Source organism: Streptomyces katrae (genome assembly GCF_000717655.1).
Classification (GTDB): domain Bacteria; phylum Actinomycetota; class Actinomycetes; order Streptomycetales; family Streptomycetaceae; genus Streptomyces; species Streptomyces katrae_B.
Map to the genome: position 1 here is coordinate 1 of NZ_JNZY01000010.1, position 227,383 is coordinate 227,383.

General features: G+C 73.6%; 196 protein-coding genes and 7 pseudogenes (1 of these 203 cut by a window edge). 112 read left to right on the forward strand and 91 right to left on the reverse strand.

The features are described from left to right. Positions 1-778 precede the first annotated feature (778 nt). The gene (locus tag IF09_RS0113745) at positions 779-1,573 is read left to right on the forward strand and encodes a glutamate racemase (RefSeq protein WP_030295354.1); all 795 of its coding nucleotides are present in this window, start codon (positions 779-781) and stop codon (positions 1,571-1,573) included. Between the two features lie 79 nt (positions 1,574-1,652). Next, positions 1,653-1,982: pseudogene (locus IF09_RS42930) on the forward strand (cytidine deaminase family protein); the annotation flags it as partial. On the opposite strand, the gene IF09_RS0113755 reads toward IF09_RS42930, so the two are convergent. Further along, on the reverse strand, positions 1,976-2,923 hold the full coding sequence (locus IF09_RS0113755; RefSeq protein WP_418953048.1) for an ADP-ribosylglycohydrolase family protein: 948 nt from the start codon (positions 2,921-2,923) through the stop codon (positions 1,976-1,978). The pseudogene IF09_RS42930 and the gene IF09_RS0113755 overlap by 7 nt on opposite strands. A gap of 260 nt (positions 2,924-3,183) precedes the next feature. Between IF09_RS0113755 and IF09_RS42935 the strand changes: the two are divergent. After that, positions 3,184-3,663: pseudogene (locus IF09_RS42935) on the forward strand (FAD-dependent monooxygenase); the annotation flags it as partial. 27 nt (positions 3,664-3,690) lie between these two features. Here the strand turns inward: IF09_RS42935 and IF09_RS0113765 are convergent. Next, entirely contained in the window at positions 3,691-4,167 is a 477-nt protein-coding gene (locus IF09_RS0113765; protein ID WP_030295361.1) for a VOC family protein, read from the reverse strand. Positions 4,168-4,289: 122 nt separating this feature from the next. On the opposite strand from IF09_RS0113765, the gene IF09_RS0113770 reads away from it, so the two are divergent. Genes IF09_RS0113770 through IF09_RS0113780 form a run of 3 tightly spaced genes read left to right on the forward strand, consistent with a single transcriptional unit; the run spans position 4,290 to position 7,000 of the window. Next, positions 4,290-4,805 carry a hypothetical protein gene (locus IF09_RS0113770; RefSeq protein ID WP_030295363.1) on the forward strand — a complete coding sequence of 172 codons (516 nt, stop codon included), beginning with the start codon at positions 4,290-4,292 and terminating at the stop codon, positions 4,803-4,805. A 44-nt stretch (positions 4,806-4,849) separates the two neighbouring features. After that, entirely contained in the window at positions 4,850-6,463 is a 1,614-nt protein-coding gene (gene lnt / locus IF09_RS0113775) for an apolipoprotein N-acyltransferase (protein WP_078613235.1), read from the forward strand. A 36-nt stretch (positions 6,464-6,499) separates the two neighbouring features. Then, the gene (locus IF09_RS0113780; protein ID WP_030295367.1) at positions 6,500-7,000 is read left to right on the forward strand and encodes an NUDIX hydrolase; all 501 of its coding nucleotides are present in this window, start codon (positions 6,500-6,502) and stop codon (positions 6,998-7,000) included. A 16-nt stretch (positions 7,001-7,016) separates the two neighbouring features. Here IF09_RS0113780 and IF09_RS0113785 read toward each other — a convergent pair whose 3' ends face one another. Continuing rightward, positions 7,017-7,781 carry a trypsin-like serine peptidase gene (locus IF09_RS0113785; protein WP_037634816.1) on the reverse strand — a complete coding sequence of 255 codons (765 nt, stop codon included), beginning with the start codon at positions 7,779-7,781 and terminating at the stop codon, positions 7,017-7,019. A 153-nt stretch (positions 7,782-7,934) separates the two neighbouring features. Here IF09_RS0113785 and IF09_RS0113790 point away from each other — a divergent pair, with 153 nt between their 5' ends. After that, a complete protein-coding gene (locus tag IF09_RS0113790; RefSeq protein WP_037634818.1) occupies positions 7,935-8,759 on the forward strand; it encodes an alpha/beta hydrolase in 825 nt (274 codons plus the stop codon). 33 nt (positions 8,760-8,792) lie between these two features. On the opposite strand, the gene IF09_RS0113795 is transcribed toward IF09_RS0113790, so the two are convergent. Next, complete coding sequence (locus IF09_RS0113795) at positions 8,793-10,265, reverse strand: glycosyltransferase family 39 protein (RefSeq protein WP_030295373.1); 1,473 nt, start codon at positions 10,263-10,265, stop codon at positions 8,793-8,795. A gap of 159 nt (positions 10,266-10,424) precedes the next feature. On the opposite strand from IF09_RS0113795, the gene IF09_RS0113800 reads away from it, so the two are divergent. After that, positions 10,425-10,718 carry a hypothetical protein gene (locus tag IF09_RS0113800; RefSeq protein WP_030295375.1) on the forward strand — a complete coding sequence of 98 codons (294 nt, stop codon included), beginning with the start codon at positions 10,425-10,427 and terminating at the stop codon, positions 10,716-10,718. 96 nt (positions 10,719-10,814) lie between these two features. Here the strand turns inward: IF09_RS0113800 and IF09_RS0113805 are convergent, their stop codons facing one another. The 5 genes from IF09_RS0113805 to IF09_RS0113825 form a co-directional block, all read right to left on the reverse strand. Then, positions 10,815-11,399 (reverse strand): hypothetical protein, encoded by a 585-nt coding sequence (locus IF09_RS0113805; protein ID WP_030295379.1) that lies wholly within the window; start codon positions 11,397-11,399, stop codon positions 10,815-10,817. Then, positions 11,396-12,994: a serine/threonine-protein kinase gene (locus IF09_RS0113810; protein WP_030295381.1), complete on the reverse strand. Its 1,599-nt coding sequence runs from the start codon at positions 12,992-12,994 to the stop codon at positions 11,396-11,398. Before IF09_RS0113810 ends, IF09_RS0113805 begins: the two co-directional genes overlap by 4 nt. A gap of 155 nt (positions 12,995-13,149) precedes the next feature. Beyond that, on the reverse strand, positions 13,150-14,406 hold the full coding sequence (locus IF09_RS0113815; RefSeq protein WP_030295383.1) for a Tm-1-like ATP-binding domain-containing protein: 1,257 nt from the start codon (positions 14,404-14,406) through the stop codon (positions 13,150-13,152). 48 nt (positions 14,407-14,454) lie between these two features. Beyond that, positions 14,455-14,934 (reverse strand): NUDIX domain-containing protein, encoded by a 480-nt coding sequence (locus IF09_RS0113820; protein WP_030295385.1) that lies wholly within the window; start codon positions 14,932-14,934, stop codon positions 14,455-14,457. A gap of 30 nt (positions 14,935-14,964) precedes the next feature. Then, entirely contained in the window at positions 14,965-16,020 is a 1,056-nt protein-coding gene (locus IF09_RS0113825) for a cation diffusion facilitator family transporter (RefSeq protein ID WP_030295388.1), read from the reverse strand. A 151-nt stretch (positions 16,021-16,171) separates the two neighbouring features. On the opposite strand from IF09_RS0113825, the gene IF09_RS0113830 reads away from it, so the two are divergent. After that, the gene (locus tag IF09_RS0113830; protein WP_030295390.1) at positions 16,172-18,532 is read left to right on the forward strand and encodes an FHA domain-containing protein; all 2,361 of its coding nucleotides are present in this window, start codon (positions 16,172-16,174) and stop codon (positions 18,530-18,532) included. 6 nt (positions 18,533-18,538) lie between these two features. Next, a complete protein-coding gene (locus IF09_RS40185; RefSeq protein ID WP_037634821.1) occupies positions 18,539-19,222 on the forward strand; it encodes a hypothetical protein in 684 nt (227 codons plus the stop codon). 69 nt (positions 19,223-19,291) lie between these two features. Here the strand turns inward: IF09_RS40185 and IF09_RS0113840 are convergent, their stop codons facing one another. Then, complete coding sequence (locus IF09_RS0113840) at positions 19,292-20,581, reverse strand: streptophobe family protein (protein WP_051832430.1); 1,290 nt, start codon at positions 20,579-20,581, stop codon at positions 19,292-19,294. 149 nt (positions 20,582-20,730) lie between these two features. Between IF09_RS0113840 and IF09_RS40190 the strand changes: the two genes are divergently transcribed. Together IF09_RS40190 and IF09_RS0113850 are read left to right on the forward strand one after the other, a co-directional pair. Next, a complete protein-coding gene (locus IF09_RS40190; RefSeq protein ID WP_199920436.1) occupies positions 20,731-22,155 on the forward strand; it encodes a DUF6777 domain-containing protein in 1,425 nt (474 codons plus the stop codon). 42 nt (positions 22,156-22,197) lie between these two features. Further along, positions 22,198-24,324, forward strand: coding sequence for a SpoIIE family protein phosphatase (locus tag IF09_RS0113850; protein WP_078613236.1), 2,127 nt, complete (start codon positions 22,198-22,200; stop codon positions 24,322-24,324). A gap of 54 nt (positions 24,325-24,378) precedes the next feature. On the opposite strand, the gene IF09_RS0113855 is transcribed toward IF09_RS0113850, so the two are convergent. Next, the gene (locus IF09_RS0113855; RefSeq protein WP_037634943.1) at positions 24,379-25,071 is read right to left on the reverse strand and encodes a DUF4328 domain-containing protein; all 693 of its coding nucleotides are present in this window, start codon (positions 25,069-25,071) and stop codon (positions 24,379-24,381) included. Positions 25,072-25,566: 495 nt separating this feature from the next. Between IF09_RS0113855 and IF09_RS0113860 the strand changes: the two genes are divergently transcribed. After that, entirely contained in the window at positions 25,567-28,644 is a 3,078-nt protein-coding gene (locus tag IF09_RS0113860; RefSeq protein ID WP_158709960.1) for a phosphodiester glycosidase family protein, read from the forward strand. Here IF09_RS0113860 and IF09_RS0113865 read toward each other — a convergent pair. The 3 genes from IF09_RS0113865 to IF09_RS0113875 form a co-directional block, all read right to left on the reverse strand. Continuing rightward, complete coding sequence (locus tag IF09_RS0113865; protein WP_030295409.1) at positions 28,641-30,638, reverse strand: ABC transporter permease; 1,998 nt, start codon at positions 30,636-30,638, stop codon at positions 28,641-28,643. The two genes, IF09_RS0113860 and IF09_RS0113865, sit on opposite strands and share 4 nt — an antisense overlap. A gap of 147 nt (positions 30,639-30,785) precedes the next feature. Further along, positions 30,786-31,604: a molybdate ABC transporter substrate-binding protein gene (gene modA / locus IF09_RS0113870; RefSeq protein WP_030295411.1), complete on the reverse strand. Its 819-nt coding sequence runs from the start codon at positions 31,602-31,604 to the stop codon at positions 30,786-30,788. Between the two features lie 112 nt (positions 31,605-31,716). Continuing rightward, positions 31,717-32,112 carry a TOBE domain-containing protein gene (locus tag IF09_RS0113875; protein ID WP_030295413.1) on the reverse strand — a complete coding sequence of 132 codons (396 nt, stop codon included), beginning with the start codon at positions 32,110-32,112 and terminating at the stop codon, positions 31,717-31,719. Positions 32,113-32,246: 134 nt separating this feature from the next. On the opposite strand from IF09_RS0113875, the gene IF09_RS0113880 reads away from it, so the two are divergent. Beyond that, positions 32,247-32,654, forward strand: a complete 408-nt coding sequence (locus tag IF09_RS0113880; protein WP_051832433.1) for an RNA-binding S4 domain-containing protein — start codon at positions 32,247-32,249, stop codon at positions 32,652-32,654. A gap of 16 nt (positions 32,655-32,670) precedes the next feature. Here IF09_RS0113880 and IF09_RS0113885 read toward each other — a convergent pair whose 3' ends face one another. The 10 genes from IF09_RS0113885 to IF09_RS0113930 all read right to left on the reverse strand — a co-directional run bounded on the left by IF09_RS0113885 (position 32,671) and on the right by IF09_RS0113930 (position 43,490). Further along, positions 32,671-33,078 (reverse strand): PTS-dependent dihydroxyacetone kinase phosphotransferase subunit DhaM, encoded by a 408-nt coding sequence (locus IF09_RS0113885; RefSeq protein ID WP_030295417.1) that lies wholly within the window; start codon positions 33,076-33,078, stop codon positions 32,671-32,673. Further along, positions 33,075-33,695 (reverse strand): dihydroxyacetone kinase subunit DhaL, encoded by a 621-nt coding sequence (dhaL, locus tag IF09_RS0113890; protein ID WP_030295419.1) that lies wholly within the window; start codon positions 33,693-33,695, stop codon positions 33,075-33,077. Before dhaL ends, IF09_RS0113885 begins: the two co-directional genes overlap by 4 nt. Positions 33,696-33,737: 42 nt before the next feature. Further along, positions 33,738-34,742, reverse strand: coding sequence for a dihydroxyacetone kinase subunit DhaK (dhaK, locus tag IF09_RS0113895; RefSeq protein ID WP_030295421.1), 1,005 nt, complete (start codon positions 34,740-34,742; stop codon positions 33,738-33,740). Positions 34,743-34,855: 113 nt separating this feature from the next. After that, positions 34,856-36,676, reverse strand: a complete 1,821-nt coding sequence (locus IF09_RS0113900) for a glycoside hydrolase family 15 protein (RefSeq protein ID WP_030295422.1) — start codon at positions 36,674-36,676, stop codon at positions 34,856-34,858. Positions 36,677-36,723: 47 nt separating this feature from the next. Further along, on the reverse strand, positions 36,724-38,304 hold the full coding sequence (locus IF09_RS0113905; protein WP_030295424.1) for a GMC oxidoreductase: 1,581 nt from the start codon (positions 38,302-38,304) through the stop codon (positions 36,724-36,726). A 131-nt stretch (positions 38,305-38,435) separates the two neighbouring features. Next, positions 38,436-39,368 carry a cyclase family protein gene (locus IF09_RS0113910; protein ID WP_030295426.1) on the reverse strand — a complete coding sequence of 311 codons (933 nt, stop codon included), beginning with the start codon at positions 39,366-39,368 and terminating at the stop codon, positions 38,436-38,438. Between the two features lie 248 nt (positions 39,369-39,616). Beyond that, complete coding sequence (locus tag IF09_RS46930; RefSeq protein ID WP_234320986.1) at positions 39,617-40,132, reverse strand: gluconokinase; 516 nt, start codon at positions 40,130-40,132, stop codon at positions 39,617-39,619. Then, complete coding sequence (locus IF09_RS46935) at positions 40,129-41,181, reverse strand: cytochrome d ubiquinol oxidase subunit II (protein WP_037634824.1); 1,053 nt, start codon at positions 41,179-41,181, stop codon at positions 40,129-40,131. Before IF09_RS46935 ends, IF09_RS46930 begins: the two co-directional genes overlap by 4 nt. Beyond that, positions 41,178-42,650: a cytochrome ubiquinol oxidase subunit I gene (locus tag IF09_RS0113925; protein WP_030295432.1), complete on the reverse strand. Its 1,473-nt coding sequence runs from the start codon at positions 42,648-42,650 to the stop codon at positions 41,178-41,180. Before IF09_RS0113925 ends, IF09_RS46935 begins: the two co-directional genes overlap by 4 nt. A 45-nt stretch (positions 42,651-42,695) precedes the next feature. Then, entirely contained in the window at positions 42,696-43,490 is a 795-nt protein-coding gene (locus IF09_RS0113930) for an SDR family oxidoreductase (RefSeq protein WP_051832434.1), read from the reverse strand. 345 nt (positions 43,491-43,835) lie between these two features. Between IF09_RS0113930 and IF09_RS0113935 the strand changes: the two genes are divergently transcribed. Together IF09_RS0113935 and IF09_RS0113940 are read left to right on the forward strand one after the other, a co-directional pair. Next, entirely contained in the window at positions 43,836-44,750 is a 915-nt protein-coding gene (locus IF09_RS0113935; protein WP_030295439.1) for an aldose 1-epimerase family protein, read from the forward strand. A 150-nt stretch (positions 44,751-44,900) separates the two neighbouring features. Further along, positions 44,901-45,536 carry an alpha-ketoglutarate-dependent dioxygenase AlkB gene (locus IF09_RS0113940; protein WP_234320987.1) on the forward strand — a complete coding sequence of 212 codons (636 nt, stop codon included), beginning with the start codon at positions 44,901-44,903 and terminating at the stop codon, positions 45,534-45,536. Positions 45,537-45,792: 256 nt separating this feature from the next. On the opposite strand, the gene IF09_RS0113945 is transcribed toward IF09_RS0113940, so the two are convergent. Then, positions 45,793-46,116, reverse strand: coding sequence for a YkvA family protein (locus tag IF09_RS0113945; RefSeq protein WP_030295442.1), 324 nt, complete (start codon positions 46,114-46,116; stop codon positions 45,793-45,795). A gap of 43 nt (positions 46,117-46,159) precedes the next feature. Beyond that, positions 46,160-46,636 carry a MarR family winged helix-turn-helix transcriptional regulator gene (locus tag IF09_RS0113950; RefSeq protein ID WP_030295444.1) on the reverse strand — a complete coding sequence of 159 codons (477 nt, stop codon included), beginning with the start codon at positions 46,634-46,636 and terminating at the stop codon, positions 46,160-46,162. Between the two features lie 119 nt (positions 46,637-46,755). Here IF09_RS0113950 and IF09_RS0113955 point away from each other — a divergent pair, with 119 nt between their 5' ends. Next, positions 46,756-47,313 (forward strand): DoxX family protein, encoded by a 558-nt coding sequence (locus IF09_RS0113955; protein WP_030295446.1) that lies wholly within the window; start codon positions 46,756-46,758, stop codon positions 47,311-47,313. Between the two features lie 76 nt (positions 47,314-47,389). After that, complete coding sequence (locus tag IF09_RS0113960) at positions 47,390-49,204, forward strand: glycoside hydrolase family 15 protein (protein ID WP_051832435.1); 1,815 nt, start codon at positions 47,390-47,392, stop codon at positions 49,202-49,204. A gap of 25 nt (positions 49,205-49,229) precedes the next feature. Here the strand turns inward: IF09_RS0113960 and IF09_RS0113965 are convergent, their stop codons facing one another. From IF09_RS0113965 to IF09_RS0113975, 3 genes are all read right to left on the reverse strand, one after another. Further along, positions 49,230-50,636, reverse strand: a complete 1,407-nt coding sequence (locus IF09_RS0113965; RefSeq protein WP_030295457.1) for an APC family permease — start codon at positions 50,634-50,636, stop codon at positions 49,230-49,232. A 331-nt stretch (positions 50,637-50,967) separates the two neighbouring features. Beyond that, positions 50,968-53,148, reverse strand: a complete 2,181-nt coding sequence (locus IF09_RS0113970; RefSeq protein WP_051832436.1) for a SpoIIE family protein phosphatase — start codon at positions 53,146-53,148, stop codon at positions 50,968-50,970. Further along, positions 53,117-54,649, reverse strand: a complete 1,533-nt coding sequence (locus IF09_RS0113975) for an MFS transporter (protein ID WP_418953049.1) — start codon at positions 54,647-54,649, stop codon at positions 53,117-53,119. The genes IF09_RS0113970 and IF09_RS0113975 overlap by 32 nt, the downstream gene beginning before the upstream one ends. A 125-nt stretch (positions 54,650-54,774) precedes the next feature. Between IF09_RS0113975 and IF09_RS0113980 the strand changes: the two genes are divergently transcribed. Together IF09_RS0113980 and IF09_RS42945 are read left to right on the forward strand one after the other, a co-directional pair. Then, on the forward strand, positions 54,775-55,707 hold the full coding sequence (locus tag IF09_RS0113980; RefSeq protein ID WP_030295462.1) for a LysR family transcriptional regulator: 933 nt from the start codon (positions 54,775-54,777) through the stop codon (positions 55,705-55,707). 106 nt (positions 55,708-55,813) lie between these two features. Then, entirely contained in the window at positions 55,814-56,722 is a 909-nt protein-coding gene (locus tag IF09_RS42945; protein ID WP_037634827.1) for a class I SAM-dependent methyltransferase, read from the forward strand. A gap of 87 nt (positions 56,723-56,809) precedes the next feature. Here the strand turns inward: IF09_RS42945 and IF09_RS0113990 are convergent, their stop codons facing one another. Beyond that, positions 56,810-57,718, reverse strand: coding sequence for an alpha/beta hydrolase fold domain-containing protein (locus IF09_RS0113990; RefSeq protein WP_037634830.1), 909 nt, complete (start codon positions 57,716-57,718; stop codon positions 56,810-56,812). A gap of 215 nt (positions 57,719-57,933) precedes the next feature. Between IF09_RS0113990 and tdh the strand changes: the two genes are divergently transcribed. The 3 genes from tdh (at position 57,934) to IF09_RS0114005 (ending at position 61,544) form a co-directional block, all read left to right on the forward strand. Then, entirely contained in the window at positions 57,934-58,962 is a 1,029-nt protein-coding gene (gene tdh, locus IF09_RS0113995) for an L-threonine 3-dehydrogenase (RefSeq protein ID WP_030295467.1), read from the forward strand. A 173-nt stretch (positions 58,963-59,135) separates the two neighbouring features. Further along, positions 59,136-60,344, forward strand: a complete 1,209-nt coding sequence (locus IF09_RS0114000; protein ID WP_030295469.1) for a glycine C-acetyltransferase — start codon at positions 59,136-59,138, stop codon at positions 60,342-60,344. Positions 60,345-60,629: 285 nt separating this feature from the next. Continuing rightward, positions 60,630-61,544: a LysR family transcriptional regulator gene (locus IF09_RS0114005; protein ID WP_030295471.1), complete on the forward strand. Its 915-nt coding sequence runs from the start codon at positions 60,630-60,632 to the stop codon at positions 61,542-61,544. A gap of 208 nt (positions 61,545-61,752) precedes the next feature. Here the strand turns inward: IF09_RS0114005 and IF09_RS0114010 are convergent, their stop codons facing one another. Together IF09_RS0114010 and IF09_RS0114015 are read right to left on the reverse strand one after the other, a co-directional pair. Then, positions 61,753-61,929 carry a hypothetical protein gene (locus IF09_RS0114010; protein WP_158709961.1) on the reverse strand — a complete coding sequence of 59 codons (177 nt, stop codon included), beginning with the start codon at positions 61,927-61,929 and terminating at the stop codon, positions 61,753-61,755. A 251-nt stretch (positions 61,930-62,180) separates the two neighbouring features. Then, positions 62,181-62,960: a DeoR/GlpR family DNA-binding transcription regulator gene (locus tag IF09_RS0114015; protein WP_030295474.1), complete on the reverse strand. Its 780-nt coding sequence runs from the start codon at positions 62,958-62,960 to the stop codon at positions 62,181-62,183. A 149-nt stretch (positions 62,961-63,109) separates the two neighbouring features. On the opposite strand from IF09_RS0114015, the gene IF09_RS0114020 reads away from it, so the two are divergent. The 3 genes from IF09_RS0114020 (at position 63,110) to IF09_RS0114030 (ending at position 65,346) form a co-directional block, all read left to right on the forward strand. After that, positions 63,110-64,012 carry an SIS domain-containing protein gene (locus IF09_RS0114020; RefSeq protein WP_030295475.1) on the forward strand — a complete coding sequence of 301 codons (903 nt, stop codon included), beginning with the start codon at positions 63,110-63,112 and terminating at the stop codon, positions 64,010-64,012. Further along, entirely contained in the window at positions 64,009-64,845 is an 837-nt protein-coding gene (locus IF09_RS0114025) for a class II fructose-bisphosphate aldolase (protein ID WP_030295476.1), read from the forward strand. Before IF09_RS0114020 ends, IF09_RS0114025 begins: the two co-directional genes overlap by 4 nt. Before the next feature lie 150 nt (positions 64,846-64,995). Beyond that, positions 64,996-65,346, forward strand: coding sequence for a hypothetical protein (locus tag IF09_RS0114030; protein ID WP_030295477.1), 351 nt, complete (start codon positions 64,996-64,998; stop codon positions 65,344-65,346). 15 nt (positions 65,347-65,361) lie between these two features. Here IF09_RS0114030 and IF09_RS0114035 read toward each other — a convergent pair whose 3' ends face one another. Next, positions 65,362-66,150, reverse strand: coding sequence for a hypothetical protein (locus IF09_RS0114035; protein WP_051832437.1), 789 nt, complete (start codon positions 66,148-66,150; stop codon positions 65,362-65,364). A 182-nt stretch (positions 66,151-66,332) separates the two neighbouring features. Here IF09_RS0114035 and IF09_RS0114040 point away from each other — a divergent pair, with 182 nt between their 5' ends. The 5 genes from IF09_RS0114040 to IF09_RS0114060 all read left to right on the forward strand — a co-directional run bounded on the left by IF09_RS0114040 (position 66,333) and on the right by IF09_RS0114060 (position 72,405). After that, the gene (locus IF09_RS0114040) at positions 66,333-67,523 is read left to right on the forward strand and encodes an acyl-CoA dehydrogenase family protein (RefSeq protein WP_030295479.1); all 1,191 of its coding nucleotides are present in this window, start codon (positions 66,333-66,335) and stop codon (positions 67,521-67,523) included. Between the two features lie 5 nt (positions 67,524-67,528). Beyond that, entirely contained in the window at positions 67,529-67,657 is a 129-nt protein-coding gene (locus IF09_RS46940) for an agmatine deiminase family protein (RefSeq protein ID WP_234320989.1), read from the forward strand. A 135-nt stretch (positions 67,658-67,792) separates the two neighbouring features. Next, the gene (locus IF09_RS0114050) at positions 67,793-68,731 is read left to right on the forward strand and encodes an oxygenase MpaB family protein (RefSeq protein WP_051832438.1); all 939 of its coding nucleotides are present in this window, start codon (positions 67,793-67,795) and stop codon (positions 68,729-68,731) included. Positions 68,732-68,764: 33 nt separating this feature from the next. After that, on the forward strand, positions 68,765-70,840 hold the full coding sequence (locus IF09_RS0114055) for a serine/threonine-protein kinase (protein WP_030295483.1): 2,076 nt from the start codon (positions 68,765-68,767) through the stop codon (positions 70,838-70,840). Next, complete coding sequence (locus tag IF09_RS0114060) at positions 70,837-72,405, forward strand: phytoene desaturase family protein (RefSeq protein WP_030295485.1); 1,569 nt, start codon at positions 70,837-70,839, stop codon at positions 72,403-72,405. Before IF09_RS0114055 ends, IF09_RS0114060 begins: the two co-directional genes overlap by 4 nt. A gap of 6 nt (positions 72,406-72,411) precedes the next feature. On the opposite strand, the gene IF09_RS0114065 is transcribed toward IF09_RS0114060, so the two are convergent. Continuing rightward, positions 72,412-72,873, reverse strand: coding sequence for a nitroreductase family deazaflavin-dependent oxidoreductase (locus IF09_RS0114065; protein WP_078613239.1), 462 nt, complete (start codon positions 72,871-72,873; stop codon positions 72,412-72,414). A 104-nt stretch (positions 72,874-72,977) separates the two neighbouring features. Here IF09_RS0114065 and IF09_RS0114070 point away from each other — a divergent pair, with 104 nt between their 5' ends. After that, complete coding sequence (locus IF09_RS0114070) at positions 72,978-73,364, forward strand: VOC family protein (protein WP_030295489.1); 387 nt, start codon at positions 72,978-72,980, stop codon at positions 73,362-73,364. A gap of 17 nt (positions 73,365-73,381) precedes the next feature. On the opposite strand, the gene IF09_RS0114075 is transcribed toward IF09_RS0114070, so the two are convergent. Further along, positions 73,382-75,241 (reverse strand): serine hydrolase domain-containing protein, encoded by a 1,860-nt coding sequence (locus IF09_RS0114075; RefSeq protein ID WP_078613240.1) that lies wholly within the window; start codon positions 75,239-75,241, stop codon positions 73,382-73,384. Between the two features lie 145 nt (positions 75,242-75,386). Between IF09_RS0114075 and IF09_RS0114080 the strand changes: the two genes are divergently transcribed. From IF09_RS0114080 to IF09_RS0114095, 4 genes are all read left to right on the forward strand, one after another. Beyond that, the gene (locus tag IF09_RS0114080) at positions 75,387-76,493 is read left to right on the forward strand and encodes an NAD(P)H-dependent flavin oxidoreductase (RefSeq protein WP_030295492.1); all 1,107 of its coding nucleotides are present in this window, start codon (positions 75,387-75,389) and stop codon (positions 76,491-76,493) included. Positions 76,494-76,507: 14 nt separating this feature from the next. Then, positions 76,508-78,070: an acyl-CoA synthetase gene (locus IF09_RS0114085; RefSeq protein WP_030295494.1), complete on the forward strand. Its 1,563-nt coding sequence runs from the start codon at positions 76,508-76,510 to the stop codon at positions 78,068-78,070. Positions 78,071-78,249: 179 nt separating this feature from the next. Then, a complete protein-coding gene (locus IF09_RS46945; protein ID WP_037634834.1) occupies positions 78,250-79,257 on the forward strand; it encodes a hypothetical protein in 1,008 nt (335 codons plus the stop codon). A gap of 130 nt (positions 79,258-79,387) precedes the next feature. Continuing rightward, on the forward strand, positions 79,388-80,536 hold the full coding sequence (locus IF09_RS0114095; RefSeq protein WP_030295497.1) for a calcium:proton antiporter: 1,149 nt from the start codon (positions 79,388-79,390) through the stop codon (positions 80,534-80,536). 47 nt (positions 80,537-80,583) lie between these two features. Here the strand turns inward: IF09_RS0114095 and IF09_RS0114100 are convergent, their stop codons facing one another. Further along, positions 80,584-83,058 carry a penicillin acylase family protein gene (locus tag IF09_RS0114100; RefSeq protein ID WP_051832439.1) on the reverse strand — a complete coding sequence of 825 codons (2,475 nt, stop codon included), beginning with the start codon at positions 83,056-83,058 and terminating at the stop codon, positions 80,584-80,586. 164 nt (positions 83,059-83,222) lie between these two features. On the opposite strand from IF09_RS0114100, the gene IF09_RS0114105 reads away from it, so the two are divergent. Continuing rightward, complete coding sequence (locus IF09_RS0114105; protein WP_051832440.1) at positions 83,223-84,773, forward strand: fatty acyl-CoA synthetase; 1,551 nt, start codon at positions 83,223-83,225, stop codon at positions 84,771-84,773. Between the two features lie 14 nt (positions 84,774-84,787). On the opposite strand, the gene IF09_RS0114110 is transcribed toward IF09_RS0114105, so the two are convergent. Then, on the reverse strand, positions 84,788-85,609 hold the full coding sequence (locus IF09_RS0114110; protein ID WP_030295503.1) for a YhjD/YihY/BrkB family envelope integrity protein: 822 nt from the start codon (positions 85,607-85,609) through the stop codon (positions 84,788-84,790). A 124-nt stretch (positions 85,610-85,733) separates the two neighbouring features. Continuing rightward, positions 85,734-87,035 carry a phenylacetate--CoA ligase PaaK gene (gene paaK / locus IF09_RS0114115; protein WP_030295508.1) on the reverse strand — a complete coding sequence of 434 codons (1,302 nt, stop codon included), beginning with the start codon at positions 87,033-87,035 and terminating at the stop codon, positions 85,734-85,736. Between the two features lie 199 nt (positions 87,036-87,234). On the opposite strand from paaK, the gene IF09_RS40205 reads away from it, so the two are divergent. Continuing rightward, complete coding sequence (locus IF09_RS40205; protein WP_418953050.1) at positions 87,235-88,005, forward strand: alpha/beta fold hydrolase; 771 nt, start codon at positions 87,235-87,237, stop codon at positions 88,003-88,005. Positions 88,006-88,020: 15 nt separating this feature from the next. Then, positions 88,021-88,236, forward strand: a complete 216-nt coding sequence (locus IF09_RS0114125; RefSeq protein WP_158709962.1) for a hypothetical protein — start codon at positions 88,021-88,023, stop codon at positions 88,234-88,236. Positions 88,237-88,305: 69 nt separating this feature from the next. Here the strand turns inward: IF09_RS0114125 and IF09_RS0114130 are convergent, their stop codons facing one another. Then, complete coding sequence (locus tag IF09_RS0114130; RefSeq protein ID WP_030295511.1) at positions 88,306-89,955, reverse strand: acyl-CoA synthetase; 1,650 nt, start codon at positions 89,953-89,955, stop codon at positions 88,306-88,308. A gap of 190 nt (positions 89,956-90,145) precedes the next feature. Here IF09_RS0114130 and IF09_RS0114135 point away from each other — a divergent pair, with 190 nt between their 5' ends. The 6 genes from IF09_RS0114135 to IF09_RS0114160 all read left to right on the forward strand — a co-directional run bounded on the left by IF09_RS0114135 (position 90,146) and on the right by IF09_RS0114160 (position 95,368). Next, a complete protein-coding gene (locus IF09_RS0114135) occupies positions 90,146-90,946 on the forward strand; it encodes a crotonase/enoyl-CoA hydratase family protein (RefSeq protein ID WP_030295512.1) in 801 nt (266 codons plus the stop codon). 206 nt (positions 90,947-91,152) lie between these two features. Then, entirely contained in the window at positions 91,153-92,115 is a 963-nt protein-coding gene (locus IF09_RS0114140; RefSeq protein ID WP_030295514.1) for a Zn-ribbon domain-containing OB-fold protein, read from the forward strand. Next, entirely contained in the window at positions 92,115-93,182 is a 1,068-nt protein-coding gene (locus tag IF09_RS0114145) for a thiolase domain-containing protein (RefSeq protein WP_030295516.1), read from the forward strand. Before IF09_RS0114140 ends, IF09_RS0114145 begins: the two co-directional genes overlap by 1 nt. Next, entirely contained in the window at positions 93,179-94,354 is a 1,176-nt protein-coding gene (locus IF09_RS0114150) for a thiolase domain-containing protein (protein ID WP_030295518.1), read from the forward strand. Before IF09_RS0114145 ends, IF09_RS0114150 begins: the two co-directional genes overlap by 4 nt. 130 nt (positions 94,355-94,484) lie before the next feature. Continuing rightward, positions 94,485-94,724: a DUF397 domain-containing protein gene (locus tag IF09_RS0114155; protein ID WP_030295521.1), complete on the forward strand. Its 240-nt coding sequence runs from the start codon at positions 94,485-94,487 to the stop codon at positions 94,722-94,724. A 134-nt stretch (positions 94,725-94,858) separates the two neighbouring features. Further along, positions 94,859-95,368 (forward strand): hypothetical protein, encoded by a 510-nt coding sequence (locus tag IF09_RS0114160; RefSeq protein ID WP_158709963.1) that lies wholly within the window; start codon positions 94,859-94,861, stop codon positions 95,366-95,368. 20 nt (positions 95,369-95,388) lie between these two features. Here the strand turns inward: IF09_RS0114160 and IF09_RS0114165 are convergent, their stop codons facing one another. Next, positions 95,389-96,588, reverse strand: a complete 1,200-nt coding sequence (locus IF09_RS0114165; RefSeq protein ID WP_051832442.1) for a low temperature requirement protein A — start codon at positions 96,586-96,588, stop codon at positions 95,389-95,391. Positions 96,589-96,614: 26 nt separating this feature from the next. Here IF09_RS0114165 and IF09_RS0114170 point away from each other — a divergent pair, with 26 nt between their 5' ends. From IF09_RS0114170 to IF09_RS0114185, 4 genes and pseudogenes are all read left to right on the forward strand, one after another. Further along, complete coding sequence (locus IF09_RS0114170) at positions 96,615-97,034, forward strand: ACT domain-containing protein (protein WP_030295528.1); 420 nt, start codon at positions 96,615-96,617, stop codon at positions 97,032-97,034. A 112-nt stretch (positions 97,035-97,146) separates the two neighbouring features. Continuing rightward, a pseudogene (locus IF09_RS40210) lies at positions 97,147-100,018 on the forward strand (ATP-binding protein). A gap of 33 nt (positions 100,019-100,051) precedes the next feature. After that, positions 100,052-100,903, forward strand: coding sequence for a maleylpyruvate isomerase family mycothiol-dependent enzyme (locus tag IF09_RS0114180; protein WP_030295530.1), 852 nt, complete (start codon positions 100,052-100,054; stop codon positions 100,901-100,903). 100 nt (positions 100,904-101,003) lie between these two features. After that, positions 101,004-101,504 (forward strand): hypothetical protein, encoded by a 501-nt coding sequence (locus tag IF09_RS0114185; protein WP_030295531.1) that lies wholly within the window; start codon positions 101,004-101,006, stop codon positions 101,502-101,504. A gap of 13 nt (positions 101,505-101,517) precedes the next feature. Here the strand turns inward: IF09_RS0114185 and kstD are convergent, their stop codons facing one another. Together kstD and IF09_RS0114195 are read right to left on the reverse strand one after the other, a co-directional pair. Further along, a complete protein-coding gene (gene kstD, locus IF09_RS0114190; protein ID WP_199920437.1) occupies positions 101,518-103,359 on the reverse strand; it encodes a 3-oxosteroid 1-dehydrogenase in 1,842 nt (613 codons plus the stop codon). A gap of 212 nt (positions 103,360-103,571) precedes the next feature. Beyond that, a complete protein-coding gene (locus tag IF09_RS0114195; protein ID WP_030295533.1) occupies positions 103,572-104,696 on the reverse strand; it encodes an aminoglycoside phosphotransferase family protein in 1,125 nt (374 codons plus the stop codon). 231 nt (positions 104,697-104,927) lie between these two features. Between IF09_RS0114195 and IF09_RS0114200 the strand changes: the two genes are divergently transcribed. Next, positions 104,928-106,409, forward strand: coding sequence for a hypothetical protein (locus IF09_RS0114200; protein ID WP_030295535.1), 1,482 nt, complete (start codon positions 104,928-104,930; stop codon positions 106,407-106,409). 127 nt (positions 106,410-106,536) lie between these two features. On the opposite strand, the gene IF09_RS0114205 is transcribed toward IF09_RS0114200, so the two are convergent. Both IF09_RS0114205 and IF09_RS0114210 read right to left on the reverse strand, forming a co-directional pair. Then, entirely contained in the window at positions 106,537-107,961 is a 1,425-nt protein-coding gene (locus IF09_RS0114205; protein WP_030295537.1) for a PP2C family protein-serine/threonine phosphatase, read from the reverse strand. Between the two features lie 219 nt (positions 107,962-108,180). After that, on the reverse strand, positions 108,181-108,429 hold the full coding sequence (locus IF09_RS0114210; protein ID WP_030295539.1) for an SCO4226 family nickel-binding protein: 249 nt from the start codon (positions 108,427-108,429) through the stop codon (positions 108,181-108,183). A 319-nt stretch (positions 108,430-108,748) separates the two neighbouring features. On the opposite strand from IF09_RS0114210, the gene IF09_RS0114215 reads away from it, so the two are divergent. The 4 genes from IF09_RS0114215 to IF09_RS0114230 all read left to right on the forward strand — a co-directional run bounded on the left by IF09_RS0114215 (position 108,749) and on the right by IF09_RS0114230 (position 115,201). Continuing rightward, on the forward strand, positions 108,749-110,959 hold the full coding sequence (locus IF09_RS0114215; RefSeq protein WP_030295541.1) for a xanthine dehydrogenase family protein molybdopterin-binding subunit: 2,211 nt from the start codon (positions 108,749-108,751) through the stop codon (positions 110,957-110,959). A gap of 29 nt (positions 110,960-110,988) precedes the next feature. Beyond that, positions 110,989-111,459 (forward strand): (2Fe-2S)-binding protein, encoded by a 471-nt coding sequence (locus IF09_RS0114220; protein ID WP_030295542.1) that lies wholly within the window; start codon positions 110,989-110,991, stop codon positions 111,457-111,459. A gap of 136 nt (positions 111,460-111,595) precedes the next feature. Then, a complete protein-coding gene (locus IF09_RS0114225) occupies positions 111,596-113,197 on the forward strand; it encodes a helix-turn-helix domain-containing protein (RefSeq protein WP_078613241.1) in 1,602 nt (533 codons plus the stop codon). Positions 113,198-113,248: 51 nt separating this feature from the next. Then, positions 113,249-115,201, forward strand: a complete 1,953-nt coding sequence (locus tag IF09_RS0114230; RefSeq protein ID WP_037634841.1) for an APC family permease — start codon at positions 113,249-113,251, stop codon at positions 115,199-115,201. 9 nt (positions 115,202-115,210) lie between these two features. Here the strand turns inward: IF09_RS0114230 and IF09_RS0114235 are convergent, their stop codons facing one another. Continuing rightward, a complete protein-coding gene (locus tag IF09_RS0114235) occupies positions 115,211-116,476 on the reverse strand; it encodes a PucR family transcriptional regulator (RefSeq protein WP_051832443.1) in 1,266 nt (421 codons plus the stop codon). Positions 116,477-116,861: 385 nt separating this feature from the next. Between IF09_RS0114235 and IF09_RS0114240 the strand changes: the two are divergent. From IF09_RS0114240 to IF09_RS48475, 8 genes and pseudogenes are all read left to right on the forward strand, one after another. Next, a pseudogene (locus IF09_RS0114240) lies at positions 116,862-117,083 on the forward strand (helix-turn-helix domain-containing protein); the annotation flags it as partial. A gap of 226 nt (positions 117,084-117,309) precedes the next feature. Further along, a complete protein-coding gene (locus IF09_RS0114245; protein WP_030295549.1) occupies positions 117,310-117,714 on the forward strand; it encodes a hypothetical protein in 405 nt (134 codons plus the stop codon). Continuing rightward, entirely contained in the window at positions 117,711-118,496 is a 786-nt protein-coding gene (locus tag IF09_RS0114250) for a hypothetical protein (protein WP_030295550.1), read from the forward strand. Before IF09_RS0114245 ends, IF09_RS0114250 begins: the two co-directional genes overlap by 4 nt. 80 nt (positions 118,497-118,576) lie before the next feature. Next, the gene (locus IF09_RS0114255) at positions 118,577-119,002 is read left to right on the forward strand and encodes a roadblock/LC7 domain-containing protein (RefSeq protein ID WP_030295551.1); all 426 of its coding nucleotides are present in this window, start codon (positions 118,577-118,579) and stop codon (positions 119,000-119,002) included. Positions 119,003-119,094: 92 nt separating this feature from the next. After that, positions 119,095-119,469 carry a hypothetical protein gene (locus tag IF09_RS0114260; protein WP_030295553.1) on the forward strand — a complete coding sequence of 125 codons (375 nt, stop codon included), beginning with the start codon at positions 119,095-119,097 and terminating at the stop codon, positions 119,467-119,469. Between the two features lie 179 nt (positions 119,470-119,648). Continuing rightward, positions 119,649-123,227: a bifunctional glycosyltransferase/CDP-glycerol:glycerophosphate glycerophosphotransferase gene (locus tag IF09_RS0114265; protein WP_030295555.1), complete on the forward strand. Its 3,579-nt coding sequence runs from the start codon at positions 119,649-119,651 to the stop codon at positions 123,225-123,227. 137 nt (positions 123,228-123,364) lie between these two features. Beyond that, on the forward strand, positions 123,365-123,847 hold the full coding sequence (locus IF09_RS0114270) for a VOC family protein (RefSeq protein WP_030295557.1): 483 nt from the start codon (positions 123,365-123,367) through the stop codon (positions 123,845-123,847). Positions 123,848-123,962: 115 nt separating this feature from the next. Further along, positions 123,963-124,223, forward strand: a complete 261-nt coding sequence (locus IF09_RS48475) for a DUF2071 domain-containing protein (protein WP_158709964.1) — start codon at positions 123,963-123,965, stop codon at positions 124,221-124,223. Between the two features lie 88 nt (positions 124,224-124,311). On the opposite strand, the gene IF09_RS0114275 is transcribed toward IF09_RS48475, so the two are convergent. Beyond that, positions 124,312-125,142 carry a hypothetical protein gene (locus tag IF09_RS0114275; RefSeq protein ID WP_030295558.1) on the reverse strand — a complete coding sequence of 277 codons (831 nt, stop codon included), beginning with the start codon at positions 125,140-125,142 and terminating at the stop codon, positions 124,312-124,314. Positions 125,143-125,784: 642 nt separating this feature from the next. On the opposite strand from IF09_RS0114275, the gene IF09_RS0114280 reads away from it, so the two are divergent. Continuing rightward, on the forward strand, positions 125,785-126,786 hold the full coding sequence (locus IF09_RS0114280) for an AraC family transcriptional regulator (protein ID WP_030295560.1): 1,002 nt from the start codon (positions 125,785-125,787) through the stop codon (positions 126,784-126,786). 7 nt (positions 126,787-126,793) lie between these two features. Here IF09_RS0114280 and IF09_RS48480 read toward each other — a convergent pair whose 3' ends face one another. The 3 genes from IF09_RS48480 to IF09_RS0114290 all read right to left on the reverse strand — a co-directional run bounded on the left by IF09_RS48480 (position 126,794) and on the right by IF09_RS0114290 (position 128,762). Then, positions 126,794-127,129, reverse strand: coding sequence for a hypothetical protein (locus IF09_RS48480; RefSeq protein ID WP_418953051.1), 336 nt, complete (start codon positions 127,127-127,129; stop codon positions 126,794-126,796). Beyond that, positions 127,126-127,956 (reverse strand): IS701 family transposase, encoded by an 831-nt coding sequence (locus IF09_RS40215; protein WP_418953052.1) that lies wholly within the window; start codon positions 127,954-127,956, stop codon positions 127,126-127,128. The genes IF09_RS48480 and IF09_RS40215 overlap by 4 nt, the downstream gene beginning before the upstream one ends. 65 nt (positions 127,957-128,021) lie before the next feature. Then, entirely contained in the window at positions 128,022-128,762 is a 741-nt protein-coding gene (locus tag IF09_RS0114290; protein WP_030295562.1) for an SIR2 family NAD-dependent protein deacylase, read from the reverse strand. Between the two features lie 149 nt (positions 128,763-128,911). Between IF09_RS0114290 and IF09_RS0114295 the strand changes: the two genes are divergently transcribed. Beyond that, positions 128,912-129,337 carry a hypothetical protein gene (locus tag IF09_RS0114295; protein WP_030295564.1) on the forward strand — a complete coding sequence of 142 codons (426 nt, stop codon included), beginning with the start codon at positions 128,912-128,914 and terminating at the stop codon, positions 129,335-129,337. Positions 129,338-129,369: 32 nt separating this feature from the next. Further along, positions 129,370-130,230, forward strand: a complete 861-nt coding sequence (locus tag IF09_RS0114300) for a GNAT family N-acetyltransferase (protein WP_030295571.1) — start codon at positions 129,370-129,372, stop codon at positions 130,228-130,230. Positions 130,231-130,351: 121 nt separating this feature from the next. On the opposite strand, the gene IF09_RS0114305 is transcribed toward IF09_RS0114300, so the two are convergent. The 3 genes from IF09_RS0114305 to IF09_RS0114315 form a co-directional block, all read right to left on the reverse strand. Beyond that, positions 130,352-130,795 (reverse strand): SSI family serine proteinase inhibitor, encoded by a 444-nt coding sequence (locus tag IF09_RS0114305; RefSeq protein ID WP_030295572.1) that lies wholly within the window; start codon positions 130,793-130,795, stop codon positions 130,352-130,354. A 236-nt stretch (positions 130,796-131,031) separates the two neighbouring features. Next, positions 131,032-131,493 carry a cyclic nucleotide-binding domain-containing protein gene (locus IF09_RS0114310; protein WP_030295574.1) on the reverse strand — a complete coding sequence of 154 codons (462 nt, stop codon included), beginning with the start codon at positions 131,491-131,493 and terminating at the stop codon, positions 131,032-131,034. A 119-nt stretch (positions 131,494-131,612) separates the two neighbouring features. Continuing rightward, the gene (locus tag IF09_RS0114315; protein ID WP_030295576.1) at positions 131,613-131,915 is read right to left on the reverse strand and encodes a hypothetical protein; all 303 of its coding nucleotides are present in this window, start codon (positions 131,913-131,915) and stop codon (positions 131,613-131,615) included. Between the two features lie 274 nt (positions 131,916-132,189). On the opposite strand from IF09_RS0114315, the gene IF09_RS0114320 reads away from it, so the two are divergent. Beyond that, entirely contained in the window at positions 132,190-134,100 is a 1,911-nt protein-coding gene (locus tag IF09_RS0114320) for a glycoside hydrolase family 5 protein (protein ID WP_030295578.1), read from the forward strand. Positions 134,101-134,144: 44 nt separating this feature from the next. Here IF09_RS0114320 and IF09_RS0114325 read toward each other — a convergent pair whose 3' ends face one another. Continuing rightward, positions 134,145-134,837: an HAD family hydrolase gene (locus tag IF09_RS0114325; protein WP_030295580.1), complete on the reverse strand. Its 693-nt coding sequence runs from the start codon at positions 134,835-134,837 to the stop codon at positions 134,145-134,147. A gap of 173 nt (positions 134,838-135,010) precedes the next feature. Here IF09_RS0114325 and IF09_RS0114330 point away from each other — a divergent pair, with 173 nt between their 5' ends. Beyond that, positions 135,011-137,812 carry a LamG-like jellyroll fold domain-containing protein gene (locus IF09_RS0114330; protein ID WP_078613246.1) on the forward strand — a complete coding sequence of 934 codons (2,802 nt, stop codon included), beginning with the start codon at positions 135,011-135,013 and terminating at the stop codon, positions 137,810-137,812. A gap of 102 nt (positions 137,813-137,914) precedes the next feature. Here the strand turns inward: IF09_RS0114330 and IF09_RS0114335 are convergent, their stop codons facing one another. Beyond that, positions 137,915-138,331 carry a DUF3224 domain-containing protein gene (locus tag IF09_RS0114335; RefSeq protein ID WP_030295584.1) on the reverse strand — a complete coding sequence of 139 codons (417 nt, stop codon included), beginning with the start codon at positions 138,329-138,331 and terminating at the stop codon, positions 137,915-137,917. A gap of 117 nt (positions 138,332-138,448) precedes the next feature. Between IF09_RS0114335 and IF09_RS0114340 the strand changes: the two genes are divergently transcribed. Together IF09_RS0114340 and IF09_RS45605 are read left to right on the forward strand one after the other, a co-directional pair. Then, positions 138,449-139,429 carry a helix-turn-helix transcriptional regulator gene (locus IF09_RS0114340; protein WP_030295586.1) on the forward strand — a complete coding sequence of 327 codons (981 nt, stop codon included), beginning with the start codon at positions 138,449-138,451 and terminating at the stop codon, positions 139,427-139,429. 314 nt (positions 139,430-139,743) lie between these two features. Next, positions 139,744-139,914, forward strand: a complete 171-nt coding sequence (locus tag IF09_RS45605; RefSeq protein ID WP_158709965.1) for a hypothetical protein — start codon at positions 139,744-139,746, stop codon at positions 139,912-139,914. A 17-nt stretch (positions 139,915-139,931) separates the two neighbouring features. Here IF09_RS45605 and IF09_RS0114350 read toward each other — a convergent pair whose 3' ends face one another. Next, on the reverse strand, positions 139,932-140,393 hold the full coding sequence (locus IF09_RS0114350; protein ID WP_051832444.1) for a hypothetical protein: 462 nt from the start codon (positions 140,391-140,393) through the stop codon (positions 139,932-139,934). Positions 140,394-140,485: 92 nt separating this feature from the next. Here IF09_RS0114350 and IF09_RS0114355 point away from each other — a divergent pair, with 92 nt between their 5' ends. Continuing rightward, positions 140,486-140,818, forward strand: coding sequence for a hypothetical protein (locus IF09_RS0114355; protein WP_030295589.1), 333 nt, complete (start codon positions 140,486-140,488; stop codon positions 140,816-140,818). 176 nt (positions 140,819-140,994) lie between these two features. Here IF09_RS0114355 and IF09_RS0114360 read toward each other — a convergent pair whose 3' ends face one another. After that, positions 140,995-141,741, reverse strand: a complete 747-nt coding sequence (locus tag IF09_RS0114360; RefSeq protein ID WP_030295591.1) for a MerR family transcriptional regulator — start codon at positions 141,739-141,741, stop codon at positions 140,995-140,997. 62 nt (positions 141,742-141,803) lie between these two features. Then, on the reverse strand, positions 141,804-142,256 hold the full coding sequence (locus IF09_RS0114365) for a hypothetical protein (protein ID WP_030295593.1): 453 nt from the start codon (positions 142,254-142,256) through the stop codon (positions 141,804-141,806). Between the two features lie 239 nt (positions 142,257-142,495). On the opposite strand from IF09_RS0114365, the gene IF09_RS0114370 reads away from it, so the two are divergent. The 3 genes from IF09_RS0114370 to IF09_RS0114380 all read left to right on the forward strand — a co-directional run bounded on the left by IF09_RS0114370 (position 142,496) and on the right by IF09_RS0114380 (position 145,941). Further along, entirely contained in the window at positions 142,496-143,728 is a 1,233-nt protein-coding gene (locus IF09_RS0114370; protein WP_078613247.1) for an MFS transporter, read from the forward strand. Positions 143,729-144,018: 290 nt separating this feature from the next. Further along, the gene (locus IF09_RS41710) at positions 144,019-144,744 is read left to right on the forward strand and encodes a peptidoglycan-binding domain-containing protein (protein WP_030295597.1); all 726 of its coding nucleotides are present in this window, start codon (positions 144,019-144,021) and stop codon (positions 144,742-144,744) included. A 120-nt stretch (positions 144,745-144,864) separates the two neighbouring features. After that, positions 144,865-145,941, forward strand: a complete 1,077-nt coding sequence (locus tag IF09_RS0114380; RefSeq protein ID WP_030295598.1) for an RNA ligase (ATP) — start codon at positions 144,865-144,867, stop codon at positions 145,939-145,941. A 616-nt stretch (positions 145,942-146,557) separates the two neighbouring features. Here the strand turns inward: IF09_RS0114380 and IF09_RS0114390 are convergent. Next, positions 146,558-147,868 (reverse strand): ROK family transcriptional regulator, encoded by a 1,311-nt coding sequence (locus tag IF09_RS0114390; protein ID WP_030295601.1) that lies wholly within the window; start codon positions 147,866-147,868, stop codon positions 146,558-146,560. A 195-nt stretch (positions 147,869-148,063) separates the two neighbouring features. On the opposite strand from IF09_RS0114390, the gene IF09_RS0114395 reads away from it, so the two are divergent. From IF09_RS0114395 to IF09_RS0114415, 5 genes are all read left to right on the forward strand, one after another. Next, a complete protein-coding gene (locus tag IF09_RS0114395) occupies positions 148,064-149,380 on the forward strand; it encodes an ABC transporter substrate-binding protein (protein WP_030295603.1) in 1,317 nt (438 codons plus the stop codon). Positions 149,381-149,435: 55 nt separating this feature from the next. Further along, complete coding sequence (locus tag IF09_RS0114400) at positions 149,436-150,365, forward strand: carbohydrate ABC transporter permease (RefSeq protein ID WP_199920438.1); 930 nt, start codon at positions 149,436-149,438, stop codon at positions 150,363-150,365. Further along, positions 150,358-151,224, forward strand: coding sequence for a carbohydrate ABC transporter permease (locus IF09_RS0114405; RefSeq protein ID WP_030295607.1), 867 nt, complete (start codon positions 150,358-150,360; stop codon positions 151,222-151,224). Before IF09_RS0114400 ends, IF09_RS0114405 begins: the two co-directional genes overlap by 8 nt. 22 nt (positions 151,225-151,246) lie before the next feature. Further along, the gene (locus IF09_RS0114410) at positions 151,247-152,632 is read left to right on the forward strand and encodes a GH1 family beta-glucosidase (protein ID WP_234320993.1); all 1,386 of its coding nucleotides are present in this window, start codon (positions 151,247-151,249) and stop codon (positions 152,630-152,632) included. A gap of 132 nt (positions 152,633-152,764) precedes the next feature. Beyond that, the gene (locus tag IF09_RS0114415) at positions 152,765-153,682 is read left to right on the forward strand and encodes an NADP-dependent oxidoreductase (protein WP_030295611.1); all 918 of its coding nucleotides are present in this window, start codon (positions 152,765-152,767) and stop codon (positions 153,680-153,682) included. Positions 153,683-153,754: 72 nt separating this feature from the next. On the opposite strand, the gene IF09_RS0114420 is transcribed toward IF09_RS0114415, so the two are convergent. From IF09_RS0114420 to IF09_RS0114435, 4 genes are all read right to left on the reverse strand, one after another. After that, positions 153,755-155,911 (reverse strand): discoidin domain-containing protein, encoded by a 2,157-nt coding sequence (locus IF09_RS0114420; RefSeq protein ID WP_030295612.1) that lies wholly within the window; start codon positions 155,909-155,911, stop codon positions 153,755-153,757. Between the two features lie 331 nt (positions 155,912-156,242). After that, on the reverse strand, positions 156,243-159,119 hold the full coding sequence (locus tag IF09_RS0114425) for a poly(A) polymerase (protein WP_030295615.1): 2,877 nt from the start codon (positions 159,117-159,119) through the stop codon (positions 156,243-156,245). Next, the gene (locus IF09_RS0114430) at positions 159,119-160,936 is read right to left on the reverse strand and encodes an RNA ligase family protein (protein ID WP_051832524.1); all 1,818 of its coding nucleotides are present in this window, start codon (positions 160,934-160,936) and stop codon (positions 159,119-159,121) included. Before IF09_RS0114430 ends, IF09_RS0114425 begins: the two co-directional genes overlap by 1 nt. Positions 160,937-161,030: 94 nt before the next feature. Next, positions 161,031-161,648, reverse strand: a complete 618-nt coding sequence (locus IF09_RS0114435; RefSeq protein ID WP_030295623.1) for a TIGR03086 family metal-binding protein — start codon at positions 161,646-161,648, stop codon at positions 161,031-161,033. Positions 161,649-161,755: 107 nt separating this feature from the next. On the opposite strand from IF09_RS0114435, the gene IF09_RS0114440 reads away from it, so the two are divergent. After that, positions 161,756-162,727, forward strand: coding sequence for a helix-turn-helix transcriptional regulator (locus tag IF09_RS0114440; RefSeq protein ID WP_030295625.1), 972 nt, complete (start codon positions 161,756-161,758; stop codon positions 162,725-162,727). On the opposite strand, the gene IF09_RS0114445 is transcribed toward IF09_RS0114440, so the two are convergent. Next, positions 162,721-163,371 carry an NAD(P)-dependent oxidoreductase gene (locus IF09_RS0114445; RefSeq protein WP_030295627.1) on the reverse strand — a complete coding sequence of 217 codons (651 nt, stop codon included), beginning with the start codon at positions 163,369-163,371 and terminating at the stop codon, positions 162,721-162,723. The two genes, IF09_RS0114440 and IF09_RS0114445, sit on opposite strands and share 7 nt — an antisense overlap. A 127-nt stretch (positions 163,372-163,498) precedes the next feature. After that, positions 163,499-163,981, reverse strand: a complete 483-nt coding sequence (locus tag IF09_RS41715; RefSeq protein WP_158709966.1) for a hypothetical protein — start codon at positions 163,979-163,981, stop codon at positions 163,499-163,501. A 618-nt stretch (positions 163,982-164,599) separates the two neighbouring features. Between IF09_RS41715 and IF09_RS0114455 the strand changes: the two genes are divergently transcribed. Together IF09_RS0114455 and IF09_RS0114460 are read left to right on the forward strand one after the other, a co-directional pair. Then, on the forward strand, positions 164,600-165,613 hold the full coding sequence (locus IF09_RS0114455) for an NUDIX domain-containing protein (RefSeq protein WP_051832445.1): 1,014 nt from the start codon (positions 164,600-164,602) through the stop codon (positions 165,611-165,613). 42 nt (positions 165,614-165,655) lie between these two features. Next, positions 165,656-166,282, forward strand: coding sequence for a hypothetical protein (locus IF09_RS0114460; protein WP_158709967.1), 627 nt, complete (start codon positions 165,656-165,658; stop codon positions 166,280-166,282). Positions 166,283-166,487: 205 nt separating this feature from the next. Here the strand turns inward: IF09_RS0114460 and IF09_RS46955 are convergent, their stop codons facing one another. Beyond that, a complete protein-coding gene (locus tag IF09_RS46955; protein ID WP_234320994.1) occupies positions 166,488-166,841 on the reverse strand; it encodes a hypothetical protein in 354 nt (117 codons plus the stop codon). 177 nt (positions 166,842-167,018) lie between these two features. Here IF09_RS46955 and IF09_RS0114470 point away from each other — a divergent pair, with 177 nt between their 5' ends. The 4 genes from IF09_RS0114470 (at position 167,019) to IF09_RS0114485 (ending at position 170,248) form a co-directional block, all read left to right on the forward strand. After that, the gene (locus IF09_RS0114470; RefSeq protein ID WP_037634850.1) at positions 167,019-167,549 is read left to right on the forward strand and encodes an SRPBCC family protein; all 531 of its coding nucleotides are present in this window, start codon (positions 167,019-167,021) and stop codon (positions 167,547-167,549) included. Positions 167,550-167,695: 146 nt separating this feature from the next. Then, positions 167,696-168,430 carry an SDR family oxidoreductase gene (locus IF09_RS0114475; RefSeq protein WP_030295637.1) on the forward strand — a complete coding sequence of 245 codons (735 nt, stop codon included), beginning with the start codon at positions 167,696-167,698 and terminating at the stop codon, positions 168,428-168,430. Positions 168,431-168,574: 144 nt separating this feature from the next. Further along, complete coding sequence (locus IF09_RS0114480) at positions 168,575-169,102, forward strand: hypothetical protein (protein ID WP_199920439.1); 528 nt, start codon at positions 168,575-168,577, stop codon at positions 169,100-169,102. Between the two features lie 183 nt (positions 169,103-169,285). Next, positions 169,286-170,248, forward strand: a complete 963-nt coding sequence (locus IF09_RS0114485; RefSeq protein ID WP_030295641.1) for a class I SAM-dependent methyltransferase — start codon at positions 169,286-169,288, stop codon at positions 170,246-170,248. Positions 170,249-170,323: 75 nt separating this feature from the next. On the opposite strand, the gene IF09_RS0114490 is transcribed toward IF09_RS0114485, so the two are convergent. After that, positions 170,324-171,823 carry a DEAD/DEAH box helicase gene (locus tag IF09_RS0114490; protein WP_078613249.1) on the reverse strand — a complete coding sequence of 500 codons (1,500 nt, stop codon included), beginning with the start codon at positions 171,821-171,823 and terminating at the stop codon, positions 170,324-170,326. Between the two features lie 82 nt (positions 171,824-171,905). Here IF09_RS0114490 and IF09_RS0114495 point away from each other — a divergent pair, with 82 nt between their 5' ends. Continuing rightward, on the forward strand, positions 171,906-172,280 hold the full coding sequence (locus IF09_RS0114495; RefSeq protein WP_037634852.1) for a hypothetical protein: 375 nt from the start codon (positions 171,906-171,908) through the stop codon (positions 172,278-172,280). Between the two features lie 111 nt (positions 172,281-172,391). After that, complete coding sequence (locus IF09_RS0114500; RefSeq protein ID WP_030295647.1) at positions 172,392-172,598, forward strand: cold-shock protein; 207 nt, start codon at positions 172,392-172,394, stop codon at positions 172,596-172,598. Between the two features lie 88 nt (positions 172,599-172,686). Here IF09_RS0114500 and IF09_RS0114505 read toward each other — a convergent pair whose 3' ends face one another. After that, positions 172,687-173,286 (reverse strand): TetR/AcrR family transcriptional regulator, encoded by a 600-nt coding sequence (locus IF09_RS0114505; protein ID WP_030295649.1) that lies wholly within the window; start codon positions 173,284-173,286, stop codon positions 172,687-172,689. A 14-nt stretch (positions 173,287-173,300) separates the two neighbouring features. Further along, entirely contained in the window at positions 173,301-173,654 is a 354-nt protein-coding gene (locus IF09_RS0114510) for a DUF1304 domain-containing protein (protein WP_030295651.1), read from the reverse strand. 110 nt (positions 173,655-173,764) lie between these two features. On the opposite strand from IF09_RS0114510, the gene IF09_RS0114515 reads away from it, so the two are divergent. Then, positions 173,765-174,763, forward strand: coding sequence for a BtrH N-terminal domain-containing protein (locus IF09_RS0114515; RefSeq protein ID WP_158709968.1), 999 nt, complete (start codon positions 173,765-173,767; stop codon positions 174,761-174,763). Between the two features lie 46 nt (positions 174,764-174,809). On the opposite strand, the gene IF09_RS0114520 is transcribed toward IF09_RS0114515, so the two are convergent. The 3 genes from IF09_RS0114520 to IF09_RS0114530 form a co-directional block, all read right to left on the reverse strand. Further along, complete coding sequence (locus tag IF09_RS0114520) at positions 174,810-175,013, reverse strand: ferredoxin (protein WP_030295656.1); 204 nt, start codon at positions 175,011-175,013, stop codon at positions 174,810-174,812. A gap of 4 nt (positions 175,014-175,017) precedes the next feature. Next, entirely contained in the window at positions 175,018-176,205 is a 1,188-nt protein-coding gene (locus IF09_RS0114525; RefSeq protein ID WP_030295657.1) for a cytochrome P450, read from the reverse strand. A gap of 136 nt (positions 176,206-176,341) precedes the next feature. Continuing rightward, a complete protein-coding gene (locus tag IF09_RS0114530; protein ID WP_030295658.1) occupies positions 176,342-176,680 on the reverse strand; it encodes a thioredoxin family protein in 339 nt (112 codons plus the stop codon). A 431-nt stretch (positions 176,681-177,111) separates the two neighbouring features. Between IF09_RS0114530 and IF09_RS0114535 the strand changes: the two genes are divergently transcribed. Continuing rightward, positions 177,112-177,381, forward strand: a complete 270-nt coding sequence (locus IF09_RS0114535) for a hypothetical protein (RefSeq protein WP_030295659.1) — start codon at positions 177,112-177,114, stop codon at positions 177,379-177,381. Positions 177,382-177,409: 28 nt separating this feature from the next. On the opposite strand, the gene IF09_RS0114540 is transcribed toward IF09_RS0114535, so the two are convergent. After that, positions 177,410-177,784, reverse strand: coding sequence for a membrane protein (locus IF09_RS0114540; protein WP_030295661.1), 375 nt, complete (start codon positions 177,782-177,784; stop codon positions 177,410-177,412). A 174-nt stretch (positions 177,785-177,958) separates the two neighbouring features. Here IF09_RS0114540 and IF09_RS0114545 point away from each other — a divergent pair, with 174 nt between their 5' ends. Next, entirely contained in the window at positions 177,959-178,318 is a 360-nt protein-coding gene (locus tag IF09_RS0114545) for a YciI family protein (RefSeq protein ID WP_030295663.1), read from the forward strand. Positions 178,319-178,397: 79 nt separating this feature from the next. Then, positions 178,398-179,618, forward strand: coding sequence for an RNA polymerase sigma factor (locus IF09_RS0114550; protein WP_030295664.1), 1,221 nt, complete (start codon positions 178,398-178,400; stop codon positions 179,616-179,618). Between the two features lie 19 nt (positions 179,619-179,637). Here IF09_RS0114550 and IF09_RS0114555 read toward each other — a convergent pair whose 3' ends face one another. From IF09_RS0114555 to IF09_RS0114570, 4 genes are all read right to left on the reverse strand, one after another. Further along, positions 179,638-181,173: a condensation domain-containing protein gene (locus IF09_RS0114555; RefSeq protein WP_030295666.1), complete on the reverse strand. Its 1,536-nt coding sequence runs from the start codon at positions 181,171-181,173 to the stop codon at positions 179,638-179,640. A gap of 154 nt (positions 181,174-181,327) precedes the next feature. Continuing rightward, positions 181,328-182,293 (reverse strand): ABC transporter ATP-binding protein, encoded by a 966-nt coding sequence (locus tag IF09_RS0114560; protein WP_030295668.1) that lies wholly within the window; start codon positions 182,291-182,293, stop codon positions 181,328-181,330. After that, positions 182,290-185,073 carry a hypothetical protein gene (locus IF09_RS0114565; protein WP_030295670.1) on the reverse strand — a complete coding sequence of 928 codons (2,784 nt, stop codon included), beginning with the start codon at positions 185,071-185,073 and terminating at the stop codon, positions 182,290-182,292. Before IF09_RS0114565 ends, IF09_RS0114560 begins: the two co-directional genes overlap by 4 nt. Then, positions 185,070-188,345: an ABC transporter permease gene (locus IF09_RS0114570; protein WP_051832446.1), complete on the reverse strand. Its 3,276-nt coding sequence runs from the start codon at positions 188,343-188,345 to the stop codon at positions 185,070-185,072. The genes IF09_RS0114565 and IF09_RS0114570 overlap by 4 nt, the downstream gene beginning before the upstream one ends. Positions 188,346-188,525: 180 nt before the next feature. Between IF09_RS0114570 and IF09_RS0114575 the strand changes: the two genes are divergently transcribed. Continuing rightward, a complete protein-coding gene (locus IF09_RS0114575; protein WP_030295673.1) occupies positions 188,526-189,236 on the forward strand; it encodes an ABC transporter ATP-binding protein in 711 nt (236 codons plus the stop codon). Positions 189,237-189,284: 48 nt separating this feature from the next. On the opposite strand, the gene IF09_RS0114580 is transcribed toward IF09_RS0114575, so the two are convergent. Together IF09_RS0114580 and IF09_RS0114585 are read right to left on the reverse strand one after the other, a co-directional pair. Then, positions 189,285-190,913 carry a hypothetical protein gene (locus tag IF09_RS0114580; protein WP_030295674.1) on the reverse strand — a complete coding sequence of 543 codons (1,629 nt, stop codon included), beginning with the start codon at positions 190,911-190,913 and terminating at the stop codon, positions 189,285-189,287. Next, positions 190,910-191,797: a LysR family transcriptional regulator gene (locus IF09_RS0114585; RefSeq protein WP_030295675.1), complete on the reverse strand. Its 888-nt coding sequence runs from the start codon at positions 191,795-191,797 to the stop codon at positions 190,910-190,912. The genes IF09_RS0114580 and IF09_RS0114585 overlap by 4 nt, the downstream gene beginning before the upstream one ends. Positions 191,798-191,868: 71 nt before the next feature. Here IF09_RS0114585 and IF09_RS0114590 point away from each other — a divergent pair, with 71 nt between their 5' ends. Next, entirely contained in the window at positions 191,869-192,714 is an 846-nt protein-coding gene (locus IF09_RS0114590) for an NAD-dependent epimerase/dehydratase family protein (protein WP_037634853.1), read from the forward strand. 288 nt (positions 192,715-193,002) lie between these two features. On the opposite strand, the gene IF09_RS0114595 is transcribed toward IF09_RS0114590, so the two are convergent. Next, positions 193,003-193,491, reverse strand: a complete 489-nt coding sequence (locus tag IF09_RS0114595; RefSeq protein ID WP_158709969.1) for a hypothetical protein — start codon at positions 193,489-193,491, stop codon at positions 193,003-193,005. Between the two features lie 150 nt (positions 193,492-193,641). On the opposite strand from IF09_RS0114595, the gene IF09_RS0114600 reads away from it, so the two are divergent. Then, positions 193,642-194,712: a DUF2330 domain-containing protein gene (locus IF09_RS0114600; RefSeq protein ID WP_030295681.1), complete on the forward strand. Its 1,071-nt coding sequence runs from the start codon at positions 193,642-193,644 to the stop codon at positions 194,710-194,712. Positions 194,713-194,859: 147 nt separating this feature from the next. Then, positions 194,860-195,600 carry a class I SAM-dependent methyltransferase gene (locus IF09_RS0114605; RefSeq protein WP_030295685.1) on the forward strand — a complete coding sequence of 247 codons (741 nt, stop codon included), beginning with the start codon at positions 194,860-194,862 and terminating at the stop codon, positions 195,598-195,600. A 73-nt stretch (positions 195,601-195,673) separates the two neighbouring features. Here IF09_RS0114605 and IF09_RS0114610 read toward each other — a convergent pair whose 3' ends face one another. From IF09_RS0114610 to IF09_RS0114620, 3 genes are all read right to left on the reverse strand, one after another. Next, the gene (locus IF09_RS0114610; RefSeq protein ID WP_051832447.1) at positions 195,674-197,284 is read right to left on the reverse strand and encodes a carboxylesterase/lipase family protein; all 1,611 of its coding nucleotides are present in this window, start codon (positions 197,282-197,284) and stop codon (positions 195,674-195,676) included. Next, positions 197,281-198,207, reverse strand: a complete 927-nt coding sequence (gene surE / locus IF09_RS41720; protein ID WP_051832448.1) for a 5'/3'-nucleotidase SurE — start codon at positions 198,205-198,207, stop codon at positions 197,281-197,283. The genes IF09_RS0114610 and surE overlap by 4 nt, the downstream gene beginning before the upstream one ends. A 150-nt stretch (positions 198,208-198,357) precedes the next feature. Beyond that, entirely contained in the window at positions 198,358-199,605 is a 1,248-nt protein-coding gene (locus IF09_RS0114620; RefSeq protein ID WP_030295691.1) for an MFS transporter, read from the reverse strand. 577 nt (positions 199,606-200,182) lie between these two features. Here IF09_RS0114620 and IF09_RS0114625 point away from each other — a divergent pair. From IF09_RS0114625 to IF09_RS46345, 4 genes are all read left to right on the forward strand, one after another. Further along, positions 200,183-200,914 (forward strand): phosphatase PAP2 family protein, encoded by a 732-nt coding sequence (locus tag IF09_RS0114625; protein ID WP_051832449.1) that lies wholly within the window; start codon positions 200,183-200,185, stop codon positions 200,912-200,914. A gap of 125 nt (positions 200,915-201,039) precedes the next feature. After that, positions 201,040-202,590, forward strand: coding sequence for a carboxylesterase/lipase family protein (locus tag IF09_RS0114630; RefSeq protein WP_051832450.1), 1,551 nt, complete (start codon positions 201,040-201,042; stop codon positions 202,588-202,590). 58 nt (positions 202,591-202,648) lie between these two features. Then, positions 202,649-203,674, forward strand: coding sequence for a LacI family DNA-binding transcriptional regulator (locus tag IF09_RS0114635; RefSeq protein ID WP_030295696.1), 1,026 nt, complete (start codon positions 202,649-202,651; stop codon positions 203,672-203,674). Positions 203,675-203,831: 157 nt separating this feature from the next. After that, on the forward strand, positions 203,832-203,975 hold the full coding sequence (locus IF09_RS46345) for a hypothetical protein (protein WP_199920440.1): 144 nt from the start codon (positions 203,832-203,834) through the stop codon (positions 203,973-203,975). Between the two features lie 25 nt (positions 203,976-204,000). Here IF09_RS46345 and IF09_RS0114645 read toward each other — a convergent pair whose 3' ends face one another. Together IF09_RS0114645 and IF09_RS0114650 are read right to left on the reverse strand one after the other, a co-directional pair. Further along, complete coding sequence (locus IF09_RS0114645; protein WP_063607378.1) at positions 204,001-204,771, reverse strand: phosphatase PAP2 family protein; 771 nt, start codon at positions 204,769-204,771, stop codon at positions 204,001-204,003. A gap of 78 nt (positions 204,772-204,849) precedes the next feature. Next, positions 204,850-205,818 carry an alpha/beta hydrolase gene (locus tag IF09_RS0114650; protein WP_030295699.1) on the reverse strand — a complete coding sequence of 323 codons (969 nt, stop codon included), beginning with the start codon at positions 205,816-205,818 and terminating at the stop codon, positions 204,850-204,852. Between the two features lie 248 nt (positions 205,819-206,066). Here IF09_RS0114650 and IF09_RS0114655 point away from each other — a divergent pair, with 248 nt between their 5' ends. The 10 genes and pseudogenes from IF09_RS0114655 to IF09_RS45610 all read left to right on the forward strand — a co-directional run bounded on the left by IF09_RS0114655 (position 206,067) and on the right by IF09_RS45610 (position 216,445). Next, complete coding sequence (locus tag IF09_RS0114655; RefSeq protein WP_051832451.1) at positions 206,067-206,603, forward strand: ATP-binding protein; 537 nt, start codon at positions 206,067-206,069, stop codon at positions 206,601-206,603. A gap of 129 nt (positions 206,604-206,732) precedes the next feature. Beyond that, positions 206,733-208,343: pseudogene (locus tag IF09_RS0114660) on the forward strand (AMP-binding protein); the annotation flags it as partial. 144 nt (positions 208,344-208,487) lie between these two features. Next, positions 208,488-208,880: pseudogene (locus IF09_RS46965) on the forward strand (acyl-CoA thioesterase); the annotation flags it as partial. 52 nt (positions 208,881-208,932) lie between these two features. Beyond that, positions 208,933-211,236, forward strand: a complete 2,304-nt coding sequence (locus IF09_RS0114665; RefSeq protein WP_030295703.1) for an FAD-dependent monooxygenase — start codon at positions 208,933-208,935, stop codon at positions 211,234-211,236. Positions 211,237-211,246: 10 nt separating this feature from the next. Beyond that, complete coding sequence (locus IF09_RS0114670; RefSeq protein WP_051832453.1) at positions 211,247-212,281, forward strand: carbon-nitrogen hydrolase family protein; 1,035 nt, start codon at positions 211,247-211,249, stop codon at positions 212,279-212,281. Further along, positions 212,278-213,414, forward strand: coding sequence for a cupin domain-containing protein (locus IF09_RS0114675; RefSeq protein ID WP_030295705.1), 1,137 nt, complete (start codon positions 212,278-212,280; stop codon positions 213,412-213,414). Before IF09_RS0114670 ends, IF09_RS0114675 begins: the two co-directional genes overlap by 4 nt. 15 nt (positions 213,415-213,429) lie before the next feature. Then, positions 213,430-214,338 (forward strand): fumarylacetoacetate hydrolase family protein, encoded by a 909-nt coding sequence (locus IF09_RS0114680; protein ID WP_030295707.1) that lies wholly within the window; start codon positions 213,430-213,432, stop codon positions 214,336-214,338. Positions 214,339-214,423: 85 nt separating this feature from the next. Then, on the forward strand, positions 214,424-215,149 hold the full coding sequence (locus IF09_RS0114685) for an Asp/Glu racemase (protein ID WP_051832527.1): 726 nt from the start codon (positions 214,424-214,426) through the stop codon (positions 215,147-215,149). Between the two features lie 60 nt (positions 215,150-215,209). Beyond that, a complete protein-coding gene (locus tag IF09_RS0114690) occupies positions 215,210-216,043 on the forward strand; it encodes a PaaX family transcriptional regulator C-terminal domain-containing protein (protein WP_030295714.1) in 834 nt (277 codons plus the stop codon). 12 nt (positions 216,044-216,055) lie between these two features. Next, on the forward strand, positions 216,056-216,445 hold the full coding sequence (locus IF09_RS45610; protein WP_030295715.1) for a hypothetical protein: 390 nt from the start codon (positions 216,056-216,058) through the stop codon (positions 216,443-216,445). A gap of 141 nt (positions 216,446-216,586) precedes the next feature. Here the strand turns inward: IF09_RS45610 and IF09_RS0114700 are convergent, their stop codons facing one another. The 7 genes from IF09_RS0114700 to IF09_RS0114730 form a co-directional block, all read right to left on the reverse strand. Continuing rightward, on the reverse strand, positions 216,587-217,441 hold the full coding sequence (locus tag IF09_RS0114700; RefSeq protein WP_030295716.1) for a DMT family transporter: 855 nt from the start codon (positions 217,439-217,441) through the stop codon (positions 216,587-216,589). Positions 217,442-217,540: 99 nt separating this feature from the next. Beyond that, positions 217,541-218,344 carry an ATP-grasp domain-containing protein gene (locus IF09_RS0114705; RefSeq protein ID WP_030295718.1) on the reverse strand — a complete coding sequence of 268 codons (804 nt, stop codon included), beginning with the start codon at positions 218,342-218,344 and terminating at the stop codon, positions 217,541-217,543. Then, positions 218,341-219,318, reverse strand: coding sequence for an ATP-grasp domain-containing protein (locus tag IF09_RS0114710; protein WP_030295719.1), 978 nt, complete (start codon positions 219,316-219,318; stop codon positions 218,341-218,343). The genes IF09_RS0114705 and IF09_RS0114710 overlap by 4 nt, the downstream gene beginning before the upstream one ends. Before the next feature lie 129 nt (positions 219,319-219,447). Next, a complete protein-coding gene (locus IF09_RS0114715; RefSeq protein ID WP_030295720.1) occupies positions 219,448-222,819 on the reverse strand; it encodes a hypothetical protein in 3,372 nt (1,123 codons plus the stop codon). Between the two features lie 130 nt (positions 222,820-222,949). Beyond that, positions 222,950-223,678, reverse strand: a complete 729-nt coding sequence (locus IF09_RS0114720; RefSeq protein ID WP_030295721.1) for an anti-sigma factor family protein — start codon at positions 223,676-223,678, stop codon at positions 222,950-222,952. Next, on the reverse strand, positions 223,675-224,271 hold the full coding sequence (locus IF09_RS0114725; protein WP_030295723.1) for a sigma-70 family RNA polymerase sigma factor: 597 nt from the start codon (positions 224,269-224,271) through the stop codon (positions 223,675-223,677). Before IF09_RS0114725 ends, IF09_RS0114720 begins: the two co-directional genes overlap by 4 nt. A gap of 115 nt (positions 224,272-224,386) precedes the next feature. Next, on the reverse strand, positions 224,387-225,379 hold the full coding sequence (locus IF09_RS0114730; RefSeq protein ID WP_030295727.1) for a DUF1996 domain-containing protein: 993 nt from the start codon (positions 225,377-225,379) through the stop codon (positions 224,387-224,389). A gap of 112 nt (positions 225,380-225,491) precedes the next feature. Here IF09_RS0114730 and IF09_RS0114735 point away from each other — a divergent pair, with 112 nt between their 5' ends. From IF09_RS0114735 to IF09_RS48210, 3 genes and pseudogenes are all read left to right on the forward strand, one after another. Beyond that, on the forward strand, positions 225,492-226,238 hold the full coding sequence (locus IF09_RS0114735) for a DUF1838 family protein (RefSeq protein ID WP_030295728.1): 747 nt from the start codon (positions 225,492-225,494) through the stop codon (positions 226,236-226,238). A gap of 237 nt (positions 226,239-226,475) precedes the next feature. Next, the gene (locus IF09_RS0114740) at positions 226,476-226,832 is read left to right on the forward strand and encodes a CU044_2847 family protein (protein WP_030295731.1); all 357 of its coding nucleotides are present in this window, start codon (positions 226,476-226,478) and stop codon (positions 226,830-226,832) included. An 86-nt stretch (positions 226,833-226,918) separates the two neighbouring features. Then, a pseudogene (locus IF09_RS48210) lies at positions 226,919-227,383 on the forward strand (trypsin-like peptidase domain-containing protein) (its annotated part continues 402 nt past the right edge of the window); the annotation flags it as partial.

The following is a 227,383-nucleotide window of genomic DNA, read 5'->3' on the forward strand; positions in this document are numbered from 1 at the left end:
GCCTATGCCCAGCCCCAGACGGCCGCCGGACGCCAAACCGGGCGGAGCGCGTAGCGATTTGGGGCGTCCACGGCCCGAGCGGCACCCCAGCGTCATCTCGTCGCTGTCCGGTGCAGGTTGACCCCACCCAGACCCGGAAAGGGTGCCCATGGGTCCTTGAGGGAGGCGTTCCCCTCCCCGCGGCCCCGTCGCCGGCCCGGGTCGGTGGTCCCGGGGCATGGGGTGCGGATGGGCAGGGGCGTCCCTGCTCAGCATCTCTGATCGGGGCTGGTCGGAATTCGAACCCCCCGGCCATCCTTCGGGGGCTTCCCGGCAGTCTTATGGCATTCCGGGGCGGGTCGGTCGGTCAAGGGTCGCGAAGCGACGCGACGACGAAGGAGGAGCGCCCTTGAGGGACCGGCACGACACGGAAGGACAGTGGACTGACGGGACGCCCCCGGACACACCTCCGACGCCGAGTACACGGACCCCGCCCCCCGTCCCCCCGATCCACTCTCCCCACCCCGAGCACACAGACCTCGCCCCCCACATCCCGGCTCGCCTTACCGGCGCCGAGTGCGCGTACTCCCGTCCCCCCGATCGAGCTCTGCTGCCGAGCGCGTCGACGTGCCTTCGGGTGTCCCGACCTACCCTTCCGCACCGAATCGGCAGGCCGCCCGGCTGCCGCCTCCGCCGCACCGGCCATCCCGCTCAGCTCGCTCCGCCCGCGGCCCCGACTGGCACGTCGGCTCCGCCCCACATTGGCGGCTTTCCCGGCGGCTTCGATTAAGGTGACCAGGTGAAGATCGCCCTCATGGACTCCGGAATCGGCCTCCTCGCGGCGGCTGCCGCGATGCGGCGGCTGCGGCCCGACGTCGATCTGGTCCTCTCCAGCGACCTCGACGGCATGCCCTGGGGGCCGCGTACCCCTGCCGATCTGACCGGGCGCGCCCTCGGTGTCGCCCAGGCCGCCGCCGGGCACCGGCCGGACGCGCTGATCGTGGCCTGCAACACCGCCTCCGTGCACGCCCTGCCCGCCCTCCGGGCCGCGCTCGAGCCCGGGATCCCGGTGATCGGGACCGTGCCGGCGATCAAGCCCGCCGCCGCGGCGGGCGGGCGCGTGGCCATCTGGGCCACCCCCGCCACCACCGGCAGTCCGTACCAGCGCGGGCTGATCCGCGACTTCGCCGCCGGGGCCCGGGTCACCGAGGTGCCCTGCCCGGGACTCGCCGACGCCGTCGAGGCGGGGGACGGCGCAGCCGTCGCCGCGACCGTCGCTGCGGCCGCCGCGCTGACCCCGGCCGACGTCACGGACGTCGTCCTCGGCTGCACGCACTACGAGCTCGTCGAGGCGCCCATCCGGGCCGCCCTGGCCGAGCGGACCGGCGGCGCCGACCTCCGCTACCACGGTTCCGCCGAGCCCGTCGCCGTACAGGCGCTGCGCCGCCTCGGCGTCCTCCCCGAGCCGGGCCTGCCCCGTACCGGCACCCTGACCGTCCTGCTCAGCGGGCAGGAGGGGGCGCTCCCCGCAGCCGCACTCGGCTACGCCGAAGGCCGGCTGCTCGCGGAAGAGGGCGCGACCGTCGGACTGTGATCCGGCGATATCCGGCGATATCCGGTGATGATCCGGAGATGACCCCGCAGGCCTCGCGCTCGTCGCCGCCGCCACCGGTCTGGCCCGGACCCGGTGCCACGGCGAGCACCACATCATGGCGGCGGTGGCCCGTGCCCGCGACGGCAGGACCGTCGAGGGCGTGAACGTGTACCACTTCACCGGAGGCCCCTGCGCCGAGCTCGTCGTGCTCGGTGCGGCCGTCGCGCAGGGCATGGGCGAGCTCGACACGATCGTCGCAGTGGGGGACCGCGACCGCGGGGTGCTCCCGCCGTGCGGCTGCTGCCGCCAGGTGCTCCTCGACCTCCACCCGCGGCTGCGGGTGATCCTCGGGTCCGGGGGCGCGCTGCGTGCCGTGCCCGTGGCGGATCTGCTCCCCGAGCGTTACGTCCGCCCCGCGAGCGACTGGGCGAGCGCGCGCAGCCCGTCCGCGTCCAGCACCCGGTTCCCGAACCCGGGCAGCGGCACGTGCAGCGGCGCGGTCCACTCCGGCGGGATCGCCGCCTGCCCGTAGCGCGCCCCGGCCAGGGTCCCGGTGACCGCCGCCACCGTGTCGGTGTCCCCGCCCAGGTCCACGGCGGCCCGTACGGCCTCGGCGAACCCGGTGGTCGTCCGCAGGGCCCAGACCGCCGAGCCGAGGCAGGGCCAGACCGCTCCGTTGAACTCGGTGGCCAGTCCCGGATGCCAGTCGGGGCCGAGGACGAGCCCGTACCGCTCGCGGTGGTCGGGGTGTACGGCGGCGAGCGTCTCGGGGAGGGCGGCCACTGGATCGCCCCCGTCGAGCATCACCCGTACGAGCTCGTGCAGCAGGGCCGTGCCCTCCCAGGCGGCCCGGTCGCCGTGCGTCAGCGCGGCGATCCGGCGGGCGGCGTCCATCGTGGCCTCCCGCCCGGCGGAGGCGAAGTACACCGCCGAGGTGGAGGCCCGCATCAGGGAACCGTTGCCCGCCGCCCGCGCGTTGATCTGGAAGTGCAGTGCGGCGGCCAGGTCCCAGGTCTCGCCGTTGGTCAGCACGTCCTCCGTCTGGAGCCCGATGTCCTTGGGCTCGCCGGCCGCCCAGCGCTGGAACCGCCCGAAGACGTCGGGGAGTTCGAGACCGCCGTGCTCCAGCAGGGACTCGCCGACCAGGACGGCCATCTGCGTGTCGTCGGTCGCCTCGCCCGGGTCCCAGCCGCCGCCCCCGCGCATCTCCTCGCCGCGCGCGGTCAACTCGCCGGCGGGCCCGAACTCGTAGGGCGCGCCGAGCGCGTCACCGACGGCCGAGCCCAGAACGGCGCCCACGGCGCGGTCGAGTCGAGTGATCACGGTTCCTCCTCGGACGGTTCGGGGCATACGCAGGCCAGTACACCCCGTGCGAAGCCTTCCAGGTCGTCGAGGCCGGCGGCGGCGAGGGTGTCCGGGGCCCGGCCGGCAGGTGCGGGATCGCGCCGTCCAGTACGAGGGTGAGGGCGCGGACCCGCTCCGCTCCGGCCGGCAGCCCGGCCGCGCGCAGCAGGTGTGCGCGTGCCGCGAAGTCTGCTGCCGGCACGGGTACGGCCGTCGTGGTCGGGGTGGGGGTCGGCGGGCTCGCCACCGGCCATCGGGCTGCGCCGCCGTCGAGCCCGGGGCGCACCAACTGGTACGCCACCGTCCCCGCCGCTGCGGCCGCGGCGGCCCCCCGAGGCGGCCGCCGGGCAGCTGCGCGCCGAGTCCGCCGGCTGGCACGACCCGATCCCGCAGGTCCTCGCCGACACCGATCCGGCGACCTGGCTCCGGTACGAGATGCGCCACCTGCACCCGGCGCTGCCCTCCTTCGTCCACGGCGGCCGTACCGCCCTGGTCGGCGACGCGGCGCACGCCATGACTCCCGATCTCGGCCGGGGCGCCTGCACCGCCCTCCTCGACGCCGAGGCCTTCGCCCGCGCGGTCGCCGTCCACGGGCGGGCCGCGCTGCCCGGCGCACTGCGCGCGGACGGCGTGTGCGGCGCCGCAGTGCCCAGCGCGTCGCCTTCGGCTCGCGGAACCCGCACCCGTTCATGACGGCCCGGCGCCCCGCCCTGAGCGATGCGCTCCCCGGCCTCCTCCCCGGCTGAGGCCCCGGGGACTCCGGGGCCCTTGGGTCACGCGTCCGCGAGCCGGCTCTCCAGCTCTTCCCCGGACACGTCCTCCAGGTGGGTGAGGAACACCCACAGATGCCCGAACGGGTCCCGGAGGATGGCGGTCCGGTCGCCGTGGAACTGGTCCGCCGGGGGTTGGACCAGTTCCGCGCCCTCGGTCACAGCCGTCCGTACGAGTGCGTCCACGTCCGGTACGAACACGTGCAGCGCGACCGAGGTGCCGCCCAGCTCCGGAGGCGCGGTGAACGGGCCCTCGGAGACGTCACCGAGCATGAGCACGGCCCCGCCGATCCGTATCTCGGCGTGCATCACCCCGCCCTCGGGGTGGTCGAGCCGAAAGTCCTCGACGGCGCCGAAGGCCCGCCCGTAGAAGGAGAGCGCGGCGGCCGCGTCGGACACCATGACGTGGGCCACGACCGCCGTGCGGTAGCGCTCCGGAACGATCTGTACGGCCTGCTGGTCTGCCTCGTGAGTGGTCATGTGGACGACCGTAGGACCTCAAGTTCGCTTGAGGTCAACACCGGGCAGGTGATCCGACGCGCCCGCCGCCGTGCGGGCGAGAGGCGGTGGCGTACATGCGGAACGTGAGTACGCTGCTACACATGACGGGTCACCCCCCGGGTCCCCTGTGGACGGGCCGGGCCTCCAACCGCATGCAGTGGCTGCTCGCCGCCGCCGGCGCGGCCTGTCTCGCACTCGGCGTCCAGCTCGCCGTCGACTCGTCCTGGACCGCCGGCATCGTCCCGCTGCTGATGGCCGTCATCGGCTGCCTCGCCGTCGGGCTGCTGATCCTCTACGGCACCCTCGCCTTCGTCCACGTCGCCGTCACCGTCGACGCCGAGGCGCTGGAGGTCCGCTGCGGCCACATCGGGCTGCCACGCCGGAAGATCAGGCTCGCGGAGGTGGCCTCCGCCGAGTTCCTCCCCCGGATCACCCCGCAGCAGTGGGGCGGCTGGGGCTACCGTTGGCGCCCCGAGAAGGGCACGGCCGTCATCGTCCGGCGCGGCGAAGGGGTGGAGCTGCGGCTCGGCGACGGCAAGGTGTTCACGGTCACCGTCGACGACGCCGAGAACGCGGTCCGGGTCATCCGCGTCCACCTGCGCTCCCTCGCCCGCTGAGTCGCTCTCCCGCCCCCGGCGCGCGGGGACGTACACTCCGCCAAATGAGCAGCAGCATCACCCGAGACCCCGGCCGCACCGCCGAAGCGGAACCCCGAGCGGAAGCCGGAACCGAAGCCGCCGTGTCCCCCTGGAAGGGGTGGGCGGCTTCCTGGCCGGTGCGTGCCGCCCTCGCCGCCGGCTCCGGTGTGCTGCTCTACCTGAGCTTCCCGCCGCGCCCCCTGTGGTGGCTGGCCCCCGTCGCCCTCGCGGTGCTCGGCGGCTGCCTGCACGGCCGCCGCGCCCGCGCCGGCTTCGGCCTCGGCCTCCTGCACGGCCTGGGCTTCCTGCTGCCGCTGCTCGTCTGGACCAGCGAGGGCGTCGGCCCGGTCCCGTGGATCGCCCTCGTCGCCCTCGAGGCCTTGCTGATCGGCCTCACCGGCCTCGGGATCGCCCTCGTCAGCCGGCTCCCCGCCTGGCCCTTGTGGGCCGCGGCCGTCTGGATCGCGGGCGAGGCGCTGCGCGCCCGGGCCCCGTTCGGCGGCTTCCCCTGGGGCAAACTCGCCTTCGGCCAGGCCGACGGCTTCTTCCTGCCGCTCGCCGCCCTCGGCGGGACCCCCTTGCTCTCGTTCGCCATCGTGCTCTGCGGATTCGGGCTGTACGAGGCCCTGCGCATCGCGCGCAGCCACCCCCGCCGGGCCACCGCGGCCCTCGCGGCCCTCACCGTCGCCGCCCCGATCGGCGCGGCCCTCGCCGCCCGCCCGCTGGTGTCCGACGCCGCCGAGGACGGCACCGCCGTGGCCGCCGTCGTCCAGGGCAATGTCCCGCGCGCCGGGTTCGACTTCAACGCCCAGCGCCGCCAGGTCCTCGACAACCACGCCAACCGCACGATCCAGCTCGCCGCGGACGTCAAGGCCGGCCGGGTCCCCAAGCCCGACTTCGTGGTCTGGCCGGAGAACTCCTCGGACATCGACCCGTACACGCAGCCCGACGCGTACGGCGTCATCGACAATGCGGTCAAGGCCATCGGCGTGCCGGTCGCGATCGGCTCCGTCCTGGCCCCGGAGACCGGCCCGCTGCGCAACACGATGATCCTCTGGGACCCGGTCAAGGGCCCCACCGACACGTACGACAAGCGCAAGATCCAGCCCTTCGGCGAGCGCATCCCGATGCGGTCGTTCGTCCGGCTCTTCAGCTCGGACGTGGACCGGGTGCGCCGCGACTTCGGCCCCGGCAAGGACCCGGGCGTCTTCGACATGGCGGGCAGCGGGGTCGGCATGGTCACCTGCTTCGAGGCGGCCTTCGACGACGCCGTGCGCTCCACCGTCCAGGACGGTGCGCAGGTGATCGCCGTACCGAGCAACAACGCCACGTTCGGCCGGTCGCAGATGACCTACCAGCAGCTCGCGATGGACCGGGTCCGCGCGGTCGAGCACAGCCGGACCGTGCTCGTCCCCGTCACCAGCGGTGTCAGCGCCGTCATCCACCCCGACGGGCAGATCGTCCGGCAGACCGAGATGTTCACCGCGGACGCGCTGGTCGCCGAGATCCCGCTGCGCTCCACGCAGACCCCGGCCACCCGCTTCGGCCCGCTGCCCGAGTACCTGCTGCTGCTGGTCGCCGCCGGAGGCCTCGGCCGGACCCTCGCCCGCCGGATCAGGGCCCGCCGGGCACTCTGACGCGGGTCGGCGGGCGCGGCCCCGTAGGGTCGGGGGATGACCACACCTGACTTCATCCGCGCGATCCGCGCCTCCGCCGGGAACCAGCTGCTCCTCCTGCCCGGGGTCACGGCCATCGTCTTCGACGACCGGGGACGGGTGCTGCTCGGCCGGCGCTCCGACACCGGCCGGTGGGCCGTGGTCGGCGGGATCGCGGAGCCGGGGGAGCAGCCCGCGGAGACGGCGGTGCGGGAGGTGTACGAGGAGACGGCGGTGCACTGCGTCCCGGAGCGGGTGGTGCTGGTCGAGATGCTCGAGCCGATCACCTACCCGAACGGCGACGTCTGCCAGTTCCAGGACATCACCTTCCGCTGCCGGGCCACCGGCGGCGAGGCCCGGGCCAACGACAACGAGTCGCTGGAGGTGGCCTGGTTCGCACCGGACGCCCTGCCCCCGCTGGAAGACTTCGCTCTGGACCGCATCCACCGCGCCCGACGCGACGAGCCGGCCTGGTTCGCACCCCCGGTCGGGATCCAGGAGGAACTGCGCCCCGTCTGAGGCGTCCGGCGGATGATCAGCCTGCGGAGACTGCCGCTTCGCGGTAGAGCTCCAGGGCCTGGTCGCCCATCACCGCGCTGTACGAGACGTCCGGATCCGTGCCGCCGCCCTCGTAGCCGCCGAGGACTCCGGCCACGGCGCCGTCCGCCAGCCAGGGGCTGCCGCTCGTGCCGCCGCTGAGGTCGGGGCAGTCGATCCGGCGCTGGGTCTCCGAGAGCAGGCCCGTGGTGTTGGCGCAGCGCAGCGGGGCCTCGTCGGCGGCGGGGTAGCCGAGGACCGTCACCGTGACGTCGTCCGGCTGCTCGGTGGCCACCGGGAACCCGCCCACCACGTCCTCGATGCGTCCGGTGCCGCCGTCCGCCGGGGCCACCGTCGCGAAGGCGATGTCCTGATCCGGGTCCCGCTCGTCCGTCCAGTCCGGGGCGACGTGCACGCCGGTCAGCTTCCACACCCCGTACGGGGCCTCGCCGTCGCGGTAGCCCGGCGCGAACACCGTGGTGTCCGGGTCGTCCAGGCAGTGCGCGGCGGTGGCGATCACGTTGCGGTCGTCGCTGTGCACCACCGCGGCGGTGCAGAAGTGCCCGCCGTCGAGGGCGCCCGCGAAGAGGGCGCCCACCCGGTCCGCAGCCCGGTCGGACCCGGCCTCGGCCGTCACCCCGAGCGGCGGCACGGCCGCGGCGTCGGGCAGGTCCACGCTCACCAGAGCGGCCATCGCGGCCAGCGCCAGCAGGATCCGGGACGCCCGCCGGGTGCGGGCGCGGTGGGCCGGTCGGGGAAGCATGCACGGGATCATGCACCGAGCCTCCCCGCAGAAGCTATGTCCGGAGCCCGGTATTCCATATGAATGCGCTGTGAATCCGTGCTCCGCAGGCGGGGCCGCGCCGCACGGGCGAGACTGGCAGAGGCGCCAGGGGGGCCCAGGAGGTGTCCTGTCATGACCGCACCGCGCCGAACGCCCGTGGTGTTCATCCACGGCCTCTGGCTGCATTCCTCGAGCTGGGAGGGCTGGGCCGATACGTTCAGCGAAGCCGGGTACGAGCCCGTCCTGCCGGAGTGGCCCGGGGTACCCGGGACCGTCACCGAGGCCCGTCGCCGGCCCGACGACCAGGCCGGGGTCGGCCTGGTCGAGATCTCCGAGGCGCACGCCAAGGTGATCCGCGCCCTGCCGGTCCGACCTGTTCTCGTCGGGCACTCGGTGGGCGGGTTCATCGCCCAGCACCTGCTCGGCCAGGGCCTCGCCGAGGCCGCCGTCGCCATCTGCCCCGGGCAGATCAAGGGCGTCAAGGCCATCGCCCCGGCCCAGGCGAAGTCGACGTTCGCCGTCCTGCACAACCCCGGAAACACCCGGCGGGCCGTCTCGCTGAACCGCGAGCAGTTCCGCTACGGCTTCGCCAACGCCGTCTCCGAGCAGGAGGCCGAGGAGCTCTTCGAGGAGTGGACGATCCCGAGCACCGCCCGCCCGTTGTTCCAGCTGGCCCTCGGCAACTTCACCCCGCACTCACCGACCAAGGTCGACACGGAGAACGAGACCCGGGGACCGCTGCTCCTGCTGTCCGGCAGGCTCGACCACACCGTCCCGGACCTGCTGACCCGCTCGACCTACAAGCAGTACCGGCATTCCCACGCGACCACCGAGTACCAGTGCTTCGAGGACCGCGGCCACTCGCTGACCGTCGACCACGGCTGGCCGGACCTGGCCGAGGCCTCGCTCTCGTGGCTGGATTCCCACACCGCGGCGGCGCACCCCCACGCCGCCTGACCGGCATCGGCGTACACCGGCCCTCGTACGCCGTCAGCGGCGCTCATACACCGTCACCCGGCGGCCCCGGACCTGGCGGTCCTCCACCACGGTGAACCGCTCCTTCAGCACCGCCGCCTTCGCCGCGTCCCGAGCCGCCCCCGACGGCTTCGCCACCTTCGCCGCGTCCGTCACCAGCAGCACCCGCTGCTGCCCGAGCAGTGCCGCCCGGATCCGCGCCGGGTCCGCCTCCTCGCCCTTGAGGGTGGCCGAGGCCACCGGACTCCGTTCCAGGGCGACGTCCACCAGCCCCGCGAAGGCCCCCGGGGAGACCAGCGCCGTGTCCCGCCGGGCGGCCGGTACGAACAGCACCGCGTCCCCGGGCCGCCCCAGCCGGGCCACCTCACCGGCCACCGCCAGCACGTCGTCGACCCGGCTGGCCGGAGCCCGCTTGCCCAGCTCCACCGGCAGCAGCGCCAGCACCGCGATCCCGACCACGCCCGGCACGAGCAGGCCCGCCGCCCTCGGGAACCGGGGCCGGGCCGCCCGTACGGCAGCGCCCAGCGCCGCACCGATCAGCAGGGCCAGACCCAGCATGCCGAACAGCACGTACCGGTCCAGGAACAGCGGCTGGACGAGGGAGATCCCGATCAGCCCGAGCTGCGGCACCGCCAGCAGCGGCAGCCCCACCGCGGCCGCCGACAGCCGGCCCACGCGCGGCCGGTCCAGCCGGGCCCCGAGGCCGCCCACGGCCAGCAGGACCGCCGGGCCGATCATCATGTGCCAGGTCAGCGGCGGTATCCACGACACCTGATCGGACTGGCTCCGGCTGAACACCACCAGCGGCAGCGCCCCCGCGACGGCGCCCGCCCCGTACGCCGCCCAGCGCAGCCACACGCCGCGCCCGGCCCGCACCCACCACAGCGTCGCCGCGTGCGCGGGCAGGACCAGCAGCGAGAGCCAGTTCAGCAGCGCGCACACCAGCACCGCGACCCCGTACGCCGCCCACCGCGGCCAGGCCCGCCTCCCGGCGCCGGGCGCCGGCGGCGCGGACAGCAGCGACACCAGCAGCAGTGTCGACAGCCCGGCACCAGCCGCGACCAGCGCGTACGGCCTGCCCTCCTGGAGGTAGAACTGCACGGCCGGCAGCAGTCCCAGCGCCAGCCCGCCGCCCAGCCCCGCCCAGAACCCGGCCAGCCGCCGCCCGATCAGGGCCACGCACGCCGCGGCGGCCGCCACGGCCAGGACCGACGGGAGCCGCAGCGTGGCCGTACTCGCCCCGAACAGCTCGAAGAGCCCGTGCACGAAGAGGTAGTACAGGCCGTGCACGGCGTCGACGTTGCCGAGCATGTCCAGGATCTCGCCCGCCGACCGCCCGGCCACCTGCCAGGTCGCCGCCTCGTCCCGCCACACGCTGTCCTGCCGGGACAGCCCCCACAGGCCCAGCCCCACCGTCCACAGGACCGGAACCAGCCACACGATCGTCCGGCGCCCCAAGGACCTGTCGGCGGATATGTCGGAAGTCATGAAACGGTTCGGGTCCTCGATGCGCGGCTCGGGCGGAAGCCACCAGTCTATGGACGACACGGACGGTTTCCGGGCCGGCTGTTGTGCACCGCGGAACGTGATCGCCGGCCCGCCCGCCCCTAGCCTCGCCGCAGGAGCACGAACGAGGGGCGGTACCCGGTGCCCGGGCGCTGCGACTACCTGATCCCGATCGGCACCCCGGACGCCGGGGCGCGCGCCGCAATCTGGTCCCGTTACACGGCGGGCCGGACGGACGTGGACGTGGCGGCCCTGGTGGCGGCCAGCGAGCTGTTCACCCCGGCCGACATCGAGCACGCGGCGCGGATCGCGGCGCAGGTGTCCTTCGAGCGGGACCTGGAGGGGGTGGGGGCGCCCGCGGCGCGGCGGCGGCCCAGCTCGGCGCCTCCACGCAGGACTACCTGGCGGCGGTCGCGCAGTGCAGGCCGACGGTGACCCCTGCGATGACGGGCGAGTTCGAGGCGGACATCACCGCCCACGCCAGGGTTTGAAACCAGAGGGGCTCTGCTGTCTGCTGCCGCCCGTCGTGCCCTACCCGGTGCAGCGGTACGTGAACCGCGTCGCCGCGGTGCGCTGACCGGGCGAGACCAGCTGGAGCTTCGCCTCGGCCGCGTAGGTGCCCCGGCCCTGGAAGGTCCACAGCAGGTGCAGCCGGGCCTCCTTCTTCCCGCGCGGCACCCGTTCGGTGAGCTGCTCCGACTGCGTGCCGTCGGAGCGGATCCACCGGTACGTCAGGGTCCCCGGCCGCCCGTTGGTCCGTACGACGGCCACCACGTCGGCGGTCGCATCGCAGCCGGGACCCTGCGGGTCGGTGGCGGCGACCGTCACGTCCCGCACCTCGATGGCCGGGCCGTACCGCTGCCAGGCCAGGTACGCGAGCACCGCGAGCAGGACGACCGCAGCCAGGGTGTACCGGCGCCACCCGCCGCGCCGGCGGGCCGGCACCGGTTCCGCGACCACGGGGAACGGCGCCGGCATGGCGGCCGTCACTCCGGGCCCGAACCGCAGCACCGATCCCTCGATCCGGTCGGGCACGGCCTCCTGCGGCTGCGGCGGGCCGCTGAACCAGTGGCTGCCGAGGACGGTGGCGCTGTAGTCGTCGTCGCTGTCGCTCATGAGATCGTGCACCGCCTGATGAAGACCTGGGAGGTCGAGGAACCGTTGCCGGCGGCGGGCTTGGTGGTGGCCCGCACACCCCAGTAGCAGCCCTGGCCGGAGAAGGTGTGGGTCTTGACGAGCGGCGCGGCGGCGCCCGGCTGGTACGTCAGGGTGTCGGAGGCGCCGTCCGGCGTGCCGAGCTTCCCCTCCGCGTCACCGGTGAACCATTCGAGCACCACCGTGACCGGCGCGGTGCCCTTCGCCTCGACGGTCACGGTCGCCTGGCCGAGGAAGGTCCCCGTCTGGCGGACGGTGACGGACACCGCCCCAACGACCACCGTCGGCTTCGGCGAGGGCGGCGGCGTGGTGGGCGGCTTCGTCGTCGGTGCCGTGACCGTGGGTGTCACCGCCGGCGAGTAGCTCGGGCTCGCAGTGGGCGACGGCGACGCGGACGGGGACGGGGACGGGGAGAGGGAGGAGGACGGCGAGGGGGAGGCGGACACGCTCGGGCCGGGGGCAGGTGTCGGGCCCGTACCGCCGGGGTTCGCGCTCGACGTCGCGAACGCGTTCAGAGCCGAGGCCCCGCCGGGCTCCCCGCCGGCCGCGCTGTACGTGAGCGCCGTCAGTACGCCCAGGACCAGCGCCACGCCGCCCGCGATCAGGCCGCGCCGGCCCGGGGCCCAACGGGAGGGGCTCGCGATCGTGGTCGTCGCCACCGCCGTGGTGCCCGAGGCCGGGGCGCCCGCCGAGGGGAACAGCAGCGGCAGCAGCGCGGCCAGCGCCGCGAGCTTGCGCTGCCCGCGCTCCTCCCAGTCCGGCCCGTACGCGGCGAGCGCCACGCCCTCCAGCTCCGCCACGAACGCCTCGGCGTTCTCCGGCCGCTGCTCCGGGGCCTTGGCCAGACCCCGCCGGATCAGCGGGCGTACCGGTTCGGGGGCCTCGGTCTCGGGGACCGGCGCCTCTATGTGCTGGACGGCGAGCTCCGCGAAGTTCTCCCCGGCGAAGGGCTTGCGGCCGGTCAGGCACTCGAAGAACGTCGCCGTCGCCGCGTACACGTCGGCCGCGGGCGAGGCCGGCCGGCCCTGCCACTGCTCCGGGGCCATGTACGCCGGGGTGCCGGCCACCCCGGGGGTCGTACCGCGGCGCGCGGCGATGCCGAAGTCCACCAGTTTCGAGGAGCCGTCGGGGGCGACCAGTACGTTCTCGGGCTTGTAGTCGCGGTGGACGACGCCCGCCCGGTGCGCCGCGGCCAGGCCCAGCAGGGAGCCCTTCAGCACCACCAGGGCGGCCTCGGGATCGGCCTGCCCGGCCTGCTTCAGCAGTGCGCGCAGGGAGATCCCGTCGACGAGCTCCATCACGATGGCGGCGCCGCCGGGCGCCTCCACGTACTCGTACAAGCGGACCACGTACGGGGTGTCCAGGCCGCCGAGGAGCCGGGCCTCGGCCCGGAACTCCGCGACGAACGCCGGGTCCTCGCGCAGCCGGTCGCTGAGGTACTTCACCGCGACCGGCGTGCCCGTGGCCTCGTGCACGGCGAGGACCACGCGGCCGCTGCCACCCGAGCCGAGCTCCCGGACCTGCGCATAGCCGGGCACCGTCCACGCGTTCTTCATCGTCTGCCCCCGTCCGTGGCGTCACCGAGCCCCAGGCCCGGTCGTACGCCGACCGGCCACCCCCAGGGACACGGTTTCCGCCACGGCCGGTTCCCAACCCCGCCGGGCATCTCGCACGGCGGTCGGTCGGCGGTCGGCCGGTGGTCAGACGACGGTCACGCCGCGGCCCGCGCCGCGCCGATCATGGCGTGCAGCCGGTCGGCCGCCGCCCTCCCGAAGTCCGGGTCGTTGATGTGGGTGTCGTAGTCGTAGAGCCGGGCGGAGCTGCCGCGCAGCCCCTCGCGCAGCGCCGAGAACAGGGCCCGGTCCGCGTCGGGGTCATGGTAGGTGCCGCCCGGCGCGCCGAGCGTGGACAGTCCGCGGAGTGGGACGCAGACGGCCGTGGGGCCGGTCGCCGCGCGGAGTTTGGCGGCGACCCGGCGGCCGAGTTCCGCGCACTCGGCGGGGGTCGTACGGATCACCGTGACGGACGGGTTGTGGACGTGGACCCGCCGGTAGCGGGCCCGTTCGGGCAGGGTCTCCAGCGGGCCGAACTTCACCATGTCCAGCGCCCCCAGGCTCACCACTTGCGGAATCCCGGCCCGCCCGGCCGCGCTGAGGCGGTCGGGGCCGGCGGTGAGGATGCCGCCGCACAGGTCGTCGGCGAGCTCGCTGAGCGTCAGGTCGAGCACGCCCGCGAAGATGCCCTGTCCGGCCAGGGTCTCCAGGGTGCGGCCGCCGGTGCCGCTGACGTGGAAGACCAGCACCTCGTAGCCGAGTTCGGTCAGGTGCTCGCGGGCGGCGTCCACCCCGATGGTGGTGACGCCCGCCATGCTCGCCGCGACCAGCGGGCGGGAGCCGGTGCCGAGCCGGGCGGGACGCTGCCGGACCGACGAGGCCCGTTCGAAGGCCTTGGCCATCCCCGCGGCCGCCTCGACCGCGTTCGCCAGGACCGGCGCGGAGATGCTGTTGATCCCCGCGATGTCCACCACGCTGTACATCATCGCGATGTCCGAGGATCCGACGTACGGGGCCACGTCCCCGGACGCCATGGACGAGACCATCAGCTTCGGCACGCCCAGCGGCAGCGCGCGCATCGCCCGGGTGGCGATGGAGGTGCCGCCGCTGCCGCCTATGGCGAGCACCGCGTCCAGCCGGTCCTCGGCGTGCAGGCGTAACAGCGTCGCCTCGGCGCCCCGGGCCATCGTGGTCACGGCCGCACCCCGGTCGGCGGCCGCGCGTAGTTCCGACAGTTCCGTTCCCGCTGCCCGGGCCACCGCTTCGCGCGGTACGTCCGCGGGCACCCGGGGTTCGCCCATGATGCCTGTGTCGACCATGATCACTTCGACGCCGGTGCGCAGCAGCCTCTCGCGCAGCCAGCCGTACTCGACACCCTTGGTGTCCAGGGTTCCCACCAGCACGACGTTCGTCATATGTGCAATGTCCATGCAGGTGGGGTTTGTTGGCAAGTCAAGGTCAGGTCAACCCTTCAGGAGACCCAACAGCATCTCCAGGAAGGGGATTTGAGATGGTGTCAGCTTGCTTTCGGCCATGGGTGGAGTGAACCAGGCCACCCGGTCCAGCTCGGGGAATTCCTGCCTCCGGCCCGAGTGCGGGGGCCACTCCATCGTGAACGTCCCGGGCACCATGAGCGCCGGATCGAGGTCGGCCCGTACGGCCCAGATCGTCACCAGCTTGCCGCCCGGGATCCGCACCTCGCCCAGCGGGAGGTACGGCCCCTCCGGAGGCGGCAGGCCGATCTCCTCGGTGAACTCCCGGCGGGCCGCGGCGAGCGGGGTCTCGTCCGCTTCGTACTCGCCCTTGGGGATGGCCCAGGACCCGTCGTCCTTGTGCTCCCAGAACGGGCCGCCCATATGGCCGAGGAGCACCTCGATGCCCTCATCGGGCGCGTCTGCGGCCGGGCGGAACAGGAGCAGTCCGGCACTGCGCTTCTGTGTCATACGTCCATCCATGCCCCGCCCGCGGGCTGCTCAGTGGTCGTGCGGGCCCTGCCGGTGCACCGGGCCGTGCGCGTCCGCGCAGTGCGGGTCGGCCGGGTCCTCGCCCGGGCGGCCGACGCTGAGCAGCGCTTCCTGTACGTGGTCCACCTGGAGCGTGGTGTGCGTGATCCCGTACTCCTTCTCCAGCAGGCGCTCCAGGTCGCGGCGTACGGCGTGGCAGTCGCCGGCCGGTTCGACGAGCACGTGCGCCGACAGGGCCGCCTGTCCGGACGTGATCGTCCAGATGTGCAGGTCGTGCACCTCGGTGACGGGCGGGTGCCCGACGAGCCGGTCGCCCACCGCGTCCGGGTCCATGTGCGCCGGGGCGGCCTCCAGGAAGATCCGGCCGGACTCGCGGACCAGCCCGTAGCCCGCCTTGACCATCAGGACGACGACCACGAGCGTGGCGATCGCGTCGGCCTGGACGAAGCCCGTGGTGAGCACGATCAGACCGGCCACGGCGGTGCCGATGAAGGCGAACAGGTCGTTCAGGATGTGCTGGTAGGCGCCCTCGACGGCGAGCGAGGAGCGGTTCGCCCTGGAGATGCACCATGCGGCCGCCACGTTCACGACGATGCCGGCGAGCGCCGTCACGAGGACCAGCCCGCCCGCCACCTCCGGCGGGTCCATCAGCCGCCGCACCGCCTCGTACGCCAGCCAGATCGCGAGCAGGAGCAGGGTGAGCCCGTTGGCCTGGGCGGAGAGTATCTCCGCGCGCTTGAGGCCGTAGGTGAATCCGCCGCGCGCCGGGCGGGCCGCGAGCCGCATCGCGATCAGCGCGAGGACGATCGAGACGGCGTCGGTGAGCATGTGGGCGGCGTCGGAGATCAGTGCCAGGGACTGGGCCACGATGCCGACGACCACCTCGACCGCCATGAACGCACCGATCAGGCCGAGTGCGATGGCCAGCCAGCGCCGGTCGGCGTCCGCGGAGACGCCGTGGCTGTGACCGCCGTGACCGTGTCCGCCGTGACCGTGGGCCCCGTGGTCGTGGCCTGCAGCGTGGTCGTGGTCGTGGTCGTCGTGCGCGTGGTCGTGCCCACTCATGGCGTCCCCCGTGTGTTCGGTTCCGACGCGTGAAGTGAAGCGCACCGTGACGCAATGGGCAAAGGCTGCAACGGGGACCGTTGTCATTACCCATAAGAGGCCGCTGACCTGCGGTTATGCTGGACCGGTCGGATCGTGGGAAAATCTGCTCATGGTCCAGCGCCCCGGTGTGCCGACTGCACCCGAGCTCGTCCTGGAAACCGACACGGGCTCCACCGCGATGAGCCCGGGCCGGACGTACCACGTCGGCCGGGACCCCCTGTGCGAAATCTGCCTCGACGACGCCCGCGTCTCCTGGCACCACGCGATCCTGCGCCCCGACGGCGACCACTGGACCGTCGAGGACGAGCACAGCACCAACGGAACCTGGGTCGACGGCCACCGCGTCCACGAGTGGAGCATCGGCGTCGGCAGCGAACTGCGCTTCGGCGACGCCTCCGACGGCCCGCTCGCCCGGTGCCTCGGCCCGGCCTCGAACGGCGGGCCCGCCGGCCCCGGGCCGTCCTCGGTGTCCACCCCGTCCCTGACCGGCACCTTCCGCCGCCCCACCACCGTGCGCCCGCTCCCCACCCGGACCGCCGTGCGCATCGGCCGCGCCCCCGACAACGACCTCGTCATCGACGACCTCATCGTCTCCCGCCGGCACGCCGAACTGCACGCACTCGCCGACGGCACGTTCGAGATCACCGACCTCGGCAGCCACAACGGCACCTTCCTCAACGGCGCCCGCGTCGAACGCGCCCCCGTCGCCGAAGGCGACATCGTCGGCATCGGCCACACCGCCCTCTGCCTCGTCGGCGACCAGCTCCAGGAGTACCTCGACACCGGCGAGGTCTCCCTCGACGTCCAGGAGCTCGCCGTCTCCGTCGACCGTGGCAGCAAGACCCTCCTCGACCACGTCTCCTTCCCCGTCGGCGCCAAATGCCTGCTCGCCGTCGTCGGCCCCAGCGGCGCCGGCAAGTCCACCCTCCTCGGCGCCCTCACCGGACTGCGTCCCGCCGACCACGGCAGCGTCCTGTACGACGGACGGGACCTCTACCGCGACTACGCCGAACTGCGCAGCCGCATCGGCCTCGTCCCCCAGGACGACATCCTGCACGCGCAGCTCACCGTCCGCCGCGCCCTCGCCTATGCCGCCGAACTGCGCTTCCCGCAGGACACCGCCCGGGCCGAACGCGAGGCCCGGGTCGACGAGGTGATCGGTGAACTCGGCCTCGGGCAGCGCGCCGACCAGCCCATCCACAGCCTCTCCGGCGGCCAGCGCAAACGCGTCTCCGTCGCCCTGGAACTGCTGACCAAGCCCTCCCTGCTCTTCCTGGACGAGCCCACCTCCGGCCTCGACCCCGGCATGGACCGCTCCGTGATGCACATGCTGCGCGGCCTCGCCGACGACGGCCGCACCGTCGTCGTCGTCACCCACAGCGTGCTCAGCCTCGACGTGTGCGACCGGCTGCTGGTCCTCGCCCCGGGCGGGCGCATCGCCTGGTTCGGGCCGCCCGAGGAAGCCCTCGCCTTCTTCGGGTTCGCCGAGTGGCCCGAGGCCTTCGAAGCCTTCGAGAACCAGCAGGGCCGGGACTGGGCGGGGGAGTACAGCGCCTCCCCGCAGCACCGCACGTACGTACGGAACGCCGCGCGGCAGCCCCGGCGCGACGAGGACCGGTCCGCAGCGGCCGGCTTCGTCGCCCCGCCGCCCAAGGCCCAGAGCTGGGGCTCCCAGCTCTCCACACTGGTCCGCCGCTACGCCGCCGCGCTCAGCGCCGACCGCACCTTCCTCGTCATCATGATCGCCCTGCCGTTCGTCATGGGCGCCATGACCCGCGCCCTGGCCGGCAGCACCCTCACCAAGGAGACGGCGATCAACGCCCTGCTCATCCTGTGCGTCGGCGGCGTGCTGACGGGCGCCGCCAACGGCGTACGGGAACTGGTCAAGGAGCGTGTCATCTACCAGCGCGAACGGGCCGTCGGACTGTCCAGATCCGCGTATCTGATGTCCAAGGTGGTGGTGCTCGGCGCCATCACCGTGGCCCAGGCCGTGGTGATGACGCTCGTCGGCCTCTACGGAGTGAAGACCAACGCCCCCGGCGGCAAGGGGGTCCTCCTGTCGCCCCTCGTCGAAATCACCCTCGCCGTCGCCCTGCTGTCCTTCACCGCAATGATGCTCGGCCTGCTGGTCTCCGCCCTGGTCCGGAAGGAGGAGGTCACCATGCCGCTGCTGGTCCTCCTCGCCATCGTCCAGGTGGTCTTCTGCGGAGCCCTGTTGCAGCTGAACGGCGTGCCCGTGATCGAGCAGCTGGCCTGGCTGGTGCCGTCCCGGTGGGCGCTCGCCGCCATGGCCGGCACCATCGACCTCGGCGCGATCGTCCCCGGCAAGCTCACCGGCGACCCGCTCTTCGCACACAGCGCCGGCGTGTGGCTGCTCGATCTCGGGGTGCTCGTGGCACTGTCCGTCCTGTTCGGAGTGCTGGTCCTGCGGCTGCTGCGCCGCCACGAGCCCGCGATCATGCGAAAGTAGGCGTCGATGGCCAACCTGACCGGGCCCTTCGACTTCCAGCCCACGCACGTGGTCCCGCGCGAAGGGCTGCCCGCCTGGGAAGAGCCCGACGTCTCCCGGCCCACCGTGCCCCTGGACCCCTTCCTGCCCGTGCAACTGCTGTCCCGGCGCGGGGAATGGGGGGAGGTCCTGTGCGCCAACGGGTGGTCCGCCTGGGTGGACGGACGGCTCCTGGTCGCCGTCCCCGAGCCGCCGCCGACCGGCGGGCGGCCGGTCACCCACGCCGAGGAGGACCCGCTGCCGCTGCTCGCACGCGGCGCCGACACCCTGCAGCGCTACCGGCGGGCCGCCGAGGAACTCGCCGCCGGGCGCACGGACACCGAGGGCTTCCGGCGGGCGACCCAGGGGCTGCGGATCGGGATCGTGGTCGACGACGAGGCCGTCTGGCTGTACGAAGAGGCCAGCGGGCGCTGGATGTACGGAGACGGGATCCGCCTCGCGACGTACGCGGTCGGCACGGGACCGGGAGAGCCGGCCGAGCCCCAGCCGCCGGCCGCGGAGACGGAACGCAGGGCATCGCCCGGCGCAAGGGTGGACACGGCAACGTCAGGCGGGCGGGCGCCCGGTGCACCCGGGCGCGAACAAGGCCGCGAACCGGGGCGTGCAGCGGCCGAGCCGACGCAGGTCGTGACGCCGCCGGACGGCGGGTGAGACAGCGGCCGAGTCCTCCGTGGACCGGCAGGCCGCAGGGCCAGGAGGCCGGCGGGCCGCAGGGGCGGGTCAGCGGGCGATGGTCTGCGGCGGCTTCTCGACGAGACCGCGGCGGTGCACCGGACGGGCCAGCAGGGCGCCGAGGAACCCCGCGAGCGCGCCCCAGAGCAGGGCGAGGCCCACGTTGCGCCACAGCACCGGCTGCAGCTCCGTCTTCGCGCCCACCATGCCGACGTCGCCGATGCCCAGCAGCGAGAGGCCGAACCGGGCCTCCAGGGCGGTCAGCAGGCACACCGTCAGGGTGGCGAGGGCGAGGGCCACGCCCAGGCGGAGCGCGTGCTCCCAGGCGCGGACGTGCGAGGGGGAGCGTACGGCCGCCAGGAAGCCCGTGCCGAGCAGCAGCACGGCGGCCACGGCCACCAGCCACCAGGCCCGGGAGTCCTGCTCCGCGAGCGAGCCCACGTCGACCCGGGACAGCTTCGGCCCGCGCAGCACCTGGTCCAGCAACTGCGGCATCGGCAGCCCGAACAGCCCCTCCACCCGGCCGTCCCAGGCCCCGCCGAGGCCCAGGGTGAGCGCAAGCCAGGCGAGGTTCGGCAGCCCGAGCAGGATCACGGCGAACGTCCGGTCCGCATGGCCCTGCGTGAGCGCCACGACCACGCCGACACCGAGGCCGATGACGACGTACGCGAGGAGCAGCGCCACGGTGGCGAAGGCGGCGGGCCGCACCGCCGCGTGGAAGCGGACCAGCCGGGCCGGGAGCGGGGCCCGGCGCGAGATCAGCAGCGCGATCAGCAACAGGCCCAGGATCCACAGCAGTCCGAAGAACAGGGTCGCCGGCAGGGCGGCCCTGAAGCCGGCCGTCGGGGAGGAGTCGAGGAGTTCGCCGAGGTCGGTGACCAGGGAGTCGCCGGTGGAGATGCCGAAGGTCTGGCGGGCGAGGACCGCGGTGCCGGTGAGGGCTAGCAGCCACAGCAGCACCAGCGGGACGGTACGGGTGGCGAGTTCGCCCGGCCGGGTGACCGCCCGGTTGTGCAGGGGACGCAGGAACAGCGAGCCGGCCGTGAGCGCCCCGGCGAGGCTCACGGAGAGCGGGAGTACGGACAGGCTCGCATGGGCGTCGGCCAGGAAGCCGGCCGCGCCGGTCACCTCGACGGATCCGCCGGCCGCCAGTACGACGACCGCCGCGACCACCCGGGGGAACGCCCCGCCGGGCAGGTCGGTGGCCCTCGCGCAGGCCAGTCCCGCCGCGGCGACGGCGGCCATCACCGCGAAGCCCGCCACGACGGCGACGAGGGCGTCCCGCCATGCCCTCGCGGAGCCCCCGGGTACCGAACTCGGTGCTGACGGACTGCTCACGGTGCCACCGTAGGCACGCTCGGCTTGCGGCCACCACCCGAGCGGCGCAGACAATGGTCCGCAGGAGTGCAAGAAATCCTGACATCTCCCTGTTCGACTCGCGGAGCGTCCACAGGGGCCGGAACTCCTCCGCCCGGGAAGTAGGGCACGTGACCACGCAACCCTCCGGTCGGGAGCCGCAGGAGCCGACGCAGTCCATACACCCGTCGGCCGAGCGTCCCGCAGGTCCCCCGTCCGGCCCCCTCTCGGGCGGTCGGGAGGGGCCGCCGCCACCCCCGCCGCCGGCCCCGCCCGGAGGCACCCCACCGGGGCCGCCGCCGTCGGGCGCCCCCTGGTGGCGCTCCGGGCCCCGGCTGGCCACCGCGCTCGTCGCGCTGGCCGCCGCAGTGGCCCTCGCCGTGGTTCTGACCCGGCCCGGCGGCGCCCCCTCCGCCGGCGGCGAGGTGTTCCTGCAGCCCGCCGCCGCGACCGGACCGGACCCGTTCACGGAGTCCACCGCGACGACTCCTGCGCCGCAGACCGCCAGGCCGTCCACGCCGTCTTCGCCGCAGAGCGCGGCGCCCACCGGCGCCATCGTCACACGCAGCATCAGCGGCTCGGCGCCGGGCCTGTACGGCGGTACGAAGGCCACGGCGAGCTGCGACGTCGAGAAGCAGATCGGCGCGCTGACCGCCCAGCCCGCCAAGAACAGCGCCTTCGCCTCGGCGCTCGGCATCCCGCCGGCGACCGTACCCGGCTACCTGCGCTCGCTCACCCCCCTGCAGCTGGGCACGGACACCCGCGTCACGAACCACGGTTACCGCGACGGCAAGGCCACCAGCTACCAGGCGGTGCTGCAGGCCGGGACGGCGGTACTGGTCGACGCCCGCGGCGTGCCGCGGGTGCGGTGCGCCTGCGGCAACCCGCTCGGGTCCCCGGTGGCGCTGAAGGCCAACCCGAAGCGGTCCGGACAGCCGTGGAGCTCGTACGAGCCCAAGAACGTCGTCGTCGTTGCGCCGTCGGTGACCGTCGTCCAGAAGTTCGTCATCTACGACCGCCACGACCGGCACTGGTTCGAGCGTGACCGCGGCGACCACCAGGGCGGGCGCGACAAGCCCGTTCCGCCGCCCGTGGTCCCGAAGCCGCCGATCACCCCGATGCAGCCGAGCCCGTCGGTCACGACGCCCCGGCCGTCCCCGGCGGGGTCGCCGACGAAGTCCGGGCGCCCTCCCGAGTCCCCGTCCGAGCCCGAATCCACGGCGCCGTCCGAGCCCGCGTCCAGGGCGCCTCTGAGGCCCGAACCGCCGACGCCGCCCCCGACGCCGCCCCCGACGCCGGAATCCGAGGCACCGCCCGCGTCCGTCACGCCGCCCGTCTCGAAGCCCGCATCCGTGCCCGCGTCCTCGAAGGCGCCGGCGCCCCCGCCGAGCTCGTCGGAACCACCCTCTCCGGCCCCGCCGTCCCCGGTGGCGCCGGAGCTGAGGCAGAGGTCGACGCAGCCCGTACCTGACCCGGACGAGACGCCCCCGGCAGGCACCCCGACCCCGCCCCCCACGACGGAGCGTCACGGAACCGACGGCGACGCCGGGACCTGACGCGGGCGGGCATACGTGCGGGAACGGTGAGACCCTGGCTGCATGGCCGAAAGGGGAGCGAGCCCCGACGTCGACTGGCCCGCGCAGCCGGACATGAGCCTCGCGCTCAATCGCATGGGCACCTTCGACTGGGACCTCGACAGTGGGCAGATGCATCTGGATCCCACCGCCCTCGAGGTCCTCGACCTGCGCCCGGAGGAGTTCAGCGGCACCCCGGAGGGCCTGCGGAGGCGGGTGTCGCCCGGCGAGGAGGTCCGGCTCGACGCCCGGGTGGCGCAGGCGCTCAAGGACGGCCGCAGCCACTACGGGGCGTACGTCCGCACCCGGCGCCGCGACGGCACCCCGGCCTGGTCCCACATCCAGGGCCACATCCTGCGCGACGCCAACGGCCGCCCGTACCGGATCATCGGGATCCTGCGCGACGCCGCCCACGACCCCGGCGAGCCCGGCGCCGGCGGGGAGCAGGCGGACGACCGGCGCCGGATGACCGGCGTCGTCGAGCGGACCAGCGCCATCCTGGCCCACGCCCGCACCGTCAACGACGTGACGGACGTCCTCAAGGACCCGGAGGCCCTCGGCCACCTCGGCGCGGTCAGCGTGATGCTCGGCATCGTGGACGGCGGCCGCATCCACCTCGTCGCGGAGGGGCAGCTCGGTTCGTACGTCCCGGAGATCGAGTACACCCGCATCGACGCGCAGTTCCCGATGAGCGAGGCCGTACGGAGCCTGCAGCCGGTGTTCCTCGCCTCGCGCGAGGAGTTCCAGCATCGCTACCCGCACCTCTGGCCGTACATCGAGCCGCTGGCCGTGCGCAGCGGCGTCTACCTGCCGCTGATCGCCCAGGGCCGGGCCATCGGCGCGCTCGGGCTGCTGTACCAGCGGGACGGGGATTTCACGGCCGAGGAGCGGAACCTGCTCGTCGCGCTCGGCAGCGGTATCGCGCAGAGCCTCCAGCGCGCCATCCTGTTCGAGCAGGAGCACGACCTCGCGGAGGGCCTGCAGCGGGCCATGCTGCCGCGCCGGATCCCGGAGGTGCCGGGCGCGCGGATCGCCGTACGGTACCGGGCCGCGCGGATGGGGCGGGACATCGGCGGTGACTGGTACGACGTGATCCCGCTCGGCGAGGGCCGGGTCGGGGTGATGATCGGGGACGTGGAGGGGCACGACACGGACGCGGCGGCCGTCATGGGCCAGCTGCGGATCGTCCTGCGGGCCTACGTCGCCGAAGGGCACACGCCCGGCACCGCCATGGCCCGGGCCTCGACCTTCCTGCGGGAGCTCGAGACGGAACGTTTCGCCACCTGTACGTACGCCGAGGTGGACCTGAACACCGGCATGCTCCAGATGGTCCGCGCCGGCCACCTCGACCCGGTGGTGCGGCGCGGCGACGGCACCTGCCACCGGGTCCAGGCGGCCGGCGGACTCCCGCTCGGGCTGGCGCCGCGCGAGCAGTCCGGAACCGGCCCCGGCTACCCCGTCACCAGCCTCGAACTGCACCCGGGCGACACCCTGGTGCTGTGCACGGACGGCCTGCTCGATCGGCCGGACGGCGACTCCGAGGCCGGCATCCGGGAGCTCATGGAAGCGGTCCACAGCGGCCCGGTCGACGTGGAGGAGCTCGCCGACGTCCTGTGCGACCTCGTCGGCGACGCCGGCGTCGGGGACGACATGGCCCTGCTTCTGCTGCGCCGCCGTGGTACCCCCATCCCGCGCGGCGGCGGCCCGCTGCGCCTGCGGCTCACCCCGGGCGACCCCGAGGGCCCGGCGATGGCCCGCCACCTGATCCGGGCGGCGGTGGCCGCCTGGGGCGCCGCGGAGCGGGCCGACGAGATCGAACTGGCGGCGGACGAGCTGATGACGAACGCCCTCGTGCACACCGACGGGGGCGGCCACGTCAACGTACGGCTGACCGCGGAGGGCCGGATCCGGATCGAGGTCGAGGACTCCAGCAGCGCCCTGCCGCACCGGCGCGAGGCGGGCGACTGGGCGGTTTCGGGGCGCGGCCTGCTGCTGGTGGACCAGCTCGCGGAGGAATGGGGCGTGGAGCCCCGGGGCGGCGGGAAATGCGTGTGGTGCGAGTTCACCGTCCCCGGACACGCGGCGCGCCAGGCGGCGTCGTCACAGCAGCGTCGTCCGCCGGGCCGGCCCGGGGGCACCTCCCAGCGGTAGCCGGGGGCGGGACGTTGACGACACCCCCCTGGACCGGCGGCCGGTCCGCCCGGCTCAGACGGCCGCGTACGGGCCCTGCTCCGCCTTGGTGGTCTGCAGGGCCGTCAGCCTGCGGACGAAGACGAGGGCGAGGACGGCGGCGCCGACCGTGAGCAGGTCGGTGACGATCCCCATGGCGCACGCCGCACGCAGCGCCTCCGGTGTCTCGGCCCGCTCGTACATCCGGCTGAAGGCGCGGTCGAACACCAGCGAGCCGACCCACAAGGCCCACCAGGCGTTCAGGGGCGCGGTGGACACCGCGCGGTGGGAGCCGTCGGGCGCGAACTGGGTGCTGGCGGCCCAGATCTGCTTCGCGATCCGGAACGGCAGGAAGAGGTTGCCGACCGGGATGAACCAGCTGCCGATGGCCCAGCCGCGGGTCTGCGAGAAGCCGTCGGGCCGGAAGATCTCGCCGTTCACGCGCACGCGGTGGAACCAGATGACGAAGACGACGGCCGTCGCCAGCAGCATCACGAACTGGAGGACCCCGACGGCGCCGGCCATGACGTCCCCGCGCTCGAGCGTGCTGTCACCGACGTTCGACGGGTCCGCGATCAGGCTCTGCATGAGCGAGAAGACGTACCCGCTGATGCCCGCCGAGAACAGGTTGACGGCGGCTGCGACCGACAGCAGCGCGGTGAGCGCGACCGCCAGGCCGCGGGGGGAGCGCAGCACGTCGGTGGTGGGGTGAGGCGCGGGGTACGGCATGCCCGGGTACGGACCGACGGGGTACCCGGGCTGGGGCTGCACGGGGTAGGGCTGCGGGCCGGGGTGGGCCTGAACCGGGTACGGCTGCGGCGGTGCCGGCTGCGGGTACGGCTGCGCGGCGGGCGGTTGCGGTTGAGGTTGTGGCTGCGGCTGCGGCTCCGGCGAGGGAGCCGGCGACGGGGCTGCGGCCGGTGCCGGTGCCGGTGACCCGGCCGGGGCCGGGGGCTGCGACGGGGGCGGAGTCGGCGGGCCCGGCGGCTCGTTGAAGGACATGCGGTGCGTACCCCCCACGGGAACATGTGACGAAGAAGCGGATGCCCCGCTGACCTGCGGCGGGGCACGTCCGAACCATGCCAGCCCGGAATCCGGCCGCCAAATCCTTATCCGGGCCAGGACAAGGAGCCCGTGCCCCGTGTGGCCGGGCGAATGGCTGAAACCGCGGGGCACGAACGGTCGTGCCCGCCCGGGGCGGGCCGAGTGGCCGATCCTGCCTGGGTGCTGAGTCTCCGTCCGCTGCTGCCCGTCCTGCTCGCCGTGGCCCTGGCCGGCCCCGCCGGGGTGTCCGCCGCCGCGCAGGCCGACGGCATCGAGACCGCCCGGACCGGCCGGCAGATCGCCCCCGGGATCCGCCTGGAGTCCTACGACCGGCTGGAGGCCGACCGCTGGCTGCGGATCGACGAGCTCCTCGTCGACCTCGGTGGCCACGGCGGCGTCCGCGCCGATTACCTGGGCGGCCACGGACCGGCCACCGTCGCCGAGGCTGCCGCGCGCCACCCCGCCGGGCCCGGGCGGCGCGTGGTCGCCGCCGTGAACGGCGACTTCTTCGACAGCCGCGGTACGGGCGCCCCGCTCGGTCCCGGCCTGGGCGGCGGCCGGCTGCTGCATTCCGCGACCCCCGGCCCCGGCGCGGCCCCGGCCGTCGGGTTCGGCGCCGACGGCATCGGGCGGGTCCTGCGCCTCGCACTCGACGGGAGCGTCACCCTGCCCGGCGGGGTGGTGCAGCCGCTCGCCGGGTACAACGCGGCCCGGCCGCCCGCCGCGGGCCTCGCCGCGTACACCGCCGACTGGCCGGGGGCGCAACTGCCCGCCGTGGGCACCGCCGTGACGGTCCGGGACGGCCGGGTCACGGCTGCCGCCCCGCCGGGCCGCGGACCCGCTCGCCGGGAGCGCCCCGCACCCGGCACCACCGTGCTGACCGCCGCCGGCGGTGCGGCCGCTGCCGAACTGGCCGCCCTGCGGCCCGGGGACGCCGTGGGCGTCGCCGCCCGGGCCGTCCCGGACGCCGGACCGGTCCCGGTGGCGGCCGTCGGCGGGCGCGAGGCCCTCGTCGTGGCCGGCGTCGCGCAGAACCACGATGGCGAACCGAACAACACCGCCGCCCCGCGCACGGCCGTCGGTTTCTCGCGCGACGGGCGGCAGCTGCGGATCCTCACCGTGGACGGCCGCCAGCGGGACAGCGGCGGCCTCACCCTGACCGCGCTGGGCCGCCTGATGCACCGGCTCGGCGCGTACGAGGCCCTGAACCTCGACGGCGGCGGCTCCTCGACCCTGCTCGCGGGGTCGAGCGGGGCGTCGGCCCTCGCGCTGGAGAACTCCCCGTCGGACGGGCGGCTGCGGCCCGTGTCCAACGGGCTCGTCCTGACGGCCCCGGCGGGCTCCGGCCGGACCGCCGGCTACCGCGTCGAACCCGTCGGCGGCGCCACGGAGGACCTCACCCGGGTCTTCCCCCGGCTCACCCGGACCCTCGAGGCCACCGGGTACGACGCACTGCTGGGCCCGGCGCCGGGCGCGCCGGTGTGGTCCGCCGACGGGGCCGGCACGGTCGATTCCGCCGGTGTGTTCCACGCCGTGCGCCCCGGCCGCGCGACGGCGCACGCCCGGCGCACGACGGCGCATGGCCAGCTCCCGCTCGAGGTCCTCGGCCCGCTGACCCGGATCCGCCCCACGCAGGCCCGGATCGGACTCGCGGAGCTGGGGGAGACCGCGGGATTCCGACTGACCGGCTACGACGCGCAAGGCAGGGCCGCCGTCGTGGAACCCCGGGACGTGACTTTGGAGTTCGACCGCTCGCGATGGCGCATCACCGATGACGGCCACGGCGGCTTCACGGTCACCGCCCTGACCCCCCAAGCCACGGGCCACCTCCGCGCCACGGTCCGGTCGGGCGGGGCTGCCGGGGCGCCTGCAGCGCCCGGAAGCCCCGGAGCCCCCAGGGCGTCGGGTGCCCTCGGGGCTCCCGGCACTTCCGGATCTTCCGGGGGCTCTGATGCCGCCTCCGGTCCCCGCGGTGCCGCAGGCACACCCGGCAGCGCGGGCATGCCCGGGACCGCGGGCGCGCGTGCCGCCGCAGGCGAGCTCGGCGTCGCGGGCAGGCTCGGCGCCGCATTCGCGCCCCGTGGCACGGGCACGCCCTGGACCGCCGGCACGTTCGGCGGCGCAGGGGCGGCCGGGATGACAGGCGTGCCCGGGATCGCGGGCACGCCCCCTGCCGCCGGCACGCTCGGGCTTGCGGGAGCGTCCGATACCGGCGGCGGCTCCGGTGTCGCCGCCGAACTCGCTCTCGGCGTCGGGCTGGTGACGCTCCCGCTCACCAACCTGGCCGATGTCGCCGACTGGACCGGACCGGGGGCTTCCGCGACCGAGGGGCACTCCGGTGCGGGGCTCGCCCTGGATCTGCCCGGGGCGGCGGCTCGGAGGAGCGCGGCCCCGCCGCGGCCCCTTGCCGTCCCGGAGCTCGCCCGGTCGCTCACGCTCTGGGTCGGCGGCGACGGCTCCGGGGCCCGGCCCGCGGTGGAGCTGGCCGATGCCGACGGGGCCGCCGTCACGGTGCGCGGGCCCGCCGTGGACTGGACCGGCTGGCGGGAGCTCACCCTGCCGCTCCCGGCCACCGCCGAGCCGCCGCTCAGCGTGATCCGGCTTTCGGCGGTCGGGGGGACGGGCCCCGGACGGCTGGCCCTCGACACGCTCGGCGCCCGGACCCCGCCCACGGGGCCCGCCGCAGTGCCCGTGGTCCGGGATCCGATCGTGGCCACCGAGGCCGGGGTCCGGGCGCTGCCCTGGCGGCTCGCCGTCGGGGGAGAGGACGCCGCTGCCGACTTCGTGCTGACCGACGCCGCCCGCCCGGAGTTCGTGCACCGCGGCGTACGGTTTTTGCCGCTCGACACCACCAAGCCCACCTTGCGGGGCGGCGGTCTGTCCCGGATGCGGGCCCTGCGGAAGGCTCTGGCGGCCGCCGCCCGGGAACCGGCCACGGGCGCGGTGGCCGTCGTACGGGCGTATGCGCCGGACACCGTGGACCGCAAGGAAACGGCCCTGACGGCGCACCTGCTCGCCGAGTTCCGCCGTACCACCGGCAAACGCGCCGCCGTGCTCACCCTCGGCGCCCCGGCCTTCGCGGCCGGCCGCTCCGAGGGCGTGCTGTCCGTCGCGGCCCCGCGCTCCGGACGGACCGTGGTGGGCCTGGACGCCTTCGCCCCGGGGGACTGGCTCGCCGTCCGGCAAGGCACGCCCCAGGGAGCACCTCCCGGCGGTAGCCGGGGGAGGGACTCCAGGGACTCCGACGACACCCCTTAGAGCTCCACCAGCGTGACCTCGGTCGCCTTCACGCTCGTCCAGACCTTCGAGCCGTCGACCAGGCCCAGTTCGGCCGCGGCCTCCGGGGTGATCTCCGCCACCAGATCGGGGGCCTCCGCGGAGCCGACCAGCACGCGCAGCCGGCTGCCGACCGCGGTGATCTCCCGAACGGAGCCCGGCCAGACGTTGCGGGGACTGCCCGCCGGGCGGTCGCGGTGCACGGACACCGCCTCGGGGCCGATGATCGCCAGTGCCGGGGACCCTTCCGGCAGCGCCTCCGCCACCACCAGCCGGCCCCCGGCGGCGAGTACGAGCCCGTCGGCCGACGCCGTGCCGGACCAGGCGTTGCGGCCGAGCATCCGGGCGACCCACGGGGAGCGCGGGTGGCGGGTGACCTCGGAGGGCGGGGCGTCCTGGAGGGTGCGCCCGTCGGCGAGTACGAGGACCCGGTCGGCCAGGGACACCGCCTCGACGGGGTCGTGCGTGACGATGAGGCAGACCCCGCCGAAGCCGGCCAGGTGCGTGCGCAGGGTGTGCCGGACGCGGGCCCGGGTGGTCTGGTCGAGGGCCGCGAGCGGCTCGTCCAGGAGGAGGAGCCGGGGGCGGGCGGCCAGCGCCCGGGCGAGCGCCACACGTTGGGCCTGGCCACCGGACAGCTGGGCGGGCTTGCGGGCGGCCAGGTGGCCGACGCCGAGCCGGTCCAGCCACTGCTGCGCCTCGCGACGGGCATCGGCGCGCGGCACCCGGCGGGCGCGCAGCCCGTACGCGGTGTTGCCCAGCGCGCTCAGGTGCGGGAACAGCGCGCCGTCCTGCGGGACCCAGGCCACCTGGCGCTTGTGCGGGGCCAGCGCGGTGACGTCGGTGTCGCCGAGCCGGAGTTCGGCGTGGGCGCGCGGGGTGAGGCCGAGGAGGGCGCGCAGCAGGGTGGTCTTGCCGGCGCCGTTCTCGCCGACGACGGCGATGGTGGTACCGGGGCCGGCGTCGAGGGTGAGCTCGTTGAAGCCGGTGACGACGGCGTGCAGGGGCCAGCGGCCGTCGTCGTGCGGGGCGCCGGCCAGGTCGGAAGCCAGGTCGCCGGCGGCAGCCTTCTCGGAGGGCAGGCCGGCCGGTAGCGGGGCTGTCGGCGTCCGCTCGGCTTCCGCGGCCGCGGCCGCCGTCTCGTCCGGCAGCTGCGGAGCCTCGGCAGGCGTACGGGCGACCGGTGTGCCGGTCCAGCGGCCGCGCAGGGCGATCAGCACGGCCATGGCGATCACGAGCAGCAGCAGGGACACGGAGGTGGCGGCCTCCGGCTGGCCCTGGAGCAGCAGGTAGACCTGCAGCGGCAGCGTCTGTGTGGTGCCGGGCAGGTTGCCGGCGAAGGTGATCGTCGCGCCGAACTCGCCGAGCGCACGGGCCCAGGTGAGCGCGGCGCCCGCGATCAGGCCGGGCGCCACCATCGGCAGCGTCACGGTGAAGAACACCCGCGTCGGCGAGGCACCGAGGGACGCGGCGGTCTCCTCGTAGCTCCGCTTGAGCCCGCCGAGCGCACCCTCCAGGCTGATCACGAGGAACGGCATGGCGACGAAGGTGGCCGCGACGACGGCGCCCGACGTGTGGAAGGGCAGCGTGACGCCGAACGTGCCCTCGAGCCAGGGCCCGAGGAGCCCGCGCCGGCCGAAGCCCAGCAGCAGTGCCACACCACCGACGGTGGGCGGCAGCACCATCGGGAGCAGCACCAGCGAGCGGACGAAGGCCCTGCCCTTGAACGGGACCCGGGCCAGCAGCCACGCGAGCGGCACACCGAGGACCAGCGAGAGGCCCAGCGCCCACAGGGACACGAAGAGCGAGAGGCGCAGGGCCTCGACCACACCGGGGCTGGTGAGGTGGGCGCCGAGTTCGCCCCACTCGGTGCGGGTGAGGATGCCGATGAGGGGCAGCAGCAGGAAGGCGACGGCGAGCAGCGCGGGGAGCGCCAGGGTCACGGGGGGCCGGGTGCGGGTGCGGTGTCTGCTCATGTGGATTCCTGGCTGAAGCGTACGGGGGGACGGGTGCGGGGGCCCGGCGGGCGCCGCGCCGGAAGGGACTGCCCGTCCCCCCGGACCAGGCAGTCCCCTTCGATCATTGAGGCTGCGGCTGCGGCTGCTCTTCTGCTGCGGTGCCGGTTACGCCTTCTGGAAGCCTGCGTCCTGGAAGATCTTCTGCGCCTCGGGAGAGTTCAGCCAGGCCACGAACGCGGCGGCGGCCTCGGCGTTCTTGGACGCCTTGAGGGAGGCGGCCGGGTAGGAGGCCACGGCGTTCTCGGCGTCCGGAATGTCCACGACGGAGACTTTGTCACCGGACTTGACGGTGTCGGTCTTGTAGACGAGGCCGGCGTCGGCCTCACCGAGCTCGACCTTGCTCAGCACGGCGCGGACGTTGGGCTCCTGGGAGACCGGCTTCACTTCGATCTTCTGGGCGTCGAGGATCTGCTTGCTGTAGCGGCCGACGGGCACCTCGGGCGCGGCGAGCACGACCTTGATCTTGCTGTCGGCCAGGTCCTTCAGTTCGTCGACCTTGAACGGGTTGCCCTGGCCGGCCGCGATGACCAGGCGGTTCTTGGCGATGATCGACCGGTCGTTGGTCTCGGCCTTCAGGCCGTCCATCGTCTTGGTGTCGGCGGTGACCAGCGCGTCGGCCGGGGCTCCCTGCTTCACCTGGGCGGCGAGCTCCTGCGAGCCGGCGAAGGAGAAGGTGATCTTCGTGCCCGGGTGTGCCTTCTCGTACGCCGCGCCCGCGGTCTTGAAGACGTCGGTGAGGGAGGAGGCGGCGAGGACGGTAAGGTTCGCCGCCTTGGGCACGGCGGAGGCCGGGGCCGAGGCGGAAGCCGAAGCCCCGGCGTCGGCCTTGTCGTCGCTGCTGCCGCAGGCGGACAGCGCGGGCACGAGCAGGGCGGCGGTCAGCGCGGCGGCAACGGCACTGCGGCGGGTCAGGGTCGGGGACATGAGCTGGTGCTCCTCGGTCGGGTCGGCGGCCGGCCGGGTACCGGGACCGCGCGGTGGTGACCCGCGCCGGTGACGGGCGGAGCGGGTGGGGACGCGTGATGGTGCTGGACGGTCAGGTGCGGTCGATGTGCACACTGGTGGACTTCACGCGGGCGGTGGCCTGCATGCCGACCTCCAGTCCGAGCTCCTCGACGGCCTCACGGGTGAGGAGGGAGACCAGGCGGTGGGGACCTGCCTGGATCTCGACCTGGGCGGCCACGTCTCCGAGCTTCACGGCGGTGACGATGCCGGGGAAGGCGTTGCGGGCCGAGGTGTACGGCTCGTCGTCTTCGGGGTGGGCGCCCTGTCCCACCTCGACGGAGAAGGCGGCCAGGTCGCGGCCGTCGATCAGGCGCCGGCCGGCCTCGTCGCGGTGGGTCGCGACCCGGCCGGCGTCGGCCCAGCGGCGGGCGGTGTCCGGGCTGACGCCCAGCAGGCGCGCCGCCTGTCCGATGGTGTAGGACTGCATGTGCGACAAGGTAGGGGCACGTGTCCCGCATTTGCAATCATCTTCGGATGATGTACATGGCAGATGCCAGGGCTCTTGGTGAATCTGCCAAAATCCATTCCGTTCCGGGCGGGCCCGCTCGCTAAAGTTCTGGTATGGCTGATGAAGCAACGGGAACGGGAACGGGAACGGGCGCGGAAGCAGGAACGGCGCGCGTGGACGCCTGGATCTGGTCGGTCCGTCTGACGAAGACCCGCTCGGTCGCGGCGACCGCCTGCAGGGCGGGCCATGTGAAGGTCAACGGTGAGCGCGCGAAGCCGGCGCAGGCGGTACGGGCGGGGGACGAGGTGCGGCTGTTCCACGGGGGACGCGAGCGCATCGTCGTCGTCAAGCGGCCGGTGACGAAGCGGGTCGGTCCGCCGGTGGCCGCGGAATGCTTCATCGACAACAGCCCGCCGGCGCCCACGCGCATCGAGGCCGAGGTGGTCGGCGTCCGCGACCGCGGCACGGGCCGCCCGACGAAGCGCGACCGCCGCGAAATCGAATCCCTCCGCGGCCGCTGACCCGCCCGCCCGCCGGTCAGGCCTTGCGGTAGCTGTACGCCTCCTCTGCGGCTGCGGCCACCGCGTCCAGGGGGGCGCCCGCGGAGGCGGCGACCACCGCCGCCACCGCGCCCTCCAGGAACGGGGCGTCCAGCAGCCTGGCCCCCGGCGGCAGTTCGTCCTCCACCAGCAGCGCCTTCACCGTCAGCACCGAGCTGCCCAGGTCCGCCAGCAGCGCGACCCCCGCGCCCCGGTCCACCTCGAGCGCGGCCGCCACGACGCGCTCCGCGCTCGTGCCCAGGCCGCCGTCCGCGGTGCCGCCCGCCGCTGCCACCGGGACGACCGGTCCGCCCGCCGCCAGGCCCCGCGCCAGGTCCGCCACGGACTCCGCGACCACCGCGCTGTGCGACACCAGGACGATCCCGACCACCGCCGGCGCGCTCATGCGGTGTCCGCCTTGTCCGCCGTATCGGCCGTGTCCGCGAGCGCCGTCAGCAGCAGGGCCGCCGAAGTCGCCCCCGGGTCCTGGTGCCCGATGCTCCGCTCGCCCAGATAGCTGGCCCGCCCCTTGCGGGCCAGCATCGGCACCGTCGCCCGCGCACCGGCCTCTGCCGCGTCCGCCGCCGCCCGGTACGAGGTGCTCAGCGCCGCCACCCCCGCCACCAGCGCGTCCAGCATCGTCTTGTCGCCCGGTGCCGCCCCGCCCAGCTGTGCCACCGCGCCCACCCCCGCGTACAGGGCCTTGCGCACCTCCTCGTCGGAGACCTCGGCGGCCTCCCCGAGGTCCTTGCCCGTGCGCCGCAGCAGCGTCCCGTACAGCGGGCCCGACGCGCCGCCGACCGTCGAGATCAGCGTCCGCCCCGCCAGTTGCAGCACCGCCCCCGGCGTCACCGCGGGGTCCGCCTCCAGGGCCGCCCGTACCGCCGTGAAGCCGCGCAGCAGATTGCTCCCGTGGTCGGCGTCCCCGATGGGGGAGTCGAGCTCGGTCAGCCGGTCCGCCTCGCGCTCCACTGCGGCGCCGGCGGCCGTCATCCAGCGCCGGAAGAAGTCCGCGTCACGCACTTCCGTCTCCTTGCCTCGTCCGCACCTCGTACGCCCACCTTCTCAGCAGCCCCACCGCAGCGCCGCCGTCCGGACCGGCGCGTCCCAGAGCCGCAGCAGTTCCTCGTCCCCGCGGCACAGCGTCACCGAACACCCCGCCATGTCCAGTGAGGTGACGTAGTTTCCGACGAGCGTCCGCGCCACCGGCACCCCGCGCTCCGCCAGGACCCGGGCCACCTCCCCGTGGAACCCGTACAGCTCCAGCAGCGGCGTCGCCCCCATGCCGTTGACCAGCGCCAGCACCGGCCCGTCCGCCGGACCCACCGCCGCCAGCTCCTCCAGTACGGCCCCCACCGCGATCTCCGCGATCTCCCGCGCCGGCATCATGGCCCGCCGCTCGCGGCCCGGCTCGCCGTGGATGCCGATCCCCAACTCCAGTTCCCCGTCCGGCAGGTCGAACGTCGGACTGCCCTTCGCCGGGGTCGTGCACGCGCTGAGCGCCACCCCGAAACTGCGGGAGGACGCGTTCACCTGCCGGGCGAGCGCCGCTACCCGCTCCAGTGGGGCGCCCGCCTCGGCCGCCGCACCGGCGATCTTCTCGACGAACACGGTCGCCCCGGTGCCGCGCCGCCCCGCCGTGTACAGGCTGTCGGTCACGGCGACGTCGTCGTTCACGAGGACCCGCTCCACCCGCAGGCCGTCCTCCTCGGCGAGTTCCGCGGCCATCTCGAAGTTCAGCACGTCACCGGTGTAGTTCTTGACGACGAACAGCACCCCCTGCCCGGAGTCCACGGCCGCGGCCGCCCGCAGCATCTGGTCGGGCACCGGTGAGGTGAACACCTCCCCGGGACACGCGGCCGACAGCATCCCGTACCCCACGAACCCGGCATGCAGCGGCTCGTGCCCCGACCCGCCCCCGGACACCACCCCGACCCGGCCCCCGTCCCGCGCGTCGCGCCGTACGACGACGCGCCGTTCCACGTCGACGTCCAGGTCGGGATGTGCGGCCGCCATCCCCCGCAGCGCATCGGCGACGACGGTCTCGGGGCTGTTGATCAGCATCCGCATGTCTGTCTCCTGATCGGGTCGACCGGTGAGCCTGCGGGCCGTGGGCCCGGTGGCGACGGTAGAGCAGCCCGCCGCTCGGGACCAGGCCGCGTCCGGCGGGGTGGGGCGCGGTCTCAGAGCCGGAGGGCGTCGAGCGCATCGTTGAGAGTGGTCGCGGCCATGATGAGCGACAGGTGGGTGAAGGCCTGCGGAAAGTTGCCGAGTTGCTCGCCACTGGGGCCGATCTCCTCGGCGAACAGACCGACGTGGTTGGCGTACGTGTGCATCTTCTCGAAGGTGTAGCGGGCCTGCGGCAGCCGTCCGGCACGGGCGAGGGCGTCGACGTAGAGGAACGTGCAGAGGCTGAACGTTCCCTCCGAGCCGCGGAGTCCGTCGGGAGAGGCCGCGGGATCGTACCGGTAGACGAGGCTGTCGGACACCAGGACCCGGTCCATGGCATCGAGGGTGGACAGCCAGCTCGCGCTCCTCGGCGCGAGGAATCCGACCCGGGGAATCAGCAGCAGCGAAGCGTCCAGGACCTGGCTGCCGTAGTGCTGGACCAAGGACTGCTCCCTCTCGCTCCAGCCGCGTTCCATGACCTGTTCGAGGATGTCGTCACGGGCCTTCGTCCACAGGACGGTGTCGGCCGGCCGGCTGAACTCGGCGGCGACCTTCAGGCCGCGGTCGAACGCCGCCCAGCACATCACGCGGCTGTAGGTGAAGTCCTGCCGGCCGCCGCGGGTCTCCCAGATGCCCTCGTCGGGCCGGTCCCAGGAGTCGGCGAGCCAGTCCAGGGTCCGGGCGAGGGCCTTCCAGCCGTGGTAGTCGCCCTGTACGACGACCGCGTGTCCCTCGGACAGTGCGTACAGAGCCTCGCCGTAGATGTCGAGCTGCAACTGGTCCATGGCCGCGTTTCCGGCCCGCACGGGGTACGAACCCCGGTAGCCCTCGAAGTGCTGGAGGACCTCCTCGGTCAGGTGCGGGTCTCCGTCGACCCGGTACATGATCTGCAGGGGCTCCCCGTCCGGACCCTCGTGGGCGCGCAGGCGGTCGCCGAGCCAGTGGGTGAAGCGGGCCGCCTCCTCCGCGAAGCCGAGGTCGAGCAGGGCCCGTACGGACAGGGATCCGTCCCGCACCCAGGTGTAGCGGTAGTCCCAGTTGCGCTCGCCGCCGACTTGCTCGGGAAGACCCATGGTGGCGGCGGCGACCGGCGCGCCGGAGGGGGCGTAGGTGAGCAGCTTGAGCGTGATGGCCGAGCGGTACACCATCTCCGCCCAGCGGCCGTGGTAGTGCGATGTGCGCACCCACTTCTGCCAGTAGTCGACCTGTTCCCACAGCTCATCGGTGATCCTGTCACGCTCCGGCGGTGGCGGCGGCGCCGCGCTGCCCTCCCTGTCGGTGGTGAACACGGCTGCCTCCGCCTGACCCGCGGTGAGCGTGATCGAGGCCCGGACGTCCTGGCCGTCCCGCTCGAGCGGAAAGGTGGCCTGCAGGAACGCGGTCGCCCCGGGTGCCCGGAAGGTCGCCCGGCCCTCCGCCAGGTCGAGTTGGTGGGGTGCCCGCGCGTAGTCGAAGCGGGGGCGGCATTCGAGGGAGAAGCGCACCGTACCGCGCACCGCGCGGATCACACGTACCAGCGTGTGCCGGTCGGACGCCGTGAGGCCCCGGTGGACCGGCATGTAGTCGACGGTCTCGCCGACCCCGTCGGGGGACATGAAGCGGGTCACCACGACCGCGGTGTCCGGGTAGTAGAGCTGTTTCCACGTCCCCTCGTCCTGTTCCGGTGCGAGCAGGAAGTGCCCGCCCCCGTCGTGGTCGAGCAGGGCCGCGAAGATGCTGGGGGAGTCGAATCGCGGAGCCGCGAACCAGTCGATGACTCCCCTGGACGACACCAGAGCCGCGGTCTGCAGGTCCCCCACGAGTCCGTGGTCGGCGATGGGCGGGTAGCGGTCCATGGTTCTCCTCCTCAGGACACCTCAGCGGTGATCCGCCCGGGTCCCGGTCATTGCAGTCGCTCCGCGAGGTGGTCTCCGACGCGCAGGGCGTTGGCGATGGCCGTCAGCGAGGGATTGACCGCGCCGATGCTCGGGAAGAAGCTCGTGTCGACCACGTAGAGGTTGTCGAGGTCATGGGCCTTGCAGTTGACGTCGAGGGCGGAGCTCTGCGGGTCACGGCCGAAGCGGACGGTGCCGGCCTGATGAGCCGTTGCGCCGATGGGCATGCCCTTGTGTAGGTAGATGCTGTGCGACAGCAGATGGTGCTCGTGCATGCCCAGGTGACCGAGCATGCCCTGCAGTTTGTGCCGCAGCCGCTTCAGCCCTGCGATGTTGTTCTTCTCGTCGAGGGCGAGGTGGATCCCGCCGTCCCCGTCGAGGGTCACGCGGTTGTCCGGGTCCGGCAGGTCCTCACCGCACAGCCAGAAGTCGACCGCGTGATGGGCGAGCACCTCGAAGGGCATGTCCGGGGTGACGGCACCGGCCCAGCGGGGTGCCTCGCCGTGGATCTGCTCGGAGTCGGACTTGCCGAGCATCTGGATGCCGCCGAGAGGGTAGTCCCAGTCGTCGCTGCCCAGGTACCAGTCGTGCAGTGCCAGCGTCTTCTGGAACCGGGTGCCGTTCGGCTCCTCGGACACCGCCATCAGGGCCAGGTTGTTGTGCCGCATGTAGTGCCGGCCGACCACGTCCGAGCTGTTGGCCAGGCCCTGAGGGTGCTTGTCGTCGGCCGAACGCAGCAGCAGGACCGCGGAGTTGACGGCCCCACAGGCCACCACCACGATGTCGGCGGCGAACCGGACGGTCGAGCCGTCGCCCAGTTCCGTGACGACCGAGGTGACACTCCGCCCGGTGGCGTCCGTCTCGAGCCGGCGCACGTCGGCATGCGTGATCAGTTCGACGTTGGAGTGTTCCAGGGCCGGGTCCACGCAGATGACCTGGGCGTCCGACTTCGCGCCGACCAGGCAGGGGAACCCGTCGACGCGGTCGCAGCGGATGCAGGGGCTCCCGTGCGCCGCCCGCCCCTGGTCGTCCTGGACGAGGTTCACCCCGATCGGGAGATGGAAGGGGTGCAGGCCCTGTTTCTCCAGGTCGTCGCTCAACTGCTGGATGCGCGGCTCGTGTTGCACGGGCGGATGGGCGTACTGGGCACTGGCCGGCCCCTCGGTGGGGTCCTCGCCGTGCCGTCCGTGGACGAGGTAGAGATGCTCGGCCTGCGTGTAGTAGGGCTCCAGGTCGCCGTAGTCCAGCGGCCATGCGGGAGAGATGCCGTCATGGTGGCGGAGTTCCCCGAAGTCCTCGGGGCGCATGCGGAAGAGCGCGGCGCCGTAGAACTTGGTGTTCCCGCCGACGTAGTAGTTCACCTCGGGCGGGAACCGGTCTCCGTGCTTGTCGTACCAGAACTCCGGTGCGCGGTACTTCCCTTTGACGAAGACCGCGGTCGAATCCCAGTTGTCGCGTTCCCGCGGCAGGTAGCCGCCGCGCTCGAGAAGCAGGATCCGCTTGCCGGTCGGCGCCAGCCGGTGGGCGAGGGTGCCGCCGCCGGCCCCTGTGCCGATGATGATGACGTCGTACTCCCGCGCCTCGGGCATGCGGGCCACCTCCCCGGAGCAGGGATCTGCTCCTGTCGGGTGAGTTGGGGTGCATTCAGCATCTACAACGTAGCTCCGGAGGGGATGCCCAGCGAGTCGGGCGGGCCGGAACGCCGGGAAGCCCCGGCCGGTCAAAGGATCGCGAGGGGATTGACGGGAGAACCCGTCGCCGCGGGCAGCCGTAGTGGCGCGATGACGCAGAGGAACGACCAGCGGCCCTCCCGTTCGCAGAGGGGAGCCAGCTCCTCGAACTGCAGGTAGTCGAGCAGGTGCAGCCCCATCGCATGGACGGCGAGTACGTGCACCGGGAACGCGACGCTCTGCACGGCACTGGGAGCCGTGTCGTTGTTGCCGTCACTGCCGAGCACGGCCACCTGCCGTTCGGCCAGGAAACGCAGGGCGGTCGGGTGGAGTCCGGCCCGCGCGCCGGCTGAGTCCCAGGCGCCGAGCTCCGCACGCCGCCGCCGGTGCCCGACGCGTACGAGGAGGATGTCGCCCCGGCCGACCCGCAGCCCCTGCCGCGCTTCGGCGGCTGCAAGATCCTCGGCGGTCACGTGTGATCCCGGTTCGAGCCAGGGGGTGCCGTGCAGGCGCGGGATGTCCAGCAGCACTCCCCGTCCCACGATGCCGTCGCGGGCCAGGTCGATGGACAGGGCCCCGGCCCCGTCCGGGGAGAGAACGTCCGCGGCAGGGACGCCGCCGTGCAGGGTGCCCTCGTAGATGACGTGGCACAGTGCGTCGATGTGGCTGTCGACGTCGCCGTGGACGTTCATGGCGATGCGGTCCCGGGCGAACTGCAGGCCGCCCGGGTCCGGGGCGCCGCCGACGGGCGCGGTGAGCCGGTGCTCCGCCGGTTCGGCGTTGTCCGGCCCCTTGCGGGTGTTCACGGGCGCGGCGAGCGAGACCGTACGGCCGGAGCGGACCTCGCTGACGGCGGCCAGCGTCCGTGCGGGCGTGAGGGTGCCCAGAGCTCCCAGGGGTGCCGCACCGCCGGGTGCCGTACGGCGCAGTTCACCGTGGAGCGAGCGGAAGTCGGCGTCGCTCATCCCGTCGGGCGTACCCATGTCCCCACCATCCGGCACGCCCGCTGCCGGCGCGCGCCGAGCGGGGACCCGGCCGCATCCGATGTGCCGAGCCTCTGGTGCGTGTGAAGCGGTTCAGGGCGCACGCCTGTCGCGCCTGATCGCGGCCGTTCCGGGACACCACCTGCTGTTCCTGGTGCGGGCGGACGGCACGCTGCCGCCCCTTACGCGGACCGGCGGTCCGGTTCCGCGATCCGGGGACATCGCCGTACTCCTGGGCGGTTGATTCCTCAGCGCGCCGGCCCCGTGTTGAAGCCCGCGACGGCGCGGCGCGCCCGAGCCATGGTGACCTCGGTGCCGGCGGTGGCGTCGACGGTCGCGCCGGGCTCGTCGGATTCCAGCGGTTCCAGGATCTCGAACTGCGAGTCGACCAGGCGCAGCGGCATGAAGTGGCCCGTCCGCCGGGAGACCCGGGCCCTGGCGGTGTCGCGGTCCAGTGCCAGGTACAGGCACCAGAGGCCCGGGGCGGCCCCGCGGAGTTCGTCGCGGTAAGCGCGCTTGAGGGCGGAGCAGGCGACGACCAGCCGCCGGCCCGACCGGGAGGACTGCCGTATCCGGTCCGAGAGCGTACGCAGCCACGGGGCGCGGTCCGCGTCGTCCAGGGAGCGGCCGGCGGCCATCTTGGCGATGTTCGCGGCAGGATGGAGGTCGTCACCGTCCAGGAACACCCCTCCGAGTTCCTCGGCCAGGGCCCTGGCGACGGTGCTCTTCCCGGCGCCCGCCACGCCCAGCACCACCACGATCACCGGTCCGTGCCCGGATCCCGGTTCGCGGCGCTCCGCCGCAGGTCGTTCTCGGCGAGAGGCTGCAGGGCGCCGCTGGTGTCCAGCCGGTAGAGCAGGGCCAGCGGTGGTCCGACGAGCACCATCGCGATCACCGTGACCAGGAGCAGCCAGCGCAGTGTCGTCGACGCTCCGGCCGCTTGGTCCACGGTCAGCGAGGTGGGGATGAGATACGGCCGCTGGGCCAGCCCCCAGGCGACCACGACGAGGGCGACGCTGCCGACCGCCGTGATCCTCGCCCAGCCGGTGGCCGTGCGGTACAGCAGCCCGGCGGTGGCCACGGCGCTCACGACGGCCACCAGGACGAGGGCCAGGCCGATGCCGCTGGTCAGGCCGTCGTAGACGTAGCGCGCGTCGTGGTGGGTGACGGCGAGGCCGACGACGGCCAGGACGGCGAGGACACCGAGGCTGCACCAGGCGCGCAGCCGGAAGTAGTGGACGAGGTCGGGCGCGTCGAAGCGGCGGGCGTCGGCGGTGAGGAACACGGCGCCCAGGAAGGCGGTCGCGGCGACGGTGAGCAGCCCGGCGAGTACGGAGGTCCCGTTGGACCATGCGTCGGCGGACGCCTTCGTCCCCGGAGCCACCCGGCCTGTGGCGAGGCCGCCGACCACCGCTCCGAGGAAGAAGGGCACCAGGAGGGAGGACACGGCGAAGGCGGCACCGTAGATCCTGCGCCGCGCGACGCGTGTCATGGGTTTGCGGAGGGCGAATCCCGCACCGCGCAGGACGAGCCCGACGGCCGCGAGCGCCAGGGGGAGCCACATGGCCGTGAAGATCGTCTGGAACAGGACCGGAAAGCCCGTCCACATGATCACCAGGACGAAGATGAGCCAGACGTTGTTCGTCTCCCAGACGGGCTCCATGGCGTGGTCGATCAGCCACCGGGGCCGCTTGCCCCGTTCGGCGCCGCCCGCGAACAGATCCCAGAATCCGGCTCCGTAGTCGGTCCCGCCGGCACAGGCGTAGGCGGCCACCGCGGCCAGCAGCACCCAGGCCACGACGTCCTGGATCATCGCCCTCCTCCGTCACCGGGTGCAGTGCCGTGATCCTGTGCGGCCGCGGCGGTCGTCCGGCGGGGCCCGTAGGGGGTGTCACTTTCCGGAGTGCCGGCAGCCTGAGCGTCGCCCTCTTGTTCATCGGCGGCCCGCCAGCGGGTGCGCATCTTGAGCAGGACGGCCAGGAAGGTGGCGAAGATCAGGGTGTAGACCACGATGACGATTCCGAGCATCGCCCACAGCGACGAGGCCCGGGTGTCCGTGACGGCTTCGGACACGCGCATGTTCTCGTAGACGATCCAGGGCTGGCGACCCACCTCGGTGGTGATCCAGCCGCATTCGACCGTCACCAGGCAGGCCGCCCCGGCCACGGCGGCGCACCGGAAGAACCACGGTGAGCGCGGCAGGTCGCGGCGGCGCAGCCAGCACCAGCCGTACCAGAGCGCGAGGAGGAGGAGCAGGCTTCCGATCGTCACCATGATGTCGAACGCCCAGTGCGCGATCGTGGCCTGCGTCGCCGTCGGGCGATCGCTCGCGGGGACCGACGACAGACCCGTCACCTGGGTGTCCGGGCTGAAACCGGCGAGGATCGAGTCCAGTTGGGGGATCTTGATCCCGCCGGAGACCGTTCCGTCGGCATGCAGGCGTCCGAACATGTACTCGGGTACGTGGGTGTCGGTTTTCCAGACGATCTCGGTGGCGGCGAACTTCACCGGCTGCTTGTGGAAGACCGAGCGTGCGATGGAGTCCCCGAGCACGAACTGCACGGGGGTGAGGATCGCGGCCACGGTGAACGGAACGGTGAAGCCGAGCCGGTGGTAACGGTCACGCCGGCCGCGCAGCCAGCCGACCGCGTACACCCCGGCCACGACATAGCCCGCCGTGAGGACGACACCTGCCACGAAGTGCCAGTACTCGGGGCCGAACATCGGCGTGAAGATCGCCTTGCGGACGTTGACGTCGACGGGGTTGCCGCCCGCGTCGAGCGAGAAGCCGCGCGGCGTGTTCATCCACGAGTTCGCGGCGATGATTCCGAACGCACCCAGCAGCGCCGTCAGCGGCAGGGGCAGACCCAGCCAGAAGTGCGTCCACGGCTTCAGCCTCCGCCAGCCGTAGAGGTAGATGGCGATGAGGATCGCCTCGAGGAAGAAGGCCCACGCCTCGACCCCGAATCCGAGGCCGAAGACATCGCCCCACCTGCCCATCAGGCCGGGCCAGAGCAGGCCGAACTCGAAGGAGAGCACGGTCCCGGTGACGATGCCGATGGCGAACTGCACGGCCATGACCGCCGACCAGCGCCGCGCGAGCAGCAGGGCGACCGCGTCGCCCTTGCGCAGCCCGCGGTAGTGCATCAGGAGGGTGATGGCGGGCAGGGCCACGCCGAAGGGCACGAGCAGGATGTGGGAGGCCAGGGTGAAGGCCATGAGTTCTCGGGCGGGGAGCAGCTGCGGAGGGGTGTCCGCCATGATCGCGATCGCGCTGTTCATGTGAGCCTTAGCAGGTCGTGCCGGACGGCTGAAGGATCGAGGGCCTCAGCCACCGGTGGCGAACCCGGGAAACAGGGTCATGCCCCCGTCCACGTAGATCGTCGTCCCCACGACGTAGTCGAGCAGGTCGGAGGCGAGGAGGGTCACGGCGTTCGCGATGTCCTCGGGGTCTCCGACGCGGCGGTACGGGATGAGCCGCAGCAGGTCCGCCTCGGCCTCGGGAGTGTCCCAGGCGCTGCGGTTGATGGGCGTGCGGATCGCACCCGGAGCGACGGCGTTCACCCGGATCCGGTGCGGGGCGAGCTCCTGGGCGAGCGTGGTCATGAGCATCTGTACGCCGCCCTTGGAGGAGGCGTAGTTCACGTGCCCGGCCCAGGGGATGAGCTGGTGCACCGAGCTCATGCAAATGATCTTCCCCGCGGAGCGGGACACCTCCGGCACGACGCCGCGCCGCAGGAATTCCTTGGTCGCCTCACGGGCGCACAGGAACTGACCGGTGAGGTTGACGTCCAGTACCTTGGTCCACTGGGCCATGGTCATGTCGGTGACCGCGGCGTCCCGCTGCAGACCGGCGTTCGCGACCATGATGTCGATGGTCCCGAACTCCTGGACCATCCGGGCCACCATGTCGACGACCTGGTCCTCCTGCGACACGTCGCCCTCGTGCGCATAGGCGCGGACTCCGAAGCCCTCGATCTCCCGCACCACCTCTTCCGCGGCGTCCTGCCCGGCGACGTAGTTCACGACCACGTCGGCACCCGCCCGTCCGAGGCCGATCGCGGTGGCTTTGCCGATGCCGGAGTTCGCCCCTGTCACCAGGGCCTTCTGCCCCTTGAGCACCTGAGGGACAACGAGCGTTCGACTACGGTCACTGCTGCTGGCTGCCACTGAACGCTCCCTGGGTGCTGACGGCGACACGAAAACCGCGCCACCACGAGAGCACCGCGGCCTTGCCACGGCCCGCTGGCACGACTGCCGCTGACCCATTGGAGTGCTCTCCCGAACCGAATGGAGTGCTCTCCCGAACCGAACGGCTCAGTGGAGACCGGGGAGAAGGGCTGACGCGTGCGTGACCACGGCGGGGGACGCCCGGCCGGGGTGCGATGCGATCCCCACGGTGATGGAATGGAACCACCCGGTGTGCGGGGTCCCGAACCCTGACCGCCAACGGCGAGGACGGCGAACATGCTGCGGACGGGTGCCCAGTTCCGGCTGACGTGTGGTCCGCAGACCGCCGTCGTCGTGGAGTTGGGCGGCGCCCTGCGCCACTACTCCGTCGCCGAGCGCCCGGTCGTCGACGGTTTCGACGCGGACGAGCCGATAGAGGGCGGACGCGGACAGCTCCTCCTGCCGTGGCCCAACCGGATCGGAGACGGCCGGTACCGGTGGGAGGGGCAGGAACTGCAGCTGCCCGTCAACGAGATCGAACACGCCAATGCCCTCCACGGTCTGCTGCGCTGGACGTCGTGGCAGGCGGTGGAGCAGGCGGACGGCCGCGTGGTGCTGGCGACCGTGCTCTGGCCGCAACCCGGTTACCCCTTCCACCTGGTGGCGCGGGCGGAGTACGCACTCGACCGCCACGGCATGACGGTCACGATCACCGCGAGGAACGTCGGCGACACCCCCGCACCGTACGGAGTCGGTCAGCACCCGTATCTTGCGGTGGGGCCCGGCACGGTCGACGCCATGCTGCTGACCGTTCCCGCCCGGACCTGGCTCCGCACCGACGACCGCGGCCTGCCCGTGGCGTCCGAGCCGGTCTCGGGGACGCCCAACGACTTCGGCGCGCCGCGGCCCGTCGGCCCTCAGCGGCTGGACACGGCCTTCACGGATCTGCGGCGGGAGACGGACGGGCGTGCCGTCGTGCGCCTTGCCGAGCCGTCCGGCGCGTACGGTACCGATCTGTGGCTCGGTGAGGGCGCGGACTTCGTGCAGGTGTTCACCGGGGACACCCTGCCCGAGTCGCACCGGCGCCGGAGCGTCGCCGTGGAGCCCATGAGCTGCGGCCCCGATGCCTTCCGGCGCGACACCGCGCGCGTACGTCTCGAACCGGGGGCTCAGCACACGCTGCAGTGGGGGCTCGCACCCTGGCCGGGGTAGCGACGACCCGACCGGCCGGAACTCTCATCCGGCGAGTTCGCGCGTGTCCAGCGGTAGCCGCCACGCCTCGCGGATGACCTCGCGGGTCACGGGGGCGACCTCGCGACCCCGAATCGATCGAATGTTCGAGTGGCGCGATATGATGGACCCGTGCGTACGATCCCCGGCCTCCAGGGCTCCCTCTTCGACCAGGGCGACGAGATCCGCCTCGGCCCGCTCTCGGAGCTGCGCCGCACCCCGCTCGGCTCCGGCGCCTGGGTCGACCACCTGCCCGGCTGGCTCTCCGGCGCCGACACGCTGTTCGAGCAGCTGGCCGAGGACGTGCCGTGGCGGGCCGAGCGCCGCCAGATGTACGAGCGCGAGGTCGACGTACCCCGCCTGCTCGCCTTCTACGACGAGGGGGAGTGCCTGCCGCACCCGGCGCTCACCGAGGCCCGCGACATGCTGACCCGGCACTACGCCGCCGAGCTCGGTGAGCCCTTCGCCACCGCCGGGCTCTGCCTCTACCGTGACGGCCGGGACAGCGTCGCCTGGCACGGGGACCGCATCGGCCGCTCCGCCACCGAGGACACGATGGTCGCGATCCTCTCGGTCGGCGACCCCCGCGATCTCGTCCTGCGCCCCCGCGACGGCGGCCCCACCGTGCTGCGCCTGCCCCTCGGGCACGGCGACCTCGTCGTGATGGGCGGCTCCTGCCAGCGGACCATGGAGCACGCGATCCCCAAATCCCGCCGCGCCGTCGGCCCGCGCATCAGCATCCAGTACCGCCCCCGCGGGGTCCGCTGAGCCGGGCCCGGGCCGCCGGCCGCGCCCCGGTCGGTAGCCGTAGCCGCTCAGTTCCGTGATGCCATGAGGAGGTGTCGGTGCCGCCGGTGGGTCAACCGGCCGCCACCACCGCCTCGTTGCGCTCCGCCACCACGTTCCCTCGGCCTCGGTGAGCAGGAACCGGCTCCCGCCGAGGGGTACGGGGTTCTTCCATGTGCCGGGCCAGTGCAGGGCCCGGGCCTCCTCGTCGCTGCAGGGGGCGTTGGGGACCGGGCTGCTACGCGGGGTCCGGATCCGTCGCCGGAGTGCGCTTCGAGGTCTCCACCGCGCCCGGTCGCACCGCCCCCGCCGCCGCGTGCAGCGAGCGCAGCGCCAGCAGCAGGATGCCGATGTCGTCGAGGTACACCGGGTCCGGCACCAGGTCCACGGGCGAGAGGGTGTAGATCACCGCGACCCAGAAGAGCGCCTTGTCGCGCAGCGGGATCCCCGCGTCGAGCAGCAGGCGCCTCGCCGCGAAGACCCGTACGAGCAGCACGCCCGCCGCGATCGCCAGCCCGAGGGCGACGACCGCGGCGACCGTCAGCCAGACCGTTCCGTCCATGTCATCCCTATACCCCGTCGGATACCGATATCCGCGTGTCCGCCTATCCGCCGTGCTGTCCGCCGTGCTCGCGCAGCCGGCGGCTGACCTCGCCCAGCCCGTCCGCGAGGACCTCGAGCTGCTCGGGGGTGAGGACGTCGATCAGCGCCTCCCGGACGGTGGCCACGTGACCGGGCGCGGCCGCCTCCAAGCGGGCGCTGCCGGCGTCCGTGAGGACGGCGAAGACCCCGCGCACGTCGGAGGGGCAGCTGCGGCGGCGGACCAGGCCCGCCTTCTCCAGCTGGGTGACCTGGTAGGTCAGCCCGCTCTTCGAATTGATCAGGCCATTGGCCAGTTCGGTCATCCGCAGCTCGCGGCCCGGAGCCGCGGCGAGGCGCACGAGTATCTCGTACTGCGGGTGCGAGAGCCCGGAATCGTCCTTGAGCTGCTGGTCGAGACGGCGGTTCACCAGGGCGGATGCGGCCAGGAAGCCGCTCCAGGCGCGCATCTCGCGCTCGTCCAGCCATCTCGTTTCAGCCATGCGCCCAGGGTACACGGGTTGTTCCAATTTGAATCAATGGCTAGGGTCGGGGGCTGGCGGTTCGAATTTGAACAACTCCGTCCCCGCCCCCGGACCGCCCGACCGGAAGGATCCCCCCCATGACCAGCCCCTCCGTCACCGCGACGAAGCCGCAGGCCGCCGCCGTCCCGGCCGTCCCGCTCGCCCTCTCCACCCCCGCCCACGACGCCGGCCTGCTCCTCCTGCGCGTCGTCCTCGGACTCACCATGGCCGGCCACGGCACCCAGAAGCTCTTCGGCTGGTTCGGCGGCGGGGGCATCAGCGGCACCGGCCAGTTCTTCACCGCCAGCGGCTACCCGTCGGGCGACGCGATGGCCGTGCTCGCCGGCCTGACCGAGACCCTCGGCGGCCTCGGCCTCGTCCTCGGGCTGCTCACCCCGCTCGCCGGAGCCGCGGTCGTCGGCACCATGATCAATGCGATCGCCGTCCACGGCGCCGGGTCGTTCTTCGCCCCGAAGGGCATCGAGTACGAGCTCCTGCTGACCGCGGGCGCCGCCGCCCTCGCCCTCACCGGCCCCGGCCGGTACGCCGCCGACCGCTTCCTGCCCGTCCTGCGCAGCCACCGCCTGGCCCACGGCGCCCTCGCCGTCGCCCTCGGCGTGGTCATCGCGAGCGCGCTGCTCCTCGTACGCAACTAGTCGCGACCGTTCGCGCGCGACGGTGTCCCGGGTCCTACGGTGATTGGACCCGGGCACCCAGGGAAACAGCGCACAAATGACACAACCCATCGAAGACTACGCACTCATCGGCGATCTCATGACCGGCGGGCTCGTCGGCCGCGACGGGTCCATCGACTGGCTGTGCCTGCCGCGCTTCGACTCGCCCGCCTGCTTCACGGCGCTCCTCGGCGACAAGGAGAACGGCCACTGGCGCATCGCCCCGGCCGGGGCCGCCGCCGGGCAGTGCACCCGCCGCGCCTACGTCGACGGCTCGCTGGTCCTGGAGTCCCACTGGGACACCCCGGACGGCGGCTCGTGCAAGGTCATCGACTTCATGCCGCAGCGCGACACCGCGCCCGACGTGATCCGGATCGTCGAGGGTCTCTCCGGCGTGGTCACCCTGCTCAGCGTGCTGCGCCTGCGCTTCGACTACGGGCACGTCGTCCCCTGGGTCCGGCGCGCCGACGGCGACCGGGTCGCCACCGCCGGTCCCGACTCCGTCTGGTTCCGCAGTGAGCCGCCCGTGCACACCTGGGGCGAGGCCAACAGCACCCGGTCCGAGTTCACCGTCGCCGCCGGCGAGCGGGTCGCCTTCGTCCTCACCTGGCACGCCTCGCACGAGCCGCGCCCCGAGCCCTGCGATCCGTACGAGGCTCTGGAACAGAGCCTCGAGGACTGGCGCGAGTGGAGCGAGCAGTGCACTTACGAGGGCCCCTACCGGGAAGCCGTGACCCGCTCCCTGATCACCCTCAAGGCCTTCACGTACGCACCGACCGGCGGAATCGCGGCCGCCGCCACGACCTCCCTCCCCGAGGAGCTCGGCGGCGTACGCAACTGGGACTACCGCTTCTGCTGGCTGCGCGACGCCACCCTGACCCTCGGCTCCCTCGTGGAGACCGGATTCCTGGACGAGGCCCGCGCCTGGCGCGAATGGCTGCTGCGCGCGATCGCCGGCGACCCCGCAGACCTCCAGATCATGTACGGGATCGGCGGCGAGCGCCGGATCCCCGAATTCGACCTGCCCTGGCTGGGCGGCTACGCCGCCTCCTCCCCGGTCCGCGTCGGCAACGCGGCCGTGGACCAGCTCCAGCTCGACGTCTACGGGGAGGTCCTCGACTCCCTCTACCTGGCCCGGTCGAACGGACTGCCCGCGGAGCGGCACGCCTGGCGGATCCAGCTCGCGCTCCTCGACTTCCTGGAGCGCAACTGGCACCGGCCGGACGAGGGCCTGTGGGAGGTCCGGGGGCCGCGCCGGCACTTCGTGCACTCCAAGGTGATGGCGTGGGTCGCCGCGGACCGGGCCGTGCGCACCATGGAGAGCGACTCGTCGCTGCCCGGCGACGTCCAGCGGTGGCGGACCATGCGGGACCAGGTGCACCGGGACGTGATCGAGAACGGCTTCGACCCCGTACGGGGCACCTTCACGCAGTACTACGGTTCCCGCGAGCTCGACGCGGCCACGCTGCTCATCCCCCGGGTCGGGTTCCTGCCGCCCCACGACCCGCGCGTGATCGGCACGGTCGACGCGGTCCGGGCGGAGCTCGGCAGCAGCGGCCTGGTCCGCCGCTACAGCACCGAGGGCCCGTCGGTGGACGGGCTGCCCGGCGACGAAGGGGCCTTCCTGGCCTGCTCGTTCTGGCTGGCCGACGCGCTGCACATGACCGGCCGGGACAAGGAGGCGCGGGAGCTGTTCGAGCGGCTGCTGGCCGTACGCAACGACGTGGGACTGCTCGCGGAGGAGTACGACCCGGTCTCCGGCTGCCAACTCGGCAACTTCCCGCAGGCGTTCAGCCACGTCGGCCTGGTGAACACGGCCATCACCCTGGGCCGGCCCCCGGCCGACAGCATCGGCGGGGCCTGCGGGAGCTGATCCCGCAGACCCCGCCGAGTAGCGGTCAGACCGTGGCGGACTCGCCGTCCTCCGGGATGCTGACCAGCCAGCGGCTGTCCTGTCGCGGCCGCAGGTACAGCGCCCAGTACAGCGTGGCCACGGCGGTGATCCCGCCGGTCCACAGCAGGTACTGGGTCTCCTGCTGGGTCAGGATGTACGCGAGTACGGCGATCAGCGCGATCGGCACCGCCGGCCACAGCGGCATCCGCCAGGCGGCCACCTCGCGGTGCGCCCCGCGCCGGGCGAACAGCGCGGCCACCGCGACCAGCAGGTACATGCCGGTCACCGAGACGCCGGTGACCCCGTACAGGGTGTCGAGGTTGACGAAGCACAGCGCCGCACCCGGGACGCCGACGACGAGGGTGGCCACCCACGGGGAGCCGAAGCGGCCGAGCTTGGACAGCGCGTGGTTGACCGGCGCGGGCCAGGCCTTGTCGCGGGCGGAGGCGAACAGCACGCGGGAATTCTGGATCACCATGACGATGCCCGCGTTGATGATGGCGAGGGCGACGCAGAGGCTGACGAACGTGCCGACGGCCGAGTTGGACCAGGCGGTCACCATGCCGCCGAGGTCGCCCTCGGCCAGCGCGGAGAGGTCGGGCGCGCCCACGGTGATGGCGATGACCGGGATCAGGATGACGGCCGTGGAGATGGCGAGGGTGGCGAGCACCGTACGGGCGACGTTGCGCCGCGGGTTCTCGAGCTCCTCGGAGAGGTACACGGCGGTCGAGAAGCCCTGGGTGATGAACAGGGCGATGGCGAGCCCGGAGACGACCATCATCGCGGTCACCGTGGAGGTGCCGCCGCCCTCGGCCGCGACCGTGCCGTGCACCAGCGCACCGGTGCCCCGCTCGCTGTGCGCGAAGCCCAGTACGGCGACCAGCGCCGCGGCGACGACCTCCAGCACCAGGAAGATGCCGGTGATCCAGGCGTTGGCCCGCAGATCGAGAAGGCCGGCGAGGGTGGCGAGCAGCATCACGCCGCCGCCCGCGACCGGGGCCGGTATGTGCACGATCGGCGCGAGGTAATCGGCCGTACCCATGGCGATCACGGGCGGCACGATCATCACGACCAGCAGGGAGAGCACGAACACAAGCCACCCGGCGAGCCGTCCCGCAAGGGTCGACACCATCGCGTACTCGCCGCCGGCACTGGGGATCAGGGTGCCGAGCTCCGAGTAGCAGAACGCGACGCCGATGCAGAGCAGCGAGCCGATGGCGATCGTGAGGGCGGTCCATGTGCCGAGGCTGGCGAACAGGTCGGGCACGACGACGAACAGGGTCGAAGCGGGCGTCACGCACGAGAGCGTCAGCAGTGTGCCGCCGACGACGCCGATGGAACGCTTGAGCTTTTGGGGGACGGGCCCGGTGGCGGGCGCGAGGGCCTGAGGGGCGCTGATCGTTTCAGACATCGGTGCGGGGTTCCGATCGGCAGGTGCGGTGAGCTGAGGTGCGGGAGCGGTATCGCCTCCGAGGCGGTGGTGAGCAAAGTGGTTCAGTGGCTCCCGGGCCGACATCGAATCCCTGCGGGATCCGCAGGTCAATAGCCGTTCCCCTGCGGATTCCATCGTTGCGCCGCGCTCCGGCAGTCCTACGGCAGCGTTAAGACGGCGTAAACGCTGCACAGAGCCCGGGTGCGGGAACCGCAGCGGGGCCCGGGCAAATTTTCTTCCGCTTTGCCGACATGTGCCCGCAGCGACACCTCCTGCCCGAGGAGTGGGCACCTTGGCGAGGGGTGGCGGGTCAGGCGCGCGCCGCAGGCCCGCCGTCCGTACGCTGGGCCAGCAGCAGGGCGATGTCGTCCGGCCGGTCCGCGGAGTCCCCCGCCTCGCCCACCAGCCGGTCGGCCGTCTCGGTCAGGGGCGACGGCCGGGCCGCGGCCAGCGCCGCCCGCAGCCGCTCCACCCCGACGTCGATGTCCTCACCCGCCTCCTCGACCAGCCCGTCCGTGTACAGGGCGAGCACCGCGCCCCGCGCCAGCCGCAGCTCCGTCACCGGGTACGTGGCGTCCACGTCGATGCCGAGCACCACCCCGCCCGGCAGGTCCAGCACCTCCGCCCGTCCGTCCGCGTGGCGCAGCAGCGGCTGTGGATGCCCGGCCCGGACGGCACGCGCCCGGCCCGAACCCGGATCGAGCAGGACGTAGCAGCAGCTGGCGAACTGGCCGGGGTCCAGGCCGATCAGCAGCCGGTTGGTACCCGCCATCACCTGCTCCGGAGGACTGCTGCCGAGCGTGAAGGCCCGTACGGCGCTGCGCAGTTGGCCCATCGTCGCGGCCGCCGCCACCCCGTGGCCCTGGACGTCCCCGATGACCAGGGCGAGGACGCCCTCGCCCGCCTCGATCACGTCGTACCAGTCGCCGCCCACGTCCATGCCCTGCGTGCCGGGCAGGTACCGGCCCACCGTCTCCACGTTCTCGCGCACCGGCAGCCGGTGCGGCAGCAGCGCCGCCTGCAGTCCGCGCGCCAGCGCCGCCTCGGAGTCGTAGCGCTGCGCCCGCTCCAGGGCCTGCGCGATCAGCCCGGCCAGCGCGGTCAGCACCGTACGCTCCTCCGCGCTGAACCCGCGCGGCGCGTCGAAGCCGAGGATGCACGAGCCCACCGGCCGGCCCGAGGCGATCAGCGGCAGGAACGCGCGGGCCCCTGTGTGGGCGTCCAGCGGGATACCCGGGTACGCGGCGGCCAGGTGCTCCATCGACTCGAAGAACATCGGCCGGCCCGTGGTCAGGGTCTCCACGCCCGGCAGCCGGACATCGAGGGCCACCCCGTCGAACCGGTCGAGGAAGCCCTGCGGGAAGCCCGTCTCCCACGCCAGGTGCAGATGCCGCTCGTTGAGCAGGTAGATCGCCAGCTGGCGGCCGCCGAAGGCGGGCAGCAGCTCCTGGGTGACCACCGCCGACACCTGGCGGGCCGTGACCGCCTCCGTCAGCGCGATCGCGAGGGCCACCGGCCGGTACAGCGCCGAGGCCCGGTCGGCCGGCGAACCCGGTCCCGCGCCCGGCCGGGCCACCGACCCGGGCGCGTAGACGGGCGGAGCGGCCGCGCCGATGGTCACGGTCACCCCGTCGGGGCCCGGATACAGGTCCACCGTCACCCAGTCCCCGTCCGGCTGCCGGCCGCGCCGGGCCGGGAAGCGCACCCGCTCCCCGGACATGAACACCCCGCGGAAGTGGTCCTCGTACGCGGGCTGCCCGAGCCAGGGCACCGCCTCCCACACCACCCGCCCGCGCAGCTCCGGCGCACCCTGGCCCAGCAGGCGTGCGGCGGCGTGGTTGACGTAGCGGATCCTGCCCTCGCGGTCCACGGAGAGCACGGCGAGGGTGAGCCGCTCCACCGCCTCGCGCGCGCCCTGAGCCGTGTCCGGGGGCGGTACGCACACCGGATCGCCCTTCCAGAGCACCGGGTCCCCGGTCGCGGTGAGCGCGGCCAGCCCGTCGGCCAGCCCGTCCGCGGCGGAGCGCAGCCGCTCCCGGTCGGCGGCGTCGACCGAGGAGCCGGGGGTCGCGCGGCGCAGGACGAACAGCACCCCGAACCGCTCGGCCCCGGCCATGACGGGCTCGTACAGCGAGCCGAAGGGGAACGGCAGCCCGGCCATCATCTGCGGAAAGCGCTGCATGGCCGTGTCCGCGTCGGGCAGGTGCACCGACTGGCCGGAGCGGTAGGCCTCGGCGACGGGGTACGGGCGGTTCACGTGCATCCGCCACCACGGGCGGAACAGCTTTCCGGGCAGCCCCGTGAGCACGGCGAGCAGCAGCGGTCCCTCGGCCCCGGAGCGCAGGTAGACACCGCCCGCAAACCCGCCGACGGCCTGCACCGCATCGACGCAGGCCCGTGCGAGCACGCGGGCCGTGGCGTCGGTGGCGGGGCGGCTGTCCGCTCTCGCCGTCACACAGTCAGCATGCGCCCCCGACGCCGGACGCTGCATCCCGGCGCCCGCGGTCGTCGGCCCGGCGCTCGTGCCCGTCGGCCCGGCGCCGGCGGGTGCCCGCGCCGTCCCGGTAGCCGGCCACCACTGCGAGCGCCGCCAGCAGCAGCACAACGGCCACCGTGCGCAGCGCGACCCCCATCGCGTCCGTGAAGGCGCCGACCTGCGCCGCGTCGCGCGGGTCGCCGTGGAACCGGGAGGCCAGCACCGTGCCGACCACCGCCACCCCCAGCGCCGCGCCGATCTCCCGGGCCGCGGTGTTCAGCCCGGAGCCCAGCCCGGCCTGGTGCGCCGGAAGCTCCGCGACCACCGTCAGCGTCAGCGAGGGCGCGCACAGGCCCGTGCCGACCGACAGCACCAGCAGGTGGCAGGCGTACAGGGCGTACGGGGTGTCCGCGTCGACGGTGGAGACCAGCAGCAGCCCGGCCCCGATCAGGCCCAGCCCGACACCCACGGGCAGCCGCGGCCCCGTGCGCTCCGCGAGCCGCGCGCCCAGCTTCGGCACGACGGCCATGCCGATGGTCAGAGGAACGATCGCCAGGCCGGTGCGGGCGGCCGAGAAGCCCTTCGCGTACTGGAGGTACTGGGCGTTGACGAAGAAGAGGGAGAAGAGCCCGAAGAACGCGGCGCCGATGCCGAGCGCCCCGGCGCGCAGCTTGCGCGACCGGAAGATCCGCGGGTCCAGGAGCGGGTGCGCGGCGCGCAGCGCGTGGCCGGTGAAGGCGGCGAGCAGCCCGGCGCCGGCACCGAAGGCGATCAGCACGGCCGCCGAGGTCCAGCCGTACGAGGGCCCCTCGATGATCCCGTAGACGACCGCGAGGAGCGCCCCGGCCAGCAGCAGAGCGCCGAACGGGTCGACGGAGGCATCGCGGCGGGCCGGCGTGCGCGGGACCGTCCGGGCGACGACGAGGGCGAGCAGCGCGCCCAGCGGGACGACCGCCCAGAACAGGGCCCGCCAGGTCAGGTACTCCCCGGCCAGGCCGCCCCCGACGTTGCCCCCCAGGCCCCCGAGGCCGGCGGACAGCGTCCAGGTGGCCAGCGCCTGCCCGCGGCGCTCGGGCGGGCTCAGGTGGATCAGGACGGACATGGTGGCGGGCATGATCAGCGCCGCTCCCGCCCCGCACAGACCGCGCCCGGCGATGAGCACCGCCGGGGTCGCGGCGAGCGCGCTGAGCGCCCCGCCCGCGGCGAACAGCGCGAGCCCGGCCAGCAGCGCGCCCTTGCGGCCGTACCGGTCGCCGAGCGCGCCGGCCGGGATCAGCAGCGCGGCGAAGACGATGACGTAGGCGTCGACCGCCCATACCAGCTGGCCGGGGGTGGGGTGCAGGACGGACCCGGCGAGCTGCGGGATCAGCAGGTTGACGGCGGCGACCATGGCCTGCGCGACCAGCACGCAGGCGCACAGGACGAGCAGCACGGGCCGGGTGAGGGCGGCGGGCGCCGGGGCGGACGGGTCGGCGGCGGGATCTGTGGCATCCCGTTCGCGGGCATGGCGGAGCACGGCTCCTCCTCGGAGTCGGTGACGGTGAAGTGGCGTGAGGGAGGGAGCGCGGTCGGCGTCATCCTCCGTGCCTCACCGTAGAGTTGGCGTGACCTGCTTTCCAGTGCAAGTTCTGCAAGGGATGAATGCGTGTGACGCAATCCGGACTGGACCTCAATCTCCTCGTCGCCCTCGACGTCCTCCTGGAGGAGTCGAGCGTGTCCCGCGCGGCCGCCCGCCTGCACCTCTCCGAGCCCGCCATGAGCCGCACCCTCGGCCGGATCCGCAAAGCCCTCGGCGACCCCGTACTGGTCCGCGCCGGGCGGACCATGGTCCCGACCCCGCACGCCCTCGCCGTTCACGGCGAGGTCCGGGCCGTAGTGGAACGGGCCCGGGCCCTCTTCCTGACGGGCGGAAAGGTCGACCTCCCGACCCTGACCCGCACCTTCACCGTGCTGGCCCACGACGCCTTCGCAGCCACCTTCGGGGCCACGCTCTTCTCCCGGCTGGCCGAAGAGGCGCCCGGCGTCCGGCTGCGCTTCCTGTCCGAGAGCCACGTGGACGTCCCCGCGCTGCGCGAGGGCATCGCCGACCTCGAACTCGGAGTCGTGGACAGCCGATCCCCCGAGGTGCGCGTCGAGTACCTCTTCGACGAGCACATGCTGGGCGTCGCCCGGGCCGGCCACCCACTGCTGCGGGGCCGGATCACCCCGCGCCGGTTCGCCGCAGCCGAGCACCTGATCGTCTCCCGGCGCGGCCGGCTGGAGGGCCCGGTGGACGCGGCCCTCGCCGCACAGGGCCTGTCCCGCCGGGTGGTGGGCAGCGTCGGCTCCTACCCCGCCTCCCTGTTCATCCTGCGCGAGAGCGACCTCGTCGGCTTGATCGCCTCACAGGCCGTGCCGCTCGCCGCCGAGCTGGGGCTGGAAGCCTTCGAGGTCCCGCTCGACCTGCCGGCCCTGCCGTTCGGCATAGCGTGGCACCCGCGCCACGACGCCGACCCGGCCCACGCCTGGCTGCGCGACTGCGCCCGGGAACTGCTCCCGGCCGTCGCCGGACACCCCGTACGCCGTACGCACTGACCCGAACGCCTCCCCCGTCCGGGGGACGGGCCGCCGCACACGTCCTCGCCGGCCGCGCTCCGGGGCACGATACGCACGCGTCCCACCCCGCCACGGAAGGCAGAGCATGCGGTTCCAGTACGACAGCATCGGCGAGCGCTTCGTGGAGTCGAAGACCACGGCGGCGTTCTCGGCGGCCGACACCCACACCCTGCTCGGGGCGCTCGACGCGCTCGGCGGGGTGCGCGGGCTCGACACGCTCGACCTGGCCTGCGGATACGGCTACAACACGCGGCTGCTGGCCCGCGGCGGGGCCCGACGGGCGGTCGGCGTGGACATCTCGGAGGAGATGATCCGGCTGGCCCGGGCGCACGGGGTGATCGGCGGGAACGGCGTGGGCGCGCTGGAGGGTGCGGTGGGCGCGGTACTTCCGGGGCGCGGGGTGGGTGCCGGCGCGCCGGCAGCCCCGGGAGCAGCCGCCGGCACCGAGACGGCGCGGGGCGGAGCCTCCGAGGGGCGGCCTGGCGAAGCGGCCGTGATGGAAGCCGCGCCCGGTGAATCAGCATCCATCGAATACGTGGTCGCCGACGCCGCAAAGCTGCCGCAGATGGGCCCGTTCGACCTGGCCACCGCGGTCTACCTGTTCAACTACGCCACCGACCGGTCCGCGCTGCACGCCATGTTCCGGTCCATCCGGGCCAACCTGCGCGACGGCGGCCGCCTGCTGGCCATCGTGCCGAACGCCGGCGCGTACCCGAACGTCGACTGGTCGCCGTACGGGGTCCGGATCGTCGACCGCATCCACGAAGGCGACGCGCCGTTGCTGAAGGCGCAGTTCCTGACCCAGCCCCCGGCCGACTTCGAGTTCCGCGAATGGGCCCACGCCGACTTCGCCGAGGCCGCCGTCGAGGCGGGCTTCTCCACGGTCGGCTGGCAGCCCAACCGGACCCCGCCCGCCGACGGCGCCCGCGACGAGGCGTACTGGACCGCCTACCGCGCCTGGCCGATCAGCTCACTGATGACCTGCACGGCGTGACGGCTCACCCGGCGTCCGACACGGCGGTCCCCACGCCGGCCCACCTGTCGGCTCACCCTTCGGCCCACCCGTCGGCCGGGGCGGCCGTCACTCCTCGGCGGCGGACCTGATCAGCTCCACGATCCGGTCCCGGGCCGCCCGTCCCTCCGGCACCGGCAGCAGCGGGTACCCGTGCGGAAGCCCCGGCTCCTCGTGGAACTCCACGTCGACCCCGTCCGCACGGGCCCGGCGCAGCAGCTCCCGGCTGTCGGTGGTCAGCACGTCCCGGGTACCGGTGAACACCGTCAGCGGCGCCAGCCCCGCGAACGAGCCGTGCAGGGGGCTCACCCGCGGATCGTCCGTGGCCAGGGTGCCCGCGTACAGCCGGCCGGCCTCCAGCAGCCCCGGCCGCGCCTGCACCGGGTCGGCTGCCTCGATGGCGGCCTGGTCCGGGTGGCTCATCGTCAGGTCCAGCCAGGGGGATATCAGCACGATCCGCGACGGCTGCGCCCCCGTACGGTCGCGCAGCCGCTGGGCGGCGGCCAGCGCCATCCCGGCTCCCGCGGCGTCCCCGACCAGCACGGTCCCGCCCGCTCCGCCGCTCGCGATCAGCCCGCTGAGCAGGTCCGCGGCCACCGGAACCGTCCGGTCCGCGGTCCCGCGCGGGGCAAGTACGTACGCCGGTACGACGACGCGGGCCTGCGCCTGCGTGACGAAGGTCCGGATCATCGACCAGTGCGGCCGGACCAACTCGTTGATGTACCCGCCGCCGTGCACGTACAGCACCTGGGCCGCGGGCTCGACCCCGCGCGGCGAGGCGTCGTACACCGGCCAGGCACCGACGAAGGTACGGGAGACGTCGGCGACCCGGCCCAGCGAGCGCGGCGGCAGGTGCGACGCCGGCCGGCGGGCCGACTCGGCCACCCGCGCGCGTACCGCCTCGGCACTCGCGAACCGTCTTCGCCGGCCCGCCGCGATCAGCGCGACCGACAGCGCCCTGCTGCGCAGACTCGGCACGCCCCTCACCTCCCCGTTCCCTGCCCCGGCCGCATGCCCCTGCCCAGGCCACAGCCCTTCACGTGAGGAGCATAGGCGTGAAGCTGGGCTGTCGACCCGCTTAAGAAATCCTCGATGGACTGATCACCTCCGCCTCGGCAGATTGGTCCTCGTCGATACGTCGCACCCGGCCCCCGTGGTTGCAACGTCCCCTCCGCATGCCTGGAGCCACCCCCATGAAGGCACTCGTCAAGCACAAGGCCGAGCCCGGGCTGTGGCTCATGGACGTACCCGAGCCCGAGTACGGCCCCGGCGACGTGCTGATCAAGGTGCTGCGCACCGGCATCTGCGGTACGGACCTGCACATCCGCTCCTGGGACGGCTGGGCGCAGGGCGCGGTCAAGACCCCGCTCGTGCTCGGCCACGAGTTCGTGGGCGAGGTCGCCGCCGTCGGCGCTGACGTCCAGGACATCGAGACCGGCGCGCTCGTCAGCGGCGAGGGCCACCTGGTGTGCGGCAAGTGCCGCAACTGCCTGGCCGGGCGCCGCCACCTGTGCCGCAGCACGGTCGGCCTCGGCGTCGGACGCGACGGCGCCTTCGCCGAGTACGTGGTCCTGCCCGCGCAGAACGTGTGGGTGCACCGGACCGCCGTGGACCTGGACGTGGCGGCGATCTTCGACCCGTTCGGCAACGCCGTCCACACGGCGCTGTCGTTCCCGCTGGTCGGCGAGGACGTGCTGATCACCGGCGCGGGCCCGATCGGGATCATGGCGGCGGCCGTGGCGAAGCACGCGGGTGCGCGCAACGTCGTCATCACCGACGTCAGCCCCGAGCGCCTCGAGATCGCACGCAAGGCCGGCGCCACGCTCGCGCTCGACGTCTCGAAGGCGACGATCGCCGACGCGCAGGCGCGCCTGGGCCTGCGCGAGGGCTTCGACATCGGCCTGGAGATGTCCGGCCGCGCCGAGGCCATGCGCGACATGATCGACAACATGACGCACGGCGGCCGGATCGCCATGCTGGGCCTGCCCGCGCAGGAGTTCCCGGTGGACTGGGCGAAGGTCGTCACCTCGATGATCACGATCAAGGGCATCTACGGCCGCGAGATGTTCGAGACCTGGTACGCGATGACGGTGCTGCTGGAGGGCGGCCTCGACCTCAGCCCGGTCATCACCGGCCGCTACTCGCACCGCGACTTCGAGGCCGCGTTCGACGAGGCGGCCACCGCCCGCAGCGGCAAGATCATCCTGGACTGGACGGCGTAACGGCCTCCCGGGGCTTGGAGGGCAGGGCGTGACCGCCCTGCCGGAACCCTCGCCTCCGGGCCTCCTCGCCTCCGTCCCACCGAACCATCTCCCTCCGGCCGGGCCCCGCCCACCCTCCCCCCTCCGCGGGGCCCGGCCCCCTTCGTCCGCCGCTCAAGGAGAAGCCGAAGCCCATGTTCGAGTCCGTACGCGAAGACCTCCGCACCACCCTCGACGAGATCCGCGCCGCGGGCCTGCACAAGCCCGAGCGCGTCATCGGCACCCCGCAGAGCGCGGCCGTCGCGGTGACCGCGGGCGGCGCCCCCGGCGAGGTCCTCAACTTCTGCGCCAACAACTACCTCGGTCTGGCCGACCACCCCGAGGTCGTCGCCGCCGCCAAGGACGCGCTGGACCGCTGGGGCTACGGCATGGCCTCGGTCCGCTTCATCTGCGGTACGCAGGAGGTGCACAAGGAGCTCGAGGCACGGCTGTCGTCGTTCCTCGGCCAGGAGGACACCATCCTCTACTCCTCCTGCTTCGACGCCAACGGCGGCGTCTTCGAGACGCTGCTCGGCGCCGAGGACGCGGTGATCTCCGACGCCCTCAACCACGCCTCGATCATCGACGGCATCCGGCTGTCCAAGGCCCGCCGCTTCCGGTACGCCAATCGCGACATGACCGAGCTCGAGGCCCGCCTGAAGGAGGCGACGGAGGGCGGCGCGCGGCGCAAGCTGATCGTCACCGACGGCGTCTTCTCCATGGACGGCTACGTCGCCCCGCTCGCCGAGATCTGCGACCTGGCCGAGCGCTACGACGCCATGGTCATGGTCGACGACTCGCACGCCGTCGGCTTCGTCGGCCCCGGCGGCCGCGGTACGCCGGAGCTGCACGGGGTCATGGACCGCATCGACATCATCACCGGCACGCTCGGCAAGGCCCTCGGCGGCGCGTCCGGCGGCTACGTCGCGGCCCGCGCCGAGATCGTCGAGCTGCTGCGCCAGCGCTCGCGCCCGTACCTGTTCTCGAACTCCCTCGCCCCGGTCATCGCCGCCGCCTCCCTGAAGGTCCTGGACCTGCTGGAGTCGGCCGGCGACCTGCGCGAGCGCCTCGCCGCCAACACCACGCTCTTCCGGACGAAGATGACCGAGGCCGGCTTCGAGATCCTCCCCGGCGACCACGCCATCGCCCCGGTGATGATCGGCGACGCGGCGGAGGCGGCCAGGATGGCGGAGCTCCTGCTGGAGCGAGGCGTGTACGTGATCGGCTTCTCCTACCCGGTGGTCCCGATGGGCGCGGCCCGCATCCGCGTCCAGCTCTCGGCGGCCCACTCCACGGCGGACGTGGAGCGCGCGATCGCGGCCTTCATCGACGCCCGCTCGGCGCTGGCGGCGACGGGGGCCTGACGAGCCCGGACCGCCTGAGTCTCTTGGGCCGCCTGAGCCTCCTGAGGCGCGACGGCTTGGGCGGCGTGACCCGGCTGGGGCGGTGACCGGCCTGGCTGCGGGCGGCTCGGACTGCGGTCCGGCCCCGGGCGCCGGGCGTGGCCGGCCGATCCCCCGGCCGGCTGGCCGCCCGATCGCCGACTGTCTGGGTGGCCTGACGGAGCTGCCCCGCCGGATCGGTCGTGTGGCCTGCGGCCCGGCCGGCCGGCGGCCCCGGCGGCCCGTGCCGCCTGCGAGAATGGTGGGGTGATCGACCCCCGCCGGCTGCGCATTCTGCGGGCCGTGGCGGACCACCGTACGGTGACCGCCGCGGCCGCAGCCCTGTACCTCACCCCCTCCGCGGTCTCCCAGCAGCTCGCCGCGCTGGAGCAGGAGACCGGGCACGTGCTGCTGACCCGCAGCGGCCGGGGGGTACGGCTGACGGCGGCCGGCGAAATCCTGCTGGGACACGCCCACGAGGTCCTCGCCCAGCTGGAGCGAGCCGAAGCCGAGCTCGCGGCGTACGCGGGAGGCGCGGCGGGCGAGGTCACGGTGGCCGCCTTCGCCACCGGCATCGCCGAGGTCCTCGCCCCCGCGATCGCCCGCCTGGCCCGCGAGCACCCCGGAATCCGCCTGCGGGTCCGGGACGCGGAAGGCGACCAGAGCCTGCCGCTGCTGCTGGACGGCGAAGCCGACCTCGCGCTGGCGGTCGAGTACCGCGGCGCCCCGGGCGCCGACGACGGCCGCCTCTCGGTCCTACCGCTGTACGCGGAGCCCTTCGACGCGGTGCTCCCCTCCGGGCATGTCCTGGCCGACTTCCCCGACGTGTCGCTGGCGGACCTGTCCGAGGCGGACTGGGTGGGGCAGTATCCCGGGAACCCGTGCCACGACGTGACCCTGCTGGCCTGTGAACTGGCGGGCTTCCAGCCCCGGTTCGTGCACTCCTCGGATGATTTCCGTGCTGTGACGGCACTGGTGGGAGCCGGGGCGGGGGTGGCCCTCGTCCCGCGCTCGGCGCTGCGGGGCATGGACCTCAAGGAGGTCCAGGTCCGCCCGGTGGCCGGCTCGGCGCCCACCCGAAGGGTCTTCGCGGCAACCCGCCGCGGTGCGGAATCCCACCCCCTGATCGCCCCGGTCCTGGGAGCTCTGGCCGAGGAGGCGGGCCGGCTGCCGACGCACTGAGGAGGGTGGAGGCCCGGCTCGGGGATACCGGGTCTGTGTGAGCGGGTCGGTGTGCGTCCGGGGCCGGGTTGCCCGGTCCTGCCCGTCACAGATGCCGACCGGGGTGCCCCGGCATCCGGAGTTCCCGTCCCGGGATCACGGATCCGGACCGGTGCCGGGGGCAGACCCCATTGCGCGGCCCGGCCGTGTCGAGGCATCCGTCTGCCCGTCACAGCTCGTCGAGGCGCTGGAACGCCGGCGCCCGGCGGGTGAGCGCGAGGAGGTCCTCGGGCTCGTCCTGGGCGGCCCGGTGCTCCACGGCCGCGGTGAACGCGTCGCGTACGGCGCCTGTCGGCAGTCGTACCTCCAGGCTGTCGGCAGGTCGGCCCGTCCTCGCGGCGGGCACCGGCAGCAAGCGTTCCCGCAACTCTCCGCGGAAGCGAGCCGGCGTGAACCGGGCGCGGGGACATCGCCCGTGAGGCGGAGGAGGGCGCGGCCGGGCTCTCGTCGGCGAGGCGCCGACCGGACATCGGCGTTGCGAACACGTACGAGACGCAATCCGCCGACGCCGTCGCCCGGGGCGAGCAGCACTGCGGCGACGGCACGCACGCGACGGGCCTGGCGGCCCTGCGGGAACGGTTCGTGCGGCAGCGCCGTCTACACCCGTCGTACTTCGACTCCCGACGCTTCGAACTCCGCCGTCACCGCGTCCGACAGGCCCGTGTCCGTCACCAGCACGTCCACCGACTGCGTCGGGCAGATGCGGGCGAAGGCGCGGACCGCGAGTTTGCTGGAGTCCGCCGCGATGACCACCCGGCGGGCCCGTTCGCACAGCAGGCGGTTCATCGCGGCCTCGTCCTCGTGGCGGGTCGCCGCGCCGTCCGCCGGGTCGAAGGCGTCCACGCCGACGACCGCCGTGTCCATCGTGAGCTGGCCCAGCACCTGCTGGGCCAGCGGGCCGGTCAGCTCGTACGACTGGGGGCGGGCCACCCCGCCCGTCAGGACGATCTTGAACTGCGGTCTGATGACGAGCTCGCCCGCGATGTTGAGCGCGTTGGTCACCACCGTCAGCGCCGGCGAGCCCGTCGCCAGGTCAGGGCGGCCGGCCAGGGCACGGGCCACCTCCGTGGTCGTCGTGCCGCCGGTCAGGCCGATCACCTCGCCCGGCGTGATCAGCTCCGCCACCGCCTCGCTGATGCGCTGCTTCTCCGCGGCGCGGCGGGACGTCCGGTAGCGCAGGGGGAGTTCGTACGAGACGCCGTGGACCACCGCGCCGCCGCGCGTGCGGACCAGCAGCTGCTGCTCGGCCAGCTGGTCGAGGTCGCGGCGGATGGTCGCGGCGGACACGCCGAGGGCCTCCGCCGCCGGCTCGACCTCCACCTCGCCCCGCTCCACCAGCAGATCCAGCAGCGTCTGCCAGCGCTCCTTGCGGGTCATGGACCCCACGGCGTTCGACCCCCTCGGGTGTGCTCCATCGGCCTACGCGTCGACATTAACTCAGGAGATCAACCCCCTGGGTGCTTGAAGTTGCGTGAAATGGGCCGCTACCTTGCAGGAAACTGCACCCACCAGGCCAGGGAGCCACCATGAGCCACGTCGCGTACGAGTTGGGCACTCAGCCCGAGTGCTGGGAGCGGGCCGCCGAACTGGCTCCGGTCCAGCGGGCGTTGCTGCCGCAGCCGGGGGAGCGTACCGCGATCGTCGGGTGCGGGACCTCGTACTACATGGCCCAGGCGGCCGCAGCCCTGCGCGAGGAGGCGGGCCAGGGGGAGACCGACGCGTTTCCCGCCTCCGAGTTCCCCCGGCACCGCCGCTACGACCGGGTCGTCGCGCTGACCCGGTCCGGCACCACCACCGAGGTGCTGGACCTGCTGGCCGGGCTGCGGGACGCGGGTGTGCGGACGACCGCCGTCATCGGGGATCCGGCGACGCCGGTGATGACCCTCGCCGACGAGCTCGTCGTCCTCGACTTCGCCGACGAGCAGTCCGTCGTGCAGACCCGCTTCGCGACCACCGCCCTGACCCTGCTCCGTGCCCACGTAGGCCGGCACACCTCGGCGGCCGTCGCCGACGCGCGCACCGCGCTCGCCGAGCCGCTGCCCGAACAGGCCGCGGGCCGCGGGCAGTTCACCTTCCTCGGCCGTGGCTGGAGCGTGGGCCTGGCGAACGAGGCCGCGCTGAAGATGCGGGAGGCCTCCCTTTCCTGGTCCGAGTCGTATCCGGCGATGGAGTACCGGCACGGGCCGATCAGCGTGACCGGGCCCGGCACCCTCACCTGGTCGCTCGGCGAGGCCCCCGAGGGGCTCGCCGAGCAGGTGCGGGCCACCGGCGGCCAGTGGGTGGCCGGGCGGCTCGACCCGCTCGCCGAGCTGGTACGGGTCCACCGGCTGGCGATCGCCGTCGCGGCCCACCAGGACCTGGATCCGGACCGGCCGCGGAACCTGACCCGCTCCGTGATCCTCACCGCCGGCGAGGAGGCGGTCCGATGAGCCTCGTCTCCGCCGGGACGCTCGTCCTCGAGGCGGCGGCCGCGGGCCGCGCCGTCGCCGCGTTCAACATCATCACCCTGGAACACGCCGAGGCCGTCGTCGCCGGGGCGGAACGGGCGGGCCTTCCGGTCATCCTGCAACTGAGCGAGAACGCCGTGAAGTTCCGCGGCGGGCAGCTGCTGCCCATCTCGCGCGCCGCCGCCGCCTGCGCGGAGGCCGCCGGGATCCCGGTCGGCCTGCACCTGGACCACGTCAAGAGCCCCGACCTGCTCCGGCAGGCCGCGGACGCCGGGTTCAGCTCGGTGATGTACGACGCCGCGCAGCTCCCCTACGCGGAGAACCTGGAGGCCACCCGCTCCGCGGCCGACTGGGCGCACGCCAACGGGCTGTGGGTCGAGGCCGAGCTGGGAGAGGTCGGCGGGAAGAACGGCGCCGCCCCGCTCGACCCGCACGCGCCCGGTGCCCGTACCGACCCGGAGGAGGCCCGCCGGTTCGTGGCCGACTCCGGTGTCGATGCGCTGGCCGTGGCGATCGGCAGCAGCCACGCGATGACCAGCCGCACCGCCGCGCTGGACCACGCGCTGCTCGCCCGGCTGGCGAAGACCGTGGACGTGCCGCTGGTGCTGCACGGCTCCTCGGGCCTGCCGGACGCGGAGCTCGCGGCGGCGGTCGCGGGCGGCATCCGCAAGGTCAACATCGGTACCGCGCTGAACCTGGCCATGACCGAGGCCATCCGCACCCACCTGACCCCGGCCGACCCGCGCCCGTACCTGACGGCGGCCCGTACGGCGATGGCGGCGACGGCCGCGGCGATGATCACGGCACTGAACTGACCGTAGGCGTGCAAAGGGTGGTAAATGCCCTGGTCAATAGGGCGGCAAACCACCCTTTCCGGTGCGTCGGAAGAACCGTTTGATCACGCTCGCGGCCCCCTAGCGTGATCACCATCGCCTTCCGCGCAGCCATCCGAAAGGGAAGCCCCCATGCGCCTTCGTGCCGCCGTGGTCGCCGCCGCCAGCGCCCTCACCCTCCTCGTCGCCGTTCCCGGCTCCGCCACCGCCGCCACGGGCGAGTTCGGCTACTCGTACGTCGGCCTGGACGGGGAGCCGCGACAGGAGCGGCTCTTGGACCCGGAGAGCGACGAGTGCGTCGCCATCCCCGAGGTCGCCGACCCGAACTCCTCCGAGCCGGCCTTCTCCCCGCGCAACCGGACCGGCGCCGTCGCACGGGTTTTCACCAACGCCGACTGCACGGGCGACCACTTCGACCTGCGCGCGTTCACCGGCCACGGCTCGGAACGGCTCAAGCTGCGCTCGGTCGTCTTCCTTCCCTGACCGGGCCCGTGAGGGTCAGCGGGGGGTGAGCCGGGCCCGGTGGCACGAGAGGGAGTGCCACCGGGCCCGGTCCGGTGTCGCGCCCCGGTCCAGGGTGCGGCGGGCCTCGATCGCGGTGACGTGGCGGTCGGTGGACAGGCACAGGAGGACGAACAGGCCGGTGTGCGTGGGCTCGACGGTCTCCTCGTAGTACCACTCGGCCGTGACGGTCCGCCGGTCGGCCAGGAACGGGCGCTGCAGGAAGTCCTGTACGTCGAGGGGGAAGTGCCCGAGCACCCCCTGTGCCTCCGGCGGGTCCAGGACCAGCCGCTCCACCGGTGCGCCGGGCCGGCCGGGTGCGGCCGAGCCGCCGCCCGCCTGCGCGGGCCGCCCGTCGAAGGAGCGGGTCAGCAGCGACCCGGGCTCCACCCGGACCCGCTCGCCCCGGTGCTCCTGCGCGCGGCCGTTGCGGTACACCGGCTGGACCCGGCACAGCCCCCGGTCTCCGAACACCACCGCGAACGGGGCGCCGTCGTCGTAGACCCGGGCCCACCACACCAGGGACCGGCCCGCCTTCTCCAGCGTCTTGGCGCGTACGTCGCCCGGCAGCAGCTCCCAGCACCCCTCGCGGGCGGGGACCCCGGGGTCGACGGGCAGGGCTCCCGGCTCGTGGATCTGGGTCACGCCCCCGGAGAGCTCCGGCCGGGTGGCGGGCAGGCGGTCCGTGCGTACGGGGCCGGCGGGCGGGCGGTCGCCGGGCATCCGGTCCCGGCGCTCCGGCATCCGGTCCCGGCCGGCGGACTCCTGCTCCCAGGCCCTGTCCATGCGTCCCCCCTGGTTCCCTGAACTCCCTCACCGCGCCCGCCCATTGTCGGGTACGGGTCCGCGCCCCGTCGGCGGTCCGCGGAATCGGCGGCCCGCGGGTCCTTCCCCCTTCTTGGAACACGTTCTACTCTGTGCGCCGCCACCACAGCGACCGGCTGGGCCGCGAGACACCCGGAGGGGCCGTGCACCTCGAATACACGCCTGAGCAGCAGCAGTTGCGCACCGAGCTGCGCGCCTACTTCGCCGAGCTCGTGCCGCAGGACGTCTACGCCCGCTACGAGGACCCGGCCGCGCAGAAGCGCTTCTACCGGGAGACCATCCGCAAGCTCGGCGCCGACGGCTGGCTCGGGGTCGGCTGGCCCAAGGAGTACGGCGGCCGCGGGATGTCCCCGATGGACCAGTTCATCTTCTTCGACGAGGCCGCGCAGGCCGTCGTACCGCTGCCGCTGATGGCGCTCAACACCGTCGGGCCGACCATCATGCAGTTCGGCACCGACGAGCAGAAGGCGTACTTCCTGCCGAAGATCCTGGCCGGCGAGATCGACTTCGCCATCGGCTACAGCGAACCGGACGCCGGCACCGACCTCGCCGCGCTCAAGTGCAAGGCCGTCCGCGAGGGCGACGAGGAGACCGGCACGTACGTGGTCAACGGGCAGAAGATCTGGACCACCAACGGCGACACCGCCGACTGGGTCTGGCTCGCCGTCCGCACCGACCCGGACGCCCCCGCGCACAAGGGGATCACCATGCTCCTGGTGCCCACCTCCGACCCGGGGTACTCGTGCACCCTGATCAACACCCTCGCCTCGCACGACACCACCGCAAGCCACTACGAGGACATCCGGGTCCCCGCGAACCGCCGCGTCGGGCAGGAGAACAAGGGCTGGCGCCTGATCACCAACCAGCTCAACCACGAGCGCGTCACCCTGGCCGCCCACGGCACCATGGCCATCCGGGCCCTGCACGACGTACAGCGCTGGGCCGCCGGGACCAAGCTCGCCGACGGCCGCCGCGTCATCGACCTCTCCTGGGTCCGCGGCCGCCTGGCCCGCACCCACGCCCGGCTCGACGCGATGAAGCTGCTCAACTGGCAGATGGTCAACGCCGTCCAGGACGGCACCCTGACCCCGCAGGACGCCTCCGCCGTCAAGGTGTACGGCTCCGAGGCCCGCAGGGACGCGTACGCCTGGCTGATGGAGGTGGTCGGCGCGGCCGGCTCCCTCAAGGACGGCTCCGCGGGCGCGGTCCTCCACGGCGAGCTCGAACGCGGCTACCGCAGCGCCGTGATCTTCACCTTCGGTGGCGGGAACAACGAGATCCAGCGCGAGATCATCTCCTGGATCGGCCTGGGCATGCCCCGCGTCCGCCGTTGAGGGGTGTGGCCGGCGATACTCCGGGAGCACTTCCCCAGCGGGAGACCGTACCCGTGAAGATCGACACCATCGCGTCCGGCGGTGGCGGCATCCACGGCTCGACGCACGACCAGCCCGGCGAACCGGCCGCCTGACCCGTCGCACCCCTGCTCCGGTCCGCCGCGCCTCGGTAGGCTGGAGCAGAGGGCGGCCGAGCGCCGCCCCGGCACGCGGGGCACGGGAGACGTACGGGAGTCACGGGCGATACGGGACGTACGGGAGGTACGGGCATGGCCGCGACCCGGGGGAGCGCACCCACGCCGCCCGAGCGAGGGAGCGGGCCGACCCCGCCCGGGGCCGACCCCGGGCTCTACGGGCCCGCGTCCGTCACCTGGCAGTGCCACGGCGACCCGATCATGTGGATCGCCGGAGTCCGTGCGCTCTACCTCCAGGCCCTGCACCCCCGAGCGGTCCGCGGGGTCGTCGCGAACAGCGACTTCCGCTCCGATGCCTGGGGCCGGCTCTTCCGTACCGCCGATTTCGTCGGCACCATCACCTACGGCACCACCGAGGCCGCCGAGCGCGCCGGCGCCCGCGTCCGCCGGATCCACCGGAGCCTGTCCGCCACCGACCCCGCCACCGGCGAGCGGTTCCCCGTCGACGACCCCGAGCTGCTGCTCTGGGTGCACTGCGCGCAGATCGACAGCTTCCTGCACATCCTGCGCCGCTCCGGGGTCCCCCTCACCGCCGCCCAGGCCGACCGCTACGTCGACGAGAACCGTGTCAACGCCCGCTTGGTCGGCCTCGATCCGGCGCACGTGCCGGCCGGCACGTCAGCCCTCGCCGCGTACTTCGAGAAGGTCCGCCCCGAGCTCGCCGCCGGACCCGACGCCCGCGCCGTGGTCGCCTTCCTGCGGAGCCCGCCCACCCCTGCCCTCCTCATCCCTGGCCGAAACCTGCTGTGGCGCCCGGTCGCGGAACTGGCCTACGGTTCCCTCCCCGGCTACGCGCACCGGCTGTACGGCCGGGCGGCTCCGCCGGCGCCCGTCATCACTCGTCGCCTGCGCCTCACCGGTACCCTGCTGCGCAGCATTCCCGCAGGTCTGCGGTGGCAGCTGCCGCCAGGTCACATCTTGAAAGCGATGCGCCGCATGGGCCCCGGCAGTCGCCCCTCGGCGTACACACTGCGTACATCAGCGGCCATACTGGACCGGCCGGGGAGGGCGTAGGACGTAGCACGACAACGGGGGCGGCTTTAAGACATGGCGGAGTCCAGACTGATCCAGGGCCGGTACCGGTCACTCGATCTGATCGGGCGCGGCGGCATGGGCGAGGTGTGGCGCGCCCGTGACGAGTCGCTCGGCCGGCAGGTTGCCGTGAAGTGCCTCAAGCCGCTCGGGCCCGAGCAGGACAACCACTTCACCCAGGTCCTGCGCGAACGCTTCCGCCGCGAGGCGCGCGTCGCCGCCTCCCTCCAGCACCGCGGAGTCACCGTCGTCCACGACTTCGGCGACGACAGCGCCGCGGGCGGCCCGCTCTACCTCGTGATGGAACTCCTCGACGGCCGCAACCTGAGCCAGCTCCTGGAGGACAACGAGACGCGCCCGCTCCCCGTGGACGTGGTCGTCGACATCGCGGAACAGCTGGCCGCCGCCCTCGGCTACACCCACGACCAGGGCGTGGTCCACCGCGACCTGAAACCGGCCAACATCATGCGGCTCACCGACGGCACGGTGAAGATCTGCGACTTCGGCATCGCCCGCCTCGCCCACGACATCGGCTTCACCGCCAAACTCACCGGCGGCGCCATGGCCATGGGCACCCCGCACTACATGTCGCCCGAGCAGATCGCCGGCGGCGAGGTGGACCACCGCAGCGACCTGTACTCCCTCGGCTGCGTCCTGTACGAGATCGCCACCGGGGCCCCGCCGTTCGACCTCGGCGACTCCTGGTCGGTGCTGGTCGGCCACCGCGACACCGCGCCCGTGCCGCTCCGCGAGCACCGCCCCGAGCTGCCCGAATACTTCGAGCAGGTGGTCCTGGACCTGCTGGCCAAGCGCCCCGAGGACCGCCCCGGCGACGCCCGCCACCTGCACCGGCGGCTCGTCGAGGACCGCATCGGTCCCGGCGGCCTGCCCGGCGCCCAGGCCCCGCTGCCCGGCTGGGCCCGCGGTATGACCGCCGGCCGCAAGGCGGGCATCGACGCCCGCCCCGCGAGCGGCGCGTGGGCCGTGCTCACCGGCTCCTGGACCGCCGGACGCCCCAGCGGCGAGCACCGCATCCTGCGCCCCGCCGCCGCCGAGGACCCGCGCCTCACCGCGCCGTACGGGGTCCCGTACGCCTTCGGCTCCGACGGGACCGGCCTGGACGCGGCCGGCCCCGGCGCGCTCGCCGCCGGCCACACCCGCGCGTTCGCCCTCAGCCGCGCGGGCCGGCCGAAGGAGGCTCTGGCCGCGTACGAAGCCGTTGCCGAGGGGCGCACCCGGCTGCTCGGCGCCGACCACCCCGACACCCTCGCGGCGCGCCAGGAGGCGGCGTACGAACTGGGCCGGCTCGGACGCCACCGCGAGGCCCACGACGTCTACCGTGCGGTGCTCGTCGCCCGGGAGCGCAGCACCGGCCCGCTCCATCCCGACACGCTGCGCTGCCGCCACAACCTCGCCTGCACCCTCGGGGCGCTGGGCCGGTTCGCGGACGCCCACCGCACCGCCGCCGAGGTCGCCGCCGACCGGGCGGCCGTGCTGGGCGCCGAGCACGCGGACACGCTGCTGACCCGGTACGAGGTCGCGTACGCACTGGGCCGTCTCGAGCGCTGGCAGGAGGCCCTGGACGGGTTCCGCCACGTCGCCGCCGTACGGGAGCGGGTGCTGGGCCGGGACCATCCCGACACCCTCGCCGCCCGCTACGAGGTCGGCATCGCGCTCGGCAGGACCGGGCACGCAGCCCAGGCCCTGGACCTGTTCCGGGGCCTGGTCCGCGACCGCACCCGGGCGTACGGGGCCGCGGACCCGGAGACGCTCCGCGCCCGGCACGTCCTCGGCGTCAACCTGGGCCGGCTGGACCGCTGGGAGGAGGCGGTGGCCGAGGCCCGGCAGGTCGCCGAGGCCCGGGCCAGGGCGCTCGGCGCCGAGCACCCGGACACCCTCGTCAGCCGCCGCGAACTCGCCGTCGGGCTGGGCCGGCTGGGCCGCTGGGACGAGGCCCTGCCCGTCTACCGGGAGCTGTCCGGCATCCGCGAACGCTCCCTCGGCGACGACCATCCGGACACGGTGGCGGCCCACGCCGACGAGGCGCACTGTCTGGAGCGGCTCGGCCAGGTGTGTTACCAAGAGCCATGACGAGCTTCGGGCACGATGTATACGACGACGTGATCGTGGGCGGCGGGCACAACGGACTGGTCGCCGCCGCGTACCTGGCCAGGGCCGGCCGTTCGGTACTGGTCCTGGAGCGGCTCGGGAACACCGGCGGCGCCGCGATCTCCACCCGCCCCTTCGTCGGAGTCGACGCCCGGCTCTCGCGCTACTCGTACCTCGTGTCCCTGCTCCCGGCGAAGATCGTGCGCGACCTGGGGCTGAACTTCGCCGTCCGCAAGCGCACCGTCTCCTCGTACACCCCCGTCGAACGCGACGGCCGGCCCGGCGGGCTCCTCGTCGGCGGCGGAGAGGCCCGTACCCGGGAATCCTTCGCGCGGCTGACCGGCTCCGAGCGCGAGTACGAGAGCTGGCGCGCCTTCTACGGGCGGACCGGGCGGCTGGCGCAGAAGGTGTTCCCGACGCTGACCGAGCCGCTGCCCACGCGGGCGGAGCTGCGGGCCCGTATCGACGACGAGACCGCCTGGCGGATGCTGTTCGAGGAGCCGCTCGGGCGGGCCGTCGAGGAGCACTTCGCCGACGACCTGGTCCGCGGCGTGGTCCTCACGGACGCCCTGATCGGCACGTTCGCGGACGCGCACGACGCCTCGCTCGCGCAGAACCGCTGCTTCCTGTACCACGTCATCGGCGGCGGCACGGGGGACTGGGACGTTCCGGTCGGCGGGATGGGCGCGCTCACCGATGCGCTGGCGGCGGCCGCCCGGGCGGCCGGGGCCGAGATCGCGACCGGGCGCGAGGTGCTCCGGATCGAGACGGACGGGCGGGCTCCGGCCGAGGTGACCTTCCGTACGGCGACCGGCGAGGGACGTGTCGTCGGGCGGACGGTGCTGGTCAACGCCTCGCCCCGGGCCCTGGGTGAACTGCTCGGGGAGACGGAGCCGGCGCCCCCGGTCGAGGGGGCGCAGCTCAAGGTCAACATGCTGCTGCGGCGGCTGCCGAGGCTGCGGGACACCTCGGTGGACCCGCGCGAGGCCTTCGGCGGCACCTTCCACATCGCCGAGGGGTACGCGGAGCTGGCGCGGGCCTACGCCGAGGCCGCCACCGGCGAACTGCCGTCCGTACCGCCCTCGGAGATCTACTGCCACTCGCTGACCGACCCCTCGATCCTCGGGCCGGAGCTCGTGGCGCAGGGATACCAGACGCTGACGCTGTTCGGTCTGCACACCCCGGCCCGGCTGTTCGAGAAGGACAACCAGGGGGCGCGCGAAGTGCTGCTGACCGGGACGCTCGCGCAGCTGGACGCGCACCTGGCCGAGCCGATCACCGACTGCCTGGCCTTCGACGCGGACGGGCGGCCGTGCATCGAAGCCAAGACCCCGCTGGACCTGGAGCGCGAACTGCGGCTGCCCGGCGGGCACATCTTCCACCGGGACCTGTCCTGGCCGTATGCAGAGGATCAGGGTGCGGCGGGCCGCTGGGGGGTGGGGACCCCGTACGCCAACGTCCTGCTGTGCGGCGCGGGCGCCGTGCGCGGAGGCGGTGTCAGCGGGGTCCCCGGCCACAATGCGGCGATGGCGGTGCTGGGGCACTGACCGCCGTTACGCGGCGGCTCCGACGGGCTCGATGACGACGACCGGGATCTCGCGGTCGGTCTTGGCCTGGTACTCGTCGTACGCGGGCCAGTGCTCCACCATCACGGGCCAGTACGCGGCGCGCTCCTCGGAGGTCGCGGTGCGGGCCGCGCCCCGGAGGACCTTCGGACCGACCTGGATGCGGACCTCGGGGTGGGCCGTCAGGTTCTTGTACCAGAGCGGGTGCTCGTCGTCGCCGCCCTTGGAGGCGACGACGAGGTAGCGGCCGTCGGCCTCGCCGTAGATGAGCGGGGTGCGCACGGCGCTGCCGGAGACCCGGCCCACGGTGGTGAGCAGCAGGGTCTGGGTGCCGTTCCAGTCGTGGCCCTCGGCCCCGTTCGATGCGACGTACTGCTTGACGTGGTCGAGCTGCCAGCTGCCCGGCTTGGGGTCCTTCGGGTGGTCCCAGTCGATCACGGGGTTCGCCATGGCCTGTACCTGCCTTCGTTTGCCGAGCTGCCGGGGGTTGGTCAGTCAACGAAACTCAACGACTGCACACGCCGCCGGGCACGCCTTTGTGCCAGCATCGGATCATGATCGCCGAACTCCAGTGTGTGGTGTTGGACTGCCCCGATCCGCTGCGGCTTGCCGAGTTCTACCGCGCGGTGCTGGGCGGCACCGTCAACCGGCCGGACCCGCGGTGGTCGGTCGACGAGGAGTGGGCGACACTGCACGCCCCTTCGGGTCTCGTGCTCGCCTTCCAGCGGGTGGCGGACCACCGGCCGCCGCGCTGGCCGGACCCCGCCCACCCCCAGCAGTTCCACCTCGACTTCGGCGTGGCGGACCTGGACGGGGCGCAGGAGCAGGTGCTGGCCTGCGGCGCGACACTGCTGGACGCCCGCGCCGACGCCGCCCCCGACGGCTGGCGCGTCTACGCAGACCCGGCGGGCCACCCCTTCTGCCTGGTCCGCCATGGCTGACGTCCCCGCGGACACTTCTAGTCCGTCGAGCGGGTCCACCCGACGGCCTCGAGGCGGGAGGCGTCGGCGGGGCGGTCTTCCGCGAAGAGGAGGCGGGCCGGTTCCGCGACGCGTACGACGTCCACGTACACCCCGCGGCCGACGTAGCGGCCGGTCGCGGTGTGCCGGAAGCGCAGGCGCACCGGGCGCCCCGCCCAGGCCGCGAGCGGGGCTTCGAGGCGGTGCCAGATGCGGCCGGACCAGCCGCCGGCACTGCCCTGGGGCCACTGCTCGGGGGAGCCGCCCGTGGACCGCAGGGTGGTGAACGGCAGCGGCTCCCAGGTCTCCCCGTCGGCCGAGGCCTCCAGGTGGAGGGCGCCCTCGCCGGGCACGGTGTCCCACCACACGGCGCAGCGCAGTCGGGCGGCGGCCGTGGCCGGGGTCAACGGGGGCAGGGTCAGCGTGCCGGACCCGCCGGTCTCCATCCCGGAGTACCAGGCGGGGCCGCCGTGCTTCGTACGAACGGGGACGGCGCGGGCGAAGCGGTTGGCGACCGCGACCCGCGGCGCGCTGCCGGCCCGCCAGGTGCGTACGGGGTGGACGGAGTTGCCGAGCAGGATCAGGAAGGAGTCGGAGGAGGGGTCCAGGACCAGGGAGGTGCCGGTGAAGCCGGTGTGCCCGGCGGAGTGCGGGGTGGCCATGGCCCCCATGTACCAGTGCTGGTAGAGCTCGAAGCCGAGGCCGTGGTCGTCGCCGGGGAAGGCGGTGTTGAAGTCGGTGAAGAGCAGCTCCACGGAGGCGGGGCGCAGGATGCGCCTGCCGGAGTAGACGCCGCCGTCGAGGAGGGTGCGGGCGAGGACGGCCAGGTCCCAGGCCGTGCCGAAGACGCCGGCGTGGCCGGCGACGCCGCCGAGGGCGTGGGCGTTCTCGTCGTGGACCTCGCCCCAGACCAGCCCGCGGTCCAGGCCCGACCAGGGCGGCCGCTGCACCTCCGTGGCGGCGGTGACCCGGCGCCAGGAGAGCGGGGGGTTGTAACGCGTGCGGTGCATCCCGAGCGGAGCGGTGATCTCGTCGTGGAGCAGGAGATCCAGAGGGTGACCGGTGATCCGTTCCAGGAGCAGCTGTAGCGCTATGAGGTTCAGGTCCGAGTACCGGTACACCGTCCCGGGGGCCTCCTGCGGGCGCACGGCCCACAGCATCCTCAGCTGCCCCTCGCGCGTGGACTGCTGGTAGAACGGCGCCCACGAGCGCAGTCCCGAGGTGTGCGTGAGCAGCTGGCGGACCGTGATCAGCTCCTTGCCGCCGCCGGTGAACTCGGGCAGGTACCGGTCCACCGGAGCTTCCAGCTCCAGCCGTCCGCGCTCCATCTGCTGCACGGCCAGGAGCGACGTGAACAGCTTGGTCAGCGACGCCAGGTCGAAGACGGTGTCCTCGGCCATCGGGATGCGCTGCGCCTCCGGGAACTCCCGGACCCGGTCGGTGCGGCCGTCGTAGTCCGCGTACCGGACCGCCTCGCCCATCGCGCGGTGCAGGGCGATCGTGCGGCCCCGGCCGGCGAGCACCACGGCCCCGGCGTAGTAAGGGCGTTCGGGGGAGGGGCCGAGGAACCGCCGGGCCTCGTCGGCAGCCGCCTCCAAGTGCTTCTCGACGAGTCCCGCCTGGCGTGCGGACCCGTACCGCAGGCGCAGCCCCTGGAGTGCGCGCCGCTCGGCCGGGTTGCCAGAAGCCCCCGCGGCCCCGGGCAGCGCGGCCTGCAGGACGAGCATCCCGCCGAGCGCCAGCAACCGCGCCCCGAGCCGCCGTCGGCCGATCCCGCCCCCCGCCGGGCCCGCGCCCGCCGCTTCCGGGCTGCCCGGGCCTCTGCGGCGCGCCTCTTCGTCCCCCGTGTGCTCCTCCATCAGCGGCCTCCTGTTCGCCGGATCGCCCTCCCGAAGTATCTGCCCGCCGGTACGGCGGGCCCCGCACCGACCGGCCCGCAAAGAATCTGACGATGCATCAGAAAACCTCTTCCCTCGGCCGCCGGGCTGCGGCATGCTGCCGCCCATGGAGACGGAGCTGAGCAAGAAACTGGGAGTCGAGCACGCCATCTTCGGCTTCACGCCCTTCCCGGCGGTCGCCGCGGCCATCACCCGCGCGGGCGGATTCGGCGTCCTCGGCGCCGTCCGCTACACCGCCCCCGACGACCTCAGACGCGACCTCGACTGGATGCAGGAGCACGCCGACGGCAAGCCGTACGGGCTCGACGTCGTCATGCCCGCCAAGAAGGCCGTCGACGGCATCAGCGAGGCCGACATCGAGGCGATGATCCCGGCCGGCCACCGCGAGTTCGTGCGCGACACCCTCGCCAAGCACCACGTCCCCGAGCTGGCCGAGGGTGAGGCCTCCGGCTGGCGGATCACCGGCTGGATGGAGCAGGTCGCCCGAAACCAGCTCGACGTCGCGTTCGACTACCCCGTCAAACTCCTGGCGAACGCCCTCGGTTCCCCGCCCGCCGACGTCATCGCGCGCGCCCACGACCAAGGCGTCCTCGTCGCCGCCCTCGCCGGCAGCGCCAAACACGCCCGCCGCCACGCCGAAGCCGGGATCGACATCGTCGTCGCCCAGGGCTACGAGGCCGGCGGTCACACCGGCGACATCGCCACCATGGTCCTGGTCCCCGAGATCGCCGAGGCCGTCGCCCCGCTGCCCGTCCTCGCCGCCGGCGGCATCGGCAGCGGCGAGCAGATCGCCGCCGGCCTGGCCCTCGGCGCCCAGGGTGCCTGGCTCGGCTCCCTCTGGCTCACCACCACCGAGGCGGACCTGCACTCCCGCGCGCTCACCGAGAAGCTCCTGGCCGCCGGATCCGGCGACACCGTCCGCTCCCGCGCCCTCACCGGCAAGCCCGCCCGCCAGCTGCGCACCGAGTGGACCGACGCCTGGGACGACCCGGACGGCCCCGGCGCGCTCCCGATGCCCCTGCAGGGGCTGCTCGTCGCCGAGGCCGTCTCCCGGATCCAGAAGTACGAGGTCCAGCCGCTGCTCGGGACGCCCGTCGGCCAGATCGTCGGCCGGATGAACTCCGAACGCAGCGTCCAGGCCGTCTTCGACGAACTCACGAGCGGCTTCGAGCGCGCCATCGACCGCATCAACCGCATCGCCGGCCGGGCCTGAAAGGTGTGATCAGCATGAGTGGCGTGAGTGACCAGCCCCCGAACGGTTTCTGGGCCCAGGCGGCCGCCGACCCCGAGCGCACCGTCCTCGTCACCCCCGACGGCGAGGAGTGGAGCGCCGGCCGGCTGCACGCCGACGTGAACCGCCTCGTCCACGGACTGCGCGCCGCCGGTCTGGAGAAGGGGGACGTGTTCGCCGTCGTCCTCCCCAACGGCGTCGAGTTCATCACCGCCTACCTCGCCGCCTCCCAGGCCGGGTTCTACCTCGTCCCGGTCAACCACCACCTCGTCGGCCCCGAGATCGCCTGGATCGTCTCCGACTCCGGCGCCAAGGTCCTCATCGCCCACGAGCGCTTCACCGACGCCGCCACCGCCGCGGCCGACGAGGCGGGCCTGCCCGCGAGCCACCGCTACGCCGTCGGAGCGGTCGCCGGCTTCCGCCCGTACGCGCAGCTCCTCGGCGGACAGCCCGTCACACCGCCGGACGAGCGCACCCTCGGCTGGGTCATGAACTACACCTCCGGCACCACCGGGCGCCCCCGCGGCATCCGCCGCCCGCTGCCCGGCAAGCTCCCGGAGGAGACGTACCTCGGCGGCTTCCTCGGGATCTTCGGCATCCGCCCGTTCGACGGCAACGTCCACCTGGTGTGCTCGCCGCTCTACCACACGGCCGTCCTTCAATTCGCGGGCGCCGCACTGCACATCGGGCACCCGCTGGTCCTGATGGACCGCTGGACCCCGCAGGAGATGCTGCGGCTCATCGACGGCCACGCGTGCACGCACACCCACATGGTCCCGACGCAGTTCCACCGGCTCCTCGCGCTCCCGCAGGAGACGAAGGGCGCGTACGACGTCTCCTCGATGCGGCACGCGATCCACGGGGCCGCGCCCTGCCCGGACCACGTCAAGCGGGCGATGATCGACTGGTGGGGCACGTGCGTGGAGGAGTATTACGGGGCCAGCGAGGGCGGCGGCGCGTTCGCCACCGCCGAGGACTGGCTGAAGAAGCCGGGAACGGTCGGCAAGGCCTGGCCGATCAGCGAGCTCGCCATCTTCGACGACGACGGCAACCGGCTGCCGCCCGGCGAACTCGGGACCGTCTACCTGAAGATGAACACCGGCGGCTTCAGCTACCACAAGGACGAGGGCAAGACGAAGAAGAACCGCATCGGCGACTTCTTCACCGTGGGCGACCTCGGACTGATGGACGAGGAGGGGTACCTCTTCCTGCGCGACCGCAAGATCGACATGATCATCTCGGGCGGCGTGAACATCTATCCGGCCGAGATCGAGTCGGCCCTGCTCACCCACCCGGCGGTCGCCGACGCCGCCGCCTTCGGGATCCCGCACGCCGACTGGGGCGAGGAGGTGAAGGCGGTCATCGAACCGGCGGAGGGCTTCGTGGCCGGCGACGCCCTCGCCGCGGAGATCCTGCACCACTGCGAGCGGCAGCTGGCCGGCTTCAAGCGGCCCAAATCGGTCGACTTCATCGAGACGATGCCGCGCGACCCGAACGGCAAGCTGTACAAGCGGAGGCTGCGCGATCCGTACTGGGAGGGCCGCGACCGGGCGGTGTGAGCGTGGTCGCCTGACCAGCTCAATCTTGCGGGCCGGCCGGAGTAACGGACGGCCGGGCCTGTTCAGGGGCGGGCGAGAACGCCGGTGAGATGGACGGCGGCGGACCACGGAGGTCCGAATCCACTGCCACCTCACTCCACTCCTCCCGGCCGTACGCGGCCGGGGGAGGTAAGGACGTCATGAACGCGAGTACCACCTTCCGCCGCTCCCGGCGCCGGGCCCTGGCCGTCGCCGCCCTCACGGCGGCGGCCGTCACGGGCCAGTTGCTCGTCACATCCCCGCTGGCCCAGGCGGACGCCGACCACGCCGCCCGTTCGATCGCCTCCACCACGAACCAGCTGGAGCCGCCGCCGGACCACAACGACCCGTCCGGGGGCGACGACGGCCGGCACGAGAACGGCCGGGGCGACGACGGCCGGCACGAGAACGGCCGGGGCGACGACGGCCGGCACGAGAACGGCCGGGGCGACGACGGCCGGCACGAGAACGGCTCGGAGCGCAGGGACGAAGAGTCGAAGCCGACGGCGAAGGCCGTGCACGGGCTGCAGGAGTTCACCGCGGACGGCACCTTCGTGCCGCCGAAGGGCGTCACCTCCGTGTTCATCCAGGCCTGGGGGGCCGGCGGTGGCGGCGGGGGCGGCGGTGGCGGCGGCAGCGCACCGAACGACGGTGCCGGCGGCGCCGGCGGTGGTGGCGGTGGCGGCGGCTTCGTCTGGTGCACCGTTCCTGTGAAGTCGTCGAAGAGCTACACGGTGGTGCTCGGCGACGGGGGCGACCACGGCGACGCAGGCCCGGCAGGCTCGGCGGGCGCACCCGGCGGCTCAGGAACGGCGGGCGCCTCGGGTACGGCCACCACCCTGACCTCGACGCAGGGCGACGTCATCGCCACGGCCACCGGCGGTGGCGGCGGCGGTGGCGGAGGTGGCGGCGGGGCCACCGACGGCGCGCCCGGCACGCCCGGCGCCGGAGGGACCGGCAGCAGCTGCCGCACCGGCGGTCTGACCCGGCCCGGCCTGGATGCCGAGGACGACATCGGCGGCGGCGCCGTCGACGGCATCGTCGCCACGCCGGACGGGACCGTCATCGGCGGCAACGGCGGCCCCGGCGGAGCCGGCGGTGTGGTCACGGGCCAGAACGGCACCCCGGGGGCCGACGGCGGCGACGGCTACGCCGTCATCTTCTGGTAGACCGCCCGGAGTTGCAGCGGCCGCGGGCCCCGGGGACGGGGTCCGCGACCGCCGCACGCACCCGCGGCAACCGAAATGACGCGGCCCGTCCTATTCGCCCTGAACGTGCCGGTCGTGGCAGGTTGAGGGCATGAGTACGGCAGCACACAAGTCCCCTTTCACCGACTGGACCGTCGTGGTCCCGCTCGTCTCGCTCCTCGCGCTGGTGTTCAGCTGGGGGCGGGACCTGCCGGGATTCGCGGTGGCCCTCGTCGCCCTGTGCCTCGCGGGCGCCGTGCTGGCGGCCGTCCACCATGCCGAGGTCGTCGCCCTCCGGGTGGGCGAACCCTTCGGCTCGCTCGTCCTGGCCGTCGCCGTCACCGTCATCGAAGTGGCCCTCATCGTCACCCTGATGGCCGACGGAGGCGACAAGACCGCCTCGCTCGCCCGGGACACCGTCTTCGCCGCCGTCATGATCACTTGCAACGGCATCGTCGGCCTGTCCCTGCTCGTCGGCGCCCTGCGCAACCGGGTCGCCGTCTTCAACGCCGAGGGTTCCGGCGCGGCACTGGCCACCGTGGCGACCCTGGCCGTCCTCAGCCTGGTCCTGCCGACGTTCACCACCAGCAAGCCGGGGCCGGAGTTCTCCACCGCCCAGCTGACGTTCGCCGCCGTCGCCTCGCTCGCCCTGTACGGGCTGTTCATCGCCGTCCAGACGGTCCGCCACCGGGACTACTTCCTGCCGGTCGCCACCGAGGCCGGGGCGAGGAAGTCCGACGGCTCCGGTGGCGGTGACGGCTCCGGCGACGGCGCCGGCGACGGGGAGCACGCCGAGCCGCCCACCTCCCGCGCCGCGCTGGTCAGTCTCGGACTGCTGCTGGTCGCGCTCGTCGCCGTGGTCGGCGACGCCAAGGCCGTCTCGCCCGCGATCGAAGCGGGCGTCGCCAGCGCGGGCCTGCCCAACGCCGTCGTCGGAGTGATCATCGCCCTGCTGGTGCTGGCCCCCGAGACCCTCGCCGCCGTCCGCGCGGCCCGCCGCGACCGCGTCCAGACCAGCCTCAACCTGGGCTACGGCTCCGCCATCGCGAGCATCGGCCTGACCATCCCGGCCATCGCCCTGGCTTCCGTGTGGCTCTCCGGCCCGCTGCTGCTGGGCCTCGGGCCGGTCCACATGGTGCTGCTCGCCCTGACCATCGTGGTCAGCGCCCTCACCATCGCACCCGGCCGCGCCACGCTGCTCCAGGGCGGCGTGCACATCGTGCTGCTGGCCGCGTACCTGTTCCTCGCCGTCAGCCCGTGAGTGCACGTCGGGGCCGGGACGATCCGGCCCGACGAGTCCGGCGGTGGTCAGCGGCGCTCGCGCGGCCAGACCACCTTAAGCTGCGGCGAGGTGAGGATGTCCCGTTCGCAGAACCTCGAGGTCACCCATCGCTCCTGGGAGAACAGGCGGGTCTGGTCGGCGTAGTACGGCGAGACCGGGTTGGACGACTGGCCGTACGTCAGCAGCGTGCGCGCCACCGGGCAGCGGCCGCCGTCCCAGCCGACCGCCTGGATGTGGCTGGAGCCGTGCACGACCTCCGGGTACCCGCCGCCGGCCGCCTTCCACGGTGCCTCGATCTTGTTCCACACGCCCAGAGCCTCGGTGCCGCCCGGCACCGGCAGCCTCTGCCCGCCGCGCACCACGAACTGGTGCGCGCCGAGCGGCGCGTCGAGGGCGATGCCCGCCGCCGCCAGCTCGGCCACCGTGTCCGCGAGGGCCCGGCCGATCCCGGGCGCCGCCCGGTTGAGCGTACGGGGCGTACGGACGGGATCGGCCGCCGAGAACGGCACCAGCCACAGGTCCTTGGCCGCCGTGCCCGCCGTGAGCCTGCGCCAGAACCGGTCGAAGAGCAGTGCGCCGCGGCTGCCGGTGTCGGCCGTCCGGTCCCAGCCCGCGAGCACCGCGCAGGCCGCCGAGACGTCCACCGGCCGGCCGTCGCTCGCGGTGGCCGCTCCGCCGGGCAGGGCGGCGCAGGCCTTCGCCGCGTCGGCCGCCGCCAGGTCACCGGCGGGCACCCGGTTCGCGAACTGCTGCTTCTGCAGATCGGCCACGGTCAGCCGGCCCTTCGCGGCCATCGCCGCCACGTCCTCGACGGCGCCGCGGGTGCGCAGCGAACGCGGGGTGCCCGCATTGCCCCAGACCCTCTCGTACCCCGTCAGCGGCCGGTCGGCATTGGCCAGCCAGGCGCTGTCGTTGGAGTTCTCGGCATACGGCGCGTCGCGCAGCGCCGGCGCCTTCCCCGGGCCGAACACCCCGGGCTGCACCGCGTCCGGGTCCGAGCCGAGCGCGCAGTCGCCGCGCGCTCCGTCGAGGACCGCGAGCCCGGACGCCGGGTAGGTGGCCCTGCCGAGCGGTGTGGAGCAGCGGGCTGCGAGCTCGTCGGTGATCCGGGGGAGTACCTGGGACTGGGTGAACAGCGTGCCGCCGGCCGAGTCCGCGGCGACCGTGTTGACCCACGGCAGGCCCTGCGTGCGCTTCAGCGCGTCCTGGATCCCGGCGACCGTGCGGGCCTTGCCCATGGCGAGGGCGGTGTCGGAGCCGCGCAGGTTCGCGGCGTTCGGGTCGTTCAGCGCGTACGCCGTGCCGGCCGTCCAAGGCAGCGGCAGGCCCGGGCCGAGACCGGTGACCACGGGCCCGTAGCGGGTCCACCACTGGGTGCGGGTGACGGGATCGCCGCCCGCCACCGGGACGCTGACCGTCCGCTGCGTCATCTTCTCGGGCTTGCCGTCGACCAGATAGGTGGTCGCGTCGGCCGGGTCCAGGGCGAGCTGGTGCAGGTTGACGGGGGTGCCGGTGGCCACGGTGTGGCTCCAGGCCACCTTCTCGTTGAAGCCGATGTTGACCACGGCGGTGCCCAGCAGGGAGCCGCCGGAGACGTTCAGTTCGCCCGGTATGGTCTGCTGCGACTGCCAGAAGCGGCGGCCGCCCTGCCAGGGGTAGTGCGGGTTCCCGAGCAGCAGGCCGCCCCCGCTCGCGGTGGTGGAGCCGCTGAAGGCCACCGCGTTGGAGCCCATGTCGTAGCGGCCCGTGTCGAAGAAGGCCCGCGCGGCCTCGGCGGCCGCCGCCGGGTCGGGCTCGGGCCTGACCGCGGCCGCAGGTCCCGTACGGGACGTCGGGGAGGCCGCCCGGCCCGGCGGCTGCGCCGCGGCGATGTCGTCGACGGCGCGCCCCTGGCCGCCGAGCACGGAGACGGCGAAGCCGCGGGAGGCCACGTCGAGGACGGTGACCGGGCGCACCCAGGCGGCGCCCTTGCAGGCCGGATCGGTGATCTTGTTCTGGGCGAGCCAGGCGTTGTACCCGGCGGCCCAGCCGCGCATCAGCTCCTTGAGGTCCCCGGTGGGGCCGGCCGGGGCGGGCGTGGCGAGGAGCTTCTCGACGGTGCCGGACTCCCGCACCCCCTTGAAGTACAGGTCGCTGGAAAGGTTCCTGGCCGCGGAGGAGAGCGAGCCGTCGGGCGCCGCGTCGGCGCCGAACCAGCGCGAGCGCTCGCCGGCCACGGTCACGAACCCGTCGGCGAGCACGCAGACCTGGTCGGCGGCCTGGGCCCAGCCTGTGCCGAAGCCGAGGTGCGCGTAGTCCTGGGCCAGGATGTGCGGTATGCCGTTCTCGGTGTAACGGATGACGGCGGACAGGCCGCCGCCGGACGGCCCGCGGTCCGCGGCGGCCGCCGCGGCCGAGGCCTGCGGCGCCGCAGCCGTGACGGCGAGCAGGGCGGCGCCGGTGAGCGCGGCGCGCCGGAGCAGCGGGCGGGAGCGGCCGTATCCATCAAGAAAGCGCAACATGCCTCCCAAGTAGCCTGCGGATGGGCGTGGTTGCCCGTGGAAACAGGCGGTGCTTGCGTGCCCCACACTCATGCAGGCGGTCTGACGATCTGTCAACATGCCGTTCGGTATCCCGGTTGTGCCGGTGCTTGACCGTGGCCGTCGGCGGAGACGAGGATCACGCCATGACGGCAGCGGGGTCGGTGCAGGCGGGACGGGCCGGGGAGCCGGTGCGGCAGAACACGGTCGACGGGCTGGTGCGCGACAGCGCGCTTCGGGTCCCCGACCGGACGGCCGTCCGCTATCGGGAACGCACCTGGACGTACGCGGAGCTCGACGCGGCCGTGTCCACGGGCGCCGCCGTCCTGCGGGAGCGGTACGGGCTGGCCGCCGGAGACCGGGTCGCGACCTTCGCCCACAACTCCGACGCCTACCTGCTCGCCTTCCTCGCCTGCGCGCGGGCCGGGCTCACCCACGTCCCGGTCAACCAGAACCTCACCGGCGAGGACCTCGCTCACATCCTGGACGACTGCACGAGCGCGCTGGTCCTCACCGACCCGGACCTGGCCGCGCGGATCCCCGGGGGCCATGCCGTACGGCCGCTGCGCGACGCCCCCGGCTCCTTCCTGGCGGAGCTCGCAGGTCCGCTGCCCTTCGCGGCGGACCGCGACCCGGACGCGGTGGTGCAGCTGCTCTACACCTCGGGGACCACGGCGCTGCCCAAGGGCGCGATGATGACGCACAAGGCGCTGGTCCACGAGTACGAGAGTGCGATCGAGGCGCTGGACCTGGCCGAGGGGGACCGGCCCGTGCACTCGCTGCCGCTCTACCACTCGGCGCAGATGCACGTCTTCCTGCTGCCGTACCTGGCCGTGGGCGCGCAGAACACGATCCTGGACGCGCCGGTCGCCGAGGAGATCTTCGGCCTGGTGGAGGCCGGGCGTGCCGACAGCCTGTTCGCACCGCCCACGGTGTGGATCGGGCTCGCCAACCACCCGGACTTCGAGCGGCGGGAGCTGGGCGCGCTGCGCAAGGCGTACTACGGGGCCTCGATCATGCCGGTGCCGGTCCTGGAGCGGCTGCGGGCGCGGCTGCCCGGGCTCGGCTTCTACAACTGCTTCGGGCAGAGCGAGATCGGGCCGCTGGCCACCGTCCTCGGACCGGACGAGCACGAGGGGCGGATGGACTCCTGCGGCCGGCCGGTCCGCCATGTCGAGGCGAAGGTCGTCGACGAGGACGGCGCGGACGTGCCGGACGGCACGGCGGGAGAGGTGGTGTACCGGTCGCCCCAGCTCTGCCTGGGCTACTGGAACGACCCGGAGGCGACGAAGAAGGCCTTCCGGGACGGCTGGTTCCGCTCCGGGGACCTCGCGGTGCGCGATGCGCAGGGCTACTTCACGGTCGTCGACCGGGTGAAGGACGTCATCAACTCGGGCGGCGTGCTGGTGGCCTCCCGGCAGGTCGAGGACGCGCTGTACACCCATCCGGGGGTGGCCGAGGCGGCCGTGGTGGGCCTGCCCGACGAGCGGTGGATCGAAGCCGTCACGGCGGTCGTGGTGCCGCGCGGCGAGGTGACGGAGGCGGAGCTGCTGGCGTACGCGCGGGAGAGGCTGGCCGGGTTCAAGGCCCCGAAGCGGGTCCTCTTCGTGGACGCCCTCCCGCGCAACGCCAGCGGCAAGATCCTCAAGCGCGAACTCCGGGACCGGTTCGGGCAGCAGGACCGGCAGGGTCGGTAGACCCGGCCGGCGTGTCATTCGGGCAGGAGCCCGGTGTCCTGGAGGCGGCGGAGGGTGAGGTGTTCGTGGGCCAGGCGGCCGACGAGGGCGCCGCCGTACACGACGAAGCCGACGCCGACCAGCCAGGACTGGACGACCAGCAGGGTGCCGAAGGGGCCGTAGGTGACGGCGTTCGACGCGATCAGCGGGGAGAACACCAGCTGGGAGAAGACCCGCAGGCCGAGCAGGCCCAGGCTGGTCGCCACCGCGCCGGGGAGCAGGGCCCGCCAGCGGACGCGGCCGCCGAGCAGCAGCCGCTGGGAGCCCCAGAAGAAGAGGATCGTGCCGAGAAGGTCGCCGGTGGTGCCGAGGATCGTGCCCGGCGCGTCGTTCGACGGCGCGGGGATCTCGACCAGCAGCGCGAGGTAGCAGACCAGCAGGGCGAGCCAGACGACGTGCCGCCACATGGTGTGCCAGCGGGCGGTGGGCAGGTCCCAGACCTTCTCGTACCCGGTCTGCACGGCCGAGCCGAACGTCAGGCCGAAGACGGCCAGGGCGGCGAGCCCGAAGGCCGTGGTCCGCTCGAGCGCCAGGTCGGCCGCGCCGAACAGCATCTCGACCCGGGCCCGCGAGGACTCGGTGACCCCGAGGGCCTGGCCGAGCCAGCGGCCGAAGCCGGAGCCGCTGCCGGGGGCGGCGGCCGCGACGACCACCAGCAGCGGTACCAGGGTCAGGAAGCCGAGGGCGGCGAAACCCATGGCCCGGTGCATCAGCTCCATCTCCCGCCCCCGGCTCCACGCCAGCCCGGCCGGGGAGGCCTGGAGCCGGTCGTGGAGCTGTCGGAAGATCGAGGTCACGCCTCATGGACTACCCGGACGGACCCGCCGGCTCTCGGAGGCACCCCCGAAGTAGGCCCGAAGGGGTGGTTTCGCGTGCGAACCGGCCTCGGCCCGGCCTCCGGCCCCGGCCCTCCCGCGCTGCCTACTGCGCCTCGCGGAGGTCCACCAGCCGCTTGATCTTGCCCACCGAGCGCTCCAGGGTCTCCGGGTCGACCACCTCGACGCGTACGGAGACCCCGATGCCCTCCTTGACCGCCCGGACCACGGCGGCGGCCGCGGACTCCCGGCGGCCGGCATCCGCCTCCCGGCGCGCCTCCACCCGTACGGTCAGGGCGTCCATCCGGCCCTCCCGGGTCAGCCGCAGCTGGAAATGCGGGGCCAGGCCGGGCGTGCGCAGCAGGACCTCCTCGATCTGCGTCGGGTAGAGGTTCACCCCGCGCAGGATGATCATGTCGTCGCTGCGGCCCGTGATCTTCTCCATCCGCCGGAAGGCCGGCCGGGCCGTGCCGGGGAGCAGCCGGGTCAGGTCGCGGGTCCGGTAGCGGATGACCGGCATGGCCTCCTTCGTGAGCGAGGTGAACACCAGCTCCCCGGACTCGCCCTCCGGCAGCACCGCACCGGTGAACGGGTCGACGACCTCCGGATAGAAGTGGTCCTCCCAGATGTGCAGGCCGTCCTTGGTCGCCACGCACTCCTGCGCCACGCCCGGGCCGATCACCTCGGACAGGCCGTATATGTCCACTGCGTCGATGTCGAGCCGCTGTTCGATCTCCCGGCGCATCTCCTCGGTCCACGGCTCCGCGCCGAAGATGCCCGTACGGAGCGAGGTGCTGCGCGGGTCGATGCCCTGGCGCTCCATCTCGTCCAGCAGCGTGAGCATGTACGAGGGCGTCACCATGATCACCTCCGGCCGGAAGTCCTGGATCAGCCGGACCTGGCGGTCGGTCATCCCGCCGGACGCCGGGACGACCGTACAGCCGAGCCGCTCCGCGCCGTAGTGCGCGCCGAGGCCGCCGGTGAACAGGCCGTACCCGTACGCGATGTGCACGATCTGGCCCGGTCTGCCGCCCGCCGCCCGGATGGACCGGGCCATGACCTCCGCCCAGGTGGAGAGGTCCCCGTCGGTGTACCCGACGACGGTGGGGCGGCCGGTGGTGCCGCTGGAGGCGTGGATGCGGCGCACCTCGGAGCGGGGCACGGCGAACATGCCGAAGGGGTACCGGTCGCGCAGGTCGGCCTTGGTGGTGAAGGGGAAGAGGGAGAGGTCGGCGAGGGAGCGGCAGTCGTCGGGGTGCACGCCGGCCTTGTCGAAGGCCTGCCGGTAGTGGGGCACCTGCTCGTAGGCACGGCTCAGCGTGGTGCGCAGCCGCTTCAGCTGGAGCGCGGCGAGCTCGTCGCCGCTGAGCCGCTCACTGTCGTCGTGGACACTCGCATACGCCGTCATGCCGTCACCTCATCGAGAGCCGAGCCTACCGACCGATCATTCGGTAGATTGCCCCAGCCCGCCGACTAAAGCAATGACTCGAACGAGTGATCGCATGAGGGGGTCGGCTCATGTCGATCTTCAACACCCATGACGGAACCGGCCTCGCCTCCCACGTCCGGGGCGAGGGCGAGCCGCTCGCCTGCCTCCCGGCGGCGCCATGCGGGCCTCCGCCCATCTCGGCGACCTGGGGGGGGCATCAAAGTTTCGTCTGCCCGGACGCCGGCTGATCCTCCTCGGCCTGCGGGGCACGGGCGGCTCGGCGATACCGGCGGACGAGTCCCCGTACCGGGTCGACCACCAGGTCGCCGACGTCGAGGCGCTCCGGGTCCACCTCGGTCTGGAACGCATGGACGTGCTGGCCCACTCGGCCGGCGGCAACCTCGCCCAGCTGTATGCGGCCGCGCACCCCGACCGGGTACGAGCGGATCCTCGGCGTCCTGGCGGTCGGCGCCACCCCCACCCCGGCGGACTGGCGCCGGACGATGCCGCTCGCCTGCGGGCGCTGGGACGCGGAGGCGGGCGCTCACGTCGAGGCGGGCGACCGGGAGAAGAACGCGGCGGCCGGCGCCGCCTACGCGGGCCCGGCGCCTTCGACCCGCCCGCCACCCGGGCCGGGCTGCGCCGTGTGGCGGGCGAGGTGCTGGTGCTGGCCGGGGAACCGGACAGCAACCCCACCGCCGCCCTCGCCGCCGAACTCGCGGGCTCTTCCCGCACGGCGCGGTCGACGTCCGGGCGGGCGGCGCGCGCTTCCCGTGGCTGGACGACCCGCAGTGGTTCGCGGCCCGGGTGGAGCGCTTCCTGGCCGAAGGGGCCTGAGCTGAGCCCGGGTCCGAACGGAGCCCCGGGCCGGGCGGCGGGCCGGGTGGCAGGCGGCCGCCCGGCCGTCGGCGTACGGTCGAAGGAGATGCCCCCGCCGAAGGAGGCGTGAAGGGAGGCGGTGACGATGTCCGTCATCGACCCCGCGGTGTCCGTACGGCTCGGCGCCGCCGGAGCCCGCCGCCTGGTCGGGCTGCTGGCCGAGGTGGCTCTCCTGCTGGAACACCCCGGCCCGGTGCGGCTCTCCGACGAGCAGGCCGATGTCCTGGGCCAGGGCACGGACCGCGACGAGCTCGCGTCCTGGACCCGCGCCCTGGCGGCAGAACTGCGCAGCCAGCTGTAGACGGGACCTGCGCGGGCGACCTGCGATGCCCGTGGGCGGAGCCTGCCGCAGCGGCGCCAGGCCGACGGATCAGTGCGCCTGGCGGGCGCCCGCCCCGGCATCCGCCTGCGTCGCCACCGACTTCGCCCAGCGGTAGTCCGCCTTGCCGCTCGGCGAGCGCTGGATGGCCGGTGTGACGACCAGCTGGCGCGGGATCTTGTATCCCGCGAGCCGGGTCCGGCAGTGGCTCTGGATCTCCTCCAGACTCGGCTCCGGGGCGCCCGTCCGGACCTGGACCACCGCCGCCACGTGATTGCCCCACTTCGCGTCCGGCACCCCGGCGACCAGGGCGTCGTACACGTCCGGGTGGGACTTCAGCGCCTGCTCGACCTCCTCCGGGTAGACCTTCTCGCCGCCCGTGTTGATGCACTGCGAGCCGCGCCCGAGGACCGTGACGATGCCCTCCTCGTCCACCGTCGCCATGTCCCCGAGCAGCACCCACCGCTCGGAGCCCTTCTGGAAGAAGGTCTCGGCGGTCTTCGCCGCGTCGTTGTAGTAGCCGAGCGGGACGTGGCCGCGCTGGGCGAGCCGCCCCGGTACGCCCACCGGCACTGGCTCGTGCGTCACCGGGTCCACCACCTGCGTACGGTCGTTGACGACGAGGCGGAAGCCCTTCTCGGGGCCCGAGTCGTCGGCCGCCCTGCCGTTGGACCCGGACTCCGAGGACCCGAAGTTGTTCAGGAGCAGCACGTTCGGCACCAGTCGCTGGAACTCGGCCCGTACCGTCTCCGACATGATCGCCCCGGACGAGGAGACGCTGAACAGGGAGGACAGGTCGGTCCCCTCGAGCGGGCCCTTCAGCGCATCGATGAGCGGCCGGAGCATCGCGTCGCCCACCAGCGAGACGCTCGACACCTTCTCCTTCTCGATGGTGCGGAGCACCTCCTCCGGCGCGTACTTGCGGTGGATGACCACCCGCTGGCCGTAGTTGAAGGCGATGAACGAGGTCAGCGTCGAGGTGCCGTGCATGAGCGGGGGAGCGGGGAAGAAGGTGAGCCCGGCTCCCTTCGACGCGACCCGCTCGGCCAGCTCCTCTGGCCGCTTCACCGGCTCGCCCGAGGGATCGCCGCCGAAGAGCCCCGCGAAGAACAGGTCCTCCGCGCGCCACATGACGCCCTTGGGCATGCCGGTGGTGCCGCCCGTGTAGATGATGAACAGGTCGTCGGGGGAGCGGGGCGCGAACCCGCGCTCGGGCGAGCCGGCCGCCTCGGCGTCCTCGTACGCGACGGGCGCGACGGGGAGCTCCGGAGCGCCTTCGGGGACCGGCCCGACGCGGATCAGGTGGCGCAGCCTGGCCGTCTGCGGGAGGGCGGCGGCCACCCGCTCGGTGAACTCGCCCTCGAAGACGAGCGCGGCGAGGTCGGCGTCGTTGTAGAGGTAGACCAGCTCCTCCTCCACGTAGCGGTAGTTGACGTTCACCGGTACGAGGCGGGCCTTGAGGCAGGCCAGGACGGTCTGCAGGTACTCGATGCCGTTGTAGAGGTGCAGGCCCAGGTGCTCGCCGGCCCTCAAGCCGCTGTCCAGCAGGTGGTGCGCGATGCGGTTCGCCGCCGCGTCCAGCTCCGCGTACGTGAGGCGGCGCTCGGCGCCGGTCCCGGGGTGGTCCACGTACACGAGGGCCTCTCGGTCCGGGACCACGTCGACGACCGACTCGAACAGGTCGGCAAGGTTGTACTCCACCGTTCCTCCTCACCCCCGAGGCTGACCGTTGCCGGGCCCATGGCCGTGCTGCCCGCGGCGGTCATTAGAGCGTCGCTCGGCCCAAGTGGGAAGGGCGCGGCCCAAGAAATCTGACTGTGTGTCAGAAAACTATTGAACTGGACCGGGCCCTCCTGCAACCTGTTCTAGGTCTTGAGACGGGAGGACGGCAATGGGTGGGACCGAACACCTGACCGTGGAGCGCCACGGCGCCACGCTGGTGCTCACCATGAACAGGCCCGAGGCGAAGAACGCGCTCTCGCTGCCGCTGCTGGTGGGGCTGTACGACGGCTGGCTGGAGGCGGACGCCGACGACACGATCCGCTCGGTGGTCCTGACGGGCGCTGGCGGGGACTTCTGTGCCGGCATGGACCTCAAGGCCCTGGCCGGGAAGGGGATGGCGGGCGACCAGTACCGGGACCGCCTGAAGGCGGACCCCGACCTGCACTGGAAGGCGATGCTCCGCCACCACCGGCCGCGCAAGCCGGTGATCGCGGCGGTGGAGGGCTACTGCGTGGCGGGCGGCACCGAGATCCTGCAGGGCACGGACATCCGGGTCGCGGGCGCGGGCGCCACCTTCGGGCTGTTCGAGGTCAGGCGGGGCCTGTTCCCGATCGGCGGCTCGACGGTACGCCTGCCCCGGCAGATCGCGCGCACGCACGCGCTGGAGATGCTGCTGACCGGCCGGCCGTACTCCGCCGCCGAGGCCGAGCGGATCGGGCTGATCGGGTCGGTCGTCCCCGAGGGGACCGCGCTGGCCAAGGCCCTGGAGATCGCGGAGCAGGTCAACGCGTGCGGGCCGCTGGCCGTCGAGGCAGTGAAGGCCTCGGTCTACGAGAGCGCCGAACTGACGGAGACCGAAGGCCTGGCCTCGGAGCTGCTGCGCGGCTGGCCGATCTTCGACACCGCGGACGCCAAGGAGGGGGCGCGGGCGTTCGCGGAGAAGCGGCCTGCGGTGTACCGGCGGGAGTAGCCGGTCCTGGCCGTGCCAGGGCCGTGCCCGGCCTCGCGGGTCGAGTGCCGGTGCGGCGCCGCCGACGGGGGCCCGTCCCCCGGATCCCCGCACCTCGAACGCCGGCGGGGCTGGGTCCGACCGGCGGGGCCGGGGTGTCCGGCGGGTCTGGATTCTGCCCGGATCCGCACGTGTTGTTGACCGTTTCGAACATCGGAGTGCCGCTCATGACAGCAGCCGCGTCCCCTCCCGAAGTGCTTCGTGCGCCCCTCGTCGTCGAGTTCCCCTTCACCCGGTCCCTCGGGCCCGTCCAGAGCGCCTTCCTCACCGGGCTGCGCGAGCGCGTCGTCCTCGGCGTCAGGACCACCGCGGGCACGGTGATGGTCCCGCCCGTCGAGTACGACCCCGTCACCGCCGAGGAGATCCGCGAGCTCGTCGAGGTCGGCGCCACCGGCACGGTCACCACCTGGGCCTGGAACGGCGCCCCGCGCCCGAACCAGCCCCTGGCGACCCCCTTCGCCTGGGTCCTGGTCCGCCTCGACGGCGCGGACACCGCGATCCTGCACGCGCTCGACGCCGCCGGGCCCGAAGCCGTCCGCACCGGCATGCGGGTCCGGATCCGCTGGGCCGAGGAGCGCACCGGGGCCATCACCGACATCGCGTGCTTCGAGCCCCACGACGACCCGGAAGCCGCGCAGGCGACCCCGTACGACGGGCAGTTCGCCGACGCCGTCACCGGCATCGTCGCCGAGGCCCGCCTCGACTACACCTACAGCCCGGGCCGCTCCCAGACCGCGTACATCAACGCCCTCGCCGAGCAGCGGACCGTCGGCGAGCGCTGCCCCTCCTGCCACAAGGTGTACGTGCCGCCGCGCGGCGCCTGCCCCACCTGCGGGGTCGCCACCACCGACCAGGTCGAGGTCGGCCCGGCCGGGACCGTGACCACGTACTGCATCGTCAACATCAAGGCGAAGAACCTGGACATCGAAGTCCCCTACGTCTACGCCCACATCGCCCTCGACGGCGCCGACCTCGCCCTGCACGGCCGGATCGGCGGCATCCCGTACGACCAGGTCCGCATGGGGCTGCGCGTGGAACCCGTCTGGACCAAGGGCGGGCGCCACCCCGACCACTACCGCCCCACCGGCGAGCCGGACGCCGACTACGACGCGTACAAGGAGCTCATCTGATGCCCGCGACGAGCAGGTACGCACGCGACGTCGCCGTCGTCGCCTTCGCGCAGAGCGACCACCGGCGCAGCTCCGACGAACTCAGCGAAGTCGAGATGGTCATGCCGGTCCTGCACCAGGTGCTGGCCCGGACCGGTCTGAGGGCCGGCGAGATCGGCTTCACCTGCTCCGGATCCAGCGACTACCTCGCGGGCCGCGCCTTCTCCTTCACGATGACCCTCGACGGGGTCGGCGCCTGGCCGCCGATCTCCGAGTCGCACGTCGAGATGGACGGCGCCTGGGCCCTCTACGAGGCCTGGGTCAAGATCCAGACCGGCGAGGCCGACACCGCGCTCGTCTACTCGTACGGGAAGTCCTCGCCGGGCTCCGTACGGGACGTCCTGACCCGGCAGCTCGACCCGTACTACCTGGCTCCGCTCTGGCCCGACTCGGTGGCCCTGGCCGCCCTCCAGGCCCAGGCGCTGATCGATGGGGGCGAGACCGACGAGGGCGCCCTCGCCGCCGTCGGCGCCCGCAGCAGGGCCTCGGCGGCCGACAACCCGCACGCCCAGCTCCGCGGCACCGTCCCGCAGGGCGACTACCAGGTCCGGCCGCTGCGCACGGGCGACTGCCCGCCCATCGGCGACGGCGCGGCCGCCGTCGTCCTCGCCGCGGGCGACACCGCGCGGCGGCTGTGCGAGCGGCCCGCCTGGATCACCGGCATCGACCACCGGATCGAGGCCCACGGCCTGGGCCTGCGCGACCTCACCGACTCCCCGTCGACGCGGATCGCCGCCGAGCACGCCGGGGTCTTCGAGCGCCCGGTGGACACGGCCGAACTGCACGCGCCGTTCTCCTCCCAGGAGGTGGTCCTCCGCAAGGCGCTGGGACTCGGCGAGGACGTCGTCGTCAACCCGTCCGGCGGGGCGCTCGCCGCCAACCCGGTCATGGCCGCCGGCCTGATCCGGATCGGCGAGGCCGCCGCCCGGATCCACCAAGGCGCGTCCGACCGGGCCGTCGCGCACGCCACCTCCGGCCCCTGCCTCCAGCAGAACCTGGTCGCCGTCCTGGAAGGGGAACCCGCATGACGAGTACGGGAAAGGAGCCGGTCGCCGTCGTCGGCATCGGCCAGACCAAGCACGTCGCCGCCCGCCACGACGTCTCCATCGCGGGGCTCGTCCGCGAGGCCGCGGCGCGCGCACTCGCCGACGCGGAGCTGACCTGGGCGGACGTCGACGCGGTCGTCATCGGCAAGGCCCCCGACTTCTTCGAGGGCGTGATGATGCCGGAGCTGTACCTGGCGGACGCCCTCGGCGCGGTCGGCAAGCCCATGCTCCGCGTCCACACCGCCGGTTCGGTCGGCGGGTCCACCGCGCTCGTCGCCTCCAACCTGGTCGCGGCGCGGGTCCACCGGACCGTTCTGACCCTCGCGTTCGAGAAGCAGTCCGAGTCCAACGCCATGTGGGGCCTGTCGCTGCCCGTGCCGTTCCAGCAGCCGCTGCTGGCGGGCGCCGGCGGGTTCTTCGCGCCGCACGTGCGCGCGTACATGCGGCGTACGGGCGCGCCCGACTCGGTCGGCTCGCTGGTCGCTTACAAGGACCGCCGCAACGCGCTGAAGAACCCGTACGCGCACCTGCACGAGCACGACATCACCCTGGAGAGGGTCCAGGCCTCGCCGATGCTCTGGGACCCGATCCGGTACTCCGAGACCTGCCCCTCCTCGGACGGGGCCTGCGCGATGATCCTCACCGACCGGGCGGGCGCGGCCCGTTCGCCGAAGCCGCCGGCCTGGGTGCACGGCGGGGCGATGCGCAGCGAGCCGACGCTCTTCGCGGGCAAGGACTTCGTCTCCCCGCAGGCGGGCAAGGACTGCGCGGCCGACGTCTACCGGCAGGCCGGGATCACCGATCCGCGCCGGGAGATCGACGCGGTGGAGATGTACGTGCCGTTCTCCTGGTACGAGCCGATGTGGCTGGAGAACCTCGGCTTCGCCGAGGAGGGCGAGGGCTGGAAGCTCACCGAGGCCGGGGTCACCGAACTCGACGGCGACCTCCCGGTCAACCCCTCCGGCGGGGTGCTGTCCACCAACCCGATCGGCGCTTCCGGCATGATCCGCTTCGCGGAAGCGGCCCTCCAGGTCCGCGGCCAGGCCGGTGCACACCAGGTGCCGGGCGCCCGCCGGGCCCTGGGCCACGCGTACGGCGGCGGGGCGCAGTTCTTCGCGATGTGGCTGGTGGGGGCGCAGGCCCCGACTTCCTGAACGCAATTGCTCCTCCGGGCGGGTGCGCGGCTGGTGCCGGACCGGCCACGGGTGACTCACCGTGGCCTGTGCGGCACCCGCTGCGATGGTTACGCTGGCCCCCGGACGACGTACCGGGAGGAGCACGCACGTGGCCGAAAGCATGATTTCGCAGCCTCTGGCCGGCTGGGGCAAGCCGGACCTCGACCTCAGCGAGGCGGACTGGCAGTCGAGCAGCCGGGGAGCGGGCGACGTCCAGATCGCCTTCGTCGAGGGGTTCATCGCGATGCGCAACGGCGACCGCCCCGAGAGCCCCTCGCTGATCTTCGCGCCGGACGAGTGGCGCAAGTTCGTCATGAACGCGCGGGGCGGGGAGTTCGACCTGACGTAGCCGGCACGGCCGGACGCGGCGCACCACCGGACGCGGACCCGCCCGCGCCGGTGGCGCCGCCGCGGAAATCCGCCTGACGCGGCCGCCCGGACGTGCGAGGGTGGCCGGTATGACGATCAACCGCCGAAAGGGCGATGCCGCGTAGACGGCCCGGCGCGCTGCGCGCCCTGCAGGGACCGTTCGAAGGGCGCCGCCCGCCCGCCTGGGCGCGGGAACTGCCCCCCATGGACCGGTTGTCACCGGCCGCGAGTGCCGGCGTTCAATGGGCCCTGTACGAGCAGAGCACGAGCGATACCGATCTCGCGTACCTCTTGCGCCGGTACCGCGGCTTCCTGAACCGGCCCGGCGGCCGGTTGCGGCTGGTCGCCTCGCTGGTACCGGCCTGCCCGTGCTGCGCGCTGGACGACGTGGCCCAGGTCCGGGACAGGCTGGGCGACGTCTACCGGAGGCTGCCGCCGCAGGCCCGCACGGCGCTGGGCCGCGTACTGCGCGCCCTGGACGCGGAGTTCCGGCGCCGCACCCTCCCGGACCCGGATCCGCCACCCGGCCACTGGGCCGACTGGATCGAGTACGTCGATGACTGGGCCCAGTGGCGTGGCATCCCGTACGCCTGGTGGCACCGCCGGATCTACGAGTACACCTGACCCGGGCGGTGCCGCGGGGGCTACGGGGCCGTCGGTCCGGCCGGTGCCGGCTTCGGCGGGAGGCGTTCCAGCATCACCCGGGGCCACGCCGCCGCCAGCACCAGCAGCCACACGAGTTGCACGGCCGCGGCCCCCCGGGCCACCGCCCCCGCCACCAGTACGACGGCCAGCGACGGGCCCACCAGCAGCAGGGCCCGCCGCAGCCCGCGGCCCGAGCCGGCCGCCGCCACCCCCGCGATCGCCAGGTACACCGCGAGGCTCCCGCACAGCAGCCACCGCACCGCCTCCGGAACCGGACGGTCCGTGTACTCCACAGCGTTGCCCAGCGCCGCCGCCAGCGCCGCCACCGAGCCCGCGACGAAGCAGTGCAGCGGCAGGACCAGCCGTACCGGAAGGACGTCCCACGCCAGCAGCGGCACCCCGTCCGCCCCGTGGCGCAGCGACAGCGACCACAGCAGGAGCAGCAGCAGGAACGCGCCGATGCCGACCCCGTACAGCGCCGCGTCCCACTCCACCTGCGAGGCGGCGGCCACCACCTGGGCGACCGCCTCGCCCAGCACGATCAGCTGGAACAGGCCCAGCCGCTCACCGAGATGCGGCGCGTCCATCAGCGCCGCCACCGGCTTGGGCGCGGCCCGCCGTCTGCGCGCCGCCTGCTGCGCGTACTGCGCGTCCACCCGGGCGGCCAGCCTCGTGCCGGACACCGAGAACATCACCGCCAGGTCGATGGCCAGCCCCAGCGCCCACAGCGCGTACCGGGCCGGCCCGTCGAACCACATCGACACGATCCACGGGGTCAGCCCCAGCCCCAGCTGTGTGATCGGCAGCTCCGGCACGTACTCCCCGCGCCGCTCCCACGCCTTGCCCGCCAGCGACCGCACCAGGATGTAGGCCAGCGCGAACGCCCCCGCCCGGTCCTCCCGTACGCCGTGCACCGAGGCCGCCATCACCGCCATGCCGAACATCCCCGCCAGGACCGTCCACGTGCGGGCCTCCTCGCCGCTGACGTTCCCGTACACGGTGAACAGCATCCAGCCCGTCCAGAAGGCCAGGAACATCACCGCGTACAGCGCCACGTCGCCGCTGCCGGGGCTGCCGGCCAGCAGGTGTGCCAGCTGGGCGACGCCCGCCACCGCCGTCAGGTCGAAGAACAGCTCCAGCCAGGAGGCGTGCCGTTCGCCCTCCGCAGGCGCCGACGCTGCCGACGCGGAATCGGTCATAACGGGATGATAAGTAGGGTGGCCCCGTGAGCGGCGAGAGCGACCTGAGGAAACTGCTGAGCGGCATGCGCCCCGAGCTGCACGAAGGGCGGTACGTCTTCTGCACCGTCCCCGGGGTCACGGCGCCGCCCTCCGCGGCCGCCCCCGTCGCCACCGTCCTGGAAGCCGAGGGGCTCACCGTGGTCCTGCGCCAGGAGGACGCCGACGCCGCCGGGCTCGCCTACGACCACACCGCCGGGTGGATCACCCTGCGCATCCACTCCGCCCTCGACGCCGTCGGCCTCACCGGCGCCTTCGCCGCGGAGCTCGCCGCGCACGGACTCAGCTGCAACGTGATCGCCGGGTACCACCACGACCACCTCTTCGTCCCCGCCGAACGGCCGGCCGAAGCAGTGGCGGTACTGGAGCAACTGGCAACCCGTTCGGCGCAAGAGGGGCACCCGTAGAGGCCTGCAACGGCCCGATACCAAAGATTCCGATCTTTCCCGGCAGAGGGCCTTCCCCCACACGTGCGCGGGCGTACGCTGATGCCCCGAACAGGCCCGGGGGGTACCAGCCATGACGGAACGCCGGACCCGCAGACGGCGAAGGATGTTCGAACGCGAGGCGGAACTCGCCACCGTGGACGAAGCCCTGGAGCAGCTCACCGGCTCCGGCGGCGACGGCCGCACGGATGCCGGCGCCGGCCCCGCCGCGGGCGGCACGCTGCTCGCCTTCTCCGGCCCCGCCGGCTTCGGCAAGACCACCCTCCTCGCCGAGGTGCGCCGCCGCGCCCTCGCCCGCAACTGCACCCTGCTGGCCGCCCGAGGCGGCGAACAGGAACAGAGCCAGCCCTTCCACGTCGCCCGCCAGCTCATCCAGCCCCAGCTGGCCGACCGCTCCGAGGCGGAACTGCGCGCCGCCCTCGGCAGCTGGTACTCCATCGTCGGCCCCGCGCTCGGCCTGTGCGCCCCCGAACAAGGCGCCCCGCCCGACCCCCAGGGCCTGCGCGACGGCCTCGACTGGGTCCTCACCCACCTCACCGTGCAGCGCGCCCCCGTCGCCCTCGTCCTCGACGACGCCCACTGGGCCGACCCCGAATCCCTCTCCTGGCTCGCCGCCTTCGCCCCGCGCGCCGAACACCTCCCGCTGCTCCTCGTCGTCGCGTACCGCCCCGAGGAACTGCCCGCGCACGCCGAGGCGTTCCGTACACTGCCCGGTCGCGCCGGACACCGCCCGCTGGCCCTCGCCCCGCTCACCGAGGCCGCCGTCTCCACCCTGGTCCGCGAGGCCGTCGGCGACCACGCCGACGATGCCTTCTGCCGCGAGGCCTGGGCCGTCACCACCGGCAACCCCTTCGAAGCCGTCGAGCTCACCGCCAAGGTCCGCGACAAGGGCCTCGCCCCCACCTCGGCCAGCGCCCCGCTGCTGCGCGACCTCGCCGCCGCCCAGCGCGGCAGCGGCCTCGTCGCCCGCCTCGAACGCCTCGGCCCCTCCACCGTCCGCTTCGCCTGGGCCTGCGCCGTCCTGGGCACCGCCATCCCGCAGGAGCTCGCCGCCCGGGTCGCCGGCCTCGGCTCCGAGGAGGCCGCGGACGCCACCGGGCGGCTGCGGGAGGCCCGCATCCTGTCCGCACCCGGCGAAGAGCCCGACGCCGGGCTGGAGTTCGTCCACCCGCTGATCGCCACCGCCCTCTACCGGGCCATCCCCGACGCACTGCGCGTCGCCCTCCACGGACAGGCCGCCGTGGCCGTCGTCGACGCCGGGCTCGGCGCCTCCAACGCCGCCCGCCACCTGCTGGAGACCCACCCCGAGAACGACCCCTGGGTGGTGCGGACCCTGCGCGAGGCCGCCGCCGAGAACCTGCGGGCCGGCGCCCCCGACGCCGCCCCGCCGCCAGCTCGCCCGCGCCCTGCGCGAGCCCCCGGACTTCGACGAGCGCGCGGCCGTGCTGTACGAGCTCGGCTGCGCCTCCCTGCTCACCGAACCCGCGAACACCGTGAACCACCTGCGCGCGGCGCTCGCCGAACCCTTCGACGACCCCGCGCTGCGCCAGGGCATCGTCATCCGGCTCGCCCAGGTCCTCGCCCACAGCGACCGCCTCGCCGAGGCCTCGGACTCGCTCGCCCGGGAGATCCCGTACGCCCCGGACGCCCGGACCCGGCTGCGCCTGCAGTCCGAGCAGTTCATGTGGGACGCCTTCGACGCCGTCGAGCCCGATTCCCCGGCGCGCTCGCGCCGGCTGGCCCGGCTCGCCGACCGGCTGACCGGCCGCGACCTCACCGAGCGGTACATCATCGGGCTGCGCGCCTGGGACGCCTGCCTGCGCGGCGAACCGGTGGACGTGGTCCTGCACCACGCCGTACGGGCCCTGGGCACGGAGTTCAGCTGGGCCTACGAGGACCGCGGCTTCGAGGTACCGGTGCTCGCCGCCATGGTCCACATGTACGCCGACCGGCCCGGCCGGGCGGAGGAGCTGTTCGAGGCCGGCACCGCCGAGTTCGAACGGCAGGGCTGGCGCGGGGCCCACCTGTCCTTCGCGTACAGCCTGCGCGCGTACATCCGCTACCGGCGAGGGCGCCTCGCGGAGGCCGAGGAACTGGCCCGGGCCGGACTGCAGCTCGCCGAGCGCGTGGGGCGCGGTACGCCCGTGCACTGGTACAGCATCGCGATCCTCGCCACGACCCTGCTCGCGCGGGGCCGGGTGGACGAGGCCTGGGAGCTGGCGCGGGAGCACGCGTTCGGCGAGTCCGTCCCGGCAGCCGTGGTCTTCCCCGACCCGCAGACCGTGTACGCCGAACTGCTGCTCGCCCGCGGCCGGACGAAGGCGGCGGTGGCCGAACTCGAGGCCGTGGACCGCAGGCTGAGCCCGCGCGGGATCCAGAACCCGTCCTGGTGCCCGTGGCGGCTGCACCTGGCCCGGGCGGTGGCGTCGCAGGACCCGGCCGGGGCGCGCGCCCTGGCCGCCGATGCGGTACGGCGGGCCCGCGCCTTCGGGGCCCCGTCCGGCGTGGGGCAGGCCCTGCGGGTGGCGGCGGAGGTTGCGGCCCCGGGGGAGCGGGCGGGGCTGCTGACGGAGGCGGTGGAGTTGCTGTCGGCCTCGCCGGCCGGGTACGAGCTGGCGTGCGCGCTGGCTGCGCTGGGCACGGAACTCGAGGACGCGGAGCTGCTGGCGCGGGCGCTGGCGACGGCACGGGAGTGCGGGGCGGACGGGCTGGTGGCACGCCTGGGCGGGGCGGCGCAGGGTGGTGCGGCGACGGGCACTGCGGCGACGGGCGCCACGGCGCGGGAGGACGGGCTGACCGACGAGGAATTCCGGGTGGCGGAACTGGCCGTACGGGACGACCCGGCGGCGCGGGGCCGGGACCTGTCCCCGGTCTACCGGAAGCTGGGCACGGACCGGTCCGGGCTCGCGGAGGCGCTGGAGGCGTTCGCCCGGAGCGCAAGGTGATACGGAGCGGGGCGGCGCGGGCAGGGTGACGTCATGGACGTCATCGACCACAGCCAGAGGCTCTCCCACTTCCACGACGAGACGCTGGCCTTCGAGAAGGCGATCCGGCGCGCGATCGCCGAAGCCGGCGACGGACCGGTCCCGCTGGTGCCGTCCTGCCCCGGCTGGTCGGCCGCGGACCTCGTCGGGCACCTGGGCGGGGTGCACCGGTTCGTGGGCCGCATCCTGCGCGACCGCCTCGCAGAGGCCCCGGACCACACCGATCTGACGATCTTCGCGATCCCGGAGGACCCGGCGGTACGGGCGGCCTGGCCGAAGCCGGAGAGCGAGCCGAACCGCGGGCCGGTTCCGGAGGCGCTGACGGAGTGGTTCGCCCAGGGCGCGCGGCAGCTGGAGGGCCTGTTCCGGGAGCTGGGGCCGGACGTGCCGGTGTGGACGTGGTCGGTCGACACCGAGGATCCGGCGGGGCACACCACCGGCTTCTGGCTGCGGATGCAGACCATCGAACTGGCGGTGCACCGGTGGGACGCGGAGTCCGCCACCGGGGCGCCGGGGCCGATCGACGCGGAGATCGCGGTGGACGCCGTCCCGCAGACCTTCGAGGCGATGGCCCCGTTCCGGCGGGCCATGGCCGGCGCGCCGGCCGGATCGGGGGAGCGGTACCGCTTCCGGCGGACGGACGGGCCGGAGTCCTGGACGGTCACGTTCTCGGGGGAGCGGGTCCTGGTGGAGTACGGGGTCACGGACCCGGTGGACGTCGAGGCGGCCGGGACGGCGTCGGACCTGATGCTGTTCCTCTGGCGGCGGATCCCGCCCACCGCCCTGACGGTCACCGGCAACGCGGACCTGCTGCCGCACTACTTCACCCTGGTCCCCCCGGTCTGACCGCTGCGCCCCGCGGCGGGGAACGGTCCGGAGGCGGGCTCACCGGGGGATGGGCGGGGCCCGGGGCCGGAAAACGGGGGCGGGCACGTACCATGGCGGCATGTCCTTCCTCCGCCGCAACCGCGCCGCCACACCCGCCGGCCCGGACTTCGACGTCCTGGCCATGGACCCGGGGGACTGGCCGGGCAATCTCGGGGCCGGGCTGCTGCCCGCGCCCGACGGCAGCTGCCAGGGCGTCTTTCTCCGCTACGACCTGTTCGGCGGACGCGGCCCCGCAATGATCATCGGCAACCTCCCCGAGGGCTCCCCGGCTCGGGAGCTCACCGAGGGCCAGGTCCCCTTCGAGGTGGCCCAGCTCCTCGACGCCCTCGAGAACGAAGAGGACGTCGAGGTCACCGGCACCGAGGACTGCCCCGTCATGCAGGGCGACAACCTCCTCATCGTCCGGAAGATCAAGCTCTCCGAGGGCCGGATCAGCTGCGTGCAGTTCGACCGCAGCGACAACGTGCTGGTCACCATCGCGAGCTGGGACCGGCCCATCACCGACGACCTGTACGCCCTCCTGAAGCCGCTCCCCGCCGAGCTCTTCCAGCAGGGATAGCGGTCACCGGCACCTACGCGTCCGCGATGTCGTTCGCCGCCACGTAGCCGAACGTCATCGCGGGGCCGATCGTCGACCCGGCCCCCGCGTAGCTGTGCCCCATCACCGCCGCACTCGCGTTGCCCGCCGCCCACAGGCCCCGGATCACCGAGCCGTCCGGCCGCAGCGCACGCGCCCGCGCGTCCGTGACGATGCCGCCCTTCGTGCCCAGGTCACCCGGCACGATCTTGAAGGCGTGGAACGGCGGCGACCAGATCGGGGCCAGGCACGAGTTCGGCTGCACCCCCGGGTCCGTGTAGTAGTGGTCGTACGCCGTGTCGCCCCGGTGGAAATCGGGGTCGGTCCCGTTCCACGCCTGCGCGTTGAACCGGTTGAGGGTCGCCCGGAGCGCTCCCGCCGGGACCCCGATCTGGCCGGCCAGCGCGTCCCAGGTCCACGCCTTCTTCGCCGCGCCCGCCTGGTACCACGAGTCCGGGAAGACGATCGTCGGCAGGACGTCCTTGAACAGGTACTTGTTGCGGTAGTTCTGATCCACGATCAGCCACGCCGGGATGTGCGAACCGGCCGAGCCCCGGTCCTTCTCGTACATCACGTGCACCACATCGCTGTACGGCGCCGCCTCGTTGACGAACCGCGCGCCCGCACCGTTCACCATCAGCCCGCCCGGCAGGGTCCGTTCGGCGAGGCAGAAGTACGGCTCGCCCGGCAGCGGGATCGAGGGACCCCACCACGCGTCCTCCATCAGCGCCAGCGCCGCCCCCGCCCGCTGCCCGGCCCGGATCCCGTCGCCCGTGTTCTCCTTGGCGCCCACCGACCACTGGGTGCCGGTCGGCTGCTGCTGGTACTGCGCCCGCATCTGCGCGTTGTGCTCGAATCCGCCCGAGCCGACGACCACGCCCCTGCGGGCCCGTACGACCCCCCGTACACCCTCCTTCTCCACCACCACACCGGTGACCGCGCCCGCCTCCTGGACCAGGTCGACCAGCGGGCTGTTCAGCCAGACCGGCACCCCCGCCTGCATCAGTCCGGCCCGCAGGCCGGCCGCCAGCGCCTGGCCCATCGTGAGCGGCTCCTGCCCGCACAGCGCGGCCTTGGCGCCGCGCGCCAGGCACTCCGTGGACACCGCCAGGCCCTTGGCGTTCACGGCCGCCAGGTTCAGCCACTTGTAGTCCTGGCTGAACACCACCATCCCGGGCGGGACCGGCATGTAGGCCGGGTTCAGCCGGGCCAGTTCACCGCCCAGGATGTGGCCGTCGATCTGGTCGGGCTCGATGGACCGGCCGTTCGGCAGCCCGCCCGGGAGGTTCGGGTAGTAGTCGCTGTACCCGTCCATGTACCGGAAGCGCAGCGGGCTGTTGGCCATCACGAAGTCCAGCATCCGCGGACCGTTGGCGAGGAACGCAGCCTGCCGGTCCGCCGACGAGCCGTCGCCGACGACCGCCGCCAGGTACGCCGCCGCCTTCTGAGGGGTGTCCGGCACCCCCGCGGCCAGGATCACCGAGTTGTTCGGCAGCCAGATCCCGGCCCCCGAGCGCGCCGCCGAACCGCCGAACGTCGGGGCCTTCTCGACCACCAGCACGCTCAGACCCCGCTTGGCGGCGGTGAGCGCGGCGGTCATTCCGGACGCCCCCGACCCGACCACCACGACGTCGTAGTCGCCGAGCGGAACCCCGTCCGCGGCCCGCGCTACGGCCGACGGCAGCACCGTGGCGGCGACCACCCCCGCCCCGGCCCCGGCGAGGACCGTCCGGCGGGAGGGGAGCGCAGGGCTCGCGGGATCGGCCGGCACGGAACCGGGGCTCGCGGGATCAGGACGTACGGGACCGGGGCGTACGGGACCAGCGTTTGCCGACATGGGCGGGCTCCAGCGGAGTGGGGAGGGCGGGGACGGCGGCTCCAGCATGTCTGATGCCGAGTCAGAAAAGGTGTTCGGGGGATCATGTGATGTCAAGGCATGCGCAGGGGTGGCGAGACGGGCGGAGACGTCCCCGGACGCACGAAATCCCGTGGTACGCACATCGAGTGCGTACACCACGGGATTTTCGTACGGGGTGCGGGCCGCCGGGATCAGCGGGTCCCGACCGCCGCGCGTACCGCCCTGCGGGCCATGCCGCAGTCGTCGTGCAGACGGCGCAGCAGCAGCCGCTGCTCCTCGCCGGAGGACAGGGCGCCCGCCGCCAGGGGCTGGGTCGGGGCGGTCGCCAGCATGGAGCGCTGGACCGCCGTCTCGCACATCCGGATCTCCCTGGTCAGCACCAGCATCAGGTTGACCAGGAAGGCGTCCCGCGAGGCCGGACCGGCCGACTGGGCGAGCCGGCTGATCTGACTGCGGGCCGCCGGGGCGTCGCCCAGCACCGTCCACAGCGTTGCCAGGTCGTACCCGGGCAGGTACCAGCCCGCGTGCTCCCAGTCGAGCAGCACCGGCCCGGCCGGGGACAGCAGCAGGTTCGACAGGAGCGCGTCACCGTGGTTGAACTGCCGCTGCACACCGGCCAGTTTCAGCCCGCACAGCAGCTTCTGCAGATCACCCAGGTCCCGGTCGGTGAGCAGTCCCAGCTCGTGGTACCGCGCCACCCGCTGCGCGTAGTTCAGCGGGTCCCCGAACAGGTCGGTCGGCGGACGCCACTGGTTCACCCGGCACACCGCGCCCAGGGCGGCCCGTACGTCGGCCCGCGGCGGGGCCTCCACGGGGTGCCGCTGCAATGCTGCGACCCGGCCCGCCATCCGTTCGACCACCAGCGTGCAGTTCTCGGGGTCCGCGGCGATCAGCCGCGGCACCCGGACCGGCGGGCGGTGCCGGACGAACGCCCGGTACGCCGCTATTTCGTGCCGGTACCGCTCGCGCCATTCCGGCGAGTGGTCCAGTAAAACCTTGGCGACGGCGGTCATCCGGCCTGTCGTCCCGACCAGGAGGACCGACCGGCCGCTGCGCCGCAGCACCTGAACCGGAGCGAACTCCGGACAGATGCGCTGCACCGAGGCGAGCGCGGTGCGCAGCTGCGCACCCTGCGGCCCCGAGAGGTCGATTCTTCCGCTGAGCGGCTGCGATCCGGCCCCCGGCATCCGCCGCGCCCGTACGGCGCCCTGCGCCGGGGCCGCCTGGCGGCCGGGGTCGAGGTAGGGGCCGCCGCCCGCCTGGAGCGTGCGGTGCGGCCGGACCGGGGCGGACACGGAGGACGTTGCTGCATACATGGCGTTTACGGATCCCTTCGTGCGCCGACGAGTTGCGTACGCCGCCCCGCCGGTCCCGTACTTCACCCTGGGGAGTTCCGCCCGGAGACCGGGTCGGGGAGGCGCATTCCTACCTGACACCCGGCCGTGGGTGGCGGACCATCTTGCGTGCCCTGGCGAAGCCTGGCGAATAGTCGCTGGGCATCTGACGGCGGGCTACTGTCAAATCAGCCGAGAACCTGGGGGCTTGACGTGAGCAAAGGACCAAACACCCGCTTGAACGACTTGTTCGGCCTGGCCGGCTGGTCGAAGGGTGAGCTGGCGAGGATGGTCAACCGGCAGGCGGCGGCCATGGGCCACCACCAGCTGGCCACCGACACCTCGCGGGTACGGCGCTGGATCGACATGGGGGAGACCCCGCGCGAACCGGTGCCCACCGTACTGGCAGCCCTGTTCACCGAGCGGCTCGGTCGTGTCGTGACCATCGAGGACCTCGGGTTCGTACGGCAGCGGCGCACCTCCAAACGGCAGCCGGACGGGGCGAAGGACAACCCCGAAGGAATGCCGTGGGCGCCCGAACGCACAGCCGCGGTCCTCACCGAATTCACGGGAATGGACCTCATGCTCAACCGACGCGGTCTGATGGGCGCGGGTATCGCGCTCACCGCAGGCTCCGCCCTCACCCACGCCATGAACGACTGGCTGCACACCGATCCCGCCCCCGCCAAGGCCCCGCAGGCCTTCGGCGACTCCTTCCAGGCCGACCCGGCCGGCTACGACCGCTACGAGGCCGCCCCCATCGGCTCCCAGGAGATCGAGGCCCTGGAGCGCTCGGTGGAGGTCTTCCGCGCCTGGGACGCCTCCCGAGGGGGCGGACTGCAGCGCAAAGCAGTGGTCGGCCAGCTCAACGAGGTCGGCGGCATGCTCGCCTACCACCACCCCGACCACCTGCAGCGGCGGCTGTGGGGCGTGGCGGCCAACCTCGCCGTGCTGGCGGGCTGGATGTCCCACGACGTGGGTCTCGAACCCACCGCGCAGAAGTACTTCGTCATCGCCGCGCACGCCGCCCGGGAGGGCGGGGACCGGCCGCGGGCCGGCGAAGCGCTGTCCCGCGCGGCGCGCCAGATGGTCCACCTGGGCAAGCCGCACGAGGCCCTCGACCTCATGAAGCTGGCGCAGTCGGGCTCTGGCGAGCAGACCCTGCCCCGTACCCGCGCCATGCTGCACACCATCGAGGCCTGGGCCCAGGCCTCCATGGGCAAGGGCCAGGCCATGCGCCGCACCCTCGGCGAGGCGGAGGAACTGTTCGTGTCGGACAAGGGCGACGTGCCCCCGCCGTCGTGGATGCAGAACTTCGACGAGGCGGACCTGCACGGCATGCAGGCCCTGGCGTTCCGCACCCTCGCCGAACACGACCCCTCGGTCGCGCCGATCGCCCAGCGGCACGCCCGGGAGGCGCTGCGGCTGCGGTCCGGCGGCCACCAGCGCTCGCAGATCTTCGACTACATCTCCATGGCCTCGGCCTGCTTCATCGCCGACGACCCCGAGCAGGCCGACCGCTACGCCCGGCTCGCGCTGGTCTCGATGAACGAGACCTCCTCGCACCGGACTTGGGACCGGCTGCGGGAGATGTACCGGCTCACCGGCCAGTACGCCGGGTACGCGCGCATCGAGGACCTGCGCGCGGAGATCAAGATGGCCCTGCCGAACAGCCCGACGCAGCGCACCGTCTAGGCCTTGCGCGGGAACCCCCTGCCGGTGCGGGCACCGGCACCGCCGTCGGCATCCGTACGGAGACGAGAAAGGCCGCGCCGTCCGGCGCGGCCCTGAGAAGCGGTACCCGTCGGACCGTCGTCGGTGCTCAGCCCCCGACCCTCGCCACCAGGACGCAGGCGTCGTCCTCGCGTTCGCTCTCGCCGAACTCCTCGACCACCATCCGCACGCAGTCCTGCGCCGACCGCGCCGCCGTGAACCGCGGCGCGAGGGCCAGCAGCCGCTCGGTGCCGTCCGCCCGGCTGAACTCGATGCTGCGCGGCGTCAGTCCGTCCGTGTGCAGGACGAGTAGGTCGCCGGCCTGCAGCCGTTCCTCGGCCTGCCCGTACGCCGCTCCGGAGGTCGCGCCCAGCAGTACGCCCTCCGGCGGCTGCAGGGCGCGGCCCGAGCTGCCGCGGAACAGCAGCGGGGCGGGATGGCCGGCCTGCGCCCAGGAGAGCATCCGGCGCGCGGGATCGTAGCGGCAGCAGACGGCCGAGCCGAGCGCCGGCTGTACGGAGGTCTCCAGGAGCTGGTTGAGCCAGCCCATCAGCGGGCCCGGCTCGATCCCGGCCATGGCCATGCCGCGCAGGGCGCCCAGCATCATCGCCATGCCGGAGGTGGCCGTCACCCCGTGCCCGGTCAGGTCTCCGACCGTCAACAGCGAGCGGCCGTCGGGCAGTTCGAGCGCGTCGTACCAGTCGCCGCCGATCAGGGCGCTCGTCGCGGAGGGCAGGTAGTGCGCGGCGACGTCGAGCGCGCCGGTGGTGTGGTGCGGGAACCGCAGGGAGCCGCGCCACGGGGGGAGCACGGCTTCCTGCAGCTCGACCGCAAGCCGGTGCTCGGTCTGCGCGATCTCCCGCCGGCGCTGCAGCGAGTCACGGGACTCGCGTTCGGTGCGCTGGCTTCGGCGCAGCTCACTCACGTCCCGGAGCACGGCCCACATGGAGGCCGTGCAGCCGTCGGTGTCGAGTACCGGCTCGCCTCGCATGTGCAGCGTCCGGACGCGGCCGTCGGCCCGGACGATGCGGAACTCGCCGTCGATCGGTTTGCCGTCGACCAGACAGGCCGTCACCATCGAGGTGAGCAGCGGCTGGTCCTCGGAGAACAGGGTGGAGCCGAGTTCGTCGAGCGGGAGCGGGCCCGCCTCGGGCGAGCGGCCGAAGATCTGGAACAGCTCCTCGGACCAGTTGACCTCGTCGGTGAGCAGGTTCCACTCGGCGCTGCCGACACGGGTCTGCTGGGGCTCGGTCCCGGTCGCGGGCGCCCCCTCGGGGAGCTCGCCGAGGTCGGGGGCGGGCGGCAGGCCTTCCTTGAGCTGTCCCAGGTGCTCGCGCAGGTCGTCGAGGTGGTGGACGGCGAGGTCGCACAGGGCGCGCTGCCAGCGGCCCTGGGCGTCGTCGTCGTCGACGACGGTGTCGCGGCGCACCGCGTCCACTTCGCCGCGCAGCCGCCGGGTCTGCGAGATCAGGGCGTCCACCGAACCGGGCTCGGGCGGCTGCGCGGGACGGTCCGCGAAGAGGTGGGACGGCATGAGAACTCCGATACAGGCGGCGCGGCACGGCCAAGTCTGAAGGAAGGACCGGTTACGACTGTTGCACAGGCGGCGACGGCCCGTAAGGCGTTTGGCAACATCCGTAACGTCGTTGCTTCTGGCATGTGCCAAGGGCCTCCCGGCCCCCCCTTCGCCTGTACGAACGTTTCCGGTCAGCCCCTGCAGGCACCCCGTCGGCGGTTCCCGGCCGCCTCCGGTTCACACGGCGATCGGCACCGGGTGGATCTCGTTGGCCGGGTGCCCCGTGCGCTCGTGGATCCGCTGCACCGCCTCCGCGGACGGCGCCTCGGACAGGCAGTACACCGTGCCGGATTCCGGGTCGGCCCAGGCGCGCTCGAAGTGCACCTTCTCCTCGCCCTCGATCGCCAGATCCGCCCTGTGGGCGGCCATCAGCTCGGCTTCGGTGATGCCCTTCATGCCGTGGTGGACATCCATGTACATCGCCACCGCCGCACACCTCCTCACGTGTCTTTGCGAGTGCAGCCCTATCCCTCCCATCGTCCCCCCGCGGCCGGAAACCGGCCCTCCGGAGGAGGCGGATCGATCGTACGGACGAGATGTACGAGGCCTCGGTGCGGCTGAACCCGTATCCGAGCCGGATCGACACCCCCGCGGAAGTACCCCCCGAACGAAGGACCCCCTCCCCGAGCGGCCCATCCCGTCGTCGCGCTTCCCACCCCATCCGGCGATCGCTACTCTACGTGTCGGTAACGAGCCGGGGGAGGTCCGCGAACGCGGACCGCACAGGGGTTGGGGACACAGCGACATGACCGGGCAGAGCCGCCGCTCCTTCCTCACGTACCTCGTCGCGGCGCCGACGCTGGCCCTCGTCACCCGGGCCGGGGCCGACGTCCTCGCCCCGCAGCCCGCCCACGCCGTGGTCCCGAGCCTGCCCGCCCCGGCCGATCTGGTGGACCTCGGCGATCTGTTCATCCTGGCCGGCGCACCCACCTCCGCCCTGCTGGCGCTCGCCGTCGAGGCGGACGGAACCATCCGCTTCCGGCTGCCGCGCGAGGAGGTCGGCCAGGGGCTCACCACCGCCGTGGCCATGCTCGTCGCGGAGGAGCTCGACGCGCCGCTGGCCGCCGTCCGCGTGGAACTGGACGATGCGCGGCCCGAGCTGCTGTTCAACCAGCTCACCGGAAGCTCCAACTCCATCCGCTCCCTCTACGGGCCGGTCCGGCAGGCCGCCGCCACCGCCCGGGCCCGCCTGGTCGCCGCGGCCGCCCGCCGGTGGGACCTCGCCGCGTCCTCACTGACCACCGCGAACGGCGCCGTACGGGCCCCCGACGGCCGCACCGCCGACTACGGCAGCCTCTCCGCGGCCGCCGCCGACCCCGCCCTGGTCGTCCTCGGCGCCACCCCGAAGAGGGCGGCGGAGCACTCCCTCGTCGGCAGACCCACCGGCCGGATCGACGCCCGCGCCATGGTGACCGGTGCCCAGCAGTACACCCTCGACCTCGACGTGCCCGGCGCCAAGCCGTGCGTGGTGCGCCGCCCGCCCAGCCTCGGCGGCAGCGTCAGGGCCGTCGCCAACCTCGCCGCCGTCCGCGCCATGCCCGGCGTCCTGCACGTGGTCACCGTCCCGACCGGGGTCGCGGTCGTCGCCGAGACCTTCGGGCAGGCCCTCGACGCCAAGGCCGCCCTCCAGGTCACCTGGGGCCCCGGCCCCGCCGACCGGCTCTCCGACGAACAGATCCGCGTCAAGCTGCGCGCCGCCACCCCGCCGCTGCCGGTGCCGCCGCTGCTCACCCCGTACGTGGACGCCGAGTTCGACTTCGCCTTCGTCAGCCACGCGCCCATGGAGACCAACTCCGCCGTGGCCGACGTACGGGAGGACCGCGCCGAGATCTGGTCCGGGCTGAAGTCCCCGATCGTGGCCCGCGAGACCATCGCCGCCGATCTCGGCCTGCCGCTCGACAAGGTCACCGTGCACGTGATCCAGGCCGGCGGCTCCTTCGGGCGGCGGCTCTTCTTCGACGCCGCGCTGGAGGCCGCCCGCGTCTCCAAGGCCTGCCGCCGTCCCGTCCGGCTGATGTGGACCCGTGTCGACGACACCCGGCACGGCCGGATGCGCCCCGCCACCCACCACAAGATCCGTGCCACCCACCTGCTCGGCGAGGTGCTCAGCTTCGAGCACCGGGTGGCCGCCGCCGAAACCGACTTCCGGCACGGGCTCGGCGAGATCGTCACCGCCACTGCCGCCAGCCTGCCGCTCGGCGTCGGCAACGCGACCCTCGCCCAGACCCTGTTCCACACCACGATCAAGTCCCCGTACCACTTCGGGCTCACCACCCACGGGCTCAGCGAGGTGCCCACCGGCATCCCGACCGGCTCCTGGCGCTCGGTGTACTCCGCCAACACCCGGGGCGCCGAGGAGATCGTGGTCGACGAACTCGCGGCGCGGACCGGCAAGGACCCGTACCAGTTCCGGCGCACCTTCCTGAAGACGGCTGCCCAGCGCGCGGTGCTCGACAAGGCGGCGACGGAGGGGGAGTGGGGACGGCCGATGCCGGCGGGCTGCGCCCAGGGCATCGCCTTCCACGACGAGTACAAGTCCCGCACCGCCTGTCTGGTCGAGATCGACGCCCGTGACCCGGAGCACGTCCGCGTCACCAAGGCCGTCATCGCGGTCGACGTGGGCCTGCCCGTCAACCCGCGCGGACTGGAGGCCCAGATGATCGGCGGTCTCACCGACGCGATCTCCACCACCCTGAAGGCCGGGCTGCACCTGGACAACGGGCTGCCGCTGGAGGGCAGTTACAGCCAGTTCCACTGGGCCCGGCAGCGTGACACCCCGCAGGACGTGCGTGTCTTCGTGCTGCCGGCCGCCGGCGAGGAGCCGGGCGGCGCGGGCGAGCTCGGCCTACCCGCCGCGGTGGGTGCCATCGCCAATGCCTGGGCCCGGGCCACCGGCAAGAAGCCGCGCAGCTTCCCCCTCGACTTCGACGTCGACTTCACCCCGTACCCCCGCTAGAACAGCCCGTCAGTTCAGGAGAGTCCGCCGTGCCCTCGCACACCTTCACCGTCAACGGGCAGAGCGTCACCGTGGACGCGCCCGACGATCTGCCCCTGTTGTGGGTGCTCCGCGACATGCTGGGCGTACGCGGCCCCAAGTACGGCTGCGGCGTGGACGTCTGCAAGGCCTGCACCAGCCATCTCGACGGGGTGGACATCCGCCCGTGCGTGGTGCCGGTCTCCGCGTGCGCCGGTAAGAAGGTGACCACCATCGAGGGGCTGGCGAACGGGGACGAGCTGCACCCCGTGCAGGAAGCCTGGCTCGAACAGGACGTCGCCCAGTGCGGCTTCTGCCAGCCCGGCCAGATCATGGCCGCCGTCGCGCTGCTGAAGCGCACCGCCTCGCCCACGGACGAGGACATCGACGCCATCGCCAACATCTGCCGCTGCGGCACCTACTTCCGCATCCGGGAGGCCATCCGCAGCGCGGCCGCCCGGATGCGTGAGACACGGGCGTGAGCGAGTGGGGCCCCGGGGACTCCCCCGTCGATCCCGGGGCCCGACCGCTCGGGGTCAAACCTAGGCGGCCGGTGGCCTGTTCGCAGGGTCCGCCCTGCACAGTGACGGGGCGGGACGGGTATCACTGAGCACAGTGATGGCCGGTGGTCGACCGCGACGGCGCGACCCGGACCGAAGGGAACCCCTCATTTCGCACCCGCCCGTCCCGCAAACACCCGCGGACCGGTCGCGCAGCCGGTCCGAGGACATCCTCAAGCTGCACCGGCTCGTCCACTCCGGCGGCTCGGCCGCCCTGCTGGAGTGGCTCACCGCCCGGCTGGGCGGCTGGACCGGCGTGGTGGACGCCGACGGAGCCGCCGGTCCGGAGCTCGCCGTCCGCGGGGCCGCGGAGTTGCGCGCCCGGGGCGTACGCTCGGCCGTCCTGCACGGCGAGCGCTCGGCCGCGCTGCTGTTCGCGCTGGACGGAAGCCGCGCGCTGGCCGCCGTACTGGACCTGCCGCACCACCCGGGAGCCTCCGCCCTGCTCGCGGACGCCACCGCCGTACTGGCCCTCGCCCTGCGCGCCGAGGAGGCCGAGCGGCGCGAGGAGCGGGCCGAACTCGCCGAATCACGGGCCCGCGAGGCCGTCCTGCACCTGCTGATGAACGGCCGGCTCTCCACCGCCCACCAGATCGCCGAGGCGCTCTGCCCCTCGCTGCCCGAGCCGATGCGGATGTACGTCGTGGAGTGCCGGGCCGGGGAGCGGGGCGAGGTGGCCCGGCTCTGCGAGGAGCTGACGGGCGGCCGGGCCTGGACCGTGCGCTGCCCGGTCTACGTGCGCCACCTCATCGTCCTGGTCCCCGGCGATCTCCCGGCGACCTCCGCCGAACACGATCCGCTGGCCGAGGCATTGGTGGCAGTGGCCCGCGACTGCACGGTCGGGGTCAGCGCGGAGCTGCGGCTGCGCGAGGCTCCGGCCGCCTACACCCAGGCCTTCCACGCCCTGGCCGTCGCCCGCGGCCGCAGCGGACGGCACGCCCGCTTCGGTCCCGGTCCCGAGCTGGAACTGGCCGCCCACACGGCCGGGACCGGCTGGGCCGAGGCGTTGCTGGCGCCCCTGCACGAGTACGTGCCCCGGCGCCCCCAGGACCCCGGCGCGCAGGAGCTGCGGGCCACCGCGCACGCCTGGCTGAACTTCTGCTCGCACGCGACGCGGCTGCTGAAGATCCACCGCAACACCCTGGCCACCCGGTTGCGCCTGATCGAGTTGGTGCTCTGCCTGGACCTCGCGCGGCTCCCCGAACAGGCGGCGCTCTCGCTGGCGCTGCGGCTGACCCCGGGCGGGGCGGCGGTTTCATGGGGCAGCGGCGCCGGGTATTCCCACGGCGGCGCTCCCGGCGCTCCCGGCGCTCCCGGCGCTCCCGGCGCTCCCGGCGCTCCCGGCGCTCCCGGCGCCCCGGCCGATCTGGACGGCGTACTGCGCCACCCCGACCTGGCGGCCTGGGCCCGTGCGCATCTGGCGCCCCTGACCGGGCGGGACGCCCCGCCCGGCGCCCGGGATACCGTGCGGGCCTGGCTGCGCCACGACGCGCACCTGGTCCCGGCGGCGGCCGCGCTCGGCATCTCGGTGGCGGGCACGCGCAAACGGCTGACCCGGATCGAGACCGTGCTGGAGCGCTCGCTGCTGCGTTCGCCGAGCGCCCGCTACGACCTGTGGCTGGCTCACCGGGCCGAGGAGCTGGCCGGGTTCGCGGTATGACACAGCCCCAATAAGGGACAAAGTGCATGAAATATGCACGATCATGCCGGGATGAGGCGTATCAATCTGAAGCGCGTGCTGGTGGGTGAACCGCTCGACACCGCGCGACTGGGCGAGACCCTGCTGCCCAAACGGCTCGCACTGCCGATCTTCTGCAGCGACCCGCTCTCCTCGGTGGCCTACGCCACCGAGGAAATCCTGCTGATCCTCGCCCTCGGCGGCGTCGCGCTGCTCCACCTCGCCTGGTACGCGGCCGCCGCCATCGTCTTCCTGATGATCGTGGTCGTCGCCTCCTACCGGCAGACCTGTTACGCCTATCCCGGCGGCGGCGGTGCGTACATCGTCAGCTCCGAGAACCTCGGCCAGACCGCCGCCCTGACGGCCGCCAGCGCGCTGCTCGTCGACTACGTCATGACCGTCGCCGTCTCCGTCGTCTCCGGCGTGGACGCCATCACCTCCGCGATCCCCTCCCTCAGCGACCACGAAGTCGGCCTGTCGGTGGGGTTCGTGGTGCTGCTGATGCTGATGAACCTGCGCGGCGTACGGGAGTCGGGACGCATCTTCGCCATTCCGACCTACGGCTTCGTCCTCGTCATCTACGTCATGTTCGCCGTGGCGGCGGTCCGGCTCGCGACGGGCGAGACCATCCGCGCCGAGTCCGCCGACCTCCCGATCACCGCCGAGGGCACGTTCACCGGCCTGGGCCTCGTGCTCCTCGCGATGCGGGCCTTCGCCTCCGGCTGTACGGCCCTCACCGGCGTCGAGGCGATCAGCAACGGCGTACCCGCCTTCCAGAAGCCCAAGAGCCGCAACGCCGCCAACACCCTTGCCGCGATGGGCGTCCTGTCGGTGACCATGTTCCTCGGCATCACCGTCCTGGCCATGGTGTACCAGGTGCACGTCGCCGCCGACCCGACGGAACTGGGCCTGCCGCCCGGCACGCCGATGTCCACCGCGCTCGCCCAGATCGGCCGTGCCACCTTCGGGAGCTGGCACTTCCTCTTCTACCTGCTCCAGGCCGTCACCGCGGGCGTGCTGATCCTCGCCGCCAACACCGCCTTCAACGGCTTCCCGATGCTCGCCTCGATCCTGGCCAAGGACCGCTACGCACCGCGCCAGCTCTTCAACCGCGGCGACCGGCTCGTCTACTCCAACGGCATCGTGCTGCTCGCGCTCGCCGCCGTCGCCCTCATCGTCTCCTTCGACGCCCAGCTGACCCGACTCATCCAGCTCTACATCATCGGCGTCTTCGTCTCCTTCACCCTTTCCCAGGCGGGCATGGTCCGGCACTGGCGGCGGGAGCTCGCCTCCCCGGCCACGCCCAAGGCGGAACGGATCCACATCCACCGCCGACTGGCGATCAACGCGGTCGGCGCCATCCTGACCGCCGTCGTCCTGGTCATCGTCCTGATCACCAAGTTCACGCACGGCGCCTGGCTGGTGGTCATCGCGATGCCGCTGCTGTTCCTCGGCATGAAGGGCGTCCGCCGGCACTACGACCGGGTCTCGGCCCAGGTCGCCGTCGCCCCCGGGGTCAGACCGCGCAAACCTTCCCGCCACCACGTGCTGGTGCTGGTCGCCAACGTGCACGCCCCGACGCTGAAGGCGCTCGGCTACGCACAGGCGCTGCGGCCGGACACCCTGACGGCCGTCACCGTCGCCGCCGACGAGGAGGACGCGCGCCGGCTGCGCGGGGCCTGGGCGGAGCACGACCCGGGCATCCCGCTGAAGATCCTGCACTCCCCGTACCGCGAGGTCGTCGGACCGGTGCTCGCGCACATCCAGGAGCTGGCCGCCGCCGAGGGTACGGACATCCTGTCGGTGGTGATCCCCGAGTACGTGGTCGGGCACTGGTGGGAGCAGCCCCTGCACAACCAGAACGCGTTCCGGCTGAAGGCGAGGCTGCTGTTCACCCCGGGCGTCGCGGTGATCGACGTACCGTACCTGCTGGAGTCGGCCCGGCCGGCCGCACCGCACGAGCCGGCGGAGTCGACGAGGGCCTGAGGCGCGAGGTCAGTTGCCGCGGCGCGGGGTGCGGCCGGCCGGCTTCGGGCCCGCTGCGGCCGGCTCGCCCGCGGCCCGCTGGAGCACCGCCGCATGGGCCAGAGCCAGCTCCACCACGTGCGCCGGGTCGGAGAGCGTGCGACCGGTCAGCTGCTCGAGTCGCCGCAGCCGGTTCGAGACCGTGTTGCGGTGGCAGTACAGCCGCTGGGCGGCGTACGTCGTCGAGCCCTGGCAGGTCAGCCAGGTGCCCAGCGTGTTCAGCAGCACCCGGCGGTCCTCCGCGGGCAGCGCCAGCACCGGTCCCAGCACCACCTGCCGCAGCCGGCCCGCGAGTTCGGCCTGGGAGGCGACCAGTGCCGTCGCCAGCCGCTCGTCCAGCAGGGCGGTGCACGGACCGCCGGACGCCGGGACGGTGCGCAGCGCCAGCGCGGCCAGCCAGCGCGCCCGGGCCAGGTCGCCGGGGGTCTCCACGACCGGACTGACCCCGGCCCGGGCTCCGAGCGGGCCGAGCAGCTCCCGTACGGAGTCCAGCGGATGGTGGCCCAGCTCCACCAGGCCGGTCTCCCCGTCGGCGCGGATCCGCCACAGCACGCGCAGGCCGCTCGGGGCGGGCTCGGCGCCGGGCCGGCCGGGGCCGCCCGGATCGGCGGAGCCGCGCGAACCGCCGGAGCCGCCGGAGTTGCCCGAGCCGAGTACGACGACCGCGAACCGGCCGCGCTCGGACAGTCCCAGCTGAGCCGCCGCCTCCGAGACCGCGGGCCCGTCGGGCGGACCCGCGCCGTCGAGCAGCGCGTCCAGGAGGGCCGCCCGGCGCTCCCGGTCGCGATCGCTGCGTGCGGCCTCCGTACGGCGGTAGGCGTCGGCCACCGCGTCCGTCAGCTGGTCCAGTACGTCCCACAGCACGGCCGCGGCCGGCAGCAGCCGGGGCAGCGCCTCCGGGTCGTGCGCGGCCACGGCCTCGGTGACGGCCTGCCACACCAGCCGGCCGCCGCGCCGGTAGGTGCGCAGCAGCGAGGCGAGCGGCAGGCCCTGTTCGGCGCGGAGCGTACCGGTGGCCCGGGCATCCGCGAGCTCCACGGGCAGCCCGCGGATGCCGAGGACCAGGCCCTCGACGGCCTGCCGCAGGTTGCGGTGGATCCGCTCGCGCAGCTCTGCCCGGCCGAGCAGGGCGGCGTACGCGGGGTCCTCGGCCAGCGTCCGGTCGGCGAGCCGGTCCGCCGTCACCGCTATCCGGCGCGACAGGTCCTCTCGTATCTCCTCGATGATCCGCTCCATGACGGGCAGAGTGACACGTGGGAGGGGTCGCAGGGGAGGGCCGGGACCGTACCGCATCCGCTGGCGTGTCCGAATCACTGCACGGGGAGTGGCCAACGGGGGCGCTCCGCATACCGGGCGCCGCCTCCCGGAGCGCCCCGCGCACTGGCTGTCGTGCCGGTGGGGGAGTACCGGTACGACGCGCGGAGGGCACCGTGGAGATGACCGGGGGCTCGGGCGGCGGCATCCGATGGCCGGCGGAGTGCGGTGTTTGCGCGGGTGTGGGGGGAGCGGACCCGAAGCGTGGTGATCTTATGCCCGGAACTGCGCGAGTCAGCTGGGATTGCGGGCGGTAAGAGACTTTTATGGGGGTGCCAGGACTCGTACCGGAGCAGGGGGAGTATTCATGGGCACCGACGGCAGCCAGAAGGAAAGCGCACCCACCCTGATCGGTTCCGTGCAGCGCGCGCTGCGCCTCGTCGAGGCGATGTACGCCGAGGGCGGAGCGACGGCGAAACGGCTGGCGCGGGTCACCGGCATCCCGCTGCCCACCGTGTACCACTTGCTGCGCACCCTCACCCACGAGGGATACGTGGAGCGCGAGGGCGGCGCGTTCCGGCTCGCGGAGCATCTTCCGCTCGCTTCGTGAGCCCGTGCGCCCTTGCGTGACCGGCGCCGGTGATCAACATTCGTGATCAGAAGGCGACGGGTTCCGGCCAAGCTGGCGCGTGGTTCTGTGCATGTTCCCGCGGAAAATGCCAGAAGCCCCTTCCGTGCTGTGGAACGTGAGTAAGTTCCCTCCTGTCGCGCCGTAGACCGTGCACTTCGCACGTCTGGCCGGGAGGGGAGCCCGCGTGCCCGGGATCGACGAATGCCTGCTCGAAGCCATGGCCCTGCCTGGTGCGCGGGGGGCCGCGCTGGTCGACTGGAGCAGCGGACTGGCCCTCGGCACCGCCGGGGACTCGCCCGTCGGCGACCACGAGACCACCGCTGCCGAGACCGCCGAGCTGGCCCGGGCGGCCGCCGAGTACGAGTCCTTCGCCCAGCCGGCCGCGGACGCCGCCGGGGGCGAGCCCGCGGGCCAGCCGGTGGAGGACCTGATCGTCACCACCCGGACCGGCTACCACGTGCTCCGCTTCGTCGAGACCAGCTTCGACAGCAGCGTCTTCCTCCACCTCTGGCTGGACCGCACCGACGGCAACCTCGCCCTCGCCCGGCACAGACTCCGCGCCCTCGCCGAGGGGCTGGTCCTGAGATGACCGGCACCCAGGTGGGCGGCCTCGCCGCCGTCTCCCCCCTGCTCACCCGTCTCGCCGCCGAGCGCGCCACCGGCGCCCTGCTCCGCGACCGCGGCACCCTCTTCCTGGAGGACGGCCGCATCGTCCACGCCGAGAGCCCGGCCACCCCCGGCCTCGACGTACTCCTCACCACCGGCGGCGGCCTCGCGCCCGAGCGCTGGCGCGAGGCGGTGGACCGCGCCGGCGCCCGCCGCCAGGTCGCCCGCTTCCTCGTCGACAGCGGGGGCCTCGCCGGCGGCGAACTGGAGATCTGCCATCTCGCCGCGATATTCGACGCCGCCTTCTTCGCCCTGTCCCCGGGCACAGGGCCCTCCCGGTTCCGGCGCGGGGCCACCCACTGGATCGGGTCCGTCCGCTCCGTCCCGGCCGCCGCCGTCGAGCGGGAGACCCGGCGCCGGCGGGAGCTGCTCGACGCCGTGTGGCCGTACCCGCTGCTGGACACCTCCCCCGTGGTGCCGCGGGCCGCCGCCCCCGGCCAGACCGTCACCGCGCGCCAGCGGACCCTGCTGGCCCAGGCGGACGGCGTACGGACCCCCGCGGACCTCGCGTGGGTGCTGGGCCGGCCGGCGTTCCACACGCTGCTCGACGTACGGCGCCTCGCGGCGGCCGGACTGGTCGAGACCCCGCACGCGCCGGTCCTGACACCGGTCGAAACACCCCTGCCCGACTGGATGACCCAGACCCAATCCCCGGACGTGGCGCTGCTTCGCCGGTTACGCGACGCACTGGAGGCAAGCCTGTGAGGCTCCCGCTGCGACCGGCTCTGCGCTCCGAGCGCGCCGACCGCTCCGAGCGGAGGCAGCCCGAAAGGAGAAAGGCCGACATGAGCACGGCGATGGTGCCCCCCGAGGCCGAGGCCGACATACTCGCCGAGCTCCGCAGGCTGCGCGCCCGGGTCCCCCAGCTCACCGGCGCCCTCGCCGGCAGCGCCGACGGCCTGGTCCTCGCGCAGGACAGCGCCGCCACCGAGGTGGAGTCCGTCGCCGCACTGACCGCGGCCGCCCTCGGCGTGGCCCAGCGGCTCAGCGACTGCACGGGCCAGGGCGGATTCCGCGAGCTGCTGATACGCGGCGAACACGGATACGTGGCCACCTACGCGGCCGGGGACGCGGCCGTCCTCACCCTGATCGCGGAGCCCCGCGTCAACGTCGGCCGGCTCCATCTGGAGGCCCGCCGCTCCAGCCTCCGGATAGCGGAGCTCATCGACCACGTCCTCGGGCGCCGCGGCCCCGAGATCCCGTCGGCCTGAGCCGCACCGGCGCACCACACCCCGTACCCACCACCGACAGACCGCAGAAACCAGACACCGTAGAAACGGTAGAAGAAGAAGGAGGGCCCCTCATGGCCAACGTGGAGACCGCACTCAAGGAATGCACCGCCACCATCGACGGCGCGATCGGCGCCGCCCTGGTCGACTACGACAGCGGCATGGCCCTCGGCACCATCGGCGGCGGCAAGGAGCTCGACCTCCAGGTGGCCGCTGCGGGCAACACCGACGTGGTCCGCGCCAAGGTCCGCACCATGGACATGCTCGGCCTGAAGGAGGAGATCGAGGACATCCTGATCACCCTCGGCAGCCAGTACCACCTCATCCGGCTGCTGAAGGGCCGCGGGTCCAAGGGCTTCTTCCTGTACCTCGCGCTCGACCGGGGCCGGGCCAACCTCGCGATGGCCCGGCACCAGCTCAAGAAGATCGAGGCGGAGCTCGAAGTCTGAGCAAACGTTCGGTCCGACCCCGACGCAGAGGTGGCGGGCGGCTGAATTCTTTGCCGTCCGCCCCGGGGAACAAGGGTCATATGTCCAGGATGGGGGGACTTTATCATCCCGTTACCGAGTAGGATGCTGTCATCACCTGATCATCGAAATAGCTTAAAACGCTGGAGAACCCGCCACCCATGCCCCCGCGCCTGAGCATCGTCGTCCCCGTCTACAACGTCGAGCTCTACCTCGACGAGTGCCTGGAGTCCATTGCCGCCCAGACGTTCGCTGATTTCGAGTGCATCCTCGTCGACGACGGGTCCACCGACACCAGCGCCGTCATCGCCAAGGCCTTCGCCGCGCGGGACAAGCGTTTCCGAGTCGTCATGCAGGACAATGCCGGACTCGGTGCCGCCCGCAACGTCGGCGCCCGCCACGCCTCCAAGGACAGCGAGTACCTGGCGTTCGTCGACAGTGACGACACCATGCCGGACTACGCCTACGAGCGCCTGATCGCCGCCCTCGACGAGACCGGCTCGGACTTCGCCGGCGGCAACGTGAAGCGTTTCCGCTCCGTCGGCATGCAGCAGTCCTGGGGCCACCGGGCCGCCTTCGCCAAGACGCAGCTGAAGACCCACATCTCCAAGTTCCCGGCGCTGGTCACCGACCGCACCGCGTGGAACAAGGTCTACCGGCGCAGCTTCTGGGACGAGCACGGCTTCCAGTACCCGGAGGGCATCCTCTACGAGGACGCCCCAGTCAGCATCCCCGCGCACTACTTCGCGTCCAGCGTCGACGTCATCAGCGACTGCGTCTACCACTGGCGCGTCCGCGAGACCGGCGAGCGCTCGATCACCCAGCGCTCCACCGACCCGGTCTCCCTGATCGACCGCGTCACCTCCGTCCGCCTGGTCCGCGAGGCCCTCAAGGCCAAGGAGGGCGCCAAGTACGTCCGTTACCTGCGCGACTACGACTACAACGTGCTGAGCGAGGAGCTCCCGCTCATCTACAAGTACGTCGGAGAGGGCGGCGCCGACTTCCGGGCCGCCTTCGTCAAGGAGGTCGGCGGGCTCGTCCGCGAGATCGGCACCGGCCCCTGGTCCGCGCTGACCGTCGCCGACCGCCTCAAGGCGTACCTGGCCCGCGAAGGCCGCGTCGAGGACTTCATCGCCCTCACGCAGCACCAGAGCGACTACTCCTACAGCGTCCCCGTCAAGGGGCTGGCCCGCCCGCAGGCCGACTACCCCTTCCTGCACGGCCGCCCGCCGGTCCCGGCCAAGATCCTCACCCTCGGCCCGCGCGAGCGCCGCGTCGTCAGCCGCCTCGAGCAGGCCGTCTGGAGCGACGGCAAGCTGCTGCTGCGCGGCTACGCGCTGCCCGGCCACCTCGGCGCCGAGAGCCGCCTCGGCTCGCGCAAGGTGCTGGTCTTCCGTGAGGGGGGCAAGCGCCGCCGCACCGTCGTCAGCACCCGTACGGTCGCCTCCCCGATGGCCACCGTGAACTCCCCGCACCTCGCCCTGCGGCACGCCGACTGGGCCGGCTTCACCGCCGTCGTCGACCCCACCGTCTTCCAGTCGGGCGGCAAGTGGAACGACGGCATATGGACCACGTCCATCGCCGTCACCGGCGCCGGCGGCCTGCACCGCGCCCGCCTCAAGGGCGGCGAGTCCGACACCGGCCAGAACCCGCCCGCCCACTGGGTGGCCCCGGACGTCCGGATCGTCCCGAACTCCACCGGCGCCCTCACCATCCAGGTGGAGGTCGTCCGGGCCCGCGCCCTGGACGTCCGCCCCGCCGGTGACGACGCCGTCGAGGTGGCCGGCGAGCTCGCCGCCGAGATCGGCGCCGACGCGACCCTGCGCGCCGAGCACGTCTCCACCGGCACCGTCCTCACCTTCCCGCTCGAGACCGCCGCCGGCGGCGCCGGGCGGATCCCGTTCACCGTGCGCGTACCGCTGGCCGAGCTGGCCGCCGTACCGGACACCGCGTGCGAGCCCGGCGAGTGGAGCCCCGAGCCCTGGAGCCTGACCGTCGTCGGCGCCGACGGCTCCGACCACCGTCTCGTGCACGACGAGCGCGGCGGCTTCGCCGGCCTGGTCGTGCCCCTGACCGGTGGGGGAACCGGCCGCGCCCTCTTCGCCAAGCGCGGCAACACCGGACACCTGACCCTCTCGGTGCAGCCCTCGCCGCCGCTGGTCGACTCGGTCGCCACCCAGGACGGCACCGTCACGCTGAAGGGCCGCTTCGTCGCCCCGGCCGACGAGCCGTACGAGCTGGTCCTGCACGACGCGCACGGCACCGAGTTCAGCTACCCCGTCACCCGCGACGGCGACCGCTTCGAGGCCTCGTTCGAGCCGGTGCTCCCCGAGGCCTACGCCGGCCGCACCACGCTGCCCCAGGGCCGCTGGTGGCCCACCCTGCGCCCGCTCGCCCAGGGCGGCACCACCGCGGGCCTGCTCGGCGTCGACCGGGGCGCCCCGGTGCAGTTCGCGCCCACCGCCCTGCACGCCGGGCCGCACGCCCTCACCGTCCAGGGCCGCCGGATGCGGGTCGAGGCCCGCTTCTACGACCGCATGGTGCTCGTCGCCGACCCGCTGCTCAGCCCGCACGACCGCTCCCGGTACGCCCAGCGCGTGACCCGGTACGAGACCTATCCGGCGCAGCGCGCCCTGCCGGTCAAGGACATCGTCGTCTACGACACCTTCCAGGGGAACGGCGCGGGCGACTCGCCCCGCGCCATCCACGAGGAGCTGCTGCGCCGCGGGGAGAAGCTGGACCACGTCTGGCTCGTCCGCGACGGCCGCGCCGAGGTCCCCGCGACCGCCCGCGCCGTGCAGTACGACAGCGTCGAGGCCTGGGAGGTCCTGGCCCGGGCCCGCTACTACGTCGTGAACGACAACGTGCCGCGGCGCTTCCAGCGCCGCGCCGGCCAGATCGTCGTCCAGACCTGGCACGGGACGCCGATCAAGGAGATCGGCCACGACTTCATCCACGACTACTACACGAGCCCCGAGATCCTCGAGGGGCTGGAGCACGACAGCGCCCAGTGGTCGCTGCTCGCCTCCCCGAGCTCGTACGCGACGCCCCTGCTCAAGCGCGCCCTCGGCTACCAGGGCGAGGTCATCGAGTCCGGCAGCCCGCGTGCGGACGCGCTCGTCAAGCCCGACGCGCAGCGGATCGCCGAGGTCCGCCGCCGGCTCGGCCTGCCCGAGGGCAAGAAGGTCGTCCTCTACATGCCGACCTGGCGCGAGAACCGCGAGGGGTGGTCGGGCGGCTACAAGCTCGACCTGCAGATCGACCTGGACGCCGCGCGGCGCGAGCTCGGCGAGGACCACGTCCTGCTGGTCCGCGGCCACCACCACGTGACCGAGCAGGTCCGGGACAACGTGCGCGACGGCTTCGTCGTCGACGTGTCCCGCTGGCCCGACGCGACGGACCTGCTGCTCGTCGCGGACGTGCTGATCTCGGACTACTCCTCGGCGCTGTTCGACTTCGCGCTCACCGACCGGCCGATCCTGCTCTTCACGTACGACCTGGAGCACTACCGGACCACGCTGCGCGGCTTCAACTTCGACCTGGCGGAGAAGGCCCCCGGCCCGCTGCTGGCGGACTCGGCGAGCCTGATCGAGGCCGTGCGGGGCGCGGACGCGATCGGGGCGGAGTACAAGGAGGCGCGGGCCGCGTTCCGTGCCGAGTTCTGCGACCTGGACGACGGCGGCGCCGCCGCGCGCGTCGTCGACCGGATGCTCTCGATGGCGGCCAAGCCCGCGGTGTAAGCCGTTCGGGTGCATTCAGGACGCATTGCAGACCGGCCCCGGGCCCACCGATGAATTTCGGGCCCGGGGCCGGTCTGTATAGGAGCGGGAGGGTGAACCGCCCTTCCGCTTCGACCGGCACACGCCTGGAGGCAGTCATGACGAGCAACGGTTTCACCACGTGCCTGTGGTTCGACGGCGAGGCCGAGGCCGCCGCCGACTACTACGTGTCGCTGTTCAAGGGCGGCAAGCTCGGCCGGGTCGCCCGCTACCCCGAGACCGGGCCGGGCCAGACGGGTGCGGTGATGACCGTCGAGTTCGAGATCAACGGCCAGAGGTTCGTCGGCCTCAACGGAGGCCCCCAGTTCACCTTCAGCGAGGCGATCTCCTTCCAGATCGACTGCGACGACCAGGCCGAGGCCGACCACTACTACGACGCACTGACGAAGGACGGCGGCGAGGAATCCGCCTGCGGCTGGGTCAAGGACAAGTTCGGGGTGTCCTGGCAGGTCATCCCGGCCGGGTTCACCGAACTGGTCGCCGACCCGGACCCGGAGCGGGCCGCCCGCGCCATGGCGGCCATGATGAAGATGAAGAGGCTCGACCTCGCCGAACTCCGCCGGGCGGCCGACGCGAGCTAGTGCCGCATCAGGCAACGTTCGCCCTGTCGTGACGCGCCGTCCGGAGTGCAGGTCCGGGCGGTAAGCGCCCGCCATGCTGTCCTCGTGGCTGAGCGTGTGCGGGTGCGTGAGATCGATGCGCTCCTCGCAGGCCGAGGCCGCCCGCCCCCTCGGTCACTGGCTCACCAACCGCTTCCACGCCTATTCCGCACGTATGGGCCTCCTGTGGCGCACCCCCGTCCGGCACGAGCCTTGGCCACTGGTCCACGCGACGACGGTGGCTCTCACGCAGACCCTCACCCGGGCCGCCGGCCTACCCGACCCCGAAACAGAGCCGACAACCCACACGTCCCCCTGCCTCGGACCGGTCAGACTCGGCCCGGCCCGACCCGCCTGAGCCACCTGGGCAGGCCGGCGTCACCTGGCCGCCAAGCCCTAGATCCAGGAGTGCGTCTTTGAGCCCGGTCAGGATCGGCCCGACCGAGTCAGCGGGAATCCGTTGCGTCGTCCTCGTCCGGGCCGGGAGCTGCCGTGCCGACGGCGGCATGGCGGGCGGCTCGTTCCGCGCGGAGTTCTTCGGCGACCTCGTAGGCACGGCCCGGGTCGTAGACGGTGACCGAAGTGCCAGGGCTGTACATCGCGGATGCCCGGGGCGTGTACCCATAGCTCTCGACGCGGCGCCGGGCGGCTATGCCGTCGACCTCGCCGATGGGTACCCGCCACAGCTCGGCGGTGTGGGACGGGGTCCACCACTCGTCCGGACGCACGAAGTCTCGCTTGACGTCCGTCCGACGCTCCACCGACACCTGGGCCGGGGCGAGTTGCTCGGTCAACCAGCTGGTCAGCGCCTGTGCATCGACCCGAGAGAGCGGTGCGAAGGTCGCCGGTTCGCACTCCACCGTCTCGTCGCGGGTATGCAGCATCACCTTGATCGACTGTCGCTGCCCGAGACTGAGTCGCTCGATGACGACGACTCGCTGCAGATCAGCCATCGCCATGGTCGACGAACGCAGAAAGCGGGCGATGACGACCTGGGCCGGAGTTCCCCGGGGGCGGAACTCGACCCACCGCACCGTCGTGGACACCGTGACGCACACCCCGGCCACGATGAGCAGGATCATTCCGACGACCGTGAGCGCCAGGAAGACCCACAGAAGGCCCCAGGCGACGGAACTCCCCGAGATCACGGCGCCCAGCAGAACGCCCAGCAGCAGGGGGGCGGCGACCACCGCCGGGACCACGATGCTCGCGCCGAAGTCGAACGCCAGCTGGCGGACCCGGCTGGGGACGAACAGCAGCCGCCATCCGTCCGTCACGGGTAACACAACTTTCGCCAGCTGGCCAGAACGCTGAGATCTCATGGCTCAAAGGTAGGACCGTGCAAAGGAGTTCGTAAGGCCCCTGCGAGCCGCACCTTCTCGAGCAGGGCACCGGCACCGGACGTTCGCCTGGCAGGCCCGCCGGGCGGCCGGCTCTCTCCTGACGGGGGGCGGGCCCACCACGCCTCACCCTCGTGCGAGCGGTTGCGAAGCGCCCGCTCCAACGTCTCGACCACCACCGCGTGAGGCAGCGCGGGCGGATTCTCGAAGCGCAGATGAGAGTGCATCCCACGAGGCTACGGGCCTGCGACCACGGCGAGACCAGGGCAAACGTCGCCTGATGGGGCACTGGAACCGGTCTGGACGGCCTGGTCCCGGCACTGAGCTGACGCCGCCCGAAACCCCCGTCCTCGGGCGGCGTCAGCTCAGTGCCGGGACCGCGAGAGGCCCCCGGTCGCGGGCGGGGGCTCCGGTTTCCCGTCCCCTCACCGCCCCTCCTGCGCCCACTCTGCCAAGCCCCGGAGCACCGCGCATTGGCCTGGCGTACACAGTGTCTTGACGGAGAGTCGCCCCGCCGCCCGCGCCCGGGGCCCCGGCTGTTGTTGCGCGGGCCGCCACGGCAGGTGTAAACCCGTGATCATGCTGCCCGAGAGAACGTTCCGCAGTGCGGAACTAGCGCCCGCCGACCGTTTCGAGAGCTGGCGGGCCCTGATGTCGGAGACGCATGCGCCCATGGAGATGCGCAGTGAGCACGCCGCCGACTTCTGGGTGAACCAGCGCGTCATCTCGCTCGGCGGGATCACGGTCTATCCGATGGAATGCCGTCCCCTGACCTTCCAGCGCACACCGAAGCTGATAGCGAGGTCGGACCCCGAGGCCTTCCACCTCTCGCTGATCAAACGCGGGGCGGGAGCGGTAACGCTGGGCAAGGACACCGTGGTGCACGGTGTGTTCGACATCCACACCAGTGACACGTCACGGCCGTTCGAGATCAGTTCCGGCCCGCATTCCGTCGAGATCATCGGGGTCGAGGTACCCAAGGCGCTGCTGCCGCTGCCCCCGCACACCGCTGGCCGGGTCATCGGCAAGCGCATCTCGGCCCGGGAGGGAATGGGGGCCCTGCTGGCCACCTTCCTCGACCAGGTGACCAAAGACAGCCGGTCCTACCGGCCGGCCGAGGGCCCGCGCCTGAGCGGCGTACTGGCCGATCTCGTCGCCTCGCTCTTCGCCGGCGTCCTCGAAGCGGACCGGTCTTTGACCCCGGAGACGCACCGGCGCGCCCTGGCGCTCCGCGTGATGGCCTTCATCCGGGACAACGCCGACGATCCGCTGCTGGACGTCCCCGCGATCGCCGCCGCCCACCACATCTCCGTCAGCTATCTCCACCGGGTGTTCCAGCAGGAGGGGGACGGGGCGACGGTGGCGGCCTTCCTTCAGGGCCAGCGGCTCGCGCGGGCGCGCCAGGACCTGGCGGACCCGCTGCACCAGGAGGTGCCCGTGCACGTCATCGGCGCCCGGCGGGGCTTCCGGCACGCGTCCGCGTTCAGCCGGGCGTTCCGCGAGGCCTACGGCCTGCCGCCCGCGGCCTTCCGCGGGCAGGCCCGGGCGGAAGACCTGGCCGGGGCGGACGCCTCCCAGTAGTGCTTCGTCAAGTTGTGGATCTGCTGTCGGTCAGGGGGCGGCCGCGGGTGGTGCAGGTGCCGGTCCAGCACCTCAGCAGGTCCTGGAGCACGTCCAGGACCTGGTAGAGGGTCAGGCCGGCGTATGTGCTTTTGGGTCGACCCGTCGCAGGGTGAGGAAGGCCTGGGTGGCAGGTCATCCAGTAGCCGGTCGGCTCGTCCGCTCCTGCGGGCTGTTCGACCAGCAGGGTTCGCAGCGGCAGGACCCCGTTCCACTGGTTGCGTCCACCGGCCTTTTCCTGGGCGGTCCGGCAGGCTTCCTTGCCCGACGGACGCACTTCCAGGACAGCGAAACGCGAGGTCATCGCACTCTTGCTGCCCTGGCGCCAGGTGATCCCCTCAAAACAGGTGCCGGCATCGATGAAGCCCGGCAGGGACTGGGCCGCCTCGCGGTAGCGGGGCAGCGTGGGCGGCCCCAGCCCGCCGTAAGCGATCTGGAACGGCTCGGCGGTGGCAGGCCGTGCGGGACCTCTTTGGGATCGACCGCCATCACGTAGGACCAGCCGCGTTCCTCCAGCGCGAGCCGGAATGCGACGCTGCGGCCGTAGCCGGCATCGGCCACGATGACCGGCACCTGCGGCACCCAGGTGGCGAGGCGGTCGAGCAGGCCCAGAGCCAGACGGGTCTTCGACGCATGCCCGATCTCTTCGGGCACCCCGGCCCTACGCCGCCGGCCCTCGTCCGCCGTCCAGTCCTCGGGCAGGAACAACTCCCACTCCAACGGGCAGGACGCGAGGTCGGTGACCGCGTGGACGCTGACTGCGACCTGGCAGTTGGCCGTCTTGCCCAACGCGCCGCACTCCTGCCGGGCCACTCCCGCCGATGCCGTCCCGCACTGGGGGAACGACACGTCGTCGACCACCCACGCCTCGGGACGGACAGCTTCCGTCAGCCGTTCGGCGATCCGCCGCCGCACCGGCAGCGGATCCCACGGCGACTGATTCGCGAACTGTTGCAAGGCCTGCATGTTCCCGTCCGGCAACCGCTCGGCCATCGACTGGATCGACTTACGCCGCCCGTCCAGCATCAAACCCCGCAGACAACACTCGCCCCACCGGCGCTGATCCCGCCGCGGAAGCGAAGCGAACACATCGGCAACGAACTCCGCCAACTCGCCCCGGAGTCGTTCCACCTCCCCCAAGCCTCACAACCGGAAGATGCCCACCACCACGCGAGATCACCCGACGTAACGAAGCACTACCATGCCGGGCCGAGCTCGCCGATCCGGGCCAGCAGCGCCGGGAGGGCCGTCCCGATCGGCGAGCGGATCACCTCGTCGGCGAGCGGATCGTACGGGGTCTCCTCGGCGTTCACGATGATCAGGCGGGCTCCCGCCTCGGCGGCCATCCCGGCCAGCGAGGCGGCGGGCTGCACCTGGAGGGTGGTCCCGACGGCGATGAAGACATGACAGCCCTTGGCCACGGCCACGGCCTGCCCCAGCACCTCGGGATCGAGCCGCTCACCGAACATCACGGTCGCCGACTTGAGGATCCCGCCGCAGACCAGACAGGCCGGATCCGGCTCACCGGCGGCGACCCGGGCCAGCGTCTCGTCCATCCCCGACCGGGCATGGCAGGCCGTGCAGACCACCGCCCGCGCCGTCCCGTGCAGTTCGAACACCTTGCGCGGCGGCATCCCGGCGAGCTGGTGCAGCCCGTCCACGTTCTGCGTGATCACCCGGACCGGTGTCCCGCCGCGCTCCAGCGCGGCCACGGCCAGATGCGCGGCATTCGGCTGCGCCCCGAGGGCGCCGACCTCGGCGCGCATCTGCCATGAGCGGCGCCGGATCTCCGGATCCGCCATGTAGTACTCGTACGTCACGAGCTTCTCGGCCTCGGGATCCCGGCGCCACAACCCCTGCGGCCCCCGGTAGTCCGGAATCCCGGAGTCGGTGGACATCCCCGCCCCACTGAGCACTGCGACAAGCGGCTTCCCCATGCCCCGACCCTACGTACGTCCGGTACGGGACCGCGACCGGATTAACTTCGTCCGAGAGGGTCGTTTCTGCGGTGAATCCCTGCCCCCACAGGAGTGAGATACGCGGCCCACCCCGGCCCGCGGAGACCCCCGGTGGTTACACATCCCGCATGAAGATCATGCCGTACAGCCTCGGTGCCCTGCTGCTGCCCCTGCTCGCGCTGCCGGCCCCGACCCCCGCCGTCGCCGACCCCGCCCCCGTCGTCGCCCGCCACCGGCACGACGCCGCCGAGATCAGTGCCTTCCTCGCCTCCTTCTACGGCCATCACGGGCCTTCCCCGCACGACCGCGACCAGCGCGTCTCGCAGCAGCTCAAGGAGAAGCAGGCGCACCACCCGCACTCCGACGTACTGCTCTGCGCCCAGAACGAGCCCTGGGACATCGCCATCGGCGCGGTCACCGTCGCCCAGTCGGCCGGTGTCGGCTGGGCCACCGTCACCACCCACTGGAGCGCGGACAGCACCGACACGTTCACCGCGTACGTGCGTCTCGACTCCCGGCCGATCAAGCTCGACGACGTGATCTGCGCGGGCTGACCCTCCGTACGCCGTCTGGTACAACACCGGGCATGACGGGATTCGAGATCACCGGCGCGAGCGCCGCCGACATGGAAATGATCCGTACCTGGGCCGACGGGGAAGGCTGGAACCCGGGCGACTCCGACCGGTTCGCGTTCGCGGTCGCCGATCCGGCCGGCTTCCTCGTCGGCCGGGTCGACGGTGAACCGGTGGCCTGCATCTCGGCCGTGCGGTACGGGTCGGCCTTCGGGTTCATCGGTTTCTACATCGCCCGCCCGGCCGTCCGCGGGCAGGGTTACGGGATCCGGCTGTGGCACGCCGGGATGGAGCGGCTCGACGGGCGGCTCGTCGGCCTGGACGGGGTGGTCGACCAGCAGGACAACTACCGCAAGTCCGGGTTCCGTCCGGCCTGGAACAACGTCCGGTACGAGGGCGTCCCGCGGGTGAACGGCTCGAGCGCGGCCGCGGCCGCGGCCGGGGTCGAGGTGGTCGACGCCGGCTCGCTCCCCTTCGGGCAGCTGGCCGCCTACGACCGCCGGTTCTTCCCCGCCTCGCGCGACGCCTTCCTGTCCGCCTGGACCGGCCTGCCCGGCCGGACCGCCCTCGCCGCCGTCCGCGAGGGGCGGCTCGAGGGCCTCGGGGTGATCCGCCCGTGCAGCGGGGCCTCCCGGATCGGCCCGCTCTACGCCTCCACCCCGGGCATCGCGGCGGCCCTGCTGCAGCGGCTCGCGGAGCACACCCCCGACGGGGCGGTCGCCGTGGACGTGCCCGACGCCAATCCGGCGGCCACCGCCCTGCTGGCCGGCCTGGGGCTGGCCCCCTCCTTCGAGGCCGCCCGGATGTACACCGGGCCCGCCCCGGAGGTCGAGGTGGCGGGAATGTACGGGGTGACGAGCCTCGAACTGGGCTGACCGGCCGACGGACTGACGGGCCGACGGAGCGACGGGCCGACGGGCCGACGGGGCGCGAGGGTGAGGCGGGATGCCGGGCGGCGGTCGCACGACGCCGCCCGGCCGGTCGCGTCGTGCCGGGTCAGAAGCCGAACAGGGCGCCGCTGGTGTGCCGCAGCCCGCAGGGGTTGCCGAAGGTGTACGAGTAGTGCATCCGGCGGCCCTGCCACACCCCGTCGGCCCTGACCGTCATCGGGTTCCACTCCCTGGTGCAGTCGACGCCGGCGCCCGGTGCCGCGACGGCGTCCAACTCGTGTGAATTCGCCCGCAGTTCGGCACAGGCAGCGGCCGGGGACGGGTGCGTCCCGCCCGGGGTCGGCGCACAGACGAGCGTCACCGCGCGCAGCACCGTGCCGTACGTGGTGTCCTCCCCGGCCGTGATGCTCAGGACGAGGGCGGACGGCGCGTACAGGCTCTCCGCACCGGACGGTGCGGCGTCGGCAGCTCCGGGCCAGGCCAGGGCCGTGAGGGCGGTGAGCGCCATGGCGGCGGAACCGAGGCCGAGACCCTTTGCGATGGACCGCATTTCGAACTCCCTTTGAGTGGTTGCTTCGGATAGCGGACAGGAGTCTTGCCGACACGGACCGTGAACGCCCGTTCGTACCCCCATTTTTCGTCACCGATCGTGAGCGAATGTATGCAGACGGCAGCGGCGTGAAGGTGCTGACCTGTGGGGGAGCAGGCCGCCGAATCGGCCGAACACACGCGCTGAAACATTCCGGGAGCGGGTCCGGACCGGCTCCCGGGAGCGGATTTCGGGTACTAGCGGGTCGTCGAGATGCGCGGGGCGTAGAGGTCGATGAGGCGGGTGCGGGTCTGCTGGAGCCGGAGCGCGAGCACCCGTCCGACCCAGTGGCCGATGGCAGAGCCGAAGGCGGGGTCGGCGTCCATCAGCATCCGTACGGCGGTCGCGTCGAACTCGTACGAGCGCACCGGGGTCATCGCCTCCGCGCTGAGCTGCCACACGTACGGCGGGAAGAGCCAGGACCAGCCCACCAGTTCGCCGGGGCCGAGGTTCTCGACGGGGGCGGGCCGGCGGCCGGGCAGGGGGACCTGGAGCGTCACCGTGCCGGAGCGCACGATCCAGAAGGCCTCGGTGCGGCCGCCCTCCTCGAAGATCGTCGCGCCTTCGGGGAAGTTGACCTCACGGGCCTGTGACATCAGCCGCCCCCGGTGTTCGGCGGAGAGGACGGCGGCGATTCGGATGGGGGAAGGTGTGCTCACGACGGCCTCCGATCAGGGCCCCCCGCTACCCCCAGTGTCGCCGACACCCGGACGAATGCGGGCGCGGCGCATCACCCGGTTGTCCGATCACCCCACAGGCGGCCCTGCACGCGCCGGGGTCAGTCCTCGGCGCCGGCCTCCAGGCAGGCCAGCTCCATCGCGTCGAGGACCGCCTCGTGGCTGCGCCGGCTCAGCTCCGCCACGTTCTCGATCTGCGCCGTCGCCCAGGCCGCCAGGGTCATGACCAGCACGCGCAGCCCGTCGGTGCCGTGCTCGGCCAGGATCGCGTCGGCGACGATCATCGCGTCCTCGGGAACCTGCTCCGGTGGCTCCAGCCCGGCGAGACCGCGCAGCATGGTGAGGGTGCGGCGGGAGATCTCCGGCGTCATCCTCGCCAGCCGCAGGTCCTCTTCTTCGTCCATCTGCCCCACCCTTCCGTGCGTTCCCGTCCCCCTCAGGGGCACGGTAGGCGCTGAGGGCCCCGCGCGGGGTGGTTTCGCCAGGGTGGCCGCACGTAAGGGCTTCCCGCACCGCTGCCCGCCCCGTCCTTGCGACCGGCGCCGGGGTCGGCGGGGCGCCGGCCGGAAAGTCGGCGCTCGTTTGGGTTCCCTGCTCGGCGACCGGCCGGTAACTTGGCCGCGGCATCCGTCCGTTGCGGCCGATCGGCCCGGACGGCCCGACCGTGGCAGGAGCGACATGAAGAGCCTCGTCCGCGCGCTGTCCGGCGCCCTCCTGCTGCTGGCGGGAGTCCTGCCGGCGGTGGCCGCTCCGCTGCCCGCCGCGGCCGCGCCGGCCGCTCCCGCCGGGGAGGCGTGGACCCCGCCGCTGTCCACCCGCGGCCGCTACATCGTCGACGCGGACGGCAACCGGTTCCGCCTGCGCTCCGGCAACTGGGACGGCGCCCAGGGTTCCTGGAGCGGCTCCGGCGACCGGAACGACCCCGCCACCCACCACAGCGGCCAGAACTCCAACGGCATACCGATCGGCCTGGACCGGGTGCCGCTGCCCGCCCTGCTGGCCGACTTCCGGGCCCTCGGCCTCAACAGCATCCGGCTGCCCTTCTCCAACGAGATGCTGCGCACCACCGCCCCCGTCCCGGACGCGGCCGTCGCCGCCAACCCGGCGCTGCGCGGCCGCACCCCGCTCCAGGTCTACGACGCCGTCGTCACGGCGCTCACCGGCGCCGGTTTCGCCGTCATCCTCAACAACCACACCGTCACCACCCGCTGGTGCTGCGGGCTCGACGGCAACGAGCGCTGGAACAGCGGCCGGTCCACCGCCCAGTGGGCCGACGACTGGGTGTTCCTGGCCCGCCGCTACCGCGACAACCCGCGCGTGGTCGGCGCCGACCTGTACAACGAGGTCCGCCGCGACTTCCTCGACGACCCCAACTGGGGGCTCGGCGACAACCACGACTGGCAGGCCGCCGCCCAGGAGGCCGGCGACCGGATCCTCGCCGAAGCCAATCCGAACCTGCTCATCGTGGTCGAGGGCATCAACTGGACCGGCATCCCCCTGGACGGCCTCCCGCACGGCCGTCCCACCCTCACCCCCGTACGCACCCTGTCCCACACGCTCGTGGTCTCCGACAAGCTCGTGTACTCGGCCCACTTCTACGGGTACACCGGACCCCGGCACAGCGGCGCGACCGGCATGGGCGAGACCCATGACCTCCGCTACCAGGACATGAGCCGGGCCCAGTTCGAGCAGACCCTCTACGACCAGGCCTTCTACGTATCATCCGAGACCGGCACCCACTTCACGGCCCCCGTCTGGATCAGCGAGTTCGGCATCGGCGCCGACGAGAGCGGCGCCGCACCGCGCGCCTGGTTCCGGAACCTCACCGGCCATCTGGCCGCCGTCGACGCCGACTTCGCGTACTGGCCGCTCGTCGGCTGGAGCACCACCGCCCAGGGCGCCCCTGGTGGCGACACCTGGGCGATGCTCCGCTACGACTCCTCCGGCCGCCGGTCCGGCGTACTGGACGCGGCCGACTGGCGTACGCAGCCGTGGACCGCCCTCTCCGCCACCGCCGGGCGCACCGGACAGGTCCCCGCCACCCCGGCCTGGTACCAGCTGACCACCGACCACCGCGACCACAACGCCTCACTGCGCACGCGCGCCACCGGCGACTGGGACAGCGGGGCCCGCAAGGCGGTCTGCCCCGACGGCGCCCGCCTCGCCGGACTCGGGCACACGGGCGGCCGCGGCCTGTGCACCACCTCCGATCTGCGCGCCGCGAGCGGCGGGCACACCGTGGTCCGCGACGAGGCGTACGTCCCGGCGGGCGGCGACTGGGCGACCGGATACACGAAGTTCCAGTGCCCGGCCGGCCAGTTCCTGACCGGGTACAGCCTGCGCGGCGAGCGGGTGTCGGCGGCCCTGTGCGCGCCGTCCCGGGCGGCCCTGCCCGCCGGCGGCCGCACGCTCTGGTTCGACCGCGGCGACAACCGGCCCCCGGGCGCCCCCGGCGGAGAGTTCGCGTACGGCGACTACAAGGGCCAGTGCCTGCCGACCGAGTACGCGGCGGGCATCGCCTTCACCACCCGCGCGGCCTCCCGCCCGGGCCCGGCGGCCCTCCTGTGCCGCCCCCTGCCGTCCGCCTGACCCGTCCGTCCGCCTGACCCGTCCGTCCGCGAGGTCGGGCGCCGTCAGCGACCGCCGTTGTCGGCAACGGCTACGGCAACGGCGCCGGCCAGCAAGCCCGGGAGGTCGCGCATGTCGGTGAAGACGACGGTGCCCGGGCCTGCGAGGTGGGACGCCGGCGTCAGACCGCCCGCGTACCCGAACGAGCGCATGCCCGCCGCGCGGGCCGCCTCGACGCCCGGGCGGCTGTCCTCGACCACCGCGCAGGCCGAGGGGCGGACGCCCATGCGCTGCGCGGCGTACAGGAAGACGTCCGGGGCGGGCTTGCCGCGGGCGACCTCGGTGGCGCTGTGGATGCGGCCCGCGAAGCGCTCGTAGAGGCCGGTGCGGCCGAGGGTGTGCTGCATCTTCTCGTGGCTTCCGCTGGAGGCGACGCAGGTCGGCAGGGTGATCGCGGCGAGCGCCTCCGGCAGGCCTTCGACAGGGGTGAGCCCGGCGTCCACCGCTTCCGTGTGCATCTGTGCGAAGCGCTCCTCCCACTCCCGGGCGGCCTCCGCGCCGAGGCGCTCGGCGACCAGCTCCCGGTTCGAGGCGCTGGAGCGGCCGATGAACAGGCTGATCGCCTCGTCCTCGGTGAGCGGCCAGCCGAACTCCGCGCCGAGGGCGACGTTCACGCGGGTCGCGATCCGCTCGGTGTCGACGAGGACCCCGTCGCAGTCGAATATGACGAGCTCGAACGGTTCGGTGGAAGTGATCATGACGGCAGGATAGGCGGGCGGGCAGGACGCGGATCCGGAAATTTGGCATCCGATGCGTCAAGTGTGCTGAACGGGTGCGCAAAGGGGCCTAGGGTGCGCCCGTACGCACGGTCGCGAACGGCTGTACGGCTGTTTTCGGCCACCACCGCACAGTGAACCGAACTGGGGGGCTCATGCGTAGATCCAGAGGGCTGGCGGCCGCTCTCGCCCTGTCCCTGGCCGGCACCGGCGCAGGGATCGGCCTCGGCCTCGTCCCGCAGGCGGCGGCCATCACCCCGCCCGTGGCCTTCACCGCCGACGCGCTGTCCACCTGGCAGCCCAACGGCGTCGTCTGGGCCCTCGCCGAGGCGGACGGCACGGTGTTCGTCGGCGGCACGTTCTCCGCCGTACGACCTCCCGACGGCGCCGGCGGCAGCGAGCAGCCGGCGGTGAACTTCGCCGCACTCGACGCCGCGACCGGCGCCCCGACCTCCTGCAACCTCTCCTTCACGGTCGCCGGCGGCACCGCCACCGTCCGCGCCCTCACCCTCTCGCCGGACAAGAAGACCCTGTACGCGGGCGGCTACTTCGGGGCCGTCAACGGCACCCCGGTCTCCAGCCTCGCCTCCGTCGACGTGGCGACCTGCACCGTCAAGGCCTCCTTCCGGCCGGCCTTCGCGGCCACCGTGCGCGCCCTGGCCGTCACGAACGACACCGTCTACGCGGGCGGCGACTTCCTCACCGTCGCCGGCCAGCCGCGCGAGCGCTTCGCCGCCGTCGACGCGGCCGACGGCGCGCTGCGGCCCTTCACGGCCGACGCCGACGAGCCGGGCCGCGCCGTCGAGGTCACCCCCGACGGCAACAACGTGGTCCTCGGCGGGGACTTCTTCACCGTCAACGGTACGAACACGCACGCGCTGGCCGTCGTCGACTCCACCAGCGGCGCGCTCACCAAGACGTACCCCGGCTTCATCGAGACCAATTCCGTCGTCAAGGACATCGCGACCGACGCGACTGGCTTCTACACCGCCAACGAAGGCACCGGCGGCGGTGTCTTCGACGGCCGGATCGCGCTCAACCTCGGCGACTTCAACCAGCGCTGGCGCGACACCTGCCTCGGCGCCACCCAGGCCGTGCTCCCGTACCGGAACGTGTTGTACAGCGCCTCGCACGCGCACGACTGCTCCAGCGTCGGCGAGTACCCGGACGGCCAGCGCCACCACCTGCTCGCGCAGCCGACCACCAGCGTCGGCAAGCTGGGCTGGGCCCCCGACACCAACGACGGCATCGGCGAGGGCATCGGCCCGCGGGTGATGGCGGTCGGCTCCAAGGGCGGCGTCCAGTACCTGTGGGTCGGCGGCGAGTTCACCACCGTCAACGGCGCCGCGCAGCAGAGCCTGACGCGGTTCGCGTCCACCGGGGACACGGGTGCGCCCACCGTCCCCGTCGCGACCGCGGCGAGCTTCAAACCCGGCGAGGTGCAGGTGCGCTGGCGCACCAGCCTCGACCTGGACGACAGCGCACTGACGTACCGGGTCTACCGCAACGGCGCGGCCACGCCGGTTGCCACCGTCACGGCCGACTCGCTGTTCTTCAAACGCCCACAGGCCTCCTGGACCGACACCACCGTCACCGCGGGCCAGTCGTACACCTACCGGGTGACGGCAACCGACGCGGCCGGAAACACCAGCGCCCTGTCGGCGACCGCGAGCGTGACCGTCCCGACCTCGGTCGACGCCTACCCGAACCAGGTCCGTACGGACGGCGCCCAGCTGTTCTGGCGCTACGACGACTCGGCCCTGCCGAACGTCGCCGACTCCTCGGGCAGCGGCAACCAGAACGGCGTGCACCTGAACGCCCCCGCCCTGCGCCAGACGCCCGGCGCGGTCTCGGGGGCGAGCACGGCGATCGGCTTCAACGGCACGGACACCCGGGTGTACGGGGACCTGCGCCAGAGCATCGGCAGCAGCTACACCATCGAGACCTGGTTCAGGACGAACACCACCCGGGGCGGCAAACTCCTCGGTTTCGGCAACAACCAGGTGCGCGGCAGCAACCAGTACGACAAGCACCTCTACATGACCAATGACGGGCGCATCGTCTTCGGCGTCTACACCGGTGCCACCCGCACCGTCACGACCGGCGCCGCGTACAACGACGACAAGTGGCACCATGTGGTCGCCACCCAGGGGCCGGGCGGCATGGTCCTCTACGTGGACGGCGCCCAGAAGGGCACCCTCGCGGTCACCACGCACGAGAACTACGCCGGCTACTGGCACGCCGGCGGCGACAGCCTCGGCGGCTGGCCCGACCGTCCGACCAGCGAGTTCTGGTCCGGCCGGCTCGACGAGACCGCCGTCTACCCGAGCGTCCTCAGCGCGGCGCAGGTCCAGAACCACTACGCGCTGGCCACCGCCCCGGCCGACCCGGTCGTCCAGGTGGCGGCCGCCGAGGACGCGTACGCCAACGCGGGTGCCCCGGACGGGAATTACGGGACCTCGTCCTCGCTCGCCGTGCGGGGGTCCTCGCTGTACACGAGCTACCTGCGCTTCGACCTGCCCGTCGCACCCGCGGGCACGGTGCTCAAGTCGGCCTCGCTGAGCGTGAAGACGAGCACGATGAGCGGTGCCGGTACGGCGGACACCGTCTCGGTCGTCCCGGTCACCGGCAGCTGGACCGAGGGAGGGACCACCTACAGCAACCGCCCCGCCACGGGCACTGCGGCCCTCGGCAGCTTCGCCGGCGTCCCGGACGGCTCGGCGGTGCACACCACCGGCCTGTCCACGGCCGCCCTCTCGGGCGCGCTCGGCACGAGCTACAGCCTGGGGCTGACCAGCCCCGGTACGGACGCCCTGTGTGATCGCAAGGCGGAGGTGGGGGTCCCCCCGCCGAAGGCAGGGGGAGGAGGCGACGCTCGCGTCGTCGACCGACGACAACGCGGCGAGCGCGCGTGCCAGGCCCCGCCGGCCAGACGGGACTTTGACGACACCCGCTAGGGGCGTCGTCAACGGAGCGTCGTCCGCCCGTGAGGGGGCGCGGACCGTTGCGGTCCGCGCCCCCTCCGTCATACGGCGCCGCCCTGACCTGCCCGGCCCTGCCTAGGCCACCGTGTAGGTGAACTCGTACGGGACGGACGCGTCGCCCTTGCGGTACGTGAACGAGCCGGAGCCCGACAGCCCGGCCAGCTCGCCCGTCGCGGAGCCGGGGACCACCTCGAACGTGCACCGGGTGCCGGCGGCGTCGAACGTGCCGCGCTGCTCCATGACGAACGTGCCCTCGCGGCCGTCGACGGTGCCCGACAGCAGCTCCATGCCGGTGTAGGAGCCGGCGCCCTCCTCGATGTACGTGAAGGTGTAGCCGGCGCTGGTCGCCCCGGCCTCGATCCCGCCCGCGAAGGAGTTGACGACCGTGGAGCGGGCGAGCCGCGGGGTCGACCCGGCCGAACCGATCGGCTGCTCCTCCCAGTCGGCGAACGTGAAACGGCCGGTGGTACGGGCGGTGGTACGGGCGGGCATGGGCGGACCTCCTGGTTCACGGCCGGGCGGGCTCGGTCCCTCCGGCGTGAGAACAGCCTCTCCGGTATACCTGACACCCTCCGTCAGGAATCCGGGAGTCCCGGACACAATGGCCCCATGCGCGCCGACCGGCTCCTCTCCCTGCTCCTCCTGCTGCAGAACCGCGGCCGGATGACCGCACCCGAACTGGCCGCCGAGCTCGAGGTGTCGGTCCGCACCGTCTACCGGGACGTCGAGGCGCTCGGCGCCTCCGGGGTCCCGGTCCTCGCCGACCGCGGTCCCGCCGGCGGCTACCGGCTGATGGACGGCTACCGCACCCGGCTCACCGGCCTCACCGACGCCCAGGCCGGGTCCCTCTTCCTGGCCGGTGCGCCCGGTCCCGCGCAGGAGCTGGGCCTCGGCGCCGATCTGGCCGCCGCCCAGCTCAAGCTCCAGGCTGCGCTGCCCGCCGCACTCGCCGACCGGGCCCGCAGGCTCCAGGACCGCTTCCACCTGGACGCCCCGGCCTGGTTCCGCGACGCCGACCCCGTCCCGCACCTCGCACAGATCGCCCAGGCGGTCTGGGACCAGCACGTCCTGCTCACCCACTACCGCCGCTGGAGCGGCGCGGAGCGGGCCGGGAGCCCGCTGCACCCCCTCGGCCTCGTCCTCAAGGGCGGCATCTGGTACCTGGTGGCGCAGGCCGGCGACGGGCGCGTCCGCAGCTACCGGGTCTCGCGGTTCCTGGCCGTGGACACCGCGGACGAGGAGTTCGAGCGCCCGGCCGGCTTCGAACTCGCCGCGTACTGGGCGGAGTCCGCCCGCCGGATGGAGGAGGCGACCCGGCAGGGGACCGCCCGGCTGCTGCTGTCCCCGCGCGGCCGCAGGCTGCTGCCGATGCAGTTCGGCGCCGCCGGTGCACGGGCGCTCGCCGACGCCGTCCCGGCCGACCCCGCGGACCCGGACGGCTGGATCCGCGTCGACCTCGAGGTCGAATCCCAGGCCGTCGCCGTCGGCGACCTGCTCCGGCTCGGTGCCGAGGCCGAGGTACTCGGCCCGCCCGAGCTCCGGCAGGCCCTCGCCGACACGGTCGCCGCGCTGGCCGAGCGCTACGGCTGAATCCCCTGGTGTCCCGGCCGGCCGGGCGGTGACGACCCGACGATGACGACTGCGACGCAGAAGGGAGTACTGCGCCCGGGTCAGGGTGGGGGGCCGTACATGACCGGCAAGAAGGGGTACCCGGACGGGGACGGTCCTGCGCGAGGTGCGCGAGGTGCGCGACGGTGATCTGGCGCCCGCGGTGTCCGGGCCGCCGCAGGAGCGCGAGGTGACGTGCGTGATCGGGTGCGCGCACCGGAAGGCGCGGCCTCGTCAGGCACGCGCTCGCCGAACTGGCGCAGCCGGAGCCCGTCCGCCCGCTGTACGGCGCGGCCGTGGCCGGCAATGCGGGATGGCTGCGCGTGAGGGCGATGTGCGGGTTCACGGTCACGGGCCGCACCCGGGAGTTCGCCCGAGCCCGCGGCGAAGAGGTCGACCCGGTCCTGCTCACCCTCGACCAGGGCGTCGCTCTCGGCGGGGGCACGGTCGTGGCCGGTCGGCCGTAGGCACGGCGCCGGGGCGGTCAGCGCAGGGGTTCGACCTCCAGGAAGCGGCGGCGGCGGGGGCCCCGGTAGAGCAGGCAGACCCAGCCGAGGGGCTCCAGCGCGGCCGCGCAGGCCGTCAGGCGCTCCTGCTCGGCCTCGGCCGCGCCGCCGCCCGGCGGGCCGAGCCAGGTCACGTGCACGGTTCCGGACCCGGACGGGCCGGGCTCCACCCGGTATCCCGTCCGCGTACGACGCCCCTCCGCGTCCACCGCCGACGGCGTGATGCCCGCCGCCTCCAGTACGAGGGCCACCGCGCGCGGCATCTGCCGCAGCTCCCACGGGGCGGGAACCGCCGTCCCCGCCGGGCCGTTCACCAGGCGGCGGATCTGCAGCAGACCCTCGTACGCCGTGCGGACGCCGGCCTCCCGCGCTGCCGTGGCGGGCCGTTCCGGTCCGTCGCCGGTCGCGGGCTCGAAGCCTTGCCCGGGTGCCGTCACCACCCACCGCCCTCCCTCGGTCTGAGTACCTCACACCCAACGAGCTGAGTATCCGCGCCGATTCCCCGCGCCCCCACCGCTGATCGAATAGGGGCATGACCTTCGACGCCACCGCCGCCCGCACCGCGCCCCGCCCGCGCCGCATGCAGCACGTGACCACCGCCGGCTCGGCCCTGGCCGTCGCCCTGGTCCCGCTCGTGGTCGGCGTCCTGGTGGCCAAGGGCATGGCCGCCGACCCGCACACCCCCGTCAACGCCCTCATCACGAACGGCGGCCAGCGGGCGGGCCTGCCCCGGGCCGAGTGGCGCCGGCGCGGCCACGCCACGATGCGCCGACTGCGCACCGCCCGCCGGACCACGGCCCGCCGCTGCGCCGCGGTCCGCACCGGCCGCCGCCCCGCCGGCGCCACCCGGGACCGCGCCGCATGATCGTGCGCCGGTCGGCTAGTGCTGTGACCGGCAAGGTTCACCGGGCCGCGACGCCCGGCACGGCACCTCGCCGCGTTGCCGGACCGCGCAAGTACGTCCAGTACGAGCCGCGGCCCTCCGCCTTGCGATGCACCGCACCGGACGCCGCGCCCCGGCAAACCTTTCCGGCCACAGCACTAGCGGTGGCCGTGGGTGTCGATCCACCGGGCGAGGGCCTGGGCGGTGGGCAGGACGCGGTCCATCGGGCCGCGGTGCACCACGGTCGCGGCCCGCTCGACCCCCGGCAGCTCGACGACCCGGACCGCACCACCGAGATCCTCGGCGCGGACCGAGGGCCCCACCGGCAGCCCGGCGTGGACGAGGACGGCTCCCGCCTCCGCGCCCGGCGCGTCCTCGTAGTACGCGGTCCCCGGTCCGGTCGGGACCGCCCCGGCGGCCTCCATCCGGCGGCAGAGCTCCTCGTACAGCGGGCCGATGACCGGCCCGACGTCCTGCGGCTGGTAGCTCGCCGCGACCCCGGTCAGTTCGACGAGCCGGACGGGCGGGAGGCTCTTCACGACGATGTCGACGGTGGACATGGATCCCTCGCTCTCGATGGTCCGGAGCCTCGCCTCGACCTGGGTCAGCCGGGCCGCCGCTGAGGCCATGGCCGACTCCAGTTCCGCCCGGCGCAGCCGCAGCATGCCGCGCAGCTCCTCCGCGCCCACCCGTTCGTCGAGGATCGCCCCCACCTGGTCCAGGCTGAAGCCGAGCTCCTTGAGCGCGATGACACGGTTGAGGCGGGCGAGTTGCCCGGCCTCGTAGTAGCGGTAGCCGCTGGAGGGGTCGACACGCGCCGGGCGCAGCAGTCCGATGGCGTCGTAGTGTCGCAGCATGCGGACCGATACCCGGCCGTGTTTGGCGAAGTCTCCGATGGTGAACATGACGCCTTCCAGTGCAGGCCCTGACACGGGGTGAGGGTCAAGTCCTGAGCGGTACCTGCTGGTCAGCGGCCATACTGCCGGATGCACAGGTCCACGATGGACGGCGGTACGGCGCCTTCGGCAACCGCGCACAGCTCGTCCGGCCGGGGCAGCGCGGCCCCCTGCCGAGGGCTGCGCGGCGGTACGGGCTGGGGCGGGTGCGCCCGGCGCGGCGCGGCCGGCGGCTTCGCGGTGCGCGCGGCGGGCGGCCGGGCGGCCCTGGCGGGCGGACGCTCCGGGTCCGGCTCCCGGTCCGCCCCCGGGAGCTGCCCCAGCGGCATGGGCCGGGACGCCGGGAGGGGCGGCGGCAGGTCGGGGACGGCGGCCGGGGGCGACGCACCGGCCGGATCCCGCGCGTCCAGCGGCGCCGAGGTGCCGGGCGCCGGGGCCGGATCCGCGTCCGAGCCGACGAAGACGCAGCCGCTGCTCGCGAGCAGCGCGACGAGGGACAGGGGCAGGGCCCGGCGTAACTGCATCCGACCACCATGCCGTACCGCACGGGCGGCCGGCCCCCGCGCTCACGCGTCCGGGTGACGTGGCCCGGAAGCCGGCCCGCAGTCGGCCCCGGCTGCCGAAACGATTGCCCGGACCGGGAATTTCCGTAGTCTGCCGGGGGACGGGAACGACAGTGCGAGTGCCGGGGAGGCGCGACCCCGGTACGCCGCGCTGCCTGCCCTGCCTTCGCATCCCGACGGACCGTACGGAGTACCGATCCATGACCGCAGCCGACGCGCCCGGCGATACCGCACCGACTCCTGACCCGCTCCCGCCCGCCCCGTACCCCGCGCCCTGGAAGGGCTGGGCGGCGGTCCTCGCCGTCGCTCTCGCGATCTTCTGCCTGATCACCTCCGAACTGCTGCCCGTCGGCCTGCTCCCCCCCGTCGGTGACGCCCTCGGGGTGTCCGACGGCACCGCCGGGCTGATGGTGACCGTGCCCGGGCTCGTCGCCGGACTCTGCGCCCCTCTCGTCACCGTCGGCGCCGGCCGGCTCGACCGGCGGCTCGTGCTGTGCGTGCTGATCGCCGTGATGGCGGCCGCCAACCTGGCCGCCGCCGTCGCCCCGGGTTTCGCCGTGCTGCTGGCCGCGCGCCTGCTCGTCGGGGTCGGCGTCGGCGGCTTCTGGGCGCTGGCGGGCGGGCTCGCCGTAAGGCTCGTACCGGAGCGCCACGTCGGCCGGGCCACCGCGCTCGTCTTCGGCGGCGTCCCCACCGCCTCGGTGCTCGGCGTGCCCGCCGGCACGCTGCTCGGCGAACTCGGTGGCTGGCGGACCGCCTTCGGCGCGGTCGGCGCCCTCGGTCTCCTCGCACTGGCCGCACTGCTCCTGCTGCTGCCCCCGCTGCCGCCGGCCCGGGACGTCACCTTCCGTGAACTGCCCGCCCTGCTGCGCGGGAACCGCGGGGTCCGGGCCGGGGTGATCGTCACCTTCCTGGTGGTGACCGGACAGTTCGCCGCCTACACCTTCGTGCGGCCCGTCCTGCAGGACGTGTCCGGCATCGACGCCGCTTACGTGAGCACCCTGCTCCTCGGCTACGGAATGGCCGGAGTCGCGGGCAACTTCCTGGCCGGGGCGCGCGATGCGTACCGTGCGGTCCTCGTGATCAGCTCCGCGCTGACGGCGGTCCTCGGGCTGATCGCCACCCTGCCGGGAGCGGCCGCCGGGACCGCGCTGCTGCTCGCCTGGGGGCTCGCGTACGGGGGTGTCTCGGTGAGCCTGCAGAGCTGGATGATCAAGGCTGCGCCGGGCGCGGCCGAGGCCGCCACCTCGCTGATGGTGGCCATGTTCAACCTGGCCATCGCGGCGGGCGCCCTGGCGGGCGGGTTCGCGGTCGACGGTATCGGCGCCGCGGCGGCCCCGCTCACCGGGGCCGCGCTGATGCTCGTGGCCGCGGTCACGGTCGGCCTCACCGTGATGGTCCGGATGCCGAGGGCTACCGCTGCTGATGGGTAGACCGGACGGATGGGGCAGTTCGGACAGCCGGCTTGACCCGGGCCCTCCCAGGAGGAAAGAGTGCGCCGATCAAGCACTCGAGAACCACCGCATGAGCTGCACTTCGGAGACGTCTCACATGTTCAGATCGGTCCGCTGTTCGCTTGACCCCATGACGACCGGAGGCGCCCTCGTGCCGAGTACCGCTGCAGGCACGGTCCTGGTCGCGCGGCGGCGCAGGGCCTGACCGGCCGGGTGGGGGCCGACACCGCACCGCCGCGCCGGCCCCCACCCATGCCGGGGAGACAACCGTGTCCCACCATCCCGATGAGAGCGGAAGCGTCCCCGGGGACCGCCCGCTCGTAAGCCCGTACGTCGCACCCTCCGGGCGGCCGTACCGGGCGACCACGCCCGCCTGGCCCCACACCGGGCCCGTCCCCGTCTCCTTCCCCGCCCCCGAGGGGCGGCGCGGGGACGACCCCGAGCGGGCGGCCGCGGCCACCGGCGCTGCCGATGCCCGCACCGCCCGGCGGGACCGCGGCAGCCGGCTCCCGCTGGCGGCCTTGGCCCTGCTCGTCCTCGGTGCGGCCGGCGGGCTGGTGTTCCTGCTGAGCGGCCCCGATCCGCGGCCCGAGCGGGCCGTGACGCCGCCCGAGCTGTCCGTTCCGATGCTCCCGGCGCGCAGTCCTGCCGCAGGCGACGAACCCTCGCAGGAGGGGTCCGTACGGGCCTCCGTGCCCCCGGCGTCGGCCGGCCCGTCCGCGAGCCGGACGCCGAACTCGGCGCCCCCGTTGAGCGCCTCGGCCGGGCAGCAGTCGGCGGGGACTTCCGGGACGCTGCGGATGGGCGACCGCGGGCCCGAGGTGAGCGCCCTGCAGGAGCGGCTCCGCGGCCAGGGGTTCACGTACGTGGACGTCACCGGCGTCTACGACGGCCAGACCAAGCGCGGGGTCGCCCAGCTCCAGCGCGACCGGGACATCAAGGGCGACCAGCCGGGCGTCTACGGCCCGGCCACCCGGGCGGCCTTCGGAGGCTGACCCGCCGGGGTGGCGGGCGGGTCAGGCTAGCACCGCGATATCGGCTGGACCAGCCAAAATGGCGGGCCGCAGAGTGGACGCCGTCGCACACGACGCCGTCACATCCGAGGAGTTGCGCACATGTCGACCTTGCGGGTCACCGCCGAAGAGCTGACCGTCCACGAGCATCCGAACGCTGACGCGCTGGAGCTGGCCCAGGTGGGTCTCTACCGCGCCGTCGTCGCCAAGGGCGCCTACCGCACCGGCGAGTTCGCCGTGTACATACCCGAACAGGCCGTGCTGCCCGCCGAGCTGATCGAGGAGCTCGGCCTGACCGGCCGCCTGGCGGGCGGTTCCGCCGACCGGGTCAAGGCCGTCCGGCTGCGCGGTGAGCTCTCGCAGGGGCTGGTGTGCCGGCCGCGCGCGCTGGCCGCCGTGGACCTGGCGCAGGCGGCCGAGCAGGGTGCGGACTTCGCCGAGCTGCTCGGGATCACCAAGTGGGCGCCGCCCGTCCCGACGACCATGAACGGCGAGGTGGAGGCCGCGCCCGACCTGCTGCCGTGGGTGGACATCGAGAACCTCCAGCGCTACCCGCACCTCTTCGACCCCGGCGAGCCGGTCGTCCTCACCGAGAAACTCCACGGCACGGCCTGCCTGTTGACGTACGTGGCGGACGGCGAGCGCGTGCTGGTTTCCTCCAAGGGCTTCGGCTCCAAGGGGCTGGCGCTCAAGGAGGAGGCCCGCAACCTCTACTGGCGGGCCGTACGCGGCCACGGCGTCCCGGAGGTCGCCGCGAAGCTGGCCGCCCGGCTGGGCGCGACCCGGATCGGCGTCTTCGGCGAGGTGTACGGGGCGGGCGTCCAGGACCTCGGGTACGGGACCGATGCGCGTACGGCCGCCACGGGGCCGGGGTACGCCGTCTTCGACGTGTCCGCGGAGATCGACGGGCAGGTGCGCTGGCTGGACCCGCACGAGCTGCTCCAGGACGGCGAACTGCCGCTCGTGCCCCGGCTGTTCGAGGGCCCGTACGAACTCGACGCGGTACTGGGGCTGGCCAGCGGCCGGGAGACGGTGTCCGGCCGGGCCGTGCACCTGCGCGAGGGCGTCGTGATCCGCCCGGCGGCGGAACGCCACAGCCCGGTGGTCGGCGGCCGCGCCATCGCCAAGGCGGTCAGCCCGGCGTACCTCACCCGCAAGGGAGGCACGGAGTACGAGTGACCCCGGCAGGTGCAGCAGGGCCCGGCAGCCTGGCCCGATGCCCCCATCGGATGCGCTCTCCCGTGCCCTCGACGCCCCCGCGGACCCGCCGCTGCGCGCGTTGCCGCCCGGCGCATCTGCGGCTCGTGCACGACGTGGCGGGCGAACTCGTCGACTGCCTCGCCGCGTACGGCCCGGGCCTGCCCTTGGTCCGCGAAGCCTTGCTGTTCGGCGCGGCCACGCACGATGTGGGCAAGGCCGTGCACAACGCCGAGCTCAGCGGCCCCGGCTGCGCACACGGGGCCGCCGGGCGGGACTGCTCCTCGCGCACGGCTTCACCGAGGATCAGTCCCGCTTCGCCGCCACGCACGCCACCTGGACGGCGCCCGGCGTCAGCGTCGAGGAACTGCTGGTGAGCACCGCCGACAAGGTGTGGAAGGGCAAGCGGGTGCCCGGACCGGAGGACCTCCTGGCCGGCCGGATCGCGCAGGCCGCGGGCACCGAGCCGTGGGCCGTGTTCCTCGATCCGGACGAGTCGCTCGGCCGGATCGCCGACGGCGCCGACCGGCGGCCGGCCTCCAGGCCGCCTTTCCGGTCTGGCCTGTCCGCCGCTCCCGCCGGGGCCCGCGCCGTCGGCTCAGCCCCGGCGGGCCGCCGGCCCGCCGCGGAACTCCAGGGCCGTGCGCCAGCCCGGCGGTTCGGTCTGCGGCTGCGGGGGTGTGCGGCGGCCGCCCGTGGCGAAGAAGGCCGACAGCGGGAGGGTCGCCGCCCCGACCGTGACCGCGTCCGGTCCCAGGGAGCCCAGGCCGATGCTGACGCGGTCGGCGGGATGGCGCAGGGAGTACCGGGTCGCGTGCTCCCGTACGGCGGGCAGGATGTGCGGGCCCAGCAGCAGGCCCGCCCATCCGCCGATCAGGATGCGCTCCGGCCGGAACAGGTTGATGACGTCCGACAGGCCCGCGCCCAGGTATTCCGCGGTCTCCTCCAGGACCTCCAGGGCCACCGGATCCGCCTCGACCGCCGCCGCCAGCAGGGCCGACAGGGCTTCCTCCTCGTCCACCGCCCTGCCCGAGCCCCCGCCCCGCTCCGCCCAGCGCGCCAGCAGTGACTCGGCTCCCGTGTACGCCTCGAGGCAGCCCAGCGCCCCGCACCGGCAGCGCCGTCCCCGTACCGACACCGTGAGGTGCCCCCACTCCAGCGGGGTGCCCTCCGTCGTGCCCCCGTCGGGCGAGCCGTCCGTGATCAGGCTGGCGCCGACGCCCGAGCCGAACAGGACGACGACGGCCTCCCGGGCCCCGCGCCCCGCCCCGAACCACATCTCGGCCTGGCCGAGCGTGCGCGCGCCGTTGTCGATGAGGTACGGGACCTCGTCCGGCAGGGCCCCGGTCGCGCGCAGCAGCGCCTCCAGCGGCACCGCGTCCCAGCCGATGGTCTGTCCGTGCACGACCGCTCCGCCCGGTGCCTCGCGGTCCACGATGCCGGGGACGCCGACGCCGACGCCCAGCAGCCGCTCGGTCCCGGCCCCGGCCTCGGCCAGGACGGCGGCGATCCCGGCCCGGACGTGGTCCACGATCGGGCCGACGTCGTAGCAGCCGCGCGGCTGCAACGGCAGTTCGGCGCGGGCCAGTTCGGTGAGCGCCAGGTCGAACAGCTCGACGCGTACCCGGGTTTCGCCGACGTCGACCCCGATCATGTGGGCGCTGCCGGGGGCCACGCGCAGCAGGGTGCGGGGCCGGCCGCCGTCCGAGTCGACGATGCCCGCCTCTTCCAGGAGTCCGTCCTCGACGAGTTCGCCGACCACGTTGCTGACGGAACCGGAGCTCAGCCCGGTGGCGGGCCCGAGTTCCTGCCGGCTCATCGGCCCGCCGAAGTACAGCCGCTGGAGCACGGCGCTGCGGTTGCCGCGCCGCAGGTCCCGCACCGTACGGCCGCCACGCCCTGTGGTCATCTGGCTCCTTCCGTCCTGCCGTCCGCCCTGTCGTCGCTCGCAACATACCCGTGCGGGACCCCTTGACGCGACCCTTTCGCGAGGCTTAACTCACGTCCTGAATTAAGGCCTTGGCGTGGTGAGCGCCCGCGAAGCGCCCGAGCCGGGACCACCCGCCGGCCTTCCCCCGACCCTGCCGAAAGGGGCCGATCCGCCATGCGCAGAACCCGAGCCGCCGCTGCCGCCGTCACCGCCTGTCTGCTCGCCGTCGGTGCCACCGCCTGCGGCGGCACCGCGGACAACGGCGGCGGCTCCGACGCCGCCCCCAAGGAGCTCACGTACTGGGCCTCCAACCAGGGCCCCGACCTGGCAGCGGACCAGGCGACCCTCGGCCCGGAGCTGAAGAAGTTCGAGGAGCAGACCGGCATCAAGGTCAAGCTCGAAGTCGTCCCCTGGTCCGACCTGCTCAACCGGATCCTCGCCGCCACCGCCTCGGGCCAGGGCCCCGACGTCCTCAACATCGGCAACACCTGGTCCGCCTCCCTCCAGGCCACCGGAGCCCTGCTCCCGTGGGACGCGGAGAACTTCGACGCGATCGGCGGCAGGGACCGCTTCGTGGAGTCGGCCATCGGCTCGGCGGGCACCGCCGGCCAGGACCCGGCCGCCGTCCCGCTCTACTCGATGTCGTACGCGCTCTACTACAACAAGAAGATGTTCCAGGAGGCGGGCATAGCGAAGCCCCCTGCCACCTGGGACGAGATGGTCACGGTCGGCCGGAGCCTGTCCAAGGACGGCAGGTGGGCGCTGGGCGCCGAAGGGGGCAACCTCGCCAACAACATCCACCAGGTCTTCGTCCTCGCCAAGCAGCACGGCGCGGACTTCTTCGACGCGGCCGGGAAGCCCGCCTTCGACTCCCCGGGCGCCGTCGACGCCGTCAAGCAGTACGTGGACCTGATGGCCAAGGACGAGATCATCGCGCCGGGCAACGCCGAGTACGCGCACAACCAGTCCCTCCAGGACTTCGCCCACGGCAAGACCGCCATGGTCCTGTGGCAGAGCGCCGCCTCCTCCTTCAAGAGCCACGGCATGAAGGAGGGCGACTGGGGGGTGGCCCCGGTCCCGGTCCCCGCCGGCGGCGCACCCGGCACCGGCCGCAACACCAACTCCATGGTCGCCGGCATCAACCTGGCCGTCTTCAAGAACACCGACAACATCGACGGCTCCCTCAAGTTCGTGAAGTTCATGACCGGCGACGAGGAACAGAAGATCCTCAACAAGACCTACGGCTCCATCCCGCCGGTCAAGGCCGCCCAGAGCGACCCTGCCTTCGCCACCGAAGACCTCACCGTGCTGCGCACCACCCTCGGCACCAGCGCCGCCCCGCTGCCACAGGTCCCGCAGGAGTCCCAGTTCGAGACCGCCGTCGGCACCGCCGTCAAGGAGCTCTTCGCCGACGCGGCAGCGGGCCGGCCCGTCACCACCGAGTCGGTCAGGGCCGAACTCACCAAGGCCCAGCAGCAGATGGCGAGCTGAGCCCGGCCCGATGAGCGCCACGAGCCACACGAGCCGCATACGCCGCGATCGCCGCATGAGCCCCAAGACCGCCCGCCTGCGCCGCAGCGCGCTGCCCTACCTCCTGCTCCTGCCCGCCCTGCTCCTCGAACTGCTCGTCCACCTCGTCCCCATGGTGATGGGCATCCTGATGAGCTTCCGGCAGCTGACCCAGTTCTTCATCCGCGACTGGTCCCGCGCCCCCTGGACGGGACTGGCCAACTACGAACTCGCCGTCGACGTCAACCGGCCCGTCGGCGAGGCCCTCCTGCGCTCCTTCCTCACCACCTGCCTGTTCACCCTGCTCTCCGTCGGCCTGTGCTGGCTGCTGGGCACCGCGGCAGCGGTGTTCATGCAGGAGAACTTCCGGGGCCGCGGCGTCCTGCGCGCCCTGTTCCTCGTCCCGTACGCCCTGCCCGTGTACGCGGCCGTCATCACCTGGGCGTTCATGTTCCAGCGGGACAACGGCCTGGTGAACCACGTCCTCCACGACCAGTTGGGCCTCGGCGGCGCCGAGCACACCTTCTGGCTGCTGGGCGACAACAGCTTCTGGGCCCTGCTGACCGTCTCCGTCTGGAAGGGCTGGCCCTTCGCCTTCCTCATCGTGATGGCCGCCCTGCAGAACATCCCCGCGGAGCTGTACGAGGCCGCCGCGCTGGACGGCGCCGGAGTCTGGCAGCAGATCCGCCGGATCACCCTGCCCTCGGTCGGCGCGGTCAACCAGGTGCTGGTCCTGGTGCTGTTCCTCTGGACCTTCAACGACTTCAGCACACCGTTCGTACTGTTCGGCAGATCGGCCCCCGAAGCCGCCGACCTGATCTCCCTCCACATCTACCAATCAAGCTTCGTCACCTGGAACTTCGGCACCGGATCGGCGATGTCCGTCCTCCTGCTGCTCTTCCTGCTGCTGGTGACCGCCGGCTACCTGCTCGCCACGACACGCGGACGGAGGAGCGAGCGTGCCTGACCGCCGCCGGCCATCGCCGCTGGCCCCGCCCGCCTCGTTCCGCGTGGTCCGCGCCGCCTTCCTGACCCTGCTCACCGGCTTCGTCCTGCTGCCCGTCCACGTGATGGTCACCAGCTCGCTCAAACCGCTCCAGGACGTCGCGGGCCGCTTCCGCTGGATCCCCAGCCGGCTCACCGTCCGCCCCTACATCGACATCTGGCACACCGTCCCGCTCGCCCGGTACTTCGTGAACTCCCTGATCGTGGCGGGCGCGGCCACCACCGCTTCCGTCGTCATCGCCGTCTTCGCGGCCTACGCGGTCAGCCGCCACCGCTTCCGCGGCAAGCGCCTGTTCACCGTCACCGTGCTCTCCACGCAGATGTTCCCCGGGATCCTCTTCCTCCTCCCGCTGTTCCTGATCTTCGTGAACGTCGGCAACGCCACGGGAATCGCCCTCTACGGCTCACGTGGCGCCCTGATCCTCACGTACCTGACCTTCTCCCTCCCCTTCTCCATCTGGATGCTCATCGGCTACTTCGACTCGGTGCCCCGCGACCTCGACGAGGCGGCCACCGTCGACGGCTGCGGCCCCCTCGGCGCGCTCTTGCGGGTCGTGGTCCCGGCCGCCGTCCCCGGCATCGTCGCCGTCGCCGTGTACGCCTTCATGACCGCCTGGGGCGAGGTGCTCTTCGCGTCCGTCATGACGAACGACACCACCCGCACCCTCGCCGTCGGCCTGCAGGGCTACTCCACGCAGAACGACGTCTACTGGAACCAGATCATGGCCGCCTCGCTCGTCGTCAGCATCCCCGTCGTCGCCGGATTCCTGCTGCTGCAGCGGTACTTGGTGGCCGGCCTCACGGCGGGAGCCGTCAAGTGACCCGTTCGGCAGGAGCCGTCAAGTGACCCTTTCCGAAGCCCGCCCCGACACCGGCGGAGAGACCGGCCTCATCGACCTCGGCGCGCTGCCCCGCGACTTCGCCTGGGGCACCGCGACCTCCGCCTACCAGATCGAAGGGGCGGTCGACGAAGACGGCCGGGCCCCCTCCATCTGGGACACGTTCTCCCACACCCCCGGCGCCGTCGCCGGCGGCCACACCGGCGACACCGCCTGCGACCACTACCACCGCTGGCGCGAGGACATCGCCCTGATGCGGGAGCTCGGCACCAACGCCTACCGGATGTCCGTCGCCTGGCCGCGCGTGGTCCCCGGCGGCGACGGCCCCGCCAACCCCAAGGGCCTCGCCTTCTACGACCGGCTCGTCGACGGGCTGCTCGCAGCCGGGATCAGCCCCTCCGTCACCCTCTACCACTGGGACCTGCCCCAGGCCCTCCAGGACCGCGGGGGCTGGCCCGAGCGGGCGACCGCCGAGCACTTCGCCGCGTACGCCGGCCTCGTCGCCGACCGCCTCGGCGACCGGGTCACCCAGTGGGCCACGCTCAACGAGCCGCTGTGCTCGGCGTGGATCGGCCATCTGGAGGGCAGGATGGCCCCCGGCCGGCGCGACCTGACCGCCGCCGTCCGCGCCTCCTACCACCTGCTGCTCGGCCACGGCCTCGCCACCCAGGCCGTCCGCGCGGCCGCCCCCGGCGCGCAGATCGGCATCGTCAACAATCTCTCCACCGTCGAACCCGCCGGCGACGGCGAAGCCGACCGGGCGGCGGCCCTGCGCATGGACGGCCACGTCAACCGCTGGTGGCTCGACCCCGTCCACGGCCGCGGCTTCCCCGCCGACATGCGCGAGGTCTACGCCGTGGACCTCCCCGAACGCCCAGGCGACGCGGCGGCCATCGCCGCCCCGCTCGACTGGACCGGCCTGAACTACTACTTCCCGCAGACCGTCAGCGCCGACCCGGCCGGTCCCGCCCCGTACGCCCGCCAGACCGACCGGCCCGGCGTCCCGCGCACCGGCATGGACTGGGAGGTCGACGCGAACGGCCTCGAGACCCTGCTCATGCGGCTGACCGAGGAGTACGGGGCCCGGCGCATCCACGTCACCGAGAACGGCTCCGCGTACCACGACACCGTCGCCGCCGACGGCAGCGTCCACGACCCCGAGCGGGCCGCGTACCTGACCGGGCACCTGGCGGCCTGCGCCCGCGCCGCCCGCCGCGGCGCACCGGTGGCCGGGTACTACGCCTGGTCCCTGCTGGACAACTTCGAGTGGGCGTACGGCTACGACAAGCGCTTCGGCCTCGTCCGCGTCGACTACGCCACCCAGCACCGCACGGTCAAGACCAGCGGCCGCCGCTACGCCGAGGTGATCGCCGCGCACCGGGCGCTGTGAGACCGCAGGTCCCTGCGCCGCGCCGGGCCCGCCCCGCTTCTCGGGGCGGGCCCGGTCTTTCGTGATGGGATGGGAAGCGACGGCTCATGGCTGACGGCTCACGGAGAGGTCGGGTAGATGTCCGAGGACACCATGCGGGCGATGGCGTACGAGACGTACGGCGGGACGGAGGTGCTCACCGAGACCCGGCTGCCGATGCCCAAGCTCGCCCCGGGCGAGATCCTCGTCCGGGTCAAGTGCGCCTCGGTCAACCCCGTCGACTGGAAGATCATGTCGGGCGGGCTCGACGCCCTGATGGACGTCGTGTACCCCGTCGTCCCCGGCTGGGACGTCGCCGGCACGGTCGAGCGGGTCGGCATCGACACACCTGAGTTCTCGGTCGGCGACGAGGTCATGGCCTACGCCCGCAAGGACTACGTGCACGGAGGGACGTTCGCCGAGTACGTCAGCGTGCCCGTCCGCGCCGCCGCGGCCAAGCCCGCCTCGCTCAGCTGGCACGAGGCGGCCGGCCTGCCGCTGGCCGGGCTCACGGCGTATCAGCTGCTCACCCGGCTCGCCACCGGCAAGGACGACACCGTCCTCATCCACGGCGCTGCCGGCGGCGTCGGGTCCTTCGGCGTGCAGATCGCCCGCGCACTCGGCGCCCGGGTCATCGGCACCGCCTCGCCGCGCAACCACGACCGGCTGCGCGACCTCGGCTGCGAGCCCGTCGAGTACGGGGACGGCCTGGTCGACCGGGTGCGCGCCCTCGCCCCCGACGGGATCACCGTCGCCGCGGACTTCGTCGGCGGCGTCCTCGACGTCACCCAGGCGGTCCTGGCGAACGGCGGCCGGCACGCCTCCATCGCCGACCCCACCGTGCTCGGTGCGGGCGGCCAGTGGATGTGGGTCCGGCCCGACGCCGAGGGCCTGGCGGAGCTGGCCCGGCTCGCCGGCAGCGGGCAGCTCACGGTCACCGTCGCCAAGACGTTCCCGCTCTCGGAGCTGGCGGCGGCCTTCGATTTCAGCCAGACGGGACGCGCCGCCGGAAAGATCATCCTCGAGGTGTGAGGCCGGACCCCTCCGGCCCGGGAGGCACGGGGCGGCCAGGAGCCGCCCCGCACCGTGCCGGCCTTCGGTGGGTCAGGGGAAGGAGACCACCGTGGACGGGGTCGTCGAGGTGCCCGAGGTCGGCGCGCCCGTGGTGTTGATGACGTGCTCGTACTGGCCCTTGCCGCCGAGCGAGACGACGAGCAGGTCGTGGAACCGCACGCCCGGCTTCACCGGTGCCTGGAAGCCGCGATCCTGACGGATCGTCGGGTCCACGTTGTAGAAGCAGTAGCTGCCCAGCCCCCAGCCCTCGTGGGTGGTCACCGAGTCGGCCACCTTGTACGCCGCGTAGCCCTTGGTCGCACCGTTCTGGATCGCGGCCTGGTTCGGGGCGTCGTACGCCTTCTCGTTCTGGAAGAAGACCGTGCGGCCGCGCTCGCCGTTCCACTCCACGTCGTACTTGTTGAAGTGCTCGACGAACAATCCGGTGGCCAGGACGTCGTCACCGTTCACGCGGAACCCGAAGTCGGCGCGGTTGGTCTCCCAGCCGACCCCGTCGCCGTGGTCGGCGCGCCAGATCCAGGTGTGGTCGACGATCGTGTCGTGGTTGTTGATCACCATGCCGACGGTGGCCTTGCCGGGGCCGGCGCCGCCGACCCGGACGAACACGTCCTGCACGGTCGTCGGGTTGCCGCCGTGGTCCGTGGTCGTGCCGGCCGGGCCGACCTCCAGCAGGCTCGGCGAGTTGACCGGCCCGGCGTCGATCAGGAACCCGGCGAGCCTCACGCCGTCGACGTCGGCGACCTTCATCGCCGTGACCCCGTTGTCCGGGACGATCGTGGCGAGGCCGAGGCCCAGGACGACCGTGTCCGCGCGGTTCACCCGGACGGTCTGGTCGACGTGGTAGACGCCGGGCGTGAACAGCAGGTGCAGACCCTGGGCCAGCGCCTGGTTCATCGTCGCGGCGGTCGTGCCCGGCCTGACCACGTAGAACCGGCTCAGCGGGATCGAGGTGCCCTGCGGCGCGCCGTTGCCCCAGGAGGTCCCGCGGGCGTTCACCCGCTTTGCCGGGACGAAGACCTTGTACTCGGTCCCGTCGAGGTGGAGGAAGGGCTTCTCCCGGGATACCGGGGTGGAGTCGAGCGTGGTGTACGGCGGGCTGGGGAAGGACTGGGCGGGCGCCCCCTGGACGCCGGAGAAGACCTGGTTCCAGACGCCGTTGCCCCAGCTGCCGATCGCGCTGTCGCGGGTGTACCACTGCTGCTGCGAATAGTTGCCGACCTGGCCGTCGATCTTGGAGTCGGCGATGTAGCCGCCGGAGGCCCAGCCGAAGCCGTCGGGGGCCAGGTTGAGGCCGCCCCTGACGTGCATGCGGCGGAAGGGTGCGGCCTGGGAGACGGCCCAGCGGTCGGTGCCGTTCACCGGGTTGAGCGCGAGGTTCTCGGCCGAACGCCAGAAGTTCTGGGTGGCGTTGCCGCCGAACCAGCCGGCGTCGACGGTCACGTCACCGTTGATGGTGGTGTCGTCGGGGCTGAGGCCCAGCCCCGAGACGGAGGTGTAGAAGCCGATCTGGGCGTTGAGGCCGTTGTACGTGCCCGGCTTGAACAGGAACTGGTAGCGGCCGGCGCCGAACTGGGCCGACTCCTGCTGCCGGAAGACCTCGTCGAGCCTGGCCTGGATGTTCGGCGTGGACGGGTCGAAGACGACCACGTTGGGGCCGAGGTCGCCGCCGCCGGGGAGGGCGGGGCCTGCGTCGGTGGTGCCGAAGACCTGGAACTCGTAGAGGGAATAGCCCCACTGGGTGGCCCGCTGGGTGCCGTACACGCGGACGTGGCGGGCGGTGCCGGTGATGTCGTGGGTCCGGACCCCGCCGGTGGCGGTGGTCGTGGAGTGGGCGGTGCTCCAGTGCGTGCCGTCGTCGGACAGCTCGATCCGGTACGCCGTCGCGAACGCGGTCTCCCAGCGCAGCACCACCTGACTGACCTGGGCGGGGGCGCCGAGGTCGACCTGTATCCACTGCGGGTCGGCGAACTGACTCGACCATCGCGTGGCGTTGTCGCCGTCGACGGCGGCGGAGGCGGGGGTGCCGCCGTTCTCCTGGCTGGAGGCGGTGGCTGGTCTGCCCTGGGAGAGGAGGACGGGTGCGGCCTGGGCGGCGGTACCCGGCAGCAGTACGAGGAGGGCCGCGACCAGCGCGGCGGCGAGAGCCGCGACCGTCAGTCGCGGTGGATGGTCCGAGAGGCGGGGCATTGGGGGGCTCTCCTGACGTCGTGGATCCGGGGGGACCGAAGCGTGAGTGAACTGCCCGCCACGAGGGCCGTCAAGGGTTTCCGCGTTCATGAAGTGAATGCCTGAAGGGGTGTCAATTGCCCGCGAGGCCTGTGAACTCGCGGTTTCTTCAATCCTTGTGAAAAGTGTTGACGAAAAAAGACGACCAGACTCTACTGAGGCTTCAGGCCGCTCTGTCCCGCCCCGAACCGCTGGACGGGACAGAGCCGGGCCGTCTTCGGAGAGTGGCCCGGGCCGGAGGGTGGATGCTGCCGTGCGTTCGTTACTTGTCGTCAGGGGCGGGCGGGGCGCGTCACCCGAGTGGAGGGACCGCCCCGCACTCCGCCCAGACGACCTCGACGCCCGTGAGGCCGGCGGACCAGCGGTCCGCGAGCGTGGCGAGACCGGCCGCGTCCGGCGGGCTCGCGCCCAGCCCGATCGCGTACCGCGCCGAGACCGGGGAGGCCGCGAAGGGCCGCGGCCACGCGTGGACGTCCCGGACACCGGCCTCCGCAAGCGCACCGAGCAGCGCGCGCATCCGGCCCCGCGCCCGGCCCAGGCGCTCCTCGAATTCCCGGGGCGCGTCGGCCCGTACGGTCACCACGGCCCACGCTGCGTGCCGGCGGTGCAGCGGCGGGGTCCCCAGGGGCACGGCCTGGGTCTCCGTTTCCAGGAGTTCCCACGTCCGGTACAGCTCCCGGCCGAGCAGGTCGCGCAGCCCGGGGCCGACCTGGGTCGTGCAGCTGCGGGCCGGTGCGGAGGGCGTGAGGACGGTGACGGGGTCCGGGGCCGGGTGCGGGTGCGGGTACACGTGCGGCTCCGGGTCCGGATCGGGCGGCGCCAGGGTGATCGGGTCGCGCCAGTCCCAGGCCGCCCAGGTGCCGAAGAACTCCCGGAGCAGGGCCGCGGGGGACAGGTCGGCGGCTTCGCGGACCGTACGCGCCGCCAGTACGGCCCAGGCCACCCCCGGGAGTCCGCCGAACGGCGCCGAGTCCAGCCCCCGGGACCGGGCCCACGCCTTCACCTCCCGGGCCAGCCCGGCGAACGCCCTCTGCCGGTCGGAGCCCGCGAAGTCCCGTACCGCATCGGCGTCGCTCACCGCGCTGAGCGCGATCGCGGCCGCCTCGCCGAGCTCCGCCCGCCGCTCCACCGCCTGCGCCGGGTCCACCGTGCCCGTGGCGACGACCGCCAGGTCCACGTCCAGTCCGGCCGCACGCAGCCGCAGCCCGGGTACCCGTGCGCCCCTCACCTCCCGGAGTCCTTCGGCCTCCGGGGCCGCTGCCGCGATGCGCTCCCGTACCTCCGCGATCCCGACCGTGCCCGGCAGGGCCGCGACCAGGTCGAGGTCGGCCCCGGGCAGGGCGCAGCCCATGCGGCGGGATCCGGCGAGGTGCACCACGCCGTCGCCGAGCGCCTCCGCGATCCGGGCGGTGAGCGACTGGGCTTCCGCATCGCGTGCGGATGCCGCTTCGTGCAGGGCCGCCGGTTCCGGTTCCGGCTCCTGCGCCCACCGCCAGCTGCCGGTGCCGAGGTCCACCGTCGCCCGGACCTGCATCGGCCCGTCCCCGCGCCGTGACAGCACCGCGAGCTCACCGACCCGGGCCGACGTCCCCGTGCCGGATGCGCCGAGTCGCGCGGCGAACTCGGCCAGGGCCCGCTGCGGATCCCGGCTGCGCCCCAGCGTCAGGTGCGGGGTGAAGCCGTCGCGCCCGCGGCACCCCGGGAACCGCTCGGCGAGCTCCTGCCGCAGCTGCTGCCACGGCGCGTCGCCGCCCGCCGCCGGGTCCAGCCACAGCGTGGCGTCCTCGCGGTGCCCGAAACTGTGCACCCCGGCCAGCCGGGCCGTGAACGGCGCCGTCTGCCCGGCCACTTCGGCCAGCAGGGGCAGCGCCTCCTCGAACGAGGACTCCGGTACGAAGCCGAACAGCAGGTTCACGTGCGCCGGCCAGCGGTGGACCGCCGGGTCGTGCTCCCGGCGCAGCGCCTCGACCGCCGGATCCTGCGGCGGCAGCCACGCCACCGCCGTCCGCGCGGTCGCCCGTACGTCCAGCACCGCGCGCCCGGCGTCCCGCCCGGCGAAGTCCACCACCGCCTCCACCCCGAAGTGGTCGGAGATGAACAGCCCCTCCGGGCCGGGGGTGTCGCCCCGCAGGACGGCCTCCCGCACCCGCGCCCCCGCCGAGCGCAGCAGGACCCGGTCCAGCCGGGCGGCCCGCCCCGACAGCGAGCCCACCGCGGCCAGCGGATTGGCCTCCGGGTCGAAGGTCGGCGTGGCGTCCAGCGCCCCGTGCACCTCGCTCCACGTGTCCCGCACACCGAGTGCGGCCGCCGGTCCCTCCGGGCCGGAGCGGCCGTCGTTGAAGTCGCCGAGCAGTACGGCATCCGCCTCGACGCCGCTCAAGCCCTCCGCGATCCGGGCCAGTTCGACGCTCCGCCGTCCGGCGCCGTTCTCCGTGTGGTCGCTCGTCAGGTGCAGGCAGGCCACGACGAGGGGGCCGCTCGCGGTGTCCACCGTCACCGCTGCGACCGCCTTGTGCGGCCCCAGCAGGTGCAGCCCCGCCTCCCGTACGGGCAGCCGGCTCAGCACCAGCAACCCGGTGGCGGCGACGTCCTTGCCGCGCGGATCGGTGCCCACCGTGTACTCGGCCCGCACCCACGGCTCCGCGAGCAGCATGCCGAGCAGAGCGGGTTCGACCTCCTGGAGGGCGATCACATCGGCGTCGGCGGCCGCCAGGCCGGCCAGCAGCATCGGCCTGCGCCGGGCGGTGTCGATGAGCGGGGCGTCGTACCGGTCCCACAGGGTGTTCCAGGTCAGCAGCCGCAACCGGGCCGGCCCGGAGCCGAGCGACGCAGACCCGCCGGTCGGCCGCCAGGCGCCGCCGTCCGCCGGATCCCAGGCGTGCGGGGTCCGGGCGGTGAAGAACGGGGCCCGCAGCAGCCGCGGTTCGCGGATCCGGCCGGCCTCGGTGGAGTCGATCCGGTCCACGCCGCTCGCCCGGTCCCAGACGAGCTCGCCGTCCGCCTCGACGAACAGCACCCGGTGCCAGGGGATGTCGCCGCCGGGCACGAAGGAGTGCAGCGGGATCCGCTTCGGCGGCGCGCCGCGCTGGTGCAGCCCGAACACGAAGCGCGCCGGGTCGAAGCGCGGGTCCCAGCGGACCTGGTGGTAGAGCTCCTCACTGGTACGCATCAGCCGTGCTCGCTCCCTGCCGCAGCAGCCGCCGGTGTCACTGCGGTCGTCCCGATGGTTCCAGCCGTGTCCTCCACGGTCCCGCCCGCCCCGACGTACCAGGTGCGGTGCCCCGGCCCGTGCCCCGGGTACGGCGGGCTGAACCGGTGCAGCTGGGTGGTCAGCACCTGCGGCGGTACGGGATGGGGCCGGACGGCGTTGCGCCGGACCAGCTCGGCCTCCTCGACCAGCACCACGGCCTGGGTCACCAGCGCGTCGCGGCGCTGCGCGACCGCGCCCACCAGGCCCCGCTGCTGATCGGTGAGGGAGGTGGCGTCCCACACCACCGTGCCGCCGGTGTCCGTCGCGGCGGCCAGCGCGGCGTCCAGCCGGTCCAGGCCCTCGCGCAGCACGTCCGCATTGGCCCGCTGGTCGGCGCGGGAACCCCGGGCGGTGCGCAGATCGTCGAGACCGATGTACGCGGCCACGCCCGGCAGGTTCCGGGCGTACGTGCTCTTCCCGCTGCCCGACGGCCCGCACAGCTGCACCAGCCGGGGGAAGGCGCCGTCCCGCCACCGCCAGGTCGCGGCCACCGCCTCCTCGGCGGTGGAGATCCCGCCCCGCGCGAACGCCTCCCGGGCCTGCGCCCAGCACCGGTCCGCCGCCTCCGCGCCGAGCCCGCCGAGGGCCTCCCGCAGCCCGGCGCGCAGCGGACCCAGCGGATCGGGGCCGAGCAGCCCCGCCTCCTCGGCGTACAGCGCGGACCACTCCACGCACTCCCGCGCCCCGGCGTCCCCTGCGGCCGCTGCCCCGGCGAGCGCGTGCAGCACCCCGAGATCGGCGGCGACGGCCATCCGGACCAGGCCGGCCCGCCGCCCCTCGTCCGGGAACGGCCGCTGCAGCGACGGGTACAGCCCGACCAGGTCGGCGACCCTGCGGGCGAGCGGCATCCCGAGCGGCCCCGCCGCCAGCCGCGCCCCGATCCGGGCCCGCGGAGCGCGGTGCAGTACGGCGGCCAGTACGCCGGCCAGCCGGGCCTCCCCGGTGTGGCCCGACGCGTCGAGCCGGCCCGCCACTTCGGCGACGACCGGCGCGACGGCATCGGGCACGGGACCGGGTGCGGCATCGGGGAGGGGACCGGGTGCGGGATCCAGGCCGAGGGCGGCCGTCAGCTCCGCCGCATCGGGCTCGGAGCCCGAGCGCACCGCCCACAGCGGGGCCTGCGCACCGAGCCCGTTCGGGACCACCTGCGCGTACATCCAGTGGGTGTCGGTCTGCACATGGCCGCCGCGCACCCACTTGGCGACATACCGCCCGAAGTCCGCACGCGTGAAACCGGCCACCGTCCGTACGACGTAGCCCTCCTGCCGTGCGGTGTCGAGCCGCAGCCTGCGCAGCGCGCGCTCGTCGAAGACGCCCCGCCAGAGCACCCTCGGGGTGGGCACGCCGAGGCCGTGCAGGAAGCTCACGGTCCGGTCCCAGTCCAGGCAGTGCTCCCCGTCCCACACCGAGAAGCCGTAGAACCAGCTGTCGAGGTCCTCGTAGGGGATCGAGTGGCGGGCGTACAGGTTCTCCCCGCACACCCGCCACCCGCCCGGTATGCCCGCGCCGATCCGGCTCTGGAGGCCCTTGACCCAGGCCCGCGAGGGGTGGTGGCCCGAGTCGAGCGAGCGCGCGTGCAGGCCGTCCGCGTACAGGGTGGTGTTCTCCCCGTCGAGCTTCTCGGTGACGACGACCTCGCGCCCGGCCAGCCCCGCGTGCCCGGCGGCGCGCACGTCGTCCGCCGCCGCCCCGGGGGACCAGGGCAGATGCGGCGTACGGGGGTAGTGGGTGCGCATGACCGGCTCCTGCTCGACGACGGGGTGAATCGTCACTCTAGGTATCCGGAGCCGGGGCATCCAATCAATAACCCCCGCGCGGGGCCGCCCTCCGTCAGGGGCGCCGCCCGGCCCAGGCCACCAGCCGGTCGATGGCCGGGGCACCGGCGTCCACCGCCACGACCTCGGCGAACGGGATCCGCCCGCCGCGGGTTCCGGCCGGCAGTGCGTTGCGTACGACGGCGATCACCCGCTCGATCAGGGCCGTGTCCCATTCCGGGTGCTGTCCGGTGGCCCTGGCCAGGTCCCAGGTGTGCACGGTGAGTTCGTGGGTGTAGACGGCCGCGGCGGCCGCGCCCGGCAGGACACCCATCGGCAGGCGCAGCTGCCGGCCGAGGAGGGCCGGGTCCGCCCACACCTCGGCGACCGCGCGGGCACCCGGCTCCCAGGCCGCCGCCCAGGCGCCGTCGGCGAGGTCGTCGGCGAAGGACGGGACGCTGAACGGGTCCTCGCCGCGCCCGATCACCGCGATCCGGCGGACGACGGCGACGAGGTGGCTCGAGAGCCGCCGGACGTCGAACTCGTCGCACGGGGTGGGGGCGTCGTACTGGTCGGGCCGGACGGCGGCAAGGGTGCGGCCCGCCAGCTCGACGGCCGCGGCGAGGTCGAGTCGCGGGTCGAAGGCGGTGGTGGGGGCGGACGGGGTCTCGGTGAGCTGCGTGATCTCGGTCATGTGTTCATCCTGGGAGCTGAACTGGCCATCTTCTGGCCAGTTTCCCGAGGAGAATGAACGGCAACGACGACAACGCCCGGGGCGCAGACAGAGAAGAGGGACGGGACATGAGAGCCGACCGGCTGGTGGCGACCCTGCTGTTCCTCCAGGAGCGCGGCCGCGTCACCGTCCCCGAGGTGGCCGCCGAACTGGAGGTGTCCCAGCGCACCGCCCGCCGCGATCTCGAGGCCCTGGCCGCGTCCGGCATCCCCGTCTACTCGCAGCGCGGACGCGGCGGCGGCTGGTCCCTCGTCGGCGGCGCCCGTACCAACCTCACCGGGCTGACCGCCGACGAGATCCGGGCGCTGTTCCTCGTCACCGGGCCGATGGCGGCCACCCCCGAACTGCGCACCACCCTGCGCAAGCTGGTCCGGGCCCTGCCGTCCACCCTGCGGGCGGAGGCCGAGGCCGCCACCCGCGCCGGAGTCGTCGACGCCACGGACTGGTCCCGCAACGCCGTCACCGCCGATGCCGCCCACCGCTCCGCGCTCCAGGGCGCCGTCGTGGACGGCATCCGCGTCCGACTCGGGTACGCGGGCGTCGGCAAGCCGGCCGGCGAGCGTACGGTCGACCCGCTCGGGCTCGTGGCCAAGGCGGGGGTCGACTACCTCGTCGCCGGTACGGAGAACGGCCTGCGCACCTTCCGGCTCAGCCGGGTCCGCTCCGTCGAGCCGACCGGCGAACCCGTCGTCCGGCCGCCCGGCTTCGATCTCGCGACGGCCTGGCGGGAGCTGTCCGGGGCCTTCCAGGACGGCATGTACGCGGTGACCGCGCGGGCCCGCGTCCACCCCGACACGCTGGCCCTGCTGCAGCGGTTCCTCGGCGGCCGGGTACGCGTCGGCGGCCCGCTGCCCGACGGCTGGACCGAGGTGTGGGTCGACGGCCCGGCCCCCAAGGCGCTGGCCGGCCACCTGGCCGGGCTGGGGGCCGGAGTCGAGGTGCTGGAGCCTCCGGAGGTAAGGCAGTGGCTGGCCCGGATCGGCGCCGAACTCACGGCGATGTACGCGGGGGACGTGCAGGGCGTGCCGCCCGTTCAGTAGCCGATGGTGAACCGCAGGCCCGGATGGGCGTCGCGCTCGATCTCGTCGACCAGCGCCACGGCGTAGTCCTCGGCCGAGATGTGGCTGCGGCCGTCCTCGTCCACGATCAGATCGTCGAGGGCCAGCCGGTACGTGCCCGTGCGCTCTCCCGGACCGATCTGCGCGGCGGGGCTCAGGCAGGTCCAGCGCACCTCCTCCACGGGCACGGTCCGCAGGAAGTCCAGCGCCTCCCCATGGGCGTGCATGAGCGCGCGGACCGGCTCCGGGAGGCCCGGCGCCTGCCAGACCGGCGGGCCCTCGGGGGTGCGCAGCGAGCCCGCCCCGCCCACGACGATCACACGGGGCCTCGGGGTCTCCGGGCCGAGCGTGCACAGGCCGCCGATCAGGGACTTGGCGGCGGTGACGAGCACGCCCGGATCCCCGGACCCGGGGCCGATCGCACTGACGACCACGTCCCGGCCGGCCGCCGCCTCGGCGACGGAGTGCGGGTCGAGGACATCGCCGCGCAGCACCTCGGCGCCGGGATCCGCCAGCTTCGCGGGGTCGCGCACGACCGCCGTGACCTCGTGGCCGCGCCGGAGCGCTTCGCGCAGCACGAGGGCTCCGATGGTGCCGGTCGCGCCGAACAGGGCGATCTTCGCCATGGCGACTCCCTGGGGGTGGAGGCGGTACGGGCCCCGGGTCGGGCCCGCGCCGCCCATCCAAGCGAACCGGCCCCGCCGACACCCGGCAGCGGGGCCGGGGCTACTCCGGTGATCCGGAACGGACGGTCTAGTGGCACAGGGCGACGATCGACGGGGAGACCGTGCCCCTGGCCGCCTCGCACAGGGGTGCCATGTCGTACGGGCGAGGCTGCTCGGGCCGTGGCTTCGGCCGTACGGGCGGCCGCTTGCGGGGCTTGGGCGCCGGGGCGGGGCGTACGGGGTGCGCCGGCCGGGCAGGCGCGCGACCGCCGGTCCGGTGCTGCGGCGGCCGGTCCTCCCCGGGCTGCGCGGCGGGCGGTTCCGGCTCGGCCCCGGCCCCGGCCCCGGCCCCGGCCCCGGCCGCCGGCGGGGCCGGCGGGGGCTCCGATGCCGGGACGCGGCCCAACGGCAGGGCCCCGACCGCCGTTTCGAGGGCCGCGGTCCGGTCCACCGCCGGATCCGGCAGCGCCGGTTCCGCAGGCCCGCTCGGCCGTACGGTCACGCACCCGGCGGTCAGCGCCAGCGCGGCGAGGATCAAGGGCAGGGGCAGAGCCACCCGGCGTAACTGCATCCCTCCACCCTGCCGTACGACGGACGGTGGAACCTACGTGCCGTCACCCACACGAGTGGGGGCGCTGCGGACGACCTACGCCGCCGGGCGGCCCTGTGCGGCCGGCCGGAGCAGGTGCAGCTCGCACAGCATCCGGCCCAGGCCCTCCCAGCCGGCGAGGGCGGTGAGGTCGGGGCCGCGCCGCGCCCCGAGGCCTCGAACCGCACACCGGGCCGAGTGGGAACGAGAGCAGCGGGCCGGCGGCCACGGAGACGCCGGCGACGGTCGTGAGCGCCGGGGCGGACAGCCGGGTGAAGGGCTCGGCGGCGAGGAACTGGACCGCGAAGAAGGCCCGGATGACCAGGATCCCCGGCCACGGCGCGGCCAGCAGCAGGCCCGGCCGACGGCGGGCCCGCGCCTGTCCCCCCTCGGCCTCGGTCCGTTGAGGTGGTCGGACCGGCGGTTTTCAGGCCGCCAGTCCGCGACGCGAACGTACCAACGAGGGCGTAACAAGGTAATAAAGAGGTATAGGGGTGGCAAAACAGCGGTCAGTGGCCGGGGTGGCGCGAGCGGCGTAACCCGCAGGCCGTGCGGCCTGTTGCACAGGGAGAGGGTCCATCCACGGTGAACGGAGTTCCGATGCCGCAGCTGACCGACGAGGCCGTGACCGACGAGGACGGCGGCGGGCCGGGCACGTGGATGACCCCGCAGGAGTACGGGGCTTCGCGCGCCGCGCTCTGGACGGGCGCCGTCGTCCTGGTCACCGACACCGACGGCCGGGTCCTCGTCCAGAGCGTCGACTACCGCGCCGACCGCATGCTGCCCGGCGGCGCGGTGGACGCGGGCGAGGCCCCGTCGGCCGCCGCGGCCCGTGAGATGCGGGAGGAACTCGGCGTCGACGGCAGCTACCCGGACGGCCTCGCCGTGGACTGGATCCCGGCGGACACCCCCGGCTTCCCGCCCGAGATGCGCTTCCCGGGGGAGGTCCTGTACGTGTACGACGGCGGCACCTGGACCCCCGACCGGATCGATGCGATCCGCCTCCCGGCCCAGGAGATCACCGGCGTCCACTTCGCCGAACCCGCCGACCTGCCCGCCCTGATGGACCCGGGCGACGCCCGCCGCGCCCTGTCGGCGCTGCGCGCCCGCATCAACGGCGGCGGCACGGCCCTGCTCGAGGACGGCCGCCCCGTCGCGCCGACCGCGCTGGACCGGCTCGGGGTCCTGCGCACCCGCCGCACCCCGCACCACGGCACCTGGCACCCCGGCCCGGTGCCCGCGGCGCTGCCCGTACGGGAGCCCTCGGCCTGGCTGTTCGCCCCCGACGGCCGGGTCCTGCTCCTGATCTGCCGCACCACCGGCGCCGTACGCCTCCCGCCCCCGACGGCGGGCTGCACCCCGCTCGGCTACCGCTACGCCGACGAGGCCGCCCATCCCCGTACCGCGGGCCGCCTCGGCTCCCTGCCCCCGGCCGCGGACCCGGCGTACGCGCGCCTGCTGGCCACCCCCGAGCAGGTCCGCGAACTCGCCGACTGGGGCCCGGCCGGCCACGCCGAACTCGCCGCGGTCCACACGGCCCGCGCCGACCTCTCCCTCCCGCACCCACCCCGCACCCCCCTCACGGAACTCCCCGAACAGGGCACCCGCTGGTAACGCCACCGGGCCCTGTCGGTGGTGCCCCGTAGCGTGACCGGCATGGGATTCACCAGCGCCTGGTCGATCAGCAGCCACCCCGACTCCGTCATCGCGGAGCTCGCGACACGCCTCGCGCCGGCCCTCGAAGCCGACCGCACGAACCCGGCGGCCCGCCACCGCTGGGAGGCCTGGCGGCGCGCCCCGCTGCCGGACCACCGCAGCTGGTACGCCGACCGGGCACACGGTGAGGCCCTTGACTCGTTCCGGAAGCTGACCCGCCCCGGCGAGCACGTCGACGACGTCTGCAACGGCGTCACCGACTCCGAGTTCCATGTCATGCAGGACCTCTGGGAGCCCGAACCGGATCCGGCGGACCTGTTCGTCTCCGTGCAGCGCAAGGACTACGCCGTCGCCGCCCTGTTCCATGCCATCGGCCCGGACCGGGCCGCACTGCTGCCCGGCTGGTGCGGCAACGTGCTCCTCACCGCGGGCGAGGTGCGCCGGACGCTGCCGGGCGTGGAGCAGGCGCTGACCTTCACCTCCGGGGAACGGGCCCGCGTCGCCGACCGGGACCGGCTGGACTACGGCGCCCGCGAAGAGCACGTCACCGACGGCCCCCTGCGCGTCTGGCGGTCCGCCGCCGCTGCGGGGCGCGGGCTCTGCGCGGTCGCGCTGCATGTCCACTGACCGGCCCCACGGGGCATCACGGGCTCAGGGGTAGGTCCATGCGGCGTCGGTGAATCGATGGCGGCGGTTCATCGCGATGGCCCGGGTGTTCGCCGGATGGTGGACGGTGCGGATCGTCGTGACCCGCTGGAGCGGGCGAAGCCTACGCCGAGCACCCTCATGGCGAGCGAGACCCCCTGCCGGCGGTGGGTCTCCCGCACACCCGTCATCTCGCCGAACACGTGCCCTCGGCCCGCCAGTCGGAGATCGCGGACAGGCCGATCCACCGGCCGCCGCCGTCGAGCGCGATGACGACCCCGTGCGGATCGTAGGACGCCGCCGTCCTGATCCGGCGCTCCAGGTACTCCTCGTACGTGTGGAAGGGGCCCAGGCCCGGGAGGTCCGCCGCGCACTCCTTGTTCGGCTCGTACAGCGCGCGACGGTGCTCCGCGCTGTCGCGCAGGGTGGCCATCGTGCTGAAGCGGGCGCCGGCCCGGCGGCAGCGTTCGGCGTCCGCCGGGAAGCGGGCTCCGTCGAAGGCGGCCACATCGAGTTCGAGCCTGACCCACGGGCCGGTCACGTCGACTCCTGGTCGGTCGGCCCTCGGACCCCGTCCCGAGGGCGGGAGCGCGGTACGGCGCATCGTACGATCCGGACCGCGCCCGGCCTGCCCCGGGCCGGCGGCGGCACAGCGGGCGCCCCCGCCGCGACCTGGGAAATCCGGGGTCCGCGGGTTCCGGTCCCGCAGCATGGGGGGATGAGCGACAGCGCGATCACCTACACCCTGTACGTCCAGGCCGATCCCGACCGGGTCTGGCAGGCCCTCACCGAGCCCGCCTTCACCCGGCGGTACTGGGGGCTGAGCTTCGAGACCGACTGGGCGGTGGGATCGAGGATGGACTGGGTGGAGCGCGGGGCCCGGACCAGCGATCCCGAGCAGGTGGTCCTCGACTGCGTCCCGAACCGCCGGCTCGCCTACACCTGGCACACCTTCACCCCGCAGTGGGCGGCCTCGGTCGGGATCGCCGAGGAGCTGCGGGCCGAGCTGGCGCAGGAACGGCGTACGAAGGTGACGTACGAGATCGAACCCGTCGGGGACACGCTCGCGCGGCTGACCATCGTTCACGAGGGCTTCGAACCCGGCGGCACCCTGATCGGCATGTGCAGCCGCGCCTGGCCGATGCTCGCCTCGAGCCTCAAGACCCTGCTGGAGACCGGGGCTCCGCTGCCCGAGGCCGGGCACGCCACGGACCAGGGGCGGGGCGGGTACGAGGTCCACGGGGGCTGAGTCCGGACGAACCGGCGGGGCGGGGTCCGGAGCCCGGCCCGGCCCGGCCGCCCCGGCGTGTCCGCGCCCAAGCCCCCGCCCCGCCCGAACAGCCATAGGTCGCGCCTGAGATCATGTGTAACGACCACGGAACCAGGAGCGCCGTCATGACCCTCGAACACCACCGCGTCGTCATCACCGCCGCCGGACGGGACTTCGGGCGCACCCTGGCCCTCCGGTTCGCCGCCCGCGGCGCCGAGGTCCACCTCTCCGCGCGCACCCTCGAAGCCGCCGAACGCGTCCGCGAGGAGATCCTCGCCCAGGGCCACGCCGCCGATCGCGTCCACGCCTTCGCGTGCGACCTCACGGACCCGGCCTCCGTACGGGAGTTCGCCGCCGCGGTGGCCGCCCGTACCGGCCGCGTCGACGTACTCGTGAACAACGGCGCCCGCTACCAGCACGGCACGGACCTGCTGTCCGCATCCGACGCGGACGTGGTCGACACCGTCGCCTCGGGCGCCACCGGCACCGTCCTCGCCACCAAGGCCTTCCTCCCGCTCCTGCTGAACTCGGACAAGCCCGACATCGTGACGATGATCTCCGGCTGCGGGGAAACCGGACACCACCGCTCCGACGCGCACGACGCGTTCTACGCCGCCAAGTCCGCCCAGGCCGGTTTCACCGAGATCCTCTCGCGCCGGCTGCGCGACCAGGGCGTCCGCGTCATCTCCCTCTACCCGCCGGACTTCGACAACCACGACCCGCTGTCCCCGGAATGGGACAACGCCCCGCGCACGGCGAAGGACCCGCTCGCCGCCCAGTCGCTGGTGGACTGCATCTTCTTCGCCATCGGCCAGCCCCGCGACTGCTTCATCAAGTCGTTCCACTTCGAGCAGGTCTGACGGGGACGGGCCGCACCCTCGCCTCGGCCGGGAGCAGGCCCGCGCCGCCCGGCTTCACGCGAGCCGCGGGAGGAGCAGGCTCCCGGCGCAGGCTGAGGCACCCTGCGCACCGGTCGTCCACGGCGGTCGTGTGGAATGGGCGGCATGGGGAGAAGCGAGAACCAGATACGCGAGGGGGACGGCCCGGCACACCGCGCCGAGAGCACGACCACCACCGCGCCCGACCACTGGCGCTACGCCCGCCACCTCGACGCCCTGGCCACCGCTGCCCGTACGACGGTCGGGGCCGAGGCGGACGCCGTTGCCGCCGTGCTGCGCGACCGCGACCCGGTGATGGCCGAGAGTGCGGTGGTCACGCACCTCGACCGCCGCGCCGCCCACCTGCTGACCGACGCAGGTTTCCCCGGCTGGGCCCGGGCCATGGACACCGCGATCGGCCCCCGCGCCTTCCCGGCCCGCCGGCTGCGCGAGTGGACCCTGCTCAAGGCGATCACCGACGGCGAGCCGTGGTCGCCGGCCGAGCTCACCGCGGCCTCCGACTGGTGCCAGCGCACCGCCGCTCAGTCGCTGCCCTCGTACGAGGCCCTCGACCTGCTCGCCGCCACGGCCCGCACCCGCCGCGTGCGCAACACCGCCGCCCAGCGCCTGCACCGCCGCGACATCGCGGACTGAGGCCATGCCTCCGGGGCAGCTGGAAAGAAAGGTGCAATCGGGAGCAAGATGGGAAAACGGCGCCGGCGGTTCCCCCCGCTCCGCACCGAACGCTCGTCACACGGCTGTTCGGGGGTTTATGGTCTGCCTACCTGGCCGGGTATCAGCGTTGATCCGATGCCGTTCCACTGGAGGCTGCTCTCCGTGTCGCACGTTTCCCAAGCTCCCGTCACCACCCCCGACGGCGAGCCGGCTCCGCCCGCTCCGACCGCGTACAGCCAGGTCAAGGGCTGGTTCTCGGACTATGACCAGGTGCTTTTCGACTGGTTCCTGACGCGCCAGAACGGCGAAGAGGCTGCTGGTCAGACAGGCCGGCGGGGCGATCTTCTCGAGCTCGGCGCGTTCATGGGGAAGAGCGCGATCTTCCTCGGGGGGTATCTGCGGGAGGGAGAGGAGTTCACCGTCTGTGACCTCTTCGACTCGCCCGCGCCGGACGACTCCAACCTCGCGGAGATGCAGGACTCGTACCCCACGCTCACCCGCCGCGGGTTCGAGACGAACTACCTGGCCTTCCACGAGGCCCTGCCCACGGTCATCCAGGCACCCACCTTCGTGGTCGCCGACCGGGTGCGCGCGGCGAGCTGCCGCTTCATCCACATCGACGCCTCGCACCTCTACGAGCACGTCGTCCAGGACATCGCGTCCTCGCGCGTGGTGGCGGCTCCGGGCGCCGTGGTCGTCTTCGACGACTACCGCTCCGAGCACTGCCCCGGCGTCGCCGCCGCCGTATGGGCCGCGGTGGCCACCGGCGAGCTGCACCTGATCGCCGTGTCCGCGTCGAAGCTGTACGCGACCTGGGACGACCCGGAGCCCTACCGGTCGGCGCTGCTCAGCTGGCTGGAGGGCCGTACGGACCTTTGGCACGGCGTGGACGTCGTCGCCGGCCAGTCCCTGGTCCGCATCGGTGACGAAGGGGCCGTCCCGCCGGCGCCCCCCGCGCCGCTGCATCCGGCGCCCGAGCCCGTCGCGGCGCCCGTGCCGCCGCCCGTGCACCAGTCCGGCCCCCGCCCGCGTGCGGGCACCGCGTGGCGCAGGCTGGCCAAGGACCTGCTCCCGCCGGTGATCACCCGCGCGATCGTGTCCTGGCGGCGGCGCCGCCGCGGCTGACCCGGGTCGCGCCACCCCCGTTCGCACGTACGGTGCCGGTCCCCGTGTCCGGGGGCCGGCACCGTACGTCGGGTCTCAGCCGCCCTTGCGGACGCGGGCAGCGCGGCGCGCCTCGGCCAGCTTGCGGGCCTCCGAGGTCTTGCGGGACTCCTTGCCCGCCCCCGGCCGGCCCGGACGCGTGCCGATGCCGCGGAAGCCGAGGTCCGAGCCCGAGGGCCGGCCCTTCGCGTCGGTCGGCTCGGCGCCCGCCAGCGGCACCCCGGACGGAGGCCTGGCCCCGGTGATCCGGCTCAGCGCGGCCTCGCCGGAGCGGACCTGGGTGGTGGTCGGCCGGATCCGGGCGTCGGACATCAGGCGGACCATGTCACGGCGCTGGTTCGGGGTGACCAGGGTGACGACCTTGCCGGACTCGCCCGCGCGGGCGGTGCGGCCGCCCCGGTGCAGGTAGTCCTTGTGGTCGGCCGGCGGGTCCACGTTCACGACGAGGTCGAGGTCGTCGATGTGGATGCCGCGCGCGGCGACGTTCGTCGCGACGAGGACCGTGACGGCCCCGGTCTTGAACTGGGCGAGCGTCCGCGTGCGCTGCGGCTGCGACTTGCCGCTGTGCAGCCCTTCCGCCCGTACGCCCATGGCCCGCAGGTGCTTCACGAACTGGTCCACGCCGTGCTTGGTGTCCAGGAACATCAGCACCCGGCCCTCGCGCGCCGCGATCTCGGTGGCCGTCGAGTACTTGTCGGCGGAGTGGATGTGCAGCACGTGGTGGTCCATGGTGCTCACCGAAGCCGCCGACGGGTCGACGGAGTGGGAGACCGGGTCCTTCAGGTAGCTCCGTACGAGCTGGTCCACATTGCGGTCCAGCGTCGCGGAGAACAGCATCCGCTGCCCGGCGTGGTGCACCTGGTCCAGGATCTCGGTGACCTGCGGCATGAAGCCCATGTCGCACATCTGGTCGGCCTCGTCGAGGACCGTGATCTTCACCCGCTCCAGGTGGACGTCACGCCGCCCGACCAGGTCGCTCAGGCGCCCGGGGGTGGCCACCACGACCTCGGCGCCGGTGCGCAGCGCGCTCACCTGCTTGCCGATCGACAGCCCGCCGACCACCGTGGCCATCCGCAGGTCCAGGGCCTGCGCGTACGGCGTCAGCGCCTCGGTCACCTGCTGCGCCAGCTCGCGCGTCGGTACGAGGACCAGCGCCAGCGGACGCTTCGGGTCGGCCTTGCGGCCCGCGGTACGGGCCAGCAGGGCCAGGCCGAAGGCCAGGGTCTTGCCGGAGCCGGTCCGCCCGCGGCCGAGGATGTCCCGGCCGGCCAGGGAGTTGGGGAGCGTGGCCGCCTGGATGGGGAAGGGCTCCGTCACCCCCAGGTCGGTCATCGTCTTCACCAGCTCACGGGGCAGGGCGAGCTCGGAGAACGCCTCCACCGGCGGCAGCGCCGGCTCGACCGTCTTCGGCATCGCGAACTCGCCCTGCAGGGGGGCGGTCCGGGGGGTCTTGCCGCCGGACTTCGCACCGCCCTTGGGGCCTGCCTTGGCTCCGGTCTTGATGCCGAAACGCCCGTGAGCTGACGGGTTCCTCATGCAGAACCTTCCGTGAGACGTGAAAAGAGAAATTTTACCATCGGGGCCGCTGCGCCACGGGACCGAGCTTGAGACGTCGACATTGGGCCACACGGTCGCCGGCTGGGCCGGCCCTGCCCTGGGCCTGCTGGGCTGCACCGGAGCCGGGGTCGCCGTGTGTGCGGCCTGGTTCCCCGGCATCTGGCTCGGCCTCGGCCTCGGCCTCGGCCTCGTCGCCGCGGCCGGTGTCGTCACCTGGGTCCTGCACCTCGCCGGCTGGGGCAAGCCCAGCGGCGCGCGCCCCCGAGCCGAGCGGGACTGGCGCACCCGGGCCACCGTCGCGCGGACCGGGCGTGCGCAGTGCCTGGGCTGCAGGGTCGGCGGACCCGGGCGTGCCGCGCCGGCGCGGCACGCCCGGGGCTGCGGCCCGCCGAGCTGTCGCCCGCAGTGGACGGCGGGGGGTGAACGAAAGTTCTAACTGCCCCCGGTCGGCCGCGCCTACGGTGTGGCGTGCGGGACGGTTGGGCAGGATGGAGTCGGCTGCACCTCACGTGCGGTCCGCGTGGAACGTTGAGAAGGATCCGTACTGATGGCAACAGGCATCGTGAAGTGGTTCAACTCGGAGAAGGGGTTCGGCTTCATCCAGCAGGACGACGGCGGCCCCGACGTGTTCGTGCACTTCTCCGCCATTCAGGGCACCGGCTTCAAGGAGCTGCAGGAGAACGAGAAGGTCGAGTACGACGTCACTCAGGGCCCCAAGGGCCCGCAGGCGGAAAACGTGGTCCCGCTTCGGTGACGCCACTTCACGAGCCCAGCCCGTGACATGAGCCCCGCCGGCCGGTCCGGCGGGGCTCATGGCTGTCATGGGGCGGGCGCGGAGGCGGTCACGGGCCGGGCGGCCGGGAGTCCGCGCGGTGCAGGGCCAGCAGCAGCTGCCAGACGTGGTCCGCCAGCTCCGCCGGGGAGCCCGGCACGCTGCCGTGCAGCCAGTCGGCGAGGATCCCGGTGAAGGCCGCGGCGACCGCCGAGGCCACCAGGTCGGCGTGCGGGGCGCCCACCGCCGCGCGCTCGGCTCGGGCGCGGGCACGCAGCTCCCGGTGGAGCCGCTCGCCGAGCGGGCCGCCACCGCCCGGCAGGAGCAGCGTGCGGTACAGGGCCCCGTGCGCGGCGGCGTCGGCGAGGAATCCGGCCAGCGCGGCCGGGGGCCGGACCGGGGCGCGCGCCCCGGGCTCCGTCTGCCAGGCGTGCAGGGCGTCGACCGCCGCGTGCACCACATCGGCGCAGGCGTCGACGGCCAGCGCCGGGAGGTCCTCGTAGTGCAGGTAGAACGTGGCGCGGCCGACCCCGGCCCGGCGGACCACCGCCGAGACGCTGACCTCCCCGAGCGGCCGGTCCGCGCACTCGGCGAGCAGGCTCTCGCGCAGCCGGGCCTTGGTGCGGGCGGTCCGCGGGTCCTCGGGGCCCGCGCGGTCCTCGGGGCTCATGGTGTCCTCGGGGCTCACGCGGCCAGCAGCGCCGCGCCCAGGGCGAGGGCGCCGGGCAGGGCCTGGGCGATCAGGATGCGGCGATTGGCGGTCGCGGCCCCGTACACCCCGGCGACGATCACGCAGACGAGGAAGAAGACCTGCGTGGCGAGCGAGTCGATGACCAGCGACCAGACCAGGCCGGCGGCCAGGAAGCCGTTGTAGAGGCCCTGGTTGGCGGCGAGCGGCGCGGTGCGGCGGGCGAGGTCCTCGTCGAAGCCGGACAGGGCCCGGCCGGGCGGCCGCTGCCACAGGAACATCTCCAGGACCAGGAAGTACACGTGCAGCGCGGCGACTGCACCGATGAGGACCTGAGCGACCGTGTGCACGGCCACCTCCGTTTCGCGGGCGGTTGGGTCGGACAGGCGCCGACTTCCTGGACAACTGTACAGGAAGTCGGGTGCGTCATCACCCGAACGGGCGCGGCTACGCTGACCGCATGACCCCCCTCGTCCATTCGGACTTCGGCACCGGCCGCCATCGCGAGGCCTCGCTCATCCGCCACGCCCTCGGGAGCGTTCACGACGAGGTGCTGGTCGCCGGCCTCGCGGGCGGGATCGGCTTCATGTACTTCGTCTTCGAGTACGCGGGCCACCCGCCGATGCCGACGATCGTCGCCCAGGCCCACCCGCAGCCCTGGGTGCAGACCGCTCTGGGCCGGCTGCACGTCCCGTACGAGGCCACGCGCAGCGCCAAACCCCGCTGGGGGCGGATGTGCGCCGCCCTCGACGACGGGCGTCCGGTGTTCTGCACGGTCGACCGGTCGCGGCTGCCCTGGCACGAGGGGGTTCCTGAGATGGCCGGCGCGGATCCGTACACCGTGGTCGTCGCGGGCTACGAGGGCCCGGAGGGCGAGACCCTGTACGTCGAGGACGGGGCCGATGTCCCGTACCGGATCGCCCGGGAGGAGTTCGGCGCCGCCTGGACGGGGCACCGCAAGGGCCACCACCAGATGGTGGTGCCCACCGGTCCTGCCGCCGGCGAGCCGGATCTCGACGAGGCCGTCGCCACCACCGCCGCCCGGCTCACCGGGCCGGTGCTCGGCAACCAGTTCGACGTCAACTTCGGCTTCTCGGGCATGGCGAAGTTCGCAGCGCAGCTGCGGGATACGAGTACCAAGACGGGCTGGGAGCGGCGGTTCGGCACCCCGGAGGCGTTCCGGGTGGGCACCGGGCGGCTGTACGCCTGCCTCGAGGAGGAGTGGACCGCCCCCGGCGCCACCCGGCCGCTGTACGCCGACTTCCTCGATCTCGCCGGGCGGCCGGAGGCGGCCTCGCTCCTGCGGGAGTCCGCCCGGCACTGGTCGGAGCTGGCGGCCATGGCCCGTACGGCCGACCCGGACTCCGGTGCCGCCGCGCGGCGGGCCCTCTTCGACGCGTGCGCCGAACGCGTGGACCGCTCGCTGGACCTGGAGCGCCGGGCCGTCGCCCTGCTCTGAGCCGTACGGGCCCCGGGAAGGGGGCGCTCTGCTCCGCTCGCGCCGGCTACTCCTCCTGGATCCGGATGGCGGCCACCGGGCAGGCGCGCGCTGCCTCGCGGAGCAGCGGGCTGCCGTTGCCGTCCTCCCGGCCCGGGAGCAGCTGGCTGAAGCCGTCGTCGTCCTGGGTGAACACGTCCGGCGCGGTCAGGGCGCACTGCCCGGCGCCGATGCAGACGGCCGTGTCGATGTCGATGCGCTGTGGCGACATGCCCTCACCATGCCACGGGGAGTTCGACCATGCCCTGGATGGTGTCGCCCGGCCGGAACGGGATCCGGTCCGGCTCGGCCGCCAGCCGGAGCCCCGGCAGCCGTGCGAACAGCGTTCCCAGGGCGATCTCCATCTCGGCCCGGGCCAGGTTCTGCCCGAGGCACTGGTGGACGCCGAAGCCGAACCCGACGTGGTGCCGGACGGAGCGGTGCCAGTCCAGGGTGTCGGGCTCCTCGAACACCGCCGCGTCCCGGTTGATGACGGAGGTGGAGAAGATCACCCCGTCGTCCGCGCGGACCGTCACCCCGCCGATCTCGATGTCCTCCGTCGCCACCCGCAGCATCCCGTCCGCGATGGACAGGAAGCGCATCAGCTCCTCCACGGCCACCGAGATCAGCGAGGGATCGGCGCGCAGTTCGGCCAGCTGCTCGGGATGCCGCAGCAGGGTGAACGTACCGAGCGAGATCATGTTCGCCGTGGTCTCGTGCCCCGCGATCAGCAGGATCGCGGCCAGCGAGACCAGCTCGTCGATGTCGGTCTCACCGGTCTCCAGGCGCCGCTCGACGAGCTCGTCCAGCAGCCCGTCGCCCCGGTGCGTCCGCTTGCGCTCGATCAGATCGGCCAGGTACCCGTTGATGCGGGACCGCGCGTCCTCCACGTCGGCGAGCTCCGGCCCGCGCAGCAGCCGCCGGGACTGCGCCTCGAAGAACTCGTGGTCCTCGTACGGGACTCCGAGCAGGGCGCAGATCACCATCGACGGCACGGGCAGGGCGAAGGCGCTGACCAGCTCGGCCTCCGGCCCCCTGGCGATCATGTCGTCGATCAGCCGGTCCACGGTCTGCCGGATCGCGGGACGCAGGGCCGCCGTCCGCTTCAGGGTGAAGCTCGGGATGAGCATCCGGCGCTGGGCGTTGTGCACGGGGTCGTCCACGCCGAGCAGGGCCGTGCGGCGGTTCTGCAGCCCCTTGAACCGCTTCGTGGGGGTGGGGAAGGCCTCGTTCTGCCGGTCGGCCGAGAGCCGGCCGTCGGAGAGCAGGGCGCGCGCCTCGGCGTGCCCGGTGACCACCCAGACCGAACGGCCGTCGAAGAGGGTGACCCGGGAGAGCGGCCGGCCCTCGCGGAGGGGCTGGTAGGCGGCCGGCGGGTGGTAGGGGCAGGTTCGGTCCTGAGGGAAGGCAACGGTCTCTGACATGCAGCACCTCGTAGGCATGGTTCCGTGTGTCCGTCTCACCGGAACCCATTACATGCCCTAGGCACCTATCTGACCTATGCCAGTTTCGGCCAGACAGCCCACTTCGGCCCGCCCGGCCGGGTGACCGCCGAGCCGCTCAGAGGTGGGCGTCCAGGAACTCCCGCAGCTCCGCACGGCTCATCGCCCCGGCCCGGCTCGCCACGGCCTCGCCGTCCTTGACGAGGACGACGGTCGGCGCGCCGGCCACGCCGAACCGCCTCGTCGGCTCGGGGCAGCGGGTCATGTCGGTGCGGACGGCCGTGAGCCGCGTGCCGTACTCCTCGGCCGCCTCGGCCACGAGCGCGTCCATCGCCCGGCAGGCCTCCAGGGCCTTGGGCCAGGTCCCGATGAAGTAGGCGAGTACCGGCCCCCCGGTCATGCCGAGGATGAAGTCGAACTCCTGGTTCTCCAGCGGCTGGTGTACCCGACGTGCCATGGGTGGTGCTCCTGCTTCGTGTGCCGAGTGCTGCATGGGCGGCTCCCATCATCGCTGCCGGGCCCGCGTGGCCGAATTTCCGCCCGGGATGGGTGTTTCACCCAGGGGGCTAGGGAGTGTCGGCGGCGGCACGGCCTTCGTCCTCGGCGCCGGTCCGGCCGTACGCGGGACGCGGGCCTGCTCTCATGGCCTGGCAGGCCGGCCTCCGTCCGGGCTTCGTCCCCGTCCGGCAGCGGCCGGCCCCGGGGGCGACGCCCTCGCGCGCCACACCGAACACGAGGCGTCCGCCCTCTTCGCCGTACCGGGCGGGCCGCGCCCGGGGGAGTACGTCGGGCAGCGCTCGCCCGGAGGCTGAAGCCGGACGGCTCCCCGGCGGGCCGGCTTCCGCCGACCCGGGCTCGTTGTCAGTGGTGCCTGTGAAGCTGGGCGGTATGGACGACAGGATGCTCCGGCGCCGGGTCTACGGCGCCGACCACGACGACCCCGACCCCGGCCCGCGCCCGGGCCGTGTCTACGGCGAACTCGTGGGCGGCCCCCTGGACGGGCTCCTCCTGGACATCACGGGCTGGAGCCCGCCCCAACTCGCCGAGGAGGCCCGGCTCCCCACCGAGATAGGCCGCTACGGAGCCGGCGGCCGCGCCCACTACCGCCGCCGCGCGGCCGACCCGGACCACTGGGACTGGTCGGGCGACAGCCGGTGACCCCGGCCCGCGATCCGGTGGCGGGGCGTCAGCCGGCCGCGCCCCTGCTGACGTTCCGGGCCCACAGGACCAGCGGGAGCTGCAGCGGCAGCCGGGCGATCGTCATGGCCTGCACGGCGGGGGAGCGGCGGCGGGCGTCGACGGCCATCTTCACGTTCGCGGGGAACACCCCGACGAAGAACGCTGCCGCGGCCAGCGCCGCGACCCGGCGGGTGCGCGGATGGGCGACACCGGCGGCGAGCGCCAGCTCGGCCGCGCCGCTCGCGTACGTCCACTGCCGGGCCGTGCCGGGCAGGGCGCTCGGGACGATCGCGTCGAACTGCTTCGGCGCGATCGCGTGCGCGACGCCCGCGGTCGCCAGCAGGCCGGCGAGCAGGACGGGAGAAGAAGGGGTGCGCGGCATCGGAAGGTCCTCTCGGAGGGGCCGGAGCCCGCGATCCTACTCGCGGGTAGCGCTTTTCGGACCGGAAGATTCTTTCTGAAGAATTCTCCGGGGAGCTGTCGATCCGGGCGCCTCCCGTTCGACGAAACAGTGAGAGGCGGGGAAAGCCCCCGCCCGCCCGACCGAGGAGTCACCGTGCCGCGCTTCCTTTCCATGATCCGTATCGACGAGCAGGCCCTTCCCGCCGACACCGAGTTCCCGCCTGAGTTCGGGCAGCGGATGGGCGCACTGATGGAGGAGATCACCAAGGCCGGCGTGATGCTGGACACCGCCGGCCTGCTCCCGACCTCCGAGGGGACCCGGGTGACCTGGTCCGGCGGCAGGCTGAGCTACACCGACGGGCCCTTCACCGAGACCAAGGAGGTCGTCGGCGGCTACGCCATCCTCCAGGCCAAGGACAAGGCCGAGGCGCTGGAGTGGACCAAGCGGTTCCTCGAGATCCACCCCGAGGAGTGGACGGTCGGCGCCGAGCTGCGTCAGATCGACGAGGGCTGACCGCACGCGGCGGCGCCGCGCGCCGCGCCGCGTTTGCCCTGCCCCGTCACGGCTGCTCTGATGGGTGGCCGTGACGGCAGTGAGTGCGACCCAGGCGGTCGAAGCGGTGTTCCGGATCGAGTCGGCGCGGATCATCGCCGGCGTCGCGCGCATCGTGTGCGACCTCGGCATCGCCGAGGAGATCGCCCAGGACGCGCTGGTCGCCGCCCTGGAACAGTGGCCGGAGTCGGGTGTGCCGGACAAGCCGGGCGCCTGGCTCACGGCCACCGCCAGACACCGCGCGATCGACCTCGTCCGCCGCAAGGAGACCTACGCGCGCAAGCTCGCCGAGGTCGACCGGTCCCTGGAGGACGTGCCGCCGCCCGCCGAGCCGGCGGCCCCCGACGACATCGACGACGACCTGCTGCGGCTGATCTTCACCGCCTGCCATCCCGTCCTGGCCACCGAGGCCCGGATCGCGCTCACCCTGCGCCTGATGGGCGGACTGACCACCCAGGAGATCGCCCGCGCCTTCCTCGCCTCGGAGCCGGCCGTGGCCCAGCGCATCGTCCGGGCGAAGCGGGCGCTCGCCAAGGCGGACGTCCCCTTCGAGGTCCCCTACGGAGCCGACCGCGAGGAGCGGCTCGCCTCGGTCCTGGAGGTCATCTACCTCATCTTCAACGAGGGCTACTCGGCGACCGCCGGCGACGACCTCGTCCGCCCCGCCCTGTGCGAGGACGCCCTCCGGCTGGCCCGGGTACTGGCCGGCCTGATGCCCGAGGAGCCCGAGGTGCACGGGCTGGCGGCCCTGCTGGAGTTCCAGGCCTCCCGGATCTCCGCCCGCACCGGCCCCGACGGCGAGCCCGTGCTGCTCGCCGACCAGAACCGGGCCAAGTGGAACCGGATGCTGATCCGCCGCGGCGCCCTGGCGATGCAGCACGCGGGGAGCGGCCCGTACTCCGTCCAGGCCGCGATCGCCGGGTGCCACGCGGAGGCCGTCCGCTACGAGGACACGGACTGGGCGACGATCGCCACCCTCTACGGGCGGCTCGTCGAGCTGGTCCCTTCGCCGGTCGTGGAACTCAACCGGGCGGTCGCCGTCTCGATGGCCGAGGGCCCGGAAGCCGCGCTCCCGCTGGTCGACGCCTTGGCCGCGGAACCGGCCCTGCGCACCTACCACCTGCTGCCGAGCGTACGGGGCGACCTGCTGGAGCGGCTGGGCCGCCGGGAGGAAGCCCGGGCGGAGTTCGAACGCGCCGCCTCGCTCACGCGCAACGCACGGGAACAGGCGCTGCTGCTGGGGCGTGCCGCCCGCGTGTGAACACGGGCGGCCGGCTTCCTCAGGGGTGGCGGGCGTACGGGGCAGCGTCGAGCGGGGTGCCGACGGCGCGGCGCGGCGACGTCAGCGCGATCGGGCGGCGGAACGCGCCGTGCCGGGCGATCTCCCGTACCGTCCCGCGCAGCGACTCCTGGAAGTCTTCCATGGTGCGGCGCGCGGCGGCGGTGTCCACGTAGAGCGAGTTCATGTGCAGCCCGTCCGCGTCCCGCTGGAACCAGGAGCAGGCGCCGTTGGCGCGCGCCGACCACACGTGCGAGGTCGGCCGCCAGTCCTCGTGCCGGTCGGCGCCGGGACACTTGCGGGCGTCGATGTAGGAGAAGAAGTTCACCGGGTACGGCCAGGAGCGGGCCGCGAACTCGGTGGGCGCCAGCAGCTGCCAGGCCCGGACGAACGGCACGTCGATGTGCTCCATCATGGCGCCGAACCCGGCCCTGACCGCCGCGATGACCTGGGCGAAGTCCCGGCCGGGCGAGGCGTCGAACTCGATGGGCAGGGTGTTAACGAACCAGCCCACGGAGTTCGCCCAGCCGCCCCGGCCGCGCTCGCTGAGCGGCATGAAGCCCCGGTACACGCCCGGGCCGCCGGCCTCGCGCAGACAGACCGCGACGGCGGCGAGGACCCCCATGAACGGCTTGCCGTCGACCGCCCGGCAGGCCTTCTCGAACACCTCGGCCTCGGCGGCGTCCAGCAGCGTCGAGGCCTCGTTGACGATCGGGTACATCCGGTCCGGCTCCACGCCGAGCTCGAGCGGGAACCGGGGGAAGAACTCGCCGCCGCTGCGGGCCATGAACGACTTCCAGTAGCCGAGGCGTTCGTCGTCGGCGTCGATGGAGAGGTAGCGGCGGCGCTGCTCCTCGGCGAAGTCGAGGTAGCTCGGTGCGGGCGGCACACCGATGTCCTCGCCGCGCAGCAGCGCCTCGTACGCGTTCTGCACCTCGTGGACGACGATCGGCATCGACAGGCCGTCGCAGACGATGTGGTCGAAGGCCAGGTAGACGGTCGCGGAGTCCTCGCGCAGGACGGCGCCCATGGTGAAAAGCGGCCAGGAGAGGGTGTCGATGCTGCGCGTGAACCGCTCGACGAGGAAGCCCAGCAGCTCGTCGGCAGAGTCGAAGTCGGCCACGGGGGCGGTGTCGAGGGCGAGTTCGCCGACGTCGATCGGCTCGCACGCCAACTCGCCCGCGAGCCGCCGGAACTCGCAGCGCAGCACCTCGTGCCGGCGTACGAAGGCCAGCAGTGCCCGGGTCAACGCCTGCTCGTCGAGGGCCCCCGCGACCTCGAACGTGACGGCGACCCAGGACGCGACGGGGTCGTCGGCGCCGCGGCTCTCCTCGGCGACGGTGAAGTGCTTGTCCTGGTTGAACGAAGCCCTCCTGCCCCCCGCATCGCCCGCTGCATCGCCCCCCGCATCGCCCGCTGCATCGCCCGGCGCATCGCCCGCGCCGCCGTCCGCCGCCGCCCCGGCCGTGGACCGCAACCGCCACTCGACGACCCGTCCCGGTTCCATGTGGTGCATCTCCAGAGGAAACTGCCGCATTCCGTCATCCCTTCGCCCCCAGAGTCAACCCCGAGGCCCTAACGACACCCGCCCCACGGAAGTGACGCCCACCAGGCCCTTCGCCATGGGCTCGCGCATGCCGTACGGGTCGGCCGGGCCGGGCCGGGTCATCGTCAGGACGGCCGACCCCGGCTCATGCCGGGTCCTGCGTGGAGTCGGGGCGGATTTCTATGTGGTCCGGGGCCAGGTCGACCGCCACGCGGTGTTCCATGCCCAGGGCCTCCAGGAACTTGTGCGGGAGCTGCACGCGGCCGGTCCGGTCCAGCATCACGTACTCGCGCTCGCTCACCGACTCCGTGCCGTGCTCGTCGGTGACCGTGCGGCGCAGCACCTCGCTGCTGGTGCGGCCGTCGCGGATGGCCACCGTACGGCGGACCTCGCCCGCGACGAGCGGGTCGTGCGTCACGATGACGACCGTGGCGCCGAGCTCCCGGTTCACCGTGCGGAACGCCTCGAAGATCGCGGCGCCGGTCTCGGAGTCGAGCTCGCCGGTGGGCTCGTCCGCGAGGAGGACCGGCGGGTTGTTGGCCATGGCGACGGCGACGGCCACGCGCTGCTGCTCGCCGCCGGACAGCTGCGCGGGGCGGCGGTCGGCAAGGTGGCCGATCCCGAGGGCTTCGAGGAGGTCCGTGACGCGGGCGGCATGGCGTTTCGCCGCACCGCGCCGCGTACCGCCCGTCAACTGGAGTGGCACCGCGATGTTCTGAGCTGCCGTCAGGAACGGCAGGAGGTTGCGGGCCGTCTGCTGCCAGACGAAGCCCACTGCCTCACGGCGGTAGCGCAGGGTGTCCTTCGCGGACATCTCCAGCAGGTTGAAGCCGCCGACGGTCGCGGTGCCCGCGGTGGGCACGTCCAGGCCCGCCAGGATGTTGAGCAGGGTGGACTTGCCGCTGCCGGAGGCGCCGACGAGCGCCACCAGATCCCCCTGGGCGACGGTCAGTTCCAGCCCCTGCAGGGCCTGCACCTCGATGCCGTCACTGCTGAAGATCCGGACCAGCCGGTCGCAGGCGATCGCCGTGTCCGCCCCGATGCTCCGGGGCCCGGCGGCGGCCAGGGCCTGCCGGCGCAGCTCTTCGTAGGTCGGCTGGTCGCTGTTCAACGCTGGTCTCCCGCTCTCAACTCGGTGGTGATCTGGCGCCGCCCGGTCACGGCCGCCTCGGCGAGCACGGCCGCCGCGACCAGGCCCGCGAGGATCAGGGCCTGCGTCAGCACGGGCCACAAGGCCGGCCGTACGCCGGTGTGCGCACGCGTGCCGACCAGCGCGGACAAGTCCACGGCCGGCCCCAGCAGGGCCACGGCGGCCGCCGCGGCCAACGCCCCGCCCAGTGCGGCGGCCAGGGCCTGGGGCAGCGCCTCCGTGAGGATCAACGCCACGCCCTGCCGGGGACGCAGGCCCATGGTCCGCAGCCGCGCGAGCAGCGCCGCCCGTTCGGGCGCGGCCCGGACCATGGTGAGCAGGACGGCGAGCAGCGCGAGGCCTTCCGCGCCGGCCACCGACGCCCGGAACAGCCGGGCCGCCGAGCGCCCCAGCGGTTCGCGCGCCAGCCGGGCGTACTCGTCGGCGCTGGTGTGCACGGCCCAGCCCTCGAAGGCCGGGCTCCGGGGCGCCCCCCGGACCAGCTCGTCCAGCGCTGCCTTGTCCGGGGAGCCGAGTGCGAACCACCGGGTCGGATGCGTCGTCTGGGCGACCGCCGCCGTGGCCGGGCCGGCCGGCAGGACGAGGAAGGAGCCTTCGACGCCCGGCAGGGCGGGCGTGCCCTCCACCACTCCCGCCCCCTTCACCGGCAACGCCCCGGTGTTGTCCAGGCGCAGCTCGTGCGGGCCGGGGCCGGCCAGCCGGGCGAAGTCGCGGCTGAACAGGGCGGGTACCGGCGCTCCGGCGCCGCCGCCCGCCAGCCGGGCCGGGTCGAACTCGCCCCACCCCACGGCCCGGGCCAGCTGCGCGTACGTCACCGGGTCGGCGACGACCACCCGCACCTTGGTGGAACCCTGCTCGGTGCCGAAGACGAACGCGTCGTCGTCCGTCCACACCGGTACGGACAGCCGTACCCCGGGCAGTGCGGCGGCGGCCTCGAGGAAGGGCTGCGGAAGGATCTCCCCGTAGGGCGCGGTGACCTGCGCGTCGCCGCCCACGTTCACCCGCGCCACCTCGCGCCTGGCGCTGTCCACGGTGGCGAGGACGGCGGCCCCGAAGCCTCCCGTGGTGATCGCGAGCAGCAGGGCGACCACCGGCAGTACGGAGGGACGGCGCCGGCCGCCGGTGCCGCGTGCGGCCCGGGCCAGCCCGAGGAAGCCGATCAGCCCGGACCGCCGCCCGGCGAGCCAGGCCAGCGCTCCGACGAGGGCGGGTACGAGCCGTGCCAGGACCAGGCCGCCGCACAGGGCGAGCAACAGCGGGGCGGCGACGAGCAGCGGGTCCACGCCCTGCCCGGCCGGGGTGACCCCGCGCAGCCGGACCTCGAACACGGCGGCGCCGGTCGCGACGAGGACGAGCAGCTCGCCGGCCAGCCGGCGCCGGGGGCGCGGACCGCGCCGTGCGGACAGCACCACGGCGGCCCGTACGGGGAAGGCGAGCAGCGCGAACAGCGCGGTGGCCGACGCGGCGAGCAGGGTGGCCGTCCACCGCGGGGTGGGCAGCAGCAGTACGGCCAGCGAGGTCGCGAGCGCGGCGGCCGGAAGGACGGTGACCGCGCCCTCGCCGAGCAGGCGGAGCAGGATGCCGCGGCGGGACCCGCCGCGGGCGTGCAGCAGCCGCAGTTCGTCCGCGCGCCGGTCGCCGGTGAGCGCGCCGGCCAGGCAGAACACCACGAGGGCCACCCCGGCGACCCCCGCCGGGCCGATCGCGGCGAGCGGTGCGGCGGCCGCCTCCCGGGCCCGGGCCTGGGTGAACAGCGCCGGCAGCCCCGAACCGACCCGCAGCCTGGGCCGTCCCGTGACCCGCGCCAGGTCGGTGGCGGTCTGCCCGGCCGTGTACGCCGTGATCCGGAGTCCGGTGGCGGGCAGTTGGTCGGCGCGGAGCACGTCCGTGTCCACCGGGAGCCGCCAGAACTCCTCGGCCTGCCCGCCCCATGCGCCGAGGCGTGCGAGTGAGTCCGGCCCGATGAGGGCGGAGGCCTCCCAGTACATCTCCGGCAGCGGCTTGCGGGTGTACCGCTGACAGGCATGGGTGGGGCAGGGCAGGTCGGTCCAGAAGACGTCCGCCTCGTCGTGCGCGGCAAAGAGGCCGACGACCTCGGCGCTCATGCCGTCGGATGTGCCCGAGGAGCTCTGCAGCACCGTGCCGACCTTGGCACCGAGGGTCTGAGCGGCCTGTTGCGGCAGCGCGACGGGGACCGGGCCGCCGGGCGTCCCGCCGCCCGGCCAGCGTCCCTCCACGAGGCGTACGTGCTCCTCGGCCCCGTGGACGTGCATCAGGTGGAGGATCGGCGAGACCTTCTCGGGGCGGGCCAGTTCGGGGTTGTCGAGGGAGCGCGGCCTGACGCCCCGGGCGCCGTACACCGGCCCGCTCGGCGCAATGCGGTATCCGGGGCCGGTCCGGGCGAGCAGGGCGGCCAGTGCCGTGTCCAAGCCCTCGGGGCTCTGCGGCCCGTCCTGCGCGGGGGAGGTGACCAGCACGCTGGTCGCGCTCGCGCCGCGGTCGCGCAGGAAGGAGCGCAGCCCCTGATCGGCGCCGCGGTCCATGGCGCGCGGCAGCGCGGCCGACAGCAGCACGGCGACGAACGCCAGCGCTGCGGCGAGCACGGCGGTCAGCGGCGCCGCACTCAGCCGGGTACGCACCCAGGGCGCCGGGCGGATCCCGGACGGAGGCGGCGTACCGGCCCGGGCGCCGGGCGGGGACTCGGGCGCGGTGCCGGCATCCGGCGTGGCCGGGCTGGTCATGTCTCCTCCACGTACCGCAGCCCTGCGGCCACATCTCGGTCACGTCGGCCGCCGGCCAGGGCCGACAGCAGCGGGAGCACGGCGATCGCGACGGCCAGCAGCAGCGTCCGGCCGTCGGGCAGATCCACCACCACGGGCGGCAGCGGGCGGCGGCCGGCCGGTGTCAGCACCATCAGCGGCACGACCAGGTGCACGATCGCGGCGCCCAGCCCCACCCCCACGGCACTGCCGAGGCCCACCAGGACCAGAGCCTCGGCGGCAGCCGTGCGGGCCAGGCTCCGCCGGGGCGCACCGAGCGCCGACAACACGGTGAACTCCCGGGTCCGCTCCCGAGCGGCCGCCGCGGACGAGGCCGCGAAGCCGATCGCGGCCAGGACCGCACACACGAGGGCGAGGGCGGCCAGCGCACTCTGCGGACCCGCGCTCAGCGGATCGTCCAGCAGTTCGGCGGCCACCTCCTCGCGCAGCTGCACCTTCTGCAGGCCGGCGCCCGAGCGCAGTTCGGCGGCCGCCCGTGCAGGGCGAGGATCGCCGGCGGAGGCCGCCGGGAGCCACCATTCGGTGGGCGGTGGGAGCGCGCGCCCGTTCTCGGCCGCGAACTTCCGCCCCAGGGCCGCCAGATCGACGGCCAGCGCGGTGTCTCCGGCCACGGGCAGCGAGCCCACGGCCGCGGTCACCCGGACCCGCAGGGCCGAGTCGCCGAACCGGGCGGGGATCGTATCGCCCACCTTCGCTCCTACGGCGGCGAGGTAGCCGGGCGTGGCGATGCCCGGGAGTTCGCCGGCGGCCGGGGGCGTGCCGGCGGGGGTCAGCAGGACGCTGACGCCGCCCAGGGCGCCGGTCCCCCCGCGGTAGCTCATCCGCAACAGCTCCGAGCCGTCGGCGGCAGCCGGAACCTGCACGGCGGTTCCGTCCTTGACGCCCGGCGCCGACAGCGTCCAGCGGGCCGGCGCGGACGGGGGGAGGGGGACGGCTGCGCCGCTCGCCGTGTCGGAGACGGAGATCCGGCGGACGGCCAGCTCTGCGGCGGACGGCCGGAACCCTCCGGGTTGCGGCATCGGGTCGGAGTACCCGACCGTCATGCCGACGAGGCTCAGCGGTGCGGCGGCCGACCCGAGGGGGGCATCGGTCAGGGAGCCCAGATGCGCGGAGAGCGTCGCCTCGCCGTCGGAGGGGACCGTCATCACCGGCGTCCGGAAGGTGAGGCCGAACCGGTCGCGCAGCAGCAGCGAGATGCCGGGATTGCCGTCCTGCCGCCCGCGCAGGGTCACGTCTACGTCGATCCGCACGGGTGCGCCGGGCAGCGCGATCCCGCCGGAAGCGGGGGCGCCCGCGTCGGCGGCGAGCGGGGTGAACAGTTCGGCCATCGGGCGCCCGTCCCGCAGATCGGCCCGCAGCGGTACCCGTTCCGCCACGGCTGCGGCGTCCAGCGCGAGCAACTCCCCGGGCCTACCGCCCGCCAGCTCCTGCTGCTCTCGGATCACCGGGATCACCCGGTCGCCGCCGGGCAGCGCCGAGTACCGGCCGCCCTGGCCCATGGCGGACAGATCCGCGCCGGAGATCCGCAGCCCGCCCGCGGTGGCGAACTCGGCCTGGTCGCGCTGGGAGGCGGACCACGCGCTGTGCTGGCCGAGGGCCAGCACCCCGCTGGAGACGGCGAGGACGAGGAGCAGCACCGGCCCGGTGGCGCGACCGGGACGCCGGGCGAGCTGCCAGCCGACCAGCGCCGGTCCGAGGCCGCGCCCGCGCGCCGCGAGCCGCCCGCCCAGCCGGGCCGCGGCGAACGGCAGCAGCCGCAGCACGAGCAGGGTGCCGGCGCACAGCGCGAGGCTCGGTGCGGCGACCAGCACCGGGTCGATGCCCAGCGCACCGGACGCGCCGGAGGCCCCGGGGCCGCCCGTCCCGTGCCCGGCGTCGTGGTACCGGGACAGCTGCTGGTACGCGAGGACGGCCAGCGCCACCAGCACCAGGTCCGCTCCGGAACGGGTGGCCCGCGCGGTGAGCAGCTGCCGGCCGCGCGCGCCGCGCAGGGCCGCGGCCGCCGCGCCGCGCAGTACGGCGGGCAGCGCGGTCAGCAGGACACAGGCGAAGGCGCAGCCCGCCGCGACCGGCCACAGCAGCCAGGTCCCGGAGCTCTCCAGCGGCACGCGGGACAGCGGGCCGAAACCGGCGAGCAGCCGCAGCAGCGGAGGGGTGAGCAGAGGTGCGAGGACGGCGGCCGGCAGCGCGAGCAGCAGGCCTTCCGCCGCGGTGAGGGCTCCGAGGCGGCGCCGGGAGGCCCCGCGAGCGGCGAGCAGCAGGCGCTCGGTCTCCTGCCGGCCCGTCACGAGGTGGGAGACGAGCAGCAGTGCGGCCGCGGCCAGGACCGTGAGCTGCAGTGCGCCCACCAGCAGTGTGGACCGGGCGACGAGCAGCCCGGACTCCAGTTCGCCGAGCAGTTCCGGCAGTTCGGTCCTGACGTGGAGCCCCGAGGCGCCGGTGAGGGCCTCCGCCGCCTCGGCGGCGGAGGCCCGGAGGACTCTGCTCTCGGCGACGCGGACGGTGGCGAAGTCGGGGGTGAGGAGGGAGTCACGGCTGTTCTGGACCAGTCCGCCGGCACCGAAGACGGTGTCGTCCACGAGCAGCGGTCCGTACGTGGTGAAGCTGCCGACCTGGAACTCCCGGCCGCCGAGCGGGTCGAGCCGCCAGTACGCGGCGTCGGGGTCGGCCGCGCGGTACACGCCCGTGATCACCACGGTGAGCGGGCCGCCGCCGTACCGGTCGTCGAGCCGTACCTCGGCGGGGAGCGCGCCCGGTGCCAGCCCGAGCCGGGTCAGGGCCGCCTGCGGGACGGCCGCCTGCACCCGCCCGCCCGGCGCGGCGGCCGGCTCGGGCCACTGCCCGGAGACCAGGCGTACGCGGTCCCGGGCGAGGGCCGCGAGCAGCGTCAGGTCGGCGTCCCTGCCGGGGGCGCGGGGGCCGGGCAGCCCGTACGAGCGGCTGCGCGCCACGCTCTCGACGGTGACCGGCAGCCGGCCGAACACCTCGTCGGAGAAGGCCCGTACGGCCTCGTCGTCCTTGCTGCGCGCGGCCGCCGGATGCTCGCCGGTGACCAGGACGGTGGTCCGGGTCTGGCCCGGTGCCTGGAGCGCCCGGCGCAGCCCGGCCTCGCCCACGCCGCGGTTGAACGCGAGCAGCGCGGTCAGCACGGTCGTGGTGATCAGTACGGTCAGCAGTACGGCGGCGGCGAGCGGCAGTCGCCCCCGGAGCCGGCGCACGACGAAGCCGAGCATGTGCCGCTTTCCTCCCCCATCCGGACCGCTGGTACCGGATAGCGGACGATGCTGTCAGATTTGCATGCAGAGCGGAAGGGACCGGAGGATACTTGCGCGAACGATGTGACGGATGAGCAAATTCGAAAGGGCGGGATGTCAGACGGTGTCCGCCGGGCCGATTCCAGGGGGATCCAGACCATGACGCAGCATCAGACCGGCACGGCAGCGCCCATGGTGGTGGTGCAGGACCTCCACCGGAGCTTCGGCAGCGGACCCCGGGCCGTCCACGCGCTGCGCGGGGTCTCGTTCGAGATTCGCCACGGCGAACTCGCCGCGCTCAAGGGCCGGTCCGGCTCCGGCAAGACCACGGTGCTCAATCTGGTCGGCGGCCTCGACACCCCGACCGGGGGCACGGTCACGCTCGACGGCACCGATCTCGCCGGGCTGGACGAGGCGGCCCTGCTCGCCCTGCGCCGCGACCGGATCGGCTTCGTCTTCCAGTCCTTCGGGCTGATCCCCGTACTGACCGCCCTCGAGAACGTCGGCATCCCGATGCGGATGCGCAAGGTACCGGCGCATCAGCGCGAGGAGCGCGCCCGTACCCTGCTGGCCCTGGTGGGCCTGGCCGACCACATGGACCAGCGCCCCGGCGAGCTCTCCGGCGGCCAGCAGCAGCGGGTCGCCGTCGCCCGCGCCCTGGCCAACGAGCCCGCGCTGATCATCGCGGACGAGCCGACCGGACAGCTCGACTCCGAGACCGGCCGTTCGATCATGCAGCTGCTGCGCGCGGTGGTCCGCAGCGAGGGCGTCACCGTCCTGGTCGCCACCCACGACCAGAACCTGATCGAACTCGCCGACCGCGTGGTGGAGTTGCGCGACGGCCGGATCGTCGACGGCCCGGACGCCTGAGCCGGCCCCTACCCGGCCCCCTCGAGGTGCGTGCTTCCCTCGAGAGCCTCACGGCCGAGGGCCCGACACCTCGCCCCCTCGCCCCCACCGGTCCGTGAGCAGGTCCGCCATCACGTCGACCGGAAGGGAGGGGTTGGCGGCCGCCGCCCGGGCCACCTCGGGATCGGTGTCCGCGAGCAGGCCGACGAGGACCGCCGGGGGCAGGGCCGGGTGACCGGCGGCGCGCGGCCTGGCCTTCTCGTCGGCGAGGCAGGGCAGCAGGGCCTCGGCCGTCGCATTCGGGTGGCCGGCGATCTCGCGGAACACCCGCCGCACCGGCGGATCGTGCCGGGCCAGGTCCTCCAGCAGGGCCGGCGGGGCGTCCGGGTTCGCCGCCACCCGTGCGAGGACCCGTACGCCGTGCAGCCCGACCATGGCGCGCAGCTGCTCCTCGGACAGGCCCGGATGCGGGGCTATGGCCTTGACCACCGCCGCATCCGGGTCTCTTGCCAGGGCGTCGCGCAACTCCGGTGCCAGATCGTGCCGTTGGGCGACGAGCATCCGTACGCGGGCGTCCGCCGAGGCGGCCGCGTCCGCGAGCTCGGCGGGCGTGGCGTCGGCGATCCGCGGCACCAGGGCCGGCCCGATCCGGGTTGCGCGGGCCAGGGACGCGAGGACGTCGAGCGGCACCCGCGGGTGCCGGGCGAGGCTCTGGGTCACCTCGTCCCCGGCGGTTGCGCCTTTGCCGCCCTTTCCGCCGCTCCCGCAGCGCGAGGCCAGGGCGCGGATCAGCGGTTCGCCGATCGCGGGGTTCGCGGCCGCCTCGGACCGGACCCCCGGTATCGGGTCCTGGGCGAGCCGTGCGTACAACTCCTGTGACAGATCGGTCCGTTCGGCCAGCGCCCAGCGGATCAGCATCGACGGGTGGCCGGCCAGGGAGGCCGCGGCGGCGGTCGGCGTGGCCGGGTTCCGCGCGGCCTGCTGCCGGATCTCGTGCAGGGTGGACTCGTGCCCGCCCGCGCAGGCGGCGCCGCCGCGCAGGTCGCAGTCCGTCCGGGCGCAGTACGGATCGTGCGTGAAGGGGATCTCCTCGCGGTCGCAGACCAGGCAGGAGCGGGCCGGAGCGAGCCCCTCGCCGGTGATCAACGCCGCCAGCGCAGCGGGCGGTGTCGCCTCGTTGGACGCGGCTCCCCTGCGCACCTCGGCATGCGGATGTGCCGCGAGGCGCTCGGCGACGGACGGCTCGGCCGTCCACAGAGCCAGTTCCGCGACCACCTCGACCTCCGGATCGGCGGCGAGCGCCTCCAGCACGTCGAGCGGCAGACCGGGCCGGGAGGCCAGCCTCGCGCGAACCTGCCGGTCCGGATGGGCCGCCAGCAGGCGGGCCCGGTCGGGCGGTCCGGCGCCCGCGCCCAGCAGGGCGAGGGCCACCGCAGGCCGGGCCGCCGGGTCCACGTCGGCGGCGTCCAGCACGCCCGCGTGCGCGAGATGGAGCGCGGTGTCCTCGTCGCAGGCGGCGAGTGCGCGGACCTGGGCGGACCCCAGGTCGGTGCGCTCGCTCAGGGCTTGGGCGAGGTCCGCGTCGGCCTCGTCCGGGCCCGCGGCCGCACGCGCGATCAGGCCGTCGATCAGCCGGTCGAGCAGCTCGGCCGGCAGCGCCGGATTGGCCGCGAGACCGGACAGGAGGTGCCCGTTCACCGCTCCACCGCCGTTTCGGCCAGCGCCGCCGTCAACGCCTCCGCGTACGGGTGCGGGCGCCGCCGCCGCGGGGTGACGACCCCGATGTGGCGGGCGGGGCGCGGCGGGTCGACCCGTACGACCGCGAGCGCGGCCGCGGGGGCCAGCGACACGTGCGGGATCAGCGCGACGCCGACGCCCGCGGCCACCAGGGTCTGTGCGAAGAAGTAGTCGGTGGTGGAGGCCGCCACCCGGAGGCCGAAGCCGGCGAGCCCCGCGTACCGGTGCAGGAAGGCCTCCGTCTTGAGGCAGCCGAGCACCCACCGGTCGGCGGCCAGTTCGGCGAGGCCGAGCGAGGCGCGGCCGGCGTGCCGGTGTTCGCGCGGCAGCACCAGCCACAGCGGATCGTCCATCAGCGGCGTCCAGTCGAGCCCTTCCCGCAGGGGCAGCGGACCGTCGAAGTGATAGGTGAGGGCCAGGTCGGCGGCGCCGCTGCGCACCATCGGCACCGCGGTCTCCGGTTCGGCCTCCCGTACGGTCAGCTCGACTTCGGGGTGCGCGGCCACGAACCGGGCCAGCGCCGCCGGCAGCAGATGCCGGCCGCCGCTGGTGAACGTGGCGACCGTCAGCCGGGGCCGCTGCGCCGTCAGCCGGTCGATCTCGTGGCGGACCTGGTCCAGCTCGGCGGAGATCGTCTCCGCCGCCTCCACCAGCAGTCGCCCCGGCTCGGTCAGGGTCACCCCGCGGGTGCTGCGCACCGCCACCGGGTGGCCCAGGCTCCGCTCCAGCGAGGCGATGTGCTGCGAGACGGCCGACGGGGTCAGCCGCAGCGCCCCGGCCGCCTTGTTGAAGCTGCCGTGCTCGGCGACGGCACGCAGGATCCGCAGCCGCTGCACATCGATCATCAGTTTTCCTTCATACCCGTTCAGCAGGTGATCGGTTCTGCTGGGGACCATACAGCGGCACAGTCGAAGCCATGCAGAAGATTCTCGTGATCGGCGGAAGCCGGTACTTCGGAAAGCACCTGGTCACCCTCCTGCGCGATGCGGACGACGAGGTCACCGTCCTCAACCGGGGCTCCGCCGCCCCGCCGCCCGGCGTGGGCCGTCTCATCGCCGACCGCGACGACGCGGCGCAGCTGATCGCCGCCCTGGGCGCGCGCACCTTCGACACCGTCGTCGACCAGGTCTGCTACACACCGCTGCAGGCCGCCGTCGCCCGCCGGGTCTTCGCCGGCCGGACCGCGCGGTACGTGATGACCTCCACGATGGAGGTGTACGACCCCGCGCCGCCCACCCCCGAGGCCCGCGCCTACGCCGAGGGCAAGCGGCAGGCCGAGGCCGTCTTCCGCGGCGCGGGGGAAGCCGGCAGCCCTTTCGGCTTCGCCGCCGTACGGACCGCGCACGTCCTCGGCGGCGGCCGGGAGGAGTTCACCGGGCGCCTCGCGCACTACGTCGGGCGGATCGCCGCCGGAACCCCGGTGGACGTCCACGCGGCCCCGCACCCCACCTCGTTCATCCATCACCGGGAGATCGCGCGCTTCCTCCAGTGGGCGGCGGGGCAGTCCTTCACCGGTGCGGTCGACGCCGCCTCCCACGGGGCGCTCGACGTCCTCGGGCTGTGCGAGCTGGTCGCGGACCGGGTCGGCCGGCCCGTGCGCCACCGGATCGTCGAACAGGGCGCCCCCGCCTCGCCGTTCTCCTTCGACCGCGCCTACGCCCTGGACAACGGCCGGGCCGCCGGCCTGGGTTTCGGCTTCGGCCGGGTCGCGGACTGGCTGCGCGGGGCGATCGCCGAGGAGCTCGCCGAGGCGGCCCGTTGACCCCTCACCCTCGCCGCGGCTGGTCGTCGACCCGGTCGTCGGCGGTTCGCCGGCGGCCCATGTCCCGTTCGCCGAGCGTTTCGGCGCCGCGGTGCGCGACTGCGTGGCCGTGGAGGACCCGCCCGGCGGTGCGGCCTCCGCGGAGGCCGCCGGGTGCGGGGTGCTGGTGGTCCCGTCGCTGCTGGAGGTGCCGGCTTCACCCGTACGGACCTTCGCGCGGTCCTCGGCGGACGTCACTCCGGAGGTGCTGCGGGGCTGCCTCGGCGGGGGTGTTCCGCGGCAGGACCGTCAGGATCTTCCCGAGCCCAGGCCGAGCAGTTCCACGACGCCGTCCACGTAGGCTGCCGACACGGAGCCCGGAGCTGCGGCCGCCGCGCGGCGCAGCGAGGGCAGGGAGGCGCGGACATGCGCCGCGCACTGCCCGTACAGCCCGGCCTCGTGCGAGGATCCGTCGTCCTCGGCGCCGAGCAGGGACAGCAGCGTCCACAGCAGCGCCTCGCGCGTGGCCAGCCGCGGCGGGCCCGCCGACCAGACGGCCATCAGCACCCCGCACACCGCCGGCGCGGGCGGGTGCAGCTGCCCGGACAGGAAGGCGTGGCCCTCCAACGCGCGGAAGGCGGCCGGGTGTCCCTCGGCAGCCGCCCACAAGGTGTCCACGAGATGCCCCGCGCCGCGGCCGCAGCCGCACGCGACGGTCTCCCAGTCGTGCCGGGCGATCTCCGCCCCCACCGCGTCGGGCACCAAGGGGCTGCTGCGCGGCTTGTCCGTCCCTCTCATGCGAGCAGTATGGGGATCGGGAACCGGCCTGACCAGGGGGTTCCGCCAGTCGGAACGGCCCCGTGACCAGCCCCGGGAGCGGGGCCCGGATGAGACCCGGATCATGGCCGGAACCGGATCACCGGGGCCCACGTCTGAGACCCCGTGTGGATGAAACGAAGAATTGCCGCCCTGCTGCTGGCCCTGCTCGCGACGCAACTGGGCTCCCTGATCAGCCCGGCCTACGCCTGCGGATGCGGGGCGATGATCCCCGAGGGCTACGCCCGCATCGGCGTCGAACGGGAGACCTCCGTCGTGCGCTTCGACGGCCGTACGGAACAGATCGTGATGCGGTTCGTCGTCCGCGGGGACGCCCCGCGCGCGGCCTGGATCATGCCGGTACCCGGGCGGGCCACGGTGGAGCTGGGCGACGGGGAGATGTTCCGGGAGCTGACCTGGCTGACCCGGCCCGAGTTCAAGACCCGCAGCTACTTCTGGCCGCGCGACCGTGACTGGCCGTTCTCCTCCACCACGGGAGACTCTGCGGGAGCCCCGCTGCCCGGCGCGGGCGCCCCCTCGGTCGGCGTCGTCGGCCGCGAGCAGCTCGGCGACTTCGACGTCGCCCGCCTCACCGCGACCGACCCCGACGCACTGCGCAATTGGCTGGAAACCAACGGCTTCAAGCTGCCCGATGGACTCGCCGCCGAGCTGAAGCCGTACGTAGACCAGAAGTGGGAGTACGTCGCCGTACGCCTCGCCCCCCGGCAGCAGGGCAAGACCCTGCAGGGCACCCTCGACCCGCTGAAGATCCGCTTCGACAGCAACCGGCTGGTCTACCCGATGCGGCTGTCCCGGCTGGCCAAGACCCCGCAGTCCCTCGGGCTGTACATCCTGGCCGACCACCGCATGGAGCCTGCCTCCCCGATCGGCGGCGCCAAGCCGAAGGTCACCTTCGCCGGGATGGTCACCCCGGAGGACGGCCTCGCCACGCTCACCGGCGGCAAGCCGGCGTTCCTGACGGCGATCGACCAGGAGTTCCCGGATCCGGGCCGCATCGACGGCGACCACGAACTGCGCCCCACGGCCGCCGACACCCCGTACCGCAAGGTCATCTACACCGGCGAACTGCTCACCGTCGGCGGGGTCCCGGCCTGGCTGCTGACGGTGGCGGCCGCCCTCGTCGCCCTCGCGGCGGTCACGTTCACCGTGCGCCGCCGAAGGTCCCGTACCCGGAGCGCCTGACGGGACGACATCTGGATCTTTGTGGGTTCTGCCCATACGGCGGTCCGTCACGGTTCAGTGAGACTGCCAGCCAGAGGAAGCGGCGTGTCCCGGGAACGGGGGGCGTCCGTTGCCGAAGGCATGACGGACCACGGGGAGGACAGCACGATGGGCGGACAGCAGTACGACGAGATCGGTGAGGCGTTCGAGGGGTTCAAGTCGCTGCCGATGATGCGGTACGGGGAGGTGCCGAGCTTCCTGGGCCTGGTCGGGGACGTGAGCGGCAAGTCGGTCCTCGACCTGGCGTGCGGGACCGGTTTCTACAGCAGGGAGTTCAAGCGGCGCGGCGCCGCGGACGTCTACGGCGTCGACATCTCCGTCGAGATGATCTCCGCGGCGCGGGAGATCGAGCAGCGCGACCCGCTGGGTGTGCGCTACGGGGTCGGTGACGTGGCCGAACTGCCGCCCCTCGACCCGCGCTTCGACATCGCGCTGGGAGTGCAGTGCCTCAACTACGCCGAGGACATCGCCACCATGGAGCGGATGTGCCGCAACATCCACCGGAGCCTGGTGGCGGGCGGGGAGTTCTTCGTGCTCGCGCAGAACCCCGACTACCGGTTCGACTGTCCCTCCCTGGAGGCCTACGGGTTCCGTTGCGAGCCGGCCGGCGAGATCGAGACGGGTACGCGCGTGCGGGTCACCGCCCTCCTCGACCCGCAGCCGATCAGCATCGTCTCCTCGGCCCCGCGCAGCGAGGTCTACGAAGCGTGCCTGCGGGCGGCCGGGTTCAGCGAGATCACCTGGGTCCCGCTGGAGGTGTCCGACGCCGGCATCCGTGAGTTCGGCAAGGAGTTCTGGGCGGACCTCCTCGCGTACCCGCCGCTCGCGATGCTGCGCTGCCGCGCCTGACCTCGCGCCACGGGGGTGACAAGGCCGCGGCCCGGGATCGTCGGGATCCCGGGCCGCGGCCGCCCTCGGCCGGTCAGACCGGCCGGGGCGGCTGGGTCCGCCAGAACGTGCACTGGTGGTCCGACCCGAACGAGGCGCCCGTCCGCGTCGCCGTGGGGTTGAGGGTGAGGACCGTGGCCCCGGACCCGGTCGGCGGCCACGCCGTCTGCCCCGGCACCGCCGGGACGCCGTAGCGCGCGAACGCACCCCAGTAGCGCTTCAGCCGTGTCGCGAACGCGACCTGCTCCGTGGTCAGCGGCCGGTCGCCCATGGTGAAGTCGTGCAGATAGGCCAGCTCGGCACTGTGCGCATTGGACTCGTCGATACCGGGTACCTGCGCCCCGGCCAGCGTCGGCGAGTCCGGGTCGTCGAACTCGTAAAAATAAGTGGGGACTTGGGCGGCGAACAGCTGGGCCGTCCACGCCGTCTGGCAGGCGAACGCCGAGTCCGTCATCACAGCTGACAGCGCCAGGTACGGCGACCCGTACGCCGACACCGGATAGCGGGCGAGCACCTCGGGCCCGGCGGCCCCGTACCCCGCCAGGACCTGCGCCGTGTACTGCTCCTGCGTCAGGTACGGCTGCGTCAGCGCGACGAACAGGCGCGCCTCGGAGCGGGTGCTCCCGATCAGCACCGGCACCTTGTTCCAGTTCCCGCTCCCGATGGCCGTCGCCGGATCGACGGGCAGCAGCCCGTCGCCGGACGCCGGCCCCGAGGTGGGCACCGTACGGGCCGCCTCGACCAGCACCGGCCCGGGAGCGGCCCGAAGGCACCCGGCCAGCGCCGCCGGATCCGTACAGCCCGCGGCCGCCGCGAAGGCCCGCGCCTGCGACTCGGCCCGCGCGCCGTCCGGCGGACGCAGCAGCGTGCACGGCCCGCTCTGCAGCACCGCGCGGTGGAACAGCCCGGCCGCCGACGGCGCGGCCAGCAGCGCACAGACGGAACCGCTGCCCGCGGACTGGCCGGAGACCGTGACGTTCCCGGGGTTCCCGCCGAACGCGGCGATGTTCTCCCGGGTCCAGCGCAGCGCCGCCATCTGGTCCATCAGCCCGAAGGAGCCGGAGCGCTGCGCGTTCTCCCCGGCGAGCTCGGGCAGCCCGAGATAACCGAGCTGCCCCAGCCGGTAGTTGATGCTGACCACGACACTGCCGGTGAGATCGGCCATCGTTCGGCCGCCGAACTGCGTACCCGTGCCCTGGCTGTACGCACCCCCGTGCACCCACACGATCACCGGCAGCCCGGCTCCGGGCCGGGCCGTGCGGGGCCGGTACACGTCGAGGTACAGGCAGTCCTCGCTGACGGCCTGCGGATCCTGCAGCCCGAACGGCGAGAACTGCAGGCACGCCGGGGCCTGTCGGACCGCCTCGCGGACCCCGGTCCAGCGGCGCGGCGGCTGCGGCGCGCGCAGCCGCGCGTCCCCGACCGGGGGAGCGGCGTAGGGGACGCCGAGGAACTCCTGGGCGCCGTCGTGATTCTGTCCGCGCAGCACGCCCTGTGCGACGGTGGCCTGTGGGTGCGCGGACCCGCCCGGCGGAGCCGCCGTGGCCGCTGCCGCGGGAAGCGCCGGGGTGAGCAGGGCCGCCAGCGCACAGGCGGCGGCGAGCAGCGACCGCGCCGTACGCGGCCGCCTTCGGGGCCGTCTCATGGGCGGAGTCCGGCGATGAGGGCCGAAGTGACCGCGAAGTCGGCCGGCCCGGTGTTCCAGTCGGCGTTCATCGGGCTGACGGCGATCTTGCCGGCGCTCACCGCCTCCACGTCCCCGCCCTTGGCGGCCGGCTGCGGGCGGAACTGTACGTTCACCTTCCAGGTGCCGTCCCCGGAGTCGGTGAAGTCCGGCTGGAGCGGGGCCTGCGGGTCCTGGAAGGTCGCCGCCACACCGGCCGCGGTGCCCTTGCCGTCCGCGCCGACGACGGGATGGTTGATGTTCAGGCCCACGCCCTCCGGCAGCAGCGGGCCCGACCGTGCCCGGCTGCGCAGCCGGTCGATCAGCTTCACCGCGAAGTCCATCGTCGGGCCCATCGCGTTGACCGTGGCGGTGGGGTCGGGGACGGCCATGCCGCCGGTGCTCAGCGCGATCGCCGGGACACCGCTCTCGAGGGCGGCGACGGCGCCGCCGACCGTGCCGGAGTGGGTGGCGAGCCCGGCCACGTTCGGGCCGAAGTTGGTCCCGGAGACCACCAGGTCGGGGGCCTGTCCCGCGAAGACCTCGGAGAGGCCGAAGGCGACGGAGTCGCCGGGCGTGCCGTCCACGGCCCACACCTTCGGCTCGGGGTGCTTCACCGCGATGGTGGGGGCGCTCGTCATCTTCGTGCCGGTGCCGCTCTGGTTGGTGAGCGGGGCGACGATCGTGACGTCGTGCCCGGCGGCCGTCAGCTGCTCGAACGCCTTGCGGATGCCGGGCGCGTTGTAGCCGTCGTCGTTCGTGAGCAGGATCCGCAGCGGTGCCGCGGGCGCCGCCGTACTCGCTGCGGGCGCGGTCTGCGGCGAGGCGACCGCGGGCGCCGTACCCGCGAGGGTTGCGGTGCACACGAGGAGGACGGCCGGCGGCAGAACTCGCTTGCGTCTCACAGAGAACTCCTTGGATGGGGAGGGAAGGCGAAGGTGCGGTACAGGAGGGTGGTGTGGTGCAGGACCGGCGGGCGCACGACCCTCGGCATGCGCCCGCCGGAGTTCGAGCCGGGCCGCCGCGATGCGGCAACGGCGGCCCGGCGCAGCGGGTCAGCGCACGCTGCGGATCGGGAGGATGGCGAGTGCGCCGATCAGCGACAGGGCCCCGCCGACCAGGAAGAGCGGGGTGTATCCGCCGAGCGCGGTCACCACGGCCGAGGCGACGAAGGGGGCGATGATCTGAGGTCCGGCGTTCGCGATGTTCAGGACGCCCATGTCGCGGGCGGCATCCTCGGCCCGGGGCAGGACCAGGGTGACGAGCGCGGTGTCGACGGCCATGAAGCAGCCGAACGCGAGCCCGTTCAGCGCGCTGAAGACGAGCATGCCGGTCCAGGTGGGGCTGATGACGGGGACGACCATGACGAGTCCGGCGAGCGCGGCCGAGACACCGACGAACACCTTGCGGCGGTCCCACCGGTCGGACAGCATCCCGCCCACCACGGTCGAGAGGGCCATGGCGACCATCGACACGGGGGTCAGCACCGCCATCGCAGCGGGCGGCGTCAGCCCGTCGGGCAGGCTGATGTGGTCGTCCAGGATGTACAGCTGGTAGCCGACGACGGAGAAGTAGCCGAGGACCATCAGGGCCCGGCCGATGAACGCCCACCGGAAGTCATGGTTCGCCAACGCCGAGAGGAAGGCGGCCAGTTGGGCTCGCTTCGGGACGGCGGCCGGGGCGGGACCGGTGCGCGGGACGTCCCGGCAGAGGAGCGTGAGCAGCAGCGCCGAAACGGCGACGATCGCGCCGAAGACCAGGTACCCGGTCTGCAGGTGGTCCGCGGTCTTGGAGGCGATCAGCACCCCGACCGTGCCGCCGATCGGCAGGCCCAGCCCGACCAGCGCGGAAGCGGTGCCGCGCCGGGCGACGGGCACCCGGTCGGGGACGATCGCGGTGACCGCGGCCTGGTAGACGTTCATGGTGGCCTGGACGAGGCACCAGCCGATGCCGACGAGCAGCGCGGTGGTCGCGTACCCGACGAAGGCCAGGGCGGCGAGCGAGGCGAAGGCGCCTCCGAGGATCCACGGGTTGCGACGGCCGCTGCGGTCGGAGAGGGCGCCGGCGATCGGGTTGAAGGCGGTCGCGAAGACGGCGCTGATCCCGCCGATGACGCCGAGTACGGCGACCTTGTTGGCGGGGTCGATCTCCGCGACCTGAGTGGGCAGCAGGATCGATCCGACGCCCATGTAGACCGCCAGCAGGGCGGAGTTCGCGACCAGCAGCAGGGGCAGGAGCGCGCGCTGGCGGGGAGGTTCGGGATCCGCCGGGGCGGGCGAATCGATCAGTTCGTTCTGGGCCATGACGACTCCTCGGGGGACGGGGCGAGAAGGGGTGCGGAGGCTCGGCGCGGAGGGCCCGTGGCGGAGAGGGGTGCACCGTGCGGGGGGCTGCGGCGAGGTGCTGCCGCCTGGGGAAGGCTCGGCGGGCGGCGGGGGTCCACGTGGGGTTGTTACACGTGTCACCTTCGGCGCTTGGACACTGTGTAGCACCCATCGCGGGGCATCGCCAGAGGCTGAGTGGTGGTGATGTGCGGATCGTGACCGACCGGCAGGCGGCACTGCGAGGACGTGTAACCACTACCTCATGGCCACTGAGCAGGGCTGTTGTGTCCGGAATCCCTCTTGCGCTTGTGGCGACGGTCACGCATCCGCAATACTCCGTGCCGCGTCGCGAGGCCCCCCGTCGCCGCTCACCGCAGGAGCCCGCGGCCGGCGTCCCCGGTCCCGCGCCGCCGGTCCCGGCTCCCCTGCCCCTGGCCGTCGGTCAACCCTGGCCGTCGGTCAACCCCGGCCTTCGGCCCTCGTGAAGTCCTCCACCGCCTGTGCCTGCTCTCCGCGTGCCCCCACCGCCCGGGGAGACCACCGTGAAAGGCCTGCCATGCCACGCTCCTCCGCCGTGCCCCGGTTCGGGCACCGTGCATCCCCGCCCCTGATCCCCGCTCCCCGGCACCACCTCCCGGCACCCCCGCCGCGCCATGCGGTCGCCGTCGGAGCCGGCCTCCTGCTCGGGTCGCTGCTGATCGGCCTCTTGGTCTCGGTCGGCGAACGCGCGTACTTCCAGGGGCTCGACGACGGCTGGGCCGCGTCGATGACCGGCTCGCGCGACGACGCCCTCACCGGCCTCGCCACCGTCTTCGACCGCCTCGGCGGCCCGCTGGGCATGGTCCTGCCGCTCGGTCTGATCGGCTGCCTCTGCGTCTACGGGCGCTGGCGGTCCGGGCTGTTCGCCCTCGCCGTCGGCGTCGTGGCGAACATGGTCCTGGTGCTCCCGCTCAAGCAGCTCGTCGACCGTCCCCGCCCGCCGCATCCGTGGGTCCTGGTGAACGACGGCTCGTTCCCCTCCGGCCAGGTGTTCAGTGCCGTGACGCTGGTGTTCGCGGCCGCCGTCCTGGTCTTTCCCCCGCGGGTGCGCCGCTGGTGGTGGCTCTTCGCGGTGCTGTACGTCGTCGCCATGATGGCCAGCCGGACCTGGCTGCACGCCCAGTGGCTCAGCGACACCGTCGCCGGGGCGCTGGCCGGCGCCGGGAGCTGCATGCTGCTGTGGAGGGCGTTCGCGCCGCTGCTGCGGATCGAGGCCGAGCGGGTCGCGTCCGACAGCCTGTGGCTGTGAGGGGCGCAGGCAGGCGGTCTATCGAGAATCATTGACGGTCGTCCAATATTCGCCATAACCCCGTGACCGGGGCCGGCGTGCCTCCATCGCACCGCCGGCCCCCGGAACGACGAAGGAAGGGCCTCATGGCACACACCGAGAACCGCACCCCGCCGCCCGTGGTCGACCTCCCCGCAGGTCGACTGCGCGGGGCCATCGAAGACGGGCTCTGCGTCTTCCGGGCGGTCCCGTACGCCGCACCCCCCGTCGGCGACGAGCGCTGGCGGCCCGCCCGGCCGCATCCCGGCTGGAGCGGCACGCGCGATGCGAGCGCCGACGGCCCCAGCGCCCCGCAGATGTACGTGGAGGGTGGTGATCCGGTCCTCGGCGGCCACGGGTCGCCCCCCTTCGACGAGGACTGCCTCACTCTCAATGTCTGGACACCCGCGGCCGACGACGCCCGCCGTCCCGTACTGCTGTGGATCCACGGCGGCGGCTTCGTCTCGGGGTCGGGCTCGCTGCCCGGATACGGCGGCGAGACCTTCGCGCGGGACGGCGACCTGGTGTTCGTCGGCATCAACTACCGCATCGGGCCGCTCGGTTACCTCCCCCCGGAGGGCGACGGCGGCGCCGAGGGAGACGAGGTGGCCAACCCCTGGCTGTCCGACCAGCTTGCGGCCCTGTACTGGGTGAAGGAGAACATCGCCTCCTTCGGCGGCGACCCCGACCACATCACCGTCGCCGGCCAGTCCGGCGGCGCCGTCTCCACCGCGGCCCTCGCCGGGCACCCGCAGGCCGCCGGCCTGATCCGCCGGGTGATCCTGCAGAGCCCGCCGTTCGGGCTCGACCTCCCCGACCCCGACGCGTACCGGGAGCGCACCGAGGCCTATCGGGAACTGGCCGGCGCCAAGACCGCGCAGGAGCTGCGCGCACTGCCCTGGCCGGCCCTGATCGGCGCGGCCGGCGGCCTGTTCGCCCGCACGATGCGGTGGGGCCACTGGCCGACGCCGTTCCTGCCCGTGGTCGACGGGGTCACCCTCGAGCGCCATCCGGCACAGGCCCTGCTGCACGGGGCCGCAGCCGGCATCGACGTCATGATCGGGTGGACCCGCGAGGAGGCCAACTTCGGCTTCGGCCTCGACGAGGGGTACGCGGGCGCCACCCGCGAGCAGGTGACCGACCGGATCGCGGAGACCTTCGGGGCCGAGGCCGCCCCCGAGGTCTACGCCGCGTACGCAGCGGCCCGCCCCGGCGCCGGTCCGGCCGGCGTCCTCATGGACCTGATCACGGACGAGCTCTTCCGGGTCCCCTCCGTCGGGCTGGCCGAGGCCAGGGCCGGTTCGGGGCATCCCGTCTGGGCCTACCAGTTCGACCTGCCCACGCCCGCGTACGAGGGCCGGCTCGGCGCCGCGCACTGCCTCGAGCTCCCCTTCGTCTTCGACAACTTCGAGCAGTGGGCGCACGCCCCCTTCCTCACCGGGCTCGCCCCCACCGTCCGCGACGGCCTCGCACGGACCATGCACCGGGCCTGGATCGCCTTCGTCCGCACCGGCGACCCGAACCACCCCGGCATGCCGCAGTGGCAGCCGTACGGTGCGCAGACGCGCACCACGATGCGCTTCGACTCGGCCGTCACCGCCTTCGACGACCTCGCAGGGCCCTCGCGCCGCCTGCACGAAGCCCGCGGGGGCCGATGATCTAACTCGTGTAACCTGGGAGGAGAGGTGTCGGTCGACCCAAGGAGCACCGAGGACCATGCCCAGGGAGCCCAGGGAAACGAGCACCCCCGCGTCGCCCGTGTCGATCACCAGCGCCGACGTGGCCCGGCTGGCCGGGGTGTCACGCGCCACCGTGTCGTTCGTCCTGAACGACACCCCCGGCCACCGCGTCAGCGAGGGCACCCGTACGCGGGTGCTCGACGCCGCCCGGCAGCTCGGCTACGTACCGCACGCCGCGGCCCGGTCCCTGCGGGCCGGGCGCAGCAACCTCGTCCTGATGCCCGCTTCGATCTCCGCGGCCGGCCGGCTCGTGAGCGACTGGGTCGACGACCTGCACAGTGAGCTCGACCGGCACGGCTACACGGCCGTCCTGCACGCGGGCCGCTTCGCCGACCCCCTCGACGCCGCCCGGGCCTGGGCCGAACTGCGCCCGGTGGCCGTCGTCGCACTCGACGGCGACCGCTTCACCGCCCGGGCCGCCGAGCTGCTGAGCCGCGCCGGTGTGCGCGGCCTGCTGGCGTTCGCCGCCCGCCCGGTGGAGGGCGTCCACACCATCGGCTTCGACCACGCCGACATCGGCGCCACCGCGGCCGAGCACCTCATCGCCCGCGGCCGCAGCAGGATCGGCGTGGTCATGCCCCAGGAGCGCGGCCTCGGCACCCTCGCCGCCCCGCGCCTCGCCGGGGCCGAGTCGGTCGCGGCCCGGCACATGGCCACGGTGACCCCGGTCGAGCTCTCGTACACCAGGGAGTCCGCGACGGCCCTCGCCCGGCGCTGGCCGAGCCTGGGCCTGGACGCGGTCTTCGCGTACAACGACGAGTACGCGGCGCTGCTCCTGCACGCTCTTCAGGCCGAGGGCATCGCCGTACCGGACGAGGTCGCGATCGTCGGTTCCGACGACCTGGTCCTCGCCTCCCTCCAGCAACCGCCCCTCACGACGGTCCGCCTGGACCTGCCGTCGGCAGCCGGCGTCGCCGACGCCCTGCACGAGCTGATCGAGACGGGGAAGACGCCCCCGGTCCCCGCCATAGAGGCCCTCCTCATCCACCGCGCCACGTCCTGACAGACCCGCCCGCCGGCGCCGTGCCGTTTCCCGGGCGTGCCCGTGCACATGGGCCGGCGCGACAGGTCCCGCCCCCGCGGCGCAGCCGGGACGGGGCGGGACCGCACGGGGTCGTGGACGCCGTCCCGGCGGGGGTGGGCCGGCATCAGGGCGTGCGGTGAGCGCCGCGCCCGGACTCGCTGCCACCCGCGTCGTCCGTTCGGCCGGGTCCGTACCGCTCTACGCCCTCATCGCCGTCGCCGGTGCCTTCCCCGAACTCGCCGGCCACACCGGCCTGAGCCCCATCAGGCCGAAGCCCTGATGCCGATCGGACCGATCGTCCTGGGTCACTCGCCGGCCTGGCGCTTCATGGCGGGAGAGGGCCGCGCCGACACCCCGTGGGCCGAAAGGGACGAGGCCGGTCGTGCCCCTCGTTCGTGCTCCCGGGCGAGGGCGGGGGAGAAGGCCCACCACGCCAGCAGTGCGGCCCCCGCGCCGGCCGCTGCGCCGGCCACCGTGTCGGTGAGCCAGTGGGCGTGGAGCCAGGTGCGGCTCCACATCATGGCCAGGGTGAACACCACGCCTCCGGCCCACCAGGCCCGCCTCCGGGCCGCCGGGACCAGCAGGACGCCGGCCAGTACGACGAGCAGGGCCGCCCCCGCCGCATGCCCCGACGGGAAGGAGCCGTGGTCGACGCGGACCAGCGGGTGCGCCGGGCGCGGGCGGTCCACCAGGTGCTTGAGCGTCTGCACCGCCAGCATGCTGCCCACGAGATGGACCCCGAGCAGGAAGCCCGCCGAGGTCCAGCGTCTGCGGACGAGCAGGAAGACCAGCATCCCCAGCGGTACGACGGCGCCCAGCGGGCCGCCGAACCAGTCGAGGGCGGCCGCCAGGGCCGCGGGGAGCCCGCCGTGCGGGCCGCCCATCCAGCGCAGCCACTGTTCGTCCAAGCCCTGGAACGGCGGGTTCGCGACGTCCGTACGGACGGTGAGGGCCAGTGCTGCGGCCAGTCCGAGCAGCAGCACGGCCAGGAGCAGGGTGCCGGGGCGGCGAGGCCGGCCCGCCGCCCCGGGCCGGGCCGCGGTGGGGCGGGCCGAAGTGAGTGTGTGCCGGGACATGACTGCCTTTCGACGTACGCGTGGGGGCGCGGCCCAGCCGCGCCCCCACGATGGGACAGGTGTGGTCAGGACCCGGGTTCAGGCCCCCGCGCCCAGGTGCCGGGCCAGGAACGCGACGCTCTCCGCGACGATCGCGGGGATGTCGGGGGAGCCGAGGAAGATGTGGTCGGCGCCCTCCACGGGCTGCAGCGCCACCTCGCCTCCCGCGCCCGTCAGGGCCTCGGCGAGGGCCTCGCTCTGGCTGTACGGGACGAGCCCGTCCGCGGTCCCGTGCACCAGCAGGAACGGCGGCGGGTTCGAGCCGGGGACCGCGTACGTGACCGGGCTCGCGGCCCGCGCCGGCTCCGCCTGCTCGGCCACGGGAACGCCCAGCAGGGCCTCGTACGGGTTGGGGAACTCGGCGCCGGTCGGCATCGGCATCGGCAGCGGGTGCGCGGCCAGGGCGGGCAGGTCGTGGACCCCGTACCAGTCGACGACGGCCAGGACGCCGGTGTCGCCGGTGCCGACGCCGTGGGCGCCCTCCAGCGCCGCCAGGGTCTCGGCGTCCGTGCTGCCGGGGCGGACGAGGCCGGCGAGCGCGGCCAGGTGGCCGCCCGCCGACTCGCCCCAGACGCCGATCCGGTCCGGGTCGATGCCGAGTGCGGGGGCGAACCGCCGCACGTAGCGGATCGCGGCCTTGACGTCGTGCAGCTGTGCGGGGAACGGGGCCTCGAGGCTGTGCCGGTAGTCGATGGAGACGAGCGCGAGCCCGGCGCCGAGGGCGGCACCGTGCAGCAGGGCGGCGGGCACGGTCGGCGGCGGGTAGCGGCGGTCGCCGTCCAGCCAGCCGCCGCCGTGGATCCAGATCACCGCCGGGAAGGGGCCTTCGCCCGCGGGGAGCTGTACGTCGAGGAGGCGGGGGCGGTAGCCGGGGGTGGTGGCGTACGTGATCCCGTCGAAGCGGCGTATGCCGTCCGCGCCGGTCACGGGCGGTACGGGCTGCTGGAACGGAGGGGGCGGCCAGGTCATGTCGGTGATGTCGAACTCGGCCGGGGGAGACTGCGTCATTTACGGCTCATCCCATTCGGTGTGCGGCCCCGGAGGCCGGCGGGTCCCGGTGCGGGCGGCCCAGGCTTCGTAACGTTTGTCCGAAATGCTTGCGCGGGGCACCGGGGAGGCTTAGCTTGTTACACGTGTAATCACGGACTCTAGCGACGCATTTCCGCTGACTACAAGCCCATCGGGCACCCGAGTTCCCGAGTAGTTACACGAGACACTGGCGGGACGGCGTCGCATTCCCCCTCCGGGAGTACGTCATGTTCACCGCCGCCGCCCTTCCTGCCGGGGCTGCCCCGGCCGCCGCCGTGCCCGCACGGGCCGCCGGTGGCCCGGCCTCGGCCCCGGCTCGGACCCCGGCCCCGGCTCCCGCCCGGGTCCGGGGCTTCGCCCACTGGGTGGTCGAGCCCACCGCGGTCGCCGTCCCGCAGGTGCGGGCTCGTGTCCGGGCGGTGCTGGAGGGCTGGCGCATCGCCGCCGAGCCGGCGGATGTCCTGCTGCTGGCCGTCAGCGAACTCGCCGGGAACGTCGTCCGGCACGCGGCCGCCGCCACCGCGTGGATGCGGGTCGGGGTGAGCTTCGGCGGGGGATGGCTGCGACTGGAGGTCGCCGACCGCGGGTCCCGGCTGCGCGGGTTGCCCCATCCCGCCACCGAGATCGACCCGGATGCCGAAAGCGGCCGCGGGCTGCTGATCGTCCAGCTGCTCGCGGCCGAGGCGGGCGGCGAACTCTCGGTTGCGACGCGCGAGTTCGGCACCTCCCTGTGCGTGTGCCTGCCGGGCGCCCCGGCCGCCTGAACCGGTTCGCGGATGGTCCGGAGGCCGCCCGGCGTCCCTCGAAATATCGAGGAATGTTGACGGACGCAAAATTATCGAGATAACTTGCTCCGCATCTCCCCCGCTGCTCCCTGATTGAGGTGCCGCCCCATGGAGCTCTCCCCTTCCGCCCACGCCGACCCCTTCTGCAGGGACCGGCTGCCGGCCTTCCCCCTCTGGCCCGAACTCCACTTCGATCTCCCGGAGTTGGCCTACCCCGACCGTCTCAACTGCGCCGGACGCCTGCTCGACGAAGCCGTCGAGCGCTGGGGCCCCGACCGCCCCTGTCTGCTGACCCCGACCGAGCGCTGGACCTACGGCGAGCTCCAGCAGCGCGCCAACCAGGTCGCCCAGGTGCTCACCGAGGACTTCGGCCTGGTACCCGGCAATCGCGTCCTTTTGCGCGCTCCCAACAACCCCTGGCTCGTGGCCGCCTGGTTCGGCGTCCTGAAGGCCGGCGGCGTCGCCGTCACGACGATGCCGCTGCTGCGCGCCGCCGAGCTCGCCGAGCTCTGCGACATCAGCCGCCCCACCGTCGCCGTGTGCGACCACCGCTACGTCGACGAACTCGCCGCGGCAGCCGGCCAAGGCCCTGCCGGTCTGCCGGTCCTCGCGTACGGGGGCCCCGGGGTCATGGACCTGGCCGCGCGCTGCGCGGCCAAGAGCGGCGTGTTCGCCACCGTCCCCACTGCTGCGGACGACGTGGCGCTGATCGCCTTCACCTCCGGTACGACCGGACGCCCCAAGGCGACGCTGCACTTCCACCGCGACGTGCTCGCGAATGCCGACACCTTCTCCCGGCATGTCCTGAAGCCCCGCCCCGACGACGTCTTCACGGGTACGCCGCCGCTCGCCTTCACCTTCGGCCTCGGCGGGCTCGTGGTCTTCCCGCTGCACGTCGGGGCCGCGACCCTGCTCATCGAGCAGGCGGGGCCGGAGCAGCTGGCCGATCTCGTCGCCGAGCACGGCGTGACCGTCCTGTTCACCGCGCCCACCGCCTACCGCGCGATCATGGCCGCCGGCGCAGTGGACCGACTGGCCGGGCTGCGCCGCTGCGTGTCCGCCGGAGAGGCGCTGCCCGCCGCCGTGTGGGAGGAGTTCCACGCCGCCACCGGGCTGCGCATCATCGACGGCATCGGTGCCACCGAGATGCTGCACGTCTTCATCTCCGCGGCCGACGGGGACATCCGGCCCGGTGCCACGGGCCGGCCCGTGCCCGGCTACCGCGCCGCCGTGGTGGACCGGTACGGCGACCCCGTCCCCGACGGGCAGCCCGGCCTGCTGGCGGTCACCGGACCCACTGGCTGCCGCTATCTCGCCGATCCGCGCCAGACGGCTTACGTCAGGAACGGCTGGAACATCACCGGGGACACCTACATCCGCGATGCCGACGGCTATTTCTGGTATGTGGCCCGCAGCGACGACATGATCGTCTCCTCCGGCTACAACATCGCGGGCCCGGAGGTCGAGAAGGCCCTCGCCGCCCATCCGTACGTCGAGGAGTGCGGGGTCGTCGGCGCCCCCGACGAGCGGCGCGGCATGCTGGTCAAGGCGTACGTCGTGCTCGGGGCCGGTGTCCCTGCGGACGAGGCGACGGCCCGTGAGCTCCAGGCCCACGTCAAGGGGACCATCGCCCCGTACAAGTACCCGCGTGCCGTCGAGTTCGTCGAGCGGCTGCCGCGCACCGGCAACGGAAAGCTCCAGCGCGGCGAACTGCGCGAATGGGCCCGAGCCGCCGCCGTGGCCCCGGCCCCGGATCCCACCCCGGCCCCGGTCGAAGCCGACGGCGGATGCGCCGCCGGCTGCCCCGAAGCCCTCGTCCCGCACCTGCCGAGCGTGGTCGTCGAGCGCCGCGTCGAGTGGCCCGACACCGACGCCGCCGGGCACTACCACCACTCCACCGTCGTGCGCTGGGTCGAGGCGGCCGAGGCCGTGCTGCTGCGCCGCCTGGGCCTGGCGCACCTCTTCGGCAGCACCCCGCGCGTCCACTTCGAGGCCGACTACCGGGCCCGGCTCTGGTTCGGCGAGGCCGTGCGCATCGAGCTGAGCGTCGCCAAGGTCGGCGCCAGTTCCCTGCACTACGTGTTCACGGTCCACGGCGAGGGGGACGTGGAGGCCGCCGCCGGGCGGATGGTCATCGCCCACTCCGCCTCCCGCGCGACCGGGACCACGCCGTGGCCCGCCGACGTACGCGAGGTGCTGACGAAGTCGGGCCCGCAGGCACCGGAACTCCTCACGAGAGATATCGAGCATTGTTGACGATCGCCAAATCTGCACCATATGTTGTTCCGGAACCACGAGGAGGTACGCCGTGCGCGTAGCAGTCATCGGAGGAGGGCCCGGCGGGCTGTACTTCGCAGCCCTGGCCAAGCAGCTCTCCCCCCACTGGGACGTCACCGTCTGGGAGCGCAACGCCCCCGACGACACGTTCGGCTTCGGGGTCGTCTTCTCCGACGAGACCCTCGACGGCATCGCGCAGGCCGACCCTGAGATCCATGCGGCCATGTCGGCCGAGTTCGCCCGCTGGAGCGACATCGACGTCACCTACCGGCGCCGGACCCTCACCTCCGGCGGCCACGGCTTCGCCGCCCTGGGCCGCCGGCAGCTGCTGCGGATCCTCCAGGAGCGCTGCGCCGCCCTCGCGGTGGACGTCCGCTACCGCACCCAGGCCCCGCCCGCCGCCGAGCTGGCCGCCACGTACGACCTCGTCGTCGCCTGCGACGGCGTACGGTCGGCCACCCGCGCCGCCTACGCGGACACCTTCGGGCCCGAACTGGACGAACGCCCGGGCCGCTACATGTGGCTCGGCACGGACAAGGTCTTCGAGGCCTTCACCTTCCTCGTCGAGGAGCGGGACTTCGGCACCCTCCAGGTGCACGCCTACCCCTACGACTCCACCCGCTCCACGTTCATCGTGGAGATGGACGAGGCCGCGTGGCGGCGCGCCGGCTTCGCGGAGTTCGCCGACCGTGACCACCCGCCCGGCGCCAGCGACACGGACAGCATCCGCCGCTGCGAGGAGATGCTCGCCGGCCACCTGGACGGGCACCGGCTCCTGCCCAACAACTCCAAGTGGCTCCGCTTCACCACGGTGCGCAACCGCACCTGGCGGCACGAGAACGTCGTCCTCCTCGGAGACGCCGCCCACACCGCCCACTTCTCCATCGGCTCGGGCACCAAGCTGGCCATGGAGGACGCCCTCGCCCTGGCCGCCTGTCTGCACGAGCACCCGGACGTCCCCGGCGCGCTCGCCGCGTACGAGGACGAGCGCCGCCCCGTCGTGGAATCGACCCAGCGCGCCGCCCAGGCCAGCCTCGAATGGTTCGAGAACATCGGCCGCTACACGAGCCAGGAACCGCCGCAGTTCGCCTTCAACCTGCTGACCCGCAGCCGCCGCGTCACGTACGACAACCTGCGCGTGCGCGACGCGGAGTTCACCACCGCCGTCAACTCCTCCGCTCCCGTGCCCCCCATGTTCCGCCCCTTCCCGCTCGGCGGACTACTCCTGCGCAACCGGGTCGTCGTGCCGCCCACCGCCCTCGGCACGGCGCGCGACGGCATCCCGGGGGACTTCGACCTCGTCCACCTGAGCACCCAGGCCCTCGGCGGATCCGGCCTGGTCCTCGCCGGGATGACCGCCGTCAGCGCCGAAGGCCGGGACGGAACCGGCTGCCCCGGCCTCTACACCGACGAACAGGAGGCCGCCTGGCGGCGGATCACCGACTTCGTCCACGGCCAGACCGACACCTGCCTCGGCATCCAGCTCACCCACGCCGGCCGCCGCGCCGGAACCGGGGACGGTCCGCCGATCGCCGCGTCCGCCCTCGCCTGGGACGAGCGCAGCCCGGTCCCGCGCGAGGCCACCCGGGCCGATATGGACCTCCTCGTACGGGACTTCGTCCGCGCGGCCCGGCGAGCCGACCGGGCGGGCTTCGACGTACTGGAACTCCAGTACGGACACGGCCGGTTGCTGTCCGGTTTCCTCTCGCCGCTGACCAATCTGCGGACCGACGCGTACGGCGGCGACCTCGCCGGTCGGCTGCGCTTCCCGCTGGAAGTGCTGGACGCCGTACGGGAGGTGTGGCCCGCCGGCAAGGCCCTGCTCGTCCGGATCTCCGCGGCGGACTGGGCCGAAGGCGGCCTGACCGAGGCCGACGCCGTGGCCATCGCCCGCGCCCTCGCCGAGGCCGGCGCCGACGGGATCGACGTCTCCACCGGCGAGGTGGTCGCCCACGAGCGGCCCCGCTACGGCCGCAGCTACCAGACCCCGTACGCGGACCTGATCCGCAACGCCACCGGGGTCCCCACCATCGCCGTCGGCGCGATCTCCACGTACGACGACGTGAACTCGATCGTCCTGGCCGGCCGGGCCGACCTCTGCGGGGTGGGCCGCGCCCAGCTCCACGACCCGCTGTGGACCCTGCACGCCGCGGCCGCCCAGGGCTACCACGGGCCCGCCGCGCCCTGGGCGCCCTCCTGGAGGGCCGGCAGCGGCAGACCGCCCGCCGCCCGCACCGACCGGGTCCCGCCGCGCCTGGAGCTGCTGCGCCGGCCCGCCGCGCCGGTGCACCAGCGCTGGATGCCGCGCCTGGCCGCCGCCGCGCCGGCCAACTGAGGAGACCCCGATGGAGACCCTGCCCCCGAACCGCCCGCCCCTGCACCACCTGCCCCGCTTCACGGCCGCGGCCGTCCAGGCCTCGCCCGTCTACCTGGACCCCGCCGCCACCGTCGACAAGGCCGTCGCGCTGATCGCCGAGGCGGCGGCCAACGGCGCCGAACTCGTCGTCTTCCCGGAGGTGTTCGTCCCCGGCTACCCGTACTGGAACTGGACGATGAACCCCGTCCAGGGCTCGCCCTGGTTCGAGCGCCTCCAGCGCGCCTCGGTCGACATCCCCGGCCCGTACGTCGACACCCTGCGCGCGGCGGCCCGCCAGTACGGGGTCGTGCTCGTCATCGGCGTCAACGAGCGTGCCGCGCACAGCCTCGGCGTCCTCTACAACACCCTGCTCACCATCGGACCCGACGGCGAACTCCTCGGCGTGCACCGCAAACTGGTGCCCACCTGGGCCGAGAAGCTCACATGGACCGGCGGCGACGGCAGCTCCCTGCGCGTCCACCCCACCCCCGTCGGCCCGCTCGGCGCCCTCGCCTGCGGCGAGAACACCAACACGCTGGCCCGCTTCACCCTCCTCGCCCAGGGCGAACTGGTCCATGCCTCCTGCTACATCGCCCTGCCCGTGGCTCCGGCCGACTACGACATGGCCGATGCCATCGCCGTCCGTACCGCCGCCCACAGCTTCGAGGGCAAGGTCTACTCCGTCGTCGCCTGCTCCACCGTCTCCCCGGAGATCGTCGACCTGCTCGCCGGGGACGACGAGGAGCTGCGCGCCCTGTTCCAGCGGCCCCGCAGCGCCCTGTCCGGAATCTTCGGCCCCGACGGCCGCCCCGTCACCGAACCGCTCGTCGACGACGAGGGCATCGTCTACGGCGAGATCGACCTCGGCCGGTGCATCCAGCCCAAACAGATGCACGACATCACCGGCCACTACAACCGCTTCGACATCTTCCGCCTCGAAGTCGACAACCGCCCCCGTCTGCCGGTGACCTTCACCGCGCCGCCCGCGGGCCCCCTGACCACCACCGCTGAGGAGGACGTATGACCATCGAGCAGGACGACACGATGCTCGGCCGCGCCCGGGTCTCCGACACCCCCGAACTCGAGCGCTACTACGGCGAACTCGAGGCCCTGGACGCCGGCGCCCTGTGGACCGTCGCCAACGACATCGAGCCCTGGTACCCGCAGCCCAAGTCCGTTCCCGTGCTGTGGCGCTACGAGGAGCTGCGGCCCCTCGTCCACAAGGCCCTGGGCCTGGTCAAGGCCGACGACGCGGGCCGCCGCGTCGTGATGCTCGTCAACCCCGGGCGCAAGGACGTCAGCGCCGCCGCCGGCCTCCTCTACACCGGGCTCCAGATCATGGGCCCCGGCGAAGCCATGACCGCCCACCGCCACCAGGCCGCCGCCCTGCGCTTCGTCCACGAGGGCACCGGCGCCTGGACCGTCGTCGACGGCCAGAAGCTGAAGGTCGGCCCGCGCGATTTCGCGATCACCCCGAACGGCACCTGGCACGAGCACGGCAACGACGCCGAGGACGCCCCCGTCATCTGGCAGGACGGCCTCGACATCCCGCTCGTCAACGCCCTCGACGCAGGGTTCTACGAGGTCCACCCCGAGCTCCACCAGATACCCGGGAAGGTGGTCAACTCCTCCGTGCTCCAGTACGGCGCGAACCTGCTCCCGTACGGCTCGGAGCGGTGGAGCAGGCCGTACTCGCCGCTGCTCGCCTACCCTTGGGAGCCGACGTACGAGGCCCTGCTGGGCCTGGCGAAGGCGAGCGAGGGGTCCCCGTACGACGGGATCATCGCCGAGTACACCAACCCGGTCACGGGCGGCTCCGTGATGCCCACCATGGGCGCCCACATGCAGCTGCTGCGTCCCGGGCAGGCCACCCGCGCCCACCGGCACACCGGCTCGGTGATCTACACGGCCGCCAAGGGGCACGGGGTCTCGGTCATCGCCGGGCAGCGCTTCGAATGGCGCCAGGGCGACATCTTCTGCGTCCCGTCCTGGGCCTGGCACGAGCACCACAACCTCGATCAGTCCGAGGACGCCTGCCTCTTCTCCTTCAACGACTTCCCGGTCATGCGCTCGCTCGGCTTCCACCGCGAAGAGGCGTACCCGGACAACGACGGCCACCAGCCCATGCCGGCCGCCGCCCCGACCGCCACCGCCTGACCCCGAGGAACCCCCATGCGTCTGCTGACCTTCACCACCACCGGCGATTCCGCGGCCCGCCTCGGCGCCGACGTCGACGGCCTCGTCCTCGACCTCGCCGTCCTGGCCGACCACGCCGGCGTCGACCTCCCGCGCGATCTGCTCTCGTTCGTCCAGGCAGGACCCGCCGCCCGGGAGACCGCGGCCCGCCTCCTCACCGCCCATGCCTCCGCCCGCCCGGCCGGGGCCGTCCACCGGCTCGAAGAGGTCACCCTGGCCGCCCCGCTGCGCCCCGGCAAGATCATCGGGGTCGGCCTCAACTACGTCGAGCACGTGGAGGAGTCAAGCCGCAGTCTCGACACCGACAAGGAACTCCCGCCCCGGCCCGTCCTGTTCAGCAAGCCCGCCACCGCCGTCACCGGCCCCGGCGCACCGGTCCTGCACAACGGCGACCTCACCCAGCAGCTCGACTGGGAGTGCGAACTCGCCGTCGTCATCGGCCGTACCGCGTTCCGGGTGAGCGAGGAGGACGCGTACGAGCACATCTTCGGCTTCAGCATCGTCAACGACATCAGCGCCCGCGACCAGCGCCGCTCCGGCCAGTGGTTCTTCTCCAAGGGGCAGGACTCGTACGCACCCTTCGGCCCGGTCGTGGTCACGGCGGACGAGATCCCCGACCCCATGGCCCTGGACCTCTCGCTGCGCGTCAACGGCGTCACCAAGCAGAAGTCGAACACCCGGCACATGCTGTTCCCGATCGCCCGTCTCATCGCCGACATCAGCTCCGGCGTGACCCTGGAGCCCGGCGACGTCATCGCCACGGGATCGCCCTCCGGCGTCGGCGCCGGCATGGTGCCGCCGGAGTTCCTCGTCCCGGGTGACACGGTCGAGGCGACCGTCGAGCGCATCGGCACCCTGGCCAACCCCGTCGTCGACGCCCGCTGACCGTACGCCCAGCAAGCACCGAGGAGTACCCGTGCCGCCCCGCACCTACCGCATCGGCCAGATCGTGCCGAGCTCGAACGTGACCATGGAGACCGAGGTCCCCGCCATCCTGCGCGCCCGCCAAGCGGTGCTGCCCGACGAGAGGTTCACCTTCCACTCCAGCCGGATGCGCATGACCCATGTGACGCCGGAACAGCTCAAGGCCATGGACGCCGACTCCGACCGCTGCGCCGTGGAACTGTCCGACGCCCGCGTGGACGTGCTCGGCTACGCCTGCCTCGTGGCGATCATGAGCATGGGCCTCGGCTACCACCACACCTCGGAGCAGCGACTGCACACCCGTACGGTCGAGAACGGCGCCCCCGCACCCGTCGTGACCAGCGCGGGCGCCCTCGTCCACGGACTGCACACCATCGGCGCCCGCAAGATCGCCCTGCTCGCCCCGTACATGCGCCCGCTCACGCGGACCGTCGTGGACTACCTCACCCACGAGGGCATCGAGGTGCTCGACTACGAGGCCCTCGAAATCCCGGACAACCTCGACGTGGCCGCCCACGACCCGGCCAGGCTGCCCGGCCTCGCCCGCGCGCTGGAGTACGCGGACGCCGACGCGGTCGTGCTCTCCGCCTGCGTGCAGATGCCCTCCCTGGGCGCCATCGAGGAGGCCGAACAGCTCCTGGGCAAGCCGGTGGTGTCGGCGGCCGTCTGCACCGCCCACCAGATGCTGCGCGCCCTCGGCCTGCCGGCGCTGGCCCCGGGGGCGGGACACCTGCTCTCCGGCGCGTATGCGCAGGCGCCGCTGCCGCAGTAGTCTCCGCCGGGCTCGCGGCGGGCTCGATATGATCGCGACCGCGTACAACGGAAGGCGATCATGTCGGACAGCCCCCTCAGGCCCAGCTCGTTGATCAACACGGTCTACGGAGCGTTCCTGCGCCGCCTCGGCGGCTGGATCTCCATCGCCGACCTGATCACGCTGATGGGCGAGCTGGACGTCGACGGCCCGGCCGTGCGGTCGGCGATCTCGCGGCTCAAGAAGCGCGGCGTCCTCGAACCGGAGCGGCGCGGTGCCACCGGCTACCGGCTCAGCCCGGCCGTGCACCCCGTCTTCGACGAGGGCGACCGCCGCATCTTCGCCAGCCTCGAGCCCGCCGACCTGGCCGACGGCTGGGCCATGGCGGTGTTCTCCGTACCGGAGTCCGAGCGCTCCCACCGCTACCAGCTGCGCACCCGGCTGACCTGGCTCGGCTTCGGGAACATCGCCCCGGGTGTGTGGCTGGCCCCGGGGCGGCTGCTCGAGGACGCCCGCGGCATGCTCGTCCGGCTCGGCCTCAGCGAGTACGTGCACCTCTTCGCCGCCGACTACGCCGCCTTCAGCGACCTGGCGCAGACGGTGAGCGAGTGGTGGGACTTCCCGGCGATCCAGACGCAGTACGCGGCCTTCACCGACACCTACGCCCCCGTCGCCGAGCGCCTCGCGGCGGAGGGGGAGCCCGGCCCGGCCGAGGCGTTCCGCCACTACGTGCCACTGCTCACGCAGTGGCGCCGCCTCCCGTACCTCGATCCCGGCCTGCCCACCGAACTCCTGCCGGCCGACTGGAACGCGGTGGCCGCCCGCCAGGTCTTCCAGCAGCTCCACGCGGTCCTGCTGGAGCCGAGCCTGCGCCACGTCCGGGAGGTCACCGGGCTGGAGGAGGCCACCCCCTAGGGCAGCGGCGGGATGGTGTACACCGGGATCGACGGATCGTTCGGGGCGGGCTTCCACGGCGTCCAGTCGGGCGTCAGGGTGGGACGCGGCGGCGCCGGCGGCGGATTGGGGCCGCGGTTGGGGTTCTGCGGGACCGACGAGGTGCGCGGCGGGGGCGAGGCCTTCGGCCGGGCGCCGGGGGTGGCCGTCGGGTCCGGGGTCTCGTCCGGCTCCGCGGCGGCGGGCGGCGCGGTCGGCGCCGCCGTGGTCGGCGAGGACGAGGGCGAGGCCGTGGCCGAAGGGCTCGCGCTCGGCGTCGGCGAACCGGACTTCTCCGGCGCCGGGGACGCGCCGCCGGAACAACCGCCGAGCAGCAGGCTGCCCGCCAGCAGCGCGGTCATAGATATCGGCACTCTGCCGTGAGGGCTGACGCCCACCGGCCACCTCCTGGAACACGATCTGGTCAGTGCGCGGTGATCGTAGCCCAGACCTGCGCAGATGCTTCCGGCAGGTTGATCGGTGACCCCGGGCGCAATGCGGACCGCGTCGCACCCGCCGCCGGCGTCAGGGAGCACCCGTACCCGCCCGTGCGAGGGCGACGACGCCGGCACAGATCAGTGCCACGCCCAGCAGTTGGGGGAGCACCCACCACCCCGCCCGCAGGTGCTCCTCGTACAGGACCACGCCCAGCGCGATGCCGATGCCCGCATCGCCCAAGGTCAGTGCAGGCTGCGAGGCGACCAGCGGCCCGCCCTGCATGGCGTGTTCGAGCAGCAGCAGGGCACAGATGCCTGTCGCGCCGAAGGCGTACGTCTGCCACGCGGTCAGGAAGCCGACGATGCCGTGCTCGGTCAGCACGAACACGGAATGCTTCATCAGGGCCGCCGTGATCGCGTAGCAGACGGCGGTGGCCGCGCCGAGGCAGCCGGCCCGCGCACGCCCCGGCGGCCTGCGCAGCCCGGCCACCGCCAGGGCCGCGACGACGGCCGCGCACGCGGCGAGGGCGGGGATCCACCGGTCGGCCGGCACGTGCGTCCGGTTCCCCGTGGGGGAGGCCGCGAACAGCGCCACCCCCAGCCCGGCCACCACGCCCGCCACGGCCAGCCACAGCGCCCCCGGCAGCCGCCGCCGGGCCACCAGCGAGGCGATGAGCAGCGCGAGCGGCAGCTCCAGGACGAACAGGGGCTGTACGAGGACCAGCGCACCGGTGGCCAGCGCCGCGGCCTGCCCCACCCCGGCCGCGATCACGGCCAGGATCCCGGCGATCCACACGGGCCGCTTCAGCAGATCGAGGACCAGGCCGAACCGGAAGCCCTTGCTCTGCGGCACGGTCAGGGCGGCCCGGCGCTGGAGCACGGTGGCCAGCGCATTGCTGAGCGCAGCGAACAGCGCGAAGAAGACCGGCAGCACGACGCCCATCCGCCGATCCTCACGGCCCCCGTCGCACCCCCGGCCCGCCGACACGCCCCGACGAACGGATTCCCCCTGTCCGGTCCTCCGGCGACGGGGGCGGAGGGGTCAGCGGCCGGCCCTGGCCCGGGCCAGGGCCAGCGCCGCCAGGGCCTCCGGTGCGCCGGCCTGGCCCCGGATGCCGGGGAAGGCGTTGACGTCCACGATCAGCGGGATGCCGTCCCCGGTGTCGATGAGGTCGACCCCGAAGACGTCGAGGGCGAACACCTCGCCGGTCCGGCGGACCACGTCCGCCCAGCCGGGCGGCAGTTCGGCCAGGGCCGGCGGCCGGGTCGGACCCCGGCCCTCCGGTGCGAGCTCGGAGCGCCGCAGCGCGGCGAAGACCCGGTCCCCGATGGCCCACAGCTTGTGGTCCCAGCCGCTGTTGGGCACGAACTCCTGGACCACGACCGGCTCCTGCGGCCAGGCGTCCGCCAGCTCGCGCAGCCGGGCGCGGTCGTCGACCCGGGCGACCAGGTCGTGCCTGCGGCTGTGCCGGCTCTTGACCACCAGGGGCGAGGCGCCGAGCGGCTCACCTGCCGCCCATGCCGCGAGGGAGCCGTACGTACGCGTGCCCGCGAACGGCAGACCGCCCTGCAGGGCCAGCTCCGCCATTCGGGTGCGGTCCTGGCAGAGCGTGGTCGCCGCCGCCGAGTTCAGCACCGGGGCTCCGCGCCGTTCCAGCTCCCGGGCGAGTTCAAGTGCCCACCGCGTGCGCGACTTCAGCAGGTATACGTCGGCCAGGTCGTCAGGGGCTTCGTCCACGGCACCCGGATCCAGCGACTCCACCCGGTGCCCGGCGGCTTCGAGCAGCGCCGTCGCTCCGGCCAGCAGCGGATGGCCGGGCTCCGGCGTGACCAGGCAGATCCTCACAGGGCGCCCTCGCCGGCCCGCGCGGACGCCTCCACGGGCGACCCCTGCACCGGCGACGCCTGCACGGGAGACGCCTGCACCGGCGCCCCCTGCACCGGGATCGACAGCGGCAGTCCCTGCGGCACCCGCGGGCGGCACACGGCGGCCGCCGTCGCCGCCGGGCTGCCCGTCCGCGCCAGCCCCAGCACGGCCCGGGCCACCCGGGCCGCGGCGTCCGGTACCTGACGGAAGCTCGGGAAGTCGTTCACGTCCACCACCACGGGCCCGTCGGGACCCAGCAGCACGTCGACCCCGTACAGGTCGAGCCCGTAGACCGCCCCCACCTGCGCGGCGATCGCCGCCACCTCGGCGGACAGCGGTACGCGCCGCTCCCGCACCGCCGGATCAGGGTGCAGGGGCGAGCACCGCTCGGTGGCGAACAGCTCCCCGCCGACCGCGTACACCTTGATGTCGGCGCCCGAATTGGGCACGTACGGCTGGGCGATGAGCATGTGCTCGCCGGCCAGCCCGGGGAGGACCGCCTCGAGCTCCGCGGGCGAGGCCACCAGGTGCACGGCCCGCCCGGAGCTGCCGTCCGCGGGCTTGACGACGAGGGGGTACTCCGCGGCCGGTACCTCCCGCAGCAGTTCCGGCCGCGCCACGGCGTACGTCGGGGGCATCGGAAGCCCCCGGGTCCGGGCGATGGCGGCTGCCAGCGCCTTGTCCCGTACGCCACGGATCGAGCGGGCGTCGTTGACCGTGGTCATCCCGGCCGCGGCCGCGGCCTCGAGCAGGGTCAGCCCGGGACCGCCCGACACCGTCTTGAGCACCCAGGCGTCGTGCGTGCCCGAGGCGACGACCTCGGTCATCCGCAGCAGCGAGCCGCCCGGCCGCACCACGTCCACCTGGTGGCCCCATGCGGTGAGCTGCCGGATCACCTCGTTCGGCATGCCGTCGTGGCGGTAGTGCTCCTCCACCAGGAAGCAGAGCCTCATCGACCTTCCCCATATTCCCCGGACGTCCGCCGATCCCGTCCGGCGAGTTGTGACGTCACAGGATGTCATGGACCGCAATGTGATGATCGGTCCGGATGGGGGCGCGGGCCTTCCGGCCTCCGGCCGCCGTCACTCGCGGTGCGTGGTGGCCGCCAGCGCCGCGTCCCGTACCTCCGTCTCCGCGTGCCGCCTCAGCTCCCGCAGCAGCGCCCGCCACTCGGCAGGCCAGTCGCAACGCCCGCCCATCGCCGAGGTGAGCGCGACGGCGAACAACCCCGGAACCAGGGCCCCGTCCTGCGCGAGAGCCCGTACGGCCTCCAGCACCACGGCGGGGTCCCCGACCCGGTCGCCGTGCCGGTTCCCGTCGCGGAGCGAGCCCGCCGTCGTCGCGGCCAGCCCGGGCCGGCCCGCGTGAGCCGTCACGAGCGCGGCCAGGGCCGCCCGCAGCTCCGGCAGGTCCGCCCGCAGGTCGACCGACCGCCTCAGCAGCGCCACGCGGGCCGTGGCCAGGGCGGGTTCACCGGCGAGCTGCCGTACCAGGGCCGCGCGCAGCCGGTGGTGCTCCGCCGCGACGATCTGGCTCAGGAACCGCACCCGCTGGAGGGCCGGCAGATCGCGCTCGGCCTCGGCCTCCGCGTCGTCCCCGGACCGTACGACGGCCAACAGCTCGTCCACGGCACGATGGAACTGGCTCCCGGTCTCGCCGCCGCCGAGGGGGTGCGGGAGCCCCGAACCGGCGATCTTCTCCAGCGCCGTCGCCGCGGCCTGCCAGCCGGGGTTCGGCGCCAGGTCGCAAACGGCCCGCCGTACGGGGTCCGCGGCGTCCGGCGCGTAGGCGACCCAGTCCGGCAGCGCCGCGACCGCCTGACCGGCCACGGACCGGTGGGGAGAGGCGGCGAGTAGCGCCACCAGCCGGGCGTAGCGCGGCCGGTGCGGCGCCGCCACCGAGAGCACCGGGGTGTGCGCGATCACGGCCCCGGCCTCCCGCGTACCGCTCGCCGCTGCCGTCTCCAGCAGGTCCCAGACCTCCCCGGTCCCCAGGAGCCCGATCGCCAGGTTCACGGCGGCGGTCGTCACGTCGGGATGGCTGTCGGCGTCGCCGCAGATGCGCGCCAGCAGCGCCGCGGCCCGGCGGGGCGGCAGGAACCGCGCGGTCAGGCGGAGCGCCTCCTTGCGGCTGGTCACCTTGACCCCCGAGGGCGCCGCCAACAGCCCGTCCAGCAGCTCCGCGAGCCGGGTCGGCGCGGTCCCCGCCGCGGCCCGCCCGGCTGCGTACACCGCGACCCGGGCGTGGTCGTCGCCCGCGTGCGCGAGCAGTTCGGGCAGGACCACGGCAGGCTCCACCGTCCGGGCCGCGGCGGCCAGGGCGGTCTCCGCGAGCCGTGTGTCCGCCGAGCGCGCGTGCCGTCGTACGAACTCCAGCCCGTGGTCGGGGATCCGCGCCGCCGAGCGCAGGGCGTCCGCCCGCTCGTACACCGTCCTGGATTCGTCGCCCACGGCGACCTCGGCGAGCCAGGCCGCCTCCTCCTGCTGGCGCGGCACCCACCGGTCCGCCCGCTCGAGCCGGGGGAGCGGCCGTGCGGAGCCCTCGCGCAGGAACCGGCCGTACGGCGGGCGCGCGGCGAGCGCGGAGTCCAGCAGATCGGTGCGATGAGCCGACAGCACGTCCAGTACGGGCGCCAGCGCGACCGCCGACGGCTCCCGCTCCAGCAGTACGGCCACCCGCGCGCCGCGCGTCGCCGGGTCCGCCAGCCAGACCTCGGCGAGCCGTGGGAACACCCCGCCGGTGCACCGCTCCAGGGACTCGCCGAGCATCCGCTGGAGCTCCGGCATGCGGCGGCAGCGGTCCCCGAGGCAGGACACGAGCGTGAGCAGCGGTTCGTACTCGCCCTTGGACGCGCGGCCCTCGAGCCAGGGGCGCAGCACGTCGAAGATCCGCTGTTCCCGGCCGCGCGGCAGCACGCCCCCGTACCCGCCGTGCACCAGGTGCCCGGTGCGGACGGCACGCTCGCGGAGCGTGCGCAGCGCCCAGTCGAGCAGCGCGGAGGACGGTGCCGGTTCCTCCAGCACCGCGAACACCAGGCGTTCCAGGGCCCGGCGCGTGTCGTCGGAGTGGTCGCGGGCCTCGACGGCGTCCACGGCGATCCGTTCCAGGCAGGCCACCGGCGCCTCGGCGGCCAGCAGCGGCACCGGCACCCTGGACAGTGCCGCCAGGGCGGCCGAGCGCACGGGGTCGCGTTCGTTGCGCAGCCTCCGCGTCATCAGTTCGAGCACCTCGCCCAGCGCTTCGGCGTCGCTCGCGTGGACCGCGTTCTCGACGAGCCGGACCCAGGCCACCCGGCGGGTGTCGGCGTCGGAGCTCCGCGTCCCGGCGAGGAGTTCCGGCCGCGCCTCGGCGACCGGGAGGTGCGCGACCACTTCGAGGAGTCGGTCGACCGCCCACGCGTCCCGGCGGGCGCGGTCCGCCCGGCGCCGCGCCACGGCCTGGCGGCGCTCGCGCGGGAGCACGGCCAGGACGTCGTCGGGGACCATCCCGTCGGGGGCGGGGAGGTGCGCGGTGGCCGCGTCGTGGAACGCCGCACGCCGGCCCGGAGGCAGCGCCTTCAACAGCGCGGCCAGGTACGCGGGGCGCCCTGCCCAGCGCCGGCCGAGGGCGGGCAGGGACGGCGGATCGGCCCGGACGAGCTGCCGCAGCCGGGACGGCGGAAGGAGGTACTCCTGGTACCCGTCCGCCCGTTCGGGGGAGGTCAGCCAGCGTACGAAGCGCTCCGCGTCGGCGGCGACGAGCTCGCCGACCCGTTCGTCCAGGCGCCGGGGCAGCCGGCCCGGCCCGTACTGCTCCAGCAGGCCGAGCACGCGCTCAGGGGCGGCGGGCAGCGCCTCGGCCAGACCCGGGGCCTGACGTTCCCACCAGCTCGCGCGCAGGCCCTCCGGCAGCTCCGCCAGTTCGCTCGCCGCCTGGTCCAGCACCGGGCCGGGGTGGCAGCGGCCCAGCCGGTTCCAGTGGGTGACGGCATGGGCCAGCTCCGGCAGCAGAGCGGAGACGAACTCCGGCCCGCAGGCGGGGAGGAGCAAGGCGGCCTCGGCGTCGCCCCACTGGGCCCGCACGAGGGGCGTCAGCCGCTCCGCGAGAGCCCGGCGTGATCCCCGGAACACGGCTTGCGTCAGCTCCCGGCGGATCTCGGCGGAGGCATCGTCGTACGCCGCCTCGATCGCCTCGTCCGGCACGGGCAGCGTGCGCACGGCCCGCCGGGCGAAGGACCGCACCACCGGGTCCGGATCGGCCAGCCGTTGCGCCAGGTACTCGGTCTGCCGCCCCGCCGATGCCGCCAGCGCCGCCAGCCGCCGCTCGTAGCGGCCCCGGCCGGCCAGCTCGGCCAGTACGCCGGGCAGTTCGCCGCTGCGGGCGAGGTCCCGGGCGGTGGTGGCGAGCAGCCGCAGCCGTTCGGCGTACGGGAGCGGATCGAGGTCGGCGAGCAGGCGTTCGACTGAGCGTGACATGGGGTTCAGTGTGCGCACCGGGGCTGACGAGGAGAAACGGTTTCCCGGCGGCTGCGCACAGCGAGGAGCCCGGGCGGCCGTCACTCGGCCGCCCGGGCTCCGCCTCTCCTCGTCGACGGGCGCCGCCGGATTACACCGGCATGGGCACGGACACGAACCGCTTGCCCGATTCGTTCTCGACCACGACCTCCTTGACGTTGGCCGGGTCCACCGCCGCCGAGCCGTCCAGCGAGGCGCCCTTGCCCTCGCCGTTCTGGCTGCCGACGACCCAGCTGCCCGCGGAGGTGCGCTTGCCGTCCTTCCCGACGACGATCAGCAGGCAGCGCTCGCCCGGCGGGATCCCCGCCACGGCCGCGTGCACCCGTACCCACCTGGCGGCGGGTGTGACCTGCACGGTCATCCGCGCATGGGTGCCCGGGTCGGTGGCCGATGCCACCTTCGTCCCGGCCACCGGGGGTGACGGCTGCGCCGTGACCGTCGGTGTCGGCGGCAGCGGCTGGGCGATGGGCCCGCCGTCCGTGGAGCCCAACTGCGCCCCGGCCCAGAACACGGCGGCCAGCGAGGCCGCCGCGGCCAGTCCCGCGACGCTCCATCGTCGGCGCCGCTCGCCCGACGCCTCGTTGCGCATCTGCCGCAGCGTGCGCTGGAGCAGCAGATCACCGCCCTGCGGCGGTCCGTCGAGGAAGGCCTCCACAGGCACCTCGCCCAATGCCGCTTCCATCTCGCGCAACGCGGCCACCTCCTCACGGCATTGCACGCAGCCGCTCATGTGCTCTTCGACCCGGCGGACGTCCTCCGCCTCCAGGACGCCGAGAACGTACGGGCCGAGCAGTTCCTCCTCGTGCCGCTGCCGGTTCATGCCACCACCTCACGCAGTCCGGCGGGCTGCTGGGGCGGCCTGCCCATTCGATTGCCCTCCTTGGTACTGCCTTGTCGGAATACCTCGCGCAGCGCCTTGAGGGCGTAATGCGCGCGTGATTTGACCGTGCCCGCCGGGATGCCGAGGCTGTCGGCCGCCTCGGCCACGCTGAGCTGGCGGTAGTACAACTCCTTCAGCACGTCCCGGTGCTCCGGGGACAGCTGGTCGAGGGCCCCCAGCACGGTCATCGTGTCGACCACGGAATCGGCGTGGTCCAGCTCCACCGGGGGAGTGGCCGCGGCCCCGGAAACCTCCGCGGGGCGGGCGGCCTTGGCCCGGTAGCGGTCGGTGATGATGTTGCGGGCCACCGTCAGCAGCCAGCCGCGCACCGAACCCTTTCCGTTGACCAGGACCTCGGAATGCCGCCAGGCCCGGATGAGGGTCTCCTGGACGACGTCCTCGGCCGTGGCCCGGTCCCCGGTCAGCCGGGTGGCGTAGGCGAGCAGGGCGTGGCCGTGCTCCTCGTAGACCGACCTGATCAAAGCCTCGTCGGTCGAGCCCCGCCGCGTGCGGGGCCACAGTGGTCCGGCCATCTCACCCTCTCCGTCTTCCTCGCCCATGTGGTGCGGACAGAACACGCCTCCCGACGGGGCCCGGTTCATGTGACCCGCATCACTCGTGTGTGGCGGTACTTCGACGGGGCGGCCCTCAGGTCCGGCAGCCGAGCCCCTCGTTGAGGCATGCGACGACCGCGGCCATCTGCCCGTCCGTCATGGCGTCCACGAACATCGCGTGGTCCGTCCTCGGGCTGTGCCGCTGCTCGGGGAAGGAGTCGACGGCGACCGGCACGCCCGGCGGCACGTCGTACGCGAGGGAGATGCGCAGCTGGGGCACGGCGAAGGTGCCCTGCGGGCAGACGCCGTTGGCCGCGGGGAAGCCCAGGTGCGAGCGGTGGCCCGGGCTCTCGGTGTCCAGTCCGTTCCAGCAGCTGGGGAAGACGAGCGTGCGGGTGAGGCGTTCGCCGGCGGGGCAGCGCGGGTAGCGGGTGGTGAACCGGTCGGGGGATCCGGAACAGCCCCAGCGGGCGCGGACGTCTGCGTCGCCCGCCGCGGTGTAAGCCACCGCGTCACCGGTCATCGCGCGCAGGAAGCGAGGCATCGGCACGACCTTGCCCACCGGGCTGCCGCGGAACTCCACGGAGACCGTCGCCTCGGGCAGGATCTCGCCCGAGTTGCCGTGCCCTGCGGAGCTCTCGTCGGGGTGGCTGCCCGCCCGGTCGATCCGGCGCAGGACGGGCCAGTAGTACGTGGAGCGGTCGCCGCCGCGGCAACTGGTCGCGGCGGTGGCGAGGGAGGCATCGGTCGACAGCGCGTCCGTGGACAGGTTCCCGACGTACGCGTGGGTGTGGTGGGCGCCCGAGCGCAGTCCCGGAGACACCACCAGGTTGTCCTCGTTGTAGTGGCGCTCCTCGTTGCGCCCGCAGTCCACCGTCACGGTGCCCGTCGAAGCGTCGGGCCCGGCCGACGGATCGCGGGGACCGGGGGGTACGTCCTGTATGTCCACGTAGTCACGGGAGTTCATCCCGGAATGCGGCGTCCCGTCGGGGCTCGCCACCCGGGCAGCGCCCAGCACGGCGGCGGTCAGCCCGATGCCGAGCACCAGGCAGACGAGCAGTGTGAGCAGTCGGCGTTCGTTCCGCATGCGGGTCACGTTTGCCGCTGCGCGCCGCAGCGTCAACCTGGCATCCGCATGTCGGCCAGGCTGCAGCCGGGGAGCTTGCCGAGCCGGCGGGCGGCCGCGCACAGTACCCGGCATGACACCCGCTGAGCTCCTGCACGCGTTCGCCCGCACCCGCGCCTCGCTCGACGGCGCCGAGGTGACCTTCTGGTGGTCCGGGGACGTCCACTCCTGGGCCCCGGACCAGCCGTACCGGCACCTGTTCGGCTTCGAAGGCGTCAACGTCGCCCGGCTCGTCGAGGACCCGGAGACGGGGGGCTTCCAACTGCTCACCAGGGAAGCCGCGTTCTACCTGGATCCGCAGACCCGGGAGATCCTGGACACCTGGGAGGGCAAGCCGGTGATCCACATCTGGAACGATCCGGCCAATCTGAGGCTGCGGCCGTTCCCGGTCCCGCTGACCGAGCTCGGGGACCAGGTCTGCTTCAGTCTGGAGATCCCGCTCGCCTACCCCTCGCCGCTCCCGGTCGCCGAGTACCCGCTGAACTCCGCCGACGACACGTACAAGGCCCTCGAGCTCTTCCAGTTCTTCGCGCCGCGCTCCGTGCTCACCACCGACGAGCCGGGCGTCCCGTGCACCATGTCGTGGATGCGGATGTCGCCGTGGCTCCCGTGGATGGAACGGGGCATGCGCCCGGGCGGCCTCACCTTCCACTGCCGGGGCCGCAAGCTCGCCTCCTACGCCGAGGTCCCGGAGCGCACCCGAGGCCACATCGCCGCGCACCACCCCGAGTACGCCCACGCCCCGGAGAAGTGGACCGAACCCAACGAGACGAGCTGGACCTACTTCCGCAGGCACCACGCACCACAGCCCCGGCCCTGAGCCCGACGGCCCTGACAGCCCGACGGCCCTGCCGGGCCTGCGGCCCGTACGGCGCAGCCCGGGATGCGGCACCTGCCGGGTTCTGACGATGATGGCAGGACCCGGCAGCGGGCTCGTACACACTCCCGTCGACCGGTCGACCGCATGCGCCGCCGACGCCCGACGCCCGACGCCATCACCGTCCCGTTCGCGGCCATGAACGGCCTCAGTCCTGCCGTGCACGCGTGAGGAGGAGTTGTGGCACCTCTGGCTCGGATTCCCCTCGACGGCGGGGGCGGTCTTCTGATCGAAGCCCCGGCCGGGCTGGAGGCTCTGGAGGGGCCGGTGAAGGCCGGCCGCCTCGGCGAGGCCGTCCACGACCTGCCGGAGACGCTGCAAGAGGTGCTGGTGCCGATCACGAAGGCCGTCGGCGCCACCCTCGAGCAACTGCGCAAGGCGCGGCCCGACCACATCGCCGTCGCCTTCGGTGTCGACCTCGCGTTCGAGGCAGGGGCCGTGATCACCAAGACCGGCGCCGGCTGCCACTTGAACGTGACCGTCGCCTGGAGGGCGTCGGGCGCCGCCCGACCGGGCACGGACGGCAGCGCGGGCTGATCCGGTTGGACAGCGCTGCCGACGGGCCGGATCCCGCCAGGGGCCCGGCGGACGACCACCCGCCGGGAGCGGGAATCTCGCCCGCAGTGGCACAGGTCCTCGCCGCCGACGGGGCGGTGGCCGGCGCCGGCTTCCTGGTGGCCGGGGACATCCTGGTCACCTGCGCGCATGTCGTCACCGGGGCCGGATCCGGGCCCGGCGGGAGCGTCCGGCTGGTCTTCCCGCACGCGGCCGGCGCGCCCCGGATCGAGGGGCAGGTCCTGGAGGAGCCGTGGCGGGCCCCCGGCGACGAGGACGTGGCCGTCGTCCGCCTGAGCGGCGCCCTGCCGGACGTGGAGGCGCTTGCGTTGGGCTCTGCCGAAGGCGCCGCGGGCCACAAGGTGCGCTCGTTCGGGTTCCCGGACCAGGCCCCGCGGGGCGGACACTGGGGCTACGCCGTGGCCGGCGATTGGCTGCCGGCCGTCGAGGGCAGGAGCGCGCGCCTCCAGCTGACCGATGCCAACGACCTGACCACCGGGTTCAGCGGCGGGCCGATCCTCGACATCAAGACC

Excerpts from the sequence above, each read along its gene's own strand:
- IF09_RS0114585 (WP_030295675.1), bottom strand. The coding sequence starts at position 191,797 with ATGATCGATGTGCAGCGGCTGCGGATCCTGCGTGCCGTCGCCGAGCAC.
- IF09_RS0113910 (WP_030295426.1), bottom strand. The coding sequence starts at position 39,368 with ATGGGTACGCCCGACGGGATGAGCGACGCCGACTTCCGCTCGCTCCAC.
- IF09_RS0113880 (WP_051832433.1), top strand. The coding sequence starts at position 32,247 with ATGGCTGATGAAGCAACGGGAACGGGAACGGGAACGGGCGCGGAAGCA.
- IF09_RS0114505 (WP_030295649.1), bottom strand. The coding sequence starts at position 173,286 with ATGAGCCCCGAGGACCGCGCGGGCCCCGAGGACCCGCGGACCGCCCGC.
- IF09_RS0113765 (WP_030295361.1), bottom strand. The coding sequence starts at position 4,167 with ATGACCACTCACGAGGCAGACCAGCAGGCCGTACAGATCGTTCCGGAG.
- IF09_RS0114635 (WP_030295696.1), top strand. The coding sequence starts at position 202,649 with ATGCCCAGGGAGCCCAGGGAAACGAGCACCCCCGCGTCGCCCGTGTCG.
- IF09_RS0114025 (WP_030295476.1), top strand. The coding sequence starts at position 64,009 with ATGAGCCTCGTCTCCGCCGGGACGCTCGTCCTCGAGGCGGCGGCCGCG.
- IF09_RS48480 (WP_418953051.1), bottom strand. The coding sequence starts at position 127,129 with ATGACCTCGCGTTTCGCTGTCCTGGAAGTGCGTCCGTCGGGCAAGGAA.
- IF09_RS0114715 (WP_030295720.1), bottom strand. The coding sequence starts at position 222,819 with ATGTCACGCTCAGTCGAACGCCTGCTCGCCGACCTCGATCCGCTCCCG.
- IF09_RS0114555 (WP_030295666.1), bottom strand. The coding sequence starts at position 181,173 with ATGCGGCAGTTTCCTCTGGAGATGCACCACATGGAACCGGGACGGGTC.
- IF09_RS0114540 (WP_030295661.1), bottom strand. The coding sequence starts at position 177,784 with ATGCCGCGCACCCCTTCTTCTCCCGTCCTGCTCGCCGGCCTGCTGGCG.
- IF09_RS46935 (WP_037634824.1), bottom strand. The coding sequence starts at position 41,181 with ATGATCCAGGACGTCGTGGCCTGGGTGCTGCTGGCCGCGGTGGCCGCC.
- IF09_RS0114020 (WP_030295475.1), top strand. The coding sequence starts at position 63,110 with ATGAGCCACGTCGCGTACGAGTTGGGCACTCAGCCCGAGTGCTGGGAG.
- IF09_RS0114320 (WP_030295578.1), top strand. The coding sequence starts at position 132,190 with ATGAAGAGCCTCGTCCGCGCGCTGTCCGGCGCCCTCCTGCTGCTGGCG.
- IF09_RS46945 (WP_037634834.1), top strand. The coding sequence starts at position 78,250 with ATGAACGCGAGTACCACCTTCCGCCGCTCCCGGCGCCGGGCCCTGGCC.
- IF09_RS0114650 (WP_030295699.1), bottom strand. The coding sequence starts at position 205,818 with ATGACGCAGTCTCCCCCGGCCGAGTTCGACATCACCGACATGACCTGG.
- IF09_RS0114055 (WP_030295483.1), top strand. The coding sequence starts at position 68,765 with ATGGCGGAGTCCAGACTGATCCAGGGCCGGTACCGGTCACTCGATCTG.
- IF09_RS0114160 (WP_158709963.1), top strand. The coding sequence starts at position 94,859 with ATGCCGCGTAGACGGCCCGGCGCGCTGCGCGCCCTGCAGGGACCGTTC.
- IF09_RS0114215 (WP_030295541.1), top strand. The coding sequence starts at position 108,749 with ATGACCGGGCAGAGCCGCCGCTCCTTCCTCACGTACCTCGTCGCGGCG.
- IF09_RS0114000 (WP_030295469.1), top strand. The coding sequence starts at position 59,136 with ATGTTCGAGTCCGTACGCGAAGACCTCCGCACCACCCTCGACGAGATC.
- IF09_RS0114355 (WP_030295589.1), top strand. The coding sequence starts at position 140,486 with ATGACCTTCGACGCCACCGCCGCCCGCACCGCGCCCCGCCCGCGCCGC.
- IF09_RS0114400 (WP_199920438.1), top strand. The coding sequence starts at position 149,436 with ATGAGCCCCAAGACCGCCCGCCTGCGCCGCAGCGCGCTGCCCTACCTC.
- IF09_RS0114565 (WP_030295670.1), bottom strand. The coding sequence starts at position 185,073 with ATGACCAGCCCGGCCACGCCGGATGCCGGCACCGCGCCCGAGTCCCCG.
- IF09_RS0114070 (WP_030295489.1), top strand. The coding sequence starts at position 72,978 with ATGATCGCCGAACTCCAGTGTGTGGTGTTGGACTGCCCCGATCCGCTG.
- IF09_RS0113945 (WP_030295442.1), bottom strand. The coding sequence starts at position 46,116 with ATGGACGGAACGGTCTGGCTGACGGTCGCCGCGGTCGTCGCCCTCGGG.
- IF09_RS0114525 (WP_030295657.1), bottom strand. The coding sequence starts at position 176,205 with ATGTCAGAGACCGTTGCCTTCCCTCAGGACCGAACCTGCCCCTACCAC.
- IF09_RS0114725 (WP_030295723.1), bottom strand. The coding sequence starts at position 224,271 with ATGGCCGGACCACTGTGGCCCCGCACGCGGCGGGGCTCGACCGACGAG.
- IF09_RS0113780 (WP_030295367.1), top strand. The coding sequence starts at position 6,500 with ATGACCACACCTGACTTCATCCGCGCGATCCGCGCCTCCGCCGGGAAC.
- IF09_RS0113885 (WP_030295417.1), bottom strand. The coding sequence starts at position 33,078 with ATGAGCGCGCCGGCGGTGGTCGGGATCGTCCTGGTGTCGCACAGCGCG.
- IF09_RS0114135 (WP_030295512.1), top strand. The coding sequence starts at position 90,146 with ATGGGTGGGACCGAACACCTGACCGTGGAGCGCCACGGCGCCACGCTG.
- IF09_RS0114065 (WP_078613239.1), bottom strand. The coding sequence starts at position 72,873 with ATGGCGAACCCCGTGATCGACTGGGACCACCCGAAGGACCCCAAGCCG.
- IF09_RS0113825 (WP_030295388.1), bottom strand. The coding sequence starts at position 16,020 with ATGAGTGGGCACGACCACGCGCACGACGACCACGACCACGACCACGCT.
- IF09_RS0113970 (WP_051832436.1), bottom strand. The coding sequence starts at position 53,148 with ATGCAGCGTCCGGCGTCGGGGGCGCATGCTGACTGTGTGACGGCGAGA.
- IF09_RS0114290 (WP_030295562.1), bottom strand. The coding sequence starts at position 128,762 with ATGGGGAAGCCGCTTGTCGCAGTGCTCAGTGGGGCGGGGATGTCCACC.
- IF09_RS0114260 (WP_030295553.1), top strand. The coding sequence starts at position 119,095 with ATGGCCAACGTGGAGACCGCACTCAAGGAATGCACCGCCACCATCGAC.
- IF09_RS0114100 (WP_051832439.1), bottom strand. The coding sequence starts at position 83,058 with ATGTTGCGCTTTCTTGATGGATACGGCCGCTCCCGCCCGCTGCTCCGG.
- IF09_RS0114420 (WP_030295612.1), bottom strand. The coding sequence starts at position 155,911 with ATGCCCCGCCTCTCGGACCATCCACCGCGACTGACGGTCGCGGCTCTC.
- IF09_RS0114655 (WP_051832451.1), top strand. The coding sequence starts at position 206,067 with ATGTTCACCGCCGCCGCCCTTCCTGCCGGGGCTGCCCCGGCCGCCGCC.
- IF09_RS0114470 (WP_037634850.1), top strand. The coding sequence starts at position 167,019 with ATGAGCGACAGCGCGATCACCTACACCCTGTACGTCCAGGCCGATCCC.
- IF09_RS0114600 (WP_030295681.1), top strand. The coding sequence starts at position 193,642 with ATGAAACGAAGAATTGCCGCCCTGCTGCTGGCCCTGCTCGCGACGCAA.
- IF09_RS0113770 (WP_030295363.1), top strand. The coding sequence starts at position 4,290 with ATGACGGGTCACCCCCCGGGTCCCCTGTGGACGGGCCGGGCCTCCAAC.
- IF09_RS48475 (WP_158709964.1), top strand. The coding sequence starts at position 123,963 with ATGCGCTCCTCGCAGGCCGAGGCCGCCCGCCCCCTCGGTCACTGGCTC.
- IF09_RS0114150 (WP_030295518.1), top strand. The coding sequence starts at position 93,179 with ATGACGAGTACGGGAAAGGAGCCGGTCGCCGTCGTCGGCATCGGCCAG.
- IF09_RS0113790 (WP_037634818.1), top strand. The coding sequence starts at position 7,935 with ATGACCGCACCGCGCCGAACGCCCGTGGTGTTCATCCACGGCCTCTGG.
- IF09_RS0114325 (WP_030295580.1), bottom strand. The coding sequence starts at position 134,837 with ATGATCACTTCCACCGAACCGTTCGAGCTCGTCATATTCGACTGCGAC.
- IF09_RS0114235 (WP_051832443.1), bottom strand. The coding sequence starts at position 116,476 with ATGGAGCGGATCATCGAGGAGATACGAGAGGACCTGTCGCGCCGGATA.
- IF09_RS0114675 (WP_030295705.1), top strand. The coding sequence starts at position 212,278 with ATGACCATCGAGCAGGACGACACGATGCTCGGCCGCGCCCGGGTCTCC.
- modA (WP_030295411.1), bottom strand. The coding sequence starts at position 31,604 with ATGTCCCCGACCCTGACCCGCCGCAGTGCCGTTGCCGCCGCGCTGACC.
- IF09_RS0114605 (WP_030295685.1), top strand. The coding sequence starts at position 194,860 with ATGGGCGGACAGCAGTACGACGAGATCGGTGAGGCGTTCGAGGGGTTC.
- IF09_RS0114390 (WP_030295601.1), bottom strand. The coding sequence starts at position 147,868 with ATGACCACAGGGCGTGGCGGCCGTACGGTGCGGGACCTGCGGCGCGGC.
- IF09_RS0113950 (WP_030295444.1), bottom strand. The coding sequence starts at position 46,636 with ATGGCTGAAACGAGATGGCTGGACGAGCGCGAGATGCGCGCCTGGAGC.
- IF09_RS0114460 (WP_158709967.1), top strand. The coding sequence starts at position 165,656 with ATGGGATTCACCAGCGCCTGGTCGATCAGCAGCCACCCCGACTCCGTC.
- IF09_RS41715 (WP_158709966.1), bottom strand. The coding sequence starts at position 163,981 with ATGCAGTTACGCCGGGTGGCTCTGCCCCTGCCCTTGATCCTCGCCGCG.
- IF09_RS0113855 (WP_037634943.1), bottom strand. The coding sequence starts at position 25,071 with ATGCCGTACCCCGCGCCTCACCCCACCACCGACGTGCTGCGCTCCCCC.
- IF09_RS0114720 (WP_030295721.1), bottom strand. The coding sequence starts at position 223,678 with ATGAACCGGCAGCGGCACGAGGAGGAACTGCTCGGCCCGTACGTTCTC.
- IF09_RS0114360 (WP_030295591.1), bottom strand. The coding sequence starts at position 141,741 with ATGTTCACCATCGGAGACTTCGCCAAACACGGCCGGGTATCGGTCCGC.
- IF09_RS0114645 (WP_063607378.1), bottom strand. The coding sequence starts at position 204,771 with ATGTCCCGGCACACACTCACTTCGGCCCGCCCCACCGCGGCCCGGCCC.
- kstD (WP_199920437.1), bottom strand. The coding sequence starts at position 103,359 with ATGTCGGCAAACGCTGGTCCCGTACGCCCCGGTCCCGTACGTCCTGAT.
- IF09_RS0113785 (WP_037634816.1), bottom strand. The coding sequence starts at position 7,781 with ATGCTTCCCCGACCGGCCCACCGCGCCCGCACCCGGCGGGCGTCCCGG.
- IF09_RS40205 (WP_418953050.1), top strand. The coding sequence starts at position 87,235 with ATGCGGGCCTCCGCCCATCTCGGCGACCTGGGGGGGGCATCAAAGTTT.
- IF09_RS0113955 (WP_030295446.1), top strand. The coding sequence starts at position 46,756 with ATGACCAGCCCCTCCGTCACCGCGACGAAGCCGCAGGCCGCCGCCGTC.
- IF09_RS0114015 (WP_030295474.1), bottom strand. The coding sequence starts at position 62,960 with ATGACCCGCAAGGAGCGCTGGCAGACGCTGCTGGATCTGCTGGTGGAG.
- IF09_RS0114415 (WP_030295611.1), top strand. The coding sequence starts at position 152,765 with ATGCGGGCGATGGCGTACGAGACGTACGGCGGGACGGAGGTGCTCACC.
- IF09_RS0114595 (WP_158709969.1), bottom strand. The coding sequence starts at position 193,491 with ATGAGAGGGACGGACAAGCCGCGCAGCAGCCCCTTGGTGCCCGACGCG.
- IF09_RS0114035 (WP_051832437.1), bottom strand. The coding sequence starts at position 66,150 with ATGGACAGGGCCTGGGAGCAGGAGTCCGCCGGCCGGGACCGGATGCCG.
- IF09_RS0114330 (WP_078613246.1), top strand. The coding sequence starts at position 135,011 with ATGCGTAGATCCAGAGGGCTGGCGGCCGCTCTCGCCCTGTCCCTGGCC.
- IF09_RS0114445 (WP_030295627.1), bottom strand. The coding sequence starts at position 163,371 with ATGGCGAAGATCGCCCTGTTCGGCGCGACCGGCACCATCGGAGCCCTC.
- IF09_RS0113805 (WP_030295379.1), bottom strand. The coding sequence starts at position 11,399 with ATGAGCGACAGCGACGACGACTACAGCGCCACCGTCCTCGGCAGCCAC.
- IF09_RS0113830 (WP_030295390.1), top strand. The coding sequence starts at position 16,172 with ATGGTCCAGCGCCCCGGTGTGCCGACTGCACCCGAGCTCGTCCTGGAA.
- IF09_RS0114620 (WP_030295691.1), bottom strand. The coding sequence starts at position 199,605 with ATGGCCCAGAACGAACTGATCGATTCGCCCGCCCCGGCGGATCCCGAA.
- IF09_RS0114280 (WP_030295560.1), top strand. The coding sequence starts at position 125,785 with ATGCTGCCCGAGAGAACGTTCCGCAGTGCGGAACTAGCGCCCGCCGAC.
- IF09_RS0114080 (WP_030295492.1), top strand. The coding sequence starts at position 75,387 with ATGGAGACGGAGCTGAGCAAGAAACTGGGAGTCGAGCACGCCATCTTC.
- IF09_RS0114030 (WP_030295477.1), top strand. The coding sequence starts at position 64,996 with ATGCGCCTTCGTGCCGCCGTGGTCGCCGCCGCCAGCGCCCTCACCCTC.
- IF09_RS0114370 (WP_078613247.1), top strand. The coding sequence starts at position 142,496 with ATGACCGCAGCCGACGCGCCCGGCGATACCGCACCGACTCCTGACCCG.
- IF09_RS0114340 (WP_030295586.1), top strand. The coding sequence starts at position 138,449 with ATGCGCGCCGACCGGCTCCTCTCCCTGCTCCTCCTGCTGCAGAACCGC.
- IF09_RS0114440 (WP_030295625.1), top strand. The coding sequence starts at position 161,756 with ATGAGAGCCGACCGGCTGGTGGCGACCCTGCTGTTCCTCCAGGAGCGC.
- IF09_RS0114050 (WP_051832438.1), top strand. The coding sequence starts at position 67,793 with ATGGCCGCGACCCGGGGGAGCGCACCCACGCCGCCCGAGCGAGGGAGC.
- IF09_RS0114395 (WP_030295603.1), top strand. The coding sequence starts at position 148,064 with ATGCGCAGAACCCGAGCCGCCGCTGCCGCCGTCACCGCCTGTCTGCTC.
- IF09_RS0114095 (WP_030295497.1), top strand. The coding sequence starts at position 79,388 with ATGAGTACGGCAGCACACAAGTCCCCTTTCACCGACTGGACCGTCGTG.
- IF09_RS0114535 (WP_030295659.1), top strand. The coding sequence starts at position 177,112 with ATGGACGACAGGATGCTCCGGCGCCGGGTCTACGGCGCCGACCACGAC.
- lnt (WP_078613235.1), top strand. The coding sequence starts at position 4,850 with ATGAGCAGCAGCATCACCCGAGACCCCGGCCGCACCGCCGAAGCGGAA.
- IF09_RS0113980 (WP_030295462.1), top strand. The coding sequence starts at position 54,775 with ATGCGTGTGACGCAATCCGGACTGGACCTCAATCTCCTCGTCGCCCTC.
- IF09_RS0114730 (WP_030295727.1), bottom strand. The coding sequence starts at position 225,379 with ATGCGGAACGAACGCCGACTGCTCACACTGCTCGTCTGCCTGGTGCTC.
- IF09_RS0113755 (WP_418953048.1), bottom strand. The coding sequence starts at position 2,923 with ATGCCCCGAACCGTCCGAGGAGGAACCGTGATCACTCGACTCGACCGC.
- IF09_RS0114685 (WP_051832527.1), top strand. The coding sequence starts at position 214,424 with ATGGAGACCGAGGTCCCCGCCATCCTGCGCGCCCGCCAAGCGGTGCTG.
- IF09_RS0114670 (WP_051832453.1), top strand. The coding sequence starts at position 211,247 with ATGGAGACCCTGCCCCCGAACCGCCCGCCCCTGCACCACCTGCCCCGC.
- IF09_RS0114250 (WP_030295550.1), top strand. The coding sequence starts at position 117,711 with ATGACCGGCACCCAGGTGGGCGGCCTCGCCGCCGTCTCCCCCCTGCTC.
- IF09_RS0114105 (WP_051832440.1), top strand. The coding sequence starts at position 83,223 with ATGACGGCAGCGGGGTCGGTGCAGGCGGGACGGGCCGGGGAGCCGGTG.
- IF09_RS0114590 (WP_037634853.1), top strand. The coding sequence starts at position 191,869 with ATGCAGAAGATTCTCGTGATCGGCGGAAGCCGGTACTTCGGAAAGCAC.
- IF09_RS0114425 (WP_030295615.1), bottom strand. The coding sequence starts at position 159,119 with ATGCGTACCAGTGAGGAGCTCTACCACCAGGTCCGCTGGGACCCGCGC.
- IF09_RS0114255 (WP_030295551.1), top strand. The coding sequence starts at position 118,577 with ATGAGCACGGCGATGGTGCCCCCCGAGGCCGAGGCCGACATACTCGCC.
- IF09_RS42945 (WP_037634827.1), top strand. The coding sequence starts at position 55,814 with ATGCGGTTCCAGTACGACAGCATCGGCGAGCGCTTCGTGGAGTCGAAG.
- IF09_RS0114700 (WP_030295716.1), bottom strand. The coding sequence starts at position 217,441 with ATGGGCGTCGTGCTGCCGGTCTTCTTCGCGCTGTTCGCTGCGCTCAGC.
- IF09_RS0114335 (WP_030295584.1), bottom strand. The coding sequence starts at position 138,331 with ATGCCCGCCCGTACCACCGCCCGTACCACCGGCCGTTTCACGTTCGCC.
- IF09_RS0114630 (WP_051832450.1), top strand. The coding sequence starts at position 201,040 with ATGGCACACACCGAGAACCGCACCCCGCCGCCCGTGGTCGACCTCCCC.
- IF09_RS0113820 (WP_030295385.1), bottom strand. The coding sequence starts at position 14,934 with ATGACACAGAAGCGCAGTGCCGGACTGCTCCTGTTCCGCCCGGCCGCA.
- IF09_RS0113935 (WP_030295439.1), top strand. The coding sequence starts at position 43,836 with ATGCTGCGGACGGGTGCCCAGTTCCGGCTGACGTGTGGTCCGCAGACC.
- IF09_RS0114140 (WP_030295514.1), top strand. The coding sequence starts at position 91,153 with ATGACAGCAGCCGCGTCCCCTCCCGAAGTGCTTCGTGCGCCCCTCGTC.
- IF09_RS0114165 (WP_051832442.1), bottom strand. The coding sequence starts at position 96,588 with ATGACCGATTCCGCGTCGGCAGCGTCGGCGCCTGCGGAGGGCGAACGG.
- IF09_RS0114530 (WP_030295658.1), bottom strand. The coding sequence starts at position 176,680 with ATGGCACGTCGGGTACACCAGCCGCTGGAGAACCAGGAGTTCGACTTC.
- IF09_RS0114610 (WP_051832447.1), bottom strand. The coding sequence starts at position 197,284 with ATGAGACGGCCCCGAAGGCGGCCGCGTACGGCGCGGTCGCTGCTCGCC.
- IF09_RS40185 (WP_037634821.1), top strand. The coding sequence starts at position 18,539 with ATGGCCAACCTGACCGGGCCCTTCGACTTCCAGCCCACGCACGTGGTC.
- IF09_RS0114575 (WP_030295673.1), top strand. The coding sequence starts at position 188,526 with ATGACGCAGCATCAGACCGGCACGGCAGCGCCCATGGTGGTGGTGCAG.
- IF09_RS0114295 (WP_030295564.1), top strand. The coding sequence starts at position 128,912 with ATGAAGATCATGCCGTACAGCCTCGGTGCCCTGCTGCTGCCCCTGCTC.
- IF09_RS0113965 (WP_030295457.1), bottom strand. The coding sequence starts at position 50,636 with ATGTCTGAAACGATCAGCGCCCCTCAGGCCCTCGCGCCCGCCACCGGG.
- IF09_RS0114475 (WP_030295637.1), top strand. The coding sequence starts at position 167,696 with ATGACCCTCGAACACCACCGCGTCGTCATCACCGCCGCCGGACGGGAC.
- paaK (WP_030295508.1), bottom strand. The coding sequence starts at position 87,035 with ATGACGGCGTATGCGAGTGTCCACGACGACAGTGAGCGGCTCAGCGGC.
- IF09_RS0114185 (WP_030295531.1), top strand. The coding sequence starts at position 101,004 with ATGTCCTTCCTCCGCCGCAACCGCGCCGCCACACCCGCCGGCCCGGAC.
- IF09_RS0114085 (WP_030295494.1), top strand. The coding sequence starts at position 76,508 with ATGAGTGGCGTGAGTGACCAGCCCCCGAACGGTTTCTGGGCCCAGGCG.
- IF09_RS0114520 (WP_030295656.1), bottom strand. The coding sequence starts at position 175,013 with ATGTCGCCACAGCGCATCGACATCGACACGGCCGTCTGCATCGGCGCC.
- IF09_RS0114710 (WP_030295719.1), bottom strand. The coding sequence starts at position 219,318 with ATGAGGCTCTGCTTCCTGGTGGAGGAGCACTACCGCCACGACGGCATG.
- IF09_RS0113850 (WP_078613236.1), top strand. The coding sequence starts at position 22,198 with ATGGCCGAAAGGGGAGCGAGCCCCGACGTCGACTGGCCCGCGCAGCCG.
- tdh (WP_030295467.1), top strand. The coding sequence starts at position 57,934 with ATGAAGGCACTCGTCAAGCACAAGGCCGAGCCCGGGCTGTGGCTCATG.
- IF09_RS0114365 (WP_030295593.1), bottom strand. The coding sequence starts at position 142,256 with ATGCAGTTACGCCGGGCCCTGCCCCTGTCCCTCGTCGCGCTGCTCGCG.
- IF09_RS0113960 (WP_051832435.1), top strand. The coding sequence starts at position 47,390 with ATGACACAACCCATCGAAGACTACGCACTCATCGGCGATCTCATGACC.
- IF09_RS0114380 (WP_030295598.1), top strand. The coding sequence starts at position 144,865 with ATGTCGACCTTGCGGGTCACCGCCGAAGAGCTGACCGTCCACGAGCAT.
- IF09_RS0114300 (WP_030295571.1), top strand. The coding sequence starts at position 129,370 with ATGACGGGATTCGAGATCACCGGCGCGAGCGCCGCCGACATGGAAATG.
- IF09_RS0114125 (WP_158709962.1), top strand. The coding sequence starts at position 88,021 with ATGTCCGTCATCGACCCCGCGGTGTCCGTACGGCTCGGCGCCGCCGGA.
- IF09_RS0114430 (WP_051832524.1), bottom strand. The coding sequence starts at position 160,936 with ATGCGCACCCACTACCCCCGTACGCCGCATCTGCCCTGGTCCCCCGGG.
- IF09_RS45610 (WP_030295715.1), top strand. The coding sequence starts at position 216,056 with ATGGTGTACACCGGGATCGACGGATCGTTCGGGGCGGGCTTCCACGGC.
- IF09_RS0114305 (WP_030295572.1), bottom strand. The coding sequence starts at position 130,795 with ATGCGGTCCATCGCAAAGGGTCTCGGCCTCGGTTCCGCCGCCATGGCG.
- IF09_RS0113795 (WP_030295373.1), bottom strand. The coding sequence starts at position 10,265 with ATGACTTCCGACATATCCGCCGACAGGTCCTTGGGGCGCCGGACGATC.
- IF09_RS0114690 (WP_030295714.1), top strand. The coding sequence starts at position 215,210 with ATGTCGGACAGCCCCCTCAGGCCCAGCTCGTTGATCAACACGGTCTAC.
- IF09_RS0114195 (WP_030295533.1), bottom strand. The coding sequence starts at position 104,696 with ATGTATGCAGCAACGTCCTCCGTGTCCGCCCCGGTCCGGCCGCACCGC.
- IF09_RS0114680 (WP_030295707.1), top strand. The coding sequence starts at position 213,430 with ATGCGTCTGCTGACCTTCACCACCACCGGCGATTCCGCGGCCCGCCTC.
- IF09_RS0113905 (WP_030295424.1), bottom strand. The coding sequence starts at position 38,304 with ATGCCCGAGGCGCGGGAGTACGACGTCATCATCATCGGCACAGGGGCC.
- IF09_RS0114230 (WP_037634841.1), top strand. The coding sequence starts at position 113,249 with ATGAGGCGTATCAATCTGAAGCGCGTGCTGGTGGGTGAACCGCTCGAC.
- IF09_RS0114435 (WP_030295623.1), bottom strand. The coding sequence starts at position 161,648 with ATGACCGAGATCACGCAGCTCACCGAGACCCCGTCCGCCCCCACCACC.
- IF09_RS0114500 (WP_030295647.1), top strand. The coding sequence starts at position 172,392 with ATGGCAACAGGCATCGTGAAGTGGTTCAACTCGGAGAAGGGGTTCGGC.
- IF09_RS0114075 (WP_078613240.1), bottom strand. The coding sequence starts at position 75,241 with ATGGAGGAGCACACGGGGGACGAAGAGGCGCGCCGCAGAGGCCCGGGC.
- IF09_RS0114145 (WP_030295516.1), top strand. The coding sequence starts at position 92,115 with ATGCCCGCGACGAGCAGGTACGCACGCGACGTCGCCGTCGTCGCCTTC.
- IF09_RS0114490 (WP_078613249.1), bottom strand. The coding sequence starts at position 171,823 with ATGAGGAACCCGTCAGCTCACGGGCGTTTCGGCATCAAGACCGGAGCC.
- IF09_RS0114570 (WP_051832446.1), bottom strand. The coding sequence starts at position 188,345 with ATGCTCGGCTTCGTCGTGCGCCGGCTCCGGGGGCGACTGCCGCTCGCC.
- IF09_RS0114180 (WP_030295530.1), top strand. The coding sequence starts at position 100,052 with ATGGACGTCATCGACCACAGCCAGAGGCTCTCCCACTTCCACGACGAG.
- IF09_RS0114205 (WP_030295537.1), bottom strand. The coding sequence starts at position 107,961 with ATGCCGTCCCACCTCTTCGCGGACCGTCCCGCGCAGCCGCCCGAGCCC.
- IF09_RS0113815 (WP_030295383.1), bottom strand. The coding sequence starts at position 14,406 with ATGACGAACGTCGTGCTGGTGGGAACCCTGGACACCAAGGGTGTCGAG.
- IF09_RS0113810 (WP_030295381.1), bottom strand. The coding sequence starts at position 12,994 with ATGAAGAACGCGTGGACGGTGCCCGGCTATGCGCAGGTCCGGGAGCTC.
- IF09_RS0113865 (WP_030295409.1), bottom strand. The coding sequence starts at position 30,638 with ATGAGCAGACACCGCACCCGCACCCGGCCCCCCGTGACCCTGGCGCTC.
- IF09_RS0114315 (WP_030295576.1), bottom strand. The coding sequence starts at position 131,915 with ATGGACGAAGAAGAGGACCTGCGGCTGGCGAGGATGACGCCGGAGATC.
- IF09_RS0113875 (WP_030295413.1), bottom strand. The coding sequence starts at position 32,112 with ATGCAGTCCTACACCATCGGACAGGCGGCGCGCCTGCTGGGCGTCAGC.
- IF09_RS0114265 (WP_030295555.1), top strand. The coding sequence starts at position 119,649 with ATGCCCCCGCGCCTGAGCATCGTCGTCCCCGTCTACAACGTCGAGCTC.
- IF09_RS0114225 (WP_078613241.1), top strand. The coding sequence starts at position 111,596 with ATGGCCGGTGGTCGACCGCGACGGCGCGACCCGGACCGAAGGGAACCC.
- IF09_RS0114455 (WP_051832445.1), top strand. The coding sequence starts at position 164,600 with ATGCCGCAGCTGACCGACGAGGCCGTGACCGACGAGGACGGCGGCGGG.
- IF09_RS0114270 (WP_030295557.1), top strand. The coding sequence starts at position 123,365 with ATGACGAGCAACGGTTTCACCACGTGCCTGTGGTTCGACGGCGAGGCC.
- dhaK (WP_030295421.1), bottom strand. The coding sequence starts at position 34,742 with ATGCGGATGCTGATCAACAGCCCCGAGACCGTCGTCGCCGATGCGCTG.
- IF09_RS0114060 (WP_030295485.1), top strand. The coding sequence starts at position 70,837 with ATGACGAGCTTCGGGCACGATGTATACGACGACGTGATCGTGGGCGGC.
- IF09_RS0114625 (WP_051832449.1), top strand. The coding sequence starts at position 200,183 with ATGCCACGCTCCTCCGCCGTGCCCCGGTTCGGGCACCGTGCATCCCCG.
- IF09_RS0113900 (WP_030295422.1), bottom strand. The coding sequence starts at position 36,676 with ATGGACCGCTACCCGCCCATCGCCGACCACGGACTCGTGGGGGACCTG.
- IF09_RS0114480 (WP_199920439.1), top strand. The coding sequence starts at position 168,575 with ATGGGGAGAAGCGAGAACCAGATACGCGAGGGGGACGGCCCGGCACAC.
- IF09_RS0113925 (WP_030295432.1), bottom strand. The coding sequence starts at position 42,650 with ATGAACAGCGCGATCGCGATCATGGCGGACACCCCTCCGCAGCTGCTC.
- IF09_RS0114735 (WP_030295728.1), top strand. The coding sequence starts at position 225,492 with ATGACACCCGCTGAGCTCCTGCACGCGTTCGCCCGCACCCGCGCCTCG.
- IF09_RS0114515 (WP_158709968.1), top strand. The coding sequence starts at position 173,765 with ATGACCCCCCTCGTCCATTCGGACTTCGGCACCGGCCGCCATCGCGAG.